This is a genomic window from Mesorhizobium loti R88b (assembly GCF_013170845.1).
In the GTDB taxonomy this organism is placed as follows: domain Bacteria; phylum Pseudomonadota; class Alphaproteobacteria; order Rhizobiales; family Rhizobiaceae; genus Mesorhizobium; species Mesorhizobium loti_B.
Window position 1 is genome coordinate 5984668 of record NZ_CP033367.1, and the last position, 230686, is coordinate 6215353.

General features: G+C 62.3%; 200 protein-coding genes and 2 riboswitches (2 of these 202 running past the window's edge). Of the genes, 120 read left to right on the forward strand and 80 right to left on the reverse strand.

The window, feature by feature from the left end; translation table 11 throughout:
* The 5 genes in view from EB235_RS29285 to EB235_RS29305 are tightly spaced (at most 11 nt apart) and all read left to right on the forward strand, a layout consistent with a single transcriptional unit that may run on beyond the window.
* Positions 1-856 carry the 3' portion of an ABC transporter ATP-binding protein gene (locus EB235_RS29285; protein WP_027033910.1) on the forward strand. Its footprint begins 710 nt before the window's first position, so only the last 856 of its 1566 coding nucleotides appear in the window; the start codon falls outside the window, past its left edge; the stop codon is at positions 854-856.
* On the forward strand, positions 856-1896 hold the full coding sequence (locus EB235_RS29290; RefSeq protein ID WP_080680969.1) for an ABC transporter permease: 1041 nt from the start codon (positions 856-858) through the stop codon (positions 1894-1896). The genes EB235_RS29285 and EB235_RS29290 overlap by 1 nt, the downstream gene beginning before the upstream one ends.
* Positions 1884-2870, forward strand: coding sequence for an ABC transporter permease (locus EB235_RS29295; protein ID WP_027033908.1), 987 nt, complete (start codon positions 1884-1886; stop codon positions 2868-2870). Before EB235_RS29290 ends, EB235_RS29295 begins: the two co-directional genes overlap by 13 nt.
* Positions 2871-2881: 11 nt before the next feature.
* Positions 2882-3895 (forward strand): nucleoside hydrolase, encoded by a 1014-nt coding sequence (locus EB235_RS29300; RefSeq protein WP_027033907.1) that lies wholly within the window; start codon positions 2882-2884, stop codon positions 3893-3895.
* 11 nt (positions 3896-3906) lie between these two features.
* Positions 3907-4839 (forward strand): nucleoside hydrolase, encoded by a 933-nt coding sequence (locus tag EB235_RS29305; RefSeq protein WP_080681091.1) that lies wholly within the window; start codon positions 3907-3909, stop codon positions 4837-4839.
* 35 nt (positions 4840-4874) lie between these two features.
* Here the strand turns inward: EB235_RS29305 and fghA are convergent, their stop codons facing one another.
* Both fghA and EB235_RS29315 read right to left on the reverse strand, forming a co-directional pair.
* Positions 4875-5729 (reverse strand): S-formylglutathione hydrolase, encoded by an 855-nt coding sequence (fghA, locus tag EB235_RS29310; protein ID WP_027033905.1) that lies wholly within the window; start codon positions 5727-5729, stop codon positions 4875-4877.
* A 44-nt stretch (positions 5730-5773) separates the two neighbouring features.
* Positions 5774-7402 carry an FAD-dependent monooxygenase gene (locus tag EB235_RS29315; protein ID WP_080680968.1) on the reverse strand — a complete coding sequence of 543 codons (1629 nt, stop codon included), beginning with the start codon at positions 7400-7402 and terminating at the stop codon, positions 5774-5776.
* A 215-nt stretch (positions 7403-7617) separates the two neighbouring features.
* Between EB235_RS29315 and EB235_RS29320 the strand changes: the two genes are divergently transcribed.
* Together EB235_RS29320 and EB235_RS29325 are read left to right on the forward strand one after the other, a co-directional pair.
* Complete coding sequence (locus EB235_RS29320) at positions 7618-8826, forward strand: toll/interleukin-1 receptor domain-containing protein (RefSeq protein WP_167334907.1); 1209 nt, start codon at positions 7618-7620, stop codon at positions 8824-8826.
* Positions 8823-9767, forward strand: a complete 945-nt coding sequence (locus tag EB235_RS29325; RefSeq protein WP_027033903.1) for a hypothetical protein — start codon at positions 8823-8825, stop codon at positions 9765-9767. Before EB235_RS29320 ends, EB235_RS29325 begins: the two co-directional genes overlap by 4 nt.
* 11 nt (positions 9768-9778) lie before the next feature.
* Here the strand turns inward: EB235_RS29325 and EB235_RS29330 are convergent, their stop codons facing one another.
* From EB235_RS29330 to EB235_RS29385, 12 genes are all read right to left on the reverse strand, one after another.
* Positions 9779-13465, reverse strand: coding sequence for a TIR domain-containing protein (locus tag EB235_RS29330; protein WP_167334906.1), 3687 nt, complete (start codon positions 13463-13465; stop codon positions 9779-9781).
* Positions 13466-13656: 191 nt separating this feature from the next.
* On the reverse strand, positions 13657-16272 hold the full coding sequence (locus tag EB235_RS29335) for a hypothetical protein (protein WP_027033901.1): 2616 nt from the start codon (positions 16270-16272) through the stop codon (positions 13657-13659).
* A gap of 250 nt (positions 16273-16522) precedes the next feature.
* A complete protein-coding gene (locus tag EB235_RS29340) occupies positions 16523-17299 on the reverse strand; it encodes an SDR family oxidoreductase (protein ID WP_027033900.1) in 777 nt (258 codons plus the stop codon).
* Between the two features lie 67 nt (positions 17300-17366).
* Positions 17367-17906 (reverse strand): hypothetical protein, encoded by a 540-nt coding sequence (locus EB235_RS34895; RefSeq protein WP_245268920.1) that lies wholly within the window; start codon positions 17904-17906, stop codon positions 17367-17369.
* A gap of 284 nt (positions 17907-18190) precedes the next feature.
* Positions 18191-19420, reverse strand: coding sequence for an acyl-CoA dehydrogenase family protein (locus tag EB235_RS29350; protein WP_027033898.1), 1230 nt, complete (start codon positions 19418-19420; stop codon positions 18191-18193).
* A 48-nt stretch (positions 19421-19468) separates the two neighbouring features.
* Entirely contained in the window at positions 19469-20239 is a 771-nt protein-coding gene (locus EB235_RS29355; RefSeq protein ID WP_027033897.1) for an ABC transporter ATP-binding protein, read from the reverse strand.
* A gap of 28 nt (positions 20240-20267) precedes the next feature.
* The gene (locus EB235_RS29360) at positions 20268-21608 is read right to left on the reverse strand and encodes an ABC transporter substrate-binding protein (protein WP_027033896.1); all 1341 of its coding nucleotides are present in this window, start codon (positions 21606-21608) and stop codon (positions 20268-20270) included.
* Between the two features lie 95 nt (positions 21609-21703).
* Positions 21704-22753: a branched-chain amino acid ABC transporter permease gene (locus EB235_RS29365; RefSeq protein ID WP_032926915.1), complete on the reverse strand. Its 1050-nt coding sequence runs from the start codon at positions 22751-22753 to the stop codon at positions 21704-21706.
* Positions 22754-22764: 11 nt separating this feature from the next.
* Positions 22765-23646 (reverse strand): branched-chain amino acid ABC transporter permease, encoded by an 882-nt coding sequence (locus EB235_RS29370; RefSeq protein WP_027033895.1) that lies wholly within the window; start codon positions 23644-23646, stop codon positions 22765-22767.
* A 7-nt stretch (positions 23647-23653) separates the two neighbouring features.
* Positions 23654-24421: an ABC transporter ATP-binding protein gene (locus tag EB235_RS29375; RefSeq protein WP_027033894.1), complete on the reverse strand. Its 768-nt coding sequence runs from the start codon at positions 24419-24421 to the stop codon at positions 23654-23656.
* Positions 24421-25842, reverse strand: a complete 1422-nt coding sequence (locus EB235_RS29380; protein ID WP_027033893.1) for an LLM class flavin-dependent oxidoreductase — start codon at positions 25840-25842, stop codon at positions 24421-24423. The genes EB235_RS29375 and EB235_RS29380 overlap by 1 nt, the downstream gene beginning before the upstream one ends.
* 387 nt (positions 25843-26229) lie before the next feature.
* Positions 26230-28299 (reverse strand): NAD(P)-binding protein, encoded by a 2070-nt coding sequence (locus tag EB235_RS29385; protein WP_027033892.1) that lies wholly within the window; start codon positions 28297-28299, stop codon positions 26230-26232.
* A gap of 275 nt (positions 28300-28574) precedes the next feature.
* Here EB235_RS29385 and argE (EB235_RS29390) point away from each other — a divergent pair, with 275 nt between their 5' ends.
* Entirely contained in the window at positions 28575-29750 is a 1176-nt protein-coding gene (gene argE, locus EB235_RS29390; RefSeq protein WP_027033891.1) for an acetylornithine deacetylase, read from the forward strand.
* Here the strand turns inward: argE (EB235_RS29390) and EB235_RS29395 are convergent.
* From EB235_RS29395 to EB235_RS29440, 10 genes are all read right to left on the reverse strand, one after another.
* Positions 29747-30682, reverse strand: coding sequence for a LysR family transcriptional regulator (locus EB235_RS29395; protein ID WP_027033890.1), 936 nt, complete (start codon positions 30680-30682; stop codon positions 29747-29749). The two genes, argE (EB235_RS29390) and EB235_RS29395, sit on opposite strands and share 4 nt — an antisense overlap.
* A gap of 49 nt (positions 30683-30731) precedes the next feature.
* On the reverse strand, positions 30732-32222 hold the full coding sequence (locus tag EB235_RS29400) for an aldehyde dehydrogenase (RefSeq protein ID WP_027033889.1): 1491 nt from the start codon (positions 32220-32222) through the stop codon (positions 30732-30734).
* Between the two features lie 27 nt (positions 32223-32249).
* On the reverse strand, positions 32250-32924 hold the full coding sequence (locus EB235_RS29405; protein WP_027033888.1) for a DUF1028 domain-containing protein: 675 nt from the start codon (positions 32922-32924) through the stop codon (positions 32250-32252).
* A gap of 4 nt (positions 32925-32928) precedes the next feature.
* Positions 32929-33345, reverse strand: coding sequence for a RidA family protein (locus EB235_RS29410; protein WP_027033887.1), 417 nt, complete (start codon positions 33343-33345; stop codon positions 32929-32931).
* 55 nt (positions 33346-33400) lie between these two features.
* A complete protein-coding gene (locus EB235_RS29415) occupies positions 33401-34675 on the reverse strand; it encodes a flavin-containing monooxygenase (protein ID WP_027033886.1) in 1275 nt (424 codons plus the stop codon).
* A gap of 114 nt (positions 34676-34789) precedes the next feature.
* Entirely contained in the window at positions 34790-36415 is a 1626-nt protein-coding gene (locus EB235_RS29420; protein ID WP_027033885.1) for a GMC family oxidoreductase, read from the reverse strand.
* Positions 36416-36420: 5 nt separating this feature from the next.
* Positions 36421-37224, reverse strand: a complete 804-nt coding sequence (locus EB235_RS29425; RefSeq protein WP_027033884.1) for an ABC transporter ATP-binding protein — start codon at positions 37222-37224, stop codon at positions 36421-36423.
* A gap of 13 nt (positions 37225-37237) precedes the next feature.
* Positions 37238-38062, reverse strand: a complete 825-nt coding sequence (locus EB235_RS29430; RefSeq protein WP_245268919.1) for an ABC transporter permease — start codon at positions 38060-38062, stop codon at positions 37238-37240.
* Between the two features lie 139 nt (positions 38063-38201).
* A complete protein-coding gene (locus EB235_RS29435; protein ID WP_080680966.1) occupies positions 38202-39191 on the reverse strand; it encodes an ABC transporter substrate-binding protein in 990 nt (329 codons plus the stop codon).
* A gap of 482 nt (positions 39192-39673) precedes the next feature.
* Positions 39674-40576: a GNAT family N-acetyltransferase gene (locus EB235_RS29440; protein ID WP_027033881.1), complete on the reverse strand. Its 903-nt coding sequence runs from the start codon at positions 40574-40576 to the stop codon at positions 39674-39676.
* 237 nt (positions 40577-40813) lie between these two features.
* Between EB235_RS29440 and argE (EB235_RS29445) the strand changes: the two genes are divergently transcribed.
* The 6 genes from argE (EB235_RS29445) (at position 40814) to EB235_RS29470 (ending at position 47397) form a co-directional block, all read left to right on the forward strand.
* Complete coding sequence (argE, locus tag EB235_RS29445) at positions 40814-41938, forward strand: acetylornithine deacetylase (RefSeq protein ID WP_027033880.1); 1125 nt, start codon at positions 40814-40816, stop codon at positions 41936-41938.
* A gap of 12 nt (positions 41939-41950) precedes the next feature.
* On the forward strand, positions 41951-42874 hold the full coding sequence (locus EB235_RS29450) for a 2-hydroxyacid dehydrogenase (protein ID WP_027033879.1): 924 nt from the start codon (positions 41951-41953) through the stop codon (positions 42872-42874).
* Positions 42875-42897: 23 nt separating this feature from the next.
* Positions 42898-43251 carry a cupin domain-containing protein gene (locus EB235_RS29455; RefSeq protein WP_027033878.1) on the forward strand — a complete coding sequence of 118 codons (354 nt, stop codon included), beginning with the start codon at positions 42898-42900 and terminating at the stop codon, positions 43249-43251.
* 147 nt (positions 43252-43398) lie between these two features.
* Entirely contained in the window at positions 43399-44862 is a 1464-nt protein-coding gene (locus tag EB235_RS29460; RefSeq protein WP_027033877.1) for an aldehyde dehydrogenase family protein, read from the forward strand.
* Positions 44863-44872: 10 nt separating this feature from the next.
* Positions 44873-45916 (forward strand): tartrate dehydrogenase, encoded by a 1044-nt coding sequence (locus EB235_RS29465; protein WP_027033876.1) that lies wholly within the window; start codon positions 44873-44875, stop codon positions 45914-45916.
* Between the two features lie 17 nt (positions 45917-45933).
* Complete coding sequence (locus EB235_RS29470) at positions 45934-47397, forward strand: NAD-dependent succinate-semialdehyde dehydrogenase (RefSeq protein WP_027033875.1); 1464 nt, start codon at positions 45934-45936, stop codon at positions 47395-47397.
* 61 nt (positions 47398-47458) lie between these two features.
* Here the strand turns inward: EB235_RS29470 and EB235_RS29475 are convergent, their stop codons facing one another.
* Both EB235_RS29475 and EB235_RS29480 read right to left on the reverse strand, forming a co-directional pair.
* Entirely contained in the window at positions 47459-48733 is a 1275-nt protein-coding gene (locus tag EB235_RS29475) for an NAD(P)/FAD-dependent oxidoreductase (RefSeq protein WP_027033874.1), read from the reverse strand.
* A 16-nt stretch (positions 48734-48749) separates the two neighbouring features.
* On the reverse strand, positions 48750-49418 hold the full coding sequence (locus EB235_RS29480; protein WP_027033873.1) for a haloacid dehalogenase type II: 669 nt from the start codon (positions 49416-49418) through the stop codon (positions 48750-48752).
* 321 nt (positions 49419-49739) lie between these two features.
* Between EB235_RS29480 and EB235_RS29485 the strand changes: the two genes are divergently transcribed.
* From EB235_RS29485 to EB235_RS29515, 7 genes are all read left to right on the forward strand, one after another.
* Positions 49740-50579: a GNAT family N-acetyltransferase gene (locus tag EB235_RS29485; RefSeq protein ID WP_027033872.1), complete on the forward strand. Its 840-nt coding sequence runs from the start codon at positions 49740-49742 to the stop codon at positions 50577-50579.
* A gap of 12 nt (positions 50580-50591) precedes the next feature.
* The gene (locus EB235_RS29490) at positions 50592-51995 is read left to right on the forward strand and encodes an aspartate aminotransferase family protein (protein ID WP_051429809.1); all 1404 of its coding nucleotides are present in this window, start codon (positions 50592-50594) and stop codon (positions 51993-51995) included.
* A gap of 239 nt (positions 51996-52234) precedes the next feature.
* Entirely contained in the window at positions 52235-52927 is a 693-nt protein-coding gene (locus tag EB235_RS29495; protein ID WP_432431184.1) for an HAD-IA family hydrolase, read from the forward strand.
* Between the two features lie 64 nt (positions 52928-52991).
* Positions 52992-54602: an ABC transporter substrate-binding protein gene (locus tag EB235_RS29500; RefSeq protein WP_027033870.1), complete on the forward strand. Its 1611-nt coding sequence runs from the start codon at positions 52992-52994 to the stop codon at positions 54600-54602.
* Between the two features lie 88 nt (positions 54603-54690).
* Positions 54691-55641: an ABC transporter permease gene (locus tag EB235_RS29505; RefSeq protein WP_027033869.1), complete on the forward strand. Its 951-nt coding sequence runs from the start codon at positions 54691-54693 to the stop codon at positions 55639-55641.
* Between the two features lie 2 nt (positions 55642-55643).
* Complete coding sequence (locus tag EB235_RS29510) at positions 55644-56489, forward strand: ABC transporter permease (RefSeq protein WP_051429808.1); 846 nt, start codon at positions 55644-55646, stop codon at positions 56487-56489.
* Positions 56486-58141, forward strand: a complete 1656-nt coding sequence (locus EB235_RS29515) for an ABC transporter ATP-binding protein (protein WP_027033868.1) — start codon at positions 56486-56488, stop codon at positions 58139-58141. The genes EB235_RS29510 and EB235_RS29515 overlap by 4 nt, the downstream gene beginning before the upstream one ends.
* A 130-nt stretch (positions 58142-58271) precedes the next feature.
* Here the strand turns inward: EB235_RS29515 and EB235_RS29520 are convergent, their stop codons facing one another.
* On the reverse strand, positions 58272-58748 hold the full coding sequence (locus EB235_RS29520; RefSeq protein WP_027033867.1) for an Lrp/AsnC family transcriptional regulator: 477 nt from the start codon (positions 58746-58748) through the stop codon (positions 58272-58274).
* Positions 58749-58971: 223 nt separating this feature from the next.
* Between EB235_RS29520 and EB235_RS29525 the strand changes: the two genes are divergently transcribed.
* From EB235_RS29525 to apnL, 11 genes are all read left to right on the forward strand, one after another.
* Positions 58972-60297, forward strand: a complete 1326-nt coding sequence (locus tag EB235_RS29525; RefSeq protein WP_027033866.1) for an NAD(P)/FAD-dependent oxidoreductase — start codon at positions 58972-58974, stop codon at positions 60295-60297.
* 268 nt (positions 60298-60565) lie between these two features.
* Positions 60566-61588, forward strand: a complete 1023-nt coding sequence (locus EB235_RS29530) for an ABC transporter substrate-binding protein (RefSeq protein ID WP_027033865.1) — start codon at positions 60566-60568, stop codon at positions 61586-61588.
* Between the two features lie 70 nt (positions 61589-61658).
* A complete protein-coding gene (locus tag EB235_RS29535) occupies positions 61659-64136 on the forward strand; it encodes an ATP-binding cassette domain-containing protein (RefSeq protein ID WP_027033864.1) in 2478 nt (825 codons plus the stop codon).
* Entirely contained in the window at positions 64133-65164 is a 1032-nt protein-coding gene (locus tag EB235_RS29540; RefSeq protein ID WP_027033863.1) for an ABC transporter permease, read from the forward strand. Before EB235_RS29535 ends, EB235_RS29540 begins: the two co-directional genes overlap by 4 nt.
* Before the next feature lie 107 nt (positions 65165-65271).
* Positions 65272-66099, forward strand: coding sequence for a phosphogluconate dehydrogenase C-terminal domain-containing protein (locus EB235_RS29545; RefSeq protein WP_027033862.1), 828 nt, complete (start codon positions 65272-65274; stop codon positions 66097-66099).
* A gap of 302 nt (positions 66100-66401) precedes the next feature.
* A complete protein-coding gene (locus tag EB235_RS29550) occupies positions 66402-67343 on the forward strand; it encodes a D-ribose ABC transporter substrate-binding protein (protein WP_027033861.1) in 942 nt (313 codons plus the stop codon).
* Between the two features lie 77 nt (positions 67344-67420).
* A complete protein-coding gene (locus EB235_RS29555) occupies positions 67421-68065 on the forward strand; it encodes a DUF2291 family protein (RefSeq protein WP_032926909.1) in 645 nt (214 codons plus the stop codon).
* A gap of 2 nt (positions 68066-68067) precedes the next feature.
* Complete coding sequence (locus EB235_RS29560; RefSeq protein ID WP_051429893.1) at positions 68068-69636, forward strand: sugar ABC transporter ATP-binding protein; 1569 nt, start codon at positions 68068-68070, stop codon at positions 69634-69636.
* A complete protein-coding gene (locus EB235_RS29565) occupies positions 69636-70700 on the forward strand; it encodes an ABC transporter permease (protein ID WP_027033858.1) in 1065 nt (354 codons plus the stop codon). The genes EB235_RS29560 and EB235_RS29565 overlap by 1 nt, the downstream gene beginning before the upstream one ends.
* Positions 70701-70702: 2 nt before the next feature.
* The gene (locus tag EB235_RS29570; RefSeq protein ID WP_027033857.1) at positions 70703-71737 is read left to right on the forward strand and encodes a Gfo/Idh/MocA family protein; all 1035 of its coding nucleotides are present in this window, start codon (positions 70703-70705) and stop codon (positions 71735-71737) included.
* A complete protein-coding gene (gene apnL / locus EB235_RS29575; protein WP_027033856.1) occupies positions 71734-73572 on the forward strand; it encodes a D-apionate lactonase in 1839 nt (612 codons plus the stop codon). The genes EB235_RS29570 and apnL overlap by 4 nt, the downstream gene beginning before the upstream one ends.
* A 4-nt stretch (positions 73573-73576) precedes the next feature.
* On the opposite strand, the gene EB235_RS29580 is transcribed toward apnL, so the two are convergent.
* Complete coding sequence (locus tag EB235_RS29580) at positions 73577-74290, reverse strand: transcriptional regulator NanR (protein WP_027033855.1); 714 nt, start codon at positions 74288-74290, stop codon at positions 73577-73579.
* A 185-nt stretch (positions 74291-74475) separates the two neighbouring features.
* Between EB235_RS29580 and oiaX the strand changes: the two genes are divergently transcribed.
* Complete coding sequence (oiaX, locus tag EB235_RS29585) at positions 74476-75726, forward strand: 3-oxo-isoapionate-4-phosphate decarboxylase OiaX (protein ID WP_027033854.1); 1251 nt, start codon at positions 74476-74478, stop codon at positions 75724-75726.
* 8 nt (positions 75727-75734) lie between these two features.
* Positions 75735-77069: a four-carbon acid sugar kinase family protein gene (locus EB235_RS29590; RefSeq protein ID WP_027033853.1), complete on the forward strand. Its 1335-nt coding sequence runs from the start codon at positions 75735-75737 to the stop codon at positions 77067-77069.
* A gap of 16 nt (positions 77070-77085) precedes the next feature.
* On the opposite strand, the gene EB235_RS29595 is transcribed toward EB235_RS29590, so the two are convergent.
* From EB235_RS29595 to EB235_RS29615, 5 genes are all read right to left on the reverse strand, one after another.
* Positions 77086-77292, reverse strand: coding sequence for an HlyD family secretion protein (locus tag EB235_RS29595; protein WP_032926036.1), 207 nt, complete (start codon positions 77290-77292; stop codon positions 77086-77088).
* Between the two features lie 27 nt (positions 77293-77319).
* A complete protein-coding gene (gene rhmD / locus EB235_RS29600) occupies positions 77320-78498 on the reverse strand; it encodes an L-rhamnonate dehydratase (RefSeq protein WP_027033852.1) in 1179 nt (392 codons plus the stop codon).
* 61 nt (positions 78499-78559) lie between these two features.
* Positions 78560-78877, reverse strand: a complete 318-nt coding sequence (rhaM, locus tag EB235_RS29605) for an L-rhamnose mutarotase (RefSeq protein WP_027033851.1) — start codon at positions 78875-78877, stop codon at positions 78560-78562.
* A 12-nt stretch (positions 78878-78889) separates the two neighbouring features.
* Entirely contained in the window at positions 78890-79672 is a 783-nt protein-coding gene (locus tag EB235_RS29610) for an SDR family NAD(P)-dependent oxidoreductase (RefSeq protein ID WP_027033850.1), read from the reverse strand.
* Positions 79673-79683: 11 nt separating this feature from the next.
* Positions 79684-80064: a FadR/GntR family transcriptional regulator gene (locus EB235_RS29615; RefSeq protein WP_167334904.1), complete on the reverse strand. Its 381-nt coding sequence runs from the start codon at positions 80062-80064 to the stop codon at positions 79684-79686.
* Between the two features lie 93 nt (positions 80065-80157).
* Between EB235_RS29615 and EB235_RS29620 the strand changes: the two genes are divergently transcribed.
* From EB235_RS29620 to EB235_RS29640, 5 genes are all read left to right on the forward strand, one after another.
* Complete coding sequence (locus EB235_RS29620; RefSeq protein WP_027033849.1) at positions 80158-80976, forward strand: sugar phosphate isomerase/epimerase family protein; 819 nt, start codon at positions 80158-80160, stop codon at positions 80974-80976.
* A complete protein-coding gene (locus EB235_RS29625) occupies positions 80973-81785 on the forward strand; it encodes an SDR family NAD(P)-dependent oxidoreductase (protein ID WP_051429806.1) in 813 nt (270 codons plus the stop codon). The genes EB235_RS29620 and EB235_RS29625 overlap by 4 nt, the downstream gene beginning before the upstream one ends.
* Positions 81782-82558: an SDR family NAD(P)-dependent oxidoreductase gene (locus EB235_RS29630; protein WP_051429805.1), complete on the forward strand. Its 777-nt coding sequence runs from the start codon at positions 81782-81784 to the stop codon at positions 82556-82558. The genes EB235_RS29625 and EB235_RS29630 overlap by 4 nt, the downstream gene beginning before the upstream one ends.
* A 5-nt stretch (positions 82559-82563) precedes the next feature.
* Positions 82564-83310, forward strand: coding sequence for an SDR family NAD(P)-dependent oxidoreductase (locus tag EB235_RS29635; RefSeq protein ID WP_027033848.1), 747 nt, complete (start codon positions 82564-82566; stop codon positions 83308-83310).
* A gap of 327 nt (positions 83311-83637) precedes the next feature.
* Positions 83638-83961, forward strand: a complete 324-nt coding sequence (locus EB235_RS29640) for a hypothetical protein (protein WP_155256482.1) — start codon at positions 83638-83640, stop codon at positions 83959-83961.
* Here EB235_RS29640 and EB235_RS29645 read toward each other — a convergent pair.
* Positions 83931-85451, reverse strand: a complete 1521-nt coding sequence (locus tag EB235_RS29645; protein WP_027033847.1) for an aldehyde dehydrogenase family protein — start codon at positions 85449-85451, stop codon at positions 83931-83933. The genes EB235_RS29640 and EB235_RS29645 overlap by 31 nt on opposite strands.
* Before the next feature lie 147 nt (positions 85452-85598).
* On the opposite strand from EB235_RS29645, the gene adhP reads away from it, so the two are divergent.
* Together adhP and EB235_RS29655 are read left to right on the forward strand one after the other, a co-directional pair.
* A complete protein-coding gene (gene adhP / locus EB235_RS29650) occupies positions 85599-86672 on the forward strand; it encodes an alcohol dehydrogenase AdhP (protein ID WP_032926034.1) in 1074 nt (357 codons plus the stop codon).
* Between the two features lie 105 nt (positions 86673-86777).
* Positions 86778-87209 (forward strand): potassium channel family protein, encoded by a 432-nt coding sequence (locus EB235_RS29655; RefSeq protein ID WP_027033845.1) that lies wholly within the window; start codon positions 86778-86780, stop codon positions 87207-87209.
* A 109-nt stretch (positions 87210-87318) separates the two neighbouring features.
* Here the strand turns inward: EB235_RS29655 and EB235_RS29660 are convergent, their stop codons facing one another.
* The 6 genes from EB235_RS29660 to EB235_RS29685 form a co-directional block, all read right to left on the reverse strand.
* Positions 87319-88035 (reverse strand): DUF6920 family protein, encoded by a 717-nt coding sequence (locus EB235_RS29660; protein ID WP_027033844.1) that lies wholly within the window; start codon positions 88033-88035, stop codon positions 87319-87321.
* A gap of 11 nt (positions 88036-88046) precedes the next feature.
* Positions 88047-88415: a hypothetical protein gene (locus EB235_RS29665; RefSeq protein WP_027033843.1), complete on the reverse strand. Its 369-nt coding sequence runs from the start codon at positions 88413-88415 to the stop codon at positions 88047-88049.
* The gene (locus tag EB235_RS29670; protein ID WP_245268918.1) at positions 88412-89470 is read right to left on the reverse strand and encodes an Acg family FMN-binding oxidoreductase; all 1059 of its coding nucleotides are present in this window, start codon (positions 89468-89470) and stop codon (positions 88412-88414) included. Before EB235_RS29670 ends, EB235_RS29665 begins: the two co-directional genes overlap by 4 nt.
* Before the next feature lie 135 nt (positions 89471-89605).
* Positions 89606-91933, reverse strand: coding sequence for a phosphoketolase family protein (locus EB235_RS29675; protein ID WP_245268981.1), 2328 nt, complete (start codon positions 91931-91933; stop codon positions 89606-89608).
* 102 nt (positions 91934-92035) lie between these two features.
* A complete protein-coding gene (gene mgtA, locus EB235_RS29680; protein WP_051429803.1) occupies positions 92036-94618 on the reverse strand; it encodes a magnesium-translocating P-type ATPase in 2583 nt (860 codons plus the stop codon).
* Positions 94618-95808 (reverse strand): acetate/propionate family kinase, encoded by a 1191-nt coding sequence (locus tag EB235_RS29685; protein WP_027033839.1) that lies wholly within the window; start codon positions 95806-95808, stop codon positions 94618-94620. Before EB235_RS29685 ends, mgtA begins: the two co-directional genes overlap by 1 nt.
* A 269-nt stretch (positions 95809-96077) precedes the next feature.
* Between EB235_RS29685 and EB235_RS29690 the strand changes: the two genes are divergently transcribed.
* From EB235_RS29690 to EB235_RS29715, 6 genes are all read left to right on the forward strand, one after another.
* Positions 96078-96329, forward strand: coding sequence for a biotin/lipoyl-containing protein (locus EB235_RS29690; RefSeq protein ID WP_027033838.1), 252 nt, complete (start codon positions 96078-96080; stop codon positions 96327-96329).
* 53 nt (positions 96330-96382) lie between these two features.
* A complete protein-coding gene (locus EB235_RS29695; RefSeq protein ID WP_027033837.1) occupies positions 96383-96829 on the forward strand; it encodes a pyridoxamine 5'-phosphate oxidase family protein in 447 nt (148 codons plus the stop codon).
* A 161-nt stretch (positions 96830-96990) separates the two neighbouring features.
* Positions 96991-98511, forward strand: a complete 1521-nt coding sequence (locus tag EB235_RS29700; protein WP_027033836.1) for a PAS domain-containing sensor histidine kinase — start codon at positions 96991-96993, stop codon at positions 98509-98511.
* On the forward strand, positions 98504-99118 hold the full coding sequence (fixJ, locus tag EB235_RS29705) for a response regulator FixJ (RefSeq protein WP_027033835.1): 615 nt from the start codon (positions 98504-98506) through the stop codon (positions 99116-99118). The genes EB235_RS29700 and fixJ overlap by 8 nt, the downstream gene beginning before the upstream one ends.
* Before the next feature lie 122 nt (positions 99119-99240).
* Complete coding sequence (locus EB235_RS29710) at positions 99241-99600, forward strand: hypothetical protein (protein WP_155256481.1); 360 nt, start codon at positions 99241-99243, stop codon at positions 99598-99600.
* Between the two features lie 85 nt (positions 99601-99685).
* Positions 99686-100342 carry a helix-turn-helix domain-containing protein gene (locus tag EB235_RS29715; RefSeq protein WP_027033833.1) on the forward strand — a complete coding sequence of 219 codons (657 nt, stop codon included), beginning with the start codon at positions 99686-99688 and terminating at the stop codon, positions 100340-100342.
* 24 nt (positions 100343-100366) lie between these two features.
* On the opposite strand, the gene cydC is transcribed toward EB235_RS29715, so the two are convergent.
* Together cydC and cydD are read right to left on the reverse strand one after the other, a co-directional pair.
* Entirely contained in the window at positions 100367-101953 is a 1587-nt protein-coding gene (gene cydC / locus EB235_RS29720) for a thiol reductant ABC exporter subunit CydC (RefSeq protein WP_245268917.1), read from the reverse strand.
* 65 nt (positions 101954-102018) lie between these two features.
* Positions 102019-103818, reverse strand: coding sequence for a thiol reductant ABC exporter subunit CydD (cydD, locus tag EB235_RS29725; protein ID WP_245268916.1), 1800 nt, complete (start codon positions 103816-103818; stop codon positions 102019-102021).
* 123 nt (positions 103819-103941) lie between these two features.
* Between cydD and EB235_RS29730 the strand changes: the two genes are divergently transcribed.
* Genes EB235_RS29730 through EB235_RS35210 form a run of 5 tightly spaced genes read left to right on the forward strand, consistent with a single transcriptional unit; the run spans position 103942 to position 107618 of the window.
* Entirely contained in the window at positions 103942-105525 is a 1584-nt protein-coding gene (locus EB235_RS29730; RefSeq protein ID WP_027033831.1) for a cytochrome ubiquinol oxidase subunit I, read from the forward strand.
* Between the two features lie 17 nt (positions 105526-105542).
* Positions 105543-106691 carry a cytochrome d ubiquinol oxidase subunit II gene (gene cydB, locus EB235_RS29735; RefSeq protein WP_027033830.1) on the forward strand — a complete coding sequence of 383 codons (1149 nt, stop codon included), beginning with the start codon at positions 105543-105545 and terminating at the stop codon, positions 106689-106691.
* Between the two features lie 14 nt (positions 106692-106705).
* Positions 106706-106849: a cytochrome bd-I oxidase subunit CydX gene (cydX, locus tag EB235_RS29740; RefSeq protein WP_080680964.1), complete on the forward strand. Its 144-nt coding sequence runs from the start codon at positions 106706-106708 to the stop codon at positions 106847-106849.
* 8 nt (positions 106850-106857) lie between these two features.
* On the forward strand, positions 106858-107190 hold the full coding sequence (locus EB235_RS35205) for a CBS domain-containing protein (RefSeq protein WP_348626910.1): 333 nt from the start codon (positions 106858-106860) through the stop codon (positions 107188-107190).
* Entirely contained in the window at positions 107190-107618 is a 429-nt protein-coding gene (locus tag EB235_RS35210; RefSeq protein WP_167334903.1) for a CBS domain-containing protein, read from the forward strand. The genes EB235_RS35205 and EB235_RS35210 overlap by 1 nt, the downstream gene beginning before the upstream one ends.
* Before the next feature lie 188 nt (positions 107619-107806).
* Here the strand turns inward: EB235_RS35210 and EB235_RS29750 are convergent, their stop codons facing one another.
* The 3 genes from EB235_RS29750 to EB235_RS29760 form a co-directional block, all read right to left on the reverse strand.
* Positions 107807-108712, reverse strand: coding sequence for a LysR family transcriptional regulator (locus tag EB235_RS29750; RefSeq protein WP_027033829.1), 906 nt, complete (start codon positions 108710-108712; stop codon positions 107807-107809).
* Between the two features lie 373 nt (positions 108713-109085).
* The gene (locus EB235_RS29755) at positions 109086-109874 is read right to left on the reverse strand and encodes a glycosyltransferase family 4 protein (protein WP_027033828.1); all 789 of its coding nucleotides are present in this window, start codon (positions 109872-109874) and stop codon (positions 109086-109088) included.
* Positions 109871-110884: an NAD-dependent epimerase/dehydratase family protein gene (locus tag EB235_RS29760; protein WP_080680963.1), complete on the reverse strand. Its 1014-nt coding sequence runs from the start codon at positions 110882-110884 to the stop codon at positions 109871-109873. The genes EB235_RS29755 and EB235_RS29760 overlap by 4 nt, the downstream gene beginning before the upstream one ends.
* A 384-nt stretch (positions 110885-111268) precedes the next feature.
* Between EB235_RS29760 and EB235_RS29765 the strand changes: the two genes are divergently transcribed.
* Positions 111269-113281 (forward strand): acyltransferase family protein, encoded by a 2013-nt coding sequence (locus EB235_RS29765; RefSeq protein ID WP_051429800.1) that lies wholly within the window; start codon positions 111269-111271, stop codon positions 113279-113281.
* Positions 113282-113286: 5 nt separating this feature from the next.
* A complete protein-coding gene (locus EB235_RS29770; RefSeq protein ID WP_080680961.1) occupies positions 113287-115392 on the forward strand; it encodes an acyltransferase family protein in 2106 nt (701 codons plus the stop codon).
* Here the strand turns inward: EB235_RS29770 and EB235_RS29775 are convergent.
* The 3 genes from EB235_RS29775 to EB235_RS29785 all read right to left on the reverse strand — a co-directional run bounded on the left by EB235_RS29775 (position 115322) and on the right by EB235_RS29785 (position 119673).
* A complete protein-coding gene (locus EB235_RS29775; protein ID WP_155256479.1) occupies positions 115322-117367 on the reverse strand; it encodes a hypothetical protein in 2046 nt (681 codons plus the stop codon). The genes EB235_RS29770 and EB235_RS29775 overlap by 71 nt on opposite strands.
* Complete coding sequence (locus EB235_RS29780; RefSeq protein WP_027033826.1) at positions 117364-118629, reverse strand: glycosyltransferase; 1266 nt, start codon at positions 118627-118629, stop codon at positions 117364-117366. The genes EB235_RS29775 and EB235_RS29780 overlap by 4 nt, the downstream gene beginning before the upstream one ends.
* Before the next feature lie 135 nt (positions 118630-118764).
* Positions 118765-119673: a hypothetical protein gene (locus tag EB235_RS29785; RefSeq protein WP_027033825.1), complete on the reverse strand. Its 909-nt coding sequence runs from the start codon at positions 119671-119673 to the stop codon at positions 118765-118767.
* Positions 119674-119813: 140 nt separating this feature from the next.
* On the opposite strand from EB235_RS29785, the gene EB235_RS29790 reads away from it, so the two are divergent.
* Positions 119814-121622 carry an ABC transporter ATP-binding protein gene (locus EB235_RS29790; protein WP_245268914.1) on the forward strand — a complete coding sequence of 603 codons (1809 nt, stop codon included), beginning with the start codon at positions 119814-119816 and terminating at the stop codon, positions 121620-121622.
* 6 nt (positions 121623-121628) lie between these two features.
* Here the strand turns inward: EB235_RS29790 and EB235_RS29795 are convergent, their stop codons facing one another.
* On the reverse strand, positions 121629-122468 hold the full coding sequence (locus EB235_RS29795) for a class I SAM-dependent methyltransferase (RefSeq protein WP_027033823.1): 840 nt from the start codon (positions 122466-122468) through the stop codon (positions 121629-121631).
* Positions 122465-123715, reverse strand: coding sequence for a glycosyltransferase family 4 protein (locus EB235_RS29800; RefSeq protein ID WP_167334902.1), 1251 nt, complete (start codon positions 123713-123715; stop codon positions 122465-122467). Before EB235_RS29800 ends, EB235_RS29795 begins: the two co-directional genes overlap by 4 nt.
* A 122-nt stretch (positions 123716-123837) precedes the next feature.
* Here EB235_RS29800 and EB235_RS29805 point away from each other — a divergent pair, with 122 nt between their 5' ends.
* From EB235_RS29805 to EB235_RS29825, 5 genes are all read left to right on the forward strand, one after another.
* Entirely contained in the window at positions 123838-125118 is a 1281-nt protein-coding gene (locus tag EB235_RS29805; protein WP_027033821.1) for a nucleotide sugar dehydrogenase, read from the forward strand.
* Positions 125119-125150: 32 nt separating this feature from the next.
* Entirely contained in the window at positions 125151-126170 is a 1020-nt protein-coding gene (locus tag EB235_RS29810; protein WP_027033820.1) for an NAD-dependent epimerase, read from the forward strand.
* 46 nt (positions 126171-126216) lie between these two features.
* Entirely contained in the window at positions 126217-127011 is a 795-nt protein-coding gene (locus EB235_RS29815) for a class I SAM-dependent methyltransferase (RefSeq protein WP_051429797.1), read from the forward strand.
* Positions 127012-127091: 80 nt separating this feature from the next.
* Positions 127092-129062 carry an asparagine synthase (glutamine-hydrolyzing) gene (gene asnB / locus EB235_RS29820; RefSeq protein ID WP_027033819.1) on the forward strand — a complete coding sequence of 657 codons (1971 nt, stop codon included), beginning with the start codon at positions 127092-127094 and terminating at the stop codon, positions 129060-129062.
* 191 nt (positions 129063-129253) lie between these two features.
* Complete coding sequence (locus EB235_RS29825) at positions 129254-130564, forward strand: O-antigen ligase family protein (RefSeq protein ID WP_051429796.1); 1311 nt, start codon at positions 129254-129256, stop codon at positions 130562-130564.
* Between the two features lie 888 nt (positions 130565-131452).
* Here EB235_RS29825 and tssH read toward each other — a convergent pair.
* Positions 131453-134260: a type VI secretion system ATPase TssH gene (gene tssH, locus EB235_RS29830; RefSeq protein WP_027033818.1), complete on the reverse strand. Its 2808-nt coding sequence runs from the start codon at positions 134258-134260 to the stop codon at positions 131453-131455.
* A gap of 337 nt (positions 134261-134597) precedes the next feature.
* On the opposite strand from tssH, the gene tssA reads away from it, so the two are divergent.
* Genes tssA through EB235_RS29920 form a run of 18 tightly spaced genes read left to right on the forward strand, consistent with a single transcriptional unit; the run spans position 134598 to position 154594 of the window.
* A complete protein-coding gene (tssA, locus tag EB235_RS29835) occupies positions 134598-135770 on the forward strand; it encodes a type VI secretion system protein TssA (protein ID WP_027033817.1) in 1173 nt (390 codons plus the stop codon).
* Between the two features lie 6 nt (positions 135771-135776).
* A complete protein-coding gene (tssB, locus tag EB235_RS29840) occupies positions 135777-136316 on the forward strand; it encodes a type VI secretion system contractile sheath small subunit (protein ID WP_027033816.1) in 540 nt (179 codons plus the stop codon).
* Positions 136317-136319: 3 nt separating this feature from the next.
* Complete coding sequence (gene tssC / locus EB235_RS29845) at positions 136320-137825, forward strand: type VI secretion system contractile sheath large subunit (RefSeq protein WP_027033815.1); 1506 nt, start codon at positions 136320-136322, stop codon at positions 137823-137825.
* 46 nt (positions 137826-137871) lie between these two features.
* Positions 137872-138333, forward strand: coding sequence for an Hcp family type VI secretion system effector (locus EB235_RS29850; protein ID WP_032926026.1), 462 nt, complete (start codon positions 137872-137874; stop codon positions 138331-138333).
* On the forward strand, positions 138320-139075 hold the full coding sequence (gene tssE / locus EB235_RS29855; RefSeq protein ID WP_027033813.1) for a type VI secretion system baseplate subunit TssE: 756 nt from the start codon (positions 138320-138322) through the stop codon (positions 139073-139075). The genes EB235_RS29850 and tssE overlap by 14 nt, the downstream gene beginning before the upstream one ends.
* A 1-nt stretch (position 139076) precedes the next feature.
* Positions 139077-140951 (forward strand): type VI secretion system baseplate subunit TssF, encoded by a 1875-nt coding sequence (tssF, locus tag EB235_RS29860; RefSeq protein WP_027033812.1) that lies wholly within the window; start codon positions 139077-139079, stop codon positions 140949-140951.
* Positions 140915-142000 (forward strand): type VI secretion system baseplate subunit TssG, encoded by a 1086-nt coding sequence (gene tssG / locus EB235_RS29865; RefSeq protein ID WP_027033811.1) that lies wholly within the window; start codon positions 140915-140917, stop codon positions 141998-142000. The genes tssF and tssG overlap by 37 nt, the downstream gene beginning before the upstream one ends.
* Positions 141997-143463 (forward strand): type VI secretion system-associated FHA domain protein TagH, encoded by a 1467-nt coding sequence (gene tagH, locus EB235_RS29870; RefSeq protein ID WP_027033810.1) that lies wholly within the window; start codon positions 141997-141999, stop codon positions 143461-143463. The genes tssG and tagH (EB235_RS29870) overlap by 4 nt, the downstream gene beginning before the upstream one ends.
* A gap of 3 nt (positions 143464-143466) precedes the next feature.
* Positions 143467-143919: a type VI secretion system lipoprotein TssJ gene (gene tssJ, locus EB235_RS29875; protein WP_027033809.1), complete on the forward strand. Its 453-nt coding sequence runs from the start codon at positions 143467-143469 to the stop codon at positions 143917-143919.
* Between the two features lie 39 nt (positions 143920-143958).
* On the forward strand, positions 143959-145293 hold the full coding sequence (gene tssK, locus EB235_RS29880) for a type VI secretion system baseplate subunit TssK (RefSeq protein ID WP_027033808.1): 1335 nt from the start codon (positions 143959-143961) through the stop codon (positions 145291-145293).
* 4 nt (positions 145294-145297) lie between these two features.
* On the forward strand, positions 145298-146620 hold the full coding sequence (gene icmH, locus EB235_RS29885) for a type IVB secretion system protein IcmH/DotU (RefSeq protein ID WP_027033807.1): 1323 nt from the start codon (positions 145298-145300) through the stop codon (positions 146618-146620).
* Position 146621: 1 nt separating this feature from the next.
* Positions 146622-150158, forward strand: a complete 3537-nt coding sequence (gene tssM, locus EB235_RS29890; protein ID WP_027033806.1) for a type VI secretion system membrane subunit TssM — start codon at positions 146622-146624, stop codon at positions 150156-150158.
* A complete protein-coding gene (gene tagF, locus EB235_RS29895; RefSeq protein ID WP_080680958.1) occupies positions 150140-150679 on the forward strand; it encodes a type VI secretion system-associated protein TagF in 540 nt (179 codons plus the stop codon). The genes tssM (EB235_RS29890) and tagF overlap by 19 nt, the downstream gene beginning before the upstream one ends.
* A 3-nt stretch (positions 150680-150682) precedes the next feature.
* Positions 150683-151531, forward strand: a complete 849-nt coding sequence (locus tag EB235_RS29900) for a DUF4150 domain-containing protein (protein WP_080680957.1) — start codon at positions 150683-150685, stop codon at positions 151529-151531.
* Positions 151532-151969, forward strand: a complete 438-nt coding sequence (locus EB235_RS29905; protein ID WP_027033805.1) for a hypothetical protein — start codon at positions 151532-151534, stop codon at positions 151967-151969.
* Position 151970: 1 nt separating this feature from the next.
* Positions 151971-152462, forward strand: coding sequence for a hypothetical protein (locus tag EB235_RS29910; RefSeq protein ID WP_027033804.1), 492 nt, complete (start codon positions 151971-151973; stop codon positions 152460-152462).
* A 3-nt stretch (positions 152463-152465) separates the two neighbouring features.
* Positions 152466-153554, forward strand: coding sequence for a DUF2169 family type VI secretion system accessory protein (locus tag EB235_RS29915; protein WP_051429793.1), 1089 nt, complete (start codon positions 152466-152468; stop codon positions 153552-153554).
* Positions 153551-154594 carry a beta-ketoacyl synthase N-terminal-like domain-containing protein gene (locus EB235_RS29920; protein WP_027033803.1) on the forward strand — a complete coding sequence of 348 codons (1044 nt, stop codon included), beginning with the start codon at positions 153551-153553 and terminating at the stop codon, positions 154592-154594. Before EB235_RS29915 ends, EB235_RS29920 begins: the two co-directional genes overlap by 4 nt.
* Positions 154595-154605: 11 nt before the next feature.
* Here the strand turns inward: EB235_RS29920 and EB235_RS29925 are convergent, their stop codons facing one another.
* Genes EB235_RS29925 through tssI form a run of 3 tightly spaced genes read right to left on the reverse strand, consistent with a single transcriptional unit; the run spans position 154606 to position 158537 of the window.
* Positions 154606-155769 carry a hypothetical protein gene (locus tag EB235_RS29925; protein WP_027033802.1) on the reverse strand — a complete coding sequence of 388 codons (1164 nt, stop codon included), beginning with the start codon at positions 155767-155769 and terminating at the stop codon, positions 154606-154608.
* A gap of 10 nt (positions 155770-155779) precedes the next feature.
* Positions 155780-156202, reverse strand: coding sequence for a DUF6484 domain-containing protein (locus EB235_RS29930; protein ID WP_032926024.1), 423 nt, complete (start codon positions 156200-156202; stop codon positions 155780-155782).
* 10 nt (positions 156203-156212) lie between these two features.
* Complete coding sequence (gene tssI, locus EB235_RS29935; protein WP_027033800.1) at positions 156213-158537, reverse strand: type VI secretion system tip protein VgrG; 2325 nt, start codon at positions 158535-158537, stop codon at positions 156213-156215.
* 249 nt (positions 158538-158786) lie between these two features.
* Between tssI and tagH (EB235_RS29940) the strand changes: the two genes are divergently transcribed.
* The 8 genes from tagH (EB235_RS29940) (at position 158787) to EB235_RS29975 (ending at position 173467) form a co-directional block, all read left to right on the forward strand.
* Positions 158787-159839: a type VI secretion system-associated FHA domain protein TagH gene (gene tagH / locus EB235_RS29940; protein ID WP_027033799.1), complete on the forward strand. Its 1053-nt coding sequence runs from the start codon at positions 158787-158789 to the stop codon at positions 159837-159839.
* 297 nt (positions 159840-160136) lie between these two features.
* Entirely contained in the window at positions 160137-161648 is a 1512-nt protein-coding gene (tssL, locus tag EB235_RS29945; protein ID WP_027033798.1) for a type VI secretion system protein TssL, long form, read from the forward strand.
* 22 nt (positions 161649-161670) lie between these two features.
* Positions 161671-165234, forward strand: coding sequence for a type VI secretion system membrane subunit TssM (tssM, locus tag EB235_RS29950; RefSeq protein WP_027033797.1), 3564 nt, complete (start codon positions 161671-161673; stop codon positions 165232-165234).
* 159 nt (positions 165235-165393) lie between these two features.
* Complete coding sequence (locus EB235_RS29955; protein WP_027033796.1) at positions 165394-166167, forward strand: PP2C family protein-serine/threonine phosphatase; 774 nt, start codon at positions 165394-165396, stop codon at positions 166165-166167.
* Positions 166168-166172: 5 nt separating this feature from the next.
* On the forward strand, positions 166173-168743 hold the full coding sequence (locus tag EB235_RS29960; protein WP_027033795.1) for a serine/threonine-protein kinase: 2571 nt from the start codon (positions 166173-166175) through the stop codon (positions 168741-168743).
* 108 nt (positions 168744-168851) lie between these two features.
* Positions 168852-169262, forward strand: coding sequence for a DUF1036 domain-containing protein (locus tag EB235_RS29965; protein ID WP_032926022.1), 411 nt, complete (start codon positions 168852-168854; stop codon positions 169260-169262).
* Complete coding sequence (locus tag EB235_RS29970) at positions 169259-171682, forward strand: M23 family metallopeptidase (RefSeq protein ID WP_027033793.1); 2424 nt, start codon at positions 169259-169261, stop codon at positions 171680-171682. Before EB235_RS29965 ends, EB235_RS29970 begins: the two co-directional genes overlap by 4 nt.
* 165 nt (positions 171683-171847) lie before the next feature.
* On the forward strand, positions 171848-173467 hold the full coding sequence (locus EB235_RS29975; protein WP_027033792.1) for a caspase family protein: 1620 nt from the start codon (positions 171848-171850) through the stop codon (positions 173465-173467).
* Between the two features lie 10 nt (positions 173468-173477).
* On the opposite strand, the gene EB235_RS29980 is transcribed toward EB235_RS29975, so the two are convergent.
* A complete protein-coding gene (locus EB235_RS29980) occupies positions 173478-174014 on the reverse strand; it encodes an OmpA family protein (protein ID WP_027033791.1) in 537 nt (178 codons plus the stop codon).
* A gap of 189 nt (positions 174015-174203) precedes the next feature.
* On the opposite strand from EB235_RS29980, the gene EB235_RS29985 reads away from it, so the two are divergent.
* Positions 174204-174779: a DUF6931 family protein gene (locus EB235_RS29985; protein ID WP_171878158.1), complete on the forward strand. Its 576-nt coding sequence runs from the start codon at positions 174204-174206 to the stop codon at positions 174777-174779.
* A 48-nt stretch (positions 174780-174827) separates the two neighbouring features.
* Here the strand turns inward: EB235_RS29985 and EB235_RS29990 are convergent, their stop codons facing one another.
* The 4 genes from EB235_RS29990 to EB235_RS30005 all read right to left on the reverse strand — a co-directional run bounded on the left by EB235_RS29990 (position 174828) and on the right by EB235_RS30005 (position 180150).
* A complete protein-coding gene (locus EB235_RS29990; protein ID WP_245268913.1) occupies positions 174828-176072 on the reverse strand; it encodes a caspase family protein in 1245 nt (414 codons plus the stop codon).
* A gap of 7 nt (positions 176073-176079) precedes the next feature.
* Positions 176080-177174, reverse strand: a complete 1095-nt coding sequence (locus EB235_RS29995; protein WP_027033788.1) for an OmpA family protein — start codon at positions 177172-177174, stop codon at positions 176080-176082.
* 139 nt (positions 177175-177313) lie between these two features.
* On the reverse strand, positions 177314-177553 hold the full coding sequence (locus EB235_RS30000) for a hypothetical protein (protein WP_245268912.1): 240 nt from the start codon (positions 177551-177553) through the stop codon (positions 177314-177316).
* A 47-nt stretch (positions 177554-177600) separates the two neighbouring features.
* On the reverse strand, positions 177601-180150 hold the full coding sequence (locus EB235_RS30005; protein WP_027033786.1) for a caspase family protein: 2550 nt from the start codon (positions 180148-180150) through the stop codon (positions 177601-177603).
* 1365 nt (positions 180151-181515) lie between these two features.
* Here EB235_RS30005 and EB235_RS30010 point away from each other — a divergent pair.
* The 5 genes from EB235_RS30010 (at position 181516) to copD (ending at position 184382) form a co-directional block, all read left to right on the forward strand.
* On the forward strand, positions 181516-181728 hold the full coding sequence (locus EB235_RS30010; RefSeq protein WP_080680955.1) for a hypothetical protein: 213 nt from the start codon (positions 181516-181518) through the stop codon (positions 181726-181728).
* 192 nt (positions 181729-181920) lie between these two features.
* Positions 181921-181984, forward strand: a riboswitch (Fluoride riboswitch).
* Between the two features lie 50 nt (positions 181985-182034).
* Positions 182035-182457 (forward strand): fluoride efflux transporter CrcB, encoded by a 423-nt coding sequence (gene crcB / locus EB235_RS30015; protein WP_027033785.1) that lies wholly within the window; start codon positions 182035-182037, stop codon positions 182455-182457.
* An 84-nt stretch (positions 182458-182541) separates the two neighbouring features.
* A complete protein-coding gene (locus EB235_RS30020) occupies positions 182542-182910 on the forward strand; it encodes a hypothetical protein (protein ID WP_210266773.1) in 369 nt (122 codons plus the stop codon).
* A gap of 130 nt (positions 182911-183040) precedes the next feature.
* Entirely contained in the window at positions 183041-183409 is a 369-nt protein-coding gene (copC, locus tag EB235_RS30025; RefSeq protein ID WP_027033783.1) for a copper homeostasis periplasmic binding protein CopC, read from the forward strand.
* An 82-nt stretch (positions 183410-183491) separates the two neighbouring features.
* The gene (gene copD, locus EB235_RS30030; protein WP_027033782.1) at positions 183492-184382 is read left to right on the forward strand and encodes a copper homeostasis membrane protein CopD; all 891 of its coding nucleotides are present in this window, start codon (positions 183492-183494) and stop codon (positions 184380-184382) included.
* Between the two features lie 64 nt (positions 184383-184446).
* Positions 184447-184640: riboswitch (cobalamin riboswitch) on the forward strand.
* Positions 184641-185086: 446 nt separating this feature from the next.
* Here copD and EB235_RS30035 read toward each other — a convergent pair.
* A complete protein-coding gene (locus tag EB235_RS30035; RefSeq protein WP_027033780.1) occupies positions 185087-185908 on the reverse strand; it encodes an HAD-IIA family hydrolase in 822 nt (273 codons plus the stop codon).
* Between the two features lie 237 nt (positions 185909-186145).
* On the opposite strand from EB235_RS30035, the gene EB235_RS30040 reads away from it, so the two are divergent.
* The gene (locus EB235_RS30040; RefSeq protein ID WP_027033779.1) at positions 186146-186679 is read left to right on the forward strand and encodes a lipocalin family protein; all 534 of its coding nucleotides are present in this window, start codon (positions 186146-186148) and stop codon (positions 186677-186679) included.
* Positions 186680-186818: 139 nt separating this feature from the next.
* On the opposite strand, the gene EB235_RS30045 is transcribed toward EB235_RS30040, so the two are convergent.
* Both EB235_RS30045 and EB235_RS30050 read right to left on the reverse strand, forming a co-directional pair.
* On the reverse strand, positions 186819-187439 hold the full coding sequence (locus EB235_RS30045; RefSeq protein ID WP_027033778.1) for a ChrR family anti-sigma-E factor: 621 nt from the start codon (positions 187437-187439) through the stop codon (positions 186819-186821).
* A complete protein-coding gene (locus tag EB235_RS30050; RefSeq protein WP_245268911.1) occupies positions 187436-188140 on the reverse strand; it encodes a sigma-70 family RNA polymerase sigma factor in 705 nt (234 codons plus the stop codon). The genes EB235_RS30045 and EB235_RS30050 overlap by 4 nt, the downstream gene beginning before the upstream one ends.
* 169 nt (positions 188141-188309) lie before the next feature.
* On the opposite strand from EB235_RS30050, the gene EB235_RS30055 reads away from it, so the two are divergent.
* Both EB235_RS30055 and EB235_RS30060 read left to right on the forward strand, forming a co-directional pair.
* Positions 188310-189179, forward strand: a complete 870-nt coding sequence (locus EB235_RS30055) for a hypothetical protein (RefSeq protein WP_208603646.1) — start codon at positions 188310-188312, stop codon at positions 189177-189179.
* Positions 189180-189229: 50 nt separating this feature from the next.
* Complete coding sequence (locus tag EB235_RS30060) at positions 189230-189769, forward strand: sigma-70 family RNA polymerase sigma factor (protein ID WP_027033776.1); 540 nt, start codon at positions 189230-189232, stop codon at positions 189767-189769.
* 94 nt (positions 189770-189863) lie between these two features.
* On the opposite strand, the gene EB235_RS30065 is transcribed toward EB235_RS30060, so the two are convergent.
* Complete coding sequence (locus EB235_RS30065; protein WP_027033775.1) at positions 189864-190640, reverse strand: hypothetical protein; 777 nt, start codon at positions 190638-190640, stop codon at positions 189864-189866.
* A gap of 308 nt (positions 190641-190948) precedes the next feature.
* On the opposite strand from EB235_RS30065, the gene EB235_RS30070 reads away from it, so the two are divergent.
* A complete protein-coding gene (locus EB235_RS30070) occupies positions 190949-191404 on the forward strand; it encodes a CopD family protein (protein ID WP_245268910.1) in 456 nt (151 codons plus the stop codon).
* A 111-nt stretch (positions 191405-191515) separates the two neighbouring features.
* Complete coding sequence (locus EB235_RS30075; RefSeq protein WP_027033773.1) at positions 191516-192016, forward strand: cytochrome b; 501 nt, start codon at positions 191516-191518, stop codon at positions 192014-192016.
* A 21-nt stretch (positions 192017-192037) separates the two neighbouring features.
* Here EB235_RS30075 and EB235_RS30080 read toward each other — a convergent pair whose 3' ends face one another.
* The 4 genes from EB235_RS30080 to EB235_RS30095 all read right to left on the reverse strand — a co-directional run bounded on the left by EB235_RS30080 (position 192038) and on the right by EB235_RS30095 (position 195217).
* Positions 192038-192457: a ferritin-like domain-containing protein gene (locus EB235_RS30080; protein ID WP_027033772.1), complete on the reverse strand. Its 420-nt coding sequence runs from the start codon at positions 192455-192457 to the stop codon at positions 192038-192040.
* An 87-nt stretch (positions 192458-192544) separates the two neighbouring features.
* Positions 192545-193123, reverse strand: coding sequence for a DUF4142 domain-containing protein (locus EB235_RS30085; protein WP_155256475.1), 579 nt, complete (start codon positions 193121-193123; stop codon positions 192545-192547).
* 123 nt (positions 193124-193246) lie between these two features.
* Positions 193247-194161, reverse strand: coding sequence for an oxygen-dependent coproporphyrinogen oxidase (gene hemF / locus EB235_RS30090; RefSeq protein ID WP_027033770.1), 915 nt, complete (start codon positions 194159-194161; stop codon positions 193247-193249).
* 117 nt (positions 194162-194278) lie between these two features.
* A complete protein-coding gene (locus EB235_RS30095; RefSeq protein WP_027033769.1) occupies positions 194279-195217 on the reverse strand; it encodes a LysR family transcriptional regulator in 939 nt (312 codons plus the stop codon).
* Between the two features lie 122 nt (positions 195218-195339).
* On the opposite strand from EB235_RS30095, the gene EB235_RS30100 reads away from it, so the two are divergent.
* The 8 genes from EB235_RS30100 (at position 195340) to EB235_RS30135 (ending at position 202419) form a co-directional block, all read left to right on the forward strand.
* On the forward strand, positions 195340-196371 hold the full coding sequence (locus EB235_RS30100) for a class 1 fructose-bisphosphatase (protein WP_027033768.1): 1032 nt from the start codon (positions 195340-195342) through the stop codon (positions 196369-196371).
* Between the two features lie 4 nt (positions 196372-196375).
* The gene (locus tag EB235_RS30105) at positions 196376-197245 is read left to right on the forward strand and encodes a phosphoribulokinase (protein WP_027033767.1); all 870 of its coding nucleotides are present in this window, start codon (positions 196376-196378) and stop codon (positions 197243-197245) included.
* A 46-nt stretch (positions 197246-197291) separates the two neighbouring features.
* Entirely contained in the window at positions 197292-198773 is a 1482-nt protein-coding gene (locus EB235_RS30110) for a ribulose-bisphosphate carboxylase large subunit (protein ID WP_032926014.1), read from the forward strand.
* Between the two features lie 16 nt (positions 198774-198789).
* Positions 198790-199224 (forward strand): ribulose bisphosphate carboxylase small subunit, encoded by a 435-nt coding sequence (locus tag EB235_RS30115; RefSeq protein WP_027033765.1) that lies wholly within the window; start codon positions 198790-198792, stop codon positions 199222-199224.
* A 29-nt stretch (positions 199225-199253) separates the two neighbouring features.
* A complete protein-coding gene (cbbX, locus tag EB235_RS30120) occupies positions 199254-200198 on the forward strand; it encodes a CbbX protein (RefSeq protein WP_032926011.1) in 945 nt (314 codons plus the stop codon).
* A gap of 40 nt (positions 200199-200238) precedes the next feature.
* Complete coding sequence (gene rpe / locus EB235_RS30125) at positions 200239-200922, forward strand: ribulose-phosphate 3-epimerase (protein ID WP_027033763.1); 684 nt, start codon at positions 200239-200241, stop codon at positions 200920-200922.
* 113 nt (positions 200923-201035) lie between these two features.
* Entirely contained in the window at positions 201036-201605 is a 570-nt protein-coding gene (locus EB235_RS30130) for a thioredoxin family protein (protein ID WP_027033762.1), read from the forward strand.
* A 22-nt stretch (positions 201606-201627) separates the two neighbouring features.
* Positions 201628-202419, forward strand: a complete 792-nt coding sequence (locus EB235_RS30135) for a DUF2189 domain-containing protein (RefSeq protein ID WP_027033761.1) — start codon at positions 201628-201630, stop codon at positions 202417-202419.
* A 69-nt stretch (positions 202420-202488) separates the two neighbouring features.
* Here the strand turns inward: EB235_RS30135 and EB235_RS30140 are convergent, their stop codons facing one another.
* From EB235_RS30140 to EB235_RS30165, 6 genes are all read right to left on the reverse strand, one after another.
* Complete coding sequence (locus tag EB235_RS30140; protein WP_051429791.1) at positions 202489-202749, reverse strand: hypothetical protein; 261 nt, start codon at positions 202747-202749, stop codon at positions 202489-202491.
* Between the two features lie 16 nt (positions 202750-202765).
* On the reverse strand, positions 202766-203965 hold the full coding sequence (locus EB235_RS30145; protein ID WP_208603645.1) for a geranylgeranyl diphosphate reductase: 1200 nt from the start codon (positions 203963-203965) through the stop codon (positions 202766-202768).
* Positions 203962-205308 carry a BCD family MFS transporter gene (locus tag EB235_RS30150; RefSeq protein ID WP_051429790.1) on the reverse strand — a complete coding sequence of 449 codons (1347 nt, stop codon included), beginning with the start codon at positions 205306-205308 and terminating at the stop codon, positions 203962-203964. The genes EB235_RS30145 and EB235_RS30150 overlap by 4 nt, the downstream gene beginning before the upstream one ends.
* 1 nt (position 205309) lies before the next feature.
* Positions 205310-206218 (reverse strand): chlorophyll synthase ChlG, encoded by a 909-nt coding sequence (gene chlG / locus EB235_RS30155; RefSeq protein WP_027033759.1) that lies wholly within the window; start codon positions 206216-206218, stop codon positions 205310-205312.
* Between the two features lie 76 nt (positions 206219-206294).
* Positions 206295-207734 (reverse strand): transcriptional regulator PpsR, encoded by a 1440-nt coding sequence (ppsR, locus tag EB235_RS30160; RefSeq protein ID WP_027033758.1) that lies wholly within the window; start codon positions 207732-207734, stop codon positions 206295-206297.
* 20 nt (positions 207735-207754) lie between these two features.
* The gene (locus EB235_RS30165; RefSeq protein WP_080680953.1) at positions 207755-208630 is read right to left on the reverse strand and encodes a cobalamin B12-binding domain-containing protein; all 876 of its coding nucleotides are present in this window, start codon (positions 208628-208630) and stop codon (positions 207755-207757) included.
* 295 nt (positions 208631-208925) lie between these two features.
* Here EB235_RS30165 and bchF point away from each other — a divergent pair, with 295 nt between their 5' ends.
* The 15 genes from bchF to EB235_RS30240 all read left to right on the forward strand — a co-directional run bounded on the left by bchF (position 208926) and on the right by EB235_RS30240 (position 225107).
* A complete protein-coding gene (bchF, locus tag EB235_RS30170) occupies positions 208926-209450 on the forward strand; it encodes a 2-vinyl bacteriochlorophyllide hydratase (protein ID WP_027033756.1) in 525 nt (174 codons plus the stop codon).
* Positions 209447-210739, forward strand: a complete 1293-nt coding sequence (locus EB235_RS30175) for a ferredoxin:protochlorophyllide reductase (ATP-dependent) subunit N (RefSeq protein ID WP_027033755.1) — start codon at positions 209447-209449, stop codon at positions 210737-210739. Before bchF ends, EB235_RS30175 begins: the two co-directional genes overlap by 4 nt.
* Complete coding sequence (bchB, locus tag EB235_RS30180) at positions 210739-212298, forward strand: ferredoxin:protochlorophyllide reductase (ATP-dependent) subunit B (protein WP_027033754.1); 1560 nt, start codon at positions 210739-210741, stop codon at positions 212296-212298. The genes EB235_RS30175 and bchB overlap by 1 nt, the downstream gene beginning before the upstream one ends.
* Complete coding sequence (locus tag EB235_RS30185; RefSeq protein WP_027033753.1) at positions 212273-216025, forward strand: magnesium chelatase subunit H; 3753 nt, start codon at positions 212273-212275, stop codon at positions 216023-216025. Before bchB ends, EB235_RS30185 begins: the two co-directional genes overlap by 26 nt.
* Positions 216022-216939, forward strand: coding sequence for a ferredoxin:protochlorophyllide reductase (ATP-dependent) iron-sulfur ATP-binding protein (gene bchL, locus EB235_RS30190; RefSeq protein WP_027033752.1), 918 nt, complete (start codon positions 216022-216024; stop codon positions 216937-216939). Before EB235_RS30185 ends, bchL begins: the two co-directional genes overlap by 4 nt.
* Positions 216939-217640 carry a magnesium protoporphyrin IX methyltransferase gene (gene bchM / locus EB235_RS30195; RefSeq protein ID WP_027033751.1) on the forward strand — a complete coding sequence of 234 codons (702 nt, stop codon included), beginning with the start codon at positions 216939-216941 and terminating at the stop codon, positions 217638-217640. The genes bchL and bchM overlap by 1 nt, the downstream gene beginning before the upstream one ends.
* Positions 217637-219070, forward strand: a complete 1434-nt coding sequence (locus EB235_RS30200) for a BCD family MFS transporter (RefSeq protein WP_155256474.1) — start codon at positions 217637-217639, stop codon at positions 219068-219070. Before bchM ends, EB235_RS30200 begins: the two co-directional genes overlap by 4 nt.
* Positions 219071-219093: 23 nt before the next feature.
* A complete protein-coding gene (puhA, locus tag EB235_RS30205; RefSeq protein ID WP_027033749.1) occupies positions 219094-219867 on the forward strand; it encodes a photosynthetic reaction center subunit H in 774 nt (257 codons plus the stop codon).
* Positions 219867-220538 carry a photosynthetic complex putative assembly protein PuhB gene (gene puhB / locus EB235_RS30210; RefSeq protein ID WP_032926008.1) on the forward strand — a complete coding sequence of 224 codons (672 nt, stop codon included), beginning with the start codon at positions 219867-219869 and terminating at the stop codon, positions 220536-220538. The genes puhA and puhB overlap by 1 nt, the downstream gene beginning before the upstream one ends.
* A gap of 13 nt (positions 220539-220551) precedes the next feature.
* Positions 220552-221007 carry a photosynthetic complex assembly protein PuhC gene (gene puhC, locus EB235_RS30215; protein WP_051429789.1) on the forward strand — a complete coding sequence of 152 codons (456 nt, stop codon included), beginning with the start codon at positions 220552-220554 and terminating at the stop codon, positions 221005-221007.
* Positions 221004-221306, forward strand: coding sequence for a hypothetical protein (locus EB235_RS30220; protein WP_027033748.1), 303 nt, complete (start codon positions 221004-221006; stop codon positions 221304-221306). The genes puhC and EB235_RS30220 overlap by 4 nt, the downstream gene beginning before the upstream one ends.
* Positions 221303-222370 carry a magnesium-protoporphyrin IX monomethyl ester (oxidative) cyclase gene (gene acsF / locus EB235_RS30225; RefSeq protein WP_027033747.1) on the forward strand — a complete coding sequence of 356 codons (1068 nt, stop codon included), beginning with the start codon at positions 221303-221305 and terminating at the stop codon, positions 222368-222370. The genes EB235_RS30220 and acsF overlap by 4 nt, the downstream gene beginning before the upstream one ends.
* Positions 222371-222382: 12 nt before the next feature.
* Complete coding sequence (gene puhE / locus EB235_RS30230; protein WP_080680951.1) at positions 222383-223237, forward strand: putative photosynthetic complex assembly protein PuhE; 855 nt, start codon at positions 222383-222385, stop codon at positions 223235-223237.
* A 62-nt stretch (positions 223238-223299) separates the two neighbouring features.
* A complete protein-coding gene (hemA, locus tag EB235_RS30235) occupies positions 223300-224514 on the forward strand; it encodes a 5-aminolevulinate synthase (protein ID WP_027033746.1) in 1215 nt (404 codons plus the stop codon).
* Between the two features lie 74 nt (positions 224515-224588).
* The gene (locus EB235_RS30240; RefSeq protein ID WP_245268909.1) at positions 224589-225107 is read left to right on the forward strand and encodes an isopentenyl-diphosphate Delta-isomerase; all 519 of its coding nucleotides are present in this window, start codon (positions 224589-224591) and stop codon (positions 225105-225107) included.
* Between the two features lie 632 nt (positions 225108-225739).
* Here EB235_RS30240 and pufM read toward each other — a convergent pair.
* The 7 genes from pufM to bchY form a co-directional block, all read right to left on the reverse strand.
* Entirely contained in the window at positions 225740-226663 is a 924-nt protein-coding gene (gene pufM, locus EB235_RS30245) for a photosynthetic reaction center subunit M (RefSeq protein WP_027033744.1), read from the reverse strand.
* Positions 226664-226771: 108 nt separating this feature from the next.
* Positions 226772-227596, reverse strand: a complete 825-nt coding sequence (gene pufL, locus EB235_RS30250; RefSeq protein WP_027033743.1) for a photosynthetic reaction center subunit L — start codon at positions 227594-227596, stop codon at positions 226772-226774.
* A gap of 129 nt (positions 227597-227725) precedes the next feature.
* A complete protein-coding gene (gene pufA, locus EB235_RS30255) occupies positions 227726-227917 on the reverse strand; it encodes a light-harvesting antenna LH1, alpha subunit (protein WP_027033742.1) in 192 nt (63 codons plus the stop codon).
* 12 nt (positions 227918-227929) lie between these two features.
* Positions 227930-228148: a light-harvesting antenna LH1, beta subunit gene (pufB, locus tag EB235_RS30260; protein WP_027033741.1), complete on the reverse strand. Its 219-nt coding sequence runs from the start codon at positions 228146-228148 to the stop codon at positions 227930-227932.
* A gap of 164 nt (positions 228149-228312) precedes the next feature.
* Positions 228313-228549, reverse strand: coding sequence for a hypothetical protein (locus tag EB235_RS30265; protein WP_032926004.1), 237 nt, complete (start codon positions 228547-228549; stop codon positions 228313-228315).
* A gap of 48 nt (positions 228550-228597) precedes the next feature.
* Positions 228598-230049 carry a chlorophyllide a reductase subunit Z gene (gene bchZ, locus EB235_RS30270; protein WP_027033739.1) on the reverse strand — a complete coding sequence of 484 codons (1452 nt, stop codon included), beginning with the start codon at positions 230047-230049 and terminating at the stop codon, positions 228598-228600.
* Positions 230049-230686 carry the 3' portion of a chlorophyllide a reductase subunit Y gene (gene bchY, locus EB235_RS30275; RefSeq protein WP_051429889.1) on the reverse strand. The gene runs 871 nt beyond the window's last position, so 638 of the gene's 1509 nt are visible here — the last part of the coding sequence; its start codon lies beyond the right edge, outside the window; the stop codon is at positions 230049-230051. Before bchY ends, bchZ begins: the two co-directional genes overlap by 1 nt.

The window sequence follows — 230686 nt, forward strand, 5'->3', positions numbered from 1 at the left end:
CACATCGGAACTCAATAAGGATGAGTTGGTACGCATGATGGTCGGCCGCGAGGTCAGTTTCGACCGGCGGCCGCGCGCCGAGTTGCAAGGCGATGTGATCCTTGAGGTCAAGGATTTGTGGGCGCGCGACGATCGCCGCTTGCCAGCGCTTCGCAACGCCAGCTTTATTGTCCGTGCCGGTGAGGTGGTGGGGATTGCCGGCGTCGCCGGCAACGGGCAGACGGAACTGGCAGAAGTGCTTTCGGGTCTGCGGCCGGCAAGCCATGGCGAGGCCTGGCTGAAAGGCAAGAATCTCGCCGCACTCTCCCCCGCCGCGATCCGCGAGGCCGGCCTTGCCCATGTCCCTGGCGATCGCATGGTGCACGGGGTCGATCGCAATGCGTCGATCGCGGCCAACACGCTGATGGGCCGCCAGCATCGTGCACCGTGGAGCCGCGGCGGCATGCTCGACTGGAAGGCGATCAGCCAGAATGCCGGCACGCTGATCAAGCGTTTCGATATCCGCGCGCGCGGGGCCAGCGATACGGTGAAACGGCTTTCCGGCGGCAACATCCAGAAGGTCGTGCTGGCGCGGGAATTCACCAACAGCGCCGACTTCCTGCTGATCGACCAGCCGACGCGCGGCGTCGACATCGGCGCCCAGGAGGCCATCCATGACGAGATCATGCGCCAGCGCGCCGCCGGCCGCGCGATCCTGCTGATTTCCGTGCAGCTTGACGAACTGGCGGCGCTCGCCGACCGCATCCTGGTCATGTTCAACGGCCGGATCATGGGCGAAGTCGCCGGCGACGACGCTGACGAAGACAGCATCGGCATGATGATGGCCGGCGTATCGCCTGAGCTGGAGCCCGTATGATGAGCGACCGTTTGCGCGCCTTTTCCGGCCAGATCATCGCGGTGGGCGTGGCCTTGCTGCTGGGGGCGATCATCATCCTCATCGTCGGCGAAAGCCCGCTCCGTGTCTTGATGACGCTGTTGCGCGGCGCCTTTGGCGACCAGGAAAAAATTGCCGGCACCCTGCTGCAGACGACGCCGATCCTGATCTGCGGCGTCGCCGCTTGCATCGGCCTGCGCGGCGGCATGTTCAATGTCGGCATCGAGGGGCAGCTGTTCCTCGGCGGATTTGCCGCCGCCTGGGTCGGCTTCACCTTTTCCCTGCCCGCGGGCATCCATACGCTGGCGGCGCTGGCGCTGGCGGTCGTCGCAGGCGCGGCCTGGGTCGCCATCCCCGCTTTTTTCCGCGCCCGCTATAACACCAACGAAGTCGTCTCGACGATCCTGTCGAACTACATCGCCGTGCTGCTCACCTCCTATTTCACCATCTTCCTGTTCAAGCGGCCCGGCGGCTGGTCGGAGACACCGCCGATCCTGGCGACAGCCTATCTGCCGGAGATCTTTTCCTTCTCGCGGCTGAATTGGGGGCTGGCGATCGGCTTGCTGCTCGCCGTCGGCGTCGCGCTGGTCTTCCGCTACACCAGTTGGGGTTATGGCGTGACGATGGTCGGTTCGGCGCCGAAATTCGCCGAATATGGCGGCATCAATGTGAAACGGCAGGGCTTTGTGGTGCTGCTGCTTTCAGGCGCCGTCGGGGGCCTCGCCGGCGGTGTCGAGACGCTTGGCGTGCATCATCGGTTCATGGAGGGCTTTGCTCCCGGCTTCGGCTTCGACGGGCTGATCGCCGCCCTGCTCGCCAATGGCTCGCCGGTCGCCACCATCGTCACGGCGTTGTTCTTCGGTGCGCTTCGCAGCGGGTCGCTGCTGCTCGAGGTTGATACCAGCGCGTCGCGCGAAATCATCACCGTGATCCAGGCACTGATCATCCTCAGCGTTTCGGCGCAGGTTCTGATCAGGCGCCGTGGCGACAGCCAGGCGGGAGAGCGGCGATGGAAATTCTAGACAAGCTCATCAACGTCGCGCTGATCGCCGCGACGCTCCGCACCACCGCGCCAATTCTGCTGGTCGCGCTTGGCGGGTCGTTCACCACCAAGGCCGGCATCTTCAACATCGGCCTCGAAGGCCAAATGCTTGTCGGCGCTTTCTTCGCCGTCATCGGCTCGATCTGGACAGGTTCGGCATTCGCAGGCGTCGCCTGCGGCGTCGCCGCCGCACTTGTCTTCGCACTTGCCTTTGCCGTGCTGGTGGTGACGTTCCGGGCCAATGAAGTGGTCGTCGGGCTGGCGCTCAACATCCTTGCCGGGGGCATGACGATCTCGCTGATGAAAGCGATTTTCGGCACGCGCGGATCGATCGTCGGTCACGGCATCGTTGGCTTGCCTAAGGTACAGATACCCGGCGCCCAGGCGCTGCTCGGTTCGTGGGCGCCGTTGATCTCGGGCTTCACGCCGATCGTCTATGTCTCCTTCATCGCGGTGCCGCTGCTGGTGCTGTTCTACAACCGCACCCGGCTCGGGCTCTATATCCGCGTCGTCGGCGAAAAACCCGAAGCCGCCGAGGCGCTCGGCATCTCGATCACCCGTGTCCGCTACATCGCCTCGCTGCTGTGCGGATTGCTGGCCGGCCTCGCCGGCGCGCATCTGTCGCTCGGCTACATAACCATGTTCACCGAGAACATGTCCTCGGGCCGTGGCTTCATGGCAGTGGCGATCCTGATCTTCTCCAATGGCGACCCCCTGAAGGTGCTGGCCGGCTGCCTGCTGTTCGGCTTTGCCGATGCCTTCTCGCTGCGCCTGCAGACATTCGGTTTCCCGTCCTATCTGGTGCTCACTGTGCCTTACGTGGTCGCGTTGACGGCGTTGTTCGCGCTGTCCTACCGGGCTCGGCCAAAAATCATCAAGGAGACGCTGGCGTCGATGCAGAAACTCCTGTCGGTGGACAGGAACAGCTCCCCGGCCGACAAAAATCCGCAATGAAGGAACTCTCAATGGAACGCATAATCCTCGACGTGGATTCTGCCGGCGACGACATTCTGGCCGTGCTGTTTGCCGCGGCGAACCCGAATGTCCGGCTCGAAGGCGTCACCACCGTCACCGGCGCGGCCGGCCCGATCGAACAGGTCACCAATGTCGTCCTCAACACGCTGACGCTGGCCGGCCGCGACGATATCCCGGTCCACGCCGGCGCCTGGCGGCCGATCGTTGGCAATTCCAAGGCCGACATGGAGGCGCCGGTGCATTTCGAGAAGCGGCTGATCGCCCGTTTCGGTGACCGGCTCAAGAAATTCAATCCGCCGGCGCCGCCGCCGTCACGCCCGGCAACGCAGGGACATGCGGTCGATTTCATCATCAATACAGTCATGGCCAACCCCGGCGAGATCACGCTGGTGACTACGGGGCCGTTGACCAATGCGGCGATGGCGCTGCTGCAGGAACCCCGCCTGACCGGCGCGCTCAAGCGGCTGCTGGTGCTTGGCGGCAACTTCCAGACGCCCGGCAACATGACGCCGCTGTCGGAATACAACATCTGGGCCGATCCGGAGGCGTCGCGCATCGTGCTCAACGCCGATGTCGACAAGATCCTGGTGCCGCTCGATATCTGCGAGGACAACCGCGTCGCCGCCTCGATGCTGACGCGCGACGACATCGCCGACATGCAGGCAGTCACCAAGAAGAACCCGGTCTTCGAGATGATCGCTGACAGTTTTCCGATCTACGTCGACATCTGGCGCGAGTTCTTCGACCTGGTTGGCTTCCCGATGGACGACGTGATCACCGTGGCGCTGGCCTTCGACCCCGGCCTTGCCACGATGACCGAGCCGCTCTTCGTCGATGTCGTGCTCGACGGACGCATCGCGCGCGGACAGACGGTCGCCCATCGCGGCCGGCAGCTCCTGCCCGGCGGCGGACCGAAGACCACGCGCATCTGCACCGATCTCGACGGGCGCCGCTTCCTGAACATCTTCAAGCAAACCATCGCGCGCTACGAACAAGCCGCGTGAGGACCGACAAAATGACCATTGCGACTCCCATCCTGTTCGACTGCGACCCCGGCCACGACGACGCCATTGCGCTGGTCATGGCGCATCGTTCGCCGGCAATAAAGCTGCTCGGCGTCACCACCACCTGCGGCAATGCCGAGGTTGAGAAGACGACGGCCAATGCGCTGCGCATCCTCGAATATATCGGTGCCGGCGACGTGCCAGTCGCTCAAGGCTGCCACCGTCCGCTGGCGCGGCCGCTGGTGCTTGGCACCGCCGATGGCCCAAGCGGCCTCGAGGGCTCGCCTTATCTGCCGCAGGCGACGATCAAGCCGGTCGACCAGCACGCGGTTGATTTCCTGGCCGACCAGCTACGCGCCGCACCCGAACCGATCCTGGTCGTCGCCACCGGCCCGCTGACCAATATCGGCCTCATGATCCTCAAGCACCGCGACGTGCTGCCCAAGATCAAGGAACTGATCTGGATGGGCGGCGTGTTCTACCGCAAGAGCGAGATCATCACGCCGACGGAGTTCAATGCCTTCTGCGACCCGGAAGCGCTGAAGATCGTGCTGGACAGCGGCGTGCCGATCCTGATGGTCGGGCTCGACGTCACCATGCAGGTGCTGATCGAGGCGCCGCAATATGCCGAACTCGCCACCATCGACACGCCGCTCGGCAAGCTCGTCAATGACTGGCTGCTGTTCTACGAGAAGCTGCACCGCAACTCGATGGGCGTCGGTGGCGCCATGCACGATCCGCTGGCGCTAGCGCTGGCCATCGATCCGACATTGGTGCGCACGCGCCCGGCCCATATCGGTGTCGATTTGTCCGGCACCTATGCCTTTGGCGCGACGGTTGCCGATTTCTGGAGCGAGCGCGGCGAAAAGGACAATGCCCGCATCGCCCATGAGGTCGACGCGGACCGTTTCTTCAAGCTGATGTTCGACCTGTTGCGGGATTGAGAACCGCAAGCAGCCGTGACCAAGAGAGCGGAAATCTAGGCGCCGTCAGACAGTCTCTGGGCATGCCATCGCAGGTGGTCGTCCATGAATGTCGAAATGAAGAAATACGAGTGATCGTAGCCGTCCTGCATGCGCAGCGTCAGTGGAATGCCGGCCTTGGCGCAGGCCGCTTCCAGAAGCCAGGGCCTCAGCCCGTCGTTGAGAAATCCGTCCGCCGTCCCCTGGTCGACGAAAAGCTCAGGGAAACGGTGACCATCCTCGATGAGCAAGGTGGCATCGTAGCCCCGCCATGATGTCTCGTCCGCGCCGAGATATTTTTCGAAGGCCGGCCGCGACCAGCCGGCGGTGCTCGGCTGCACGATCGGCGCGAAGGCCGAGCAGCTTTTGAAGCGCTCGGGATTCTTGAGCGCGATCGTCAGCGCGCCATGCCCGCCCATCGAGTGGCCAAGGATCGCCTGGCGCGTCATGTCGGCCGGAAACTCGCGCGCTATCAGGACCGGCAATTCCTCGGTGACGTAGGAATACATGCGATAATTCCTGGCGTAAGGCTCCTGCGTCGCATCGAGGTAGAAGCCGGCGCCGCTGCCGAACTGCCAATTGTCCTTCTCGTCGGGAATATCGGCGCCACGCGGACTGGTGTCGGGACAGACGACGATCAGGCCAAGTTCGGCGGCCATGCGCCTGTACTCGCCCTTGTCCATGACATTGGCATGGGTGCAGGTAAGGCCTGAGAGGTACCACACGACAGGGCAAGGCTTTTCACGGGCCTGGGGCGGCACGAAGACGGCAAAAGTCATGTCGCAGGCGCAGACATCCGAAGGATGGGAATAGACGCCCTGCACGCCGCCATGCGATCTGGCGGAGGAGATGGTCTTCATCTGGTCCGACATCTTGTTTTCTCTCCGCCATTGCAAACGCCTTCACGGCCGCCTGTCTACGGCATCGGTCGGGACCACGGCAACCCGGATGGATTGGACCATGGTTTCAGAGGCTGCTCCACCGACCGAAGGTGGGGCGGACCGTGGCAGAAATGATCATTGTTCGGATCGCGGCCGCCATCCAGGGCGGGGCTGAACCAGCGAGCAAGCGCTTCCTGCAATCCGTCCGTCTCCTCGCCGGACCAGGCGATGCAGGCATCGGGACGGATCAGCATCGAAGGCCCCTTGTCGATGGTGACGCAACGTATGCTCAGCGTGCCGGATGCAACGAGCCTGGAAGCCTTGCCGTCACTTGTCGCGTCGAGAAGAACGCCCATGCCATCCTGCATGAGATCGTAGAGCGGGACGTCCGCACCGCCGTGCCGGATCGGCCTGTCACCACTCAGCCGCCCGACATCGTCGCGCTCCGAGCCGAGATCGTAGCGGATGGAAAGCCCGCTCATGATCTCGCCGATGAACCGGTTGACGTCGTCGAACTGCATGAGCTTCGCGACGATGTCGCGTATCGCGCCCGCCTGCGGATCGGGCCGCATGATGGCCATCTGGGCAAGCGTGTTGGCCAGAACGGCTTCGGCGATGGGCCGCCGCTCGGCCGTGTAGGTGTCGAGCAGGCTGTCGGGCATTTCGCCGCGGACAACGGCGGCAAGCTTCCAGCCGAGATTCGCGGCGTCCACAAGCCCGAGGCCCAGGCCCTGGCCGCCGAACGGCGTATGGACATGCGCGGCGTCACCGGCAAGCAGCACCCTGCCTTTGCGATAGCTGTCGGCGAGCCGTGTGTTGTCAGTCCATCGGCTGCCGCTTTCGAGCGCCTTCACGCGGACATCCGCTCCGCTGACACGGCGCAGGACGGCTTCGATTTCGTCAGGTGTGACCGGCGCCTGCCGGTCTTCGGGCGGGCCACTGAAATCCAGCATCACCAATCGGCCGGGAAACGGTCCGTAGGAGAACACGCCACCCGGCGTGCGATGCCAGCCACTGGGCAGCAGGCGTTCGGGATGATCGATCTCGGCGACCGCCTGGTACATCGTCATTGTCGGCGCCGTGCCGGGGAAATCAAAGCCGGCCATCTTGCGGATGGAGCTGCGCCCGCCGTCGCAGCCAACGAGGTAGCTGCAGCGTATCTGGCTCGCGCCCGCCGGAGAAACCCATTTCACATCGACCGCGTCCTCCTGTTGGACGAAGTTCGTCACATCGCATTCGCGACGCACCTCGATGCCCAGAGAGCGCGCGCGGTCGGCCAGCATGGCTTCCACGGCTTGCTGATCCACGGGGCGAGCACGCCGTTGCGGCTCCTTCTGCGCGTCCTTTCGGATGAGGGACAGTCCAGCGAAATGGCCGGTGAATTTCGACTCTCGACCACGCAAATCCGGGCCGCCGGTCTGCTGCGTGAATTGCTTTATCGCTGCAAAGGTGCGTGCCTCCGCCACGGCGATGGAATCAGCCATCCCGCGCCGCTGCAACGCTTCGCATCCAAGCGGTCCGATGCCCATGGCCTTGCTGGCCATGCTTGCCGTGGCCAGACGCTCCAGGACGAGGACGCGCGCACCGGCCAGAGTCAGTTCGATGGCCGTCAGCAGCCCGACAGGTCCGGCTCCAACCACCACGACATCAATGTGATTGTTCATATACCAAATTCCAATATGTACTCAGTACATAAATTTCACACCGACAGCGGAATGTCAACGCGAATATGTACTCAGTACATAGTCATGTTGTCGGCAGGGCATCCCAGTGCCTCGCAAATTGCGCATCGACCGCCGCGCCGGAGAGCGGTACGATCGGCTGCTTGGCGCCAAAACCGCGACTGGCGCACTCCGCATTTTCTCGTTCGAGGGCTCAAATGTCGGTTCTGAGGCTGACTGTCGTCTGGCATAGGGATTTTGCGGGAGGACAGCCCATCGCGGAAGCGTTGGCTGCTCATTTCGAGGGGGCTGAGGACGAGCCGAACTCAAGCGGCTTGACCATCCCGGTGCGGGTCCGGTGCGAAGGCGCCAGCCCCATGGATCCGCAGTCGGCGCCGCTGCCGCTGATGACCGGGGACGATACGATCAACATTGTCCTGCTGCTTTTCGAGAACGATCTGATCACCGCTTTCGCGCAGCAGTGGAGATCCTTCGCGCAGGACATCCGCACCGAAAGCCAAAACCATCCCGACCGCATGCTGGTGCTGCCGGTGAGGCTCGGCGATCGTAGTGCGATCCCGCCCTTCGACGACATCCAGTCAATCCCGACGTCTCTGTTTCCGGGAAGCGGCACATCCGATACGCGCTGGATGCGCCGTCTTGTCCTGACCGTGGTGGCGCATATCGGCAATTATCTGCGCCGTCTGGAACAGCACGAAAAGGACCCCACGGTCCCGATCGACGAGATACAGCTCAGCCGATTCCAGCTGTTCCTCAGCCATGCCAAGCGTGACGCAATGCCTGTCGTCACTGCCATTCGCGACCATCTCGCCAACAACAATTACGGCGTCGATACTTTCATCGATGCCAAGGATTTGCCGGCGGGCCTGGGTTACGAAAAAGCCTTCAGCGCCGCTATCCGTGCCGGTGCCGTGGTCGCCATTCGCTCCGACGCATATTCGTCACGGCCGTGGTGCCGGTGGGAAACGCTTGAGGGAAAGCGGTTATTGCGGCCGATCATCGTGCTCGATCTGTTTCGCGACACGGAACCCCGGGTAAATCCCTATGGCGGCAACGTGCCTGCCTTGCGGCTGGTGGATCCGGCGGCCGCCAACGAGACGGCCCAGGCCGAAATGGACCGCGCGGTGCTAGCCATCATGACCGAAGCAATGCGCATCATGGTCTGGAACAGACGGGTCACAAGCCTCAAGGAGGCAACATCGAAAAAATATCCGGGCAAGGACATCAAGATCCTGCCGCGCCCGCCTGAGCTCGTTGACATCGCCAACATCCGGATCGACACCCCCAATCCGATTGTCATTCTTCATCCTGGACCGCCGCTGTCGCGGCCCGAGGACAAGATGATCCGCGCGATCGGCGGAGATCTGGAGTTTTGCGCTCCATCAGACCTCGGAGTGCCTCTATGAGCGAGAACATTGTCGCCATTTCCGTCTCCGACGGGCCGGACCTGCAGCTGTTCGGCTTCCTGCCGCAGCATCTGAGGCGGCTTCTGGCGTCGCTTGCCGCCGCGACGCTGCGCAATGGCTGGCGGGTCGGTTATGGAGGCGACCTGCGCCGCGATGGCTTCACGCGCTCCCTGCTCGCCGATATGGGCGCGGCTTTTGGGCGTGGCGAGATCGGTGGCGAGCAACAGGCGGCGGTCGTCCATTTCTTCGCGCTGTCCTCGTGGCGTGAGATGTCCCCCCAGGCCATTCTCAATCATCTGACCGACAAGGAACTGGGCCCAGCCGACGCACCGATCGCGCCGGTCGTGGAGACGCGTTTTTTGATGCCGCCAGCGGATATGTCCGCCATCCCTCAAAATGGCGGCGCTCTCGGCATAGTTGTTCGTGATGGTGAACTGCGTTCCGCCAGGCAGGGTGAGCGACTGGGAGAATCCCAGTTCTTCTCGCTTCTGGAAAATGCTGCCGCAACCAGGATCGAACCAGCACCAGCCCTGACGGCGATGCGGCGTGAAATGGCATCGGCTTGTCCGCTGCGGATACAGTTCTCGGGCAAGATCGACGGGTATGCCGGCGAAAAGCCGGGGCTGCTGGAAGAGGCCATCGAACAGATCCGCGCCGGCGGCATCGTCATGCCATTAGGCGCGTTTGGTGGAGCTGCCCGCGAAATCGCCATCGCCCTGCGGCTGCTGGATGCGGAAAGAACGCGCTACCAAAAGTACGGCCGAAACTATGAGCAATCCTTCGAGGAACTCGAAGGCCTAGCCCAGAGACATCACAGCCAGGCCGAAATATTATGGCCCAATCTCGTTGAAGCCGCCGGGCTTGGCACACCGCACAGGATCGTTTTCAACTTGAACGCCGTACTGGCCAAGATGCGCCAACCAGCAGCGATGCCAGGCTGACCCCTATCGAACTATGGTCCCGCTTTGCCCGAGTCGGAGCTCGCCCCCAGCAGCTCGGCGTCCCCGGCTCGTGCAATGCTGTCCGTCAGGATCGATGCCGGTGACGACTTCTGGAAATCGGCCAGCGCCTTGAGGTTCCAGACGCGGATATACGGATCTTGCGAGGTGGTGAGCAACCAGGTGCCCGTGGGATCCACCGCCGCGCTCTGCACCCATTGATCGTCGTGACCGTCGAGGTGAAGCAGCGGAGCCCAATTTCCCGTCTGCCAGAGGATTGTGCCCCCCTGCCCGGACGCGATCAGCAAATCACCAGCCGGTGAAAACGACACCGCCTCGACATAGTCGCTGCCGGTCGCGGCCAAAAGAGTGGCGATCTGGCTCGCCGTGCCGATATCGAAGACGCGCACAAAACCGTCACGCGCTGCCGTGGCGACCCGTTTGCCATCCGGGCTGAAGGCGATCGAGGTTACCGACCCGCCGTGGCCGACAAGTTCCTTGTATTGGCCCGGATTTGCCAGGTCCCAAAGCCGCGCTGTCGTATCATAGGAGGCGGAAGCGAGAATGCGCGCTGTCGGATCGAAAGCCATCGACAACACGGATCGCCCATGCCCGTTCAGCACAGCCTCCGATTTGCCGGTAGTGGTGTTCCAGACTACGATTGTGTTGGAATCCGCGTCCTCTTTGCCCGATTCGTCGGTGGCGAAGGCGAGGCGGGCAGGATCGGAGGAAGGCGTCACCACATGCACGGGCTGATCTGGCTTGCCGACGGTGATGTCTCGCTCGGCATGACCGTCAAGGTCGACAATGCGGATCATGCCTATCTGCGAACCCGCTATGAGCTGGCGTCCGTCGGGTGAAAAAGCGAGGCCATGCGCCCGCCCGAAAGTTCCCGGGATCGTGTCGGTAACGCTGCCGGTCGCGAGATCGTAGAGCCGGATACTCTGATCATAGCCATTGATGGCAGCTATCGGCGCCTTCGGTGAGAATGCAATGGCCGGGGTGAAGGAATAATCGCCCGGCATCCGATCAGGGGGCCGGATGGTTCGCGTTTCCACAGCGTCACCGATGCTGTAGGCATGGATCGTGCCCTGATCCGTGCCAACGACAAGGCGGGTGCCGCCTGGATCGAAAGCAACTCTGTCGATGTGGCTCTGGTAGACCTGATAGGGGTTGAACCTGGCGACGATCACCCCGGAAATGGCGTCAATGATCGCGACCTCGCCATACATGGCGGCGGCGATAAGCTGTCCATCCGGGCTGAAGGCGATATCGTGTACCTCAGAGGCCAGATTGACCTCGTGCACCGGCTGGCCAGGATTGTCAGCTTGCCAGATGAGCAGCAGCTGATTGCCGGCCGCCGCGAAAAGCCGACCGCTGGGGCTGAAAGCCAGTGTCGGGGTACGATCGAAGCCGGGCGCCAGCGGTACCGGCTCGGGCTGCCCGTAATAGGTCATCGCATAGAAGGTGATCTTGTTCGATGTATTGACGACCGCAAGCTTCGACCCGTCGGGCGAATAGATCAGACCCGCCGGACTGACGTCTTTTATCGCCGTGCCATCCTCCAGCTCGCCCGCCGGCGAGACAAAGCCGACATCATTGCCGCGCAGCACGGCAACCCGACCGGTCACGGGCTCGAAGCTGGCGCATTGCTTGGCAAAGGATCGGCCCGTAGAGATGGCCGATGGCGCACCGTCCGGCGCCTCGATGTCCCAGAGCTTCGCTGCGCCGCCAGTGGTGCAGCCCAAGAGATAGCGGCCCGGTGCATCGAAGCCGATGCTCAGCAGACCCTTGGGATCGCCATCAAGCACGCGCCGCTCACTGCCCGTCGCCGGGTCATGGAACCTGATGCCCCCCTCAAGACCGGCGCTGACCAGCGTCTTGCCATCAGGCGAGAAGGCAAGGCCCTCCACGGCGCCGGCATGCCCCTTGAGCCAGTCGACGGGCGCCAGCGGCGCGACGGAATAGCGCCCGAGGTAGCCGCCGATGGCGAAGATTTGCTTGCCGTCGGCTGAAAATGCGAGCGCATATTCCGCGTTGCTTGAGGCGCGATCGCCGGTCTTCTCCAGTTTGCCGGTCGTGGTGTTCCAGACTTCGAGGCCACTGAGCGTCGCCATCGCCACGGTGGTGCCATCGGCCGAAAACGCCAGGCCGTTGGCCGTGGGATAGCCGGGGCTCTCAGCAAGCTCTTGTGGGGTAGAGGGATCATCCAGGGGCCAAATGCGAACGCACATGCAAGGCACGGGCGTGCCGACATAGCGGTCGTTCGAGCCCCATTCGGCAAGCCGCTTGCCGGATGCATCAAGGGCCAAGGCTTCGATCGCCAGCGGATCGGCCTTGAAGGCGCTGATGTCGGCGCCCGTACCGGGATCGATGACGCGCACAAACCCCTTGTTGTCACCGACGATGATTTCCGGACTGTCGGGCCGTATGATCGCGGCGCCGATCTTGGCGCCCGGAATGGTCAGCTTCACCAGCGCGCCGTCGGTCTTCCTGCGTGAAAGCACATTGTCTTCGCTCAGACCCCAAACATCGCCCAGCGAATCGAAACCCAACGCGATGACCGATGCGGTGGTGGGAGCGTAACGCTCCAGCAACGCTCCATCGGCGAGGTTGAAGACCAGCACGTCGCCATTCTTCCCGCCGCTGGCCAAGGTCTTGCCGTTTGGCGAGAGCGCGAGGGACGTGATTGCAGCGGGGTGCCGCACCAGCATGGGGCGGGACGAGCCACCGGCAACGCTCCAGACGCGGATCACCTGATCCTCATGTGCCGCGATGACGTTCGTGCCGTCCCGGCTCAACACCAGTGCGTTGCCGCCAATGCGGTTCGGAGCTTCCCAGAGCTGGCGGATACCGCGAGCGCGGACCCGCAGGATCTTTTCGCGGATGATCGGATCGTCCTTGACGGCAAGCGAAGAGGCGTAGTCGGCCTCGGCGTCGAGCACCCGGTGCTGGCCCCAGGCATCATCGCCCAGCCGCACCAGGGACAGTGCCTGGCTGGCCACCGCCGCGGTTCGTTCGCGAACGGCGGCCTCGCGGTTGAATTCAGCCCATATTCCCAGGCCGGACACAACCGCAAGCGCAACCATGGAGCCGATGGCAAGCACAACGAGTTGGCGGGCACGCCGTTCCTGGTCGCGGTTGCGCAAATCATCGAAGCCGATGCCGAGCATACCCGCGACGAGCCTGAGCAGCGCGGTACGCCGCTGCGCGCCCTGACGTATATCGGGATCGGGACGCAAGTCGGCGGCCAGCGGTTCGTCCGGCCTGTCGATGGCGAGACCGACATCTTGCCTGGCGACCTTGCTGATGCCGAGCAATGCCGGTGGGAACGCCTGCGCCGGCTCACCTTCGACCAACACCGCATAGATCTTGTCTTGGCGACCAAGGCGGATGAATTCCTCGATCTCGTCATTGACCCATTTTGACTGCACCGCACGAGGCGAGCACAGCACGATAAGGTTCTCGCTGTTTTCGAGCGCCTCGACGATATGGCCCCAAAGGTCTGAGGTCGCCGCCAGTTCCTCGCTGTCGCGGAATATCTTGCCCAGGCGAGGCTTCCGCTGCAGCCGCATCGCCAGGCGAGAGGGGATGTCGTAGGTTTCGAGCGCGCTTTGCAGCCACGCCGCCTCGACCTTGTCGGGAGCCGCCTGACGGTAACTGATGAAGGCGAAATATCTGCCGGAAGGCGGCATGCGCATACGCCGGCGCCCGGCCTGCGCCGCGAACCAGACCCGAACGCGCCGGAGAAACCCCGGCTTTTTCAAGCGCTCCGGTGACGAAGAATCCAGCGGTTCGATTGAAACGGCCATCTTAGGTCAATGTGCGCGCAGAGTGGCTGAAATCGCTCATTTCCCATCCTCCTTCACCCTCACCCAAAATGCCACTTCCCTCAAAGTGCCGCCGCAGGTCCATCGCCGGTCGCGGCGGCTCGTGGATCGAGCAGGCTCCGTCCGATCCGGTTGAACCAGTCCTCAAGGTCGACATCGCGTCCGAGCGGACCCGTGATTGCCGGAAGGAACAACTTTTCGCCGACGTGCTCTCCAAGCGCCCTGTACGCCTCGAATTGCGATTCCGAGAAGAACTGGTCGGCCGTCGACTGGTGCGGGAAGGCTGGCTCATCGAGCTTGTAGCGGCGCAGGAACTCTCCCTCGTTGCCGGTCAGCGAAAGCTTGAGGTAAATGAGGTAGCCAATCTCTTCCTTCGAATCCTGGTGTCCCGCCGGGTAGATGATGCGGCAGAACTGGAAGTGGGATCGGCTGTATCCCGTTTGCCCCAACCGCAGATCGTCGAGGTTCAATTCCAGCACGATGCCGAAATCGATATAAGCCAACCTTTGCAGATTGGTCAGGGCGTGGAAGGTCATCTTCGGGTCGCTCTCGCCATCGACGGCAACGATGTAGCGGCAACGGCGCCGTAGCAACTCGTAGACTCCCAGGTTCTCGATGTGGCCGCCGTCGGAAACATTGACGAACGCCCCGCGCTCATTCGCCGTCGCTGTCAGTTCCTGCAGGAGATGCCTGACGCCGGGGCCGCTTGCCTTGCTGCCTGGCTTGCGCAACCACAGCCCCAGCCGCAGGTTCAGCAACGTCAACCAAAAGCTTGCATAGCGCGTGGTGCCAAGCCCCATCTGCGGCGATACGGCAGCCCCCGAAAGCGCCATTGCTGTCGCGAGGTCGAGGTTCGGGTTGGCTTTTTCCCAGTCCCTGGTCGAGTTGTATCCAAGCACCGGCGCCCCGGTGGCGACTGGCGTGAAGGAAAACAGGTCCGACAGCCGGCCCCTCATCACAGCCCGCTTGGAGCCTGGAACATTGAGAGCGCAATTGACGATCGGGAAAAGAGCGCTGGCTGGATCGAAATCACTCAAGCGAATTGGCACCGCCACTTCACGCGACGGGTCGATCAGGAACGAAGCCGCGAGCTTGCCCCTGTAGTATCCATGCAGCGATATGACATTGACGTCGAGGACGAACCAAAGATATGCCGCAACGACAATTATGCCCACGAAGACGAAAACAGCCTGCGTATCGAGCGTCATGTAGAAATCGACGGACAAGACTTCCAGCGAGACGAAAAACAGAGCCATGAAGACGGTCAGCAGAACCGGCCGACCCTTGCTGAAAATGGTCAAGAGGGCACCGGCACCCGCGGATAGAGATCCCAGCACGGTCAGCCACGTCGAGATCGTGCTCACGTCCGGAGTCTGATCGGGCAGAAGCGTTCGGAGAGACGACACCCAGTCGACAAGCGGCCGCCATCCGGAATGGGCGGCGCCCAGGATTACCCACAGGATCGGCAGCAGGAAGACGATTCCAAGCAGGGCCATCCAAGTCTGTGCGCGGGGCGACGGGCCGCGTATTTTCTGGATCAGAGGAATGGCGAGGAAGATTACAGCCAACAAGACAGGCGACCACAATGCGGCCTGACGCGCCGTGTCGCGGGGTATGCGCTGTCCGAGCATGAAGTCCGCATAGCCAAAGAAAGCGGCAATCAAGCCGAGAACGAGCATATTGATGAAAACACCTTGCGCCTGCGCCATCGCAACGGCCAGGCGCTCCACGAAAGACCCGGAAAGATAGCTCGCCCCGTGCCGGATCCGCCGCAGCATCAGCGACTCGCCCTCGTCGCGCGTGAATGGCAGATCAGTACCCAAGAGACTGAATTTGGGCGGGACATTCGTTGCGCCGAGAAGCTGGGTCAGGAAAGACGCCGCATAACCGCCGCCCGAGACGCTGGACAGGTAGTCGAACTGAGGCAGGAGATTCCGCTTTGCCAGCGATACCATGACCCCCATCGAGAAGGTGGCGCTTCTGATGCCGCCACCCGACAGCGCCAGGCCCGCTGCCCAGCCCCTCTCGGGATCGAGATTGTATCGCGTGCGTCGCTGCTCGACGGCGCTTCTTTCAAGTGCCGAAAACCCGGCCAGGACGTCGCCAGCGACGTTCGTTCCCATGGGACGCCAGTTGACCGGCGTCGCCATCTCATTGTCGATTGCATCCTGGCCCGGCCGCCCTTGCTGATCGACCACGTAACCAGGCTGGGTCCTGATCAGTTGAAGGACCTTGTCCAGTTCCACCAGTGCAGCCTGAACGCCAACGAGACCTGCCCTGAACTCATCGCTGCTGTCCAACGCCCTGAGCGCGCCGGCGACGCTCTTGGGATGCCACTTGGCGGTGAACGGGCGCACACGAGAATTCAGGACGTACCAGATGACGGTCTCGAACGTCACGCAACCCGGATTCTTCTCTGTTATCGCCCGCGCCCGGCCGAACAATTCGAAGACACTCGTCAGCGCGCGGTCCTCGACACCGTCGCTGTAACCCAGAGCCTGCGTGGCAATGCGGGAGATGAGCTCCACATGCAACGAATGGGCGGCAGCGCTATCGGCATCCACCGGCTCCCAGGATCGATCCCCATAAGCCTCGATAAAGTCAGCGCCGAAGACGCTTTCACCAGGCTGCTGGAGAACTTCCCGCCAAGTGCTGGCGGTATTGCGTGCTTTGACCATCGAAGCCCCCTTCGAAATTCAAACACTGCAATACTGCAAATCTGCAAGCATAGACAGAGTTAGCGCGCTTTTCGGCGCTGCCTATCTAGCGCTGGAGGATACCTTCAGCCTTGGAAAAGTGGAGCGGTTGAATCGGCGGAACTTGCGCCGCTTTCCGCTGAGTTGATGGCCAAGGTGAAGGCGATCTACCACCAGGACATCAAGCCCTACGTGCACCAGCGCTGGTGACCGGCCCTCAAAACGCCGCGCGTCACACCACGATCGGTACCGACGCGCCATCCATGTTGATGACGACACCGGTCACGTAGCTCGCATTCGCCGAACAGAGGAAGGCGACGACCGATGCGATTTCGGCGGGATCGGCCAATCTGCCGATGGGTATGGCGTCCGTCGCCTGGCGCAGGGCTTCCTGCTCGCTGATCCCCTGGCTTGCCGCAACAGCTTTCATGCCTTCGCTCACCCGGCCTGTCTGTGTTAGGCCGGGATTGAGCCCGACGATGCGCACGCCGCGACCGGCATAGGCGTTCGCCAGACCGACCGTCGCCAGCATCAGCGCCGCGTTGGCGGCGCCTCCGGCAAGATGGACTGGCGAGGCGACCTTGCCGCCGTTGCCGATGATGTTGACGATCACGCCGGAGCCGCGCTCAGCCATCGTCTTGACCACCGGATCGATGACGTTGATGTAGGGGAAATATTTGTCGTCCATCGCGGCCCGCCAGGCTTGCGGGCTGAGCTCCTGTACCGGCGTGCGCTTGGCCGCGCCGGCGCTGTTGACAAGGATGTCGATCGGACCGATGTCCCGCAAAACCTTCTCCACAGCCTCTTTCGCGTCATCGCCCGATCTCAGATCGACCGCGATCCCAACCGCACCGGGAAGCACCGAAAGGGCGGCATCGATGTTGGATTGCGACCGGGAGCAGATGATGACCCTTGCGCCTTCGGCCGCGAGCAACTTTGCGCAAGCAAGCCCTATGCCTTTGGAGCCGCCCGACACCAGTGCGATCTTGCCTTCAAGGCCGAGGTCCATGGGTAGTCCTTCCTGACAGATACGGCCCGGACCCTATCAATCCTGGCGCCGTGATCGGCTTCTTTGCTCATTGCTTGATGAAGTCGCCCGTATAGACCTGACCGGCAAGCGTGTAGGTTCCGGCCAAGGTCCGCTCGGACAGCATCGTAAAACTGATGTCCGCGCCATTCGGCAGGCGCGCGAGCTTCAACGTCGTCCCTGAAATCCTTCCCGTGCCGGCGGCCTCTCCCGGATTGTTGTCGCCCAGCTTCCCCCACGCGACGGTGACCGTCACATTGCCGTTCGCAGAAATCGTCTGCACGGCGACTTCCGCGTCATACGTCCCCTGCAATCGCCCAGCCCACACGCCCGAAAAGGCCGCGTATTTCTTTGGAACACGCGGTGCGGGGGGAGTGATGGTCACGGATTGATCCATGATTGCCGAACCAGGAGCAACGGCGGCGGGAACCAAGCCAGGTTGAGGAGGGACGGTAGCGGGATCCGACGCAGGTTCGGCGGGTGGCGGTCCCGCGGGTGCCGATTGGCACGCGACCAAGGCAATTGCCGCGAAGCCCAGCATCATGTTCCGCATCGAATTCTCCACATCAAAACTGTCGGTCGGGCGCAAACCATTGCACTCCATTCTACGATACCGTCCGATGCCATATGTATAGCGCTTTTAATCCGTGCCCGGGTGCGTTTCAGATCGTTCAGCCGGTTGGTCCGTCCGCCAACTCATCCCCACCTGTGCTTTGTCACACTCGTAATGACAAGCGAGAACCACCTCCAGGTGCCGCTACAAATGACCTGCTGGAGCGCGTGGTGTCTGAGCGAATCCATGCGACATGCTTCAGGTCCTTGCTTTCATGCATGTCGTTATCCTGGGGCCACTTTTGGGCGACATGCATTGGCTTATACCGGGCTGCGCCCGATCCGCCACTGATAGGGTGGTGATGTGCCGTTGACTGCGTAGTCGCCTACGATGCGATCCTTGTAGATGCGCGGGTTGTGCGAAGACAGGGTGCGGGCGTTGCGCCAATGGCGATCGAGGCCGATCGGCTTTCTGGTCGAGGACGCGCCCAGCGCATCGAAAATAATCGTCGACGCTTCAAGAACCAGGTTCGTGACGACCGTCACCGCTTGCGATGTCTCGAGTTCGGCGACGGCGTTCGCCTTTTCCTCGGCCTCGGCATCGCCGGAAAAATGTGCTTGATAGGCGCGTTCGATGGCTTGCGCGACCTGCAAGACAATGGCGCCAGCCGCATAGGCGTTGCTGCGAATACGGCCGACGACCTGAAGCACCTGCGGATCCTGGCTTGAGCGCGGGCCGGCGGCATTGGAGTAGGAGCGATTGCGCGCGGCAACAGCGGCGGCGGTCTCGTTGGCTATCGCCCGACCGATACCAGCGAGCGTGGCAAGATGCACCAGCTGGTAGAAGGCGGCGCCATAGCGGAACTTGTCGTCGTCGACGACGACATCGCCGGGGTCGACCGTGGCATCGGTAAAGATCGTGGTGCCGCTGGCCGTGAGCGTCTGGCCAAAGCCGTCCCAGTCGTCGACGACATTGACGCCCGGATCGTCGCGGCGCACCTGCAACACGATGCCTTCGCCATCGAGCCCCGTCGCGCCGACATCGATCCAGTCGGCGAACAGCGAGCCGGTGGTGTAGTATTTGGTGCCGTTGAGCACCAGCCTGTCATCCTTGTTCGAGATGCGCGTCGAGAAGACGTCCTGTTTGGCATCGCCGATCTCGGTCCAGGCATTGCCGGCAATCTCGCCGCGGGCGATGCGCTGCGCCCAGCGCTTGCGGCTCTCGCCTGATGTCTTGTTGACGACATCCTCGACAAAGCCAAAATGGCCGCGCAGCGCCTGGGTGATATTGGAGTCTGCCGCCGACAGCTCGATCAGGATGTTGGCCAGTTCAGGCAGCGTCGCGCCAAGGCCGCCTTCGGCTTCAGACAAGCGCAGCGCCCCCAGGCCCGCCTGCTTCAACTTCGCAATCTCTTCTGCCGGCAGTTCGCGGCCAAGCTCCCGCTCGACCGCACCAGCGGCGATCTGTGCAAATATCGGCCGGAACCGTTCTGCCAGTGTCTCATAGCGTGCGCTGGGGCCCGCGCCCCAGGCGGTATCGATCTGTGTCATTTTGCATTGTCCTGAGATTAGCCGTCCAACCCGGCGCGGGTGAGGCGGTCAGTGTGGTTTGGCGACATTGGCACCGCCCAGGTAGAAGTCCTGGACATCCTCACGGGCTCGCAGTTCCTCTGCCGTTCCCGACAGAACAACGCGACCATTTTCGAGGATGTAGCCGTAGTCGGCATAGCGAAGCGCGAGATTGGCGTTCTGCTCGGCAAGCAGGAAGCTGACGCCCTGCTCACGGTTCAGAATGCGGATGATCTCGAAGATTTCCTGCACGATGATCGGCGCGAGACCCATGGACGGCTCGTCCAGCAGCACAAGGCTGGGCCTGGTCATCAGCGCGCGGCCGATGGCCACCATCTGCTGTTCCCCGCCGGAGGTCAGGCCGGCTTTCACCTTGCGCTTTTCCTTGAGGCGCGGAAACCATGTGTAGATCCGTTCGATGTCGCGCTGCAGATCTGCCCTGCCCGGCTTGCGCACGAAGCCACCGGAGAGGATGTTTTCTTCGACCGTCAATTGCGCAAAGCAATGACGGCCCTCCAGCACCTGCACGACACCTTTGGCGACGAGCCGAGACGCAGAGAGACCGCTGACCGGCTCACCCTGCCACAGGATGCTGCCGCGGCTGACCTTGCCGCGCTCTGGTCCAAGCAGATTGGAAACCGCCTTCAGCGTGGTGGTCTTGCCCGCGCCATTGGCGCCGAGCAGGGCGACGATCTTGCCCTGCTCGACCTTGAGCGACACGTCGCGCACCGCCAGGATCGCCTGACCATAGAGCGCTTCCATATTCTGGATCTCGAGGAAGCTTTTTGCTGCAATGGTCATGGGTCGATCCTGTCCGTGCGGGTTGGCGTCAGTTCGTTGCAACGCGGGGCTCGATGCCCTTTTCCTTGGCGTAGGCGGCGGCCTTTGCCTTGATGACGTCGGCAAACAGCGAGGCATCGGCCTTGATCCAATCGGTCCTTGTGTCCCAGGACTGACCATTCCACTGGATGATCTTGGCAGCGATGGTTTCGCCCTTGTGGTTGTCGATGGAAGTTTTCAGCGGGCTGATGAGGCCTTCCGCGCCAAGCTCGGCGATCCGCTTCTGATCGATGTCGAGGTTTTCGAGCGCCCACTGGCCTTCGGCGGCGGTCAACGGCCTGTTGCCGAATTTCTTGTGGCCGGTGCGCAGCGCCTCGACGAAGGTGATGGCTTCGATCACGCCGTAATTGTAGTAGACCGTGCCGAACTTCGAATTGTCCTTCAGGTCGGACTTGCCCTTGTCGAGGATGTCAGCCTTCAGCGTCTTCAAGATGCCGTAGTTGGTGCCCGGCGGGAAGACCGAGACGGCGAGGTAACCGTTGGCGGCGGCGCCCGCCGGACGGGCGTCGTCTTCCGAACCGCTCCAGATATCGCCGATGATGCGATTGGCGGGGAAGCCGACGCGGGCCGCTGTCTTGATCGCCACCGGCGTCATGACGCCCCAGCCGCGCAGGAAGACCCAGTCGGCGTTTGCACGGCGGATCTGCTGCCACTGTGTCTGCTGCTGTTCGCCGGGATGCGGCACCGGGATCTGGATGTCTTCGAAGCCGTATTTCTTGGAGAGGATGCCGAGCGGCTCGATCGTGTCGCGGCCATAGCCGCTATCGTGATAGAGCGTCGCGATCTTCAGCCCCTTGAGCTTGTCATAGCCGCCCGCCTGCTGGGCGATGTAGTCGACGATGATCTGGGCTTCGCTCCAATAGTCGAACACCAACGGATACTGGTAGGGAAAGACGCGACCGTCGGTGGCGATGTTCTGGCCACCGCCAGGGCTGACGATCGGGATCTTGTCGATGCGGGCCTTGTCGGTGAGTGCGACGTCGAGACCGCTCGAATGCGGATAGATTGCCGCCGTCAGCGCGCCGTTGTAGCCGTTCTTGTAGCGCTCGTAGCATTCGATGCCGCGCTCGATCGTGTAGGCCGTCTCGCATTCCTGGACCAGGATCTTGACGCCGTCGACGCCGCCCTCGACCTCGTCGATGTAGCGCAGATAATCGATGTTGCCGGCGCCGAACGGAATGAACGACGGAGCATAGGGTCCGGTGCGGTAGGTAAACAGCGGATAGAGCTGTTGGCCGGTGCCGTCTTCGGCGAAGGACGCGCTGCCCAGCAGCGTGACGGCCATCGCGGCAGCGGCCGCCAGCGACATGGTCTTGGTTAGCAATGACATTGTGCAACCCTTGTTTGAGTGGTTTGACGAAAGTGACGACCGATGCTTGGGAGGAGGCGAAAGACCCGGCGCCGAGGTGTTTCGCCTGTCTGAGTTCAACTGGATGATCGTGTTCGCGAGCGAAGGGCTTCGACGCCGCGCCTTCCCAGGCTCGACAATCCATCCGGTTCCTTGATCAGCAGCACGATGATGATCGTGCCGAAGATGATGTGCTGCAGGTTTGCCAGCGCGCCCTGATCGCCGAGGAATGACAGATCGATGATCAGCGACAGCCGGTCGAGCAGGATCGGCGTCAGCACGATGAAGGCGGCACCGAGAAAATTGCCGAAGATGGTTGCGACGCCGCCGATGATGACGATGAACAGGATCTGGAACGATTTATCGAGATTGAACGCGTGCGCATCCGAGGTGCCAAGATATCCGAAGGCCCAGAGCGCGCCGGCGATGCCAAGGAAAAACGAACTTATGCCGAAGGACAGCAGCTTGCGGCGCGCAACGCGGATGCCGATGACCGAAGCAGCGACATCCATGTCGCGGATCGCCATCCATTCGCGGCCGACGCGGCTTTTGACGATGGCGAAGGCCAGCGCGATCAGCAGCACCGTGGTCGCGATCACCAGATAGTAGCGGCCGGTGGCCGACTGGAGGTCGTAGTCGAGGATCTGCAGTCGCGGCGCCGAGATGGTCAGCGACTGGCTGTCATTCGAAAACCAGCTGAAATTGGTGAACAGCCATTCGAACAGGAACTGGGCGCCCAGCGTCGAAGCGCCGAGATAGAAGCCCTTGATGCGCAGCGACGGCAGCCCGAAGATGACGCCGGCAGCAGCCGCGATCAGGCCGGCAAGGATCAGGACGACCGGCAGCGGCAAGAACGGCGCGCGCAGCAGCAGATTGTAGGTCGAGAAGGCGCCGATCGACATGAAGGCAGCCGAACCAATCGACACCAGCCCCGTATAACCCATCAAAAGGTTCAGCCCGATGCCGGCAAGCCCCATGATCACTGTCGGAATGATGATCGAGCTCAGCCAGTAATCATCGGCAAGGACCGGCACCGCGAAGGCGGCGACCAGGCCAGCGACGACGGCGATGGTGCCTACGCCAAGGGCAGGCCGACGGAGCGGCTTGGACGGGGCGGATTCCTGCAGCGTGGTCACGATCAGACCCTTTCGATTTCGCGATCGCCAAACAGGCCGGCCGGACGCACCAGCAGGAAGCCGACAGCGAGGATGTAGGCCAACCAGGTGGAGACGCTGCCATTGACCAGCGGGCCGACATAGATGTCGGCCAGCGCCTCGGTGGCGCCGACCAGCAGGCCGCCGGCGATGGCGCCCGGGATGGAGGAGAAGCCGCCGATGATCAGCACCGGCAGCGCCTTGAGCGTCACCAGCGACAGCGAATATTGCACGCCCTGGCGCGATCCCCAGACAAGGCCGGCAACCAGGGCCACGATGCCGGCGACGCTCCAGACGATGCGCCAGATGACAGGCAGGCGGATGCCGATCGACTGCGCCGCAAGCGTGTCGGAAGCCACCGCCCGAAGCGAGATGCCCATACGCGTCTTGTTGAAAGTGATGGCCAGCGTGGCGACCAGCGTCAGCGCAATCAACGAGGCAATGATGTCGAACTGGCTGACATAGATGCCGCCGACCTGTACCGCGACATCGGGGATGCCGAGATCGAGCATGTGAACATCCATGCCCATCAGCAATTGGGCAAACCCCTCGATGACATAGCTCAATCCCAAAGTGGCCATGAACAGCGTCAACGGATCGCGGTTTCGCAAGGGCCGAAGCACCAGCCACTCGATCAGGATCGCCATCGCCACCATGACAAGCGATGTGACGATGAAGGCCAGGGCAAACGGCATGCCCTTCTCGATCAGGGTGACGAAGGTCAGCGCCGCAAACAGCAGCATCGCCCCTTGCGCGAAATTGAAGACCCCGGACGCCTTGTAGATGAGCACGAAACCGATCGCGACGAGCGAGTACATCACTCCGGCAAACAGACCGCTGACCAATGTTTCAAGAAAATAGGACATGAGTTCCTCAGTGAACCGTGCCGAGATAGGCGGCTATCACGTCGGGGTTCTTGCGCACCTCGTCGGGTGCCCCGTCCGCGAGCTTGCGGCCGTAATCGAGCACCACCACATGGCTGGCGAGGTTGAGCACGATGCCGACATCGTGCTCGATCAGCACCACGGTCGAGCCGAAGACGCGATTGACCTCGCGGATGACGCGGCTCATCTCCTCCTTCTCTTCCTGATTCATGCCGGCCATCGGTTCGTCGAGCAGCAGCAGCTTGGGGCCGGAGACCAATGCCCGGGCGAGATCGACGCGTTTTTGAAGACCGTAGGGAAGTGTCGAAACGATCCTTCCTGCATGGCGGTCGAGCCCGAGGAACGACATGGTGCGCTCGGCTCGGGCAAGGAAGCCGTGGCGCTCGGCGCCGTCCCTGCCCAGCCGGAAGATGTTTTCGAAAAAGCTGGCGTTGCCATGACGAGAGAGGCCGGCCAGCACGTTTTCGCGCACCGACAGGCGGCGGAACAACGCATTGTGCTGGAAGGTCCGGCCGATGCCGAGATGGGCCGCCTTCTGCGGATGGATCGCCTCGAAGCGCAGCCCGTCGAAGACAATGTCGCCGGCGTCGGCGCGATAGACGCCATTGATGACGTTGAGAAGCGAACTCTTGCCGGCGCCATTCGGCCCGATCAAGGCGCAGATCTCACCCTTGGCGACGCTGAAGCTCAGCGCATTCAGCGCTCGTACGCCCTTGAAGGACAGCGACACGTCGTGGAGTTCCAGCAGGCCGCTCATCACGCATTCACGGATTTCAGGCGGGACGCCGAGGCACGGTCGGCTTCGCGACGCTTGACGGCCTCGATGTCACGGTAGCCGTCGGCGGGATGCGTCGCGGGAAGATAGGGCCCTTGGCCGAACAGCTTTTCACGCAATGTTCCGAGCTTGTAGGCGGTGGGATAGACGCCGCGCTTCTGCAATTCCGGCACCAGCAGATCGACGGCCGCCTCGAAGCTTTCGGGCGTCACCGCATAGGCGAGGTTGAAGCCGTCGACACCGGTTTCATCGACCCATTCCTGAAGGATGTCGGCGATGGTGCCGGGCGAGCCGACGAAGACCGGCCCGACGCCGCCAATGCCGCCCCATTTCGCCAGTTCCTCGACGGTCCAGGCCTTGTCCTTGCCGGCAAAGTGCTCGACCATCGAAACGATGGCGTTGGTCTCGACCTTCTTGAGCGCGTCGGTTGGCGCATACTGGCCGAAATCGATGCCGGTCCAACCCGACATGAACACCAGCGAGCCATCGTAGGATGTATAGCTTTGGTATTCCTCGAAGCGCTTCTTCGCCTTCTCGTCGGTCTCATCGACAATCAGCGTGGTGAGATTGTAGATCAGAACATTCTTCGGATCTCGGCCCGCGGCGGCGGCTTTTTGGCGGATTTCGGAAACATAGGCCTTCAGCAGCGATTTGGTCGGCGCGCCGACGAAGACGCACTCGGCATGCGCAGCGGCGAAGGCCTTGCCCGGCCCCGAGGCGCCCGCCTGATAGAGAACCGGGGTGCGTTGCGGCGACGGCTCCGAGAGATGGTAGCCGGGCACCTCGAAGAACTTGCCCTTGTGGCCGATCTCGTGGACCTTGCTGGGGTCGGTGAAGATGCCACGGACCGGATCGCGCAGCACCGCGCCCTCTTCCCAGCTGCCTTCGAAGAGCTTGTAGAGCACCTCGACATATTCGGCCGCGACCTCGTAGCGGTTGTCATGGCTTTTCAGGCCGGTCTGGCCCACATTCTTGGCGCCACTTTCGAGATACGACGTGACGATGTTCCAGCCGACACGGCCTTTGGTATGGTGGTCGGCGGTCGAAAGCCGGCGGGCGAATGTGTAGGGATGTTCGAACGAGGTCGAGGCGGTAATGCCGATGCCGAGATGCTCGGTGGCAAGGGCGATTGGCGCTGCCAATTGCAAGGGATCATTGACCGGAATCTGCGCCGCTTGCTCGATCGCGTGATAATTCGAGCCCTTGTAGACGTCGTAGTAGCCGATGACGTCGGCGATGAATATGCCGTCGAAAATACCACGCTCGAGCGTCCGAGCCAGGTCCTGCCAGTAGTCCAGATCCTTGTATTTCCAGGACTTGTCGCGTGGATGCTTCCACAGGCCAGGGGATTGGTGGCCAACGCAATTCATGTCGAAAGCGTTGAAGCGAATATGCCGACCCATCCGTCACTCCTTTGATAGCCCTGTCGGGCGACAGCGGGAGGAAACTACCGACATGCCGGTCGTCAACGAAGGCAGAATATAATGTCTATGGATTATATAGAGAATTATTATTTCGCCCTTGGCGCGCATCGTGGTTTTTCCCCGAAGCACGGCTTGGAACGCTGTAAGAGGGTGATCATGACAAAGCTGGAACAAGCGCGCGACGAGATCGGCGGGCAGCCGTATCGAGCGCGGCGCTGCCGAGCGTGATGCTTAGGGATCCGCCAAGATCGCCACGTCCCAAAACGTCGGCTTCACCTCCAACTGACAGCGCCGATGCCTTCGGGCGTTCTCAGTCATCGAAATCGGCCTGCACGGCGGAAAGAACGAAAGACGTGATCTCGTCCTCTATTGAGCGGCCAGTGCCGTCACTTCTCGCCGGAACGGCAGCGCGTCGCCGATATCGAGTTCGTCCAGTTCACGAGCGAAGCGGTGGCCGGCGTAAGTGGCCCAGGCAATCGGACCCGGCGCCTCGGCATCGCCGATGACCTTGATCGAGCGAATGCCGCTGTCGGCCCATTCGTCCCGCCGCGCCTTCAATTCGGTCCAGACCCCATCATCCTGTTGGCGCGACGTCACCAGCACCACGGCGTCGGCGGCGATATCGCGTTCGGCACCGGTGTAGGCACAGGCAGTGGCAACGCCTCCCGGCACGATGCGCGTGACGGTCCTGTTCAGCACGATCTCGACGCCGAGCCCGGCCAGCCGGCGGTGGATGGCGCCCTGCTCCAGCGTGTTGCGGGTCCAGTCGGACACATAGGCGGAGGGTGTCACCAGCGTCACCGTCGCGCCCTGGCGCGCCATCAGCTCAGCCAGAACGCCGCCCATGTAGTAGTGGTCGTCGTCGAACAGCACGACGTTGCCGGTCGGCACAGTGCCACCCATCAAATCGTCCGGCGTGTAGAGCGGCATAGCCGGGTCGACCGGCATCGGCACGACATGCGCGCGCGCCACGCCGTCGCGGCGCCATGTCGAGCCGGTGGCGATGGCGACGTTTTGAAAGCCGAAGGCCAGGATGTCCTGCGCGGACAGTCGGCTTTCGAAATAGACGTCGACATTCGGCATCTGGCTGAGCTGGTACTGGCGATAGTCGCGCACGCGCCCCCAGGCAGACAGCCCCGGCAGGCGGCACTCGCGCGCGACACGGCCGCCGAGTTCGGTGCCGGCCTCGGCGATGGCCACCTGATAGCCGCGCAGGCCGAGCGCGCGCGCGGCCTCCAGCCCGGCAGGGCCGGCGCCGACGATCAGCACGCTGTCGCTGTCGCCCTTGGCCTGCATGCGTTCGGGATGCCAGCCCTTGCGCCACTCTTCCATGAAGGTCGGGTTCTGCGTGCAGCGCGAGATCGACATGGTCATGTCGCCGGTGATGCAGATGTTGCAGCCGATGCATTCGCGGATATCCTCGATCCGCCCCTCCTCCACCTTCTTCGGCAGAAAGGGATCGGCGATCGACGGGCGCGCGCAGCCGATGAAATCAAGCGTGCCGGACTTGATCATCCTGACCATCACATCCGGCGAGGTGAAGCGCCCGACACCGACGACCGGCTTCGAGGTCAGCTTCTTGATACCGGATACCAGGCTTTCCTGCGCGCCCTCCTCCTTGAACCGCGATGGCCCCGAACAATCTTCCCAGGCGCCATGCGCCAGGTCCCAGAGGTCGGGCAGTTCGGCATGCATCTCGATCATGTCGCGCACTTCGGAATTGGCAAAGCCAAGCTCGCCGATCATCTCGTCCAGCGACAGCCGCAGCGTCAGGCCGCAGGTGTCGCCAATGGCGTCGCGCCCCTCTTCGATCAGCTCACGCATCAGCCGTGAGCGGTTTTCCAGCGAGCCGCCATATTCGTCGCTGCGCTGGTTGGTGGCGGTGGACAGGAAGTGCTGGATGATGCCGAAGCCATGCGCGCCGTAGAGGCAGACCAGGTCGAAACCCGCCTGCCTGGCACGTTTGAAGGCATTGCGGTGCCAGCGGCGCAGGTCGCGTATATCCTCCCTGTCCATGGCGCGGGCCTGCACCGGATCGTTGGTGAAGGTGCGGATGGGCAAGGCCGACGGCCCGCGCGGCACCTCCTTGGTGTAGAGGTTCGGGCCATTGATGCCGGAATAGGCGAGCTGGATGCCGGCCAGCGCGCCATGCTGATGCATGGCCTTGGCCATTTTCGCCAGCGCCGGGATGTCAGCGTCGTCCCACAGCCGGAGCTCTATGAAGGGCGTGATCTCCGAGGTGTGGTGCATCTCCGTCTGTTCGGTGAAGATGACGCCCCAACCGCCCTCCGACTTCACGCGACGCATCTCGGCCGCGGCCGACGGATCGCGGTAGCCGCCGCCATTGCAATGCGGGACCTGATAAAAGCGGTTCTTGGCGGTCACCGGGCCGATCTTCACAGGCTCGAACAGAATATCGTAGCGTGGATCACGCATGGGATTTGCCTTCCTGCCAGCGTCGCCTTGCAGCATGCCCGATCATGGTTTCGAGCCCCGCGCAAGCCGGCCAGCCCAGTGGGTTGATGCCGTGAACCTACTCATAAGTTGCGGCACGCGCTGGAAAACTACAGATTTCTTCTGTGCCGATTAGGGCGCGCCTAATCGAGCCTACTGGGTTAGAATCCGGTGACTCCCGGCTGAGCCAAATGCGACTTCATGGCCAATGCCACGCGATGCTAGATAATGCGCACGGCCAAAGAGACATGAGACGCATGGACAGCATCCGTATCCTTGAAAAGCTGATCGCCTTTCCGACTGTGAGCCGCGACTCCAATCTCGACCTCATCTTGTATGTGGCGGAGATGCTGGACGCGCATGGCGTTGCCAGCCAGATCATTCGAAGCGAGGATGGCGACAAGGCCAACCTCCTTGCCACCATCGGACCGGCCGATGCTTCCGGCATCATGCTGTCCGGCCACACCGACGTCGTTCCCATCGACGGGCAGAACTGGACGCTGCCGCCCTTCGGGATGACCGGGCGCGACGGCAAACTTTACGGACGCGGCGCGGCCGACATGAAGGGCTTCGTTGCCTGTGCGCTGGCGGCATGTCTCACGGCTTCGAAAATGACACTGCGGACGCCGTTGCACCTGGCACTCTCCTACGATGAGGAGGTCGGTTGCATTGGCGTGCGCAGCCTGATCGACATGCTGCAGGCAGCCCCGCAACGGCCGTTGCTGTGTATCGTCGGCGAGCCGACCGGCATGCAGGTGGCGACGGGGCACAAGGGCAAGCTTGCTGCACGCGCGCTTTGCAGGGGACGCGAAGGCCATTCGGCGCTGGCGCCGCTGGCGCTCAACGCCATCCATCTCGGCTGCGATTTCGTTGCCGCCTTGCGCCGCGAGCAGGACCGGCTGGCGCGCGATGGCGCGCGCGACGGCGACTACGACATCGCCTACACCACCGTCCATGTCGGCAAGATCAACGCCGGCGTGGCGCTGAACATCGTGCCGAACCTCTGCCAGGTCGACTTCGAAATCCGCAACGTCGCGGCCGACAACCCGCACGAGATTCTCGACCGCCTCCGCGCCGAGGCCAAGCGCATTGCCGTTGAAGCCTCGGCCATCGCGCCCGAGGCGGCGATCGACATCGACATCACCAACGCCTATCCCGGCCTGGATACGCCGGCCAGTTCGCAAGCCGTGGCTTTCGTCAAATCGCTGACCGGCGCCAACGACACCATCAAGGTTGCCTTCGGCACCGAAGGCGGCCTTTTCAGCCGCGATCTCGGCACGCCGACGGTCGTGTGCGGACCGGGGTCGATGGCGCAAGGGCATAGGCCGGACGAATTCGTCAGCGTCGAGCAGATGCGCCGTTGCGATGACATGCTGCAAGAATTGATCAAGCGGCTTGCCGACCAGAGCTTCACTAATAGCGGCTTGCTTTAGCCGACTGCTCGTTCGGCGCCGAACACGCCTTGCTCGACCACGAAATGCCGGCAATGGTCGATGAACGCCTGGACGGTTTGCGTGCGATGATCGGAGTTGGGCAAGGCGACGCCCATGGTCAGGGGCCGCAAGTCGCCATCCAGCGGCACAAAGACAAGCGGCTTGCCATCCGGCGCCAGCGTGTTGAGCGGGCGCATATTGGCGATGCCGTAGCCGAAGCCGTTGGCCACCATCGAGCGCATCACCGCGATGTCGCCGGTGCGCTCGGCAATGTTGGGCCGGATGCCGCGCTGGTGGAACGCCGACAAGAAATATTCGCGGCTATACGGCAGGTCGAGCAGCACCATCGGCTCGTCGGCCAGTTCCTCCGTGGTGATCGACGCCTTGCCCGCAAAGCGATGTCCCGCCGGCAGCATGACATAGGCCGGCACCAGCATCAGCGGCTCGAAGGTCATGTCCTGCGACAATTCGAGATCGTATGTCAGGGCAAGGTCGATTTCGCCACGCTGCAGCATCTCAAGCAATTGCCCCTGATTGCGCTCGAACTGCCGCACCCGCACATCGGGATAGGCGCGCTCGAACCGCATGCGCAAAGCCGGCAGGACAATCTGCGCGAACGTCAGCAGGCAGCCGACGGCCAGCGGGCCGCGCACCTTCTCGGCAAAGTCGCCGGCGACATCATGCAAGGCGTCGGCATCGTTGAGCAGCCGCGCGGCTTCCTTGAGGAAGACGCGGCCGCCGGCCGTCAGCGAGAGACCGTGCGAATGCTTGCGGACAAAAAGCTGGACGCCGAACTCGGTTTCCAGCTGCGCGATGGAGGCCGAAATCGATGGCGGCGAGACATTGACCTGTTCGGCCGCCTTGGCGATGGAGCCGGCTTCGCCCACGGCGACGAAATATTCCAGCTGTCTGAGCGTGAAGCGTAGCGGCATGGCTGGCTATGTTGCCGGTTTGGCTGCTGCGATCAAGCCTTGGCGCCCATCAGTACTTGATCCATGTCGTTTTCAGCGCGGTGTATTTGTCGAGCGCATGCAGCGACAGGTCGCGGCCGAAGCCGGATTGCTTGAAGCCGCCGAACGGGGTCATCGGGCTCAGCGCGTCAACCGTGTTGACGGAAACCGTGCCGGCATGGAGCCGGCCGGCGATGCGGTGCGCACGCGACAGGCTGTCGGTCCACAGCGATGCGGCCAGCCCGTATGGGCTGTCATTGGCAATACGGATCGCTTCCGCCTCGTCATCGAAGGCGATGACCGACAGCACCGGCCCAAAAATCTCGTCGCGGGCAATCGGATCGGCGGGCGCGACATCGTCAAAGATGGTGGGCTGGATAAAGCTGCCGCGGCCGTTGACGGTGACCAGATCGCCGCCGGCAACCAGGCGCGCGGTTTTCTTGCCGGCCTGGACAAACCGCATGACATTGGTCGCGTGGCGGGCATCGACCATCGCGCCCATTTTCGAAGCCGGATCGAGCGGATCGCCGGGTTGGGTGGCCGCCGCACGCTGAACCAATTTCTCGACCAGAGCATCCTTGATGCCGCGTTGGACGAGCAGACGCGAATTGGCGGAGCAGACTTCGCCCTGGTTGAAGAAGATGCCGAAGGCCGCCATGTCGGCCGCCGCATCGAGATCCCTGCAATCGGCAAAGACAAGGTTGGGGCTCTTGCCGCCGGTTTCCAGCCAGACCTGCTTCATGTTCGACTGACCGGAATACTGCAGGAACATCTTGCCGACGGCGGTCGAACCGGTGAAGGCAAGGCAATCCACATCCATATGGCGGCCAAGCGCCTGGCCGGCGGTTTCGCCGAGGCCCGGCACCACATTGAGCACGCCGGCAGGCAGGCCCGCTTCCATGGCCAGTTCCGCCAGCCGGAGCGCCGACAAGGGCGACTGCTCGGCGGGTTTCAGCACCACCGAATTGCCCGCCGCCAGTGCGGGCGCGCATTTCCAGGTCGCCATGTCGAGCGGGAAATTCCACGGCACCACAGCGCCGACCACGCCAAGCGGCTCGCGCCGCACCAACACCAGATCGCCTTCGCCGGTCGGCGCCACCTCGCCGTAGATCTTGTCGATGGCTTCGCCATACCATTGGAAGATCGCTGCCGAGCCGGGAACGTCGACCGAAGTGGCGTCGCTGACCAGCTTGCCCATGTCGAGCGATTCAAGCAGCGCCAGTTCATGCAGGTTTTCGCGCAGCAACCGTGCCAGCCGCAGCAGCACCTCCTTGCGGTGCCCCGGACTGGTGCGTGACCAGACGCCGTCGTTGAAGCTGCGCCGTGCAGCGGCAACCGCCAGATCGATGTCTTCTTCGCCACAGGACGCCACGTCGGCCAGCGTCTCGCCGGTTGCCGGGTTGACGCAGGCGAAGGTCCGGCCGGACCGCGCCGCAACCGGCTTGCCGTCGATGAACGCCTTGTCGCGAAAACGGACCGCCGACGCCCTGCCGATCCAGTCCTTGTGGCTGAGTTCGCTCATCGCAGGTGACCCCTGGCCGTGTCTTGACTATTCATCGCCCGGCACGCCGTAGCTCGGCGCAGCGGATGGGTTTATCGCGCGGGTCACATAGGCATCGAGCTGTGGCTTGTAGAGTTCCCAGAGGCTCGCCAGTTGCTCGATCGGGCAGTCGTCGGTCCAGTCGCAGCGCAAATCGGCGACCGGCCAGGCGACCTCGCGCACCAGCTTCATGCCGGCGGAATGGACAGGGCCGGCTTCGCCGCCCGCTTTGAGCGCGGCGCGCATGGTCGCAATGAGGCGGTCGCCTAGATGCCCCTCCGACGCCAGGAAGGCTTCGACCATGGCCTGCGGCACGCCGTCATGGGCCAGCATGTTGCCGCCGCAAGCGACGTTTTCCGCGCGTGCTTCCGCCCAGATGCCCAGCGCCCTGGGTCCCGAATGGATCGCGGTCGCCCCGGTGGCATCGACGGCCAGCACCTGCCGGTATTCGGGATAGGCGCCGGTGCGCTTCAGGATGGCGATTGCCTCGGCGGCCGAAGCGCCGCGAGCCAGCAATTCGAGGCCCCGCAGCCCAAGTGTCGGATCGGTGACGTTCTGGCTGGCAATGGCGCCGACGCCGGCCTGTGCATAGGCACAGCGCGCCGCCACCGCGGGCGACGAGGAGGATACCGCGACCCCGAACATGCCGGTGCGGCTGCAGCGCGCGACGATGGAGAAGGTCATGCCATCAATCCGGAATTACGGCGGTGCCGTCGATCTCGACCAACCAGTCCGGCCGCGCCAGGGCCTGCACGACGAGGCCGGTCGAAACGGGGTGCACGCCTTTGATGTACTCGCCCATGGTGCGGTAGACCGCCTCGCGATGGCGCACGTCGGTGATGTAGACCACCACCTTGACCAGATGTTCCATGGTGCCGCCGCATTCCTCGATCAGCTGGCGGATGTTCTGCATCACCTTGTGCGTCTGCTCGGCCGGGTCATGGCTGCCGATATTCTTGGCGGTATCGAGGTCCTGCGGACACTGGCCACGCAGATAGACGGTTCTGCCGCCCCGCGTAACGACGGCCTGACACAGATCGTTGTCGAGTTTCTGCTCCGGATAGGTGTCCTTGGTGTTGAACTTGCGAATTCTTGTATGGGCCATCGTGATCTCCGTCGGATCGGCTCGAGGTCTGGGCTTCCGTTGCAGCTGCTGTTGGCTATGCCGCCTGGGTCTCGCGTCTAGCGGACGCGTGGTAAGCCAGATACTTGCGTTGCGTGGAAATGTGGTCGGCTACATGCTGGGCGTCGTGCCAGACGCCCCAGATGAAGCTGGATCCCCTGCGTGACTGCCACGGCAGCCCGAGGAAATAGATTCCGGGCTCGGTCGAAACGCCGCGCTGATGCCTCGGCTTGCCCTTTTCGTCGAACACATCAACGCCGAGCCAGCTGTAATCGACGGTAAATCCCGTTGCCCAGATGATCGAACCTATTCCCGCCTTTGCCAGATCCAACTGGAGGATGGGATTTGCCATGCATTGCGGGTCCGGCCCGATCTTGCGGGCGTCGGGCTCTTCCGGAAGGTCGAGGCCGTTGCGGGCAACATAGGCGTCTGCCTCGTCCAGCACCGACATGTAGTTTGCATCGCCGCGGGCGATGTTTCGGGTGAGATCAGGGGCAAAGCCCAGGACGCCATCCTTATAAGACTCCGTCCGGCCAACCAGCGTTATCCCTTGCGCAGCAAGACGCCGGAAATCGATCGTCTGTCCGCCACGCGCACCACTGACCGCGATGGTGACGTGTTCCGTGCCAGGCGCGGGGGCCTGTGCGTCCCACTTGCCGAGAACGCCCAGCCACCAGCAGAAGTCGCGCTCGCGATAGGCCCGCGGCGGCCGATCGTGCGGTCCGACCGAGAGGTAGACACGCCGCCCCGCACGCTGGAGTTCGTCCGCGATCTGCACCCCGGAAGACCCCGAGCCGACCACCAGCACCGCACCTGCGGGCAACTGGCCGGGATTGCGATAGGCGCTGGAATGAATCTGCATTGGTCCGGCTTCGTTGGGAACGACTGAGGGAATGACGGGGTGCTGGAACGCTCCGGTGGCGGCAACCACGCTTCTGGCCTCGATCACGCCATCCGAGGTCTCGACCTGAAAACCCGGCCGGCCGACCAGCCTTTGCACCTTCCTGACCTCGACGCCGCAGCGAATGGGGGCGGCGATCATCTCCGCGTAGGCGACAAAATAATCGGCGACCTTTTCCTTGCCGATAAAGGCATCCGGGCCAGCATCCGGAAACGCCATGCCCGGAAACCGGTCATGCCAGGCCGGACCATTGGCAACCAGCGAGTCCCATCTTTCTGAGCGCCAGCGCTCGGCGATACGCTGCCGCTCAAGGATGAGATGAGGCACGCCGCACTTGCTCAGATGCTCGCTCATGGCCAGCCCCGCCTGGCCAGCGCCGACAACAAGCGTGTCTACTTTTTCAACTGACATTGCAGCGGTCCTTTCTGGCTCTCTCCCCGAGATTTCCGCGGATGCGACGGAGATCAGATTGCTGGTCTACCGGAGGGACCGAGCAGCGAAAATTACGATTTCATGTGGCAATGGTTAGCTTGTGCCTAAATGCGGCTGCGCCAAAATCGCCGTAGCCGCTTTTTCGCCGATCATCATGGATGGCGCATTGGTGTTGCCGCCGATCAATGTCGGCATGATCGAGGCATCCGCGACGCGCAGATTGTCGAAGCCGTGCACCTTGAGGCTGGCAGGATCGACCACAGCCATGGTGTCCTTGCCCATCTTGGCCGTGCCGACCGGGTGATAAACGGTGAGCGCCTCGGCACGCAGATAGGCAAGGATCTCGTCATCGGTGACGACATCGGGTCCGGGCAGGATTTCCGGTCCGCGAATATCGGCAAAGACCGGCGAGGCCAGAATGGAGCGCGCGACCTTGATGCCCTCGACAAGGGTCAGGGCATCCTGCTCGTCACTGAAGAAGCGGTGATCGATGTGCACGTTGCGGCGGGTGCCGTCGCGCTCGAGCATGATTTCGCCAACGCTGCCGGGCCGCAGCACGCAGGTGTGCACGGCATAGCCGTGGCCATATTCGACGAGCCGGCCGCGATGGCTGCGATAGCCGGGGACAAAGTGGAATTGGACGTCGGGAACATCGCCGGCATATCTGGTCTTGGCGAAGCCGCCCGCCTCGACATAGTTGGTCGTCAGCATTCCCTTGCGGCGGACGAAATATTGAAACGGTGCCGCCAGCATCGCCGGAAGATTGGCGAGCGACAGACCGAGCGTCCTGGTGCTCTTCGATCGCACCGTGATCATGCCGTCGACATGGTCGCGCAGGTTCTTGCCGACGCCCGGCACGTTCATGACCGGTTCTATTCCCGCCGCTTTCAGCTCCTCGGCCGGGCCGATGCCGGAAGCAAGCAGGATTCGCGGCGATCCGATCGCGCCCGCGCTGAGCACCACTTCGGCGCGGCATGTCAGCCTTTGAGCTGCTCCGTCCCGGATCACATTGACACCGGTGACGCGCCCGCTTCCGACTGCCAGATCAAGCACCTCGACGCCTGACAGGACCTGGAGGTTCGGGCGGCCGAGAACCGGCCGGATGAAGGCTGAATAGGCCGAGAAGCGCTCGCCCTTGTCCTGGGTGACATTGTAGATGCCGAGGCCGAGTTGGCCATCGGCATTGAAGTCACGGTTGTCGGGCAGCCCCACGCCCCTGCCCGCCTCTACCCACAGCCTGGACACCGCGTTGGGATCGCGCGGATTGTCGACCAGCAGTTCACCTTCGAAGCCGTGATAGGCCGGGTTCTGCGACAGGAGGTTCCGTTCCAGCGTCTTGAAGACCGGCAGGACATCGGCGTAGGACCACCCGGCACAGCCACGTGCCGCCCACTCATCGTAGTCCTGCGCGGCACCGCGAATATAGACCATCGAGTTGATCGAACTCGACCCGCCGAGAAGCTTGCCCCGGTTGACCGGTATGCGGCGGTTGTTGAGCAGCGGCTGCGGTACGCCTTTGTAGCCGTAGTCGAAAGTCGGATTGCCATAGAGCGAGAGGATGCCGGCCGGCACGCGCACCCTTGTGCGGTCATCGCTACCGCCAGCCTCGATCAGGCAGACACGGATTGCAGGATTGGCACTCAACCTGTTGGCCAGGACACAACCGGCCGAGCCCGCGCCGATGACGATATAGTCGAATTCCGCAGTCTCGATGCTCATGCCCGCTAGTGCTCTTCGTCTTCGTCGTTCTTCAAGAGCTCGAGGATTTCCCGCTTCATGGCGATGAAGTTCGGCTCCATGACCAGATCCATGCTGCGCGGACGCGGCAAGCCGACGCGGATTTCCTTTTTGATCTGGCCGGGCCGGCCGGACATGACGAGCACCCGGTCCGCCAGCAGGATCGCCTCGTCAATGTCATGGGTGACGAACAGGACCGTCTTCTTGGAATGGTCCCAGATTCTCAGCAAAAGCCTCTGCATTGAGTGACGGGTCTGGCTGTCGAGCGCTCCGAAGGGTTCGTCCATCAGCAGCACTTGCGGATCATTGGCGAGCGCACGCGCAATCGCCACGCGCTGCTTCATGCCGCCCGACAGCTGCGAGGTATAATGGTTGGCGAATTTCGCCAGCCCGACCTCATGGAGAAAATGCTCGACGATGGCCTTGCGCTCTGCCGCTGTCATGCCCTTCCGCTTCGGGCCGTATTCGACGTTCTGCGCCACGGTCAGCCAGGGAAACAGCGTATAGGCCTGAAACACCATGCCGCGATCCGGACCTGGCTCGGTGACCGGCTTGCCGCCGACAGAGATCATGCCGCCGGTGCGCTCCTCGAGGCCGGCGACGAGATAGAGCAGGCTCGACTTGCCGCAGCCGGATGGGCCGACGATCACGCAGAACTCATTGGGCACCACATGGAACGAGATGCCGTCCAGCGCCAGCACGGCGTTGTCGCCTGTGCCGTAGCGCAGGACCACATTGTCGATGGCGATATCGGAGCTCTTCGGTTTCGTCGTGAGTGTCAGGGCGTCCATGTCAGCGAACTCCTCAATTGGCCCAGGGGGCGACGAGGCGGCGAATGCCCCGGAACAATTGGTCGGTGCAAAGACCAAGGATGCCGATCATGGCGATGGCCATGAAGATCACGTCGACCTGGAAGCCGCGCATGGCCTTGAGCGAGATGTAGCCAAGCCCGCTGCGGGCGGCGACGAGTTCGGCCACGACGAGATAGGTCCAGGCCCAGCCCATGGTGACGCGCAGCACATCCAGCACATTCGGAAGCGTGGCCGGAAAGACGATGTGGAAGACCGTGTCGCTTCGTTTGGTCCCGAGCGTATAGGCTGCGTTGACCAGGTCGCGCTGGACGCTGCGGGCGCTGTCGGCGATCATGACGAGCTGCTGGAAGAAGACGCCGAAGACGATGACGGCAACGCGCTGCTCGATGCCGATGCCGATCCACAGGATGAAAAGCGGCACGAAGGACGTCACCGGCAGATAGCGGATGAAATTGACCAACGGTTCGAGCACGGCCTGGACGATGCGGTAAGTGCCCATCGTCAATCCAAGCGGCACCGCAACGATGCTCGAAATGACAAAGCCGATCAACACCACCTGGACGCTGGCGAACACATGCTCCCACAGCGACCCGTCGGCGGCCATCCTGATGGTGGTGGTCAACACGGATTCGGGGCGAGGCAGGAACATTTCCTTGACCGCTCCGGAATAGGTCAACGCGAACCAGCCGCCGATGACGGCGATCCAGACCATGAAGCCCAGCGTGATGGAGAGAGAGCGCGGCACAGCCCGAAACGGTGTGGCGATGACTTTCAGGACGGATCGACCGGCCTGACCTTCTTCCACTCTCGCGGTCACGCCATTGCTGACCAGAGAGCTCGTGTTCGGTGCTAGTGTCACGGGATACCTTTTTGGGCCGCTTGGACCGGAGGCGCGAGGTCCGCCTCCGGTTCAGCCAAATCAACTTTGCAAGGTCAAGTTACTTCACAAGGCCAATTTACTTAGCAAGGAAGGACGTATCGATGAGGTCGTCGTACTTGATGTCCATCTTGAGCTTGCCGAAACCGCCCCAGATATCGCCGCCCAGCTTGATCAGTTTGCCGGCTTCGCCAGTCTCGCCACCGGCGAAGAATTCGGCATTGCGCGCCTTGCCGTAGAAGTTCACGCCCGCGGCCGAGGAGGCGAAGTCCTTCGGCTCCTTCAGCCAGCCGCCGACGCCCTTGGCCATCACCTCATAGGCCTTCTCCGGATTCTCCTTGATGAACTCGTTGGCCTTATAGAGGCCCTTCACCAGCGCCTCGACATCCTTGGGGTTCTTCGTGATGTAGTCGCAGTTGAGCGCCACCACATCGACGATCAAGCCCGGCGTCTTCGAGGAGTCGATCAGCACCTGTCCCTTGTTTTCCTTCTTGGCCAGCGTCAGATGCGGTTCCCAGGTGACGGCAACAGGAATGCGGTCGGCCATGAAGGCGGCGGCGGCATCGTCCGCCGTCATGTTGGTGATCTTCACATCGGCCTGGGTGAGACCGGCCTGCTTGAGCAGGATATTGAACCAGAACTGCGACACCGAGCCTTCGTTCAGCGCAACGTCCATGCCCTTGAGGTCGGCGACGCTCTTGATCCCGCTGGGCGCGAGAACGCCATCGCCGCCATGGCTGTCATCCAGCGCATAGACCGACTTGAAGCAGACATCCTTCGAACGATACTTCATGATCTCGTCGATGGTCGAGGCGCTGCCGTCGAGCTCGCCGGCGGCAACAGCCGCCATGTACAGCGATGCTTCCTCGATGATTTCGAGCGAGACATCGAGCCCACCTTCCTTGAAGTAGCCCATGTCACGGGCAAGGAAGAGCGGCCCGTATCCTACCCAGGTCGTCATGCCCAGTTTCAAGCTGCCAGCTTCGGCGTGGAGGCTCACCGATATGGCGCTGAGGGCAATCCCGGCCACAAGCGCGGCCCGGCGAAACTTCGAGATTATCGTCTTCATCACGTTCCCCTGTTTTTTGAGGTCGGGCGTTGTCCGCGCCCGACCAAATCCCGCTCCGACGCATCGCCGAAGCCTGTCGCCTGTTCATTTTTTCTTTTCTCAGCCGACGATGGAGCAAAGCACGCTGGGTGCGCTGCACAAATTATGATTTTCAGTCGTTCGGCTTAGGCTGGACCTAACCAGACCGGCGCTGCATCCGCGCCCTCCGTAAACGTTGGCGCAAGAAGGCGTCGACAATCCCAATGGACCGCGCGAAGGCAAGACGGACGGAAAAGCGCAAGCGCGGCAATTTTCTGACTGACAGTAAGAACTGAACGCCCTCCTGGCCCGATTGTCACCTCGAGGGGGGCAACCGCAAATTAACGCAAAAGGGAAAATCGCCGCAAAAATATTCGAGGGTTCATCAACTATCGGGACCAATCGGCGATTTTTTGCACTTGCAGCGTTGGACGGCGCGCCCACGGCCCGCGTCCTGGAATGCACTATCCGAGAGTTTGACTGGCGAGTGCATAGGTTATCGGTGCAACCGCGGCGCCGACGGCAAAATCGGAGAGGCGTTTGCCCAGCGACATGGTGAGCACCGTGTCGAAAACCGGCATTCCGCTGTGCGACAGAAAGGCAGCGAACTCGCCATGGTCCATGTGGGTGTCGATCCGCAGGAAAGACCCCGAATGGTCGGCTACGTGCGGCCGCACTATCGCCACGGCGTCGGCGTCGCTTTCCGCCACGACCGGCCCCACGACATGGCCCCGTCCAAACGGCCGACAGAGCGCGAAAGCGGTCAGCCTATCGCCCTTGAAAAGACCATAGCCGGCCGAGTGTGCGAAAAGCCTTTCGATGAGCGCCGCCCGCCTCACGCCGAAGCCTGTCGCATCGAGCGCAATCACGGCGGGAATATCATTTGCGTCCAAAGCCCGGACATCGCCTCGAATATTTGCCGGCCTCTCCTTCGTCTGCATGCGGGCGGTGCCCTGGCATTGATAAACGGTCTTCTCAGGCTGGAAGTCGAGCGAGAGATAGAGCCGCCTTGCCGCACGGGTTGCATTGAGGCGCAAGTCATGTCCGACTAGTCTGTCGAAGATCCGCTTCATCAGCCATTGTCCCGCCCCCAGCGTCTGGAGCCGCGGCGAGGTGATGACCATGCCCACGGTCGCGAAGTCGGCGCCATGCGTGAACCACATGGCGGAACCGAGAACCCGGCCGATCTCATCGAGCGCCACGAGGCCTTGTCCCGATTGGCGCAGGAATTGCCAGTCTTCGGCGCGATGCGGCCATCCCACGGAGAGCGAGAGTGCGTGCAAACGGTCCAGCTCGACACCTTCGATGTCGTCGATGCGCATCGAGAAGGTGTCGATTTTCAAGCTTCCGGACGGCTTCAATTCCATGCCCCTGAAAGATACCGCATTAGAGCGCGGCGCACCGATGGCCGGCCCTGCCCCGTAACGCTAGAACGAGCAGATCGGAACGATTTGCTCGAAAGCTGCGCAGCAACGCAAGATTCAACTGAAACACTTTCGCTTTCGGCACGCAATCGCGTCAGAACGCGCACATCCTTTCCGGCAATGTTGGAAGTATGGTCGACGGCACCGATCCCGGCGAACCCGAAATGCTTGAGGGCTGGAATGGACGTCTTCGACATCCTCGACCGTCTCGTCACCTTTCCATCGGTCGCCGGCAGGCCGAACGGTGACATCGCCGGCTGGATCGAGACCTATCTTGCTGAACACAGCATGCAGGTGACCCTGCTGCCAGGGCCGGAAGGCGACCGTTTCAATCTTTTCGCGACGATCGGCCCCGCCGATGTCCCGGGTTACATCCTGTCCGGCCACATGGACGTCGTCCCCGCCAGTGAGCCGCAATGGAGTTCGAACCCTTTCGCGTTGCGCCGGGAGGGCGAGCGGCTCTATGGACGTGGCACCACGGACATGAAGGGGTTTCTTGCCGCGACGCTCGCGGCCGTGCCCATGCTGGCGGGACAGCGCCTTGCCAGGCCAATCCACCTCGCCTTCTCCTATGACGAGGAGGTAGGGTGCCGCGGCGTGCCGCATCTGATCGCCCGCCTTCACGAGCTTTGCGCCAAGCCGCTCGGCGTCATCGTCGGCGAGCCGAGCGGCCTGCGCGCCGTGCGCGGCCACAAGGGCAAGGCGGCCGCTCGCGTGATCATCAGCGGGCGCTCCGGCCATTCCTCGCGGCCCGATCTCGGCCTCAACGCCATCCACGCCATGGCCGGTGCGCTGAGCGCCGCTGTGAGCGAAGCCGATCGGCTGATGAACGGTCCGTTCGACCCTGCCTTCGAGCCACCCTACTCCTCGCTGCAGGCGGGCGTGGTGGCGGGCGGACATCAGGTCAACATCATCCCCGACACCTGTACGCTGGACCTTGAGGCACGCGCCATACCTGGCATCGACCCGGCGAGCCTGCTGGCGCCTGTAAAGGCGCGGGCAGAGGCCCTTGTGGCCGATGGCTTTCGCATCGAGTGGACACCGATGAGCGCCTATCCAGCGATGTCGCTGCCGCCAGGCGCGCCGCTTGCGGGACTGCTGCGCGAGTTGACAGGCGAGGTGCCGCTTGCCGCCGTCAGCTACGGCACGGAGGCCGGGCTTTACCAGGCCGCCGGGTTCGATGCGATCATCTGCGGCCCCGGCGACATCGCCCGCGCCCACAAGCCGGATGAGTACATTCTCACCAGCGAACTCACCGCCTGCCAGCGATTGGTCGAGGCGCTGGGCGCCCACTGCGCGGCTTGAAGGGGAGCCGGAATGACATTCCTGTTCAGTTCCGATGCGCAGCGCGGGGCGATCTTCGCCGATGCCTTCGCCAAGGAACTGCCTGATATCCCCTTCACGATGGATGCCGCAACGGTCGATCCCGACGCCGTGCGCTATCTCATTACCTGGACAGCGCCAGAAGACCTCGCCCGCTACAGCAAGCTGGAGATCCTGTTTTCCATTGGCGCCGGAGTGGACCAGTTCCGCTTCGATGCGGTGCCTGCGAACGTGAAGATCGTGCGTACGGTCGAGGAAGGCATCGTGCGCATGATGCAGGAGTATGTGACGCTTGCCGTGCTCGCCCTGCATCGCAATCTGCCGGGATATCTGGCGCAGCAGCGCGCCGGCGAATGGCGCGACATCCCCCAGTTGCAGGCTGGGTCGCGCCGGCTCGGCGTGCTCGGCCTCGGGCAGCTCGGCCAAGCCGTCCTCGACCGGCTGAAGCCCTTCGGCTTTCCACTCGCTGGATGGAGCCGTTCGCCGCGGCAGATCGAGGGGGTGACCTGTCATCATGGCGAGCTTGGGCTGGAGGAGATGCTCGCGGCCAGCGACATACTGATCTGCCTGCTGCCGCTGACCGAGGACACGCGCGGTTTCCTCGATGCCGATCTGTTTGCGAAGCTGCCCAAGGGCGCGGCGCTCGTCCATACCGGCCGGGGGCCGCAGCTTTGTCAAGAAGCCCTTGTCGCCGCGCTCGACAGCGGCCACCTTTCGGCGGCGATGATCGACGTCACCGATCCCGAACCGCTGCCCGCAGGCCATCCGTTCTGGTCGCATCAAAAGGTCATCCTGACCCCGCATGTCGCCAGCGTCACCCAACCTGTGACCGCTGCGCGGACCGTCATCGAAAACATCCGACGCCACCGCGCCGGGCTCGACCCGATCGGGCTCGTCGACCGCTCGCGCGGCTATTGAAGTCCAAAATGAAAGGCCATCCCTTGTCCCTGCTCAAGACCGTCGATACCAACCCTGGCTTTCCGCCGCGCGAATCCGCGGCGCTGCCTGAACGGCTGATTGCCGGCAACCCCGCCTTCAAAACCTGGGCGCAGGATGTCGCCAAGGACGACCTCGTCCATACCGGCGTCTGGGAGGCGACGCCCGGCGAAACGCGATCGATCAAGGGCGAGACTTTCGAGTTCTGCCACATCCTCTCGGGCGTGATCGAAATCACGCCCGACGGCGGCAAGCCGGTGACCTACCGCGCCGGCGACAGCTTCGTGATGAAACCCGGCTTCACCGGGATTTGGAAGACCATCGAAACGGTACGCAAGATCTACGTAACCGTAGGGTAACGGGAGCGCGGAGGCGCCGGTCTCCGCAACAGATTTTGCCGTCTGTCATCGCCGGCACACAACAATCATCCGCGACCGATCGCCGAACGGTGCATGCTGCGCTGCTGCCCGCGCTAGGCTCCTGCAGAATAGTCCAGAGTGGGTGCCATGGGCCTGAGCTTCGACCCGGATACCGTATCCCTTCCCGGCGGCCATTTCATTGGCGGCGAGCTCATCGCGGCCGAGGGTGCTATCGAGATGCGCCGACCGTCGGACGGCAAGGTATACGCCGCTTGCCCCGTGGCCGGCGTCGATATGATCGGGCGTGCCGTGGAAAGCGCCAAGGCGGCGCTGAAGTCCAGCAACTGGGGTGGCGTTCGGCCGCGCGAACGGACGAAGGCGCTCCAGGCCTGGGCCGACCTGATCGAAGCGGAAGCCGAAACGTTGGCCAGGATCGAGGCGCTGTCCTCCACCCGGCCTGTCGGCCAGCTCGTTGCCGGCGACATCGCGATAACCGCCGAGCAGATCCGCTTCTTTGCCGAATTCGCCGACAAGGAAGGCAGCGAGCTCGTGCCGACCGACGACGCCACGCTCGGCATGATCATGAGCGAGCCCTATGGCGTGGTCGGCGCGATCACGCCCTGGAATTTTCCCATCTCGATGGCCGGATGGAAGCTTGGCCCGGCATTGGCCGCGGGCAATGCGGTCGTGCTGAAGCCGTCGGAAATGACGCCCCTCTCGGCAGTCTATATGGCGCAACTCGCCGTCAAAGCAGGCTTGCCGGCGGGGCTCATAAACGTGGTGCTGGGAGACGGTCCGACGACCGGCACGGCGCTGACCGGCCATGCCGAGGTCGCCAAGATCAGCTTCACCGGCTCGACCCGCGCCGGCTCGGCCATCATGGAGAACGTCGCCCGCACCGGCGTCAAGCCGATGACGCTGGAACTTGGCGGCAAGAGCCCGCAGATCGTCTTTGCCGATGCCGATCTGGACAAGGCGGCGACGGCCATCGCCGGCAGCGTCACCTTCAACGCCGGCCAAGCCTGCGTGGCCGGCACGCGCCTGATCGTCGAGAGCAGCGTAGCCAACAGGCTGACGGCCGCGATCATGGAGAAGATGAAGGCGGTGCGGCCAGGCCCGACTTGGGACGACGCGACCCAATATTCGCCAATCATCTCAGAGCGGCAGCGGGCGCGTGTCGACAGCATCGTGCAGGCCGCGATCGAGGCCGGCGGCGAATGCCTGACCGGCGGCGGCGTCATGGACAGCCCAGGCTATTTCTACCAGCCGACGCTGATCGCCGATGTCGATCAGGCCAATCCGGCGATCGTCGAGGAAATCTTCGGCCCGGTCCTGACCATCCAGACCTTCGAGACCGAGGAAGAGGCGCTGGCGCTGTCTTCCCATCCGACCTACGGGCTGGCGTCCGGCCTGTTCACATCAGACCTGTCTCGCACGATCCGCTTCGCGCGCAGGCTTGAAGCGGGCACCGTCTGGGTCAACCGCTACAGCCGCTCGCGTGACCATATCCTGCCGACCGGCGGCTACAAGCGCTCCGGCATCGGCAAGGACCTCGGCCGCGAGGTCTATCTCGCCAACCGCAGGACCAAAAGCGTCCTGATCAGCCTCTAGAGAGATGCCGATGAAATCCTATTCGATCGCTACGATCCCCGGTGACGGTATCGGCCACGATGTGACCGCCGCAGCCTGGACGGTGCTGGAGGCCGCAGCCAACCAATCTGGCTTTGGCTTGACCGGAACCGAGTTCCCCTGGTCCTGCAAATTCTACAAGGAGACTGGCCGCATGATGCCGCAGGACGGCATCGAGACCTTGCGCGGCTTCGACGCCATCCTTCTCGGCGCCGTCGGCTGGCCGGCGCAGGTGCCGGATTCCGTTTCGCTGCACGGCCTGTTGCTGCCGATCCGCAAGGCCTTCGTGCAATATGCCAACATCCGGCCGCACCGCCTGCTGCCGGGCGTCACGGGGCCGCTGCGGGCAGAAAATTTCGACATATTGTGCATCCGCGAGAACACCGAAGGCGAATATTCGGGTGCCGGCGGGCGCGTGCATCAGGGCACGCTGGACGAGGTCGCCGTGGAGACCTCGATCTTCACCCGCGCTGGCGTCGAGCGCATCCTGCGCTTCGGCTTCGAGCAGGCGCGGTCGCGTCGGGGCAAGCTGGCTTCCGTCACCAAGTCCAACGCGCAGAAATATTCGATGGTGTTCTGGGACGAGATCACGCGAAAGCTGGCCGCGGATTATCCGGACGTCGCCGTGACCAGCTATCATGTCGATGCGCTCGCCGCGCGCATGATCATGGCGCCGGAGAGCCTAGACGTGGTCGTCGCCTCCAACCTGTTTGGCGATATCCTCACCGACATCGGCGCGGCGATCCAGGGCGGGCTCGGCTACGCCGCCTCGGCCAACATCAATCCCGGCCGCTCGGCGCCCTCCATGTTCGAGCCCGTGCACGGCTCGGCGCCCGACATCGCCCATCTCGGCATCGCCAACCCGATCGCCGCCATCTGGTCCGGCGCCATGATGCTCGAACATCTCGGCGAAACGGCCGCCGCCGGCCGGGTCATGCAAGCGGTCGAAGCGACAACCGCGCGCGGCATCGGAACAACTCCCGGCAAGGACAGCACGAAAGCCATCACCGCCGCCATCGTCGCGGCACTCACCTGATTGCAAGGTCATTTCCGATGAAGAACCTGAAAAACAAAAGTCTCTTCCGCCAAGCTGGCCTGATTGGCGGCGAATGGGTCGCGGCCGGCTCCGGCAGGACAGTCGATGTCATCGATCCAGCAACCCAGGTGGCGATCGGCACGGTCCCCGACATGGCCGGTCCGGAGACCCACGCCGCCATCGAGGCCGCGGCTTCCGCCTATGCCGACTGGAAGAAGAAGACCAACGCCGAGCGCGCTGGTCTCCTGGAAGCCTGGCATGGCTTGATGCTGGCGCATCTGGACGATCTCGCGCTAATCCTGACGACGGAACAGGGCAAGCCGCTGGACGAGGCCAAAGGCGAGATCCGCTATGGCGCTTCCTTCGTCAAATGGTTCGCGGAGGAGGCTCGCCGCATCAATGGCCACACCATCCCTTCGCCCACGCCAGACCGGCGCATCATCGTGCAGAAGGAGCCGGTAGGCGTTTGCGGCATCATCACGCCGTGGAACTTTCCCAATGCGATGATCACCCGCAAGGTCGCGCCGGCATTGGCCGCCGGCTGCACGGTGGTGATCAAACCATCCGAATTCACGCCCTATTCGGCGCTGGCGCTCGGCGTGCTTGCCGAGCGCGCCGGCATCCCCGCCGGCGTCATCAACATCGTCACCGGTATGCCGACCGAGATCGGCAACGAGATCATGGCGAACGAGACCGTTCGCAAGATCTCCTTCACCGGATCGACGCGTGTCGGTTCGCTGCTGATGCGCGGGGCGGCCGACAGCGTGAAGCGGCTCAGCCTCGAACTCGGCGGCAATGCACCCTTCATCGTCTTCGACGACGCCGATCTCGACCTCGCCATCGAGGGCGCGCTGGTCTCCAAGTTCCGCAATGGCGGCCAGACCTGCGTCTGCGCCAACCGCATCCTCGTCCAGGCCGGTGTCTATGAAACCTTCGCCGCGAAGCTTTCCGCGCGCGTCAACGCCATGACGGTGGGGCCGGGCACGCAGCCCGGCGTCGCCATCGGACCGATGATCAATATGGCGGCGGTCGAGAAGATCAACCGCCATGTCGAGGACGCACTCGCCAAAGGTGCGGCGATTGTCACCGAGAAGCCCGCATTGCCCGACGGTCCTCAGTATGTCGCGCCGCTGGTGCTGACCGGCGCCACCAAAGACATGCAGCTTGCCGGTGAGGAAACGTTCGGTCCGGTCGCGCCGCTTTTCCGGTTCGAGACGGAAGAGGAAGCGATCGCGCTGGCCAATGCCACGCCCTACGGGCTTGCTTCCTACTTCTACACCGAAAACCTGAAACGCGCCTGGCGCGTGGGCGAGGCGCTGGAGTTCGGCATGGTGGGTCTCAACACCGGCTCGGTCTCGATCGAGGTCGCCCCCTTCGGCGGCGTCAAGCTGTCCGGCCTCGGCCGAGAGGGCGCGCAGGCCGGCATCGAGGAGTATCTCGAAATGAAAACGTTCCACATGGGAATAGGCAGTAGGGACTAGGCAGTAGGGAATTGGGAGACACCGCCCTGCTGCCTACTGCCTACTGCCTACTGCCTACCGCCTATCTCACCCGATCGAGCGCCTTGTAGTAGAGGCCGACCATCGGCAGGAACCAGGGTTTGCCGGAGTAACCGGGAATGGACGGCCACTCGAGCCCCTTCATCGGATTGCGATCTTCGCGGCCGAGCATGGCATCGGCCAGGATCATGCCGAGATGGGTGGAGAGCTGCGCACCGTGGCCGGAATAGCCCATCGCGTACCAGACCCCGTCATGATAGCCGGCGCGTGGGAAGCGATCCTTGGTCATGTCGACCAGCCCGCCCCAGCAATAATCGATCTCGACCTTGGCGAGCTGAGGGAAGATCGCCGCGAGGCCTGCCCGCAAGATCTCTCCGCTCCTGGCGTCGGAGCGCTGGTCCGATGTCGCCGAGAAGCGTGCGCGGCCACCGAAGATCAGGCGCCTGTCAGGCGAAAGCCGGAAGTAATTGCCGATGTTCATCGAGGTCACGCATGTCCGGTTGCCCGGCATGGTCTCGGCGATCTCGGCGTCGCTCAACGGCCGCGTGGCGATGATGAAGCTGCCAACGGAGATGATCCTGCGGCGGAAGTAGCCGAAGTCAGGCGTGGTGTAGGCGCCGGTCGCCACCAGCACATTGTCGGCGCTGATCTGGCCTCGGGAAGTGGTGAGCTCATGCCGCTTGCCGGCCTGCTTGCGGTCGGTCACCGCCGCGTTTTCGTGGATGGTAGCGCCGTGACGAACGGCTGAAGTGGCCAGGCCGGCCACATAACGGCCCATATGCATCATCGCGCTCTTTTTCGACAGCATCGCGCCGTGGAAGGGTGAGCCGATCTCGGACTTGAGATCCGCCGCCGACAGCAGCGCCGTATCAGGATCCACTTCGGCATGGAGGGCTTCGAAGTTGCGCGCGATCGCTTCAAAATGCTGCGGCTTGGAGGCAAGCTTCAGCTTGCCAGCACGGCGGAAGTTACAGTCGATGCCTTCCTCGGCGACCAGCGCCTCGATGGTGTCGACGGAGTCGTCGAGCGCCCGGTAGAGCGCGATTGCTCGCTCCTTGCCGAGTTCCGCCTTGGCCGAGAGATAGCCGTGGGCGAGGCCGTTGTTGAGGTGCCCGCCATTGCGCCCGGATGCGCCCCAGCCCACCCGCTCCGCCTCCAGCACGGCCACCTTGGCACCGGCCTTCGCCAGCTGGCGCGCGGCGGCCAGACCCGTGAAGCCGCCGCCGATGATGGCGGCATCGTAGTGCCCGTCGAGCGGGCCTTGCGCCCCGCCGGAAAAGACCGGAGCGGTGTCGTGCCAGTAGGAGACGAACTTCATTGGCGATCCGCCTGTTTCAGAGACCGACCACGCCTGCAAGACCCGAAATGTCCGATATCTCGACATAGCCATAGTACGGGTTGGCCGGTTCGTGGCCACGATTGACCCAGACCTTGTTCTTGATGCCGAGATCGTGTGCCGACATCAGGTCGTAGCGGAACGATGACGAGCAGTGAAGGATATCCTCCGGGCCGCAACCCAACCTGTCGAACATGTATTCGAAGGCCTTGAAACGTGGCTTGTAAGCCTGCGCCTGCTCGGCCGTGTAGACGGCATGGAACGGCGCGCCGAGTTTCTCGACATTGGACATGATCTGCGCGTTCATGGCGTTGGACAGGATGACCAGCGGAATCTCCTTGGCGACCTTCGCCAGGCCGGCCGGAACGTCAGCGTGAGGCCCCCAGGTCGGGACGCGCTCGTAGACCATCCCAGCATCTTCGGCGTTGAAGGCAACGCCGTTGCGCTTGCAGGCGCGCTCGAGCGCGTTATGAACGACATCGGCATAGGGCTTCCAGTCGCCCATGATCTCGTCGAGCCGATAGGCCGCGAAGTTCTTGATGAACTCCTGCATGCGCGGCTCGTCGAGCCGGCTGCCATAAAGATCGCGCGCCGCTTCCGCCATCTGAAAAAAGGTCAACGTCCCGTAGCAGTCGAAGGTAATGTATTTGGGCCTGAAGGAAGCCATGTCCGTCGATCTCCGGTGGAAGCACGTCCGTGCTGGGATGTATTTCATCATAGGATAGCAGGCGGCGACCCACCTGACCGAAATCGCCCTCCCGGAAGCAGAAAGTTCCGTATCCGCCATCCGGTTTGGCACGCTGTAGCATCTTGCCTGTCGATAGCAGCGCTACGCGCGGCGTGAAGTGCATCCGTCGCCGACGGTGTCAGCACAAGATGCGGCGCACCCCTCGCGTTACGGTGAAAGATACTGCCCGAGCCAAGGCCTTCAGGCGATCTGCGGCGCGCCGATGACCGAGACTTGGGCACCAGACGGAAGGGATGCCTCATGCAGCAGGGCGAGATCGAACTCCAGGCCTTCGAGCCGGATCATATCGACGGCGCCGTGGCGCTTTCTCGCCAGGAGAATTGGCCGCACCGCCCGCATGACTGGCAGATGGCGCTGCAGCTCTCGAACGGTGCGGTCGCGGTCGACGACCAGGGCCGCGTCACCGGAACCATCCTGGTCACCCCCTACGGCATGGACTGCGCCATGATCAACATGGTGATCGTCGACAGGACTGTGCGGGGTAAAGGGCTCGGGCGCCGGCTGATGGATCAGGCCTTCGCCCTTGCCGGCGACCGTCCGCTGCGGCTCGTCGCGACAGCGGACGGCATGCCTCTCTATGAAAAGCTCGGCTTCGTGGCGTCCGGTACGATCCGGCAACATCAGGGCAGCGTTGCCAAGCTTGGTGCGCCCGACGACGTGGAAGCCGCAGGCACCGCTGATCTCCCGGAAATCAAGGCGCTGGACCGCGACGCCTACGGCGCCGATCGAGAAACTCTGATCGATGCGCTGGCGCAGCGCGGCCAATTCGCGGTCATCCGCCGCAACGGCGCCATCGAGGCCTATGCCGCGATCCGCCCATTCGGACGCGGCGAGGTGATCGGTCCGGTCATCGCGGGAAGCGTCGAAGCCGCCAAAGACCTGATCCGCTTCTTCGCCGCCCCGCGCGCCGGCGCCTTCCTGCGCGTGGATACCGGCAGCGGGACCGGCATCGCAGGCTGGCTGGAGGACATCGGCCTCGCCCATGTTGGCGGCGGCGTGGCCATGGACCGTCCACCCAAGACGAGCATGGAACAGGCCAGACCCAGAGTTTACGCCCTCGCCAACCAGGCGCTCGGCTAGTCGGAGAACAACATGCTCGCCAATTCCCTGATCGAACTCGATCGCGCCCATCTCATCCACCCGGTCTCTTCATACCGTGGTCATGAGGCGCAAGGCGTGCGCGTCTTGAAATCGGCGAAGGGTGCGACCGTGACCGATGCGTCCGGCAAGCAACTCGTCGACGGTTTCGCCGGGCTATGGTGCGTCAATGCCGGCTACGGCCACGACAGCATCGTCGAAGCGGCGGCCCGGCAGATGCGCGAGCTTCCCTACGCCACCGCCTATTTCGACCTCGGCTCGGAGCCGGCCATCCGGCTCGCCTCGGAGCTGGCCGAGCGTGCGCCAGGCGACCTCAATCACGTCTTTTTCACGCTTGGCGGGTCGGACGCGGTCGACAGCACGATCCGTTTCGTCCGCTACTATTGGAATGCCAGGGGCGAGCCGCAACGCGACCAGTTCATTTCCATCGAGCAGGGTTATCACGGCTCGTCGGTGGTCGGCGCGGGCCTGACCGCCCTGCCCGCCTTTCACGCCGGTTTCGGCATTCCCTTTGAATGGCAGCATAAGATCCCCTCCCCCTATCCCTATCGCAACCCGGTGGGCGAGGACGGGAACGCGATCATTGCCGCATCGCGCGCCGCGCTGAAGGCCAAGATCGAGGAGATCGGGCCGGAGCGGGTCGCTGCCTTCTATGCCGAGCCGATCCAGGGTTCGGGCGGCGTCATCGTTCCGCCGAAAGGCTGGATCAAGGCGATGCGCGAGCTCTGCCGGGAGTACGGCATCCTGTTCATCGCCGACGAGGTGATCACCGGCTTCGGCCGCACAGGCCCCTTGTTCGCCTGCACCGATGAGGACATCGTTCCCGATTTCATGACGACCGCGAAGGGGCTGACCTCGGGCTATGTTCCCATGGGCGCCGTGTTCATGGCCGATCATGTCTACGACGTCATCGCCGATGGCGCGGGCGCGTCGGCGATCGGCCATGGCTACACCTATTCCGCCCATCCCGTCAGCGCCGCCGTCGCACTCGAGGTGTTGAAGCTTTACGAAAACGGCCTGTTGGAGAATGGCATCAAGGCCGGCGCCCGCCTGATGGCGGGCTTGGAGGGCCTGAGGGACCATCCGCTGGTTGGCGACGTGCGCGGCCGCGGCATGCTTGCCGCGATCGAACTGGTGGTCGACAAGCAGAAGAAGACACCGCTTCCGGCATCGGCGATGCCGGCGCGGCGTGTCTTCGACAGGGCATGGGACAACGGCCTGATCATCCGTGCCTTTGCGCATGGGGTTCTCGGCTATGCGCCGCCGCTCTGCTGCACCGACGCCGAAATCGATACGATCGTCGAGCGCACGCGGCGGACGCTCGACCAGACGCTGGACGATCCCGATGTCCGCCAGGCCCGGCATGACGGGCGGCGAGTACCACGCGTTTCGAAATAGCGCCGGGACAGACGATTTCGCAATTTTGTGCCGCGCCCTCACGCCTTTTCGGCGAATCCAGCGCGGGGGAAGTGCCAGACTGCGTTTAAGACAAGGCCAGAAAGCCCAAGTTTCCGGGTTTTAGAAAAAGGCCAGCGCCCCGGACAGCACGGAATTTTGTTCTGTTCAGCACGATGTAATTCGGCCCTGCGCAGAGGAGAGCTAAATTTTTGGCCAGGGGTTTCAGCGAATTCAAATATATGAGCTTCGACGTCGTCGGCACGCTGATCGACTTCGAAGGCGGCATTACGACCTGCCTGGCGGGGATTGCCGCCGACGCTGGCGTGTCCATTGATGGCGAAGCAGCGCTGGCCCTGTATCGGAAAGCCCGCTACATGCCCGATGCGGGCCTGTTCCCCGACGATCTCGTACGTGTCTACATGGTCATCGCGCCGCGGCTCGGCCTGCCGGCCGAAGAGAAATACGGCGTCCGCCTGAGAGATTCCGCCAGCGTCTGGCAAGGCTTCCCCGACAGCGCGGCAGCATTGGCCGAACTTGCGAAATCCCACAAGCTGGTTGCCATGACCAACGCTCGGCGCTGGGCGCTTGATCATTTCGAGAAGCAACTCGGATCGCCCTTCTTCGCCACGTTCACCGCCGACGACACCGGCACGGAGAAACCGGACCCGGCTTATTTCCAGAAGGTCTTCGATTTCGTGGCTTCCCGGGGCGATAGCAAGGACGACATCCTGCACGTCGCGCAAAGCCAGTACCACGACATCGGCATATCCCGGGCGCTTGGCATGACCAACTGCTGGATCGAGCGCCGGCACGCCCAGCAGGGCTATGGCGGCACGATCGAGCCGGAGCGCTTCACCGTGCCGGACTACCACTTCACCTCAATGGCCGCGTTGGCGGCGGCAGTGCGGGAAAGCCTGAAGGAACGAACCTGAGCCCAAACCCGGAAAGCCGCAACAAGACGAGCATCCCGGAAAAACAAACAGAAAGGGGAATGATATGACCGACAAGATCACGAACTGGACCAGCGCAGACGATGCCATGGTCGAAAATGCCATTCGGCGGGGCGCGAGCCGCCGCGAACTTCTCAAGATGCTGCTGGCCGGCGGCGCCGCGGTTGCCGCGGGCAGCGTGGTGCTCGGCCGTGCCACGCAAGCCGTGGCCGCCACGCCGGTTTCCGGCGGAACCTTCAAGGCGGCAGGCTGGTCGTCCTCGACCGCCGACACGCTCGACCCGGCAAAGGCGTCACTGTCCACCGACTATGTCCGCTGCTGCTCGCTCTACAACCGCCTGACTTTCCTCGACAAGGATGGCGTCACGCAGATGGAGCTGGCTGAAAGCTTCGACAGCAAGGACGCCAAGACCTGGACCGTGAAGCTGCGCAAGGGCGTCACCTTCCACGACGGCAAGGACCTCACCGCCGACGACGTCGTCTTCTCGATGAAGCGCCATCTCGATCCGGCGGTCGGTTCCAAGGTCGCCAAGATCGCCGCGCAGATGACCGGCTTCAAGGCGGTCGACAAGTCGACCGTAGAAATCACGCTGGCCGATCCGAATGCCGACCTGCCGACCATCCTGGCGCTGCATCACTTCATGATCGTGGCGGACGGCACCACCGACTTCTCCAAGGGCAACGGCACCGGCGCTTTCGTGCTGCAGACGTTCGAACCGGGCGTGCGGTCGGTCGTCACCAAGAACAAGAACTACTGGAAATCGGGCCAGCCTTACCTGGACTCGTTCGAATTCATCGCCATCAGCGACGACAGCGCCCGCGTCAACGCTCTGCTTTCCGGTGACATCAATTTCGCGGCCGCGATCAATCCGCGTGCGATGAAGCTCATTGGCGGCCAGCAGGGCTTCGAATTGTCGAAGACGACCTCGGGCAACTACACCGACCTCAACATCCGGCTCGACATGGATCCGGGCAACAAGGCCGACTTCGTGGCCGGCATGAAATACCTGGTCAACCGCGAGCAGATCGTCAAATCGGCATTGCGGGGCCTCGGCGAAATCGGCAACGACCAGCCTGTCTCGCCGGCAAATATCTTCCACAATGCCGACCTCAAGCCGAAGGCCTTCGACCCGGACAAGGCCAAGTTCCACTTCCAGAAGTCGGGCCTGCTCGGTCAGTCGATCCCCGTGGTCGCCTCCGATGCCGCGACCTCGTCGATCGACATGGCGGTGATCATCCAGGCCGCTGGCGCGGACATCGGCATGAAGCTCGACGTCCAGCGCGTCCCGTCCGACGGATATTGGGACAATTACTGGCTCAAGGCGCCGATCCATTTCGGCAACATCAATCCACGTCCGACGCCAGACATCCTGTTCTCGCTCCTCTACGCCTCCAACGCGCCCTGGAACGAAAGCCAGTACAAGTCGGAGAAGTTCGACAAGCTGATGATCGAGGCGCGCGGCTCGCTCGACCAGGCCAAGCGCAAGGAAATCTACGGCCAGATGCAGACCATGGTCTCCGAGGAGGCCGGCACCATCATCCCGGCCTACATTTCCAACGTGGATGCCCTCTCCAGCAAGGTGAAGGGTTTGGAGGCGAACCCGCTTGGTGGCATGATGGGCTACGCAATGGCGGAATATCTCTGGCTCGAAGCCTGAGGGAAACCTGCCGGGGGTCGGTCGGCCGGTCCCCGGCACTGCATTGCGCAAGATTGTTTGGCTGAATGCAACCGCAGGGAGCGCTTCCATGACGTCTGGGGTTCTCAACCTCGTGCTGAAGCGGCTGGGGATTGCGGTCGTCACGCTTCTGATCGTTCTATTCGCCGTGTTTTTCGCCACCAGCATGCTGCCTGGCGACACCGCGTCGATCCTGCTCGGCCAGGCAGCGACCCCGGAAGCCGTCGCCGGCCTGCGCGATGCCATGCATCTCAACGATCCTGCAATCCTGCGCTTCCTGCGTTGGCTTCTCGGCCTGCTCCACGGCGACCTCGGCACCTCCTATGCCAATGACATGCCGGTCGCGGCACTGATCGGCGGCCGCTTCGTCAACACCCTGAAGCTAGCCGGCATCACCACACTGCTCTCGGTGCCGCTGGCACTGACGCTGGGCATCACCGCCGCCATGTTGCGCGGTTCCTTCTATGACCGCACCGTCACCATTCTTTCGATCGGCATCATCTCCGTCCCGGAATTCATGGTCGCGACGCTGGCGGTCCTGCTTTTCGCCGTCTATCTCAAATGGCTGCCGGCGCTGTCCTCGGTCAACGAGGCGCATTCGCTGACCGACCTCGTGCGCATCTATGCAATGCCGGTGATCACGCTCACCTTCGTCATCTCCGCCCAGATGATCCGCATGACGCGCGCCGCAGTGATCGAGACGCTTTCCACACCTTATGTCGAGATGGCGCTTCTGAAAGGCGCCTCACGCAGCCGCATGGTGCTCAAGCACGCACTTCCCAATGCGCTCGGGCCGATCGTCAACGCGGTTGCGCTGTCGCTGTCCTATCTGGTCGGCGGCGTCATCATCGTGGAGACGATCTTCAACTATCCCGGCATTGCCAAGCTGATGGTCGACGCGGTCGCGACCCGCGACCTTCCGCTCATCCAGAGCTGCGCGATCATCTTCTGCCTCGGTTATCTCGTCCTCATCACGACCGCCGACATCATCGCCGTCATTTCCAACCCGAGGCTCAGATAACGATGGCGCGTGCCGTAGCCTCCCGACGATCCTTCCTGGGCCACAGCTATAATCTCGTGGGCGTCGTGGCCTCGCTGGTCATCCTGGCGTGGACGCTGATCGCCATCTTCGCACCCACCATCATTCCCCATTCGATCGGCGACATCGTCGACGACGATTATTTCGGCCCGATGCGTCAGGGCCTATGGCTCGGCTCGGACTATCTGGGGCGTGATATGCTTTCGCGGGTTCTGATGGGCGCACGCTACACTGTCGGGATATCGCTTGCGGCCGTCTGCATCGCCTGCTTCTCAGGCGTCGTGCTGGGGATGATCGCGGCCGTCACCGGCGGCTGGCTCGACAGCTGCCTCAGCCGCTTCCTCGACGCCATGAACTCCATCCCCAGCAAGCTGTTCGGCCTTGTGGTCGTCGCGGCGGTCGGCTCGTCGATCCCAGCGCTGATCGTGACGCTCGCCGTCATCTATATACCGGGCGCCTACCGCTTCGCGCGGGCGCTCGCGGTCAACATCAACACCATGGACTTCATAACCGTCGCCCGTGTCCGCGGCGAAAGCACAGCCTATCTCATCGGCTCAGAGATCCTGCCCAACATCATCCGCCCGGTGCTGGCCGACTTCGGCCTGCGCTTCGTCTTCATCGTGCTTTTGCTCTCCGGCCTGTCCTTCCTGGGGCTGGGTCTGCAGCCGCCACTCGCCGACTGGGGCGCGCTGGTGCGCGAGAACATTGGCGGCCTGCCCTTCGCGGCGCCCGCCGTCATCATTCCGTCGCTGGCGATCGCCAGCCTCACCATCAGCGTCAACCTGCTGATCGACAACCTGCCGCAGAAGATCAGGGACAGGGACGCATGACCAATCTCGTCGAGGTCAGGAACCTGAGGATTGAGGCGACGACCGACGCCGGTCGTGTCGTCGAAATCATCAAGGGCGTCAGCCTCGACATCGCCGATGGCGAAATCGTCGCCCTGATCGGTGAGAGCGGCTCCGGCAAGACCACGATCGCGCTCTCGCTGATGGGCTATGCGCGGCCTGGCTGCCGGATCATCGGCGGCGAGATCAATGTCAACGGCAAGAACATGGCGGCACTTTCCGAAAAGCAACGCGCCAAATTGCGCGGCACCGACATTGCCTATGTTCCGCAAAGTGCCGCCGCCGCCTTCAACCCCTCGTCCACCATCATGGAGCAGGTGATCGAGGTCACGCGCATCCACGGCCTGATGCCGCCCGAGCAGGCGCGAAAGCGCGCGGTCGAGCTCTTCCGGGCCTTGTCGTTGCCGGATCCGGAAGGGATCGGCGCGCGTTATCCGCACCAGGTTTCGGGCGGGCAGTTGCAGCGGCTGGCGGCGGCCATGGCGCTCATCGGCGATCCCAAGCTGATGATCTTCGACGAGCCGACGACGGCACTCGACGTAACGACGCAGATCGACGTGCTGAAGGCCTTCAAGTCGGTCATGCGGGCGGGCGGAATAGCTGGGGTCTACGTTTCCCACGATCTCGCGGTCGTCGCCCAGATCGCCGACCGCATCGTCGTGTTGAAAGGCGGCGAAGTGCAGGAGACCGGCACCACCGCGGCAATCCTTTCGGCTGCTCAGCATCCCTACACGCGCGAACTGCTGGCCGCCTTCGAACCCAAGCCGCGGCAGGCCCATGCGGACGCGGATGCCGGGACGAAACAGCTGCTGCGCATCGACAATGTGACGGCCGGCTATGGCGCGGTGCGGGCTGACGGGCTGCCGCTTATCCGCGCTGTCGATTCCGTCAGCCTGATCGTCGAGAAGGGACGCAATCTCGGCGTCATCGGCGAATCCGGCTGCGGAAAATCGACGCTGGCGCGCGTCATCGCCGGCATCCATCCGGCGGCGGCCGGCGACATCATTTTCGACGGCAGGGAGCTGGAGCGCACCGCGGGGAAGCGCAGCCAGGACCATCTGCGCGAGATGCAGATCGTGTTCCAATATGCCGACACCGCGCTCAATCCAGCCAAGCCGGTGGAGGACATCATCTCCCGCCCGTTGGCCTTCTATCACCGGCTCGACAGGCAGGCGCGCTCGAAGCGCGTCGACGAGCTGCTCGACATGGTCCGCCTGCCGAGGGGCCTGCGCTACCGCCATCCGTCAGAGCTCTCCGGCGGCCAGAAGCAGCGCGTGAACTTCGCGCGCGCTTTGGCGGCCGACCCCAAGCTCATCATCTGCGACGAAATCACTTCGGCGCTCGACACGGTGGTGGCGGCCGCGGTGATAGAGCTGCTCAAGGAGCTGCAGCGCGAGTTAGGCCTTTCCTACATTTTCATCAGCCATGACCTCTCCGTCGTCGAAGCGATCTGCGACGAAATCATGGTCATGTATAATGGGCAGCGGGTGGAGCAGATCACGCCCGACAGACTGCAGGCGCCCACCCACCCCTATTCCAAGCTTCTGTTCTCCTCCGTTCCGAAGCTTGACCCGACGTGGCTCGATGGCCTCGTCCGCGACCCCGAGCTCGTGAGCCAGTACGGCCACCGCTAGAGTAATTCCAGGAAAAGTGTGAACGGTTTTCCGTCCGGAATTGCGTCAAAACCAATGCATGTCGCCTAGAAGTGTGCACGGTTCTGGGGCAACGACATGCATCAAAGCAAAGACTGAAAACGGCGGAGCCTTACCGCGGAAACAGGCTGGGCAGCGGCATGTGTGCCTTGACGATGGGGGACTTCAGCACGACGAAGCTGAAATACTTGTCGATGCCGATATCCATGTCGGTCAGCCGCTCCATGATGGTCTGGTACTCGGCTATGCCGGCGGTCACGAATTTCATCAGATAGTCATAGCCACCCGAGACCAGATGGCATTCGATGACCTGGTCGATCTTCTCCACGACAGCGAGAAACCGGGCGAAGTCCACCTGGCGGTGGTTCTTCAAGGTGATTTCGGTGAACACGGTCAGCGTCTGGCCAAGCTTGCCGATATTGATCTGCGCGGAATAGCCCTCAATGTAGCCCTCCGATTGCAGTCTCTTGACCCGCATCAGGCAAGGGCTCGGCGACAGATGAACCAGCTCAGCCAGTTCCACGTTGGTAATGCGGCCGTTCTTCTGCAATTCGTGAAGAATTTTGATATCGATCCGATCCAGTTTCATGGCCGTCTCCGCAGAACGTATGCAGCAGCACAAAATGCTGCCGTACCAACAGCCATCGACATTACCACAGCCCATTGGCCTGTCCATCCAAGCGGACAGCGCTTTGGAACGCAGCGGCTCCCGATTTTACCCGAACGTACGGAATAAAATTCTGCTTCGGCCGCAACTGCGGCAGCGGCTGCCTGCGCAACACGGTAGATTGGCGCTTCAAGGCAGAGACACCATGCGCGCACCACTGCAGCAAATCGAGACATCCGGCGAACTGCCGAAATCCGCGGACGCGGTGGTGATCGGCGGCGGCATCGTCGGCATCTTCGCGGCCTATTACCTGGCACGGCGTGGCATGAAGGTCGCGCTTGTCGAAAAGGGCCGCATCGGCGCCGAGCAGTCCTCGCGGAACTGGGGATGGTGCCGCCAGCAGAACCGCGACGCGCGCGAGTTGCCGATGGCGACAAGAAGCATCGATCTGTGGGGCAGCTTTGCGGCAAAAACTGGCGAAGACACCGGCTTCCGCCGCTGCGGCCTGCTCTATCTCAGCAATGACGAGGCGGAACTGGCTGGCTGGGCACGATGGCGTGACTTCGCCAGGACGGCCGGCGTCACCACGCACATGCTCGACAGCGCCGAAGCCAGCGAGCGGGGCCGCGCCACGGGCCGGACCTGGAGGGGCGGCGTATTCTCGCCGACCGACGGCACCGCCGATCCGTCGCGGGCCGCGCCCGCGGTCGCCCGCGCCATCCTCAAGTTCGGCGGCTCCGTGCACCAGAATTGCGCCGCGCGCGGTATCGAGACCGAAGGCGGACGCCTGAGCGGTGTGGTCACCGAAAGCGGAACGATCCGGACCAAGGTGGCGGTGCTGGCCGGCGGCGCTTGGGCCTCCTCCTTTTGCCGGCAGTTCGCGTTCCGTTTTCCGCAGGCGTCGATTCGCTCCTCCATCCTGTCCGTCTCGCCAGGCGCGGTGGGTCTGCCGGATGCGCTGCACACGGCAAGTATTTCGGTCACGCGTCGCGGCGACGGAGGCTACACGCTCGCTATAAGTGGACGCGGGCGTGTGGACGTGACGCCGCAGCAGTTGCGCTTCTCCTCGCAGTTCCTGCCCATGTTCCTGAAGCGGTGGCGCAGCCTCGCACCCGGCGGCCTGCAGGGCATGCGCTCGGGCCACGAAACGCTCCGACACTGGCGGCTCGACCAGCCGACGCCGATGGAGCGGATGCGCATCCTCGATCCGGTTCCTGACCAGGCGACCATCCGCCTGGCCCACGCCCGGGCGCTCGAGCTGCTGCCGGCACTGCGCCAGACCAGGATCAGCGCGACCTGGGCCGGCTACATCGACAGCACGCCGGACGGCGTGCCTGCCATCGGCGAGATCAATACCGTTCCTGGTTTCTTCCTGGCTGCCGGGTTCTCGGGGCATGGCTTCGGCATCGGGCCCGGCGCCGGGCACCTCGTCGCCGATCTGATGACTGGCTCCGAACCGATCGTCGATCCGCAATCCTATGATCCCAGGCGCTTCGACGCTTCGGCCTGGGGGAAGGTCGCCGACTTCTAAGGCGCGATCCGTTCCGACAGCCAGACATGCTCTCCCGAACGCCATCACCTAGCCGGCGTGAACCGGCCCGACTGGCCAAAGGCAAGGAAGACGAAACGATCGGCTGCGTTTCGCTCTCGTCAATGCATCAAAGTGGGTTCCGGTACCGGCTTGCCTATTTGGTATGCTGGTATAACATGTAGATGGTATGGTGTCTCTCGAATGAGGCGCCGTAACGGAATGGCATGCAAGCCGACCGTGTTGGCCGGTATTTTTGGGAGGAAGTATCATGAAGTTTGCAATCGTGGCGGCGCTTGCCAGCGCCGCGCTGGGGAGCGTGTCTGTGCTGCCGGCAATGGCGTCATCGGACGCACCCGTCATAGCGCTGACCAACGCCTATTACGGCAACACCTGGCGGCATCAGATGGTGGAAGCCTTCGAAGCCTCCGCCAAGGAAGCAAAGGCCGCCGGGCAGATCTCCGACTATATCGTCATGAACGGCGACGGCTCGGTGGCGCAGCAGAACAGCCAGATCGCCGAACTGATCCTCAAGAAGGTTGATGTGCTCGCCGTCGATGCCGCCTCGGAAACCGCGGTCAACGGCATCATCGAAAAAGCCTGCAAGGCCGGCATCATCGTCGTGTCCTTCGATTCAGTCGCCTCGGCGCCTTGCAACTACCAGCTCAATTTCGACTTCAAGGGCTACAAGGCGACCCAGGCCGAGGCCGTCTTCAAGATGCTCGACGGCAAGGGCAATGTCATCCAGGTACGCGGCGTCAAGGGCTCGGCCCCGGACAACGACATGTTCAACGCCCAGCAGTCGGTGCTGGCGAAATATCCCGATATCAAGGTTGTCGCGACCGTCTATGGCCAGGCGACCGCCTCGGTGGCGCAGGCCGCCATCGCCAATGTCCTGCCCTCGCTGCCGCATGTCGATGCGGTGCTCGGCCAAGGTGGCAGCGACGATGTCGGCATCGCCCAGGCCTTTGTCCAATATGGCGGCGACTATGCCGGCAAGATGCCGATCATCGAAGGCGGCGGCGGCACCGATTTCGTCAAATGGTGGGCCGACGAGAACGCCAAGAACGGCTACCAGACGGTCTCGATGAACACGACGCCCGGCATTGGCGGCGCTGCTTTCTGGCTCGGCCTGTCCCTGCTCAAGGGCGCCAAGGCACCCAAGATGATGATCATGCCTGTCGCGACCGTCGATGCCAGCAACCTCAAGGAATACGCCAAGCTGCCGGGCGGCCAGATCATCAGCCCCAGCTATTCGCTCGACTGGGTCAAGCAGAACCTGCTGAGCAAGTAACGCGACCAGCGCATGGGTCGGGCGCCGAAATGGCGCGCCCGATCCTTTGCCGTGAAGAAACGGAGGACGAATGTCCCACCTTGCCGTTGCCGATCAGGGGCGTGCAGGCGCCATGGCGCCTGCTGCTGCGACCCGGCAGGAAATCGTCTCGCTTGCGCGGATCACCAAGAGTTTCGGGCCGACGCTGGCGAATGCCGAGATCGACCTCGCCGTTTCGGCCGGCGAGATCATCGGCCTCGTCGGCGGCAACGGCGCCGGCAAGTCGACGCTGATGCGCATTCTCTGCGGCACCATGTGGCCGACGCTGGGCTCGATCTCCTTCGCCGGTCAGGCGCTTGATTTCGCCGACTACAACGCGGCGGAAGCGCAACGGCGCGGCATCCGCATGGTGCATCAGGAACTGTCGCTGTGCGCCAACCTGTCGGTTGCCGAGAACTTCTTTCTGGAGACGCCGCAGGACGCGGCAAGCCGGCCGCGCTGGCGGAGGCTTTACAGAGGCCGCGCACGCTCGGCGCTGGACGCGGTCTTTCCCGGCAACGGCATCGATGTGGATGCGGAAGTCGGCCAGTTGTCCATCGCCGAACGGCAGATGGTCGAGATTGCGCGCGCCGCCGCGACACCCAGCGTCAGGCTCATCGTTCTCGACGAGCCGACCTCCTCGCTGGATCTCGATCGCTCCAGGCAGCTGCGGGCTTTCATCCGCGAGCGGGCCAAGGCGGGCCTCGCCTTCATCTTCATCAGCCACAAGCTGCAGGAGATCATCGACATCGCCGCGCAAGTGGTGGTGCTGCGCAACGGACGCACTGCCTGGCGCGGCGACGTGGCGGATACGTCGATCGGAAAGCTGGTGCAACTCATGGGTGGCGACACCAATCCGGCCCACCAACATGGCGCCAACGTCACCAGCACCGGAGGCGCTCTGGTGCGGCTGTCCGGAGCCCTGACATCCGAACTGGGCCGTGACATCGAGATCGCGCGCGGTGAGATCGTCGGACTGGCGGGGCTCGAAGGCAGCGGCCAGAAGGACCTGCTGCATGCCATCTTCAAGCCTGGACAGGATGCCGCCGTCACCAGGACCAGCGAAGTCGGCTTCATCGCCGGCGACCGTCAGAAAGAAGGGGTATTCCCGCTGTGGAGCGTGCTGGGCAATATCTCAATCGGCAGCCTTGCGCGCCGCCCGGCGCTGAGCCTGGTCTCGGACCGGGTCAACCGCGCGGCCGCAGCGGACGCTGCCGGCCGGCTGCGGCTCGACGAAAACCGCTTCGGGTCCAACATTCTGGAGCTGAGCGGCGGCAACCAGCAGAAGGCGCTGGTTGCCCGCGCGCTCGTTGCCGATACGCCGATCATCCTGCTCGACGATCCGACGCGCGGCGTCGACATCGCCACCAAGCAGGATTTCTACCGGCTCTGCAACGACATCGCGCGGAGCGGACGGACACTTGTCTGGCACACGACCGAGGACGCCGAACTGCTGGCCTGCGACCGCGTGCTGGTCTTTGCCGGCGGGCGGATCGTCAAGGAACTGACCGGCGCAGCGATCACCGAAGCGGCAATCGTCGGGGCATCGTTCGTCCAGCAAGCGGACAAGCGCGCAGACGCCGCGCAGGGCAAGGCAGGCGCAGTCGCGCTTGCCCGCAGGCTGGTGAACGCGGCCCCTTTCATCGGCCTCGCCGCCGTGCTGGCGGTGATGATTTCGGCCAATCCGGCGGTCGCCTCGATCTTCGGGCTCGACCTGCTGCTGATGCCAGCGCTGTCGCTGGTGCTGGTGACGGCGGCGCAGATGTTCATCGTCGGCGGCAGCGAAATCGATCTCGGCGTCGGCGCTTTCGCAGGCTTGGTCAGCGTGCTCAGCGCCACACTGCTCTACGATCAGCCATGGCTTGGCGCGTTGGCGCTTTTGGCTGCGGTCGCCGCTTATGCCGGTCTTGGTGGGTTGATCCAGGCGCGCAAGATCCCGGCCATTGTCGTCACGCTCGGCGCCTCCTTCATCTGGGTGGGGCTGGGCTATGCGCTGCAGCCGACGCCGGGCGGCGCCAGTCCTGAATGGCTGACGGCGCTGTTCGGCTGGTCGCTCGACTTCCTGCCGACGTCCATCATCCTCATCGCGGCGGTCGCCCTGGTGGTGCTGGTGATCGACCGGCTGCCGCTCGGCGTGGTGCTGCGCGGCTTCGGCAACAATCCCACCGCGATGATCCGCTCGGGCTGGTCGCCGACACGCTACGCGCTGGTGCGCTATCTCATCGCCGGGCTGTTCGCGGCGGCCGCCGGCCTGTCGCTGACGGCGATCAACACGGCAAGCGACATCAATTCCGGCAATTCGTTCACGCTGCTCAGCGTCGCCGCCGTGGTGATGGGCGGCTGCTCGCTGCTCGGCGGCATCGTCTCCCCGGTCGGCGCCATCGCCGGCGCGGTGACGCTGTCGCTGATCGGCGCGCTGCTCGGCACGCTCAATGTCAGCAGCGACTTCAACGCCGCCACGCAAGGGCTGATCCTCATTGCCTTGCTGACGTTGCGCGGGCTGACCGCTGATCGCGGGAGCGAACAATGAATGCGCTGTCCGCCTTCACGTTCTGGGCCCAGAAAAACCGCTGGATCTGGGCGGCGATCGGGGTGCTTCTGCTCTGGCTGGTGCTCTCCGTGGTCACCAACCGGTTCAGCCTGTCCAGCCTGTCGGGCATCATCCTGTCGGCCTCGTTCCTGACGGTCGTCGGCATCGGCCAGATGTTCGTCGTCACCACCGGGCGCGGCAACATCGACCTCTCCGTCGCTTCGGTGATCACGCTCAGCGCCTTCGTCGCGCTGCTGACCATCAAGGGCCAGGATGCCAACCTCGCCATTGGTGTCGCCGCTGCCGTCCTGCTCGGACTCGCGGTAGGCCTGCTCAATTCGTTGCTCGTCGTCGGCCTCGGCATTCCGGCGATCATCGCGACGCTCGCGACAGGCTATGTGCTGGCGACCGCGACGCTGCTGTCGAACCGCGCGATACCCGGTTTTGCCGTCAGCCCGGCGTTGAAAGGTCTGGCGACGGGCCGCATCTCGGGTGTTCCGATCATGGCCATCATTGCCATTCTCGGCGTGGCGGCAGCCTCCTTCGTGCTGCGCTACACCGTGTTCGGACAACTTCTGTCGGCGGTCGGCCAGAACCGCGCGGCCGCCCGGCTCGCCGCCATCAACAACGGCTGGGTGATCGCGGCGGCGTTCATCATCTCTTCGGTGCTGGCCTCGCTCGACGGCCTGCTGCTCGGCGCCTATATCGGCGGCGCCTTCCTCGAAATGGGCCAGCCCTATCTGCTGCAGTCGATCGCCGCCGTGGTGCTCGGCGGCACGCTGATCTTCGGCGGCTCGGCGACCGCGCTCGGCACCCTGTTCGCCAGCATCCTGCTCATCCTGATCGTCACCACCATGCAGATCATCGGGCTGCCTCCCGGCGCCCAGGATATCGTCCAGGGCATCGTCGTCATCTTCGTCCTGGCGCTGGCGGGGCGACAGGCATTGGCGCGCCGCGCCATTGTCGATCCCACGGCCGCCGCGGCGGCGAAGACAGAGCCAGGCGCTGCCGCGTCCCAGTCGAAGTGACGACCACAACCAATGATTCCTCTTGCCAAATTCTGGTAGAGTGATCATACCAGTATATAAGATGACGATCGCAAGACGATCGCCTATGGATCAAGGAGCAAGGCCAGATGACAACGATTGCGCTGTTCGGTGCGGGCGGGAAAATGGGCTACCGCCTGTCGACCAATTTTCGCGGATCGGACTACACGATCCGCCATGTCGAGATCAGCGAGGCGGGCAAGGAGCGGCTGAAAACCGGTCTGGGCTTCGACGCGATCGGCGTCGATGAGGCGCTTGAAGGGGCCGATGTGGTGATCCTGGCGGTGCCGGACACGCATATCGGCAAGGTCGCCACCAGCATCGAAAGCAAGCTTGCGGCAGGCACAATGGTCGTTGTGCTCGATGCGGCGGCACCGTTCGCCGGGCATCTGCCTGATCGTCCCGATCTCACCTATTTCGTCACCCATCCCTGCCACCCGCCGATCTTCAATGACGAGACCGATATGGCCGCCAAGAAGGACTTTTTCGGCGGCGTCAAAGCCAAGCAGCATTTTGTCAGTGCCCTGATGCAAGGACCTGAGGAAGACTACGCCAAGGGCGAGAAGATCGCCCAGATCATCTGGGCGCCGGTGATGCGCTCGCACCGCGTCACGGTCGAACACATGGCGCTGCTGGAGCCCGGCCTGTCGGAAACGGTGTGCGCTTCGCTGCTCGTCGTCATGAAGGAAGCGCTCGACGAGGTCGTGGCGCGCGGCGTCGACCGGCAGGCGGCGCTAGATTTCCTGCTCGGCCACATGAATGTGCTCGGCGCCGTCATCTTCGGCGAGACCAAGGGCGTGTTCTCCGATGCCTGCAACAAGGCCATCGAATTCGGCAAGCCAGTGCTGATGCGTGACGACTGGAAGCGCGTCTTCGAGCCGGAAGAAATCGCCGCCAGCATCCAGCGCATCACTTGAGAGGGCGGGCTCGGATTTCCCTTCTCCCTCAAAGGGAGAAGGAAGAACATCAACCCGTCAGATACAGATCACCTTAATTAGTGATTGACTCATCATACCAGTTGGCTAAGCTGCTCCCGCGCTCGGATTGAAGCCGGGACGAGCGGAGGATGGCGAGGAACGGGGAGCGAAAATCGGTTCGGTTGGAAAGTCGGCAAGCGGCTTTGCCTGACCGAGCCTGTGCTGCCCGCACTGCCTGATGAATTCAAATGCAGACAAGGCCTCGGTTGGTCGAGGCGATGTTTTTTCAACGGGAGGACTTCATGAAACTCACTCGCAGAATGACGCTTGCGGCTTTCGCCGGCGTACTGGCACTTGGCACGGCGGCACCGGCCTTCGCGGCTGACCTGATCGCCATCATCACCCCGTCGCACGACAACCCGTTCTTCAAGGCGGAAGCCGTCGGCGCCGAGGCAAAGGCCAAGGAACTTGGCTACGAGGCCCTGGTGCTGGTCCATGATGACGACGCCAACAAGCAGTCCGAACTGATCGACACCGCGATTGGCCGTGGCGCCAAGGCGATCATCCTCGACAATGCCGGAGCCGACGCCACCGTCGCCGCCGTGCAGAAAGCCAAGGACGCCGGCATCCCCTCCTTCCTGATCGACCGCGAGATCAACGCCACCGGCGTCGCCGTGGCGCAGATCGTCTCCAACAACTACCAGGGCGCCCAGCTCGGCGCACAGGAGTTCGTCAAGCTGATGGGCGAAAAGGGCAATTTCGTCGAGCTGGTCGGCAAGGAATCCGACACCAATGCCGGCATCCGCTCCAAGGGCTATCATGACGTCATCAACGACTATCCAGACCTGAAGATGGTCGCCCAGCAGTCTGCCAACTGGAGCCAGACCGAGGCCTATTCCAAGATGGAATCGATCCTGCAGGCCAACCCGGACATCAAGGGCGTCATCTCCGGCAACGACACGATGGCGATGGGTGCCTATGCGGCGCTCGCCGCCGCGAACCGCAAGGATGTCATCGTCGTCGGCTTCGACGGCTCGAACGACGTGCGCGACTCCATCACCTCGGGCGGCATCAAGGCCACGGTGCTGCAGCCGGCCTATGCCCAGGCGCAGATGGCGGTCGAACAGGCCAACGAGTTCATCAAGAACAAGAAGTCGCCGGAGAAGGAAAAGCAGCTGATGGACTGCGTGCTGGTCAATGGCGACAATGCCGCCAAGCTGGAAACCTTCGCGCTGAAGAACTGAGCCGGCGCAATGCAATCCGCGAGGGGCGAACCCGGGGTTCGTCCCTCGTCTCCGTTTCCCTGGGATGCTTGACCGCGATGCCGAAGAAGTTGACCTGGCTGACACTTGTCGCGCTCGCCGGCATCAGCCTCAGTGCCTGCAAGATTCTGCCGACGCCCTCCGCGCAAGACGGCGCCAATGCGTCCGGCTTCAACCCGGATAAGATGGTCGAGGATATCTGGGTGGCGAAGGTCATCCCGTACCTGCTGCAGAAGGCCGGGCCGTTTGCCGAGGTCCATGCGCTGGCGAAGACCGATCAGGCGGCAGCCGGCGCCAAATACGGCAACCCCAAGAAACAAGCGAATTCGCCATGGACCTTCGCGGTCCGCGTCGAGGGCAAGATCGTTGCCGCCAACACGCAGTCGCGCGCGGCAACGATGGATATCGACGTCGATGGTGACGGCAAGGCGGATGCGCGGGTGCAGATCGGGCCGGCGATACGCGGAACCGCACTGCGCGACAGCCTCGACTTCGTCCAGTTCAACGATTTCACCAACCAGATCGACTTCGCCCAGTTCGGCAAGGCGTTCAATGCCTATGCCGACAAGACCGTGCTGTCGAAGCTGCCGCGCGAGGCGCTGGAGGGCCGCACCGCCAAGGTGCTCGGCGCCTATACGATCGAAGGCGGCCAGGACCTGCCGCTGGTGACCCCGGCGGAGGCCGAGATCGGGCCGAAGCCATGAACATGTCGGCCGGTCACGAAATCATCCTGAAGCTGGAAGACGTCTCGAAAGTCTATGCCGGCACCGTCGCGGTCAAGCAGGCCAATTTCGAGGTGCGCAAGGGCGCGGTCAATGTGCTGGTCGGTGAGAACGGCGCCGGCAAATCGACGCTGATGAAGATCATCGCCGGCGTCGAGCAGCCGACGGCCGGTCGCATCCTGCTCGACGGCAGGGAGGTTTCGTTCTCGTCCTCGGGTGACGCGGTGAACCGTGGCATCGGCATGGTGTTCCAGGAATTGAACCTGTTCGGCAACATGACGGTTGCCGAGAACATTTTCGCCACGCGCGAGATCACCAACCGGTTTCGCAAGATCGACCGCAAGGAGCAGGAACGGCGGGCCGGTGAATTCCTCGATCGGCTCGAAGCCGGTATCCGGCCGGACATGCTGGTCGAGGATCTGCGCATCGGCCAGCAGCAATTGGTCGAGATCGCCAAGGCCGTCTCGCTCGACGCGCGCATCCTGATCATGGACGAGCCGACCTCGGCGCTAAGCGCCGCTGAAGTCGAGATCCTGTTCAAGGTGATCGCCGACCTCAAGGCGCGTGGCGTGGCGATCGTCTATATCTCGCACCGGCTCGAGGAACTCATCCGCATCGGTGACTACATCACCGTGCTGCGCGATGGCCGCATCACCGGCCAGGAGGACGTGAAAAACGTCGACACGCAATGGATCGTGCGGCAGATGATCGGCTCGGACGCCAAGGATTTCGCCAAGGCCGACGGCCATGTGCCGGGCGAAGAGATTTTCCGCGCCGAGGACATCTGCCTGCCGCGCGCCACCGGCGGACTGGCGGTCGACCACGTCTCGCTGTCGCTGCGCGCCGGCGAGATTTTGGGCATCTACGGCCTGATGGGCGCCGGGCGCAGCGAGCTGTTCGACTGCATCATGGGCCGCCATGGCCATGCCAGCGGCAAGATCTTCATCGAGGGAAACCATATCAGGGAACGCGACACGACGCGGCGCATCAAGCGCGGGCTGGCGCTGATCCCGGAAGACCGCCAGCGCGAGGGCCTGGTGTCGATTCTCTCCGTCGCCAGCAATTTGACATTGGCGAGCCTGTCGCGCTTCGTCACCCTGTTCCACATCCGAGGCGGCGCCGAGCGGCAGGCCGTGGTGCAGATGGTACGGGAGCTCGCGATCAAGGTCGCCGACCCGGCGCAAGAGGTCTCGTCGCTGTCTGGCGGCAACCAGCAAAAGGTGGTGATCGGCAAGGCGCTGCTCACCGGACCGAAGGTGCTTTTGATGGACGAGCCGAGCCGCGGCATCGATGTCGGCGCCAAGGCCGACGTCTTCCGCACCATGCGCAAGCTGTCGCGGGATGGGCTGGGCATCCTCTTCGCCACCTCCGACCTCGACGAGGTGATGGCACTGTCCGACCGGATCGCGGTGATGAGCAATGGCAAACTGACCGGCATGTTCGACCGCGCCGAGGCAACGGAAGCCGCGATCGTCGCCGCATCGGCGCTCGGCCACGGACCTGCACCTCTTGCCCCCGCACATCTTGCCCCCCGACATGGAAAGCAACGCTGATGACTGACATTCCGGCCAGGGCAGCTCACTCTTCGGCCTCCAGCGGCTCCGCGCTGCTGACGCTGATGAAGCTCAGGACCTTCATCGCACTGATCGCCGTGCTGGTGTTCTTCTCCATCGCGGCGCCGAACTTCCTGTCGGCCGCCAATCTGATCCTGATGGCCAAGCACGTGGCGCTCAACGCCTTCCTCGCCATGGGCATGACCTTTGTCATCATCACCGGCGGAATCGACCTTTCGGTCGGTTCGATCGTCGGCCTGTGCGGCATGGTGGCCGGCTATCTCGTGCTCAACGGCATCGATCTGCAGATCGGCTACACCATCTATTTCAACGTGGTCGAGATCGCATTGATCACGCTGCTGGTCGGCATATTGATCGGCGCCGTCAACGGATTGCTGATCACCAGGCTCAATGTCGCCCCCTTTATCGCCACGCTCGGCGTGCTCTATGTGGCGCGCGGCCTGGCGCTGCTGTCTTCGGACGGGCGCACCTTCCCCAATCTGGTTGGCAAGCCGGAACTCGGCACCACCGGCTTCGGCTTCCTTGGCGCCGGCCGGCTCGCCGGCCTGCCCGTCTCGATCTGGATGCTGATCGTGGTGGCACTGGGTGCCGCCTATCTCGCCCGGTACACGCCGCTCGGCCGCCACATCTTCGCCGTCGGCGGCAATGAGCGCGCGGCACGCATCTCGGGCGTGCGCGTCAACATGGTCAAGATGTTCGTCTACATGTTCTCCGGCTTCTGCGCGGCGATCGTCGGCCTGATCATCTCGTCGGAGCTGATGGCCTCGCATCCGGCGACGGGCGAAAGCTTCGAGTTGAATGCTATTGCCGCGGCAGTGCTTGGCGGCACCTCGATGTCTGGCGGCCGCGGCACGATCGGCGGCACCATCGTCGGCGCCTTCGTCATCGGCATCCTGTCGGACGGGCTGGTGATGATGGGCGTGAGCTCCTTCTGGCAGATGGTGATCAAGGGGCTTGTCATCATCGTCGCCGTCGTCGTCGACCAGGCGCAGCGCCGGCTTCAGCAGCGCGTTACCCTGATGCAGATGGCAAAGGCGGGTTGATCATGGCGAGCTTGAGTGGAGCGCTGATCGGCTGCGGCTTCTTCGCAGTCAACCAGATGCATGCCTGGAGCGACATCGACGGCGCCTCGATCATCGCCATCTGCGACCGCGATCCGGAACGGTTGCGGATCGTTGGCGACCAGTTCGGCATCGCGAGGCGCTACACCGATGCAGCGGCGCTGTTCGCGGCCGAGACGCTCGACTTCGTCGACATCGCCACCACCGTGGTCAGCCATCGGCCGCTGGTCGAGATGGCGGCCGCCCACCGCGTTCCGGTGATCTGCCAGAAACCCTTCGCGCCGACGCTGACAGACGCCAAGGCGATGGTCGCGGCCTGCGCCAACGCCGGCGTGCCGCTGATGGTGCATGAGAATTTCCGCTGGCAGTCGCCGATCCAGGCGGTGCGCGCCGTACTCGACAGCGGGGAGATCGGTACGCCCTTCTTCGGGCGCATCTCCTTCCGCTCCGCCTATGACGTGTTTTCCGGCCAGCCCTACCTGGCGACGGGAAAGCGCTTCATCATCGAGGATCTCGGCATCCATATCCTCGACATTGCACGTTTCCTGCTGGGCGACGTCTCGAGCCTCACCGCCCGGACGGCACGCATCAACCCGGCCATCGCGGGCGAGGATGTCGCCACCGTGCTGATGGATCACAAGAGCGGCGCCACCTCCGTGGTCGATTGCAGCTATGCGACCAGGCTTGCCGTCGAGCCGTTTCCCGAAACGCTGATCGAGATCGACGGCAGCGACGGCACGATCCGGCTGGCGCAGGGATACCAGCTCACCGTCACCGGCAAGAGCGGCACAACGGTCACCGACATCTCGCCGCCGCTTCTGCCCTGGGCATCGCGGCCATGGCACAACATCCAGGAAAGCGTGCTGGCGATCCAGCGGCACTGGGTCGACTGCCTTGCATCAGGCAAGGAGCCAGCAACCTCGGGCGCCGACAACCTCAAGACATTCGCGCTGGTCGAGGCGACCTATGCCGGCGCCGCGAGCCGGCAACCGGTGCAGATCGACGACCTGCTGAAGTGACCGTGGATCGCTTCCTGCTCGTGGGCACACGCGCGGTGGAAGCCGAGCCGGTCCGGCTCAGCGCCGGCCCGCTCAGCGCCGATTTCGTCAACGGCAATCTGCGAACCATCCGCCATGGCGGCACGGAGGTCTTGCGCGCCATCGCCTATATCGTGCGCGACCGCGACTGGGGCACTTACGAGCCAGTGCTGGCGGATTTGACCATCGACCAAAGTGCCGATGCTTTCTCCGTCAGTTATACGGCGACCTGCGCCGGACCGGGCGGAAGCCGGCTCGCCTTTTTCGCGACCATCAAGGGTTCAGCGGACGGACGGCTGGTGTTCGACGTCAGCGCGCTGCCCGAAAGCGATTTCGAGACCAACCGCTGCGGCTTCTGCATCCTGCATCCGATCGCCGGCCTTGCCGGCAGCCCGGTGATGGTGGAGCACACCGACGGCAGCGTGGTGGCGACGAAACTGCCTGATCTCATCGACCCTTGGCAGCCTTTCAAAAATCTGCGCGCCATCAAGCATGAAGTGAGCCCCGCCGTCAGCGCCGAATGCCGCATGGAAGGCGACGTTTTCGAGATGGAGGACCAGCGCAACTGGTCCGATGCCTCCTACAAGACCTATGTGCGGCCACTGGCGCTACCATGGCCCTATGTGTTGCCGGCCGGCGAGACCAACCGCCAGACGATCAGCCTGCGCATTGCCAGCGACGCCAAGACGCCGGCTGCAGCCAAGGCATCCGGCGCGGTCCGCGTGACGCTTGGCGAGCCCGGTCCGGCGCTGCCGGATGTCGGCGTCATCATCTATCCCAGCGATGTCGAGACAGTGCTGGCGAACCTCGCCACCTTGTCCGTGCTCGGCCCGCAACAACTGCTGTTTCACCACGATCCGACGCGCGGTCACGGGCTCGACGCCCTGCGTTCTTTCGCCCGGCTTGCCGACGCCTATCGCGCCCGGACAACGCTCGAATGTGTGATCGCCTGCACCGGCGATCTCGATGCCGAACTTGCAGAGGTCGCCGACATGGTGCGCCGGGCAGGTCTGCGGCTCGACGCCATCGCGGTGTCGCCTTCGGTCGACCGGCAGTCGACTCCGCCGGGCAGTGCCTGGCCGCCCTGCCCACCGCTCGAACATGTCTATGCCGCCGCGCGGCGCGCCTTTCCTGATATCCGTCTCGGTGGCGGCATGTTCAGCTATTTCACCGAGCTCAACCGCAAGCGCGTTCCGGCCGGACTGCTCGACTTCATCACCCACTGCACCTGCCCGATCGTGCACGCCGCCGACGATCTCAGCGTCATGCAGTCGCTGGAGGCGTTGCCGTTCATCACCCGGTCGGCGCGGGCGATCTTCGGCGACAAGCCCTACCGGATCGGACCTTCGACCATTGCCATGCGGCAGAACCCCTATGGCGGCGCGACCAAGGAGAATCCGCGGCGACAGCGCATCGCCATGGCCAACAGTGATCCGCGCCACAACGGCCTGTTCGCGGCCGCATGGACCATCGGCTATGCCGCGCGCGTCGCGCCGGCCGGGCTGGAGATGCTGACGTTGTCCGGCTTCACCGGACCGTTCGGTCTGCTGGCGGCATCCGGTGAACCCGTTGCTGAAGGGTCGCCGCGACCGATCTTCGAGGCCATCAAAGGGCTTTGCGAGCTGTCTGGGCTCGCCGATGTGTCCGCAAGGACAAGCGACGAGACGAGGATTGCGGCGCTGGCCGGCCGGTCCGCCTCGGGCGAGACCATCGTGTGGCTGGCGAACCTGACGGCGGACGATGTCGCGGTCGACACGTCCGCGCTTGGCCAGGGTCATCTCGTCATGGCGCCCTACGCCATTACCCGGATCGGCTAAGAGCCTACTTTTCGGAGTTCATAACGTAGAGCGCGCGCGAGCGTTCGAGATGCTTGATCATCGACTTCTCGGCACCCTCGGGGTCCCTCTGCTCGATGCGGTCGACGATCTCTTCGTGCTCGGTCAGCGTATACTTTTCCTTGCCGGTCCAGATCAGCATCTCGGTGTGATATTCCTTCAGCCAGCCGAGCATGGCCTCGCTGACAGCGACATAGATCGGGTTGCCCGAAATCGCTGCGATCTGGGTGTGGAAGTTCATGTCGGCGGAAATGAAGGCGTCGGAATCGCCGCGCGCGGCACGCTGCTCGGCGACGGTTGCCTTGAGCCGCTGCACATCCTCGACGGTGGCCTTTTCAGCGGCCTCCCTGACCATGCCGCGCTCGAAGAAGATGCGCGCGGTCTTGAGGTGCTCGAGCGTGTCCTTCGATGACGACAGGATGATCTTGGCCGCGCCGTCGACCTGTTTGATGATCGACTTGGCGGTGAGTTGCAGCACCTTGGCCCGCTCGCCATGCGAAATAGCGACAAGCCCCATATTGCTCAGCGCCTGCATCGCCTCGCGGATGGCCGGCCGGCCAACCTCGAAGCGCTCCATCAATTCGCGCTCCGACGGCATGTCGTCGCCCGGCTGCAGCTCGCCGCTGGTGATCAGCCGCTTCAGCCTTGCAAAGACTTCGTCGGAAAGTTTGCGCCGGACGATCGGCTCCGAACGGTTCATCGTGACGAATCACTCCCTGGCCCGGTTCCTGTTTAGCATTGCCGGCGCGATTCCCGGAATGCCTGCGCCTTGCCCGCCGCTTCGCACGAGGTCGGGATATTTGCTTGCAATACTTATGTACTCATTATACCAGATTTCAGACGCGACGGAACTTTTTTCGGACCCTTTCGACCGGCCGGCTCCCCATGATCACCTTCACCTATCGCATCGAAACGTCAGATAGCATCGAGGCGCTGGCGGCCAAGATCGCCAGCGACCAGTCGACCGGCACCTTCGTTGCCCTGCCCGGCGAGACCGAAGAGCTGAAGGCACGCGTGGCAGCGCGAGTGCTGGCGATCCGGCATCTGCACGATGCCGAGCAACCGTCCATTCCCGAGGCCGGCAGCGGGCCATTCAAGCGCGCCGATGTCGACATTGCATTCCCGTTCGATGCGATCGGCACGGACCTTTCGGCGCTTATGACCATCGCCATCGGCGGCACCTATTCGATCAAGGGCCTGTCGGGCATCCGCGTCGTCGACATGAAGCTGCCGCAAGAATTCAAGGGCGCCCATCCCGGCCCGCAATTCGGCGTCGCGGGCAGCCGCCGTCTGACCGGTGTCGAGGGCCGCCCTATCATCGGCACCATCGTCAAGCCGGCGCTGGGCTTGCGGCCACCCGAGACGGCCGCGATGGTGGGCGAACTGATCGAGGCCGGCGTCGATTTCATCAAGGACGATGAGAAGCTGATGAGCCCGGCTTATTCGCCGCTAGCGGAACGGGTGAAGGCGATCATGCCGCTGATCCTCGACCACGAGCAGAAGACCGGCAAGAAGGTGATGTATGCCTTCGGCATCTCGCATGCCGACCCGGACGAGATGATGCGCAACCACGATCTGGTGCTTGCGGCCGGCGGCAATTGCGCCGTGGTCAACATCAACTCCATCGGCTTCGGCGGCATGGCCTATCTCAGAAAGCGCTCCGGCCTGGTGCTGCACGCCCACCGCAATGGCTGGGACATCCTCACCCGCCATCCCGGCCTCGGCATGGATTTCAAGGTGTGGCAACAGTTCTGGCGGCTGCTTGGCGTCGACCAGTTCCAGATCAACGGCATCGCCTCGAAATACTGGGAGCCGGACGCGTCCTTCATCCGCTCCTTCGAGGCAGTAACGACACCGCTGTTTTCTCCCGACGATTGCGCCCTGCCGGTCGCCGGCTCAGGCCAATGGGGTGGACAGGCGCCCGAAACCTATGAGCGCACCGGGCGGACGGTCGATCTGCTCTATCTCTGCGGAGGTGGCATCGTCAGCCATCCGGACGGCCCGGGTGCAGGCGTGCGCGCCGTGCAGCAGGCTTGGCAGGCCGCAGTCGCCGGCATTCCGCTGGCGGACTATGCCACCAGCCATGTCGAGCTGGCGCGCTCGATCGAAAAGTTCGGCGACGGCAAGGCGGCGTGAGCGAGGTCATGCAGAACCTGCTGCTGAGCTATTATGGCGACGACCTCACCGGTTCGACCGACGTCATGGAGGCGCTCGAGCTCGGCGGTGTGTCGACGGTGCTGTTCATGCGCCAGCCGGACGCGGCGCAGCTCGCGCAATTCTCGCACTGCCGCGCTGTTGGGCTGGCAGGCACCAGCCGCAGCGAGACGCCGCAGTGGATGGACACGCATCTCAAGGATGCCTTCGGCTGGCTGAAGACGTTGAACGCCGCCATCTGCCACTACAAGATCTGCTCGACCTTCGATTCCAGCCCGATGATCGGCAACATCGGCCGGGCGATCGAGATCGGACGCGCCGTCTTTGCACAGGACTGCGTGCCGCTGCTGGTCGGCGCACCGCAGCTCAAACGCTACACGGCGTTCGGCCATCTGTTCGCGGCCTATCGCGACCGATACTACCGCATCGACCGCCATCCGGTGATGAGCCGCCACCCGACCACGCCGATGGACGAAGCGGACCTTCTGATCCATCTGTCGCGGCAGACCGAGCTTGCCTCGGGATTGCTCGATCTGGCGACGCTGCAGTCCGCGTCGCGATCGCAGGCATTCGATCACCTTGTCAGGAATAGCGCGGCCATCGTGCTTGTCGATGTCGACAGCCGGGAGACCCAGGCGCTGGCTGGCAAGGAGATATGGCACAGGCGCAAGCCAAGCGGTTCCTTCGTCGCCGGCTCCTCCGGCATCGAGTATGCATTGCTCGCCGAATGGGCGGAGGCTGCCACCGTGGACGCCGAGCCTCGCTTTTCGCCGCCGGGCGCAGCCGATCGGATCGCGGTGGTGTCGGGCAGCTGCTCGCCGACCACGGAACGGCAGATCCGCCATGCGCTGACCGACGGCTTCGACGGCATCAACGTTGATCCGGTAGAACTGATCTCAGAGACTTCCGAACAAGCGATCGCGCGCGCGGCGACGGCGGCCCGCGGCAGCTTGCAGGCCGGGCGCAGCGTCATCCTCTACACTGCGCTCGGGCCCACGGCGGATCGCGGCACCGAGATCGACCGCCAGGAAGGTGCTCGCCACAAGCTCGGCCGCGGCCTTGGCACGTTGCTTCGGCAACTGACCGAGCAGCAGGAATTAAAGCGTGTCATCATCGCCGGCGGCGACACGTCGAGCCACGCGCTGGGACAGATGGGCGTCGATGCGCTGACGGTCAGGATGCCGCTGCCCGCCTCGCCGGGTTCGCCACTGTGCGTCGCCCATTCGCGTGTCAATGCCATCGACGGGCTGGAGGTCGCGCTGAAGGGTGGGCAGGTCGGAACCGACCGCTATTTCTCAGCCATTCGCGACGGTCGTGGTGGTTGACGTTACACTTCTAATTTTAAAGTGAAAATTGTCGAAAAAATATTCTGAGGTTACACCAACTATCGGGGCCTGTGCGCGGCAGGCTGACACGAACCGTGTAGAAGCCCGCGCCGCTGCGCTCGTCGACGCTGAGATCGGCGGAGATCTCGTTGACCACCCCGTTCAGTTCCGGCGTCACGCGCTGATTGAATGCCGAGAGCTTCAGCGCAACATCCTGACCCATATGTCCAGACGCCACTGGTCTGCAGTGCTAGACGACAGGTTTCAACAGGGCACGATCCGCGATTTCCATGCCGAAACCGGGCGCGCTTCCGATCTTCAGCCGGCCGTTGCCTGGCAGTTCCTCGCCGGAAAACAATTTGCCGAACACTGGCCGGATCGTCCGGCCGTCCGGGCTGGCCGCCACATATTCGCAGAGCGGTTCGGCCGGCTGGCTGGCGATGAAGTGGTAGGAGTAAGGGCCGGAGCCGTGTGGGATGACGGGGATGTCATAGGCCGCGGCATGGGAGGCGATCTGTAGAAGCGCGGTCAATCCGCCGACCCACATGACATCGGGCTGCAGGATGTCGACGGTCCTCTCCTTGATCAGCTCGCGAAAACCGTAACGCGTGTATTCGTGTTCGCCGGTCGTCCATTTCAGCGTCGGATGCGCCTGCTTCAACAGCCGGAACCCGTCGACATCGTCGGGGTGCAGCACTTCCTCCCACCAGAAGATGCCGAGATGCTTGGCTGCCTCGGCCAGGCGGATGGCATAGGGGACGGTGAGCGACATGTAGCAATCGACCATCAGCGGGTAGTCGGCGCCCACCTTCTCGCGCTGGGCCGAGAGATAGGCGACGTTCTTGACCAGGCCGCCCTCGCCGTCGAAATGGCTGTGCGGCAGGGGCACCTTGGCGCCCCAGAAACCGAGCTCCTTGACCGCGTCGGGTGCCGGGCCGGTGCAGTAGAAGCTGATCTCGTCGTGGCATTTGCCGCCGATCAGATTGTAGACCGGTTCGTCGCGGAGCTTGCCGATCAAATCCCACAGCGCCAGATCGACGACAGAGATGGTGGCGATCGGCAGGCCCTTGCGGCCATAGGGCATCGAGGCACGGAACATCTGGTCCCAGATCCTGGTGATGTTGCGCGCATCCTCGCCAATCAGAAACCGCGAAAAGTGATGCTTGACCAGCCAGGCGGCGGGGTAACCGCCGAACCCCGTGGCGACGCCGGTGACGCCGGCTTCGGTTTCGAGCTCGACCACGATCGAGCCCATCACGCCGATCCCCCAGGAGGAGCGCGACGCCTTGTATTGTTGGTGACCCGACATCGGATTTGCGATCAGCGTGTCGATCAGCCAATGGCCCTTGCCCTGCTGGAAATAGTCGCCGCCGTCGCCCTCGCTCTCGACGAGAAAGACGCGCACATCCTTGATGGTGAAATTCGGCATGACGGGATCCAGCTACGCCCTCTAGTTCTGATGGAAGACTTCTAACTCTGATGGAAGAATTCTAATTCTGGTGAAAGACTGGCGTGAGTTCGACGACCTGCGGCGTGCCGTCATCATTGTAGTCCATGATGTCGGCCATGAATTTCCACCAGCGCCGGTTGATCTCGGTGCCTGGCAGCGCGGCCATCGTGTGGTCCTTGGTTCGTATCAGCGTGGCGAACAGGAAGTCGGTTTCGGCGTCGTGCCAGATCGAATAGTCGGAGACACCGGCATCGCGCAGCGCTTGCGTCAATTCGGGCCAGATCTCATCATGCCGCTTCTTGTATTCGGCGATGCGGCCCGGATGGACCTTCATGCGAAAAGCGATGCGCTCGGCCATTCGCGTTCCTCCCTATTGCAGGTTGACGTATAGCCCGCCATCAACGAGCAGCGCGGCGCCCGTGACATAGGACGCCATGTCCGAAGCCAGGAAGGCCACGACCTTGGCGACGTCGGACGGTTCGCCGAAGCGGCCGAGCGGGATGCGCTTGTCGAGATAGGCGCGCTTTTGCGGGTCGGACCAGTCGTCCTTGTTGATGTCGGTGGCGATGGCGCCCGGCATGACGGAATTGCAGCGGATGCCATAAGGACCAAGCGCGATGGCCACGGACTGCATCAGCGAATGAACGCCCGCCTTGGTCGGCGTGTAATGGCTCTGCATGGCGCCGCCCACCAGCGCCGAGATCGACGACGTGGCGACAATGGCGCCGCCCGTGCCTTGGTCCTTCATGCGGTTGGCCGCCGCCTGCACCGCAAAGAAGGCGCCGTTCAGATTGACGTCGACCACTTGCCGCAGCAGTTCGGGCGGCATGTCGAGGAATGTGTGGAACGGGCAAATACCCGCATTGGAGGCCAGGATGTCGACGCCGCCAAAGGCATCGACCGCAGCCTGCACCAGTTCGGTGCTGACCGCAGGCTCGGCGATGTTGCCTTCTATGGCGATGGCCTTGCGGCCAAGCGCCTCGATCTCGGCCACAGTCTCGTCAGCCGCTTTATCGCGCGAAAATCCGCTATCCGCGCCGCCGAAATAATTGATGACCACGTCGGCACCCTGGCGAGCGAACTCGACCGCGATGCCGCGGCCGATGCCACGTGAGCCGCCGGTGACGATGGCGCGTTTTCCTTCAAGCAGCATCAAGTCGGCCCCTAGCGGATGCGGAACGGGATCGGATCGGCGCCGGAGAGCACGTCGAGCGTGGTTTTGCGGATATGCGCGACGTGCGCTGCCATCGCAACTTCAGCAGCCTTGGGGTCGCCGGCCGCGAGAGCACTGACGATGGCGTCGTGATCCCTGGCCGACTGGTCGAGCACGCCAGGCATTTCTGACGCCTTCCTGCGCTGGTCGACGGCGAGGCTATAAAGCGATCGTGAGACTTGATCGAGAAAGGCGTTGTTGGCCGCGGTTCCGATCAGCTCGTGAAACTCGACATCGGCAACGCGAAACGCCACCGCATCGCTGACGGTGCGATAGGCCACCTCGACCAGTTCGGCGAAGCGTTCGAGCTGCTGCCGCGGCGTCGAGGCCACAAATCCCGCCGACGGCATCGTTGGAATGCGCTCTGCCGTATTGCTCGACGCGATGTATCGTTCGGCGCGCAGCGGCCGCATGGAGGAGGTGGAATGAGACTCAGCGTTACCAGTTGGTCGTTTCCGCAGCTCACACTCGATGAAGTCGGCGGGCTTGCCAGGGTGCTTGGCGTCGAAGGCATCGATGTCGGCTATTTCTATCGTTCAGCGCTCGACAAGGCGCGGTTGCTCAAGACACCGGAGGCCTATGGCGAAGAGATCCGCAACGCCTCGCCGGTCGCCGTCTCCAACCTCTACCATCTCTTCGGCAATTCCGTTGCAGAGCGAAACCTCGCCAGCCCCGCGCATCGCGGGGAAAACCTCGCCGACTTCCAGCAGGCATTGAGATTCTGCGTCGCGGTCGGATCGCCGACGGTGTTCATCCTGCCCGGCATTATCAACGGTGCGCAGAGCCGCAAACAGGCACTCGCGGAAACCGTAGAATCGCTGAAGCCCCTGCTTGACGCGGCTGCACCCACCGGGGTGGGCGTCTGCGTCGAGCCGCATGTCCATTCCTATCTCGAGAGCCCGTCAATGACGGCTGAACTGTGCGAACGGGCGGCGGGCGTGAAGCTCGCCATCGACTATGCGCATTTCGCTGTTTCCGGCTACCGGCAAGAGGAGATCGATGCGCTTGCGCCCTGGTTCGGGCATGCGCATCTGCGTCAGGCGCGCCCCGGCGCGCTGCAGACCAAGCTTGAGGAAGGAACGCTCAACTTCCCGGCGATGTTCTCGACGTTTCGCGATGCCGGTTTCGACGGCTGGCTGGCTTGCGAATATGTGCACCAGGGCTATTTCGACACTGTGCATGACGATGTGCTGACGGAAACCGTGAAGATGCGCGATCTGTTTCGCGCCTGGAGTGCCGCATGAGTTCGGGTACCATCATCGTCACCGGCGGGGCCGGCGGCATCGGGCGTGCCATCGCGGCGCGGCTCTGCAAAGACGGTTATCGCGTCGTCATCGCCGACCGTGACGGCGCCGCCGCGGAGGCCGTTGCAAAAGCGACAGGCTGCGATTTCGAAGTCATCGACATCGGCGACGAGGCTTCGGTGGTGGCAGGTGTGAAGGCCGCTGCCGGCCGGCATGGCGGGCTTTTCGGCCTGGTCAACAATGCCGGCGTCCACATGCAGGCCCTGGTGGTCGAGACAGCCGTCGACGATTGGGACCGCATCTTCCGCATCAACAGCCGCGGCACCTTCTTGATGTGCCGCGAGGCCGCGCGCATCATGGCGGCGCAGCAAGCTGGCCAGATGGTCAACATCACCACCAAGCTCGGCTTCGGCAATCCGTTCTCGTCCGCCTATATCGCATCGAAGAACGCTATCTGGGGGCTGACCCAGTGCCTGGCCATCGAGATGGCGTCCAGCGGCGTGCGCGTCAACGCGGTAGCACCCGGGCATGTCGGGCCGGGAACCGGCATGGAAGCGCTGTTCCGTCAGAAGGCCGATAAGCTCGGCAAGAGCTGGGAGGACTTCGAGGCGGATGTGGTCGCGACCATTCCGCTGCACCGCTGGTGCAAGCCGGAGGACGTCGCCGGCGCGGTGGCATGGCTGATGGGGCCGGACGCCAGCTTCGTGACCGGCGAACTCATCAACATCACCGGCGGCTTCCAGGCCTATGCCGCGACCCCCGCCGCTGACGCGGTGCGGGAAGCCGGCTTGCGGGGACCGTCGAAATGACGCGTTTGCTGGAGGGGGAAGTCGCACTGGTCACCGGCGCGCGGACCGGGCTCGGTGCCGCGACCGTGGCTGCCCTGGCGGGGCTTGGCGCCACCGTCATTGCCTCCGGGCGCCATGCCGGAGATTGCGGCGCGGTTGTCGATGCCGTGACAGCGGGCGGCGGCAAGGCTTGCGATTTCATGCTCGACGTCGCGGATCTGGATGCGATCCCGCATCGCGTCGCAGAGGCGCTCCAGCGCTACGGACGGATCGACATCCTCGTCAACAACGCCGCGACCATCGCACCGATGACGCGCCTGGCCGAACTCGACGCCAGGGCCTTCGACGCCGCGTTCACCCTCAATGTCAGTGGTCCGGCGGCCTTGACCGCAGCGCTCTGGCCCCATTTCGGCGGCGGCCGTATCATCAATATCGTCAGCGGCGCGGCAACCCGCGCAATGTCCGGCTGGGCCGCCTATTGCGCCTCCAAGGCGGCCTTGCTGATGCTGACAAAGTCGATCGCACTCGAAGGCGAAGCCAGCGGCATCTTGGGATTCGCCCTTGCGCCCGGACTGGTCGACACCGGCATGCAAGCCGCCATTCGCGACGCCAGGATCAATGCGGTCTCCGACATTCCCCGCGAAAACCTCGACCCGCCGGAGCGCGCGGCGCAGATGATCGCCTGGCTTGCAACCGGTTTGGCTGACGACCTTGCCGGCGACTATGTCGATGTGCGGCAGCCGGGACTGCAAGAGCGCGTCGCCGCGGACCTATCGAACAACGCCAAGGATTGAACGGAATGAACAGAATCGATCTTGAAGGACAGGCCGCCGTCGTGACCGGCGGAGCGCAGGGACTGGGCCTGGCCTTTGCCAGGCGGATGATCGCATCGGGCGCAAAAGTGAGCCTGTGGGACATGAACCAGGCAGGCCTGGACGCAGCGGTTGCCCAGCTCGGCGCGGCAGCCAGTGCAGTCGTGGTGGACATCACCGATGCCGAGGCAGTGCTTGCCGCGCACGCCCGCACCGAAAAGGAGACAGGAGCCGTCTCGATCCTGGTCAATTCGGCTGGCATTGCCGGACCCAACCACACACTCGATGAGTACCCGCTCGACGCCTGGCGGCGCGTCATCGACATCAATCTCAACGGAACCTTTCACGTCAACCGCGCCGTCGTGCCGGCGATGAAGGCGCGCAATTACGGCCGCATCGTCAACGTCGCCTCGATCGCCGGCAAGGAAGGCAATCCCAACGCTTCGGCCTATTCGGCGTCCAAGGCGGGCGTGATCGGGCTGACCAAGTCGCTGGGCAAGGAGCTTGCCGGCTACGACATAGCGGTCAACTGCGTCACGCCGGCGGCTGCGCGCACGCCGATCTTCGACCAGATGAAACAGGAGCATATCGACTACATGCTGTCCAAGATCCCGCGTGCTCGGTTCCTGGAAGTCGACGAGGCGGCAAACATGGTCGCCTGGCTGGTCTCCAAGGAAAACAGTTTTACCACCGCATCGGTCTTCGATCTGTCAGGCGGTCGCGCCACCTATTGATTTGCAAACCAGGCAAATTCGCGGAGGCATGCGGCTAGCGGCTTGATCCCCGGTTTGATGGGGCATTCTTGTCGTCCGCATCAAGGATGTGCCATGGGCTGATCGCGCGAAAAACTACGCCGTAGCACTCCGGACGACGCTAACCCCTACCCCTACTCGATTGTTCAAATGGCATGACCCGCTGAAATTACAGTCAAATATCTTCACCAACAGCACGAAGTCCGACACCAGGACCGTCAAAAAATTACGCTTTTGATTTTAAAGGGAAAATCGCCACAAAAAATACTTCGAGGTTTCACCAACTATCGGGACCAATCGGACGATTTCTTGCACATCTGGGCTTTCGACGAGGCGCGTCCGCCGTCTCGAAAAGTACCGTCACCCGCTGCAAATGGGGCATTTCTCGTTGCGAAATCAATGGTCATGGTGGGTCTGGATGGCGCGCCAGACCCACTAATTTCATTGGCCTTTTCGTGGCCCAAATCTGAAATCTTCCTCTATTGTTCCGCACGGTCCCGCACGCCCGCCATAAACTCGAAACTGATTGCCACCTTCCCCTGCCGTATCGTGCCGCTGGGCGATGGCGCATCAAGCGCCACCTTCGAGCGGCGGATCGAGACTCAGAAAAATCCCAGCGCTTTGGTCGAGTAGCTGACCAGCAGATTCTTTGTCTGTTGATAATGGTCGAGCATCATCTTGTGGTTTTCCCGCCCGAACCCGGAAGCTTTGTAACCGCCGAAGGCGGCATGGGCGGGATAGGCGTGATAGCAATTGGTCCACACCCGTCCCGCCTGGATGCCGCGCCCTACCCGGTAGGCATCGTTGCCATTGCGCGACCAGACGCCGGCACCGAGACCATAGATGGTGTCATTGCCGATGCGGATCGCATCCTCGACAGTCTTGAACGTCGTGACCGACAGGACAGGACCAAAAATCTCCTCTTGGAAGATCCGCATGCTGTTGTCGCCGCTGAACACGGTCGGCTTCACGAAGTAGCCCTTGTCGAGGTCGCCACCGAGATCGGCGCGCTCGCCGCCAGTCAGGCATTTGGCGCCTTCCTGCTTGCCGATCTCGATATAGTCGAGGATCTTGGTCAACTGATCTTCGGAAGCCTGCGCGCCCATCTGCGTCAAAGGGTCGAGCGGATCGCCGACCTTGATCTTCGCAACGCGGGCAACCGCGCGCTCCATGAACTTGTCGAAGATCGATTCTTGGACGAGCGCTCGCGAAGGGCAGGTGCAGACCTCGCCTTTGTTGAACGCAAAAAGGGCGAAGCCTTCAAGCGCCTTGTCAAAGAATTCGTCGTCGGCATCCATCACGTCGGCCATGAAGATGTTCGGCGACTTGCCGCCCAATTCCATGGTCTGCGGAATAAGGTGCTCGGCCGCATACCCCATGATCTGCCTTCCCGTCGTCGTCTCGCCGGTGAACGACACCTTGGAAATGCGCGGATTGGCGGCGATTGCCCGACCGACCGACGCGCCCGGACCGGTGATGACGTTGAGCACGCCGGGCGGCAGGATATCCGCCGTGATACCGGCGAAGATCAAGAGCGTCAGCGGTGTGTTGGAGGCCGGCTTGATCACCGTGCAATTGCCAGCCGCAAGCGCCGGCGCGATCTTCCATGCCGCCATCAGCAGCGGGAAATTCCAGGGAATGATCTGGCCGACGACACCCAGCGGCTCCTTGAAGTGATAAGCGATGGTGTCGTCATCAATTGTCGAAATGGAGCCTTCGTCAGCGCGGATGCAACCTGCGAAGTACCGGAAATGGTCGATGGCAAGCGGCACGTCGGCACCCCGCGTCTCGCGGATCGGCTTGCCGTTGTCCAGCGTTTCGGCCAGCGCCAGCAGCTCGAGATTCTCCTCCATGCGGTCGGCGACTTTGTTGAGCAGCCGCGACCGCTCGGCAGGCGCCATGCGCGCCCAGCCGTCCTTGGCCTTATAGGCTGCGTCGAGCGCGGCTTCCACGTCCGCAGGCGTCGACTTCGCGACCTCGACCAGGCGTTGGCCGTTGATTGGGCTGTAGTCGGTGAAATACTGCCCGTCCAACGGCGCGACCCATTTCCCGCCGATGAAGTTGCCATAGCGGGCTGGAATATTTCCCTTGGAGCGGATGAGTTCGAGGGCGTGCTGGGACATGGCAACTTCCTTGTCTTGAAGCCCGGGAACATCCCAGGGCCAACGGAAACCCAGCCTTACGGCCTGCCCCGATACACACATTGATTTCGGTCAAAGCGCCTTACGCCCCGATGCTTAGTTTGCCTTCATCGACAAAGGAGTTGGATCATGGTCAAGACGATGAAGGCCGCCGTCGTACGGGCATTCGGCAAGCCGCTTACGATCGAGGATGTGCCGGTCCCCGTACCCGGGCCAGGTGAACTGCTCGTCAAGGTCATCGCCTGCGGCGTTTGCCATACGGACCTGCATGCCGCCTCGGGCGACTGGCCGGTGAAGCCTGTGCCGCCCTTCATCCCCGGCCATGAAGTGGCGGGCGTTGTAGCCGCGCTCGGGCCAGGAGTGAGCGATTTCAAGGAGGGTGATCCGGTCGGCGTCGCCTGGCTGCACGACGCCTGCCTGAGCTGCGAATATTGCGAGACCGGTTGGGAGACGCTGTGCGAGCATCAGCACGATACCGGCTATAGCTGCGATGGCGGCTTCGCCGAATATGTCATCGCTTCGGCGGCCTTCACCGCGCGCCTTCCAGCCGGTGTCGATTTCGCCCAGATGGCCCCGATCCTGTGCGCTGGCGTTACCACCTATAAGGGGTTGAAGGAGACCGAGGCACGTCCGGGCGAATGGGTGGCGATTTCAGGCATAGGCGGTCTCGGCCATGTGGCGGTCCAGTATGCCAAGGCGATGGGCTTCAAGGTTGTGGCGCTCGACGTCACGCCCGACAAGCTCGCTCTGGCGCGTGCGACCGGAGCGGATGTGGCCATCGACGCCCGCTCCCCGAACGCTGTGGCGGAGGTGCTCAAGGCGACAGGTGGCGGTGCCCACGGCATTCTGGTGACGGCCGTCTCGCCACCAGCCTTTTCCCAGGCGGTGCACATGGTGCGCCGCAAGGGTACGGTCGCCCTGGTCGGTCTGCCGGCGGGAGAATTCCCGACCCCGATCTTCGACGTCGTGCTGAAGCGCATCACCTTGCGCGGATCCATCGTCGGCACGCGACGCGATCTCGATGAGGCCATCGCCTTCGCCGCCGAGGGCAAGGTCCGGGCCGAGATCACCAAAGCGCCGTTGGGCGACATCAATGCTGTCCTCGCCCGGCTCAAGGCGGGCAAGATCGACGGCCGCGTGGTGCTGGATCTCACCGCGCCGATAGAGACCAGTGCGAGGAAGACCGAAGCCGCATACGCGTAAAGACATCCGGCGGCCGAGCATCTCGATTTCAGGCGAAGCTTGGCCGCCGCCAAGGATTGATCTCGCACAAGGACCGAGGCATCCGCGGCATCTACGTTTCCGCGGATGATCCTCAATCTGCTCATCGGCACCGTCGTCATCAGTCTGACGGTCCTGGTCCACACGTTTGGCCTGATCGCCGTTACCCATGCGATGGGATATCTTGTGGCGCGGTTTCGCATGCATGGACGTCACAGCCGTATGATCGCAATGATCAGCGTGGTGATGGGGCTCTTCGCGGTGATGACCACCGAGATTTGGCTCTGGGCCGGACTGTACCGGCTGCTTGATATCTTCGCCGACTTCGAGACCGCCCTATATTTCTCGACCATTACCTTTTCAACGGTCGGCTATGGCGACGTCGTACCCGCTCATGCATGGCGCGTGCTGGCGGCACTGGGGGGCGTGAACGGATTTCTGCTCATTGGCTGGTCGACCGCCTACCTGATCGCAGCGGGAACCCGCATCGGCCCGTTCAAGGCCGGCGAGCATTTCTGATCGAGGTTCAAACCACCACCGAATGACGGCTCGAATGAGAATTTCCATCACCGCAATTATAGCTGCAACATGACGCCGAGGTCGAACACCCGTGATCCTGACGCACAGATCAAACACCATCGTTGGATGCGTCCCAACGTTCGATCCGACCCTGCCAGTAGACGGTTTCCTTCCCGTCGATTTCCCAGGCGACCTCTCCGGCAGACGGAAGCCACATATTACCGTGCTGACGATAGTCGGAGAAACGGCCGCGCCACGGAGTTGGCAGGATTGGTGCCGTGGCCGAACGCGGTCTATCCGGCGCAAAGGCACCGGCAATCCTCCCCTCGCTGTCGAGGCTGAGCGTGACTTCGGCCGCTGTCTCTCCCACGCCGGCGCTCACGGCCAGACTGTCGGGACCGTCTTCACGCCAGCGCAGGGTGGTGTTGAAGAGAATAGCGTCGGGCGCCCAGGCAAGTTCTGCAAGGTATCGCATCAGCTCGCCGCGCATCAGCGCCGAGGAGTGCTCGGCGCGGGCGATCGGGATGACCCCGAGCGCCATGACATCCAACCGCCCCTGGCCGCCCTTCAACGCATCGCGCACCGAGATCATGCCGAAGGGACCAAACCGTGCCCGCCAGTCGAAGGCACATTCGCACGTGGAGACTGTTTGTGTTGCGGAAAATGACATCCAGGACGTGGCGCCAAGCCGCTGTTTCATCCGTCCGGTTTGCTTGAGCTTGACCGTCGTTCGGCTCATCTCGGGACTGGCGCCGAGACGTAGCGCCAGGTCATAGACGGCGGCTGGCAACCGCTTCCTGATCAGAAGATCATCCTCAGCCATCATGCGGCCTTCCTCTATGTTGACGCATTGCTCCACCTCGCGAGCGTGGCCGCTATCCCGGCCACATAGAGGGTCCCGAAGATCAGCTTGTTGTGGCGCGCGAGCCATTCCGGAAGATAGATGTCGAAGTTATCGCGTCGGTCGCCGGTGTAGCCCGCAGCGACGGATGTGAGGGGGCACTGCCATCCGTTCAGGACCAGCACGAGCACCTCCACCAGGACGACGCCGATCGACAGCGCCGCGTGGAAAAAGTCGCCCCGCAAGGCGAACAACCAGATCGCGAGGATGCAGGCGACGAAGAAGACCCAGACGACAGTGTGAATGGCCTTGATTGTCACGAGCCGTGCCGCCGATGCGGGTGGGTTCTGAACGGGAGCGTTCAAGATATGATTACTCTTTCTGCTGGCCGGCGCGCCGAGAAGGGGAGCGCGGCTCCGTAGCCGAAGCGCATGACGAGGTCAGGACGTCGCCCGGGCATGCCGACAAGCGTCGCCAATTCCGGCCGCAGGCCAGCGATTTCGACGGGCTGATTGATGAAAGCGTGCTTGAGGCCGAGCGCGGTTGCCTGCAATGCGAAACGCTGGCAGGCGCGGCCTGCCAGAACCCAATGCTCGCGGTCATCCTTTTGTGCGACGAAGACGGCGACGCCGGCCGAAGAGGCGAGCTGTCGAGCGTATTTTTCGTTCTCGGCCTTGGCTTTGAAGACGAGATCGAACATGACCCGACCAAGCCATTCCGGAAGGGTGGGATTGCCGGTTGATGCGCTGAAGAGGCCATCGCCGGTCACCATCGCCTGCCGGGGGCTGAAGCGCAGCCAGGTCTTCAGTTCGCGCACGAAGGCGGCGTCGGCGATCTGCGCATTGTTGCCCGCGACGACCAGGTCGCGCACGCGGTCGATCCGTGGCCGATCCGTGATAAGAACGTGATCGACGCCCGGCACGGCCACTGCAGCTGAAAGCGTCTGCAAGTCTCGGCTGCTGACCGCTTTGCCGTCATAGTCGCCACGTGTCGATTGCCGCTTCGGGATCGCATCGAACAGCGCCGGCTCGATAGGTGTCCTGCCGCCGAACGCGAACATCACGGCACCGTCATTCGCGGGGTTGAAACTGAGTTCGCCCGGCTTTCCACGCGCGCTGCCGGCGATGGCCAGGTTTTCCGCAGCGCAACCGAGACTGGCAAACAGATGATGATTGTCCGGGTCGACAATCGCGATCTGTCGCGCCATGTCGGGCAGAATTTCTATCCCGACATCACTGACTTTGAAGAGCCACGGCTGGGTGTTGTGGCTATTCGCAGCAAGCGTCGCGTAGCGGATCAGATCGCTCGTCCCAGGCGCCTGCTTCAGTGCCGAGCGGGTCGCGGCCACCGAGGCGTTGTATTCCGCCATCGATCCCATGTTTCGGAGCCCGAAATAGGTTGCTGCGGCGCCGGCGACCATCAGGGCGCCTCCGCCGATCAGATATTGTCGCCTATTCATCGCTTTTGGCCGATCTGTCTTCGACAATCGCGAAGCGGCCAACAACGACCGGTGCGGTTGTCTTCAAATGAGTTAACTCGCAAAATCGACTGTGCCCTAGGAATTGGCGGACCATCGCCAGTCCCGGATCTCCGGCATGTCGACGCCGTGCTTTCGGATGTAGCGATCGTGTTCGACCAGCTTGTCGCGGATCGCTTGCTTGGCGTAGACGGCCGCCGCGCCAAGCCTTGGCACCCGGTCGATCACGTCGGCGACAAGATGAAAGCGGTCGAGCCTGTTGCGGACGACCATGTCGAAGGTGGTCGTCGTCGAGCCTTCTTCCTCGTAGCCACGAACGTGCATGTTGTCGTGATTGGTGCGCTTGTATGCCAGACGATGAATGAGCCAGGGATAACCGTGATAGGCGAAGATCACCGGCTTGTCCTTGGTGAACAATGCGTCGAAATCGCTGTCCGTGAGACCATGCGGATGCTGAGACTTTGGCTGCAGGGTCATTAAGTCAACGACGTTGACGACCCGCACTTTCAGATCCGGAATATACCCCCGAAGCAGATCGACGGCGGCAAGCGTCTCGACCGTGGGCACATCGCCGGCGCAGGCCATCACCACGTCGGGATCGCCACCGCGATCATTGCTTGCCCATTCCCAGATGCCGATGCCTTGCGTGCAGTGCTTGATTGCCGCATCCATGTCGAGCCATTGCGGCGCCGGCGCCTTGCCCGCGACGATGACGTTGATCCGGTCCCAGCTTCTGAGACAGTGGTCGGTGACGTAGAGCAGCGTGTTGGCATCCGGCGGCAGATAGACGCGGACGGTATCGGCCTTCTTGTTGACGACGTGGTCGATGAAGCCCGGGTCCTGATGGCTGAAGCCGTTGTGGTCCTGCTGCCAGACATGGGATGTGAGCAGGTAGTTCAAGGACGCGATCGGCTGCCGCCATGGCACGTCGCGCGAGGTCTTCAGCCATTTCGCATGTTGGTTGAACATCGAATCGATAATGTGGATGAAGGCCTCGTAGCAGGAAAACAACCCATGGCGTCCGGTCAGCAGATAGCCTTCCAGCCAACCCTGGCAAAGATGCTCGCTGAGTACTTCCATGACGCGTCCCGAAGGTGCCAGATGATCGTCCTCCGATGTGGCGCTGGCATCCCAGGCGCGGTTGGTGACTTCAAAGAGTGCCTGGAGGCGGTTGGAGGCCGTCTCGTCAGGCCCGAAAACCCGAAAGTTGCGCGTCGCATCGTTGGCCTTCATGACATCACGCAGGAATGTTCCCATCACTCGCGTTGCCTCGGCCTCAGCAGCGCCCGGAGACGCCACGGCTACTGCATAGCCGGTATAATCGGGTAGCCGCAGCGGGCGCTTCAGGGCGCCGCCATTGGCGCGCGGATTGGCGCTCATGCGCCTGTTGCCAGCAGGCGCCAACGCCGCGATCTCGGCGTGCAACCGTCCGGCTTCGTCGAACAATTCCTGCGGCTGGTAACTGCGCAGCCAGTCTTCCAGCAGTTTGAGATGCCCCGGCTTGGTCATGTCGCTGAACGGCACCTGGTGTGAACGCCATGACCCTTCCGTCTTGAGGCCGTCGACGGACTTCGGCCCGGTCCAGCCCTTGGGGCTGCGCAGGACGATCATCGGCCAGCGCGGGCGCGCGGAGACGCCGGCTTTGCGTGCGTCATGCTGGATCTGCTTTATCCGCTGAAAGGCCCCTTCCATGGCCGCCGCCATCTTCTGATGCATGATCTCCGGCTCCTCGCCTTCGACGAAGATCGGGTCGTAGCCGTAGCCTCGAAAGAGAGCCTCCAACTCCTCCGGGGATATGCGCGCCAGCACGGTCGGGTTGGCGATCTTGAAGCCATTCAGGTGCAGGATCGGCAACACCGCTCCGTCGGCGGCCGGATTGAGGAACTTGTTGGAATGCCATGATGCCGCCAGCGGGCCGGTTTCGGCTTCGCCGTCGCCGACAACACAGGCGACGATCAGATCGGGATTGTCGAGGACGGCGCCGTGGGCATGCGCAAGCGAATAGCCGAGTTCGCCGCCTTCATGGATCGAGCCGGGAGTCTCGGGCGCGGCATGGCTTGGAATGCCGCCTGGAAACGAGAATTGCCGCACAAGGCGGCGCAATCCGTCCTCGTCCCGGGAGATGTCGGGATAGAGTTCGCTGTAGGTGCCCTCGAGATAGGTGTTTGCGACGATACCTGGCGCGCCATGTCCGGGGCCGGCAATGAACAGGACGTCGAGATCCCTCGCCTTGATGATCCGGTTCAGATGGACATAGATGAAGTTCAGGCCTGGCGTCGTCCCCCAATGGCCGAGCAGGCGCGGTTTGACGTGCTCGAGTTTGAGAGGTTCGCGCAGGAGCGGATTGTCGAGGAGATAGACCTGTCCCACCGACAGGTAATTCGCCGCGCGCCACCAGGCGTGCATGAGCTTGAGCGTATTCGGCTCCAGAACAGTTGGTTCTGTCGCCAAACCCTGAGGTTTATGTACTGTCATTGCGATACTCCTGATGACGTCAAAAATGAATGGTCACGCGTGGATCCGGGCCGCGCGCGATGCCGGGCCGACGGCCAGAGGTTTCAACAGTTCCGCCGACACGAGGTAGGCGATCACGATGGCGCCGATGCCTGCCAGCATCGGCACGGAAGGCGTTTCAAAGCCGAACCAGAGGCCGAGAGGCGTGAACGGCAGAACCATGGCAACGACCAATGCCACGAGCGAGGAGGCCGCCAGGGGCAAGCGGGGAAGATCCTGCCAAGGCCGGCCATTGGTGCGGATGATGAAGATGACGAGGATTTGCGTTGCCATGGATTCCAGGAACCAGGCGGTGCGGAACTCCGCGGCAGAGGCATGGAAGATCAGCAGCAGCGCCCCGAAGGTCATGAAATCGAACAGCGAGGAGAGCGGTCCCATAACACCGGCGAACCGCATCAGGCCGCGCATGTCCCAGACCTGCGGCCGCGCCGTGGCTTCGGCCCGGACGCCGTCGAAGGGAATGCCGAGTTCGGACAGGTCGTAGAGCAGGTTGTTCAACAGGATCTGCGTCGGCAGCATGGGCAGGAATGGCAGTGCCATGGCCGCTACCGCCATCGACAGCATGTTGCCGAAATTCGAACTGGCGCCCATGCGCACGTATTTGAGGATATTGGCGAATGTCCGCCGGCCCTGCTCGACGCCGTCAGCGACGACTTCGAGGTCGGATGCCAGGAGGATCATGTCGGCGGCGGCCTGCGCCACGCCGCTTGCGCCGTCGACCGAGAGGCCGATGTCGGCAACCTTGAGTGCTGGCGCGTCGTTGATGCCGTCACCGAGATAGCCGACAATGGCGCCCCTGGCCTGCAGCGCCTTTATGATCCGGGATTTCTGGTCCGGCGCCAGTCGTCCATAGGCGTCGACCGACTGGACCTGGACCGCGAGCGCTTCATCGCTCAACGCCACGATGTCGGCGCCGGACAGGACTTTCCCGGCATTCAGGCCGACAAGTCCGGCAAGTCGCTTGACCACAACCGGATCGTCGCCGGACAGGATCTTGAGCCTGACACCGGCATTTGCAAGGCGGGCTATCGCGGCAGCGGCAGTAGGTTTGGGCGGGTCGGCGAAGGCGCATAGCCCCTCGAAAACGAGGTTTGCCTCGTCGGCCGATTCCACGTCATGGGTCGATCCCGACCATGGGCGTGAGGCCACGGCGATGGTTCTCAAACCATCGCCTGCCAGGGCATGAACCCGTTCGATCGCCTGAGCTCGTTCAGGCTCCCCCACCCGAATGGACGTGTCTCCGGTTCGCTGGGTGGAGCAGAGCGCCAGGACCGCTTCCGGCGCGCCCTTGACGATGAGCAGCAGGCCCTCTGGACCGGCCGCGAGCACGGACCCCAGCCGCCGGCTGAAATCGAAGGCATGCCGGCCCGACAGGGTCCAGCCCCGCGATGCATCGGCCGAGCCCTGGATCAGCGCCGCATCGAGCGAACCGCGATCGCCACCGAGATCGGCCGCGATGGCGCCGAGCCGGGCGGCGCGCGCATCCTCGCTGCCGGCCGGGTCGAGACTGCGGGCAAGCGTGATCTCCGCCGAGGTCAGTGTGCCGGTCTTGTCCGTGCACAGCACCGTCATCGCGCCAAGGTCATGGATCGAGGCAAGCCGTTTGACGATGACCTTGCGACGCGCCATGCGCATGGCGCCGCGCGACAGGGTGACGGTCGTGATCATCGGCAGGAGTTCGGGCGTCAGGCCAACGCCAAGCGCCACCGCGAACAGCACCGAGTCCAGCACCGAGCGGCCAAGCAGCACGCGGGTGGCAAGGACGACAACCACCAGCGCCAGGCTCAGCCGCGCGATGACAAGGCCGAACTGATGCAGATCGCGCTCGAACGGCGATGGCGCTTGTGCCTCGGCGAGTGCCGACGCGGCGGCGCCAAACACAGTCGACCGGCCGGTGCCGACGACGAGCGCTATCGCTTCACCGGTCTGCGTGACCGCACCCCGGAACAAGGCATTCGCCGCTTCTCCGGGGCTTGTCGCCGTGACCACGCCCGAACGCTTCTCGACCGCATAGGGTTCACCGGTCAGCGCCGCCTCGCCGGCGGTGCAGGCCGTGCTGTCGAGGATCAGGGCGTCCGCGGGGATGATGTCGCCGGCGCGGACGCGCAGGATGTCGCCGGGGACGACTTTTTCGACGTCGATCTGGCGAAAGGAGCCGTCTCGCTTGACTTCGGCCTTCAGCGCCACGGAACGCCGCAGCACTTCGGCCGCCTTGACCGCGTGTCCCTCCTGCACGGTATCCAGGCCGATCGAAAGCACAAGAATCGCGACGATGATCCCGCCGCCGATCACGTCGCCCGTCGCCAACGACACTATGCCCGCCGCCAGCAGGATCAGCGAAAGCGGCTCGAGCAAGCGACGCAGGATCGCTCGCCACAAACCGTCGGTTTTCGCCGCCGCATCGCTGTTGGGACCATATTGGGCAAGCCTGGCTTCGGCATCCGCCGAACTCAGGCCGTCGCCGCCACAATGAAGAGCCGCGTAGAGAAAATCGGGCGTGCGCGTCCAGAACGCAGCGAGGGTATCGGGGCGTATTTCCCGTGCAGGCTTGTTCGGGAGATTGGCTGCCGAGATCATCAACGCGCCTTTGCTGCCTGGAAGACCGAACAGGTTTCCTCGGCTATGACTTGTTCTTCGTCGGTTGGAATGACGAGGACGGCTACCCCAGCGTCCGGCGCCTCGATCCGCGTCGCGTTCGCTGCATTCGCCACGGGATCGATGGCAACGCCGAGCCAGGAAAGATGGCCGCAGACGGCTGCCCGGATCTGGGGCTGATGCTCGCCGATACCGGCGGTAAAGACGATGCCGTCGAGCCCGCCCAGCGTATTGGCGATTGCCGCCGTCTCTCGGGCGATGCGGAATGCAAACAGGTCCAGTGCCTCGCGAGCGGCCGATGAGTCGTTGCCGATCAAATCGCGGCTGTCGGCGCTGATGCCGGAAACGCCGAGCAGCCCGGAGCGATGGTAGAGCATGTCCTCGACCGCCTCGATCGACAGGCCGCGTTGCTTCACCAGATGGATCAGGACACCTGGATCGAGAGCTCCGCAACGCGTTGCCATCGGAATGCCGTCCAGCGTCGAGAACCCCATGCTGGTGTCGCGGCTGACGCCGCCTTCAAGTCCGCACAGGCTTGCGCCGCTGCCCAGATGCGCCACGACGATGCGGCGGCTGGCGATGTCCGACGCGACCTGCCGCAGTTGCGCGGCAATGTATTTGTACGAGAGGCCGTGAAAGCCATAGCGCTTGATGCCCTCGTCGAAGAGCGAACGCGGCAGCGCGAAGCGGCGCACGAGATCGCTCTGGCTGCGATGGAAGGCGGTATCGAAGGATGCGACCTGCGGCAGGCCGGGCCGCAGATGCCGGATCGCCCTTATCAAGCGAACGCTCTGTGGCTGGTGAAGCGGCGCCAGAGGCACCAGCGCCTCGATTGCAGCGAGCGTCTCGTCGGTGATCGCCTCAGGCCCAGCGAACCGGTCGCCGCCATGAACGATGCGGTGTCCAACCGCAGCCAGCGCATTCACTGAAAAATGGTGCGCCAACCAGCCGAGGGTTTCTTCGATGACTTCGTGCAGTTCGTCGGAAACAGCCGCCTTCAGCGGAATATTCATGACGGTCGGACCTTCAGTTATCTGAAGCGCCAGCGGCTGATGGCGTAGATCGATGACACCTTTTCCAAGGCGGTGCGGCACACCCGCCTTGATCACGAATAGGCCGAGCTTGATCGTCGAGGATCCGGGATTGAAGGTCAGGAGAACAGGATCGGTCATGATACGATTTGATCACTGTTCTGCTCGCGCGACGCGAGCTTGCCATCAGCAACGGCTGGTGGACGATTTGGTTGCCACAAGGGTGTCTTTGTCCGGCGACGCCCTCAGCTATGCGGCCATGAAAAGCACTTGGTAACCGCCAACGCTTTGACGCCGATCAAGAAGATCCGTTTTCGTCTTGGTCTGATTGATCGGCGTTCTTCTTTGATCGCGATCAATGCTCGTTCCCTGCGATCCGCCTTAAGACTCTCGGCCAAAGGAGAATAGCGATGCAATATATCAAGACCGATGGCGAGCTGTGGGCGTCTGCCATGATGCCAGAGGGAATCGTCGAGCGATGGTTCATCGTCAGTGGTGCCGCGATCAGGGCTGGCGAGCGAATTGCCGAAATCCGCATAGAAGACGCGCTGCATGACATTGTCGCCCCCGCTGACGGGCGTGCGACGATAATCGCTGTGGTGAACGACATTATCGAACCCGGTTCGGTCCTGGCGACATTGGAGACGATGCGGCCTGACTGAGTTCGTCCGGTTCGAAAACACAAAGGACGCCCGGAAACCAGGAGATCGCACCAATGCAGATCCGCACGCTTACCGCCTTGGAATGTACGAAATTGCTGACGGCCAATCGTGTTGGTCGCCTGGCATGCGCGAAGGACGGGCAGCCCTACATCGTGCCGATCCACTATGCCCATGCCGACAACCACCTCTATGCGTTTTCGATGCCGGGCAAGAAGATCGAATGGATGCGCGCCAATCCACTGGTGTCTGTTCAGGTTGACGAACGCGGCGAAGGGCGCGGTTGGCGAAGCGTGGTCGTCGATGGCCGCTACGAAGAACTGCCGGACCGCGTCGGCCACAAGCTGGAGCGCGACCATGCTTGGTCGCTGCTCAGCAAGCACTCCGACTGGTGGGAGCCGGGCGCGCTCAAGCCGGTTGCGCCTCCGGTGGCGGACAGCGCACCGCATGTGTTTTTCCGGATTCTAATTGTGGCGGTCTCCGGCCGCGAGGCCCAGGATTAGCTGTCTTCGCCTGGCGGCAGCCCCCGTTTCGTTCAGCTAAGCCAGGATCGTGATTGGCGCCAAGCGCTTGGGATGCGCATTGCTTGCCGGTGGCGGATCATATTGAGTGCATTGAGAATCGCCGAAGCAGATAGTCGTTCTCGAAAATTGGTGGCCGTATCATGCCGGCAAGGGACATTACCGGATTGAAAGGCCGCTTCCTGCAGCTGGTCCTTTCCCGCCGCTTCGAGGGCGTAGACGGCTATCTGCTGGCGATTCTGGTCGTGGCGATAGCTTTCGCCATACGTTTCGTGCTGCAAGGTTTTCTGGACGAGAAGGCCATCTTCATCCTTTTCGTGCCGGCCATTCTCGTCGCTTCGATCGCCGGAGGGATCGGGCCGGGACTTTTGGCGGTCCTCCTCTCCTTTCCAACCGCTTTGTACTTGATTGCACTACAGTCGGAGCGCCCCGGCAATACCTTCGAATTGGCCGTGTTCGGGATCACGGGTGTGGTCATCGCGGCCTTGGGAGAGCTGCTTCATCATGCAAGACGATTGATGGACAGCACGCAAAGCGCGCTGGATGCCAGGGAGGCGCATCTTCGCTCCATACTCGACACGGCGCTCGACGCAACCGTGGTCATCGAGAAGGACGGCACCATCGTTTCGTTCAACGCTGCCGCGATCAGGCAATTCGGTTACGCCGAGCAAGAAGTGGTCGGGCAGAACGTCCACATCCTGATGCCGGAGCCGTACCATCATGAACACGATGGCTACATGAACCGATATCTCGCAACCGGGGAAAAGCGCATCATCGGCATCGACAGGGTCGTCGTTGGACGGCGAAAGGATGGGTCCACATTCCCCATGAAGCTGGCGGTCGGCGAGATGAAAACAGGCGGCAAAACCTTTTTCACCGGATTCATTCGCGATCTCACGGAGCGCGAAGAGTCGGCGGCTCGCTTCGAGGAAATACAAGGCGAGCTGGCGAGGATGGCGCGGCTCAACGAACTCGGCGAAATGGCCTCCACCCTCGCCCATGAATTGAACCAGCCGCTCTCGGCAATCGCAAACTATGTCCAGGGTTGCAGCCGCCTGCTTCGCGACGTCGACGACGCTCTGGCGTCCAGAATGCGAGAAGCCCTGGACGAGGCCGCGCGGCAAGCCCTGCGCGCAGGACAGATCATCCGTCATCTGCGCGAGTTCGTAACGCGGGGCGAAACCGAAAAGGCGCCAGAAGACATCCGCAAACTGGTCGAAGAGGCCGGCACGCTGGCGCTGGTCGGCTCTCGCGAGCGCGGCATTCGGTCGGTGTACAATTTCGCGCCGGAAGCGAAGACGGTCATGGCGGACCGCGTCCAGGTTCAACAGGTCCTGATCAACCTCATGCGCAACGCGATGGAGGCAATGCGCGACAGTGAACGGCGCGAACTCATGGTCAGCACGGCTTCCACTGGAGATGGAGCCGTCGTCATTGAGGTTTCCGATACTGGTCCTGGCATTTCCGAGGACATCGCGGCGCAGCTATTCAAGCCTTTCGTCACCACCAAGCCTGGCGGTATGGGTGTTGGCTTGTCCATCTCCAAGCGCATCGTGGAAGCCCATGGCGGCAAAATATCGGTGGCCAGGAATGACAATGGCGGCGCCACCTTCCGTTTCACGCTGCCGACAATCGAGGATGACGTCCGCAATGGCGATCACTGATTACACGGTCCACATCGTCGATGACGAGGAGGCGGTCAGGAAGTCCCTGGCGTTCCTGCTGACCATGAATGGTTTCGCCGTGCGGGTGCACAATTCAGCGACGGATTTTCTGGCATTCGCGCCCGGCATCAGCAACGGCTGCCTGGTGACGGATCTGCGCATGCCCGACATGAGCGGCGTCGAACTGTTACGCGCGCTGCAGGCAAGGCAAGCGATGCTGCCGGCCATCGTCATTACCGGCCACGGCGATGTGCCGATGGCCGTGGAGGCCATGAGGGCCGGTGCGCTGGACTTCATAGAGAAGCCGTTCGAGGACCAGATCCTCATCGAGGCCATAGGGCGTGCGGCCGAGCGGCTCGAGGAGCCGCAGCCGGCTGCCAATGATATCGCGGCCATCCAGGCGCGGCTCAAGGAATTGACGGAGCGCGAACAACAGGTGCTCGCGAGAGTCGTTGCTGGTCATGCCAATAAGACGATCGCTTACGATCTCAGCATCAGCCCACGTACAGTCGAGGTCCATCGCGCCAACGTCATGTCGAAGATGCAGGCAAAGAGCCTGCCTGAGCTGGTGCGCATGGCGTTGGCGGTGAAGTTCGGCCTCGCCTGAGCCACTGCGAGCCTCCGCTTGGAATTGATACAGCGCAAGGCGGGCCTTCGTCTATTGCGAATATACCTGCCGATAGCAGGCTGGCTAATGCCCGCCAGACCGCCTGTTGGAGGGCTCATTCCTTGACCATCGCCAGTATGGTTCTTGTCGTCGCCACCAATCCGGGGTTTCGGAAGTCACTTGAGTTTGCCCTTGAGGCCGAAGGTTATGTCGTGAATTCGCAAGCCCAGCTTGCAAGGGCAATCGCATCTCCGCTCAATCCGGCGATACGCTGTGCAATCGTCGATGAAGACGCGATCCGCAATTGGACGGATGGCTGGAACGATCTGGCCAACTTTCCCAGACCGGTCATCCTGCTGGTAGACCGCCCCTGGCCTTCGCCCGACCCGGACGGCGTGATGATCCTGGTCAAACCACTGCTTGGCAACGCGCTGATCGAAGCCGTCGAGCAGGTTATCGCGAGCGGCATCTCGGCGCTCTAAGTAGTTTCCCTTAGGGACATAACCGAATTTCGCAGACTACGGATTGCGCCCATTGCTGCTCCAACGAATTGAACGGGAGACAGCGATGCTCGCCTACACCACGTCCAGGACCGCGGTTCCATTGCAGCCTTCGGATCCCCTTCATCCCGCCCTTTCACTTTCGTTTGCACCAACGCAACCGCAACCCTGCAGCTTCTTCCCGGCCGGGGCGGAGATTTACGCCCAGGGGGAAAACGCCGGCAGCCTCTATCAGGTCGAGTTCGGCGCCGTTCGCGTCTATCGCCTGCTGGCCGACGGCCGCAGGCAGATCAGCGCTTTTCATCTGTCGGGAGAAATATTCGGCTTCGAGGCGGATGCCACGCATCACTTCTTCGCCGAGGCGATCTGCGGCACAGGCATTCGTTCATTCCGCCTCGCGACTGGCGTCGACATGTCGCGCGAGCTTCTCCCTCTCGCATTGCGTGGCTTGATCAGGGCCCAGGAGCATCTCCTGGTGCTCGGTCGGCAAAATGCCATCGAGCGCGTCGCGGCATTTCTCGTCGACATGGCGGAACGCCAGGGCGGACTTAGCCACGTCGAGCTTCCCATGTCGCGCACCGACATCGGCGACTATCTAGGCCTGACCATCGAGACAGTGTCGCGCATCTTCTCGAAGCTCAAGGAGAGAGGCATCATCAGGCTTCCGTCCTTGCGCACCGTTGAAATCGCGAAATGGGATGCCTTGCATGGCATGGGCGAATAGTCGCTCTGCCGTCGACACGGTTTCTCAAGCAGTCTCCAACCGTCCATCCACCATACGAAATATGTGATCAGCCGCACCCAGCGGCAGTGCGGCGTGCGTGGCAAGAATGACGGTGCGCCCGGCCGTTGCCGTGTTGAGATCGGCCAGGAATGCCAGCTCTGCTTCCCTGTCGAGACCCGATGTCGGCTCATCAAAGGCGAGGATCTCCGCTTGCGACAGCAGCGTCCGCGCCAGGCAAAGACGACGTGCCTGGCCGACGGAGAGGGTTCGCCCGGTCTCGCCGACAAATGCGCTGAGCCCTTCGGGCAGCCCACGCACGAAATCCGCAAGTCGGGCACTGGCCAACGCATGCCAGAGTGCGGCGTCGCTTGCATCGGCACGGCCGATCAAAAGGTTCTCGCGGATCGTCCCCAGCACAACAGGCGAGTCCTGGCTCAACAACGAAACCTTCTTGTGTAGATCCCCCTGGGCGACGGTGCGGATGTCCGCGCCGCCGATGGAAATCGTGCCGGCCTGCGGGTCGTACAGGCGCAACAGCAGAGCAAGAACGGTCGACTTTCCCGAACCGCTCGGGCCGATGATCGCGACACGGCTACCCTGCTTCACGGACAGATCGAGGCCACGCAACACAGGGCGTCGAGGGTCATGTCCGAAGACGACGTTTTCAAAGCGCACGTCGCCGGTGGGCAAGGGCTCCGGGCGGGCGGTGTCATTGACCATCGGCCTCGCTGTCGAGATGGCCTTGAGCCTGGCGGCGGCGGCGGCGGATACGCCCAATCTCGCCACGCCACGGACGACCGCGCCGGTTGCTTCGAAGCTGGCAATGGTGCCCAGCAGCAGACCCGCGAGCAATGGCCCGCCGATGGTTCCGGCATGAACGGCCGCAATGCCGAACCAGAGCACGCTGACCATTGCGGCACCGGCAAGCGCCTGGGTGACTGCTGCCGCCAGCGTGCCGGCCATACCCAATCGTCGGCGCGCGGAAGCGAGCCGTGCCGCCGAGCCCGCGAAGGATGCCCTCGCGGTCGCGGTTTCGCCAAAGGCGATCAGGTCAACATGACCGTCGATGCCATCCAGCACCGCGATGCGTGCGGCGGCGGACGCCTCGACCAGCTCTGTCCCCATGCGACGCGATGCCAGTACCAGCACGGCGGGCACAGCCACTATAGCGAGACCAACCAATACGCCATATGAAACGCCTGCCGCCGGGATGAAAACCCAGAGCGCGGTCGCCATGGCCGACCCTAGCAAGAGCGCGGCGAGCATGGGACCGATAGCGACGAGAAATACGGTATCCAGCGCATCGACGTCGGCGGTCAGGCGGCTGACGAGATCGCCGTGGCGAAGGCTGCGATCGGCCAACGGCACGCGCGGAAACAGGCTGGCAAATAGCCATCCCCGCAGATCGGCAAGAAGGCGCAAGGTTGTGTCGTGCCCGAAGACCTTCTCGCCATAGCGCGACAGGATGCGAATGAAGGACAGCCCGCGTATCAGCGAGGACGGACCAAACAGATTGAAACTCGCGGCCGCCGTCGTCAGCGCCGCGGCCGTCAGGAACCAGCCGGAGACGGAAAGAAGCGCGATGCCGGCGGCGAGCGTGATGAGCGACAACAGCAGCGTCCACGCCAGTCGTGCGGCATGGCGCTGGAACAGGGGGCGGAAGAACCAGAACGCTGTCATGCCACGCTCCTCAATGCCACTGGCGGCCGTGCGGCCCGCACATGCGGCCCCGGCAGGACCTTGGCCCCGACAATCCTGTAGACGCCGTCCATTCGCGCGGCGACGGCCGCCGAATGGGTTGCGACGATCATCGTCCGGCCGACGGCGAAGGCCATCAGGGCATCGAGCACCTGAGACTCGGTCTCGGCATCGAGATGCGCGGTTGGCTCATCGAGAAGGATGAGCCCGGGATCGCGCAGGAAAATCCGGGCGAGCGCCACGCGATGCGCCTCTCCACCTGAAAGCCCGATCCCGCCCTCCCCGATCAGCGTATCGAGCCGATCCGGCAACGCGCTCGCGAAAGGCAGCACCGCGGCGCGCCGGGCGGCTTCGTGCACTTTGGCATCGCAAGCGGATCGACAGCCCAGCCTGATGTTCTCGGCGATGGTGCCATGGAACAGGCGCGGTCGCTGGCCAAGAAAGGCAACGCGCGTCCGCAGTTCAGGCTCGGCAATGTCAGCAAGGCCCTGACCGTCAAGCCGGATCCTGCCCTCGAAAGCCCGCATGCGGGCAACGGCCTCGAGCAGCGTCGACTTGCCGATGCCGCTCTCGCCCACCAGCGCCACATGCCGTCCGGCGGGGATCAGGAGCGACGTTTTGTCGATGACAAGACGGCGAGAGTCCGGGATGCGCAAGGTAATGCTGTTCATATCCACGGTGATTGGCGCGGCTGAATGGGTGTTGGAAGTCGGCTGAAGGATTGCTTGGGGGACAGCGAATTCCGGCAAGCCGTCGAACTGCCTGGCCAGTTCGCCCACGGCCGCCTTGGCGGCAGCACGGTCATGATAGTGCGCCGCCAGCAGTCGCAATGGCTGATAGACCTCCGGCGCCATCAGCAGGCAGAACAAACCCGACTGAAGCGTCAGCACCGAGAAGCGAAGATCGACGAAGCCGAGGAAAGTCAGGCCGACATACAACGCCACGCCTGCTACTCCGAGCGCTGCGAAAAACTCCAGGACCGCGGACGACAGGAAGGCGATCTTGAGGACAGCCAGGGTGCGCAAGCGTAAGCCCTCGCTCGCAGCCATAACCGCGCGGGTCTCGCTTTCGGCTCGGCCAAAAAGCTTCAGGGTGACGATGGCGCGCAAGCGATCGGCGAACAGGCCGGACAGACGCGTAAACGCTTCGGCTTGCGCCCGGCTGGCGGCTTCGGCGCCCCAGCCGACCAATGCCATGAAAAGCGGAATCATCGGTGCGGTGACAAGAAAGAGCAGGCCCACGACCCAGTCGAAGGGCAGAACCATGACGGCGAAGGCGAGCGGCAAGATCGCCGCCTGCACCATCGCCGGCAGGAAGCGGACAAGAAATCCATCCAGGGCCTCGATCTGGTCGATGATCGCCGAGCTCAGTGCTCCTGACGACCGGGCGGCCGCCCAGTCGGGCCTGTGATCCAGCAGGGTCGCGTGAAACGCCGATCGCAGAAAGAACTTGATGCGCTCGGCGGCCACGATGCCGCAGCGTTCCGCGACGATCGCAAGCCCGATACGAACGGCGAAGAGGCTGGCAACGCCAAGCACGGGCGTCAGCAGGGCATGCGGCGAAGCGCCTTCAACGATCGCACGATGCAGAACCGAGGCAAGCAGATAGGCCTGCCCGACCAGCAGCAGGCCCGAGATCAGGGGCAGTGTGATCGCGACAACCACCGGCGCGCGCGCATGCCGCCACAGACGCATCATCCAGCGCCCCTGGTCACGGATAGCGTCGACTTGCGTTGAATCTGTCTGCTGCATTCCGTTTGTCCTGATGTCGCGGCGCATGTCGTTAGCTCTTGCCCGCAGGCGCGCCTGATCGCTTTGATCGAAATCAATGCCGGCCCCATCGCCACGGCCTAGCTGAGGAGACGCCCGGCAACCGGCCGGCATCAATCGGGACAGGCAGGCATGATCGATTTCACCGTTGTCGACCTTTCGCGGCTGCAGTTCGCGGCCACCGCGATGTACCATTTTCTGTTCGTGCCGCTGACGCTCGGCCTTTCCTTCCTGATGGCCATCATGGAGAGCGTCTATGTCATGACAGGCCGCGATATCTGGCGGCGCATGACACTGTTCTGGGGCACGCTGTTCGGCATCAATTTCGCCATGGGCGTCGCCACCGGCATTGTGATGGAATTCCAGTTCGGCATGAACTGGAGCTATTACAGCCACTATGTCGGCGACGTTTTCGGCGCACCGCTCGCCGTCGAAGGGCTGATGGCCTTCTTCCTCGAGGCGACCTTCATCGGCCTGTTCTTCTTCGGATGGGACAGACTGTCGAGGGTCGGCCACCTCGCGGTCACCTGGCTGGTCGCGCTCGGAGCCAATTTCTCGGCTCTATGGATCCTGATCGCCAATGGCTGGATGCAGAACCCGGTCGGCTCCGTCTTCAACCCTGATACGATGCGGATGGAGGTCACCGACTTCATGGCCGTGATCTTTAATCCGGTGGCGCAAGCCAAATTCGTCCACACGGTGAGCGCTGGCTACACCACCGGCGCCATGTTCATGATGGCCATCAGCGCATTCTTCCTTTTGCGTGGAAAGCATATCGAGCTCGCCAAGCGATCCATGGTGGTCGCGGCCAGCTTCGGCCTCGCCTCGGCGCTATCGGTCGTCGTGCTTGGTGACGAGAGCGGCTATGTCGCCACCGAACAGCAGAAGATGAAGATCGCCGCGCTTGAGGCCATGTGGGACACGGAACCCGCGCCGGCCAGCCTCACGCTCTTTGCCATTCCCGGCAAGGACGGCAACCGGTTCGAGGTCAAGATCCCTTGGGTTCTGGGCCTGGTCACCACGCGCAGCCTCAACACCGAACTCCCCGGCATCCATCAGCTCGTCGATCACGCCGAACAACGCATCCGCAACGGCATCGTCGCATCGGCCGATCTCGACGCGATCCGCAAGAACCCTGCCGATACGGTGGCGCGCGCGGACTTCGCGCAGAATTGGCACGATCTTGGCTATGCGCTTCTGCTCAAGCGCTACCGCGACGATGTGCAGACTGCAACGTCCGAGGACATCCGCAAGGCCGCGCTCGATACAATTCCGGACGTCGCTACCCTGTTCTGGAGCTTCCGGATCATGGTCGGGCTCGGCTTCTACATGATCCTGTTCTTCGCCACCGCCTTCCTGCTGAGCGCCCGCAACAAGCTCGGCGAGAACCGCATGCTGCTCAGGATCGCGCTGTTCAGCCTGCCAGTCCCCTGGATCGCGATCGAGTCCGGCTGGCTGGTGGCGGAATATGGCCGGCAGCCCTGGGCGATCGAAGGTGTGCTTCCCACCTTCTACGCCGCGTCGGGGCTGACGTTGACAGACCTCGCAATCAGCCTGGGTTTCTTCCTGACGCTCTACACCAGCCTTCTGATCGTCATGGTCATCCTGATGGTCAAGACCATCAAGGCCGGCCCCAGCCAGCAAGATGTCATCACCGATGGCGCGGATGGCGCGATCCAAATCCCCCAGGGCGCATTCGCCCATCCCGAACGCTGAGCGAGGAGCACGCAACCATGAACACGATCCCCCTCGATTACGAAACCCTCAGGCTGATCTGGTGGCTTCTGCTCGGCGTCCTCCTCATCGGTTTTGCCGTCATGGACGGTTACGATCTTGGCGTCGGCGCGCTTCTGCCGTTCGTCGCCCGCTCCGATGATGAAAGGCGCGTCCTGATCAACCTGCTCGGCCCGACCTGGGAAGGCAACCAGGTCTGGCTTGTGCTCGGTGGTGGCGCCATCTTCGCAGCCTGGCCGGCACTCTATGCCGCGTCCTTCTCCGGCTTCTATCTGGCGATGATCACAGTGCTGCTGGCGCTGATATTGCGACCGGTCGCATTCAAGTTCCGCGGCAAGATCAAGGGTCCGCGCTGGCGCGCTACCTGGGACTGGGCACTGTTCATCGGCGGCTTCGTGCCGGCGCTGATCTTCGGTGTCGCGGTCGGCAATGTCCTGCTTGGTGTCCCTTTCAACCTCGATGCCACACTCAGGCCCTCTTACGCCGGAAACTTCTTCGGCCTGTTGCGGCCCTTCGCGCTGGTGTCCGGTCTGCTCAGCGTCGCCATGCTGGTGACGCACGGCGCCGTTATCATCGCGGCGCGAACCGAAGGCATGGTCGCCCTGCGGGCAAGGGTCTATGGCCGCTATGCCGCTGTCGCCAGCATCGTGCTGTTCGCTCTTGCAGGACTATGGGTGTCGTTCTTGATGGACGGCTATGTGGTCACCAGCGTGCAGGATCCGCTCGGTCCATCGAATCCGCTCAACAAAATTGTGACGACGAGCACCGGCGCATGGCTCGCCAACTATGGTGCCCATCCGTGGATGATCATGGCGCCCGCCCTCGGACTGCTGGGCCCGGTCGTCGCCTATCTCGGTTTGAAGGGCCATGCCTGGAAAACGTCCCTTCTCGGCAGCACCCTGGCCATCGTCGGCATCATCTCAACGGCCGGCCTGTCGCTGTTTCCCTTCCTGCTGCCGAGCTCAATCAATCCCAATGCAAGCCTGACAGTCTGGGATGCGTCCTCCAGCCACCTGACCCTGTTCGTCATGTTGTTGGCGACCATCGTCTTCCTGCCGCTCATCATCGCCTACACCGCATGGGTCTACCGCGTCATGCGCGGCACCGTCACGGCCACCTCGATTGGCCGCAACCCGAACGCCTACTGAAGGATTTGAAAATCATGTGGTATTTTTCCTGGATCCTCGGGGTCGGTCTCGCCTGCTCGTTCGCCATCCTCAACGCCATGTGGTTCGAGATGCGTGAGGACCGCCGCACTGTAGCCGTGCAAGCGGCCAGACCCGGCATAGGCGGCCACGATCGATGAGCGCGCCAATGACCAACACCGACCAATCAGGAAATTCTGCAGGACGTTTGAAGGAACCGAACATGCAAGTCGAGGCAATCATGACCTTACCAGTCGTAGGGATCGAACCATCGGCGTCGATCGCCGATGCGGCAAGGCTGATGATCTCCAGGAAAATCAGCGGCCTTCCTGTCATTCGCAGCGACGGCGCTCTGGTTGGGATTGTCAGCGAGGGCGATTTTCTCCGCCGGGAGAACTGGGCACGAAACGCAAGCGTTCGCGTTGGCTCGAATTTCTTGTCAGCCCCGGAAAAGTCGCCGACGAATATGTCCACGCCAATGGACGTCGGATTGAAGAGGTGATGTCGGACCGCGTCGTCACGACGACCCGTGATGCATCCCTTGAAGATGTCGTCGAACTGATGACACGCCACCATGTCAAACGCCTTCCGGTGGTTGAAGGCGGGAAAGTAGTCGGCATCATCGCTCGCTCCGACCTGCTGCGTGCATTGCTTCGCGTCCTGCCGATTTCGGATTCGTCAGGCGTGGGCGACGACCAGATCCGCCAGAACATAGTCACCGAACTGGCTGGTCAAATCTGGTCCGGCACCAGCATGATCCACGTCAATGTAGACAAAGGTATCGCCGAACTGAGCGGAGCAATCTTTGACGAACGCGAGCGTCTGGCGGCTCGTGTCGCAGCCGAAAATGTCGTGGGAGTCAAAGCGGTGACGGATCACCTTTTCTGGGTTGAGCCCCTGTCCGGCATAGTGGTCGATCCGTCGGCTTAAGAAGCGCCCCTATGGAATGGAGCCAACGTTCCGCGACGCTCCCATCCGCGAAAAGCTCGCCTGCCGAGCGAGAAGACTTTGGTGTCTGTGCGCCAATTCAGATTGCCGCCGCAGTATTCCGTGCTTGTAGGCTACCCGCTGTTCAACCAGCGAGTCCGGGGCAAAGCGTCTGTCTGACGGGCCGCAGCTTAGCCGCCACCGCCCATGGTCACGGACATAAAGGCCCGGAATGCGGCCGCCGCCGGGCCGATCGGTCTGTCACGCGACCATGCAAGGCCGACATCCATACTGGGGATCGGCTCGACAAGCCGGCGCACTTCGATGCGCTGCCCCTCCAGGGACCATGGTCGATAAACCATGTCGGACAGGACAGTGACTCCCATGCCGGCAGCCACGAGCGAACGCACGGCCTCGACCGAACTGGTCGTGAGGACCGGGCGGAGCGAAAGCCCCGCGGCATCCCAGTAACGGGCGGCCGTCGTTCGCGCCTCGTCCACCGTCAGCATGACATAATCTTCCGCCGCCACGTCAGCGAGGCTGATTTCCGGCCGCCCGAGCAAATGATGATCTGCCGAAAGCCAGAGCCGGCGGTTCGACCGCATCAAGACCTCCTGCGCCAACTCCTCGGTGTGCGCCAGGTTGGACACCAGCATCACAGCCATGTCGATCTCCCCGCTCATCAAGCCGCTTTCGAGAGCGTCGCGGGGCAGTTCCAACACCTCGACCTCGATCTGGGGATAGGTCTTCCGGAACCGTGCGTAGTGGCGCGACATGTAGTATCCGACGACGGTGTAGGTCATGCCCAGCCGCAGCTTGCCCGCCAGACCCTTCCGGTCGCGCAACGGGCTTCGGACAGCGGCCGCGACAGCGCCGGTGATAATACGCGCGTGGTCAAGAAACCGCGCGCCCTCCATCGTCAACCTTACGCCAGCGTGGTTGCGCTCCAGAAGCCGTACGCCCAGGTCAGCCTCCAGCGTCTTTATCGCCGCGGTGACCGCCGATTGTGAGATGTTGAGTTCCACCGCGGCATGACTGACCTGTCCGCTCTCCGCGGTTGCGATGAAATAATCGAGCTGTTTCAAGGTGATGGTCATGGCGCACTCCGGCCCAGAACCATTTAAACAGCATATAACTCTTTGAAATTGCTGGCAAAATATTTTTCGTCGCTGCGAAAAGACCGACACTAGAACAGTCAAAAAATTACACTTTTGATTTTAAGGGGAAAATCGTCGCAAAAAATATTTTGAGGTTTCACCAACTATCGGGACCAGTCGGGCGATTTTTGCATCTGATGGCATCGGACCACGCACCCGACTCCGTTCAAAAGTACCGTCACCGATCCATATCACGCATAGAAGGCGGACACTCTCGCGAGCAAGCGGCAACGTGGCCAGAAGCTGGATAGGAGGAACCGCTATATCACCATCCTGTCGCGCGAGAATTCGCAACACTCACGCTACGAGTGGCTTATGGATTAGCCCAGGCAGAAAAAATTAGCCCTATCGTCAGTACCCCCGCTGCGTAAATAGCCGGCAAAATCTGACGATTCACACCAATCCGAAGCAAGGTGTGACCAAGGTGGTCCGTGCCGCCCATCCAAGGCCTCCGCCCGTGTAGCAAGCGGCGAGTGGTTACGAATATTGCATCAATCAGCGGGACGGCAATCCACGCCAACGAGGCGTCGAAACCTCTTTTCGAAGCGAGAAGGACGATTGCCGCGCCGAGGAGAAGACTGCCGCTATCGCCCATGAAAACGCGGGCGGGCGGATAGTTGAAGCAAAGAAACCCGACACACGCGCCCGCACCGGCCATCCCGATATCGCCGCCCAGCCCTAGGAAGGCAGCCGCGACTGCGCTCGCGGCAAGACCATCGGCATGATCGAGCATGTTGACCGCGTTGCAAGCTATCCAAATGACGATCGGAACCCACCACAGGCCTGTGATGATCCCAGCTAATACAGCCGCAGCGGCCAATGCCGCTGCCTTGGCACCGGCAGAAAGGGATCGGACGTCATCCAGCGCGCCGATCAAGCAGAAAACAGCCAGCAGAAGAATATGCTCTACCGGAAGCCACGGAGACATCGCGATCAGCATGGCGGGGCCTGCCAGTCGAGGGATCTCCCCTGATGTGTGCCATCGATCGCTCTTGACCTTCGAGACCGCTCCGATGCGGGTCGCCAGACGCGCAAACAGCCACACACCAACAACCGCTATGAGCAAGGCCCCGATGAACGGGACCAATGGGCCAAGCGTCAAGCCATCACTCGTTGGGTACGCATGTGCTCGATGCTGTCGGTGATTGTCTGCTTTGTGCTTCGCAGCGGGCGCCAACCTGTCATGGTGGTCAAAAGACTGGTGTCCGGTACGCGATCATACGTTACGGCAAACCTCTCGCCATACACCGCGTTGGAAGGCTTCATGACAATCGGGGCGCCGGACTTGGCGGCCTCAACCACCATCTTTGCAAGATTGCCGATCTGCACCGCCTCGCTGCCGCCCAGATTGACTGGTCGTCCCCGCAAGGATCGACATTGGATGATCAGGAGCAACCCTTCGGCGGCGTCGGCAACGTGAAGAAATGCCCGCCTCTGTTCGCCGTCGTCGTGAACAACGAGCGGCTCGCCTCGCAAGGCTGCGTTGACAAAAACCGGCAAGACCAAGCCGGTCGCCGGTCGCTGCCGTGGACCAGCCATGTTGAATGGCCTGACGATCCAGGTGGGGATACCGAAATCGAAAAACAGTCCGGCAACCAGATGCTCGACCGCCGCCTTGGCGGCAGCATAGCCCCACCGCGGCCGGAGATCCGTCATCACGGGATCGGACTCTGTGATTGGCCGGTCCCGGCCGGAGCCATAGACTTCGGAGCTTGAGGTATAAAGAAGCGGGCGCCGGTGCAGTCGGCATGCCTCTACAATCGCACAGCCTGACTCGAGAATGCCGCTGGTAACGGCAAAGCGTTCCTTATGGGCCAGTTGAACCCCGATTGGGCTCGCCAGATGGAACACGGCGTCCGCTTGGCCAACCTCATCGTGAACCGCTGCACTGAATGCTGGATCACCAACCCTGAAGGTCCGGATCGTCAGGCGGGGATCACTGGCAGGAAGATTGTGAAGCGAGCCGTTCGAAAGATCATCGATAACGGTCACGCTGCAATTGCGCGCTAGCAACAGATCGACCAGTGCCGACCCAACGAAGCCTGCGCCACCGGTAACCAGTACGTGAGTTCGCGGGCCGAATTCAACCATGTCCGCGCTATGGTTGTCCACAGTTGCCACCCTCCAGAACGACCCGTGGCCTCGCAACGCACGGGACAGTCTTTCTATACAATCATGGACAGGGCAAACAACCCCGTTTTTCCATCAAAGCGATCGAGTTTTCGCCATCTCGATATCGCCAACGAACGAGTACCCATCCGAAATGTTGCCAGTAGTCCGACGCCGTGGCTCACGAAAGCAGAACTGATTCTGGCACATGCCTGGCAATATGTAGGTTTTCGTCGCTCCAGCGTGAAACAAATTGTGAGGGTATCCCCACGTTTCTCGCAATGCGGCTTGTAAATCGAACCGCGAGTGCCGCCACTGCGGATGTCCCGTCATCGACTCATGTGGCGCAACCAGGCTATGAAACTGGGGGGCACTGCGGGAGGAGCTTTGAAACCCGACTATCGGCCGGATATCGACGGATTGCGCGCAATCGCAGTGATCGCCGTCATTCTTTTCCATTTTGAGGTGCCCGGTTTCCCGGGCGGGTTCGTCGGCGTCGATATCTTCTTTGTCATTTCTGGTTACTTGATCACGCGCCTTCTGGTGGCGGAAGGCGGTGGACTATCCCTTGTCGAATTCTACGGCAGGCGGATGCGCCGAATACTGCCGGCGATGCTGGTAGTGATCAGCCTCTCGCTCGTCGCAGGGTGGTTTCTGTTGCTCCCGGGGGATTATGCCGCTCTAGGACGTAGCGCGGCTTATTCCACGTTCGGGCTGGGTAATTACTACTTTCTCTGGAACACAGGCTATTTCGACCGCGAGTCGACGCTTCTGCCGCTGCTCCATCTCTGGTCGCTCGGCGTCGAAGAGCAGTTCTATCTCGTATGGCCGATGCTGCTTCTGATTGCCAACCGGCTGGCACGCGGCCGCCACCTACCGGTTGTCGTGCTGATCTGCATCGTCGCGCTGGCCAGCTTCTCGATCGCCCTCCATCTGGTTGCGGTCGATCCGAAACAGGCGTTCTATGTTCCCTTCAGCCGAGCCTGGGAATTGGCTCTCGGCGGCCTGCTCGTCTTCGCACCGCCGATAGGCCGCCGGCGTACGTCCGAAGCGTTCGGACTGATCGGCCTTGGCCTGGTAGCCGCCAGCACCCTCTGGCTGTCGCCGAGCCAGCCGTTTCCTGGCCTTGGCGCGCTCGTTCCGGTGATCGGCGCTGTCCTGCTCATTTGGCCGCGTTCGCAGTCACCGGTCTCGGCGCTGCTTGCGAGCGCACCTTTGCGATCGACGGGCAAGATTTCCTATAGTCTCTACCTCTGGCATTGGCCGATACTGGTCTTCTTCCGTCACTACGCCGGCACCACAATGCCGTCAGCGGTCGAATCGTCCGTGCTGATAGCGACGGCCTGGCTAGCGGCGTATCTATCCTGGCGGTTCGTCGAGGAACCCGTCCGCCGCTTGCGGGTTCCACCGTCCAGGGCACTTATCGCTGGTGCCACCGCCGTGGCGATGGTTTGCCTGAGCGCCAATGCGATCTTCGAAGCCGGCGGTTTCACCAGCAGGATTTCGAAGGAAGTCGAGGCAATGCGCAGCCTCGATGTGATGTGGGAGTGGTCATGCCCGCAAATGGTCAGCATTCCTGAGCTGGGCAACACCTTTTGCGCGTTCGGTGCGCCTTGGGAAAAAGCGGCGCGCCACGCTGTGCTGTGGGGCGACAGCCATGCCGAACATCTCGCCCCGCTATTCGACAGGGCAGGCAAAAGAGAAGATACGGCTTTCTTTCTTTATCACGCCTGCCCCGCCGCCTTCGGGGAGGGTGTCCACCGCGACTTTCCGGATTGGCCCGGCTATCGGGAAAGCTGCTCATCGTCACGAAAGGCTGCGGTCGGCATGCTGAGACAGCGGACAGACATCGACCTCGTGGTGTTGTCCTCCGCCTGGACAAGTCTTGCCAACACCGATGTCGTTGCTGACGATGGACAGCGGACGGATAAAGTCCTGTTGTTGCGTGATGGCCTGCGCAGCCTTGTCGAGGAAATCAGCAACCCGGATCGGCGCATCGCAATCATTGGCCAAGTGCCCGGTCCAGGCATGGACCTGACTTCGTGCGCGGCGATGCGCGAAAGCGGTATGCTTAGGCGTTGTTCGACCGAGATGAACAGCGAGCAAGTCTTCCGGATCTGGTCGCCGATGGTGACCGCGCTCGGATCGCTCGTTCAGGACAATGCCGTGGTCTTTGTCGATCCGCTCAAAGGCATGTGTCCGGACAGACACTGCCCCACCTACATCAATGGCGAGTTCATCTACCGTGATGGCTCACATATACGCAGAAACCTGAGGCCCGAGACCGACGATGCCATTGCTCGAATGATGGGTCTCTATCCGGCCTTGGCGGGCCAGGAGCAGACCCGGATATCGGCTGCGAATCCCGCGCCGCCTCCAACAGCCGGCAAAAGCAATTGAGCGAGATGCGGGGCGGCCAAGCTCTGCCTTCGACGGCGACTGCAGCGGCCTGCCGGGAAAACAGCAACGCGCTGCCCGATCGAGGGCAGGCCGGCTCCCTGTCCTCTACGGCCTCTGCCGCAGCCGACCGTCATCGCACGGACATAGACGGGCTTAGAGCTGTCGCCGTTCTGGCGGTGCTGTTTTTTCATTTGAGAATTTCAGGTTTCTCCGGCGGCTTTGTCGGCGTCGATGTGTTTTTCTTAATTAGTGGTTTTTTGATTACCCGCATTGTGGCGACCGATATCGAGGCAGGGCGTTTCAGTCTGGCGCAGTTCTATTCGCGTCGGGCGCGCCGCCTCTTGCCGGCTTTCTTCACGACACTCTCGCTTTCATGCGTCGCTGCGTTTCTGTTGTTTACGCCTCAGCATCTGGAGACCTTCGGGAAATCTCTGACAGCAGCGGTTTTAGGCGTTTCCAACATCTTTTTCTGGCGCGATTCCGGTTATTTTGATCTCGCCGCGCGGATGAAGCCGCTCCTTCATACGTGGTCACTGAGCGTGGAATGGCAGTTCTATCTCGTTTGGCCATTGCTGCTTTCAGTTTTGCTTGCCCTATTCCCCCGGCGAATGGTTTGGCCGATCATGGCGATTGCCATTTTTAGCTTCTGTCTCATTTTTGAATTCCAGGACGGATCGGTTTGGCTGCTTTCACGAACGCGGGCCGCCGATTGGATCGCCGACGGCCGTGCCACCGTCTTCTACAACACACCTTTTCGCGCTTTCGAGTTCGCTTGCGGCGCGGCGCTGGTATGGCTTCCAAGGCCACGCTCAGCAATTGTTCACGAATTCCTCGCCCTGCTTGGGCTGACACTCATCTCCAGCGCCATCTTCATTCTCGATAGCCGTTCGGGCACTCCCGCCTGGAATGTCCTTCCGCCCGCGGTCGGCGCCGCAATGGTGCTGCATGCGGACCGTTCGCGATGGGCAGGACTTGTCTTGCGCAATCGTCCGGCGGTCTATCTCGGACGCATCAGCTACCCGCTCTACCTCGTCCATTGGCCCCTGATCGTGTTCTGCGAGTATGGCCTTCTTCGACCGCTGCTGCCGGCAGAAGCCATTTTCATCGGGCTGCTGTCTTTCGCCCTGGCCATCTTGATGTTTCATTTCGTTGAACAGCCTTACCGCGGCGGCCGTGGCCTGGTCGGGCCTTCAGGACTTGCCCTGGTGGGCATGGTCTCATTCTCGGTGGTCAGCTACGCGATGTCGGGCGGAATGCCGTGGCGTCTTCAGTCGGTTGCCGCAGGAACCGACCTGGCCGACAGCGTGGCCTTGAAGGCGATCACCGGTTCATTGGCTTGCCAGGATTTCTGTGAGTTCGGAAATCTTCAAAGCCCAAACAAGATACTGGTGGTCGGGGATTCGCATATCGACCAGTACACACGCGCTCTTCAGGAACTGGGTGGCCAGGAATTCCATTTCCTGCTGGCGGAGGCCGGCAACTGCTATTTCGGAGCGGAGCTTCAGACCAGGACCAACGGCGCGGTCACGCAGCACTGCCGGAATGCCACCGACCAGGCCGCGCGCTGGTTGAAGGCCGGTGGGATCGTCGCCATTGTCCAGGGGCAGCGCTGGCCCGGATATCGCAATATTCTCGAACGGAAAGTCGACAGCGCCCCTGTCGACATGCCCGACCTGGCAAAGCTGTTTGCGACCATGCTCGGCGATGTGGCGAAACTCTATTCCGGTTTTCGCGGTCCGGTCATCCTGATTGGGCACGCGCCGGACGCCAACCTGATCTGCTACCTGAGACCGGCTTACGTCTCCCTGCCATGCCCGGTACCCACGCGGGTGGAGCATGTGGCCTTCGAAAAGGCCTTCGCGGGCTTCGCCCGCCATCCCGTGATTCAACAGGTTGAAAGTCCCATCTTTCAACTGGTCGATCCTGTGCAGACCCTATGCCCGGCGGCTGAGTGTCATGTAACGGACAGCGCGGGCCATAGTCTCTACGTGGATGAGAATCACGTTTCGATCTTCGGGGCGCGGCTGATCGTGCCGACAATCATCGAGAGACTTCGGGCCGATTTGTCAATGGCGTCACGGCAGCCACCGTCGCAATCGACCACGCGATGATCGTGCCCAAGAGAATGAAACAGAGCGCGCTGACCGAGAGCGGAACAGCGACCGCGTAGGTTCGCCCATTCTTGCGAGGGTCGCTCGAATCCGTGGTCGCGAACAGCACCGCGTCTCCTCGTCGAAAAGTATACTCCCCCGGCCTGACCGCGGGCCATGCATGCGGGGACCAGTCGACTCGGCGGAGCGATGTCTCCTGCTCTCGTAGAGAAGAAGTCCGCAAAGAGGGAAGGTCCGCAAGGTTGCCAAACTGGAAAACGCCGGGAAATTGTGACCGCGGCAGCAGCGTCTCGTACCCGCCTCTTGCAGCAAACATGGTCCCATTTTGCAGCCGTCCAGCAACAAGCGATGGTGTGAGGAGCAATATCGCAACACAGCCGGCCGTAAAGGCCGCGACGCCTGCAACAGATCCAAAAGCAAAGCTCCGAGGCTCCCCTTCCCTTACTGACGAATAGTTTTGGGAAAATCCTCTCCGCTCGGCAAGCATGCCACCAATGCCCAGGGCGACCGGAAGAAAGAGGCTCGGTGTGAGCAAGATGTCATGCGACGTCATCATGACCCCCACCAGAGCGACGCCGAGGGCGAGATCGCCGGCGCTGCGGGCAAAGCAGAAGGCGAAGCCGACGAGGCCGATCGGGATCAACCAGCCGAGGTGACCAAACGCGATTGCGAAGAGAATGAAGGTGTTGTGGGGCGCCAGGGCCTGCGCCTCTTCCAGTCCGCGACCAAAGAAGCCACCTTCTCTATAGGCGAGCAGGCCGCGCTCCAAAAAGAGTGCCCTTGCCGAGATCGAATTTCTCCTGCCCTCATCGGTCAGACGCTCGCCGAGCGCCTGTATCTTGGCGGCGTTGGTGGAATGGCTGGTCGCGGACGAAGGCAAGGAGTTGGACGGAGGTGGAGATGGGGCGGCAGCGCCAGCAGGCTTATCGGCTTTGGAAGGGGCTGAACTGATCGAAGGTTTTGCCGGCGGCTGGTCAATGACCGCAAACGAATTTGGCCCAGTCAGAACTGGTGGTTTTGCCGGAACTCCCTCAGACGACGGCGCAACCGGGGCTACAATGGGGGACGGAGCCTGATCGTGTGATGTATCGACAGCCTGCGTTGCCTCATCGAGCGCCTTGCCAACCGACAATACCCCGGCGAAGGATTCGCCAATAGAGACACGAAAATAAGCATTTGTGGCCAGCGCGATACCGATTACCCCCAGCAGTGCCAATGCGACGGCGAGCGGGCGCTTCCAGCCTCTAACATTGATCTCTAAACGACGGCCGCTGCGAAATTGCTGCCAAATGCGAACGACAATCGGAACCGCCACGGTGGCAAAGGCGGCGAGAAGGGTCGAACGAGAAAGAGTGATGAGCAGCGCTGCGCTTACAAGAACAAGGAAGCTCGCACGCCATTTTAACGCGACGGCGCGGTAGCTCGCCGCGGCGCCAAGAAGCAGGCCGGCGGCGGCCACATTCGGATTGATCGCCAAACCGGCGGCACGGCCAGGAGTGTTGGTGAAGCCGTTGGCGAAGAGGAGGTCGAGGAAGCAGATCACCGCGCTGAGCGCCGTGACCGATGCCGACAGGCGCAGCACGATTGCCGAAGTGGAGGCAAGCATAAAGACAATCGCCGCGCCGCCAAGAAAAAGCGTGATCAGATAGCACTTTGCAACGATCCCGACCGGATGCAGCGCAACCGGGCCGACGGCAATGGCGGCGGCGATCGCAAGCGGGAATATCGCGCTACGGACGTCCCGACGCGTCGCGAGAACGGCGATCGAAACAATCAGCACGCTGCCATAGAGTGCATGGAAAACCAACCTCGCGAACTCGTCCCGTCCCGTAAAGAACGGCAGAAAGTATGGCATGAACCAGGACTGATAGATGACGATGGTGAATGCGCAGACCCCCGCGGACACATTCGTCAGGATCGTTCGCAGCGAACGCGCTGAATTCACTGGACGTTGCGAGTTGGCAATCCCGCTCATTCACTGTCCGCAAGATAAAGGTGTTCATAGGCGTCGACCATTGCTTCTACGGAGTAGCGCTCGCGCATCACCCGTTGACGATATTCTCGGTCGGCTGTCTGCTCTGGCAATCGCTCGATAATAGCGAGCAGCCCGCGGGCCAGATCGGCAGGGTCACGAGGCTCCACCAACACACAGCCCGGCATGCCCGAGACTGCTTCCGGATTTCCACCGACATTGGTGGCGACGACCGGAAGACCTGCCGTGAGCTTTTCCATCAGGGCGTTGCAAAAGCCTTCCTCGTGGGAGGCGATCACGCCGATGTCCATGCCGGCAAGCAAGCCAGGGACATCATCCTGCATCCCCAACAGCCGCACTGTCGATCCCATGCCCAGGCGCTGGGCTTGCTCTGTCAGAGCAGCCCCGATGCCCCGATCCTGCCCCGCAATGAACAGCCTCAGGTTCGGTCGGTTTTGGCTTGCGCGCGCAAATGCCTCGATGAGGTCACTGTGCCCTTTATAGGGGATGAGGTTGGCGACGATGACGATGACGATGTCGTCAGGATCGATACCAAGGCGGCTCCGGGTGTCGTCCCGACGACGCCCGATTTGATCGAAGCGGCTCAGATCGAGACCATTGGGAATCACGCGGACCCGGTCGATGTCATAGCCGTCTCGCGCCGCCACATCGGCTGCGACCGCATGCGAGTTCGCGACCACCACATGTGAAAACCGATTGGCGATGCGATCCATGCGCTTCAGCCGTGGCCATCGCTCCTGGTGGTTGCCGAGACCGCGTCTCGAAGTGATGACGAGTGGTGCCAGCGCAAGTCGTCCTGCCAAGGCGCCCAGGAAGTTGGTCAAAGGCAGGAAGGCGTGAACCACGCGGGGCCGGGTCAAAGCGATGCGAATGACGAGCGAAGTGACCGCGGCGCCGAGCACCAGCATCGCCTTCACGCTCGGGCGCCTCTTGGGGGCAACGCTCCGTTTGGCCTCCGCGTTGACAGATGTTGGTGATGCGGGTGACGGATTCGGCCGATGAAGCCCGTACGATACCTGGATTCCTGCGCTATCCAGCGTCTCCGCAAGAACGCCACCCGATGAAAGCGCAAAGACCTCGACTCTCCAGCCGCGCTTCTTCAACTCCTTGGCAAGCAGCACAAGCTGGCTCTCTGTGCCGCCCAGATCAAGCGTCCCGATAACAAAGAGCACGCTTTGACGAGGCGTTCTCACGCGTGCGGTCGCAGAGACGGCAGCATTCTGCTGGCTTTCAACATCAGTCATTGGAAGTTCTTCTCGCAGCGTCATCCGCCCCCGCCGCCTATCCTCGTTGGTCCCGGCTTGCCACAAGGCGCAGCCCACCCGCAAGCGGAAGTCTCATTGGGCATGCGATTCACAAATGGTTACCAGCAAGCAACGTCAGGACGATCGAACTATCCTGGGAACCCGCCGCGGCACAAGCCGGGCAAGTCCTTCACGATGCCTCAGCAGCGCGCCGATAGTGGCGAGCAACATGCCGGTTGCCAGAAACGCGAGCGGCGGCGCCCATTTCAGGCGTTCGAACTTTGCCTCGTACGCACGCACGCCATTGAAGTCTTCGGCGCTTCCAAGCGTTTGCCAGGGTTGACCATAGGCCTTTCTCAGCAGAGGCAGCATTGGCCCGAATTGCGCGTAATAGCTATCGATGATCGACGGATCCTGTTGCATTTCCTCAAGCGAGTGAGGAACGAACACGCCATAGTCGGGATCGAGAACGTTGCCATTCGACACAACCACGGTGTGCTCGGGCACACTATAGATTGTCGCGTCGATGGCTTGATCCGAAAGCACGGAATAGACGATCTTCGAAACCTGCGAACAGAACCCATAACCACGATCAAGTGCCTTGCGGGGAGTTACAAACTCATAGTTCTGCAGGGTGTCCCGGTATTCCGGCCGAAAACTGAGCATCCAGAGCAAGTAGTTGTCGAAAACTCCGATCCGTGTGTACGACGCATCGGTCACTGTCCATCGGTCGCCTTCCGTCCAATAATGCACCATTCCGCCCGCGACGGCTTTTGTCAGGCGATCGAGATACGCCCGCATAGGCTCATCCCGGCCACGGTAGAGGTCATCGATTTTCCCCACTTTCTGCTCGAAGCCCAGCGGCCCCTCGGTTGCCACGGCAGGCGGTTCGGGGTAAGCGCTGACCAGTCCGAGCGGGTAGGCCGCGACAAAGAGCAGGAAGGCCGCTCCGATCCCTGCCGAGAACAGGCCGAGTGAGCTCAGCAATGTCGCGATTAAGCTCAGCCGCCGCCTTTGACCCCGAATCTCGATGGCATCATTCATGACTGAAGCATAACACTTCGCTGCGCTCGCGGCCTCTCGTCCATGACGCACAAATTGTGGACGGACCACCTTCTGACTTCTGTGATAAAGTTGTCAACGGACTTGGCTTGTGGCTTGTCGTGAGGCGCCGAACGTGTGCATTGGGCGCTCTGAATGCGGGCATCGATTTGGCATTGAGCGGAAACCGAAACTCTGGCAGCACCCTCGACACACTGCGACGCCTGTGGCGGCAGGTCTCGCAGGGGCGGCAGAGGCAGTTTTACGGCCTCCTTGTCCTGATGGTGTTCGGTGCTCTGGCGGAAGCCGCCACGCTTGGTGCCTTGCTGCCGTTTCTTGCGCGAATAGCCAATCCAGAGGCGGTTGGCGGACAGTCGTTTCTCGCGCGTCAGCTTGCGAGCTTCCGGCTGCCCGGCTCCTCTGACAGCCTTCTCGGTCTGACGGTTCTGTTTTCGGTGGTGGCCATCGCGGCCGGCGCAGTTCGCATACTCCTCACCTGGGCCACGAATTCCTACGTGTTTTCGCTGGGACATGAAGTGGGCGTGAAGGTCTATGACCGAGTGCTCCGCCAGCCCTATAGTTACCACGTTTCGCGCAACTCCAGTTCGGTGTTGGCCGCGCTGCGTCAGGTACAAGCCATCACTGCTGGCGTAATGCTGCCACTGCTGCAATCAATCAGCGGCATAATCATCGGTGTCTTCGTCGTCGCTGCCCTTTTTGTCCTGAGTTCGTTCATCACCTTCGTTATTTTCGCGGGCTTTGGTGCGGTCTATCTCGCCATGTCGCTCGTGATCCGCAAGCACCTCAAGAGGAATGCGCGAATCATCGCCAGCGCGCAGGCCGAAGGCATTCGTTCTGTACAAGAGGGGCTGGGTGGCATCCGCGATGTCATCATCAACGACACCCAGCCTTATTTTCTCTCGCGATACAGCGAACTCGACTCACGCCTGCAACGCGCCAATGCCACGAACGCGCTTGCAGCCGGCGCTCCGCGTTTCGCGATCGAAGCCGCGGGTATGGTGATCATCGCGGCGCTTGCCTATTTCCTCATCCTCCGGTCCAACAATGCCGGCGAGGTGCTCCCAGTCCTTGGAACATTCGTTCTTGGAGCGCAGCGTCTGCTGCCATCAATGCAGCTTGTTTACGGCAATTGGGCGCTGATACTGAGCAATCTTGCCGGCGCCGAAGTCGTGCTACAGGCGCTGGAGGCACCACTTGGCCCAGAATGGAGCCAGCCTCCGGCCAAGCGCCTGCCATTCGATCGAGCGATCGTGCTCAGGGACGTGTCGTTCCGTTACGCTCCCGACCAGCAACCTATACTCGAGCGGTTCAATCTCACGATCTCAAAGGGGACCAAAGTCGGGTTCGTCGGCAAGACAGGCAGTGGCAAGAGCACGACGGTCGATCTGGTCATGGGTTTGCTCGAGCCGACCAGCGGGGCAATCGAGATCGACGGGCAGAGGCTGGACGGCGCTTCGCGGCGGGCCTGGCAAAGACAGATCGCGCATGTGCCGCAAAGCATCTTCCTGGCAGATGCCTCAATCGCCGATAACATCGCCTTCGGCATCGACCCTGCCACGATCGACCTTGAGCGCGTCCTCAACGCGGCGCAGCAGGCCGCCCTGGCGGACTTCATAGAAAGCTTGCCGCAGGGCTATGAGACGCGGGTCGGCGAGCGCGGTGTCCGTCTATCGGGGGGCCAACGCCAGCGAATAGGCATCGCGCGCGCTTTGTACAAACAAGCATCGGTGCTCGTCTTCGACGAGGCTACGAGCGCACTCGACATGGAGACCGAGGCTGCGGTCATGGAGGCGATCCGAGAACTGCCCACCGATCTGACCATCTTGATCATCGCGCACCGTCTCACGACAGTCGAAAATTGCGACGAAATCATAACGCTCGAAAATGGTCGGCCGCATATCTGGACGAGAACCGGCGGACAGATGGCTTGAACTGTATCAGTTGGGCTTGGATTGTGCCTTGTTTGGGTTCTTGAAGAGAAATTCCGTGCAAGCTTCACCGGTGGATATCCTGACGAGCTCGAAATCGAACCGTTCCTTCAGGAAATCGACCACGGCCTGGTCGTCGGCAAACTCCATCGGCCAGCCGCCCAGCCAGTCGCGGACGTCGGTCATGTAGCTCATGCCCCGCCCTTTCTTCTTCTCGTAGATTTGCTTTAAAAGCAGCGGCAGTCGAAGTGGATTGCGGCCAAGGCCGAAGCGCCAGATGTACCAGTATTCCATCCACCACCTTTGCCGAGGGTTGGCGGCATTGTATCGCCGCTTCACGTCGAGCCAGAATTGCGCGGAAGGCTTCACGACATTCGACGAATAGAGAGCGATGAAGAAGAGGCCGCCGGGCGCTACCCTGCGCGCCGCATTCTCGATCGCTTGCCACATGGCGCCGGTGTGGTGGAGCACCCCCCACGAATAGACGAGGCTCCAGGTGCCGAGGGTCTCCAGATAGTCGGCGTCGAGTACGTCGCCTCTTTCGACGACCCAGTTTGGCGGATGCCCGGCCAACTTGCGCAGCTTGCCGGTTGTATCTACCGAAAGCGAATCAAAATCGAAGGAATGTATCCGATCCGCTTTCGCGTCGAAGGCGGCAAGCGAGTGCAGCCCGCTACCGCTTCCGATATCGAGAAAATCCATCCCTTCGAGGCTCTGTTTGCCCAAGAAGGACAAAAGCTTGTCGACAGCTAGCTGCCGGCGTTCAGCCGAGTAGTGCTTGTCGATGAACGAAGCCCAATTGGCTCCGAACTCGTACCTGTTTGACGATGGATTCCCTGCAAATGTCATTCTGCGGCTCGGTGCCCGGTTTCGATGATTTCCATCATGTGAGCAGTAACTTTCTGAACATCATAGCGCTGTTCGGCAATCGACCGGCTGTTCTTGGCCATGGATTCGGCTTCATCTGGGTTGTCAATCAGGCGGATCATGGCTTCAGCCAAGGGGGTAGTGCCGCCAACCGGCACCAGCAGGCCGTTAACCCCGGGTACGATCGGCGCGCGGCAACCCGGCGCATCCGTTGTGATCACCGGGCGCCCCATCGCCATGGCCTCCAGGACCGAGCGCGACGTCCCCTCGCGATAGGATGGAAGCACGAAGATGCGCGAATCGGCGATCACTCGACGGACGTCTTCGACCGGCCCGTGATAGCGGATGGTTCCGTCGGCGACCGCTGCCTCAACCTCCGACACTGGAAACCCCGAAGGATTTGGATCTTTATCTCCGACCAGGTCGAAGCGAGCGTCAGGTCTGACTGCCTTAACCAGCCTTGCCGCACCCAGATACTCCGCGAGGCCTTTGTCACGAAGCAGGCGTGCAATCATAAGAAATCGTGGCTGCTCGGGTAATGGCGCGACTTTGAATCGGTCTAGATCGACTCCCGAACCGTTGACGACATTGGCTGGCGTGCGCCCGAGCAGTCCCTGACGACGAAAGTCATCCCGGTCGTCGTCGTTCTGGAAGGTGACCGAGGTCGCAACCCGCAGGCTCGTGCCATAAAGAAGCCGAGCCACGGCATTGACCATCCTCCAGCGGAGCGATTTGTGCCGGTCGGTGAACGCATAGCCGAGGCCGGTGACAAGCGCGTGCCGGCGCGGTATCCCCGCAATCAGGGCCGCGGGTATGCCATAGACGATCGGCTTGATCGCACAGCTCAGCACGACCTGAGGTTTGATTTGTCGCAGTTTGTTGTAAAGGCGAAAGGCCAGCAGCGTGTCGCCGAATGGAGCAATAGCGGCACGCTCCATCGGCAGTGGATGAAAACGGATGCCATTTTCGGTCAACCACCGAACGGTCATCGCGTCGACTGGCGCCAAGGCATGAACCTCGTATCCGGCATCGCGCAGCGCAACAAGAAAATGCCCCCGAGTGGTTGCCAAGGACTTGGGTTCGCTCACGACGACGACGATACGATTCATGCGGTCGATTTCTCGGGCCGATTGCTTCAAGCCAGTCGCCTCTTGTAAGTTTTTGAAGCTCGAAACCCAATCCTGCCGGATGTTATCCACAACATCGATCGTCGTCGGCAGATGCAACACGGAAATTGGTCTTGAGCCATTTTTGAGTGGACACTTCTCCCTCTGCGAAGGCCCATCGTTGAATTGGCCCATGGCCTGCCATACAAGCACGTCGACTCGTAATTGATCTGAGGAATCCGCGGATGTCCGAACGCATTGCTGTTATCGGCTTGGGATATGTCGGGCTGCCGGTAGCCGTCGCGTTTGGCGAGGTTTTCCCCGGCACGATAGCTTTCGACATCAGCGAACGCCGGATCCAGGAACTGCGTGGCGGCGTCGACCGTACTGGCGAGGTCGACCCGGTTGCGCTGAAGGAATCCTCGATCGTGCTTACGACCGACCCGGAGACGTTGAAAGGCGCGACATTCTTCATCATTGCCGTGCCAACACCTATCGATGTCAATCGCGCTCCCGATCTTGCTGCTCTGAAACTGGCATCGGAGCTTGTCGGTGAAGCGGTGAGCAAAGGCGCGGTCGTCGTGTTCGAATCGACGGTCTATCCAGGCGTGACCGAGGATTTCTGCGGGCCGATCATCGAGCGTATTTCCGGCCTGCGGCATCCTCACGACTTCGCGCTCGGCTATTCGCCTGAACGGGCCAATCCCGGCGATCGGGAGCACTCGCTGCGACGGATCGTCAAAGTCGTATCCGGCGAGAACACCGAAACGCTGGAGCGCGTGGCAAGCGTCTATGGCAGTATCATCGATGCCGGTGTCTACCGCGCCCCGTCGATAAAGGTGGCCGAGGCGGCAAAGGTGATCGAGAACACCCAGCGTGATCTGAACATCGCGCTGATGAATGAACTGGCCATGATCTTCGAGCGCCTCGAGATCCGCACGCAGGACGTTCTTGATGCAGCAGCGACCAAATGGAACTTTCTCCCCTTCAAGCCAGGCTTCGTCGGCGGCCACTGCATCAGCGTCGATCCGTATTATCTGACCGCCAAGGCCGAGGCCGAGGGCTACCACCCGCAGATCATCCTCGCTGGCCGTCGCATCAATGACGGCATGGGGGCCTTTGTTGCCCAGCAGGTCGTCAAGCAGCTGATCCGCTCGGACATACCGGTCAAAGGAGCGTCTGTCGGCGTTCTCGGACTGACGTTTAAGGAGGACGTGCCGGATCTGCGCAACAGCCGCGTTTTCGACATGGTCAAGGAACTGAGGCAGTTCGGAATTGTCCCCAAAGTCCACGATCCTCTTGCCGATGCCGAAGCCGCCCGACGCGATCATGGCGAAACGATCCTGCCACTCGCTGAGATAAGAGATTTGCAGGCGCTTGTTTTGGCGGTACCTCACAAGCATTATCTCGCTAGCGAAAGAGCGCATCTTTTTCAGATGATCAGGCCTGGTGGAACGTTGTTCGACATCAAGTCTGCCATCAAACCGAATGAAATTCCTGACAACATAAAATATTGGAGCCTGTAAGGCTCCGCCTGAAATTAACGCTAGGATATTCCGTGACATCAAGCAGGCCTGTTCTGATCACCGGCGCGGCCGGTTTCATCGGATTTCACCTTAGCCAGAGGCTGCTTGCCGAAGGCCGGCGGGTTATTGGCCTCGACTCCATGAATGAGTACTATGACGTCACCTTGAAGCAGGCGAGACTTGAGCGTCTGAAAGGGTTCCCGGATTTTCGTTTCGAGCATGTCGATCTCACCGAGGGCGACCGCATTTCGGCACTATTTGCGTCAACCGCTCCGGAGATTGTCGTTAATCTCGCGGCGCAAGCGGGTGTGCGCTATTCGCTCACCAATCCGCACGCCTATGTGGAGAGCAACCTCAGTGGCTTTCTCAACATCCTGGAGGGATGCCGGCACGCCTCGGTTGAGCATCTCGTCTATGCGTCGTCGAGCTCGATCTATGGCGGCAGCACCCGCATGCCGTTTTCCGTGCACGATTCAGCTGACCATCCGCTCAGCCTCTATGCGGCCAGCAAGAAGGCAAACGAGCTGATGGCCCATACCTACAGCCATCTGTTTGCACTGCCGACGACAGGATTGCGCTTCTTCACCGTCTATGGTCCGTGGGGACGGCCCGACATGGCCTTATTCATCTTCGCCAAGGCCATCCTCGCCGGCGAGCCGATCGACGTCTTCAACCATGGCAACATGCAGCGGGACTTCACTTATATCGACGACATTGTCGAAGGCATTGTCCGCGTCATGCGCCAGCCCGCGACAGCCAATCCGGGGTGGAAAAGCGCCGCGCCGGATCCGGCGACCAGCAACGCGCCGTTCAGGATCCACAACATCGGCGGCAATTCGCCGGTTCAACTGACCCGGTTGATCGAGGTGCTGGAGGACGCGCTTGGACGCAAGGCGAACCGCAACCTCATGCCGCTGCAGCCGGGCGACGTGCCTGCGACTTTCGCCGATGTCAGCTCGCTCGAGGAGGCAACCGGCTTCAGGCCGGAGATTCCCATTGAGATCGGGGTTCCGCGCTTTGTCGAATGGTATCGGGAGTTCTATCGGGTATGATCCGCAGAGTCGGTGCCTCGCAAAAAGGACGACAGATGGGAGGCCCATGAACGCGCGCTATGATTTCGGCCGCAACTGGTCTGAGCTTGCCGCGCGTTTCGAGGACGAACACCTCAACCGGGCTTGCGAGGATCTTCGCCGCCTGGTGGGTGATCTTGAGGGCAAGACATTTCTCGACATCGGCTGCGGATCGGGGCTGCATGCAGCGGCAGCGCTCCGGCTGGGCGCGGCGAAAGTCACTGCCCTCGACTATGACGCGGACTGCGTCGAAACGACCAGGGCCGTCCTGTCTCGGTTCGCGCCGGAAGCCGATTGGAGCGTCAAGCGGGCCGATGTCCTCGACAGGGCCTCGCTTCCAACCGGGACGTTCGACGTCGTCTATTCATGGGGCGTCCTGCATCATACCGGAGACATGTGGACAGCGATCGGCAACGCCGCCGGCTTCGTCGGCCGCGGCGGGCGATTAGGCATTGCGATCTACCTGAAGACACCGCTGTGCGGATTGTGGACGGTCGAAAAGAGACTCTATGCCTCGCATCGATGGCTGCGGCCTCCGGTCAAGGCGATGTTTGTCTCGGCCTATATGGCGGCGAGGACGCTGCGCCACCGCGACCCGATCTCGTTTGTAAAGAACTACCGCGCGCGCCGAGGCATGGAATTCCTGGCGGATGTCGACGACTGGCTTGGCGGCTATCCCTATCAATCCACCTCGTCCAGCGAGTTGGAGATGACCGTGGAGAACCTTGGGTTTCGCACGAAGCAACGTTTCAATGTAACGCCTGGAATTGGCCTGTTCGGCACCGGCTGTGGTGAATGGTGTTTCGAGCGGACGGATTTATAGCGACCGGGTTCTTCTCACTCTGATTTCGCGCCATGGAGGGGAAGAACTTGGGCAAGCCAAATATGGAGCAGTAGCCCCGGATGTGCGGTATCGTCGGCATTGTGGGTGGAGCAGCCGCGACGAGCAGCGGCAGCCTCACCGTGCGTCGAATGGCGGACAGGATCCGGCATCGCGGACCGGACGGCGACGGCGTCTGGACCGACGCCGAGGCCGGCATCGCCTTCAGTCAGCGCCGCCTGGCCATCATCGACCTGTCGTCGGCCGGCGCGCAGCCGATGATCTCCCATAGTGGCCGCTACGTCATCGTCTTCAATGGAGAGATTTATAATCACGTCGAGATGCGGGCGCATCTCGACCGGCAATTTGGCGCCCATGCCTGGCGCGGGCATTCCGACACCGAGGTCTTCCTGGCCACCATCGAAGAGCTTGGAACCAAAACAGCGCTTGAACTGGCCGTCGGCATGTTTGCTTTTGGCGTTTGGGACCGGCGCGAGAGAACCCTTGTGCTCGGCCGCGATCGCCTGGGGGAAAAGCCGCTCTATTACGGCCGGGTCGGCAAGACCTTCGCGTTTGCCTCGGAACTCAAGGCCTTTCAACCGCTGCCGGACTGGCGCCCGGAGATCGACCGCAATGCGCTGGCGTTGATGATGCGCCACAACTACATCCCTGCGCCCTACAGCATTTATCAGGGCATCCGGAAGTTAAGGCCCGGCCACTTTCTCGTCCTTTCCGATCCTATGCATGAGCCGCGCGTCGAGAATTATTGGAGCGCCAGCGACGTCGCAGAGCAAGGCCGGCGCGACCCTTTCCAGGGCAGCCCCGAAGAGGCGGTCGACGAGGTCGAGCGTCATCTGCGCCGCTCACTTGAAGGGCAAATGATCGCCGACGTGCCGCTCGGCGCCTTTCTCTCGGGCGGCATCGATTCTTCCGCAGTCGTGGCAGTCATGCAGTCGATCAGCGCGCGGCCAGTGCGCACCTTCACGATCGGCTTCAACGAAGCGGGCTACAACGAGGCGGACCATGCCAAGCAGGTGGCGCGCCACCTCCGCACCGATCATACCGAGCTTTATGTCAGCCAGCGCGACGCGCTCGATGTCGTGCCCCAACTTCCCGGCATCTATTGCGAGCCGTTCTCGGACTCCTCACAAATCCCGACTTTCCTTGTCTCCAAGATGGCGCGTGGCAGCGTTACCGTGGCGTTGTCGGGAGACGGCGGCGACGAGCTGTTCTCCGGCTACACACGCTACGCGCTCGCCGATGCGTTCTGGAACAAGCTGTCGCGCATCCCGGTCGGCCTGCGCCGCGCGTCGGCCAGCCTTGCGACACTGCCGTCACCTGAGCTCTATAACAATCTGGCGGGCGGCATCATGCCGCTCTTGCCGCGGCGCCTGCGCCGCGAACGTGTCGGCGACAAGATCCATAAGGCCGCGTCCGTGTTTTCGCTGGCAAGCATGGACGATGTCTACCGTCGCCTCTGCTCGCACTGGGAACCGACCCAGATCATCCCGGGTGCGGTCGAGCCGCCGACCATGCTGACGGGTCTGGAAGCGCTTCCGGACTTGCCGGGCAATGTCGAGCGGATGATGTACCTCGATATCATGAGCTATCTGCCAGATGACATCCTGGTGAAAGTCGACCGCGCCGCCATGGCCGTCAGCCTCGAGACCCGCGTGCCGCTGCTCGACCACCGCCTCGTAGGCTTCGCGCTGTCGCTGCCGCTTTCCATTCTGCGCGCCGGCGGCCAGACGAAGTGGCCGCTCAGGCAGCTGCTTTACCGGCATGTTCCCAAAGCCCTCGTCGAACGTCCCAAGATGGGCTTTGGCGTGCCTATCGACGCCTGGCTGCGCGGCGCGCTGCGCGAATGGGCCGAGGCGCTGCTCGACGAGCGCCGGCTGCGCGAGGACGGCTTCTTCCAGCCCAAAGCGATCCGGCATGCCTGGTCCGAACACCTCTCCGGACACCGCAACAACCAGTACCTGCTTTGGGACGTGCTGATGTTCCAGTCCTGGCGGGAAACGACCCAGGGAGCTTCAACGGCGGTCGCGGCCTGAGCAGGCGTCGAGGCCGGACCGGTTTGGTTTTGCCACATCCGCTCGCGCATCTGGATGAAGGGCGAGATAGTTCCGCACTACCGGATACCAAAGCGAACAGCTATACGGGTTCGGGGCAAAGGGGCGAAGCACGGTAAGCGAGGATCGTTCGAACGATTCTCGCGCGCCTCGATGATGGCGAAGCAAAGGCATTGAACCTGTTTACATCGCTCCGGCGCCAGCTCACGGCCGAACAGGTCAACCGCTGCTTCTCGATCGCCTGCTTCTTTTCGCCACCGGTGCTCGGATCCGTGGTGAGCTTCGTCTTTCATGGCGGCGCGCTCTGGTCGTTGGTGCTGCTCTCTGCCGGGCGCCGCCGCTTGAACATCGACCGGCCGATGCTTGCCATGACCATCGCGATCTATGCCTATTGTGCGGCGCAGGTGCTGGCGTCGACCGTCAACGGCACGCTGCGCGCCGACGCCACGCATTTCCTGCCGTTAGTCACCTTGTTGTTGTTTCCGGTCTCGTATTCGACCTGGAGCATCACCGACAAGGCGACCCTGGCGCGCATCGCTGTGCGCGCCAGCGCGGCTGCATGCGTCGGAGCGCTGGTGCTGGCAATCGTCCAATATCACTGGTTCGGGATGCTGAGGGCAGAAGGAGGAGCCGGAAATCCGATCGTGTTTGCGACGGTCACCTGCCTTGCCGTGATGATGTGCCTTGCGGGCGTCCTGTCAGGCGTTGAGAAAGCCTGGAAGCCGCTCACCGCCGCAGCGCTCGCCGGCATCGTGGCGACCATCTATTCGGGCTCGCGAATGATTTGGGTGGCCTTGCTCATCGCGGTTGTAGCTGTCCTTGTGATCAATCGCAAAAAGGTCTGCCGATCAGATATGAGACAGTTGCTGGTGATTACCGGCGCCTCGACGCTGCTCATCGCGGCAATTATGTCTCCAATCATCGTCGATCGCACACATGTCCTGTACGATAACTGGAATGCCCTCGCCGCCAAAGGCGACTACACCACCCCGCTCGGATTGCGGGTTGGGTTGTGGGACATCGGGCTCGACGCCTTTCGCCAGGCGCCCGTTTTTGGTCATGGAATGGCCGCCAGCCGGGTGCTTTCAAGGCAGGGATTCAAACAGCACTTTGGGGCAACCGAAGGCTTCAACCACTTTCACAATGGCTTTCTGACGGCGTTGGTGCAGGCCGGGCTCGCAGGTGCGCTGACACTGGCTGCAATCTTTGCCGTGGCGGTATGGAATGCGACAAGGGTCCTGCGTATCAATCCCGATCCGTTGGAGCGGTTCGGCGCCACCATGATTGTAGTCACCGTCATAGTATACGTTGTTGGTGGCCTGACAGGCATCCTTGTCGGCCACGATATTCTCGACACCACGCTGATGGTCTTGCTGGTTTCCGGAACATACCTGGCTTGCGGACAGACAATTTCGCCGATCCGCAAGAGTCAGCCAACGAATCAACCGTCTGCTTTTAGGAGGCACCAAGATGGGAGCGAATGACCTACTTGCGGCCCAAAGCTGCCGTTCGCGTCGTGGAAAACCTAGCGTTTCCAAATGTGGGGAACACGGTAACGCTTTTCCGACAACCTATTGTTACCTCGGGCGACTCTGAAATCGCGATGAACCTCGGACGGTCGCCTGCAACCTTGAGGGGGCTGTCCGATCCGCAAGCTCATCAGCGACAAATATGCCCGCTCGCAACGAGAGCCCGCTAGCGGCAGAACTGCGGTTGGAGCCAAAGAGCTTGAACCATCCAACGCAGCTTCGTAAGCTCCAACGTACGCGTCACGACCGTTGCCGGTCGAACTGACTGTCCTCGCAAGCAAAGCCGCCTATTTGCACGCCATTGCACGCCGCAGCTCTCCAACATGCCGACTGCGCTTTACGCCCCCTCTCAACTTCGTTCAGATCAACCCTGTGTTTTGCCAGGAGATCGAAGGAGGTTATCGCAGCCAAACAGCGGAAGGTACGATCGGGCCGGAGCGGCTGGCGAAATTACGCCATTTGCCGCCGTCCCCCTACTCCCACTCGATTGTTTATAACCCAGCTAGGTCATTGATCTAGCTGGGTTTTTTCTTGCTTGCCATGCCAAAAGCCGACGCATGGTCCGTCAAAAAGTTACGCTTTTGATTTTAAACGGAAAATCGCCGCGAAAAATATTTCGAGGTTTCATCAACTATCGGGATCAATCGCTCGATTTTTGCGGGCTGAATCGTCTCGACGTCATGACCATTGCGCTGCGAAAAGTACCGTCACTAGGTCAATCACGCCACACAAACTCGCCCCTTGGCCGCGCGGCAGGCAGGACTTCCATGCCTTCAAAAATCGTCGAGCTGGCTGGCTCAGCCTATGCACGAGACGCGCAGAAGCAAATCGTCATCAACATTCCTACTCGAAGGAATAGGTAAACCCTTCCTTGGAGGCGCCGACGGTTACTTTTGTCATCTTTTCGCCCTCGAGCGAGCGGTTCAGCACGCCGCGGCTCAATTCCGGCAGGAGCGTGTTTGTCAGGATGGCGTCGATCATCCGCCCGCCGGATTCGATCTCGGTGCAACGGGCCTTGACCAGATCCATGACACCATCGCCGATGACCAATTCCGCGTCGTTGGTTGCACGCAGCCGCCGGGCAATCTTGGCGAACTGGTGACGGGCGATCGCCTCGATCATCGAATCCGAGAGCGGATAGTACGGAATGGTCACCACTCGGCCAAGGAAGGCAGCCGGGAAAACCTTCAGCAGGGGGCTACGGAGCGCCGTGTCGAGGTCGTCCAGCCCGGCGCGAACAGTCCCGTTTTTGGTCCGGTCCATGATGACTTCCGAGCCGACATTGGAGGTCAGCAAGATCAGCGTGTTCTTGAAATCGATGCGCCGGCCCTCGCTGTCGTCCATCATTCCCTTGTCGAAAACCTGGAAGAAGATCTCGTGCACGTCGGGATGCGCCTTCTCGACCTCGTCGAGCAGGATCACCGAATAGGGTTTGCGCCGAACCGCCTCGGTCAGGATGCCGCCCTTGCCGTAGCCGACATATCCAGGTGGCGCACCCTTCAAGGTCGAGACCGTGTGCGCCTCCTGGAACTCGGACATGTTGATCGAGATCAGATTCTGCTCGCCGCCGTAGAGCGTCTCGGCCAAGGCCAAGGCCGTTTCGGTCTTGCCGACGCCCGAAGGGCCGCAGAGCAGGAACACGCCCACCGGCTTTTCCGGAGCGCCCAGCCCAGCGCGGCTGGTCTGTACGCGCCTGGCGATCATCTCCATGGCATGATCCTGCCCGACCACGCGTTCGGACAGAGTGGCGGCCAGTCGCAGCGCCTTTTCGGTCTGGCTGGACAGCATCCGCCCCGTCGGGATGCCGGTCCAGTCCTGGACCACGGCGGCCACGGCGTTGCGATCGACCGAAGGCAGGATCAGCGGCGTCTCGCCTTGCGCCTCGGCCAGGTCGGCCATCAGTTCGCGCAACCGGGCGAGATCGGCGGCAGGATCAGGTGGAGCGGCAGCGGGCTGTTCTTCGACATTAGTCTTGGCTGTTTTGGCTTTGGCCGTTTTTGTCCTGGGCACTTCGGCCTTGGACGGTTCGGCCTTCGGCAGCGGAGCGTCAACCGTGTCAGCGCCCGCCGTTTCGACAGTGCCCTCCGGCGTCTCCACGGCATCGAGCGGAATACCCTCGCCGCGCAGTCTGGCGCGCAGTTCGAGTATTTCGGCGACGAGTGCCTTTTCCCGATCCCAGCGCTGCCGGGCGGCGGCCAATGTGAGCTCGGTTTCCGCAAGTCCGGTGTCGACCCGGGCCTGCCGGTCAGTCACCTCGATGCCTATCGCAGCCTCGCGACCGATGATGCCGCGCTCGACCTCCAGCGCCTGGCGGCGGCGTATGATGTCCTCGACCTCGGCTGGCGTGGCGTGCTGCGATATGGCGACACGGGCGCATGCGGTGTCGAGAAGGCTCACCGCCTTGTCGGGCAGTTGCCGTGCCGGGATATAGCGATGCGACAGGCCGACCGCCGCCTCGATCGCCTCATCGAGTATCTGCACTTTGTGGTGCTGCTCCAGCATGCCTGCCACACCGCGCAACATGAGGACGGCCACCGCCTCCGACGGCTCGTCGATCTTGACCACCTGGAAACGGCGGGTCAGCGCCGGGTCCTTCTCGATGTGCTGCTTGTATTCGGCCCAGGTTGTTGCAGCGATGGTGCGAAGTTCGCCGCGCGCCAGCGCCGGTTTCAGGAGATTGGCGGCATCTCCGGTTCCGGCAGCACCCCCGGCGCCGATCAAGGTGTGGGCTTCGTCGATGAACAGGATGACCGGCGTTTCGGACGATTGAACCTCATCGATGACGGCCTTCAGCCGTCTTTCGAATTCGCCCTTCACGCTGGCGCCCGCCTGCATCAATCCGACGTCGAGCATGCGCACGCTGACATTCTGCAAGGTGGGCGGCACGTCGCCCTGGGCGATACGCAAGGCAAAGCCCTCGACGACCGCAGTCTTGCCGACACCGGCCTCGCCGGTCAGGATTGGGTTGTTCTGCCGACGCCGCATCAGGATGTCGACGATCTGCCGGATCTCCGGGTCACGGCCGACAACGGGGTCGATCTTGCCGTCGCGGGCGCGCTGGGTCAGGTCGGTGGCGTATTTCGCCAGCGTCGAATCCCCGCCCGGCCCCCGTTTCATCGGCGTTTCGGTGGCAGGCGTCGTCGGAGCGGCGCCGGCTTCGAGTGAGCCCTCCACAACATCGGCAAACCGCGCGATGACCGCGTCGGCGTCGATCTTGTCGAACTCGCCGCTGATCTTCGACAGCAGGCCTTCCAGCGCCGGCGTCTTCAGGCAGGCAAGCAGAATATGGGCACTGCGGACTTCTTCGACGCCGAACTCCAGCGTCGCCAGGTTCCAGGCTTCCTGAATGGCATGAAAGATATGGTCGGAGAACTCCTCGATCGATGTAGCGCCATAAGGCAGCTTGTCGACGGCGCGGGTCATATCGGCGGTGATCCGGCTCGCGTCCACGCCCGCATCGGCGATGATCATCTGCACATCCGAGCGGTCGGAAAGCACCAGTTGCTCTATGAAATGGACGAGTTCCACGTAAGGATTGCCGCGCAGCTTGGCGGTGTCGGCAGCAGCCTTGAAGGCGCGGACGCCGACAGGATTGAGCTTGCCGACCAGTTCCTTGCGCTTGAAAGTCCGCGATGACCGGCGCTGTTCCATCGAACGTGCTCCTGCAGTCTGCCAGCCGATAAAGTGCCACATAAGCCGTCACTTGACAAAGCGCCTGACGGACCGATGTCTCGACGCCCGGTTTGGCCGGCTCGTTTCCATTTGTGGAAAGTCCCGCACCACCAACTGTGAACAGCCACGGACTTGGGCGCGGCTCCGCGATGCGGTTCACCTCCAGCTTCGGCAACCACACCAAGGATTCCGGCACTCTGGCGGCGGTTGCGTTTAGCTTCTGTTAATTTTTGAGCCGTCCTTGAATTGTGGTAAAGTACAACCGTGTGTTAACGTTGCGTCACTTACGGTTTGAGGTCGGTCGCTGGGGGTTTGAGTGATTGATGCCGCGCTCTGGCTTAGCCCGCTCGACGGTGGAAACCCGTCAGGGGAGGATTTGCGCAACGACCCGGCTTTTCATGAGCTGGAGCGCCTGACGGAGCCCGAGGTCAAGGTCGTCCACGACGGCAACAACAAGCCCACCTCGCAAAGCACCATTCCGGTCGACTGGTCCGCGGTGCTGGCAAAGGCGGCGGACTTGCGCGCGCATGGCCGCGACCTGCGCCTGCTTGTCATCGTCACGCGCGCATTGGCCAATGAAGACGGACTGGCCGGGCTCGCGCAGGGTCTGACCCTCATTGCGCAGACCTTCGATCAGCATTGGGAAACCATGCATCCGGCCCTGCGGCCCAACGCTACGCCTCGCGATGCCGCCTTGCGCCGTATCAACGCGCTGCTCGACCTCCAGAATGGTCAGGACGGGTTGCTGGCGAACCTGCGGCAGATGATTTTCTTGACGCCACGCTCGATCGGACCGATCAGCGGACGCGACCTGGAACAAAGCGCGCTCGACGACCGTGTCATGCTCCAGGAAGCCGCCTCGGGATTGAACACGGCGGAAAAGGCCGCACTGGTCAGTGCGCACGGACAATTGTTGAACCGGGTGCGCGCCGGATGTGCTGCACAGATTGATCAGGCCGTTGCGGAGATGGTCGCGCTCGTCGCCGACGCCCGGGCAGCGATCGCGGCCCTTGACGCGGTCGAAACCGCGCTGAACGCCCGCCTCGAAGGCGGCGGCGCTCCCGTTCCGGAATTAAAGCGGTTTCTGCAGCGTTTGCTGACGACCCTCGAACGGAACTCGGCAGCCGGCGCCGTGGCGAATGGCGCGGCCAAGGCGCCCACTCCTGCAGAACCGGCAACGCCTGCTCGAAACGGTCATGGAGCCGAGACTATGGCAAGTGCGGCAACCTACTCGGACTCAAGCACGGGGCTTCCTGATCGGATCTCCTCGCGCGACGACGTGGTGAAGTGCCTCGACCTGGTCGTCGCCTTCTATGACCGCACCGAACCGTCGAGCCCGATACCGCATCTGGCGCGGCGCGTGCGCCGCATGGTGCACATGGATTTCGTTGAACTGATGGAAGATCTCGCCCCGTCTGGGCTGAAGGAATTCCGGCTCCTTGCCGGCGTTCCCGATGCCAAGAAGACGGCTCAGAAGGATGAAAGGTAACAGCACATGCCAGCCGAAAGCAAAGCGAAGGTCATCGAACGAAATCGCGCGCCGCGGGTGCAGATCGCCTACGACGTGGAAACCTACGGTAGCCCGACGACGATCGAATTGCCGTTTGTGATGGCGGTGATGGCCGACCTTTCCGGCGCTTCGCAGACCAAGGAAGCGTCAAAATCGGTGCTGGATCGATCCTTCGTCGAGACCGACGCCAACCGCTTCCCCAAGTTCATGGAGGCGCTCGGGCCCCGCGTCAAAGCCCGAGTGAAGAACACGCTGCCGCAGGCCGAAGGCCAGGAGCGCGACGAGGAACTGGCGCTCGATCTCACCTTCACCAAGATGGGCGATTTCGCTCCCGACAAAATTGCCGCGCAGGTACCGCAACTGGCCGAGATCCTCAAGATGCGCCGCCAGCTCGAGGAACTGCTCGGCTTCATGGATGGCCGCGTCGACGCCGAAAAACGCATCGCGCAGCTGCTGAACAACGAGCCGCTGCTTGGCAAGATCGCCGGCCAGGCGCTCGCCGACGACGACAAGGCAGGGGAGTGAACCATGGCCGAACAGCAAAAGACCGCCGCCGTCGCCGCCGAGGCCGAAGCCATAAACCTCGACGAATTCAGCGGCCTCCTTGAGAAGGATTTCAAGGTCAAGAAGGACGATAGCGAGAAGCTGCAGCAACTGGTGCGTAATCTCGCACTCGCGGCACAGTCGCGTTCCGACACCACGACCATTTCGTCCAATGCGATCAAGTCGATCAAGTCGCTGATCGCGGGCATCGACAAGATGCTGACGGCACAGGTCAACGAGATCCTGCACGCACCGGAAGTGCGCGAGATGGAAGGCACTTGGCGCGGCCTCTGGTATCTCGTCAACAACACCGAGACGGACCAGAAGCTGAAGATCCGGGTGATGAACATCTCCAAGGAGCAGCTGGGCGACACGCTCGAAGACTATGAAGGCCAGATGTGGGACCAGAGCCCGATCTTCAAGAAGGTCTATACGGACGAGTATTCCATGCTGGGCGGCGAGCCTATCGGCTGCGTGATCGGGGCCTACGAATTCTCCAACCACCCGCGCGACGTCGGCCTGCTGCGCAATATCTCCGGCATCTGCGCCTCGGCGCACACGCCGTTCATCGCAGCCGCCTCGCCGCGCCTGTTCCGCATGGACAGCTGGCAGGAATTGCCGAACCCGCAAGACCTGCAGCAGATCGTCTCCAACCCGGCCTATGCCTCTTGGCAATCGCTGCGCGAGAGCGAGGACGCTCGCTACATCGGCCTGACCATGCCTCGTGTTCTGGCCCGGCTGCCCTATGGCACCGATACCGTTCCGGTGAAGGGCTTCACCTTCGAGGAAGAGGTGCAGGGCGATCACAACAAGTATGTCTGGATGAACGCCGCCTTCCCGATGGGCGTCAACATCAACCGCAGCCACAAGCTTTTCGGCTGGGGCACGCAGATCCGCGGCGTCGAGAATGGCGGCACGGTGCTCAATCTGCCGGTGCACAGCTTCCCGACCGACGATGGCTCGATCGCGATGAAATGCCCGACCGAAGTCGCCATCGACGACCGGCGCGAGGCCGAACTGGCCAAGCTTGGCTTGATGCCGATCCTGCACCGTAAGAACACGGATCTGGCGGCCTTCATCGGCGCCCATTCGCTGCAGGACGACGAAACGCGCGCCGGCCGGCTGGTCGACCCCGACGCACAGTCGAACGAGCGGCTGAGCGCCAACCTGCCCTATCTTTTCCCGGTCTCGCGCTTTGCGCACTACCTCAAGGCCATTGCGCGCGACAAGGTCGGCTCGTTCAAGGAGCGCTCCGACATGCAGATCTGGTTGACCGAGTGGATCAACCGCTACGTGCTGGCCAACCCGGCCTTCGCCGACGACAAGGCACGCGCCAAGCGCCCGCTTGCCGCTGCCGAGGTCCAGGTGGACAGCGTGGAGGGGCGGCCAGGCTACTACAATGCCCGCTTCTATCTGCGCCCGCACTACCAGTTGGAGGGCATCAATGCCTCGCTCCGACTGGTGTCGGAACTGCCGTCCGTGAAGACTTGATTTGCAGCAACAACATCTTGGTTTTTAAAAGCGGTGGAGAGAGAAAATGCCCACGACCATGAAGATTGATGGCTTTCTGAAGGTTCCCGATATCAAGGGCCCCAGCACCCGCGACGGCCACTCGGACGAAATCGAAGTCCATGGCGTCGACTACAAGATGGTCGCACCCTATGATCCGAATTCGCTCTCACGCCGTGGCCGCGTGTCCATGGGCATGATCAAGTTCACCAAACACTACGACAAATCCTCGCCCTACCTGGCAAAGGCGTTGTTCGAGAACAAGGCCCTCAATGAGGTGGTGTTTTCGGCACGGCGGACCATCGATGGCGAAAGCAAGGATTACCTGGTCGTTACGCTGACCGACGCCTCGATCATGGAATACGACATGTCGCAAGCTGACGATGAGGCAGACCTGATCGAGGAAGCGGTCAGCTTCGCCTACAAGAAGATCAAATTCGTCTATGACGGCAATGATGAAGCCGAAATGGATGTCTATGTCGGCAAGTGAGGTTCGGCGGCCTGGCGCCGGCAAGCAGCAGATCGCCGGCAGCCTGCGGGCGAAAAGCGAGGCGGTCCAGCCGTCGCTGTGGGATCGCCTCGTCAATGACCTGCCGGGCCTGACCTCGGAGATAGATGGGCTGCGCCATGTCCTGTTGGACGAGCTTGGCGCGGACCGTCTTGACACCCTCGTTGCCGGCAGTGCGCGGACCATCGACGCCGATGCGGAGCTGACGCCCGATCAGAAACGGCGTCTGCATCGCCTGGCCTTTCAGTCTCAGCACCGCGTCGAGATCGAGAGCCGCGGTGTGGTGGTATCGGCGCGCGTGCTTAGGGAAGCGGTGCGGCGCGACATCGAGGCTCTGTTCAACACCGAGCGCTTCGAGGCCACACCGCTGCTTTCCGACCTGGAGGACGAGCAGATGGCAGACAACCCACCGTCGCTCGCCGATTTTCCGGAGGTGCGTCGAAGCGTGGTCAATTACGGCGTGCCTTCCTTCTCGGGCCGGTCGTCCCGCGACTTCGACCGCGACGTGCTGGCGCGCGAAATCCGCTCGGTGCTCGCCACCTTCGAGCCCCGCCTCAAGGAAAGCGCGACGAAGGTTACGGTCACCCTTGGTGACAAGACCGTGGGGCTGAAGATCGAGATCGATGCCGTGCTGATCATGACGCCCACACCGGAACGCATGCGCCTGCGCACCACGATCAATCTCGACAACGGCTTGGCGCGGACCGAAATTAGGGACGCCTGAGATGGATCGGGTTTTCGTCGAATATTACGAGGAGGAACTGACCCATATCCGCGGCCTTGCGGCGGAGTTTGCCGACATGCATCCGGCGGTGGCGCGCAACCTGTCGCTCGATACGGTGCCCTGCCCGGATCCCTATGTCGAACGGCTGCTGGACGGCGTCGCCTTCCTCGCCGCGCGCACCCGGCTGAAAGTCGACGCCGAGCGCTCGCGATTTTCGCGGAGCGTGCTCGACGTCCTCTATCCCGATCTGGTCACGCCGGCCCCCGCGACGGCGATGGCCGTGCTGAAACCTGGCCAGCAGGTGCAGACCATGCCCGCCGGCCACGTCGTCAAGCGCAACACGCGGCTGGTCTCCAGCCTGCAGCCCGGCCTGTCGACGCGCTGCACTTTCTCGACCGCGCAGGACATGACCCTGTGGCCGATAGCGATAACTTCGGTCAGCTATTTTCAGGATCGCAGTGCGCTGGCGGCGGCCGGCATAGGACCGATCGGTGGCATCGCCGGCGAGGTGGCCCTGCGTCTGGTGCTGACGCGGACTGGAAAAGGCAAACTCGACGAATTGGCGCTCGACCAGCTCGACCTCTATTTTGCCGGACGCACCAAGGCGCCACTTCTGTTCGACGCGATTTTCGGCGCCTGCGCGGCTGTTAGCGCACGACCGGAAGGCAAAACCAACCGGCTGTCGCCCTTGCCGGCACCCGAAATGGTCGGCATCAGCGACGACGAGGCCTTGATGCCGCGCACCCGCCCGACATTCGAAGGGTACCGCCTGCTGCGCGAATACTTCGTCATGCCAGAGCGCTTTCACTATGTCCGGGTCCTGGGGCTGCAGCCCGTGGTGCGCAACTGCGAGGGCGGACTGGAGATCATCTTCCTGTTCCGCCGCCCGGCGCCCGAACTCGCCGACCTGACGCCGGCGGATTTCGAACTTTTCGCGACGCCGATCATCAATCTGTTCGAGCGTGAGTGCAACGTCGTCGAGCTCGATCCGCGCAAGACACGGCAGGTGCTGCACGCCGACCGCACACGGGCGCGCGACTTCGAGATCTATCGTGTTCTCCGCGTCGAGGATGCCGACAGTGAAGGCAGCGATGCCGAGATACCGGAGCTGTTCAGCCTCGGGCAGAACCGCGGCAGCGGCTGGGTCTATTCGACGGAACGGCGCCCACGCCGGGCGACGGAGGATGAACGCCGCGACGGCCTGACCCGCACGTCATACACCGGAGACGATGTTTTCCTGGCCGTATCCCGGCCGATCGCAAATCCCGCGAACCGGCCGTTGAAGCGTCTCGACATCATGGCGCTTTGCACCAACCGTGACCTGCCGATCCTCGACGACAATCCGACCTTGACGCTGGAGGCCGGCGATCCGGTCGAATCCGTTCGCCTGCTCGGTGCGTTGCGTCCGCCGCAGCCGGCCATCCCCGCGGCACTGCCCACCGGGGCCGAAGGCGAGTCCCGGGCCGACGATCTCGCCTGGCGACTGGTGGCGCAGCTCGCCCTCAATTTCTTGAGCCTCGCCAAGGAAGGCCGCGGCGTCGACCCGCTGCATGCGCTGCTCGATCTTTATGCCGACCGGGGCGATCCGAGCCTTGCCCGCAACGTGCATTCGATCGTGCGCATCGACTCGCGGTCGGTGATCGAACGGCTGCAGATCGACGGGCCGATGTGCTTCGGGCGTGGCACTGAAGTGACGCTGCATGTCGATCAGTCGGTGCTGGCAGGGCAAAGCAACTTGTTGCTTTCGGCCTTGCTGGCGCGGCTGTTTGCCCGTCATGCCGGAATAAACGGCTTCGTGCGAACCCGCACGCGGCTGCTGCAGAGACAGGAGGATGTGCCATGGCCGATGACGCCCGGCAATCGCTACCTGATCTAGACAAGACACCTGATCCAGACACGATCGGCCCGGACCGGGCCGAAGGTCTGTCCGAGGCGTTCGACTTTTTCGAACTGTTGCGCCGTCTCGAACAGCGGAGCGGTCTGTTCGGTCATTCCGGACGCCCCGACCGCGAGCCGGCAAGGCTCGGCCAGCATGTGCGCCTCGCCTTTTCCGCGCGGGACCTGGTGCAGTTCCGCGAGGCCAGCGACAAGGTGCCGGCCCGGGTCACGGTTGCAAATCTCGGCCTGCTGGGGCCTGAGGGCCCAATGCCGCTGCATCTGACACGTTGGGTGCTCGACCGCCTGTCGCAGCGCTGGTTCGCCGGTGCCGACGCACAGCAGACCAGCGACACGACCTTCGTGGACTTCGTCAACATCCTCCAGCACCGCATGATTGCCCTTTACTACCGGGCCTGGGCGGATGCGCATCCGGCGGTCCAGGTCGAGCGCGCGGTCGGCGGCCGCGTTCGCGCCATGCTTGAAGCGATGGCGGGGATCGGACTTCCCGGCACCCAAAATCCTGATCTCGACACTGTCAAGCTTCGTCAGGCCGCATCGCTCGCCAGCCAGGTCGACGGTCCGGAACGGCTGACGCTGTTTCTGGCGGAAGCGTTCAGGGTGCCGGTTCAGATCAAGGAATTCATCGCCGCCTGGATAACCATACCAGCCGGGCTGCAGACCCGCCTCGCAAAAGCCTATGCGGACCTCGGCCGGGGGGCGACGATCGGCCCGCGCGTTTTCAACCGCCAGAGCAGGATCGAACTGCGCGTTGGCCCTCTCAGTCTTGAGGAGTTCAAGGCGTTCCTGCCGGGAGGCTCGCGCCTCAGACTGTTCAAGCAGGCCGTTCGCGACATGGTTGGGGAGTCGCTCGATGTCGACCTGCGCATCGTGCTGGCGCGTGAAGCCGTGCCGCCACCCCGCATCGGAACGGTCCAGCTCGGCCGGACCGCCTGGCTTGCGCGGCCCGCCGAAAGGGGCGATGCTGACGATCTGCGGCTGCGGACAATTGTCGGATGGCGGCCGGAAATGGCGGGGGTCGCGGCATGAGCCTGCTGCTGACGCTGGAGCAAGGGCCACGCACCCAGGCGGTACGGCAGACCCGGCTTGACGAAGGTGAGCTGGTGATCGGCCGCAGCTCGGACGCGGGCTGGCAGATCAACGATCCCGACATGTTCGTTTCCCGCGCCCATTGCAAGATCACAGGCGGGCGAGACGGCTATTTCGTCACCGACACGTCGAGCAGTGGACTTTTCATAAACGACTCCGACAGCCCGCTTGGTGCCGGCCAGTCGACGCGCCTTCAAAGCGGCATGCGGCTGAGACTTGGCGACTACGTCGTCTATGTCGACCTACAGACGCCAACTGCCCAGGCACCTGCCGCCAGCCAGCCGGTTGCGGAACGCTTGCCGCCGGCATCGCGGGCGCCGGTGAGCATCGGCCGTGACGACTTCTTTTCCGCCAAGGTCGAGGAGGAGCCGCGACGGCCACGCCCGGCCGATCTGCCGAATCCGTTCGAGCAGCCGGTTGCGGGCGCGTTCGAGCGTGCCGCCTCCAGCCAGCGCAGCTCGCCTGCTTTCGATGACCCGTTCAGCCTCGATCCGGTTTCGACGCCTGTGGCGAAAGACGCCGCCCCTTACCTCGAACCGGACGGTGCGGCGAGCCAAACGGATCCATTCAGCCTCGACCCCGTGCCGTCCCTCGGCCGTGGAGCCCAACTCGCTCATGGAAAACCGTCCGATTTCAACGATGATTTTGGTTTCGGACCCGCCGCCGCGACCGGTTCGGCAAACGGCGTCGGTTCGACTGGCCAGCGCGAGCGCGTCGCCCAGCGACCCGCCAATCCCTGGGATTTGCCCGGGCAGGCGGCTGATAGCCCGGCCCCAGCGCGGACAGGTGCTGCCGCTACGCCCGCCCGCCAGCCGGCAGTGGCCCAGCCGGGCGACAAGGCGCTTCGCTCTGCATTCCTGCACGGCATGGGCGTCGAGGAAGCCGATTTCCCCGGCCGCGACAGCATCGCGGAAATGGAGAAGTTCGGCCGCGAATACCGGCTGATGATGGAAGGCCTGATGCAGCTTCTGCGCAAGCGGGCCGAGGAAAAGGGCAATGCCCGTGTCGCCCAGACCATGGTAGGAGCTTCCGAAGTCAATCCACTGAAGTTCCTACCGACGGTCGACGACGCCATCGTCACGCTTATTGCCGAACGCAGCCCCGGCTTTCTCGCCGGCGAAGCGGCAATCGCCGACGCGGTTCGCGATCTCGCGCAGCACCACGTGCGTGCCTGGCGCGGCGTGCAGGCCGCCCTGCGTCGGATGGTCGACCGTTTTGAGCCGGCAGCGATCGAGCAGGAGCTAAAATCGAATTCCGCGATCGGCACCCTGCTTTCGGGCGGGCGCGGCGCCAAGCTGTGGGAACTCTACCAGAAACGCCATCGTGAAATCGCCGAGAGTGCGGAAAAAAGCTTTCTTGGCGAAATCGGCGCCGATTTTCGGGATGCATATGAGGAGGAGTGAGACATGATCGACCGACGCGAATTCATCGTTGCCCTGGGCGCAACCGGACTGCTTGCGGCTTGCCAGAGCGGTCCGCCGAAACCTTCGGTAATCACCATCAACGTGACCGGTGGGGCAGGCATGAACCCTGGACCAGGCGGCGGCGACCGGCCGGTGACGGTTCTCGTCATGCGGCTGCGCAGCACCGGCAAATTCAATTCCGCCGACTACTTTGCCCTGCAGGGCGATGCCGGATCGGCGCTGGCAGGCGATCTCATCGGATCCGACCAGATCGCCGTCGGGCCGGGAAAATCCGCGTCCAAGACCATCACCGTCGAGCCTGATGCGACAGCGCTGGGCTTCGTTGCGCTGATCCGCGAGCCCACCGGCAAGAACTGGCGCACGACCAAGTCGGTGTCGTCGGGATCAAAATTCACAATCAATGTCACGATTGGCAAGGGCGGTATCTCCGCCTAGTGGCCAGGGCAAGGGAAGCTCGATGCAGAGAGTAACGGCATGAGCGATGCAAATAGGGTGCTGTGGTCCGAAGGTCTTTTCCTGCGGACCCAGCATTTCCAGCAGCAGGATCGTTTCTTCGAGGCGACCGTGCGCGGCGCGTTGCAGGCCGGGCAGTTGCATACGTTCGGCTTTCAACAGCTGACGCTGGACCAGGCGTTACTCGATGCCGGCCAGGTCGCCATCCTGTCCGCTCGCGGCATCTTCCCGGACGGAACACCTTTCGCCATTCCGGAGATGATGAACGCGCCGCGGCCGTTGCCGGTGACGCCAGACACGGCTGCCGGACCGGTGCTGGTGGCCTTGCCGCTCGAACCTCCCGGCGGTGTCGGCTTCGATCCCGCACACGCCGCCACTTCGGGAGCACGCTATCATGGGCGGATCGTCGCTGTACGTGACGCCGTCCAGGGCGGTTCGGACCCTGAAGAAATCGAAATCGCCGTTCCGCAGGCGCTGCTGCTCGCACCCGGCAAGTCCGTCGGTGGCTACACCGCCTTGCCGATCGCCGACCTCAAGGGGGTTCGAGCCGATGGCGGCGTCTCGCTGGACGAGACCTTCCTGCCGCCGACACTGGTGACCGGCGCCGTGGCCTGGTACCGGCAATTGCTGCTGGAAGTCGTCACGGGGCTCGACCAGATCGCCGAGGCGCACGGCAAGATGGTGATGGGCGGGCCGGGGCGCAGCGTCGAAGACCTGCTGATGCTCAACCTCGCCAATGCGGCGCGCCCGCGGCTGGCCCACATGCTGGCGCAGGATGTCTTCCATCCGGCCGAGCTTTACCTGGAACTTGCCGGGCTCGCCGGTTCGATGGCGACCTATGGATCGAGTGCGCGGCGGCTGGGCGAGTTGCCCCCTTACGATCACATGGCTCCGGGTCCCGCCTATATGGCGCTGGCGGATACGCTGCGCTCACTCATCCTCAGCCTGCGCTACATTGAACCGAAATCGCGTGCGCTGCCGGTCATGCGGCATTCGACCAACGTCTGGAAGATCCGCATCGACAATCCGAAGCTGCTGGTGGCAAGCCGCATCGTCATCCGGGTTGGTTCCGAGCTGTCGGAAGACGCGCTGCGCAAGATCTTCGTCAATCAGGCGACTGTCGGCTCGGCTGACCAGTTCGAGGGCCTGTGGAAATCGCGTCTGCCCGGCATTCCGCTGAAGCCGCTTCATTCCCAGCCGCGTGAGATCCCTTACGACGGCGATCGGCTGTGCCTCGAACTGGACCAGAAAAGCGAGCACTGGGCGTCGCTGCTCGATGCTCCCGGCTTCGTCATTGGCGTGTCGGGCGTGTTGCCAAGTGAGCCGCAGGTGGACTGCTACTCGGTGAACAGGTGAGATGATGAGCCGCGATGATCCTTTCGGACTATCGGAGGATCGCGAACGCACCCGCATACGGCTGACCGGTGCGCCAACGCCGCGGCCGATGGCGCCGCTCTTGCCGGGCGCGGCGGTAAAGCGGTCGCGCACCCACCCGAACGCACTCGTCAACGCATTCGCGCCCTTGCTGGAATTCGCGCCAGAGCTTGAAAGCGCACTGGCGCCGGAGAACCCGGAAACGCTGCGCACCCGGCTGCTCGAGGAACTGGTACGGGCACGCGACACGGCAATGTCGACAGGGTCCTCGATGGAACGGGCCGATCAGGCAGCCTGGGTCGTGGCGGCGTTGCTCGATGATCTGGCTCTGAACACGCCATGGGGCGGGGCCAGCGCCTGGCCGCGCCAGCCGCTTGTGGTGATGCTGCGCGGCGATGTCGATGCCGGCACGCAGTTCTTCACGCGGCTCGACGAACTGGAGCGCCATCCCAACCGCGATCGCGAATTGCTGGAGCTGCAGTATGATTGCATGGCGCTCGGCTTCCGCGGCAAATATCGTGTGCCAGGCCGGTCAGGCGATCGCTCGCTCAATGCGGTTCGCCTGACCGCGGCACGCTTCCTGCGCGATGCCGATGCCGAAGGTGCGCCGCTGTCGCCAAACTGGAAGGGCGTCATCGCATCCGACGAGCCGCAGCGCTTCATCGTTCCGATCTGGGTCATGGCGCTCGGCGCGGCGGTTGTTGCCACAGCCATCCATATCGGGTTGTCGATGGGGCTGAGCGGCCAGGCAGTCGAACTTTCCGCCCTTGTGCGCGCTCTGCCGCCGCCCGCACGCGGCGATATCAGCCGTACGTCGCCCAAGGTCGATGCCCCGCCCCCTGAAAAAGTGGATTTTGCGCTGTTGCCGGAATTCCAGGCCGGGGCGCCGGCCGACCTCAAATCCGCCCTCAGCGGCACCGAAAGCGTTTCGTTGGCCAAGCTGATCATCCAGGCCTCCAACCCCGAACTGTTCCAGTCGTCGCGGCCCCAACTGAGCGACGGCTTCGAGCCCCTGATCGGTTCGATCGCCAAGGTGATCCTCGCCAATCAGGAGCTGATCGGAAACATCACCGTGATCGGTCATACGGACGGCGTTCCCCTGCAAAAGACCAATCCGCTGTCGACCAACCAGCGACTGTCGGAGGCGCGCGCCCAGACGATCGCCGACATGCTGGTGCAGAACGGGGTGCCGCAGGACCGCGTTCATTCCGAAGGCCGCGCGGCCACCGACCCGGTGGCCAGCGACAGCACGCGCGAGGGGCGAGCCTTGAACCGCCGCGTCGAGGTGCTCGTCGAAAAGAGGCTGTGAGATGTTCATCCTACGCTTCCTGTGGGCGGTCCTGACATCGCGCTGGCTGTGGACACTGATCGGCATCACACTGCTTTCGCTGGTCATCTGGGTGTTCGGTCCGATCGTCAGGGTCGGTCCCTATTCGCCTTTCGATTCCGACAATGTGCGCATTGCCATGATTGCGGGGCTGATCATCCTGTGGTTGATGTGGCTGATTATCGCGCAGCGTCGCGCCATCCGCGCCAATCGCATGTTCGTCGCCGAGATCGCCGCGCCAGTTGCGGAGAAGCCCCTCGGGCCTGGCGAAGAGAACGTCGCGGCCGTGGGTGCCAAGTTCGCCGAGGTGATGGCCGAACTGAAGCGCCGGAAGCTCGGCGGACGCAAGTTCCTGCGCGAGATGCCCTGGTACGTGATCGTCGGGCCACCGGCCACCGGCAAGACCACGGCCCTGCGGCAGTCCGGACTGAATTTTCCGATCGACCTCACTGACGATCTGCAAGGGGTCGGTGGCACGCGTAATTGCGACTGGTTCTTTTCCGAGAACGCGGTTCTGATCGACACCGCCGGCCGCTATGTCCAGCAGGAGAGCCAGCCTGACGTCGACGCGGCGGAATGGCTGGGCTTCCTAGATCTTTTGAAAAAGCATCGCGGCCGCCGCGCGCTCAACGGCGTGATCGTCGCGCTGTCCATCGACGCGCTTTCGGAGGGCGACGAGGCCATCAAGGCACACGGCCGCAAGATCCGCCGCCGGCTGGCCGAGCTCAACGACCGGCTCGAAATTCGCCTTCCGGTCTACCTGATGCTGACCAAGGCCGATCTGATCAAAGGTTTCGAGGCTTTCTTCGGCAGCCTGTCCACCGCCGCGCGCGAGCAGGTCTGGGGAACGACCTTCGCGCTGGATGCGCGTGTGGACGCCAAGACCATCGAACGCGAAATTTCGACATTGGCGACGGAGCTGGAGCGGCGGCTGGTGCCGCGCCTGGAGGACGAAGACAAACTCGCTGCTCGCGCCGAGATCTTCAGGTTTCCTGCCCAGCTGTCCAGCCTGTCCGAACCGATGCAGGTGCTGGTCGAGGCGATGTTCGGTGAAAGCCGCTATGAAGAGGCCGCCTGGCTGCGTGGTCTCTATTTGACATCGGCGACGCAGGAAGGCGCGCCCATCGACCGGCTGACCGCGGCGCTGTCGTCGTCGTTCGGCCTGCCGCCACGGCGAACCCTGCCCGCACCGAGGGTCGAGAAACGCAGCTTTTTCCTGAAGAACCTGCTCACCGAGGTCATCTTCAAGGAAGCCGGCCTCGGCACGTTCGATCCGCTGGCGCAGCGCCGCCGCGCCTGGATCTGGCGCGGTGCGGCGGCTGCATGCGCGGCGGCAGCCTTGCTGGCCGGCGGGCTGTTCACCTGGTCCTATTTTGACAACCGCAACGCGATCACGGCCCAGGCAGGCCAGTTCGAAGCGCTGCAAGCGCCGCTGACCTCCGCTGCTGCAAATCCGGCATCGGTGCAGCAACCCGCCATCGACGGCGCGCTCGAAGCGATGGACGCGGTCGCGAATGCCAGGACAGCACCGCCGGGCAGCGCCCAAGATCTGCTGGGCCCATCGGCCTCGGCGGAACTGGTGCGGGCCCAGACCGACACGTACGACCACGCCCTGCGCAACGTGCTTGAGCCACGCATGGTCGCATTGCTCGAGGCGACCATGTGGCGGCAGATCCGCGATCCGGATTTCATGCTCGGCGCGTTGAAGACCTATCGCATGATGACGGGCCTGTCGCAGATGGACACCGATTTCGCCCAGAAGTGGTGGGTGAACAGCCTGCCGGAATTCGCCGCCGCGGCACCCTTTCCGACCGCCGATGCCGAAGAGCATCAGCTTGCCGCCATCCGCCGCATGGCGGTCGACGAAAGCTATGTCGCTCCCGACCAGGCGCTGGTCGCCGAAGCGCTGAAAACAGTGTGCACGATCTCGTTGCCGGCGCGTGCCTACAAGCAGTTGCTGGCCGATCCGGAGGTGGCCGGGCTCAAGGAGTGGATCCCGGCCAATTTCGCCGGCCCCAATGGCGGCAAGGTGTTTGCGCGGCGTTCCGACAAGACACTTCGCGTCGGCATTTCCGGAGCCTTCACCTATGCCGGCTTCCACGACGCCATTCTCGACCGCATCGACGATGTCGCCGCCCAGGCGGCACTCGATCGCGCGGTTTTCGCCGGCGGCTGCTCGGAGAATTCCGAGACCTCGGTCTCGGCTCTGTCCGAGGATATTCTGAAGCTCTACTATGACGACTACATCGCGCAATGGGACAGCTTCCTGCGAGACATGCGGCTCGCGCCACTAACCGATCTCAATGTCGCCAGCGAAAATCTGAAGGATCTCTCAAGTGCCGATTCAGCGCTGAAGCGGCTGCTGACCGCGGTCGTTCAGGAAACAGAACTGACGCGTTCCGACGACGCGCCCGCCGACGACAAGGCCGCAGCCAAGGGCGCCTCGAAACTGCTCGGCAAGCTGGGCAAGCTCGGCAAGCTGGCGACGAGCGGTGCGAAGCTGCTGCCCCGCGCCGGGTCAGCCAGCGAGGTGGACCTGACCGGCAATCTGGTGGCCGAACATTTCAAACCGCTGAAGAGCACCATTGCCGAGGTCGACGGCCAGCCGCCGGCACTGGATGCCGCCGTTGTCGCGCTGACCGCGCTGTCGAACGTCCTGCAGACGGTCACCGCCAACCCCAATCCGCAGGATGCCATCAAGAAGCAAGGCGGCCTTGCCGAGCTGACCGGTGCGGTCGCGAGGCAAGCACAGATCCTGCCGGACCCCATCAATGTCTGGCTTAGCGGAATTGCCGGTGACACCAGCAATTTGACGCAAAAGGCGGTCACATCGGAGCTCAACGCCATCTGGCGCGCGGACATACTGCCTTTCTGCCAGGCAGCGTTGAAGGACCGCTATCCGTTCAGCGCCGACAGCGCGGTGGACGTCAATGTGCGTGATTTCGCCCGCCTGTTCGGACCAGCCGGACTGATCGACGGTTTCATCAACGACCATTTGATCAACTATGTCGACACCACCAGCCAGCCGTGGAAATGGCGTGCCGATTTCGGCCTCGATCCTTCGGCGCTGGCGGCATTCGAACAGGCCAGGCATATCCGCGACGATCTCTTTCCCGGAGGTACCGGACCGGTGATGAGCTTCACGCTCGAACCGAAGGACCTGTCTCCCAACGTCACGCGCGTCACGCTCAATCTCGATGGTCAGACCCTCGTCTATTTCAACAATGCGACGCGGCCGCAACCGATGACCTGGCCGGGCAAGGACGGCACCGGGGTCATTTCGCTCGCCTTCCAGCCGATCGACGGTTCGCCCGAAATCATGCTCAACGAGACTGGCAGCTGGGCGTGGCTGAGGATGCTGCGCAACGGCCGTTTCGCCGGCACGTCGCTCTCCGACGTCTACAGCCTGCGCCTAGGCACGAAGGGAATGTGGGCCGATTTCGAACTCAAGGCCGCCAGCGTCGAGAACCCCTACAATTTGCAGATGTTCAAGAAATTCTCATGTCCGCCGCAGATATGAACATTGGGTTCTTCGGCAAGGTACCGGCGACCGGAGATTTCGTCGCCGCCAACCTGCCGCGGACTTTCATCGACCGCTGGGACCGCTGGATGTCGATCGAGTTGCTGGCGCGGCCCGACGAGGGGGAATTGGATACGCGTGTCTGGCGCTTCATCGTCAAGGGCGGCATTTTCGGCGACCAGCCCTGTGCCGGCGCCTGGCGCATGAGCGAGGACCGTGTTGGCCGCCGCTATCCCTTCGCCGTTATCCGCCTCGGGCCGCCGCCGGAGCCGGGCGACCCCTGGTTCGACGGCGTTGCCGATCTCGTCAGGGAAACGGTCGAGGAATACCGGGCCCAGGTCTGGATCGCCGAGCGCATCGGCCAACTGCCGCAGCCGGAAACCCTGGACGGCAACGAACGGATTGCGTTCTGGCTGGACGACTGGGAGGTACATGAGCTCGACTTCGCCGACATCCACGATCTTGCGGCCAACGGGCTGCCGGCGATGAGGGCGACGCGGCCGGAAACGGCGGAGTCCTGAGCGATGGGTTGCACCGTTTTCGCCGAGGGCATGGGCTGGTTCCACCAGAGCAGCAATGGAACCGGGACGGCACCCGGCGACGTCTGCCTGAGCCCGCCGCCACCGCCTGCCGGACCGGTACCGGTGCCCTATGTCAACATGCTGTTCGCCAGCGATCTCACCAAGGGCAGCAATAGCGTCAAGGCCGATGGTAGTCCGACGGCGTTGGAGAACTCCTCGGAAATCGCCATGAGTACCGGCAACGAAGCGGCAACGCCGGGCCTTGGCGCCGGCGTCGTCACGCACAAAATCAAAGGCAAAGGTAGCTTTTCGCTGTGGTCCTTCACGGTGAAGGTCGAAGGCAAGGGCGTGTGCCGGCACGGCGACCCATTGCTGCAGAACGAGGCGTGTACGCCGCCGAACTGCACCGCGCCGGGTGCCAAGGTGCTCTTCATAAACCGCATGACGGCGGAGGGCGTCAAACAAGGCAAGAAATGCAAGACGCCATACAGTCAAGACTGCCGCCCCGACCGCACGGCAGCCCAACGCGACGAGGTCAATGGTAAACCATGCTGGGAATGCAAGGGCAAGAAGGCGACCGGAACCGCGCCCTTCCATCGCGACGGCACACACAAACTGGAAGAAACCAAAAACGCGGACGGAAGCTGGTCGGACAAGGAGTACCGGACGCATGATCACCAACCGCCATTGAACCGCGCTTGGGAGGAACTGGGAGGCTGTCACTTGCAACCGTCGCCCGACGCGTTCAAAAAAATCATGGGCGAGGCAGAGTTCGTCAGGCCCCACTGCGAAGCGCACTACATGAGCCAGGGCTCAAAGGTTAAGGCACATGCCAAGTCGTTGAGGAGCTAGATGAACCCGCGCTATCAGGAGTTGCAGGCCACCTATCTGGCGGAATTGAGGTCGATTTTGCCGCCTATTTTGTCATGGTGGAAGGAACACGCAGTCCGCCCGCCCGCCGAAATGGGAACTGGCGGTAATCGCAATGACTTCGAACGGCGTTGGCCGCTTGGTCCCGTCGCGCATCCTCGAGTGCTCGCTGTGCTGCGAACATATTATCTCGCCGTCCATGCGCTTAACCGTGAATTCGAGACGCTGCGGCCGCCTCTGGACACAACGCCGCGCGAAAGCGATTGGGGTACCGACGACGAAGAGGCCGACGTGCCGTTTGTCCTGCCGATCGACCTGCTGGTCAACGATCTGGAGAGCATCGCGCCCGATCTCTACGAGATCATGAGCAATCTGGTCTTCGTCCCGGTTGGCCTAGCCCCCGACGGCGAGTATTGCTGACATGGCATTCGATATCGTTCATGACGTTGAAAAAGGGGTGCGCCAGCTTCTCGAGGCGCCGAACGATCTTGCGGAACCGATGCCGGATCAGGGCGCAGTAAAATCGATGTCCGAAGCAACCGACCAGCACAGAGACATCTACGCCAAATACATCGCCAACTTCGACGTCGCCTACCAGGTTGCCGACGATTGGTGGGAAGGCTGCGTCGCGGCTTACGTCGAGGACGGCTATGGCCCCGACGAGGCGAATGAGCTTGCCTACGACAAGCGGCTCGCCGGACCGGCCTCCGCGCCCGAGGTCGTCTGGTTCTTCCGCAACTACTGGCTGGCCTTCGACGAGGTGAACCGCGCCCTTCCGCCGAAAGACCGCGTGCCGCCGCAGGTGGTAATGCTTGGCTGGCTGGTGGAGGACGGCCGCACGGATTATGTCCGGCTGCTCACTTGCATGCCCTACTGGCCGATCGGCCTCGACGAAAATGGCAATTGGTGCTGACCCATGGCCTTCGACGTCTGGCTCGAGAACCGCACCCCCTTCGCCACGGCGACGCATGTGCAGGTCGATGCCGGAGGCCAGGAGGTGCTGGTTGCCATGCTCTCGGCGAGTTTCCAGGGCGATGCTGACAACGCGGGACTGCATCCGGCCGATGATCAACTCCCGGTCACTTTCGGCGACGTGCCCTTCGGCAATCCGGCACTATCCTCGACCCGCTACGAAGCCGATATAGCGCCGGTCAAACCGACAGCCGAGGTAATCGTCAATGGCACGGCCCATGCTCCCAACGGCAAGCCGGTACGCGAGATGCAGGTCGGATTGCGGATCGGCAGCGTGCGCAAAGTGCTGAACGTGGTCGGGGACCGCATCTACGACGCCGGCAGCTACAGCGCACCGCATCCATTCACCACAATGCCGATCGTCTACGAACGGGCCTTTGGCGGCACGACGGCGGAAGGACGAGCCGAGCCACGTAACCCCGTCGGTGTCGGCTTCCATCACGCGGCGTCGGCCGACAAGGCGGTGCGCACGCAGGCGCCCAACGTCACCTATCCGGGCGAACCCTATCTCAGCCCCATGGATCGCCCCTCGCCGGCAGGCTTCGGTGCCCTTGGGCGAGGCTGGCAGCCACGTCTTGGTTTCGCCGGAACCTACGACCAGGCATGGATCGACACGCAATGGCCGCTGCCGCCAAAGGATTTCGATCCGCGACATCATCTCGCCACGCCGCCGGATCAGCAATTGCCGCAGCTTGCCGGCGGTGAAGAGGTTGCGCTTGTCGGTCTGACCCCGACAGGGCGTTGGAATTTTCGATTGCCTCGCATCGTCGCGCCTGTGCGACTGATCTTCGACGACCGCATCGAGGAGCGCAGCTTCGCAGCCGATACTGTGATCATCGAGCCAGACCTTTGGCGCATTACGCTCAAGGCACGGCTTTCCTTTGTCACACTCCGCAATGCCGCCGCCTTGCGCGAGATCGTTTTCGGCCACGTATCCCCCGTGTGGCTCAGCGCGCGGCGCAAGCGCAAGGCCTATCTCAATCCGCTGGGCGGCGACGGCACCTTGGGCAACTACCCTGTGTGGCTGCCATGAAGCGCCCGCTCTATGTCGCAGGCGCCGGTGCGGTAACCCCTGCCGGGCTTAACGCGACGCAAACGATGTGCGCGATCCGTGCCAGCCTCTCGGCCTATGAGGAGATAACGCTCTCGGAGCCGTTTGGCGCTTCGCAGGTCGTCGCGCGCATACCGGCACACTGGCGCCTGCGCCGAACCCAGGGTGGATGGCTGGTCAACATGGCCTCGCGCGCCATGAGTGAGGCGTTAGGAACCGGCAGTATTGCGCCCGAAGCCACGGCTATCCTGCTCGCGCCGCCTGAGGGTTTTCGCAACCATCCGGCCTATCAGGACATCGCGCCACGCGACTTCCTTGCGGCTGTGATCAGGGCCAGCGGACATCGTTTCCATGCGGCGTCGCGGGCGATAGACGGCGGCGCGGCTGCCAGCATCGGCCTGCTGGAGCGCGCGGTGGACATGATGGAGCGGCAAGGCGTCGAACAGGTCTTGCTCGGCGGCGTCGACAGTCTTGTCAACGACAGTGATCTTGCCCGTCTCGGCGCGGCCCGTCGTCTCAAGGCCCCCGACAACGCGCAAGGTCTTGTACCAGGCGAGGCGGCGGCGTTCGTGCGGCTGACGCTGCAGCCGGAAGGAAAGGCAACGGTCTTTGCCGCGATCCACGGTGTTGGCACCGCCCAGGAAAAGGACACGGTCCTGTCGGACCGTTACAGCCAAGGATGGGCCATGCTCGGTGCTTTGCGCGACGCCGTGACCGGCTCTGGCCCTTCGGAGCCCGACATCGACTTCGTGGTCAGCAATGGCAATGGCGAACGCTACCAGGGTTGGGAAATGCTGATCACCCGACCGCGTTTTTATCGCACGCGCCGCGACCTGATGGCGACCGCCTACCCGGCCATGACGATCGGCGACATCGGCGCGGCAGGTGGCGCGTTGGTCCTGATGCTTGCTGCCGACAGCTTTCTCAAGGACTACGCGCCGGGATCAACCGCCATCTGCGAAGTGGCTTCCGAGGGCGGCCTGCGTGCCGCGGCGGTCATGGCCCGTATGACGCGTCGCTGACGCCTTCGCTTTTACATCCAGGCCGGGAACTTGCGCGTCCTGCGCCAGTCGGCGAACCGTGCCTCAGGCGTGGCGATTGCCGCTCGCAACGCATCCAGCCTGAGCCTGCGCATCGAATGGAAAGGCGTGTGGTTGCGCCCGCTCCGTCCCTCGTCCCACCATGCGGCAACGCGATCGGCGACAGGCAAAGGGCTGACGGTCAGAGATTCAAACGCCTTCCCCAAATCGGCCGGGTCTATTGTGAACAGGTCGGTGTCGTTGAAGTCCACATCAAACAGATCGCGCATCGCCAGCCCGGCGGCAAAGACAAGTTCCGGCTCGCGCATCTTCTCGATCAGCCACGGCATTACCGACGGATCGCCAAAAAGGCCGATCGACGCCGTTGCCGCCGCGCGCGGCAGGGGTTGGCCAAGGCGCGTCTGCAGCCAAGCTTTCGCCGCCTTGGGCGGCGTCGTCAGCATGCGTATCTCGATCGCCGCCTCCGCCTGGTCCGTCTCCGTCAGCACGATCTTGTCGATCACCGGGTGCGCGGACCGCGCCTCGCCAAGCAGGCAAGCGGCGAAGGCGGCCGCAAGACGTTCTCTCGCCGTCTCGCCGTCAAGGCCAGCCAGGACTGCCGGAAGCAGGTCGCGCCGCCTAAGCCCGCCGGCGAGCCGAACGGCGCGCCGGCGGACGTTCGCGTCGGAATGGATGGCCAGATCATGCAGACGCGGTCCAGGATCGACGCGATGATGCCAGAGCGCAGACAGCCCAAGGCAGCGCAGGCGCGCATCGCTTGTGTCCAGCCATTCCGCCACGAAGGGACGCAGGTTTTCGCGCGGCGTGCGCGCGATCGCAGCGGACAGGCTGGAAATGCCGGCTTCACCCAGGCTTGCGCCGGCGTCGATTGCGGAGGTCACCAGTTTGGCATCGCTCCAACGCATCGCCAACGTGCCGAGCACGAAAAGTTCGCCTGGTTCGGCGTAGTCGGCGAAACGCGCTTGCGCAGCTTCCCAACCGGTCTTGCCGGCTGCCATGAGCCCTTCGAGATTGGCTTCGAGACGCTGGTCTATGCGACCGATATTGGTCTCGTCGAGGATTGGACCGTCGATCTCCCGACGACGGCGCAGCCACAGGAAAGCCGCGTCCTCGGCGTGCTGGTCCACGATCGCCGCAATGGTCGCGACGCTGTGCATCGGCAATCCCTCAGTTGAGATGCACGGCCCCGCCACGAATGCGGTTGGTGCCACTGGCCTGGCTGGTCAGCTGGGTACCGCGAATGGTCACGCGACCGTCCTTCTCAAGAATGATCGACGCCAGACCGCAGCGCAGTTCTATGCGTTCTTCTCCGGTGATGACGACACGGTCGCCGTCGCGGACAACTGACAGCTTCCTCTGCTTGTGAGCCGGATCGACGATGCGTCCGACGACCAGCGGTCGCGTCGGATCCCCATCCTCGAACAGGAGCGCCAGCTCCGAACCGATCGCCGAAACGTCCAGTTCGGTCAGGCTACGCGCCGCAATAGCCGTCTCGCGCGGATTGCCGACGAAAACCACCAGCGGCGCTCCTCCTTCAAAACCGATGAGCAGGCCGATTACGACGCCCTCGATGCGATCCAGCACTTTCATGATGACGCCCTCAATTGTTGTTGATCGTGCTTCCCTTGACGATCACGTCGCCGTCGGCCTTGACGGTGATCTTGCCGCTGCCCTTGAGTGTAATGTCCTTCCCGTCGGCGACAATGGTGCCGTCCTTTTTCATCATGATCGTCGCATCGCCGCATTTGAGCGTGATGGAGTCGCCAGCTTCGATCACCAGATTCTTGCCAACATTGATCGAACTGTCGTCGGCAATCTGGATACCGCTGCCCTTGCCGACCTTGAGAGCATGCGCTCCACCGACGTCGGTGGCGTCATCGGCGCCGATCTTGGCTGTTCGTGCTTTGCCTATCTGGGACGACTGCGCCCCGCCGACAGCGAAACTCTGATCGGCGCCGACATTGACGCTTTGCGCCGCCGCTATATTCCAGCTGTCCGCCGCCCCGATGTCGTGACTCTGCGCCGCGCCTACGGTGACCGACCGTGTCGCGCCGATGGTGTTCGTCTGCGGCCCGCCAACGCTTCGCGTTTCGGATGCACCGACGGTATCGATGCGGGCAGCGCCAACGGTCACCGTCTGGACAATCCCCACCGTCTGCGAGTGATTGGAGCCGATCGTCTCCGTCGAGTTCGAACCGATGCCTATCGTCTCATTTGACCCCACCGTCAGCGAGCGGTTCTTGCCCACTGTCTCGGTGTCGTTGTTGCCGATATTCGTGGTCTGGTCGACGCCGACCTTGACCGTCTTGTTGTTGCCGACGTCCTCGTCGAGGTTGTGGCCGACGGAGTGCTTGGCGTCGTGGTCGATGCGGTCCGACTGGTCGTGCTGCACCAGCTTGGTGCGGTCGTGCTTGATCAGAAGGTGGTGGTCCTTCTGCGCCTGGAAGTTGACCAGTTCGGAGCCGGCCTTGTCCTCGAACATCAGCTCGTTGTAACCGCCGCCGCCTTTCGACGAGTTGGATTTCCAGCCCGACTGCGTTGCGTTGCTTGGCAAGCCGTAGGGCGGCATCTGCGAGGCGTTGTAGACCCTGCCGGTGATGATCGGCAGGTCGGGATCGCCTTCGAGAAAGTCGACGATCACCTCCTGGCCAATGCGCGGTATCTGGATGAAGCCCCAGCCGCTGCCGGCCCAGGTCTGCGAAACACGGACGAAGCAGGAACTGTTTTCGTTCTTCTTGCCCAGGCGGTCCCAGTGGAATTGCACCTTCACCCGGGCATATTTGTCGGTGAATATCTCCTCGCCTGAAGGACCGACCACCGTTGCCGTCTGCGGCCCGCGCATAATCGGCCGCGCCGTGATCCGCGGCGGGCGATAGGGCAAGGCAGTCGGCGCGACACCCAGCACGATCTTGTAATTCTCGCTGTGGGCCTCGTTCTGGGTTCGGTAGCCCGGATCGAACAATCTATATTCGGCGCTGATGACCAAATACTCCTGGTTCTGGTCATCGCGCGGAAAGCTCTCCAGCTTGAAAGTACAGCCGGAATGGAGGCCGCGGACGGTGCCGACCGCAGTGATGCGCTGGTGCACGGCCTGGAGTTCCTCGCGCCGGATACCGGCCAGGGTGTCGCCGCGCCCGACATCGAGATGCGCGCCGGGCTGGCGATAATTCTCGCCGGAGGCTTCCTTGTGGCTGAACGGTTGGGCGGACTTCGCCATCAGATCGGCGCCAGGTTTCTGGAAATCATAGTCGGTATGGGCATAGGCCCCCGGCCGCACCGAACTGCCCGGAATCCATTCGGTGATGTATTCGACGTCGCGCCGCGAGCCCTGTCCCTCGAAATTATAGGGTATCTTCTCGTAGCCCGGCGCCGGCTTAAGCTTGCTCATCGCGTCGCACAGCACGAGCGTGTGCTTGCCCTCGTCATGTTCGAAGAAATAGAAGATGCCTTCGTGCTCGAGCAGGCGCTGCACGAAATCCAGATCGCTCTCGTCGTACTGCACGCAATATTCGCGCGAGGGGTACGACCCTTGCAGCCGCTTCTCGAATTTCGCCGTACCGTATTTCGAGAAGATCTTTTCGACGATCTCGACGGCGGTCATGTTTTGAAAGATCCGGCAATCGGTCGCATTGCCGAGGAACCAGAGCCACGGCCTGACGACCGCTTCGTAGTAGGCCAGCCGATCCTCGATGCGGGTCAGGCGAAATTCGGACACCAAGCCGCTGAACCACCGTTTCGGATCGGATTCGCCTTCGACCGAAACCATGCCACCCAGCATCTTCAGCGGATCGATCTCGGAACTGGGCCCGACGAACCCAACCGTATAGGCAAAGCAGCAGCTGATCTCGTCGCGCCCGACAAGATGCGTGAAGGTCAGCTCGGCGCCGACCGGTGTCTGCACAACCGTGGCACGTTCGTTCGGCATGGGTCGTGCCCCTCCTGGACGCGGCCGCCGGCGCGGTGGATTTGAAGTTCCCGCCATATACCCAGGAACTTTTTCGACCCGCCGCACCAGGCCATGTTGAGCCTACCACATGTTGTCTCGCCGACCAAAGAGGACGCATGGCGGAAAAACCTTACCCTGTCGGTGCATCGCCTCGAAACGCTGCTGTCCTGTTGTATGTGCAAACTGCTAGAATGTGGAATATCGGTCAGTGTTCGGCGGCGATCCTGGATGTACATCAGTCTGCAAATCAACAATGTCGACACCTTGCCTCAGGGCATCTCGACCGGCTACGCGGCGCGGGATCGCAACTTCGAAATCGGACGCGATGCTTGCGACTGGACCTTGTCGGACCCTGACAAGTTCATCTCGAGCCGGCATTGCGAGGTCCGCTACGAGGCAGGTGCGTTCTGGCTGCACGATGTCTCGCGCAACGGAACCTACATCAACGGATCGAACCAGCGCATGACCGGCCCGCATCGGATGGCCAACGGCGACCGGATGCTGATCGGCCGTTATGTGATCTTCGTCTCGATCGACGAGGAGCACGTCGCGACCGGCCATCCCAGCCACGGTTCGACGCAGCGCGAAATGCCGGCCGCGGCAGGCCGCTCGCTGGAATTCCGAGAGGAGCCGTTCTTCGATCCCGTAGAGCAACGGTCCGGGCAGCGGGGTCCAGCGTCGACGTTCTCGTCGCAACCGCCCCTGCCCTCGACAAGAGATGAAGTGCTGCGGGAAATCGCGATCGGAGCCGGCATCTCGCCGGAACTGCTGCAATCGCGCGACCCGCATGAAGTTGCCGCCGAAATCGGTGCGATCCTGCGGGCGGTGGTCGAGGAGCTGGCTCTTCTGCTGAAGGCGCGCGCGGCCGCGAAAATGCTGGCCAAGAGCACACAGCGAACGATGATCAGTGCCGCCGACAACAATCCCCTGAAGTTCGTTCCGGGAACCGACGACATCCTCGAAATCATGTTCGCGCGGCGCCGGGCCGGCTATCTCGATGCCAGGCGCAGCATCGAGGATGCATTCCGCGATCTCAAGACGCACGAATTCGCCACCTATGCCGCCATGCAGGCCGCGCTGTCGCGGCTGCTTGACGACCTGTCTCCGGAAGCGATCGGAAGAAAGCTTCCGCCGACGTCGTTCTCGTCGAAAAAGAGCCAGGCCTGGGACGCTTTTGTCGCGACCTGGCGAACCATGGAGGAAGCACACGAGAACGGCATGTTGGACATATTCCTGGCCTATTTCAGCGAAGCCTATGCCAAGGCCGACAAGCAGAAATAGGCGCTACCGGAGCCGTGGCGCTGCAGCCGACGAAGACAACTCTTCGGTGCGCGGCATCCGGTTCCAATCGAGAGTTTCTGAGATTACGATCGCATACGACAATTCGCTAAGCGGGTAAGGCTGATCGACCTGGGGGTCTGCGACAATGTCATCTTACGGCGGGATAGCAAGATGTAGCCGACCTTCCTGCGGACACTGCCCTGGCCCGCAGGGCTTGCGTTTGCTTTACCTGACCGCGAACGGCTTCGTGCCTGTCCGGCAAGAAGGCGGGCGCCGCGCGCGGACGGACGACCGGCGATGAGCTCGAAGGACGATCCTTTCGGCCCGGCGGGCAAGACCGTCATTCGCGCCACGCCACGGCGTGAGCGAAAAGCGACGCCGACCCCTCAGGAGCCTGTGGCGGATGGCGGGCAAGCCGCGCAGATCAAGGAATCGACCGTGTTCGATCCCGGCGTCGGCCGCCACACGCCGCCGGGCTGGACGTCCGGGACCGTGATTTATCAGGGAACTCCTTCGGTGGCGGCAGGAAGCGACGCTTCCGCGGCGGGGCCGACGTCGGCTCTGCGGCAGGAGACCCTGCTCAATGTCACGGACAGTGTCCGATATTCCGCGGCAAACCCGATCCTTGCCGCGGCCGCGCCGTTGCTGATGCTGTTCGGCCAACTCAGGCTTATCCCCGTCGAGAGACAGGCGGAGCCGTTGGCCGAATATGTCACTGAGGCGATTGATCGATTCGACAGGGCACTGGAGAAATCAGGCGTTGCCGAAGAGGATGCGCGGATCGCGAAATTTGTCCTCTGCGAAACAGCCGACGATCTCATCGGCAACCTGCCCTGGCCACGTAAAGACGCCTGGGCGCAGCACAGCATGCTGTCGCGGTTCTTCCACGTCGAGACCAATGGCACGGGCTTTTTCGAAGCACTGAACAAGATCCTGGCCAGCTCAGAGGCGCATTACGATCTGCTCGAACTGATGCATGTCTGCCTGTCGCTGGGGTTCGAGGGCCAGTATCGCGGCCTGACACGCGACGACACCAATCTCGAACGCGTCCGGCGCGACGTCTACGAAACGCTTCGCTATTTCAAGCCTCGCGCGGACAAGGACATCTCGCCTCGCTGGCAGGGCCTGGCGGCAACGATGACTCAATCGTCGACACGCCTGCCGCTCTGGGCCGTTGCGGCAGCGGCGTCAGCACTGCTGACTGCGGCGTTCTTCGCGCTGCGGGTCTCCATCACCAATGAAGGCGACGCCGCCGCCGGTGAATTGCTGGCACTCAACCCATCGACTCCGATCGCCATCGAGCGCGCCAGCGTGGCGCCGTTGGCTGAGCCGGTGAAAGTCGCCGCACCCGTAGCCGCGACCACACAGATCGACCGCATCCGCTCGGCACTGGCCAAGGAAGTCGAAGCCGGCGGGCTGACCATCGGCACGAAGGGCGACTTCATCGTCGTGGAAATCAACAATCTCCTACTGTTCCAGTCCGGCCGAGCCGATGCGAAACCGGAGTTCCAGCCCATAGCCGCTGATATCGCAGCCGCCCTGGAACCCGAGCGCGGGCCAATCAGGATCGTTGGCCATACGGACAATGTGAAGCCGCGAAAATCGAGCCCGTTCAAGTCCAACTTCGACCTGTCCGTGGCCAGGGCGAAGGCCGTCGAAACGATGATGGCGCCGAAGTTCAGCGATCCCTCGCGACTGACCGTCGACGGCAAGGGCGAGGACGAGCCGATCGCCGACAATGCAACACCGGAAGGCCGCGCCACGAACCGCCGTGTCGATGTGATGATCGCCAAGGAGGAAACATTGTGAGCACGGCCGGTTGGAAGCGCCGATGACGCGTTGGCTGCTGCGGATCTTCAGCATGATCGCGCTGGCCGGTTTTTCGGCGGCAGTGTGGTTTGCCGGACCATTGATCCGCTTTGCCGATAGCCGTCCTCTCGGGCCTGTCTGGCTTCGTGCGGCAATCATCGGCGTGATCGTGGCGGCCGTAGCGCTCTTCTACGGATTGCGTTTCTGGCGGATGCGCAAGGCGCAAAAGGCGCTGGAGACGGCCGTTGCCCGCAACGACGACAGGGATGCCGACTCGCAGGTGCTCGAGGCGCGCATGAACGAGGCGATCGCCGCGCTTAAACGATCGAGCGGCAAGCGCAATTTCCTCTATGAGGTCCCCTGGTACATCATCATCGGGCCGCCCGGCGCAGGCAAGACAACGGCACTGGTCAATTCCGGCCTGAATTTCCCACTGGCCGTTTCGGGTGATGCCCAGCCGGTCGCCGGTGTTGGCGGAACACGCGCCTGCGACTGGTGGTTCACCGACCAGGCCGTGCTGATCGACACCGCCGGACGCTACACGACGCAGGATTCCAACGCCCGGAGCGACAGCAAGAGCTGGCTCGCCTTCCTGTCGCTGCTCAAGAAATACCGCACACGGCAACCGATAAACGGCGTCATCCTGGCGATCAGCCTTGCCGATCTCATCGGCCTCGACGATCAGCAGCTTGACGCTCATGTCGTCGAGATACGCAGTCGTCTGCGGGAAATCCACGAGACGCTGAAAATCCAGTTTCCGGTGTATTTGCTATTCACCAAGGCCGATCTTGTTGTCGGCTTCATGGACTATTTCGGCGGTTTCGACGAGACGCGCCGGCGCAAGGTCTGGGGCGCGACATTCCAGACCAGCGATCGCACGAAGAACATGGCCGCCGAGGCGCCGGCCGAATTCGATGCACTGGCAAGACGTCTGGTCGAGGAGATGCCTGATCGACTTCAGGAAGAGGCTGACCCGGTCGCGCGCATATCCGTCTTTGGCTTCCCGGCGCAGTTTGGCGCGATGAAGGGCCGAATTGCGAATTTTATCGCCGGCCTGTTCGATCCGGGCCGCAGCCAGGTGAATGCCAGCCTGCGGGGGCTCTATTTCTCGTCAGGCACACAAGAGGGAACGCCCATCGATCAGGTGTTGGGCGCGATCGGCCGCAGCTTCGGCAGCAATTCCCGCTCCCATCTGTCGGGAACCGGCAAAAGCTTCTTTTTGCATGATCTGCTGACAAGCGTCATTTTCGCTGAATCCGGATGGGTCTCGTACGACAAATCGGCGGCAAGGCGGGCAGCGATCGCCAGATTTGCCGGGCTTGGCGCCATCACGTTGATCGCCGCGGCGGCCCTCGGCACCCTGGCCCTGAGCTTCACTGCCAACAGGTCGCTGATCGCCTCCACCACGCAAGCCATGGGCCAGTATCGCACGACGGCGGATGCGCTGCTCAAAAGCACCAAGGTTACCGATGTCGACCTCGAAAACGTCATCGGTCCGCTCGACCAGCTGCGTGATCTGCCGGCCGGGTTCGAAACCGGGGCCGCGCCGACACCGATCGAGGAGACGTTTGGCCTCAGCCAGCGGGAGAGACTGCTTTCGGCCTCGAGGACGGCCTACCGGCAAGCGCTGGAGCGCATGTTCCGATCGCGCCTGCTGATCCAGGCCGAGCGGACGATCCAGACCAAGATGGCCGATCCCGCCGCGCTCTACGAGCCGTTGAAAATCTATCTGATGCTTGGCGGCAAGGCGCCGAAGGTCGACGACGCGTTGATCGTTTCCTGGATGAAGCAGGATTGGGAGCAGAACCGCTATCCAGGCGAAAACAACCGCGAGGGACGCGAGCAACTCGAAAAGCACCTGCGCGCCATGCTTGCCCTGGACGACGCCTATGATCCGGTTTTCGAACTGAACCAGCCGCTCGTCGAGGCCGCCCAGCGCTCGCTCGGGCGCATGAGCCTTGCCGACCGCGCCTCCGCCTTGATCAAGTCGGCGGTATATTCGGCAGCGCTGGACGATTTCTCCGTTTCCGTGAAGGGCGGGCCGGAAACGCCGCTGGTATTCGAGCGTGTCGATGGCGGCGACCTGTCGGGCCTTCGTGTTCCCGGCCTCTATACCTATGCCGGCTTCAACCGTTTCTATCTCGGACAGCTCTCGCGCATTGCGCAGATGCTCGTCGACGACCAGTGGGTGCTTGGCGGCGGCGGCGAACAGGGCGGCATCGATCAGGAGTTGCTGAAGCTCGGCCCCGAGCTCCTCGATCGCTATGGCAAGGAGTTCGCAACCGCGTGGAACAGCGTTCTTGATGGGTTGAAATTCAAAGCGATGCTGAAGGACAAGCCGCACTATATCGCGATTTCCGCCGTCGCATCGCCAACCTCGCCGATCGAACAGCTGTTTACGGCGATCGCCGCCGAAACTGCCCTTACGCGGGGCGCTGCTTCTGGCAAGGAGCCAGCCATCGGGGTTGAAGCCGGCACGGTTCAAGGCCAGTCGCAGGACGCCACCAAGATGGCCGGGGGTCTGGCTCGGATCGGCATACAAATGGCTACCGGAAAATCGCAAAGCCGTGCCGGCACGGGATCCGTGGCGGCGCAAAACCAGAGCCCCGGGGGCAACATCGAAGCGCAATACAGGTCGTTCCAGACATTGGTGAGCGGTCCTGCCGGGCGCCGCCCGATCGATGCCTTGACCCAGAATTTCCGCGACATCTACAAGAGCCTGCAACTGGCGACCGACGTGCCGTCGCAGACGGAACGCGTCAACGCCAATTTGCAGCTGCAGATCGCCACACTTCGTGCCAATTCCTCGCGCCTGCCCAAGCCACTCGCCAGAATGGTCAATGCGACGGCGGACGAATTCGAAGGCAACGTCGCCGAGACTTCGGTGGCGAATTTGAACCAGCTGCTCGACCAGGCGGTCACGGCCCCTTGCGAGTCGGCGGTCAACGGCCGTTATCCTTTCGACGGCAATGGCACCGAGGATATGGCGATGGCGGATTTCGCGAAACTGTTCGCACCGGGCGGGCTGCTGGACCGGTTCTTCGCGCAGAATCTCGCATCGCTGATCGACATGAGTGGCCAGGACTGGAGCTGGAAACAGGATGCGCGCTTCGGGCGCGACCTGTCGAAATCGACGCTGAAAATCTTCCAGCAGGCGGCCGAAATCCGCAGCGCCTTCTTTCCCCAAGGCGGTTCGACGCCCTCGATCAGCATTACCTTCACGCCGTTCTCACTGCATGGCGATGCCGATGCGGCGGTGCTCGATGTCGATGGCCAGACCGTCCAGAGCAACCAAGGGGGCAGCGCGCCGAGCACCGTCACCTGGCCGAGCGGAGCGGCTTCCGGATCCGCCAGCCTGAGCCTGACGCCGGAGATGCCGGGGCGCGACTCCACCATCAAGTTCGAAGGGCCATGGGCGCTGAAGCGGCTGATGGACAAGGCGACCATCACCGGCACCGACAGCAATGTCGAAGCGCGCTTCGTGATCGGCGGGCGCGACGTCAGCTATACGATCCAGACCGGCTCCGGCCCCAACCCGTTCCTGCTTCCGGCACTTTCCGGATTCAGCTGTCCGAAGGCGTTTTGAGATGGGCTTCGAACTTTTCAATGCGGTGACACCCTTCGGGAGCCTCGGGCGCCCGGACCTTAATTTCGATTCTTTAATGGTCGAGCCTGTGGCAGACTGCCGTGAGCGAGCGCCCGGGAGTGCGCCGCAGAGGACGCGTGAGAAGCGTTTGGTGGCAAGGTGAGCGATGTCGCCCTTCCCTTTGACAGTTTCGGCGTGAGCCACAAGGGCTGTGTCCGCGAGCACAATGAGGACAACTATCTGCTCGAGCCACGAACCGGGCTTTGGGTGGTGGCCGACGGAATGGGCGGGCATGAGGCCGGAGAAGTCGCCTCGGCCAGCATTGTCGACCACCTGGCCACGATCGGCATCGCAAGCTCCGCTCCGGACCTGCGGGCGCGCTTCGAAGACAGGCTGAGCCGGGCCAATGCCGAGATCCGCAGCATATCGGAATCACGCGGCATCACCATCGGCTCCACGGTTGCCGCCCTGTTGGCGATGGACGGACGGTTTGCCTGCCTGTGGGCTGGCGACAGCCGAGTCTATCTGATTCGCAACGCCGCGATCTCGCAGATTTCGAAAGACCACACCGAAGTGCAGGAACTGTTGGATCGAGGCATGATCAGCGCGGCCGAGGCGCTGACCTGGCCACGCCGCAATGTCATCACGCATGCGGTCGGCGTCAGCGACGACTTCGTCATCGATTTCCAGCAGGGCGAACTGATGCCGGGGGACATTTTCGTGCTGGCCACTGATGGGCTGACGGCACATGTCACCGATGCGGAGATCGAGGCCGCGGTGGTGTCGGCAACGCCTCAGGCGGCCTGCGAAAATCTTTTGCAAACGGTGCTGACGCGGGGCGGAACGGACAATGTCACCATTGTACTGGTGAAGATCGGAACCGGGCGCAATGGACAATCGCTCCACCCTGATCTGTCCAGAGCGGAGGGCTGAGGCCGATGAGCGCCGACGACAAGACGCGAATATCGCCGCAGGTGGCCAACACCGCGGTCGGCACGCAGCTCAGCGGCATCTACGAACTTGACGAGCGGATCGCATTTGGCGGCATGGGCGAGGTCTATCGCGGCCACAACATCCAGACCGGAGACCACGTCGCCATCAAGATCGTGCTGCCCGAGTTTGCCCGTGACCAGACGATCCTGTCCTTGTTCCGCAAGGAGGCCTCGATCCTCAACCATTTGTCGCATGACGCGGTCGTGCGATACCACGTCTTCACCATCGATCCCGGAATCGGCCGTCCCTACCTAGCCATGGAATTCGTCGACGGCGAGTCGCTGTTCGACATCATGCGACGGGGACCGATGCCGACGGAAGCGGTGCGCAAGCTCTGTCATCGCCTCGCGTCAGGCCTGGCCGCCGTGCATCAGGCCGGAGCAATCCATCGCGACCTCTCGCCCGATAACATCATCCTGCCGGGGGGCCGGGTCGACCGCGCAAAGATCATCGACTTCGGCATCGCTCGATCGGCAACCGTGGGCGGTGAGACGCTGATCGGCGGAAAGTTCGCGGGAAAATACAACTACGTTTCACCCGAACAGCTCGGGCTGTACAGCGGCGACGTCAGCGAGCAGTCCGACATCTACAGCCTTGGGCTGGTGCTAGCCGCCGCCCTGCGTGGCAAGCCGATCGACATGAGCGGATCACAGTACGAGATCATCGAAAAGCGCCGGACCGTTCCTGATCTCTCCGACATCGACGACGATTTTCGTGGCATTGTCGAAGCCATGCTGCAGCCGGATCCGCAAGACCGGCCGGTCAGCATGGCTGACATCGCCAGGATGACGCGCGGCGAAGACGAAGCGACAACGCCGCCGCCATCCAGGACACCCCGCGACCGGCCGGCTTTGCCACCAGCCGAGCAAACCCTTGCTCCTGATCCCAAGCCCCAGCCATCCAATGTCGCGGGGCACGACGCGCCGGCGGCAACGGGCCCGGGCGAGCAGGGCTTCGTTCCGCATGTCCGGCCAGCGCATTTGTCCAAACCGTTGCCTCAGGCCGTCCCCAGCCCGCCGCGCACGGGCGCGAGCAATGTCCCCGGAAAATCCACGAAGACCCGAACCATCGCGATCGCTGCACTGGCGGCACTAGCAGTCGCCTCAGGTGCGGGCCTGTATCTGAGCGGCTTCATGACGCCTGCGACGCCGACTGCCGGCAAGGCATCGCTTTCGGCGCCTGAACCATCGAAGCCGGCGCCGACGGACAAAGTCGCGAGCGCCCCCGAGCCGGCAAAGCCGGTTCCGCCCGCGCAGCCAAAAACGGAGGCCAGCGTACCGCCGGCTGAAAATCAGCCAGATGCCGCGGCGGCTCAAAAGCCGCAGCCGACCAAGCCCGCCGAAGCCCCCGCGCAGGCCGAGGAACCCGCGAAGCCGCCGGCAATGGAAGCGCAACCACAAACAGAGGCGAGCGCGCCGCCGGCTGGAGGCCAGGCAGATGCCAAGCCAGTGCAAGCGCCGGAGCCGGCGAAGCCCACTGCCTCCGCGCAAACTGAAGAACCCCCGAAGCCGCCCATAGCGGATACCCAGCAGCCGTCCGTAAAGACATCGCCTGCACCCCAGCCGGATACGATGGCCAGCAACAATCAAACGTCGGCTCCGGTGCCTGAAGCAGCTCCAGCCCCACCGGCCGTTCCAGCCCCGCCAGCCGAGAAGGTCGCAACGCCGCCGCCGGTCCTGCCAAAGGTTGTGGAGACCCCAAAGCCCGAGCCGCAGATCAGCCAGCCGGCAGCGCCCAAGGTGACCGTGCCGGCGCCCACTGCGAGCCAGGCGGATACCGCGAACGCCGAGGGCCAAAACGCCTCGCCACCGCCGGCCAGCCAGCCGGACCAACCAGTCGTGGCGCTGAACGTGCCCAAACCGGCGATCCCCCCGGTCGTCGACGACGTCGCGCAACGGGTCTCCTGGGTTCGCGACTTCGGCGGCGGCGACTGTTTCTATGCGACCATGACGTCGTCGACCGACAAGGCCGCCGCGATCGAAGGCTTTGGCACGGCGGTCCAGCCATTCGAACGGATGCTTGGCGATTTCCAGGCAAAATTCCATGTCGAGCCGGACATCAGCGTCCGCCTCATCGAGCCGAGCCAATGCGAAGTCACCAACTTTCTGCGCTTTCTCGGGCAGACCACGGCCGACAAGCCGCAGCTTGTTCTAGACCGGACATCGGTGACTGATGGTACGCCGATCAGCGGCACGCTGGTGACGCGCGGCGGGCTCATTTCCAGTGTCCTGCTGATCGATCACAAGGGCATGGTGTTCAATCTCGACGACCGCATCGTTGCACAATCCGACAAGGCTACCTTCAGCATCCCGATTGGGCTCGGCGCCGCCGACAAGTCCGCCGGAAAGGCCGTGCCGCAGATCATAATGGTGATCACCGGCCCGCAGGATATCCAGGCGGCGGCCTTCTCCGCGCCGACGCCGGCCTCGGTTCTGCTGCCTAAAATTCTCGAAGAGATCGAGACCGACGGATCGCAATTTTCAGCCACTGCCAAGTATTTCCGGCTCGGCGGATAGCATGGGCGCCCGATGGAACTCCGCCGCGCGTGTTTGTCCCACTCGTCTGCCGACCTGCCCATAGAGCAGCGTGATCCGGCTCGAGCGCTGCCTACCCTGACGGGCCGCATGAAGCTCGCGGTCATGGCGGGAGCGGCACTGCTGGCCGTGCTGGTGTCCGGCGAAGCGCACGCCGAATTCACCGTCTGCAACCAGACACTCGACGTCGTCAATCTGGCGGTCGGCCAGAAGGTCGACAATGCGGACCAGACCGACGGCTGGTGGACCATCGGCGCCAATCAATGCGTCAACGTCATCCGCGAGGAACTGACGAACCGCTACATCTACATCTATGCGACTGATGTCTTTGGCCATGCGATCCTAACCGGATCGACCGAGATGTGCATCGAGCGGCGGCGGTTTTCGATCCGCGGCATCGACGAGTGTTGGCAGCGCGGCCATATCGCGGCGCAGTTTCTCGAAGTCGATACGCTTGAACAGGTGCGGTGGACCTTCTTCCTGACCGGAAGCAATCCGTGACGCACAGTATCGACACCAGCTTCAGGGAGAAAAAACAGGCGCGCGCCGCGCTGCGCAGGCGCACGCTTTGGCGCCGGCTCATTGCCAGCCTCGCCGCAATTGTCCTGCTGTCGATCGCCGCCGGTTTCTACCTCACCGCGGACTATTGGTCGTTCGGCGACGAAGACGAGGAGTTGCACGCGGTCGAAGGCGCCGACGACGTGCCGGCCGATGCATCCGTCTACGTGCCTGCCATCATCGACCTGGCGGGAGATCCGATGTGGATCACGCTAGCGCCCGATGCCGACACGGCAAGCAAGGGCCATGCGGTAGCGCGCCCGGCCGAGCTCGACAGTTCCGGCGCCTCGCCGCAGATCGAGATCCTCTCCGACGTGATGCTGAGTGCCAGCGAAAAATTCATGACGACGATCCCGTCGACGCAGGAGGACTTCGCGTTCTTCCAGGCACAGCGGCGGACCGCTCCGACATCGCCAGCTGCCGCACCCACCGAGCAGGCCGCTCCGCCTGCCCCGCCGGTGGCACCGGACGACCAGCAGGGCGACCTGGATAATGAGCTGGCGGCACCCGATGCGAGCGAGGCCCCGGCCGGTTCGGTGCCCAAGGCGGATGCCGACGACCCGGAGGCCGGCTGGGGAGAGACCATCGATCAGGGCGAGGCAGCACTGCCCGCCTTCAAGAAGACCCAGATCGAGAACAATACGACCGTCGCAACCGTGACCAGCGAGTACCAGCGCTTCGAGGCGACCGAAGACACCTTCGTGAAGATCCTCAACGACCGCAGCCTGGACAGCGTTGCGCTCGATGCACATTTCTCCGCCGACGATGCCAAGCTGGCGGGCGAAGCCCTGAAGGCGCTCTTCAACCGGAACGGTTTGGAACCGGGTTACGTCGTCGCCATGCGCGGATTCCGGCCGAACCGCGAGACAACGACGATGTCGCTCATGCAGGTTTCGATCTACGCCAAGAATGTCTTTGTCGGCACGCTGACGCGCAACGCCGCGGGCGCCTTCGTGTCGGGCGTCGACCCCTGGGTGCGCGAGGACCTGTTCAACTATTCCGGTGTCGATCAAGGCGGGCCCAAGCGGCAATACCGCCTCCTCGACGCGATCTATTCGACGGCTGCGCGCAACAAGGTTCCAACAGGCGTCATCGGCGAGGCGATCATGTACCTGTCGCGAGGACAGGACCTCGACGCTTTCGCCAGCGAGGACCAGCGCCTGGTGCTGATCTACTCGCAGACGCCGCGCGGCAAGGAAGAGACGTCCGGGCGGGTGCTTTATGTCGGCGTCCAGGGCGGTGAGAAGACCATCGACTGTTTCGTCTTCCAGCAAAGCGACGGCCAGTTCGCCTGCGTTACCGGCAATGACGAGGTGCGCTCGCTGACTGTCGCCAATGGCATGGTCACGCCGGTGAACGGGGTCATGACCTCGACCTTCGGCCCACGCAAGCACCCGATCCTGGGCGTCGTTCGTATCCACAAGGGTGTCGATTGGGCAGCCCCTGTCGGCACGCCGATCATGGCGGCCTTCGACGGCGAGATCAGCTTCCAGGGCGATGGCGGCAGCTATGGCAATCTGGTGAAGATCTCGCATGCGAACGGGCGCGAGACGCGCTACGCGCATATGCAAAAATTCGCCATCGCGAGCGGCGTCGGCACCAAGGTGAAGGCCGGTGACGTCATTGGCTACATCGGCACCACTGGGCTTTCGACCGGGCCGCACCTGCATTTCGAACTCTATGAGAATGGCGAGGCGATCGACCCGCTGGGCACCGTCACCACGGTCGCCACCTACGAGACTGGCAATTCCGGCAATTCTGGCAATTCCGGCGATGTCGCCGTCGAAACGCTGACCGAGCGGATCGTTCATGTCGAGAGTGGCGGCAGCGCCCGCGCCAAGAACCCGAATTCCTCGGCGACCGGCGCCGGCCAGTTCATAACGAAGACCTGGATTCGGATGATGAACACCTACCGCCCGGACCTCGCGCGCTCGCTGTCGACCGCCGACCTGCTCGCCCTGCGCTACGACGCCACGATCTCGCGCGAGATGGTTCGCAACCTGGCGCGCGAGGGCGAAGCGTATCTTCGGGCGCGCGGTCACCAGATCACGGCCGGCCGGCTCTACCTCTGTCATTTCCTGGGAATGGAAGGCGCGCATCAGGTGCTGTCGGCGCCGGGTTCGGCGCAACTGAGCGCCGTGCTGGGGTCGGCCGTCATCCAGGCCAACCCGTTTCTCACGGGCAAGACAGCCAGCTATGTGGTGGACTGGGCCGAAAGGAAGATGGGCCAGAAGCTGAGCCGTGTGGCCACCGACGGCACCCCGCCGCCGACGACGACGGAAATCCGCCAGACATCGCCGGAGTTCGAAAAATACAAGCAGGCCGTCACCGCCCTCATCAGCTCTATTCAGAATACGCTTTGACCCAGCCTGTGCGGCATCAGTCGCTCAGGCCATTGGTGTCACTATTTCTCGGGCCTTTGTGAACCAAAGCCGCGGTCAGGACCACACACGTCCAGGAACCATTTTTGGCACAGGCGACCCAGTCGCCGACGAAATTTAGCACCCTGGTGGGTAGAGGGCTGGTCCATGAAAACGATCACAGTCTTTCTGAGCGGAATTATCCTGGTTTTCCTTGCCGCCTTAGGCGCGGAGGCCGCCGCGCCTGACGCCAAGCGCGTCGCGCTGGTGATCGGCAACAGCAACTATGTCCATGCGGTTACCTTGCCCAACCCGGCCAACGATGCCCGCCTCATCGCATCGACGCTGCGCAATGCCGGCTTCGAGGTGATCGAAGGGGTCGATCAGGACGATGCCGGCATGCACAGCCTCATCAGCCGGTTCACCGAGCAAGCCTACGACGCCGACCTCGCGGTCATCTTCTATGCCGGTCACGGCATGCAGGTCGACGGCAAGAACTACCTGATACCGGTCGACGCCGATTTGACATCGCCGGCCTATCTCAAGACACGCACCATTCAGATCGACGATTTCATGGCCGCGCTGCCGCCCGACCCGGCGATCGGCGTCATCATCCTCGATGCCTGCCGCGACAATCCGCTGGCAAGGACGCTGGCGGCCTCGCTGCCGAAAAGCCGATCCACCTCGTTGGGCACCGGCCTGGCGCCGGTCGAAGCAAGATCGGACGGCGTCGGTACTGGTGGCCTGCTGATTGCCTATGCAACGGATCCGGGCGCCATCGCCTTCGATGGCGACGGGGCCGACAGTCCTTACTCAACGGCGCTCGCCAGGCATCTGACCGAGCCCGGCGTCGAAATCCAGAGCGCGCTGACGCGCGTGCGCGGCGAGGTGACCGAAACCACGCAAGGCCGCCAGCGGCCGTGGCATAACGCATCGCTGGGACGCGAGGTCTTTCTTGGAAAACCCGTTGCCGCGGCGGCGGCTGCAAATCCCGTGGCCGACGCATCGAACGCATCCGCGACATCCGCCCCTGCCCCTGTCGCCAGTGGTTCTCCTTCCTGGGAAGTCGAGCAACGTCTTTGGGATGAGGCTTCGAAGCACAATTCTGGTCCGTTCTACCAGGCCTATCTCGACCAGTTTCCGAACGGTCGTTTCGCCACCGTGGCGCGGCTGAACATCGACGAATTGAACGGCCCGAACGCTCAAAACCGGCAGGTCGCGGCCCTCGGTACGAACCAGGCTAACGCCGGTTCCGGCTCTGCCGTGCGCACCTCTGTCAGCGTTCCGGACGAGGTGAAGCAGACGCCGGGCACCGAGTTGACGGAAAGTGCAATCGACCTCGACCGCCAGGATCGCATCGACCTGCAGTTGCGGCTCAAAGCGTTGGGCAACGAGATTGGGCGCATCGACGGAACCCTGGGCTCTCAGACCCGTGAGGCGATCGGCATCTGGCAAGCCGATAACGGACTGCCGCAAACCACCTATCTGACGCGCGAGCAACTGGCGTTCCTGGTGATCCAGTCAGATCCCATGAAGGCAGCCGTGCGCGCCGGAAATGCCGCCGATCAAGCCCGTACGGCACAGCCGAAGACGCCCGTCGTGCAGAAGGCCCGCACGATGAAGCCGGTGGCACAAGGACCCCGCACACAACGGCAGGTCGCTCAGAAGTGGCGCGACCGCGAGATCATGGTGCGGCGGGATGAACCTGCTCCGCCGCGGGACAATTTCCTCGCCAGGGCACTGATCTTCGGCGCTGGTGTGGCCGTGGGCAGCGTGCTCAAACACTGACCGCCGCGCGTTACTGCGTCTTAATCCGCATTTCCACGCGGCGGTTGACCGGATCGTACGGGTTGGGACTGCGCGGATTCTTTTCGCCCATGCCGATCGCGTTGATGCGGCCGGCCTGGACGCCGTTGGCCGTCAGGAAGGCTGCCACCGATTTCGCTCGCCGTTGCGACAGGCCTTCGTTGTAATGCACCGTGCCGGTGGCGTCGGTGTAACCTTCGACGACGAAGCTGAACGTGCTCAGCCGGCTGTCCTTCAGCGCCTTGGCGAACTCGTCGAGTTCAGCACGCGCGGTGGTGTCGAGTGTGGCCGAATCCAAGCCGAAATTGATCAGCATATCGAGGCTGGATTTTCCTTGCGGCGCGTCTTTTGCCTTGGTCTTGCTCTTGCACTCTTCCTCGGTGCCGACACAGATTCCTCTAGACTTGCCGAGATCGGCGGCGCCGGCAAAAAACTTCACGATGTCTTCTGATTTCTGAACGGGATCGGCGGAAGCGTGGGTCGAGAAAAACACGACCGCCAACACAAAGGCTGAACTGCCCCACTGCATAGCGGTTACTCCTGTTTGAGCATCCGGTTTCGAGGATCGCGATGATATCAAATTCCAGCGCAATTGTATGTCGATAAACGCTGGCGTGCGATAGTGCCGACGGTTTTTGCCGCATCGCCGGTTGAGACTTGACCCGCGCCGCGCCTGAGGCTTGAGTGGCCAAGGCTTCTCGATGAAAGCGTGGCGGTCATGGCCAATGGGCTCCGATTCAAGACGGCACGAGATCTTTTCACGGCTTGTCCCGCTATTGCCCGGGACATGAGAACCCTTCCAACCGAACAAGGCTCGATCGCGTTTTGCCGCGAGCTGCTGGCCGGGCGCGTTCCCGAAGAAGCGATTACCTTCTGTGCCTACCTACTTGCCGAGCGGGCCGCCGTCTGGTGGGCGCATGAATGCCTGAGCCATCTGACCGAGCTGTTCGATGGAACCGATCAGGAATTGCTTGCGCGTGTTGGCGACTGGGTGGGTGAGCCGGACAATCCTCGGCATCGGGCAGCCGTCAGCGCAGCGGCAGTGACGCCCCCAACAACGCCGGTCGGCTGGATTGCGCTGGCTGCCGGATGGCGGGACAATGGTTCGGCCATAGCCGCGACGATGGCACCGGCCTTGCAATCATTTCCTGTTGCCCATGCAGTCAACGCCGGGATTCTGGCCGGGCTGGCCCGTGTCGCGCTCGCCGACCGGTTTGCCGTTCTTTCGGCATTTGTCGAAATGGGTATCCAGATGGCCGAAATCGAGGCGCGCCAATCGGTGGATGCATACTAGAACAGCGCCATCCCGACAGAAATCGGATGGATACGACTGCCTTCCTGCCTACTTGCAGCCACCCTGCGCCCATTTGGCCAGCGCCACCTTGAAGCGTGTTCCCAGTGGATGTTGCAGCCGCAAGACAGAGACGTCGTTGGCGGCGAAATTCTTCGCCTGATCGCACAGCCGGGCCTCGTTCCATTCGTGGCAGCCGTCGCAGTGCTTGCCCTCCCAGACCGACTTGTCCAACCCCTCCACCGGACTGAACAGGGGCTTACCCTTGATCAGTTCGGCGATGCTCTTGCCGTCGATTGCCGCATCGCCGAAGTCGATCGGGTGATCAAAAAGGATCGGGGCATCCGACGCCAGTTTGGGGATCTTCTGGCGCAGCACGTCGAGCGCAAGCTGATCGTTGTTTTGGCCTGACGCTGCAGTCGCGCCGGTGTTGCGCGCATCGGAGCCGCCTTCGGCCTGAGGTGTGCTCGCCTCACCCACGATCAATGGCGCATCGAGATCGACCTTATGCAGAACGACCTCCGTGGTCAGCGAAACGTTGAGCCAGGGGCGCTGCTTGCCGGCGGTTGCCTTGAAGACGTCACCGGTCACCCGGTTCATCGCCTCGGTGATGGAGACGTTGGATTCGCCAATGTGCTGAAGCAGTGCCGCGGTGAATGGCGAGTGCTCACCCGACCCGTCATAGGCAAGTTGATTGGGACTGGCGGCGAAGGCGACAAGCGTGCCGGCGCCACCATTCTCTATCGGGATCTCGGCAAGGCCGCTGCTCGCGCCGTGGACGCCTCCAGTCTTGGCCAGCACTTCGGCGAGGGGATTGTCGCGGCAAGCGTCGAGGAACACCAGCCTGATGCTGGTCTCGCGTGACATCTGGCGCAAAACAAAATCAACCGACACGGCCTCGAAGTCGAGGGAAGTCTCGTCCTCCAGCGCGGCGTCGACCGGAAGCAGGTAGTTCTTGCCCGAAACCTGCAAGCCGTGGCCGGCGTAGAAGAACAGCGCGATATCGGCACCGCGCACCTGTTTTGCGAACTGGGCGATCGTCGCCTGCGTTTGCGGCTTGGTCAGGTCGAAGCCCGAAACCACCTCGAAGTCGAGCTTCTTCAAGCGTTCGGCCATGGCTTGGGCGTCGCGCACCGGATTGGCCAGAGGCGCCGCGTGCTGGTACTGGGCGTTGCCAAGCACCAGCGCGACGCGGCGCTCGGCGCTTGCCGCCGTCACAGCCAGCAGCAAGGCGAGCACCGCCATGCCGGCGGCGCGAAAGAGGCCACCGCAGCGGGCGATCAGATCGGACCTCAACGCAACCTCAGAGCTTGGTGGCGGAAAACTCGATCCGCCGGTTGAGCGCCTTGTTCTTGGGCGTATCGTTGGCGGCAACCGGCCGCTCCTCGCCATAGCCGGTCGCCGTGATCTGCGTGCGCGGAATCCCCGCGGCAACAATGGCATCGGCAACCGCCTGGGCTCGCCGTTCAGACAATTGCTTGTTCGCCTCCGGCGAGCCATCGGAATCGGTGTATCCGGAAACCTCGACCTTGAGGCTCGGGCATTTGCCAACGACACCTTCGACCTCTTCAAGCAGCGGCCGGCTCTTGGCGTCGAGCCGCGCGCTGGCGGGCCGGAAGTAGATGGCGCCGGTGCGCGAGAGCACGGCGAACCGGTTCATGCACTCCTCGTCGCTGAAGTTTGCCTTGGCGGCATCGGTGGCAACCGGACCTACCTCGGTCGAACTCGCCGCTGCGGTCTGGGTGGCAGCCGGCTTGCTGCCGTCGACGGTGAAGACGAAATCGAACGACACCGACGCGGTGGGCACGATGTTGGTGACATTGGCCGCCTGCTGGAGTTTGTCGACGTTCGGCAGCAGCCCAAAATCCTCGACATGGACAGCGACCGGAGCCTCCGAAGCAACCGACACCATGGTGTCGCTGATCATGGTGACGACGACGCTTGCCTCGAGATCCTTGTCGACACCGTGCAGATTGAGGCGGAACGGCAGAGTTGCCTTCACCCTGCGCTTGGTCGCGAGGTCGGCGAACGCGGCGGGGTCCACCTTCGCCGTCAGCTCGGCGGTCGGGAATTTGAATGTCTCGAAGAACAGGAAGCGCATGCGGACATTGCGCAGGTCGACGCCGGTATCGACCGAATTGAGGTCGAACGTGACCTTGGCATCGCCCGCCGCGCTAAGCGTGCCGGTGATGTTCCTGATCTTGTTGGTCTCGACGATCGTGTTCTTCTTGACCGACTGGTAGGTGATCACCGAGGCGGCGGGATCGAGCGTCCAGCTCGGCGCGGCGCTCGCAGCTTGCGGTCCGAGCAAAAACAACAACGCGACGATCAGGCCAAGAGCCCTTGCAGCAGGGCCTCTCGACGTTGTCTTCCACCAGAATGCGACGACTTCGTACATGGAACGCCCCTGCCCAGGACAACCGTTTCGATACCGACAGGTCAGCATAGAGCACCTGCTTCTGCTTGGCGAGCGGTTCCAGGTAGAGGGAGACCATGCCCCAAGCGTCGGGAAGAACCGCGGACGCCATGGATTCTCGTCACCAGCCGCCATTTCCACCGCCACCCGTGCCGCCGCCCAAAGACGGAACGACGACAGGTGCGGATTCCTCAACCGGCTTGATCACCTTCTTGGCGGTGACCTTCTTCTGCTGGCCGATCTTTGGCGTGGACGTCGTGCGAACGAGCTTCGGCCTGTGCTTGGATATCGGCGTCGGTTCGACCCTCGGCGTCACGGTCGTGCAGCCGGCGAGCGCCAGGGCGGTGGATAGAAAAGTCATGATGAATGCGTGCTTCAATGCCCTGCCCACTATTGCCTCCTCGTTGCTCAGAACAAGTCCCGACGCGGATTAGCCTGCTCCCACACGGCCCTGGCCGTCTTGACCAGTTGGTCCTCGACTGGGCCGGTCGCCGGGATTTTCGACTTGAGTTCCGAGCGCAGCTGTTTCAATGCCGCTGTCTTGGCCTTCGCCGGAAACTGCGCCAGCGTTGTCCGGGCGCTCGGCAACTCGTCGCGGAGATCAAGACCTGCCGCGAACGCCAGATATCGGACGGCCACTGCCTGATCAGCCTTGTCGCCCTTTTGCATCTCAAGAGCCGCGCGATCATATGCACCGGAGTAGTCGCCTCGGGCGCTCGCCAGCTCGAACAGCCTTTGTGCCTCTTCAAGGTTTTGCGCCACGCCAACGCCGTCCCGATACATACGCGCAAGACTGCCGGGAGCGTAGGGCTGGCCGAGGTCCATTGCCTCCTGGAACAGCGCCTGCGCCCGCTTCGTATCCTTCTCGACGCCGCGCCCGGTGAGATAGTTGCGCCCAAGAATGTTCATCGAATACATGTCCTGCCGCTCCACGCCGGCCTTGAGGAAGGCGACCGCTCGCGCCGGATCGGCGGGCACGCCGTTACGGCCTTCTGTGAAGATCGCAGCCAGATCATTCATGGCATAGGTATGCCCCATCGCCGCCGCCTTGAGCAGCAGGTCCAGCCCCTTGGCGGTATCTCGCTGGACGCCTAGACCATTGAACAAGGCGCGCCCCCATGCGGTCATCCCGTACGGGTCGCCTTTGTCGGACGCCACGGAATAAAAGTCGTTTGCCTTTTTGGGATCGACAGCCGTTCCTATCCCGGACGACGCGATGTAGCCGAGCTCGAAGACGGCGCGGACGTGGCCTTTGTCGGCTGCGGCCTGAACGGCTTTTTTCGCGTCCTCGACCTTGCCGCCCGCAAGCAGCGCCCGGCCCAGTTCGTAGCGGAAGCGGGCGACATCGGGATAGGCCTTCACCGCCGCCTCGCAGGCCTTCACGGCCTCAGCGCCGATTTCATTCGGCAACAGGCCGGGGACGACGCCTTGCAGGTCGAGAGGCTCGCCGGCGGCCTGATCGCAAGGATCGACGCTTGGCGACAGCTTCATGGTAGCGGGCTTGGACGAACTGCTGTCGGCGCGGATCTCGAAGCCGACCTCGACCGGCTGGGCGGCACCGATCTGGGGTTCGTAGCGCAGTTGGTCGACCTCGTCCGCCATCAGGCTCGACTCCGGCGACAGGGCACGATCAGGCAGGGACAGAGTCCCGGTTGCCGGATAGCTCGCGAGTTTCAGGCTGACCGCGGGATCGTTTGTCGGGAAGTCCAGCTTCAGCGGTACCGGGCCGACGCCAACCGGGACGCTGATCTCGCGGTTTTCGATCGCCTCGGCGGCGCCGGTGATATGGATGCCGCGCTCCAGCACCTGCTGTTTCTGCTCGGTCTCAAGCGAAGCCACAATCTGTTCGCCTTGGGCGCCCTGGCCATCCTTGACGCGGAACACCATGATGCCCTGAGCTACCCCACCCCAATTGTCATGCGTGGCGTAGGCCAGCATGTCCACCTCTTCGGGCGCACCGGCGCCCTTGGGCACATCCATCTTGAGGCGCGGCAGGTCCACGCCCTGAATCTCTTCGCCGACCGCGACGGCCTTGCCGTCCAGCAGCAGGCGTCCGAGCGCGGGAGGCCTTTCGATGCTGACGGTGATCGATCCGCCATCGACATCGACCGGTTCCGGCAGGTCAAGGGCAACAGGCCCGACACCCGACGGCACGACTTTCTCAAGAACCGGCGGCAGCGAAGGCCGGCTGGCACGGCGCATCAGGACAACTTCGTCGATGAGCGAGGAGTTTTCCCAGGGAACCTGCTTGCCGTCGGTGGCCTCGACCACATCGCGGCGCACCGCGGCCATGACCGTGCGTATCTCCTGGTTCGGCGCCAGCGCCCGACGCGAAAATGCTGATGAAAACGGGCTGAGGTCTCCCGCGCCATCATAGGCGACCGCCCCTGGCTCGGTGGCAAAGGCAATCAGGGTGTTCAACGAGCTCTTGACCTGCGCAAGGCCGGTGTTGCCGGCCGTGATCAGCTGGTCCCTCAGCCAATAATCCTTGCGCGGAAACGGGTTGTTGCGACAGGCATCGAGGATGATCACCTGGATCTTCGATTTCGCGCGCAATTGCTGCAGGACATCATCCAGCTTGACCGCCTGGACCTCTATGTCGGCCGCATTCTTCAGCGAGGCATCGACGGGGATCAGGAAATTCTCGCCACCAATCTGAAAGCCATGACCGGAATAGTAGACGACGGACAGATCGGCGCCGTCCGCCGCCGCTAGGTAGTTGCGGAACTGCTTCTCGAACTGCAGCTTTGTGAGGTCCTTGGCGACGAACACTTCGAAGCCGGCCAGCCGAAACGTCTTGGACACGTCCTCGGCATCCTTGTCGGGATTCTTGAGGGCGGGGATTTCCCGGTACTCGGAATTACCGATCACCAGCGCGACCCTTCGATCGGCCGACGCATCGAAGGTCGTGAAGGCGGCCACGAGGAAAACCGCGATGAATCCGCAAAGCCGGAGCATGGCAACCGCCTCAACCGCCGCGACCTGACGACCACAAGCTCCCCAGATTGCGGTATCAAGGTCTGTTGAAGAACTCACAATCCGCCGAAACAGCAACCGGAAAAGACTGAAAAGCCGCTGCGGCAGTAGGCACCTTCCTCATCCGAATGTGCAAGGTACCTCAGAGCAGAACCATCCGCAATGAGTGTCTCACCGCACCGGCACGGCCGTCCGGATCCCACGCATTCACCAAGCTTCAACCCAGCGACGGGGTGCAGTGAAGTCGGAAGGCCTCGTCATGGGATGGCCAAAGACAAGACGAGCGGCAATTCCATTCCGAACTGCCGGCTGCGCCAGATTGCCTAGGAAAAGGCCATGCCGGCAGGCAGCGAGCGATACTGGATTCTAAAATTCATCCATCGCTGCTGGTTCACCCGCCTATTTGCACGTCATTCTACGCCAAAGCGCGACACGGTTCTAAGGACGCTTTACATCAACGCCTGGCACGTTCAGCGTTCAGCTTTACCGCCATCTTTTGGGAAGGCGCCTGATACTGGAGGAATGGGTAAAAGCGCAGGCTACAATGCCGAACCCGCACTATCGCCGCCGCTAACCCCTACTCCCACTCGATTGTTCAAACAACATATAACTCGTTGAAATTACTGTCAAATATATTCCATCACGACGGATAGTCCGACACCAGAACCGTCAAAAAATTACGCTGTTGATTTTAAAGCGAAAATCTCTGCAAAAAATATTCTGAGGTTTCACCAACTATCGACACCAATCGGACGATTTTTGCACTTTTCGGCTTTCGACGAGGTGTGTTCGTCGCCTCGAAAAGTACCGTCACCCCGCAACAATTGGTGACATTTTTTCGCTGCAAAATCAATGGTTATGGTGGGCCCGGAGGGCGTATTAAGAGCGTTGATTTCATTGAGTTTTTCGTGGGCCAAAATCAGAAACCTTCCCGTATCGTTCCGTATGATCCCGTCCCCATTACTACTACTTCGGCGTCGGCGAGATCCGCTGCAGCGTCCCTTCCATACGCTACAGCCCGCTAAGGCCTATTTTGCGGAGCGCTGACTTCTATGCGTTTTTTACCCTTTCATTGAACACCGCAGCCTACTGCAGCGAAATATGGAGAGGGGCGATACAGGCTTCGGGCCAGACGACGATGACGACCCGCCGCCGTGCCCCGCATCCATCTCTCCGCGCCCACATGCACCGGGCGGAACGGGGGTAGTGCTTGGCGCCGAACTCGCCTGTGCGTGATACCTGCCCTATACTCTTTGACCCGGCTGCCGCCTCTGTACGAGCAGCCGGGTCAACTTGTCCCATTTGCGGGATTACAGACTGAGGTTTTGAGAGAGGCGGAACGGGCGGATGACAACCCCAAAACGCACCTACCGTCTGCAGATCATGCTCAATGCCGAGGAACTGGAGATCGTCGATGCCTGGCGCTTCGAAAGAAGAATACCGAGCCGCTCCGACGCGGCCCGGGAATTGCTGCGACTGGGTCAAGTTGCGCCCGGTCAAAGCGGAGGGCGTCCCGCACGATCCGTCGATTTTGGGGTTCTCGGCTCGCCGTTTGAATGAGGTGCTGCGTAGAAACCCGGGGAGCGGATACCCGTCTCCACCACCGTCATCGTCGCGGCCTTTAGCCTGGTCGATATGCAAGACACACAGGGGTCTGTGTTTGTTCGCTGAAAGTCCTAATGGCGACTCCGAATATCAGCGATCACTGCATAGTCTTGACAGCCTTGCCGGGATTTCCCCCAACCTGTAGGCTTGCGCAACGGGGATGGGGTTCCCCCGAAACCGTCCGCCGTGGGCTGATGACTCCTATCAATAGAGCGGCACATTTCCGGCCAACCGGAAGAGCGCCGCCAGATAGGAGTCCGCATGTCTTTCGCCAATTGCCTTGTTGTGTTCCTCGGAGGTGCACTAGGGACATTCCTGCGCTATGCAGTTTCTGTCCTGGCTCTGCCGATCAGCCGTGATCTCCTCTGGGGCACCATCATACTCAACATCACCGGGTCGTTCGTGATCGGCCTTTTCGGCACACTCACGCTCGCTTCGGGACGTTACCCCGCTTCTGAAAACCTGCGCTTGTTTGTGATGATCGGCCTGTGCGGTGGTTACACGACCTTTTCGTCATTCAGCCTGCAAACCCTCGACCTGATGCGCGCCGGGGCCATGGCGCGGGCCGCCCTGAATATCTGTTTAACGGTGATGCTGTGTGTCGCGGCCGTCGCCTTGGGACACTCTATCGCTGCGTTCCTCAACGGTGGCGATCCGCGGATCGCCCAGATCAGCATCGAATAGGAAACGCTACCTCCTGACGCGGCTGCGTAGCCAATGCCTGATTGAGCATGCTAGAAACTCCGCCGCACCGGACCGTTGGCCACGATGATGTCTCGCAAACGAATGCCTGCTTCCGCCGCGATCGTTGCTGCATTGATTCTGCTGGTGCAGGCATTCTCGGCCGGGGCTGCGATGGGCACCCAGGTGGTGGCAGGGCCGCGCGACGCCTTCGGCAACGTCATCTGCACGGCCCGCACTGGGGGCTCGTCGCAAGATCCGTCGCATGGCGGCGGGTTTGATTGTGATTTCTGCCTCTTCGGCTGTGACATTGGATCGGCCGTCATCCCAGCTGCAAGCGACATCGAGCCGGTCTCGCTTGCGTTCGTTATTGTCTCTGACGGCAAAAAATTGGTTGACGCGCCTATCTGGCGCCCTGAGCTTGCAACGCACTGCCCGCGCGGCCCGCCGGCCTGAGCATGATTGCAGCGTCCGCAGGCGTGCAGCCGTTCCAGAAGCGGCGACGCCACGCGGAAACCTCGTTTCACCGAATACCACCATTTCAATTTGGGTTGGCAGCGTCCACCCGTACAAAGGAAATCAATCCATGCGCAACATCGTTGCCTCTGCCGCTTTTGCGGCTATCGCATCGCTCGCGCTTTCGGGCGCCGCTCATGCTCATGCCCATCTCGAAAGCGCGCTGCCACCAGTCAACGGCACGGTAAAGACGGCGCCGAACCAACTCGACCTCAAGTTCAGCGAAGAGCTCAATCTGAAGTTCACCGGTGTCAAGGTGACCGGGCCGGACAAGAAGGCGGTCAAGACGGACGGCGACATGCTGATGGATGGAGAAAAGACTTTCATGGTCGATCTTCCCGCAGGGCTTGGCGCGGGGACCTACAAGGTCGAATGGCACGCGCTGTCGCAGGACGGCCACAAGACACACGGCGACTACAAGTTCACCGTGAAGCCTTGATCGCAAAGTGGCGGGGATGCTCCGGCATCCCCGCCCGCCACCCGATGATTGACCTTCCCTCCTTGCATCGGCGGACCCGCGCATGAGCGCGGATGCATTGCTTGCGGCATGCCGCTTTCTGCATGACGGCGCGCTGATGGCGCTGTGGGGCGCCTTCGCTTATCTGGCGATCCTGGTGCCGAGATCCTTGGCGGAGCCGGTCGCGAGCAGGCTGACCATCTTTCGACTTGCCGCGGTCAGCCTGACCTTGGCGACGACATGCCTGGCCTTGCCGCTGCAGGCCGCGATGATCGGCGATGGCTGGCCGGATGCCGTGAACGCCCAGGTGCTGGGCGACACCGTTGCCTCGACCAGCGTCGGCAAGGCGTGGCTTGGGCAATTGCTCGGCGCCGGCATATTGGCGGTCGTGCAAAGCCTCCCCCCTCGCCTTGCGCCTAAGGCGACAGCGGCCGCATCGGGCCTGGCGCTGGCGACGCTTGCACTCGGCGGCCATGCCGTCATGCAGGATGGCTGGCAAGGCATCCTGCATCCGCTCAATGATGTGCTGCACGTCCTGTCCGCCGGCGCGTGGTTCGGCGCGCTGCTGCCGCTGGTCTTCGTGCTGGCCAAATTCGGCCGGCCACCGTCCCAGGCGCAAGCTGCGGTCGCACTGCGTCGCTTCTCGAACGTGGGCCACTGGGTGGTGGGGCTGACGATCTTCTCGGGCATCGCCAACAGCCTTTTCATCGTCGGCTGGCCGCTCGGCTGGTCGTCGCCTTATCAGGCACTGCTTACGGCAAAGATCGTCATCGTTCTGGCCATGACCGGATTGGCGATCCTCAACCGCTACTGTTTCGTGCCACGCCTCAGCCGCAACTGGGAAAACGCGCTGGCCGCGATCCGGACGGGCACGCTGATCGAGATCGGCCTCGGACTTGTGGCCATCCTGCTAGTCGCGGTCTTCGGCATGCTCGATCCAATGGGAATGGATTGAGAATGTCGGCAAGATCGTCACGATGTCATCGGCCCTTCGAGGGGACAATTGCCGATTGACCGGCAGAACCGGCTGCGGCGATGGTTCCCTTCGGGGATCAAAAGGGAACGCGGTGCGGGTGCTTAGCCCAATGCCGTGGCTGCCCCCGCAACTGTAAGCGACGATGCCGTTTCGAGATGCCACTGGTTGCATGGGCCGGGAAGGTGAAAACGGCGGCAAGCCGCGAGCCAGGAGACCTGCCATCATGGACGTCAAAGCAGAACATCGGGCGGAGTGACCCGGTGTGCCAACCAGGCAAACGGGCTGGCAAGTCCCTGCAATGACAAGCAACGTCAAAGGCAGAAACCATGCTGACCGCACTATCGAAACTGTTCAATGAAAGCTCGCCTGACCTGAAAGCCAGGCTCGTGACAGTCTATAGCGTCGTCGCCGTCCTCAATGTGGGCGCCTGGCTCTGGGCCTTAATCGACTTCTTGCGGCCGGTCAGCATGCTAATGCTGTCGGGAGGCGCGCAATCTCCTGGTCTAGGTGCCGACGACTTCGCTCCTACAGCGCGTCCGCTAATCCGCTGTGGGTGAGCCTTTCAATGCTTACCAAAACCGGCGCTGATCAAGCTGAACGGCGCTCCATGCCGCCATACTCGGCATCGAAAAAGCCTTGCAGTCAAAAACGGTAGTGCGCAACGCCACATGGCGCCACCCAATTCATTGCTGTGCGCCGCTTTGGCTCAACCTGATTTCAAACTTCAACTCCGTAAGGCTGGAGACCATAAAGTCAGGCGGGATCAGCATGGGATCCTGCTTTGGGGGCACTCCGGTGGTAACCAGCACGGACAAAAGGCCCGCACGTTTGCCAGCCTGGATGTCGGTCGCGATCTGGTCGCCGATCATTATGGTTGACTGACGAGAGGTTCCCAGGCGGGACAGCGCGGTCTCGATCATATGAACTTCAGGCTTGCCGACGATGATGGGCTTGGTCTGAGTGGCGGCGGCAACCGCTGCCAATGCAGCGCCGGCTCCCGGCTCGAACCCGTCCTCTGTCGGCAAGAGCAAGTCGGGATTGGTCCCAATGAACACGGCGCCGCCCAAGATTGCATTGACCGCGGTGCGCATCTTTTCATGGGAGATCAGACGGTCAAGCCCCATCACCACAACCTGTGGACTCCGATCCGTAACCTCAAGGTCGACAGTGGCGATGGCCGCCACCAGCGAAGGAGCGCCGATCACATAGATACGGTTCAGATTCGGATAATTGGCGCGGATGAGCTCCGCTGTCGTGATGGCGCTGGTCACGACATTTCGCGGTTCGATCCTCAGGCCAAACCCACCCAGCTTTCGCATAACGTCGTCTGGCGTGTGCGTCGAATTGTTGGTCACGAAACAGAAGGGAAGACCTTGGGCCTGCCAGTTATTGAACGTCTTGACAGCATCGAGAATGGGCGTCTTGCCGCGATAGACAACGCCATCGAGGTCGGAAATGATGCCTTCCACCGCGGGCCATCTGAGATTTGTGCTCAACTCGGCCATCCATGAACATCCGCCATGGTGACAATCTGGATCACGGCGGTGGCTTTGTCGATCACCGTTCAAACGCTGGGGTTCGGTGGCGACAACCGATGAGCAACGATCTTAGATGAGCAAAAGGACCGGATTTTCAGTCGTTAAAACTGCTTGTCGAGGCCACAGGCTGCCCTATCTCGCCAATCAAGCAAAGGGTTATCGTCGGGACGCCGAAATCAGTTTGCACGGGAGTGTAGCAAGATCATGCACAGCGCAAAAATCCGGAACGTCGTCCTTGCTGCAATCGCCCTCATGGGTCTGTCAATGTGTTATGCGACTGCAGCCTCGAAGGCGCCGGAACCTGTTCGCTCCGTTGATCCAAGCCGGCTATTCAAAGGGACATGGTTGGAGATCGCCAGGCGACCGATGTGGATCACCGATGGATGTGTTGCCGGGACGACAAGCTACGCGCGAAAGACCCCTCGATTGGTGGATGTGGTGGATGCATGCCATCAAGGAATTCCGACCGGAAGACTGCGATCCATTTCCGGCGCGGGGACACTCGATCCAAAAACGCATGCAAAGCTGCACGTTCGATATGGGTTTTTCATATCCAGGGATTATTGGATCATCGACCATGATCCGAACTATCAGTGGTTTATAGAGGCCAGTCCGGATTTCAAGGACGCCTGGATCTTCACCCGAAAAGTGCCGTCGAAAAAGCTCCTGCAAAAACTGGTCAGGCGCGTCGAGGCTTTGGGATACGACACCAATAAATTCGAATACCCGGCTCCGTAGGCAAATGAACAAGAGCGCCTCGCATCACACGCAAGGCTTTTTTGCACAATTGCAAAGGCACACCGCAGCCATACGGTTTCGTAAGTTGGCCACTTAACTACGCCGGCGAGCCTCAAGGTGGTTATGTGGCGAGCGCCGACTAAAGCCTGAGCAGAGGCTGTATGATGCGGCCAAGCCGGCTTTGAAGCACGATATTGCCCTGGAGTGCTACGATACAGATGCAGGGGTCGCCGTCACATACGGTCGGCTTGTGTTCCATCGTCTCGTCGGCCTCGTCGAAGTCGCCAGGACCATAGCGGCCGAACTGGTGTTCGAATGCCCCTTCGAGGACGCATGTCCATTCGTAGCCGGCATGCCTATGGTATGGCAGCCTGGTTCCTGGCGCTGCCTTCAGCATGAACACCTTGATGTTCGAGACTTCAGGCACCGATACCGAACGTTGGCGCACGCCCGGCCCGACCCAACGCCATGGGCCAAGCTGATAGCGGTCAAGCGGTTGTTTTGGTCCTGTCTCGGGGGCAGCGAAGTCCTCTTCGATCAGGCGCAAAACATTGCGCAGCGCGCCTGGCTCCATTGATAACGGTGTTGCCTGCTCAAGAAGCTCGCCACCTATCGCCTCGTACCCTTCCACCTTGCGGCTACAGGCAGCGCACAAGGACAGATGCATCGAAACGACAAGCCCGCGGGCTTCATCAAGGGTGCCCGAAGCAAAGGCCGCGAGGGTCTCGTCGGTTGGATGATGGGCAATGGCATCAGTCATTTCAGCTCACCAACCCTGTCTCTCAACCTTTGCAAGGCAAGCCTGATCCGCGACTTGACGGTGCCCAGCGGGATGCCGAGGAGATTTGCGATCTCGCCGTGTGCAAGGCCATCGAAGAATGAGAGGCGAATGACGCGCAGCTGTTCCTCCGGCAGTGCACCTATCGATGATCTGACATAGGCCTCACGCTCGGCGACGAGCAATTGGCTCTCAGGCTCGTCATTGTGTTGATCTTCCAGCATGCCATCTTCCTCGGCCCATGCAGTGGCGCGGCCTTCGCGGCGACTCTCATCGACGCTGATATTGCGGGCGATCGCATAAACCCAAGCCGACGCAGCCGCTCGCTCGGGATCATATTGTGCAGCCTTGCGCCAAAGTTTGATCAATGTTTCCTGCGCCAGATCTTCAGCACGATCGCGACTTGCGCCGCGCCTTATCATCATCGCCTTGATGCGCGGCGCATAATGTTCGAACAGTTCCGCGAACGCGTCGCGATCCTGACTTGCCGCGACACGCCTGATCAGCCGGGCTGGATCGAATTCCACCATCGTTCTGCTATACGCTCTATCCTGCTCCGGCTGGCAAGGCAGCGTTATGAGTTTCTCGAGTCCATTACGCACCAGGCCGTCTTTTGGATCACTGATTTCATCCGCTTCTGATTTTCCGATCACTTTTTTCCGATCAGCCCATCCGTTTTTCAATGAGCTGTGATCCATTTCGGCCCGGCAACCGTATTGCGACTGAAATGGTCAGAATCCTGTGCTCCGATGGGCAGCTCATCGTGAGGCAGGTATCTCGTGCGCAAGAGGTGTGGCTCCACGCCAACTGGCGCGCGCTGATCGAGGACGCAAACAGGGAAAGGGGCCTGACATGCCAAATATCGTGTTGATCGTCGGCAGCGGCCCGGACGCGGTTCGATGCAGGGATTGGTCTCGAACGGCGTTTTTGTCGATTGTCGTCATAAACAACGCCTGGCGCGTGCGGCCTGACTGGGACTATCTGATCCACCCCGACGATTTTCCCGATGACCGCCTGCCAAGCGACCAACGTCCGCGAATGGCGTCGATCATCAAGTCGAATGCCTTCGTCCCTGCCCAGAATGCATTCGGTGGGTTTGTCTATGCGGGCGGCACAATGGCCTTCACCGCTGCCTATTGGGCTCTGAAGGCCCTCAAGCCTGATGTGATGGCGTTCCTGGGTTGCGATATGATTTATCCCAAGAACGCGCCGACGCATTTCTATGGCGTTGGAACAGCTGACCCGCTGCGCGACGACGTGACATTGAGGGACCTGGAAGCCAAGTCTGCAAGGCTGTTCGCCAAAGCCTTGCGTTGCGGAACAGTCTGTCTGAATCTTTCAAACCTTCCTGAAAGTCGTCTTGCCATACCGCGGGTGACCCTGCGGTTTATCGAGCGACTTACCTCGGTTCGGATCAAGGCGCTCAAGGCGATGCTTGAAGGCGCCGTCGATGCGCGATCAATCGAGACCGCCGACATCCTCGAGGATGAACTCGGGTATTTTGTCGAACATGGCAGGTACTGGGAACACGCGTCGGATTTCGATGAAGCCGCGCTGGAGAAGATCGATCAGCGCTGGCTTTCCTCGGTGAACCACCTGCCGGCGTCGGTTACTCCGAGCGATGGTTGCTGGGGACGCGGCCGGGCGCGCAAGGGCGATATTGTTCAACAGGATCGTCGGGTTGGTCGCGACGCGCCCTCCCATCCCGCCGAAGGCGCATAGATCCAAGTGGCTGAAGGACAGGAGCCGCTTTGGACGAGGGCTGCGTCATGCTGACTCGAGACGACATAACAAATCTCATCTTGCGAACAAGCATGCGCGATCGAGCCGCGTTTGACCTGCTCTACAAGCATACCTGCGCGAAACTGTTCGGTGTATGCCTGCGAATCGTAGGCGACAGAGGGGAAGCCGAGGAGGCGTTGCAGGAAGTCTACGTAAAGATATGGACCAAGGCTGATCGATATGCGGTGTCAGAACTCAGCCCGATCTCCTGGCTTGTGGCGGTTGCTCGCAATCATTCGATCGACCTTATCAGAGCGCGCCGCCCTTCTGCTTTCGACCTGACGGCCGCGGGCGATATTCCCGACACGAGACCATGGGCAGAGGAGTTGCTGATTGAACGCGACCAGACTGCCCTTCTCGACCGATGCATCGACAATCTGAGCATAGAAAAAGCAGCAGCCATAAGGGGCGCATATCAACAAGGCATGTCCTACGCCGAGCTTGCAAAGCGTCACAACGTACCGCTCAACACAATGCGAACCTGGCTTCGGCGCAGCCTGATAAAACTTCGAGAGAGCTTCGAGGAATGACGTTAGAAGAGGAGGATCATTTAAGCGTCGAGACCAAAAGCTACATCACTTAGAGTTGTCGCTCTATTAATGGATCGTTGTCTGGCAACCGAGCCTATGTTTCCTGAGCCAAACCCAGTGATCTAGCAGGCCGCCAGTCGTGCTTGGCATCTGCAATTAGCACCGGCGCAATTTTCCGATACAATTCGTCAATCCCTTCGTTCCCGATAAATTTGCCACCAATGATAAACGAGCAGAAACTGGCAAGTTGAAGCGGTAGCGAGGCCGCCTTTTCGGCAAACTGGACCTCTGGCTTGATATGGGTCAGAGGAAGCAACGACCGCCCGGATCCAAGGCGCTCCAAGGCTATCGGGTTTTGATACCAATCGTGAACATACCGGATCAGAAGCTGCGCGTCGTGGGTGTCTTGCGCGATCAACTGCGCAATCTCATCGCTGTAGGCGCTCCTCATCGTCCGCTCAACCGCGAAAGCGCAACTTACGAAAGCCATGGCGTGCAGGGCTATCCTCAACACATCCATTTCCGTGTTCTCAGCAACGTCCATCCATTGATGTTTTCGGCGATCGGCAAGCCCAAATAATATCGGTATCTCCATTTCGGTCGGGACTGTTGCCAACTCGTCCATAATGGCCATCCGCCGTTCGACCGGCCATTTTTCACGATCATCAAAATGGCCAGAGCCACTCAGAATATCCCTGGCCTCGAAAGAGAACGAACTCCGCTCTTCGGCAGGTATGTGTTTTTGAATCAATCTCGTCATTCGATTTTCGAGCCGAATGAGCTGTTCTTCTGCTTGAACGACAATGGCTGAGACAACTATTTTCGGATCCCGTATGGAGGTCCCGGCATCATCGACAAATACAAATCGCATCAGTCGACTCCGTCGTTAGGGTACCGTCATGCGGTACCTAGATGGGCCTATCCTCGTTTGATGGTATCACTGCGTAGATTGCTGCGCAAAATATGACCCGTGGTTCTGCTCAAGGAGAAGTGGCAAGGAATGACTGCCTTAATGACGGCGGCCCCAAGAACAGACTGACGCGCGAACTCGGCCGATAGGGCCGCCACCCTCGTAGCAGACAAGGCGCGATTGGCAGAGATGTTGCTAAGCCGGCCGCCAGACGCGATAAACCCTGTATGAAACATTCCGCAGTTCCAATCCTGGTCGCAGTTTTCGCCATGCTGCTGCTGTTCCTGTTCGGCACCGATGCATTCTATCCGTGGGCCAAGGCGATCCATTTTATTGCAGTGGTTTCATGGATGGCGGGGATAATCTGTTTGCCCCTGCTTCTCGGTTATCATACGGGTCTGACGAAGGGCTCGTCCGGGTCGGAGACCTTCAAGGTGATGGAGCGGCGATTGCTGCGGGCCATAATGACTCCGGCCATGATCGTCACCTGGATTTTCGGGCTTTGGCTGGCGTGGAAGGGATTTGCGTTTTCTGGCGGTTGGCTGCACGCCAAGATCGCGCTGGTGGTCTGCCTGTCCGGTCTGCACGGATATCTTGCGGGAGCCGTCAGAAGATTCGCTGCTGACACGAACGATAAGCTAGCATCTCACTGGCGTATCCTGAGCGCGGTCCAAATGGTTCTCATCATAGGAATCGTCACATTGGTCGTTGTAAAGCCCTTTTGACAGGATCGACTGCATCGACTGTCAAGTTTCTGAAATCACAATTCGTGACACTGCCATTGTTTCAAGCCACGCCAGCGGATAGCGTCCCTGTCTTATTGATGGGGAAAAACCATGACAAAACATCCATCAGGATATTCCGGGCTGCAAATCGGATTGCACTGGACAGTAGCGTGCCTGGTGATTTTCCAATTTCTTGCCCATGACGCAATAGAACACGCATGGCGCGCCTTCGCTGGTGGCGCACCTGCCGATCCCGACGGAAAGGGCATGGTCACCCTTCACATCATCTCCGGTGCCCTCATCTTTGTGCTTGCCGTGTGGCGGTTATGGCTGCGTTTCACGCGCGGCGTTCCCGCACTTCCCGACAATGAGCCGGCGGCGTTGAAATTCATCGCCAACGCAACCCATTTCCTGATCTATGCGCTGATCATCGGCATGCCGATTTCCGGCTCGATCGCATGGTTCGCAGGCGTGCCGGCAGCGGCAGCCGCTCACGTCCTGGCCAAGACCGCTCTGCTGGTTCTCGTCATTCTTCACGTCGCCGGTGCGCTGTTCCAGCAATTTGTTCTCAAGTCCAGCGTGCTGTCACGCATGGTGATGAGCCAGGACTAGCGATTTGGCCGCACTTGGCGATCAGGCTGCATTCTGCTGCATGCGCGTGATCATGCCGAGCAATCTGCTCTTGTGATACTGGAGCATTGCCACCGTGGAGGCATCGAGCTCGTCCTGGATTGCCTCGTCGTACTGTTCGACGATACGCTGCTCACCGCTCACGAACGACGACAGCGAATTTTCGTCGACGCCGGTCACAGCAGAACGAACCGATATTACAGCCTTGTGAACAGTGGACATGAACGATCCGGACTCGTCCGGCTTTTCGCCCTTTGCGACGAGCGCTTTGTCGATGTCTGAATGCGCCGCGCCATGAATCGCAAACATTTGCTCGAACATAGCTTTGAGTTTGGCCGTTTCGGCATCGTCGATCGCCGTCTCGTAGCCGGCGCGAGCGTCAACCAGAGTTGTATGAAGCCTTGACAGTTTATCTTTGCTCATTGCGGTCGCCCAGCAATCTAATAACGCATGATCGACATTTGACAGGCATTCGAATGTTCGGCAGCGCCCAGATTAAGAAGCTTCTATTCATTGCGCGGGGGCCTTTACATTCAACTTCGAGCCCAATTCCTGAGCCATCTGATAGTGATCGATGATAGTCGGCAAGGTTTTTGCCGCAAATCGGTTCAGATCAGAATCTCCGTCTGAATAGCCCTTGAGCAGCGAAATGGCCCTTTGATGTACGTAGATTTGGCCTTCGATGTACATTTTGTCGAAGTCGGGGCCGTCCTTTACGCTTGCGAGCTTGGCCAGTATTCCCTGCTGTTCGCCATCCGGAGCCGGCTCGGCGAACTCCTTTGTCTTGTCACCCGACTTCGCGATCGCCAGCAATTCTTCCTGAGCTGGGGAGTGCGCTTCAATCATCCGCTGCGCGAACGCTTTCAACTCTGGCGCCTGTGCTCGCTTCAAAGCCAACTTGGCTGCATCGATCTCGAAAGAATTCGCAGAACTCGCTGTAGCAACAAATTCAAGCGCCGTTGCGACTTTTCGTGGTTCAATTTGAGTGGCTGGGATCGTAGGAACAGAAGGCTTTTGCTCGGTTTGGCAAAATGCAGCCGAATTCATTGATAAAAGAGCCGTTGTGGCAAGCAGCATCAGCGTTTTCATGGAATTCCTCCCTTTGCTGTCGACAACGAGCAGCCAGGTGGAATGTTCCTGCAGCGCTACCTCCACTGACCAAACTTGATGCCAAGAAGCCTTAGGACGACGGCTTCCGGCCCATATCGCCGCTCAGGGCCAGCGCACCTCTGGCGGCAGGCTGGATAGGATCGAAGCAACATTGCCGCCCGTCTTCAGTCCGAAGATGGTGCCGCGATCGTGAAGCAGGTTGAATTCGACATAGCGGCCACGACGGATGAGCTGTTCGTCGCGGTCGCCGTCGGTCCAGTTCTCGTTGAAATTGGCGCGCACGAGGTGGCCATAGACGACGAGGAAAGAGCGGCCGACATCCTGGACGAAGTTGAAATCGGCATTCCAGCCGCCCTTCTCCTCGGCGGAATGCAGCCAGTCGAAGAAGATGCCGCCAATGCCGCGCGGCTCGTTGCGGTGCGGCAGGTGGAAGTACTCGTCGCACCAAGTCTTGTATTTCGGGTAGTCGGCGACGTCCGCGTTCTTCTCGCAGGCGAACTGCATGGCGCGGTGGAAGGCTATCGCGTCAGGGTCTTCCTGGGTGCGGCGTCGGTCGAGCACCGGCGTCAGGTCGGCGCCGCCACCGAACCATTGGCGCGAGGTGACGACCATGCGCGTGTTCATGTGCACGGCTGGAACGTGGGGATTCCAGGGGTGGGCGATCAGCGAAATGCCGGAGGCCCAGAAGCGCGGGTCTTCCTCGGCGCCCGGCATCTGCTTCCTGAATTCGGGCGAGAATTCGCCATGGACGGTCGAAGTGTGGACGCCGACCTTCTCAAAGACACGGCCGTGCATCATCGACATGGTGCCACCGCCGCCGCGGCCCTCATCGCGCTCCCACGGCGTTTTTTCGAAACGGCCGGGCGACCACGACGCTTGCGGGCCCTCGATATCACGCTCGATCTGCTCGAGGTCGCTGACGATGCGGTCGCGCAAATCCTCGAACCATGCCCGGGCGGCGATTTTCCTGTCTTCGATGTCGGCGGGAAGCCCTGCCGGTATTTCGGGTCGCTGCATGACCAAGCTCTGCTGCATCTGAACGTTGCCAACACGAAGCACGGGACTTCCGTTCAGTGCAAGTCAAAGCGCATCGCTCCGAAGAAAGTTAGGCGCGGCAAGCAGCCCAGGACGGAATCAGAAGGTCGGCTCCGGGTACAGCTGGCCGAACGCGGGCAGGTAGCGAGCGCCCGACTTTGCCAGAAAATCATGGAACGCACCCATCGCAGGGGTCATGGCGCGGTCGCTGCGCGCGACCGCAAACCATTGCCGCCTGAGCGGCATTCCAATCACGTCAAGCAGCGCCAGGCGGCGGGTCTCCACTTCATAAGCCACGGTATGGCCGGAAATAAACGCGACGCCGAGGCCGGCCATCACCGATTGCTTGATGGTTTCGTTGGAATCCATCTCGATCCCGGGATTGTCCATCCAACCCGCAACCCCGCGCATGAAGATCTCCATCGATATACGCGTGCCCGAACCGGACTCGCGCATCAGGAAGGATTCCCCTGCGATACGCTCCCTAGTGATGTCACGTTGCCTAACCAGGGGATGATCGGGTGCCGCTATTATGACCAGCGGATGGTCACCGAAGACGACGGCACGCACTGGAATGCCAGGAGGCGGACGCCCCATCAGCGCGATATCGAGGCTATGGTTCTTGAGGCTTTCGATGGTTTCGGCCCGGTTGCCGACAGCGAGCTTCATTTCGATGCCCGGAAAATTCGCCATGAACGCCGCCATGAGCCGTGGCGCGAAATACTTTGCGGTCGAGACGACGCCGAGCCGCAGACTGCCCCGCTTCACCCCTTTGACCGCGTCGATCTCGTCGGATAACACGCGCAGGCGTTCCTCGATCGCCTGAGCCGTGTCCAGCACCGCCAGTCCGGCGGTTGTCGCCCGCATCCCGTCCGGTGTGCGGTCAAAGAGAACCAGCCCGGTTTCATGCTCGAGCTGCTGCAATTGCAGTGTCACAGCTGGTGGGGTGAGACCAAGTTCGGCCGCGGCTGAAACGATCTTGCCGTGGCGGTGAATTGCCGTGACGGAGCGTAGCTGCCTCAAGGATATGTTGCGCATTTGATAAGTAGGTTTTTCTTATCGCGTGTGTAAGGAAAATAAATTTTACTAAACTAGCTCGTCCCTGTCATCTGGTTTGTGGAGGCCCGGAGAGGAGTCGGCGCATCCGGGAGGACCAAGGGATGATCGCCTCGACGCTCGACGCGTTCCTGAACTCTTACGCCATGTCGCAAACCGGCGTGCGGCCGGCTGTTGCCCAGGCCGTACGAGCACTGGCCTCGGCCGCGTTGAAGCTGCGCGCCATCATGGGCACGGTTGGACCAGGTGGCGGCGAAGCGCTGCTGACCGGCGGCGGCGCAGACCCGCGCCGCGCGTTGGAAGCACGAGCGGACGCGACTTTCCTTGAAGCCATGACCAATGTGCCGGTGGCGTTCTACGCCGCCGAACATGGCGGCGCGCCAACCGTTCTTGACCGTGAGGCTCAGCTTGCGGTCGCCATCCAGCCACTGGATGGATTCTCCAACATCGATATCAACGCGGCCCTTGGCACCATCTTCTCGGTGCTGCCAACACTTCAGGAAGGCGAAACCGAGACGTTCCGCCAGCCTGGCAGAAAGCAGCTTGCGGCCGGTTTCATTGTCTACGGCCCCCAGCTAGGTCTCGTGCTGACACTCGGCAACGGCACCCACGCTTTCATCTTTTCGGCGCCACTGGGCGTTTTCGTGCAGGCGCGGGAGAGCTGCATAATCCCCGCCGAAGCTACCGAATACGCCATCAACGCTTCCAACTACCGGCACTGGCGTGAAGCCGTTAGGCTTTACATCGACGACTGCCTGAGCGGTGCCGACGGCCCGCGCAATCGCGACTTCGACATGCGCTGGGGCGCTTCGCTTGTCGCCCATATCTACCGCATCCTCATGCATGGCGGCGTCTATCTGCAGCCGGCAGACAACCGGCCGGGGTGCGCGCATGGTCATCTGGGACTGGTCCACCAGGCCAACCCAATCGCCCTGCTGGTCGAGCAGGCGGGTGGCGCCGCATCCGACACCGCCGGTCCGGTTCTCGACCTGGTGCCGGAAACACTGCATCAGCGCACACCCCTGATCTGCGGGTCGCTGCCGGAAGTCGAGCGCATCACGCGCTACCACACCGAGCCGAGTGCCATTGCCGACAGGGCTCCCCTGTTTGGCAATCGCGGCTTGTTCAGGGCCTGAGGCGATGTCGGGAAAGCACCCCATCATCACCATCACCGGATCGTCGGGCGCAGGCACGACCTCGGTCAAGCGCATCTTCGACATGATTTTCCGGCGCGAGAAGATCGAAGCGGCTTTCATCGAAGGCGATGCCTTCCACCGTTACGATCGCATGGCGATGAAAGCGAAGGTGGCGGAAGAGGAAAAGGCAGGCAATCCGAACTTCACGCACTTCCACGCCGATGCCAACGAACTGGAAACGCTCGAGGCGGTCTTCGAGGAGTATGGCCGCCGAGGTTCCGGCAAAACGCGCACCTACGTGCACGACGAGGACGAAGCCAAACAGTTTAACACGCCCGCCGGTCAATTCACCCCCTGGCGCGAGTTCGCGCCCAGCGACCTTCTGTTCTACGAGGGCCTGCATGGCTGCGTGGTGACCGACAAGTTCGACCTGTCGCAGCACGCAGATCTCAAGATCGGCGTGGTCCCGGTCATCAACCTCGAATGGATCCAGAAGATTCATCGTGACCGCGCCACCCGCAACTATTCGACCGAGGCGGTCATCGATGTCATCCTGCGGCGGATGCCGGATTATGTCCGCTACATCGTTCCGCAGTTCGCGCTGACCAACATCAACTTCCAGCGCGTGCCGATCGTCGACACTTCCAACCCGTTCATCGCGCGCTGGATTCCCACACCCGACGAATCGATGCTGGTCATCCGCTTCGCCAACCCACGCGGCATCGATTTTCCCTACCTTTTGTCGATGATCCACGACTCGTTCATGTCGCGGCCGAACTCGATCGTGGTGCCCGGCAACAAGCTTGATCTGGCCATGCAGCTGATCCTGACGCCCCTCATCCTGCAGTTGATCGACCGCAAGCGCCGCATGTGACGACACGCACAACATTCACCGCACTCCGACCGGGAAGGACCGACTGATGAACATCCGCTCCGAAACGTTGGCCGAAGGCAAGGAACGCTACAAATCCGGCGTCATCCCCTACAAGAAGATGGGCTATTGGGAGCCGGACTACAGGCCGAAGGACACCGACCTGATCGCCATGTTCCGGATCACGCCACAGGCCGGCGTCGATCACGAAGAGGCAGCAGCCGCGGTTGCCGGCGAAAGTTCGACGGCAACCTGGACCGTCGTCTGGACGGACCGGCTCACCGCCTGCGAACTCTATCGTGCCAAGGCTTTCAGGTCCGAGCCGGTGCCTAACACCGGTCCAGGCACCAAGGTCGACCAGCAGTATTTCGCTTACATCGCCTACGATCTCGACCTGTTCGAGCCAGGCTCGATCGCCAATCTGACCGCCTCGATCATCGGCAACGTGTTTGGCTTCAAGGCGGTCAAGGCGCTTCGGCTGGAAGACATGCGCATCCCGGTCGCCTATCTGAAAACGTTCCAGGGTCCGGCGACCGGCATCGTCGTCGAGCGCGAGCGCCTCGACAAATTCGGTCGCCCGCTGCTCGGCGCCACGACCAAACCGAAACTTGGCCTGTCCGGCCGCAACTATGGGCGTGTCGTCTATGAGGCGCTGAAGGGCGGGCTCGACTTCGTCAAGGATGACGAGAACATCAACTCGCAGCCCTTCATGCATTGGCGCGACCGCTACCTCTATTGCATGGAGGCGGTCAACAAGGCTTCGGCAGCCACCGGCGAGGTCAAGGGCCATTATCTCAACGTCACGGCAGGCACGATGGAGGAGATGTACGAGCGGGCCGAGTTCGCCAAGCAGCTTGGCTCCTGCATCATCATGATCGATCTGGTGATCGGCTACACCGCGATCCAGTCGATGGCCAAGTGGGCGCGCCGCAATGACATGATCCTTCACCTGCACCGCGCCGGCAACTCGACCTATTCGCGGCAGAAGAACCACGGCATGAACTTCCGCGTCATCTGCAAGTGGATGCGCATGGCCGGCGTCGACCATATCCATGCCGGCACGGTGGTCGGCAAGCTCGAGGGCGACCCGCTGATGATCAAGGGCTTCTATGACACGCTGCGCGAGGAACGCACGGTGCAGAACCTGGAGACGGGCCTGTTCTTCGACCAGGAATGGGCATCGCTCAACAAGGTGATGCCGGTGGCGTCAGGCGGCATCCACGCCGGCCAGATGCATCAGCTGATCCATTATCTCGGCGAGGATGTCATCCTGCAGTTCGGCGGCGGCACCATCGGCCACCCTGACGGCATCCAGGCCGGAGCGACGGCGAACCGCGTCGCGCTGGAAGCGATGATCCTCGCCCGCAACGAAGGCCGCGACTACCTGCGCGAAGGAACCCAGATCCTGGAACAGGCGGCGCGTTGGTGCACGCCGCTCAAGGCCGCGCTCGAGGTCTGGAAGGACGTGTCCTTCAACTATGAATCGACCGACACCGCCGATTTCGTGCCAACAGCCACGGCCAGCCACTAGAAGGAAGCACAGCGCCATGATGACCAATCCCGGAAACAGGGTCACCCAAGGGCAGTTCTCGTTCCTGCCCGACCTCACCGACACACAGATATCGGCGCAGATCAAATATGCGCTGAAGAACCAATGGGCTGTCAGCGTCGAATACACCGACGATCCGCATCCCAGGAACACCTATTGGGAGATGTTCGGCAATCCGATGTTCGACCTGAAGGATCCGGCCGGCATCCTTCTGGAGGTAAACGCCTGCCGCAAGACCTATCCCAACATGTATGTGCGGGTTACCGCCTTCGATTCGACCAAGGGCTGGGAGGCGCCGCGAATGTCCTTCATCGTCAACCGGCCGCCGAACGAACCCGGTTTCCGCCTGCTTCGGCAGGAACGTGACGGACGCAGCCAGGGCTATTCGATCGTTCCTTATGCAACCGACAAACCGGAAGGCGAGCGGTCGTAACACTGCCTTGCGAGAAACGGAGCAATGCGATGCTCGATATGTCGGACACCACGGTTCTGGCTGACGGCGAACTGGTCAATCTGCAGAAGGAGTTCGAGGCCTCCAACATCGACGAGGTGATAGACAAGCTCGACCGCGAGTTGATCGGGCTGAAACCGGTCAAGACCCGCATCCGCGAGATCGCTGCCTTGCTGCTGGTCGACAGGCTGAGGCGCAAATTCGGCATTTCTTCGGGAACGCCAACGCTGCACATGAACTTCACCGGCAATCCTGGCACCGGCAAGACGACGGTGGCCTTGCGCATGGCTGAGATCCTGCACCGGCTTGGCTATGTCCGCGAGGGGCATCTGGTGTCGGTGACGCGCGACGATCTGGTTGGCCAGTATGTCGGCCACACCGCACCCAAGACGAGGGAGGTGATCAAGCGGGCCATGGGCGGCGTGCTGTTCATCGACGAGGCCTATTATCTCTACAAGCCCGAGAATGAGCGCGACTACGGCCAGGAAGCCATCGAGATCCTGCTGCAATACATGGAGAACAACCGCGACGACCTCGTGGTGATCCTCGCCGGCTACAAGAACAAGATGGACAAGTTCTTCGACAGCAACCCGGGCATGCGCTCGCGCATCGCCCATCACCTGGACTTCCCCGACTACAACCCTTCGGAGCTCAAATCGATCGCCGAAATCATGCTTGCCGATCAGAACTACCGGTTGAGCGAGGACGCCGCCGTCGCCCTTGAGGAATACATTCCGCTACGCATGCGGCTGCCGCATTTTTCCAATGCACGCTCGATCCGCAATGCACTGGACCGGGCCCGTCTGCGCCAGGCCAACCGTCTGTTCGCCGAGCGCAGCCAAACGCTGACAAGGTCCGACCTGATTACGATCGAGGCGGCTGACATTCGCGGCAGCCGGGTCTTCGTCGAGGGACAGCCAGACGGCGATCCGGGTGCCGCCACCAATGCCCGATAAAATTTCAGCGGAGCACACAAGCGCAAATCAGGAGTAGCCCATGACGCGCAACACCATCATAGCGCCCTCAGTGCTCTCAGCCGATTTTTCGAAACTGGGGGACGAAGTCGAGGCTGTCGTCGCGGCCGGCGCGGACTGGATCCATCTCGACGTCATGGACGGGCATTTCGTCCCCAACATCACCTTCGGGCCGCCGGTCATCAAGGCCATCCGCAGCCGCACCGACAAGGTGTTCGATTGCCACCTGATGATCGCGCCCGCCGACGCCTATCTGGCTGCCTTCGCCGAGGCCGGCTGCGACATCATCACCGTGCATGCCGAGGCCGGACCGCATCTCGATCGCTCGCTGCAAACGATCAAAAACCTCGGCAAGAAGGCCGGCGTGTCGCTCAACCCGGCGACCCCGGAAAACGTCATCGAATATGTCCTCGACAGGTTGGATCTGGTGCTGCTGATGACGGTCAATCCGGGCTTCGGCGGCCAGGCCTTTATCCCGTCCATAGTCGACAAGGTGCGGCGCGTCAGGGCGCTGATCGGCGCCCGTCCGATCGATCTCGAAATCGACGGCGGCGTGACCGCGCAGACAGCACCCTTGCTGTCCGCCGCGGGGGCCAACGTCCTGGTGGCCGGTTCGGCTGTGTTTAAAGGTGGGACAGCGGATGCCTACCGCGCCAACATAGCCAGCATCCGTCATTCGTCCGACGACGCGCGCGCCGCGGCCTGAGTGGTGAGCCATATGTCAAATTTAGTTTACACCCTGGGAACGCGCAGCCGTCATGGCAGTTTTACTGGTTCAAGATCTCGTCTGATCGCAGGCGCTGGTCGGAAAGCAGAGACATGGCGAGCATAGCTCCGGTTTGCGATTTTGGCTGGCCGGCGGTCGATGCCTCTCTGCAGGGTGTCGACGGCAGCCAATACTCTCTTCTTCAGCAGGCTGGCCGCAAAGGGCTGGTGATCGCATTCATCTGCAACCACTGCCCCTATGTAAAGGCCGTGATCGCGCGGATCGTGAGGGATGCGAGCGACCTCAAAGACCACGGCGTCGGCTTCGTCGCGATCAATTCCAACGATGCGCAGGCCTATCCCGAGGACTCCTTCGCCAACATGAAGCTGTTTGCCGCCACCAACGGCTTCGGTTTCCCCTATCTGCATGATGAGGACCAGTCCGTAGCACGCGCCTATGGCGCCGTTTGCACGCCTGACTTCTTTGGATTCAACAGCGATCCGAAGCTGCAATATCGCGGCCGTCTGGATGCCAGCCGCAAGCAGCAAGACGCGCCGGACCTGCGCCGGGATCTGTTTGAGTCCATGCTCGAGGTGGCGCGCACGGGCAATGGCCCGCGCGACCAGATCGCCTCGATCGGCTGTTCCATCAAATGGAAGGATGAACTGACGTTGCAATCGTAAACGCTAGCAAAAGGAAAATGTCATGGCCGAGTTTCATGTTATTTCCGGCGCGCAGATCACCTCGCGACCACTTGTGATCCGCAAGCTGCGCATGACGGATATCAACAGCGCCTTGCGAATGGGTTTGCAGGACTTCGTCGAAAAACCATCGCACTACGTGTTTCTCTGCCTCATTTATCCGATTGTCGGCGTCATCCTCATCACCTGGACTTCTGGCGGCAACACGCTGCAGCTCATCTACCCCCTGATGTCGGGCTTTGCCCTGCTGGGACCGTTGGCCGCGATTGGCCTCTATGAGATCAGCCGCCGGCGCGAACAGCGGCTGGATACATCCTGGTTCCATGCATTCGAGGTGCTGAAGTCGCCTGCCATTCCGGCAATGCTGGGGGTGGGTGCGCTCCTGCTGGCGCTGTTCGTCGCATGGATCTTCACCGCACAGGCGCTGTTTGACTGGCTCTATGGGCCGACGCTACCAACCTCTATCACAGCATTCGCCCATGAGGTTCTGACGACAAGGACAGGCTGGACACTGATCATACTGGGCAATCTCGCCGGGCTGGTTTTTGCTCTCATCGTGCTGACAACCACGGTTGTTGCGTTTCCTTTGCTGCTCGACAGGGATGTCGGAGCCTACCGAGCGATCGTGACGTCGGCACAGGTCATGGCCAAGAACCCGGTGCCGATTTTGTCCTGGGGGCTGATCGTGGCTGTCCTGCTGCTCCTGGGGTCATTGCCTCTGCTGGTCGGCCTGGCGGTTGTCATCCCAGTGCTCGGTCACTCGACCTGGCACCTCTATCGCAGGGCCGTCGTCTGAAGCAGGCGGCTCAACTTGCACCGTCTGCTTGCCATCTGCATCGGGCTTCATCCTGGTCCGATGCCGAAGCTAACGACTTAGGCGCATCAGCGTATCGCCTAGATGGGCGATGAAACCAAGGCCGAGCCACAGGGCGATAGCGGTGACCCCAGCGCCTGTCAGTGCGGCATGAAACGCCAGGATAAGAAACGCGCCTGACAGCGCGTTGGCGGCGAAGGGCAGTAAGGTTGCCCGGGTGCGCGCCAACCAGAGCACAAGCAGAAATTCGAGCCCGAGCACACCGAGCGCCACCCAGGCTATCGCCCCGCTCGAGACCAGGGACTCGATCATCGCTTGTTGCCTCCGGCTACTGAAATGCCAGCCGCAGCAGATGCCGCAGATCCTTGAAGAAAACCCTGACATGCGCCAGCGGGTCGGTGCGCACCAGCCGCTTGTTGAGATAGGACTCCCAAACCAGGCGCTGCACGTCGGCGTCTTCGCAAATCGCCACGAAACGCTCGCGGCGCTTGTCGTTGCGGTACCAGAAGCCCTGCATGAAACCCAGGATCAGGAAGACGCGCCCGTGTTTGCGCATGAAGCGGCTGCGCACACGCGCCAGCGCCTTGGGATTGTCGGTGGCCAGGAATTCCCCGGCAGCCTCCGCGGCCAGCCGGCCGCAATACATGGCGTAGTAGATGCCCTCGCCCGAAGACGGCGCGACGACGCCGGCCGCGTCTCCGACCAGAACCGTGTCCCTGCCATTGTCCCAGCGCCTGAGCGGCCTCAACGGGAGCGGCGCGCCTTCCTCCCGCAAGGTCTCTTGCCCGTCCAAGCCGGCGGCCTCGCGCAGCAGGCGGGTCGCTGTCTTGAGATCGAACCCCTTGATCGCACTGCCGACGCCGACGCTGGTCGTCTCGCCATGCGGAAACACCCAACCGTAGAAATCGGGGGAAATCTTACCGTGATAGTAGACGTCGCAGCGCTGCGGATCGAAGGCGGAGTGCAGGCCAACCGGCGAGCGGATGATTTCATGATAGGCAAAGACATAGGGCGGCCGCTTGTCCTTGCCGAACATCTGTCGCCTTACCGTCGAATTGGCGCCGTCGGCACCGACGATCATCCTGGCGGCGACGGTTTCGGTGACCCCATCCTTGCGCGTCAAACGCACGTCCAGCCCGCCATCATCGGCACGGCTGGCGCCCTCGAAGGTCGCGGCGACCACTGTTGCTCCGTTTGTTGCCGCCCTGTCGCGCAGCCAGACGTCGAACACGTCGCGATCGACCATGCCGACGAACCCACCATCGATCTTCATGTCGACGCTGGTGTTGGACGGCGCGAAGATACGCGCCGAGCGGATGCGCGCCGTCAGCATGGACGGAGGAATATCGAAATCCTTGATCAGCTTGGTCGGAATGGCGCCGCCGCAGGGTTTCGTTCGCCCTTCACGATCGAGCAGCAGCACACGCTTCCCCGCCAGCGCCAGATCGGTTGCTGCCGTGGCGCCGGCTGGCCCGCCGCCGACGACCACCACGTCGTACTCGGCACGCCTGGTTGCCGACATTGTCATTCCGCCGCCTGAAGTCCGCGACGGCGGGGCGACCGATGCATACCATTGGCCGGCACACGGCTCGCCCGCACGGAAGCGATTCGAAGCGCAATCGCGGCAGCGGCGAGGAAAATCAGTCCTTCGAGAAGGAACACGCTGCCATAGGCGATCGCAATCGAATCGCTGACCGCGCGCATCAGATCCACGGCGACTGTACCCGCAAAGCCGCCGAGGCCAAAGGCAACCGCTTGTGCGGCTCCCCAGAGTCCCATGCGCAATCCTATCTTGGACGGGCCGGCGGCACCGGCCAGCGCCATCATCGAACCGATCGCGGCCACCGCGAAGATGCCGTTGGAAAAACCGAGAACGAACACGTTCGCCGTCAGCGGCCATCCCGGCCCCGCGCTTGCCGAGGCAGCCAGTCCCGCCAGTGCCGCAGCTGAGAGCAGACAGCCGCCGACGGTGAAGTATTTGAGGATCGCGGGGATACGTCCGGCTAGCAGGCTGCCGGCGACACCGACCAGAACCATGCCACAGAAGACGCCACCGTTCTGCAAACCTGAAAGCTGGGTTGTCGCGCCAGGCGTCATGCCGAAGATCATGCCCGCGAACGGCTCGAGGATCAGGTCCTGCATGCTGTAAGCCATCATCGAAACGAAGACGAAGATGGTGAACAGCCGCGCCTGCGGGTCTGCCCAGGTATCGGCGAGGCTGTGACGGAAGGACACTGCGTGCACCGCAGGCTCAGTAGCACGGGCGACGCCGGATTTTTCGACGCCTGCTACAGCGACCATGGTCAACGCGACCGCCACCAACCCGGTGACGCCGGCCACCGCGATCAGCCTCGACATCGAGAACGGATCGAGGAATTTGCCGGAGATAACGGATGTGACCGCGATGCCGAGGATCATCATCAGCCAAACCAGGGTCGCAGCGGCGGGCCGGCGCTCGGGCGACACGGTCGACGCAAGCAGAGCCAGCAATGACGTTCCCGCAGCTCCGACGCCAATGCCGATCAGAATGAAATCGAAGATCGCCAGCAGCAGGCCGACAGTGAAATTGTCGACCATGAGCGATGTCGCCATCGCCGCGCCGAGCCCCCCCAATGCAAGCAAGGCAATGCCGCCGATGATCCAGGGCGTGCGACGGCCGCCCTTGTCCGACCCATGCCCCCACAAGGGTCTGGCAATCTGGACGCCATAGTGCAGCCCGACCAGCGCTCCGGGCACCATTGCCGCGAGATTGAGTTCGACGACCATGATCCGGTTCAGCGTCGAGGTTGTGAGCACGACAATCGCGCCAAGCGCTGCCTGCACAAGGCCCAGCCGAAAGATACCGAACCAACCAAGAGACCGCGTTTGCATGTCATCCTCCCTGCATGGCGCGCAAGGCGAAGGCGCTCGCCAGCATGCCGAACACATACGTCGTCGTGCCTGTCGCGTTGTACCAGGACGCCCGGCGCAATGGATCCTTGAGCATCCGCAGCATGCAGAGCCCCTGCCCAACCAGAAGCGCCGCCACGATCAAGGCGTGGATGGCAAACCCCCACCACGACAAGAGGCCGATCACTGCCAGTTGCGGTGCTCCCATGATCAGACAGGCGATGCGCGCGGCGCGATCGACGCCATAAACCGCGGGCAGGCTCGCCAAACCCATCTGGCGATCACCCTCCACGGACTTGAAATCATTGAGTGTCATGATCCCATGCGCGCCGACGCTGTAAAGCAGCGCAATCCAAAGCGTTGCGTAGCCGGGAAAGGCGCCGCTGGCAGCAGCAGCCGCCGTGAACCAGGGAAGGCCCTCATAGCATAGCCCGACCGCGCCGGGGCCATACCAGCCGCTGCGCTTCAGCCGCAGCGGCGGTGCGCTGTAGAACCAGGCCAAGGCCAGCCCGACGATCGCCGCACCAAAAACCCACGGACCAAGCCAATAGGCCACCGCGAGCGACAGGAGAGTGTTGGCGACGGCAACGAAAAATCCCCATCGCCCGGGCATGCGCCCTGAGGGGATTACGCGGTTCGGCTCGTTGATGGCATCGACTTCGCGGTCATACCAGTCGTTTACGGCCTGGCTGGTGCCGCATACCAGCGGGCCTGCCAGCAATATTCCAGCGACCACATAGGGCCAACGATCGCTGATCGAAACGCCTGAAGAAACCACGCCGCAGCCGAAGGCCCACATCGGCGCGAACCAGGTTATCGGCTTCAGAAGCTCGACCGTTGCGGCGAGTGAGGGAACCGTGGGCTTGGACCGTGCAACGACCTGCTGGGACATGCCTGACGATAACTTTTACACTATAATGCGTCAACAAAATTTGACACTTTTGGTGTAAACGCCAGGCGGAGGGTTTTTAGTCCTCGTCCTCTTCTACGTCCGAAATGCCGTAGCGCTTAAGCTTGATGTAAAGACTCTGCCGGCTAAGGCCGAGCATGTCGGCTGCCGATGCCCGGTTGTTGTCGGTCAGGCGCAGGGCCGCTTCTATGCAGAGTTTTTCGATGATATCCGCCGTGTCACGCACCAGGTCCTTCAACGGCACGCGGCCAACCAGATCGGTGAACTGGGTTGCCGAGCCTTGACGGTCGGTGACACCGCCTGGCTGAATGGTTTCGGTTCGCGCTGCCTCGCGTATGACGAAGCCGAACAGCGGTCCTTCGCGGCCTGCAATTCTTGCCGCCGACACGTCGACCGACTCGGTTCCGCCCAGTTCGTCACGCACCACCGAGGAGAACCGTCGCACGGTCCCATGTTCGCGCAGATTTGCCATCAGCACCTGAAGGTCAACGCTCGACCCACCCAGCCATTTGTCGAGGCTCTTGTCCTCGATCCGGTCAAGCGTCACAACCCTGATCAGATCGAGAAAGGCGGGGTTGGCCTCGACGATCTTGCCCTCGGCATTGACGATGACGATGCCTTCCGGAAGGCTGTCGACTACCGAAACCATGTTGGCATCGGACGCCGACGAAGAGTTGGCGCGCGCCGGTTCCTCGCTAGCGAAACAGACCAGAAGGTTGGTCTTGCCAAACTCGCGAAACGGCGTCACCCGAATCTGCATGTAACGATCCAGCGTTGCCGGCCTCGCCCTGAAGACATCGGCGCGGGCTCTTGCGCCAAGCGCTGTCAGCGATTCGATTGCGGCTCCCTGATCGGCTTTCGCGAATACGGAGGCGGCCGAGGAGCCGACGAGTTTCTTGACCGGCTTGCCAAACAGCTTGGCAGCATCCTCATTGGCGTCGAGGATCTTTAACGTCTGGGCTTCGACCACGATCAGCGGTTCGACGGCCAGGTGAAACAGAATCCGATAGCGCGATTCGATATCTCGAAGCTTTCGGTAGTCCTTCTCCATTTCGATCTGCGCCCGCACCAGGCGCTGCTGCATGTCGGCCATGGCCCGTAGATCGGTGCCGAGAGCCACCTTGTGCGGCCAGCTGGAAAAGGAGACGATCCGATAACCGACCGGCAAGTCGCTGCCTGTCTTGCCGGGATGATTCACCTGACGCGAGCGGGTCGGCGATGCGGTCGCCGCTTCCTGCAGCAGATCGCGTATCTTGTCGCGACTTTCAACGGTGACGGTGTCCTGCCAAAGCTTGCCCACCCATCCGTCGACATCCCAGGTCTTGAGGCCGCCGTCGCGGTAGGAAACATCCAGGATATGACCGGACCGGGCCAGAACAAGTGTTACGTCGGAATTGGCGGTGGCAAGGGCTGCCAATGCGTCCGCGCCCAATCCGGCAAACAGTTCATCGTTGGAACGGAACGAGCGGGACACCTCGCGGGAAACCTGCTTGTCCATAGGCAGTTTTCAAATCCTTGTTACTCGGCCGCAAGGCGCTCATTGGCAATCGTCTTCGACGTCACCACAGCTTCGGCCAGCGCAACCGCGGACGAAGCATCAACGGCGAGCAAGTCGAAGCCTGCGTTTACCGCACCTTGCGGATTTTGCATAACCAGACTACCGCCGGCCATCAGCACGACCGATTTGTTGCGCGACTTCGATCGCAGCTTGCGGACGATCGACACGAGGTCCGGAAGGTGCCGGTCGGCACTCACCGAGACCCCGATTATACGGTAGCTGTTCGACGCCACCAGCCGAAACATTTTCGCCGCCTCGTCACAGTCGCAGCAATCGACTTCCCAGCCGCTGCGGCGGAACGCGTCTTCCACGACGCAGAGGCCGAACATGTGCTGCTCGCCAGGAGCCGGCGTCAGGAGAGCACAGCGCGTCATATCGGGTGCCGCCACCGGCGGATGTTCGGATGTCAGGCGCCGGAACAGGCGCTGTATCCTGGACATCGCTATGGTGACCTTGACGAAATCGCATTCGTCCGCGCACCAGTTGTCGCCAATGACGCGCGCCGCCGGATCGAACAGCCTCTCCACCACTTTCTGCGGATCGCCGCACTCGGCAATCATGGCATCCACCATGGTGTCGCACTCGTCGGATTCCTCATCGAACAGCTGGTCGACAAACCTGGCGATGCGGTTGCGATGAAGATCCGTTACCTGCTGGATCAGGGCGCGCCTGCGTTCGATGCTTTCCATCAGCCACTGGTCTGCCAATTCAGGCATCAGACCGGAAACGATCGTTTCGGTCATACCCGAGGGTCGCGCCGCCGGCATTTCCTTGGAGGAAATGAAATCGTATCTGCCGCCGGCTTTTCCTGAAAGGCTTATGCGACCCTGGGCCATGATTGGCGATCCCACTCGTTCGCCAACGAAAAAAACACATGCGGTCGTAGTCGCCGCTCTTCGGCTTGAACCGTGCCCGAGCGGGCCAGATCAAGTCGCGCATTTTTCGCGCTGAAGTTTCTCTCCTGCAAAAAACATACTTTGAGTTTTTTCAGATTTCCAGCCCAAAACGTACCGCTGCACAGGTTGGGTGTAAATATTTTTTTACGTCATGTTTTGTTGACACTTTTTGGAATCGGGGATTACATTCCGCTGACTGCGAACGAACCAAAAAACAGGGAGGCGGTCGAAGGACGTGACAAAGTCTGGCAGCTTCAGCGCATCAGACCGACCGCAATGGCTCTACACGCCTGAACAGCGCCGTCGCCGTGACGCTTCCCGCTGGACCCTGGTTCAAGGTCTTCTCGCTCCGTTCCAGTTCCTCGTCTTCCTCGTCAGTCTCGGCCTGATCTGCCGCTACCTGGCAACCGGCGAAGGGCTGGCAGCAGCCAACGGCTCCATCATCGTCAAGACGCTCGTTCTCTATACCATCATGGTCACCGGCTCGATCTGGGAAAAAGTCGTCTTCGGCAAGTGGCTTTTCGCGAAGGCCTTCTTCTGGGAAGACGTGTTCAGCATGCTGGTGCTGGCGCTTCATACCGCCTATCTGATCTGCCTTTTCAATGGTCTGCTCGACAAGCAGGCGCTGATGGTCCTGGCTCTGGCCGCCTATGCCAGCTACGTGATCAACGCGACCCAGTTCATTCTCAAGCTCCGCGCTGCACGGCTCGGCGCAAGGACTTCAGCGGTCGCTGGTAGGACGCTGGAGACAGCGTCATGAACGCCCCGGCGAACCTGCCCGGCACCGCCGCTGACTGCGGCCCCGCGCAACCGCTGCGCCAACGCGGCCAGCACGAGGTGTTCTGCGGGCTGACCTCGATCATCTGGCTGCATCGCAAGATGCAGGATGCCTTCTTCCTGGTGGTCGGCTCGCGTACCTGCGCGCATCTGATGCAGTCGGCGGCCGGCGTCATGATCTTTGCCGAGCCGCGTTTCGCTACCGCCGTCATCGACGAGCGCGACCTGGCGGGCATGGCCGATGTGCATGAAGAACTCGACAAAGTCGTCGCAAAGCTGCTGTCGCGTCGCCCCGACATAAGGCTGCTTGTGCTGGTGGGCTCCTGCCCTTCGGAAGTGATCAAACTCGACCTCGCCAAGGCGGCAGAGCGCCAAGGCGCACTGCATGGCCCGGCTGTTCGCTTCCTGCACTATTCAGGCAGTGGCATCGAAACAACTTTCACGCAGGGCGAAGACAATTTCCTGGCCGCGCTGGTCGAGAACCTGCCGGCTGAGCCCGCCGACGCCAAGCCTTCGCTGATCATCGCCGGAGCACTTGCCGACGTCGTCGAAGACCAGTTCCGACGTATCTTCGAGGCACTTGGCCTCGGTCCGATCTCATTCCTGCCGCCGCGTTCGTCGACGGCGCTGCCGCATGTCGGGCCGAACACCCGGCTGTTGCTGGCGCAACCCTTCCTGGGCGAAATGGCAAAGACGCTGGAGCGGCGTGGCGCCAGGCATCTGATGGCGCCGTTCCCGCTTGGCGAGGAAGGCACGACGGCATGGCTCAAGGCAGCGGCCGACGCGTTCGGTATCGAGCCAGGACGCTTCGCCGCGATCACCGGGCCTGGCCGAGCCCGTGCGAAGCTGGCTGTCGAAAAATCGCGGCCGACACTTGAAGGCAAGCGCATATTCTTCTTCCCCGACTCGCAGCTTGAACCGGCGATGGCGCGCTTCCTGCATCGCGAGCTCGGTTGCGACATCGTCGAGATCGGCACGCCGTTCCTGCATCGCCATCACCTGGCCGGCGAGTTCGAGCTGTTGCCCGACAACGTCTTCGTCAGTGAAGGCCAGGACGTCGACCGGCAACTCGACCGCTGCCGCGCGCAAAAGCCCGACCTCGTGGTCTGCGGCATGGGCCTTGCCAACCCGCTGGAGGCGGAAGGCATCGCCACCAAATGGTCAATCGAACTCGTCTTCACACCGGTGCAAGGCTACGAGCAGGCAGGCGATCTCGCCGAACTGTTCGTGCGACCCTTCGCGCGCCGCGAGCGGCTGAAGGTGAGCGCCTGATGCAACTCACGGTCTGGACATATGAAGGCCCCCCGCATGTCGGCGCAATGCGCATCGCGGCGTCTATGCGCGGCGTGCACTTCGTCCTGCACGCGCCGCAGGGCGACACCTATGCCGATCTGCTTTTCACCATGATCGAGCGCCGCTCGACGCGGCCGCCGGTAACCTACACGACCTTCCAGGCGCGTGACCTCGGCAGCGACACGGCGGAGATTTTCAAGACCGCTTGCCGCGAAGCGGTCGAGCGTTTCCGCCCCGATGCAGTCCTGGTCGGTGCATCGTGCACTGCCGAGCTCATCCAGGACAATCCCGGTGGTTTGGCTGCGGCGCTGAACCTCGACATTCCAGTGGTGAATCTCGAACTGCCTTCCTACCAGAAGAAGGAAAACTGGGGTGCGGCCGAGACCTTCTACCGGCTGGTTCGTGCCTTCGCCCCTGCCCCGGTCGGCGTTGCCGCGGCCCGCACGCCAGGCAGAGTGTGCAACATCCTCGGTCCCGCGTCGCTTGGCTTTCGCCATCGCGACGACATCGTCGAGGTGAGGAAGTTGGTCGAAAGCCTCGGCGTCACGATCAACGTCGTGGCGCCACTCGGCGCCAGCGTCGCCGATCTCGCCAGGCTGCCCGAAGCCGATTTCAACATCGTTCTCTATCCGGAAATCGGCGGCGTCACGGCCGACTGGCTGAAGCGCAACCATGGCCAGCCCTTCGTCGCCATCCAGCCCATCGGAGCGCTGGCGACAGAGGCTTTCGTCGAGGCGGTAGCGAAAGCCGCCGGCATCAAAGCCCAGGACATTCCAGAGACGCGATCGCGCCTGCCCTGGTATTCGCGATCGGTCGATTCGACCTATCTGACCGGCAAGCGCGTCTTCATCTTCGGCGATGCCACCCATGCGGTGGCGGCAGCACACATCGCGGCCAAGGAGCTTGGCTTCACCGTGTGCGGCCTTGGCACCTATTCGCGCGAATTCGCCCGAGAGGTTCGTGCGGCGGCGGCGGAGTACGGCGTCGAGCCGCTGATCTCGGACGATCACCTGGCCGTCGAGGACGCCATCATTTCCGCCCAGCCGGAGCTGGTGCTGGGCACGCAGATGGAACGGCATGTCGCCAAGCGGCTGCGCATACCTTGTGCCGTCATCTCCTCGCCCGTGCATGTGCAGGATTTTCCGGCGCGCTATTCGCCGCAAATGGGCGTCGAAGGCGCCAACGTCATTTTCGACTCGTGGGTCCATCCCCTGATGATGGGGCTCGAGGAACATCTGCTGCACATGTTCCGCGACGATTTCGAGTTCAACGACACGGCCCAGCCGTCGCACCTCTCCCAAGGCGCTCCTGCCGCCGCCAGCGCGCAGGAAGAGCACGCGGCGGCGGCAGGGAGCCCGCTGATCGAGGTGCCCGCAACGCTGCAATGGGCTGACGAAGCCGAGCGCGAACTCAAGAAGATCCCCTTCTTCGTGCGCGGAAAAGCGCGCCGCAACACCGAGAGATTTGCCTCCGAGAACGGTCTTCGGACCATAACGCTTGAGACATTGTACGATGCCAAGGCCCATTTCAGCCGCTGACGTCACGCCGGTGCGCGTGGTCATCGTAACGATGGACACCCATCTTGCGAGTGCCACGGACCGTGCTCGCAAAGTGCTGGTGCGCGAACTGCCAGGATTGTCGATCGCGCTCCATGCGGCGACCGAATTTTCCGGCGATGACGACAGCCTTGCGCGCTGCCGTGCCGACATCGCTAGCGCCGATATCGTGCTCAATGCGATGCTTTTCATGGAAAGCCAGTTCACGCCGATCATGCCCGACCTCAGGGCGCGGGCGCAGACTTGCGACGCCATGGTCAGCATCCTTTCCGACAGCGACGTGATGAAGCTGACGCGGATCGGTCGTTTCCGAATGGACAGCCCGCAAGGCGGCGCGCTGGGTTTCCTCAAACGTCTCAAGGGCAGTGGCAAGGACCGCAAGGCCAGTGTCGGCTCGCAGCAGATGAAGATGCTGAAGCGCATTCCTCAGATCCTGCGCTTCATCCCCGGCACCGCCCAGGACGTGCGCGCCTATTTCCTGACCTTGCAGTACTGGCTGGCGGGATCCGACGAAAACATCGCCAACATGATCCGGGCGCTGATCGACCGTTACGCCGATGGCGCACGGAAGCATTTGCGCGGGACACTTAAGGTTGCCGCTCCCGTTGCCTATCCGGAAGTCGGTGTCTACCACCCGCGTATGCCAGGCAGGATCGCCGAGCGCGCGGAAGCGCTGCCGCGCGAAGGAAAGCGCGGCACGGTCGGCCTGCTTGGCATGCGCTCCTATATGCTTGCCGGCAACGCCGACCACTATGACGGCGTCATCCGGGCGATCGAGGCGCGCGGCCTCAACGTCGTTCCAGCCTTTTCAAGCGGGCTCGATTCGCGTCCGGCGATCGAGAAGTTCTTCATGAAGGACGGTCGCACGACGGTCGACGCGCTGGTCTCGCTGACCGGTTTTTCACTGGTCGGCGGCCCTGCCTACAATGACGCAAGCTCGGCCGAGGATGTGCTGGCGAGGCTCGATGTGCCTTATGTCGCCGGCCACCCCGCCGAACTGCAGACGCTGGAGCAGTGGGGGGCGTCCGACCGCGGTCTGCTGCCGGTCGAATCGACGATCATGGTGGCTATCCCCGAACTTGACGGCGCCACTGGCCCGATCGTGTTCGGCGGCCGATCCGACCACGCCGGCAAGGCCTGCACCGGCTGCCATCGCGGCTGCACTTTCTCCACCGGCGACAACAACCGCGACATGCATTCCTGCGTCGAACGGGCAGAAATGCTGGCGTCGCGCGTCGACCGTCTGGTGCGGTTGCGGCGCACAGAACGCGCCAAGCGCAAGGTGGCGGTCGTGCTCTTCAACTTCCCGCCCAATGCCGGCAACACCGGCACGGCTGCCTACCTGTCGGTCTTTGCCTCGCTTCACATGACGCTTTGCGCCATGAAGCGCGAAGGCTATGCGGTGGATGTGCCCGCCACCGTCGATGAATTGCGGGCCAGGATCATCGACGGCAATCGCGAGCGGTTCGGCACGCACGCCAACGTACATACCCGGATTTCCGCCGACACCCATGTGCGCCGCGAACGCTGGCTCTACGAGATTGAAAGGCAGTGGGGCCCCGCCCCCGGCCGCCAGCAAAGCGACGGCTCCTCGATCTTCGTGCTCGGCGCGCAGTTCGGCAATGTCTTCGTCGGCGTGCAGCCGGCCTTCGGCTACGAAGGCGACCCGATGCGTCTGCTGTTCGAAAAGGGCTTTGCGCCGACACATGCCTTCTCGGCGTTCTACGGCTACCTGCGCGAGGATTTCGGCGCCGACGCTGTCCTTCATTTCGGCACACATGGCTCGCTCGAATTCATGCCGGGCAAGCAGTCCGGCCTGTCTGCCCGAGATTGGCCTGACCGGCTGATCGGTGACTTGCCCAATCTCTATCTCTACGCCGCCAACAATCCGTCAGAAGGCGCGATTGCCAAGCGGCGCTCGGCGGCGACGCTGATCAGCTACCTGACGCCGCCGATCGCCCATGCCGGACTGTATCGCGGCCTGCTCGACCTCAAGGCGACGATCGAGCGTTGGCGCGGCCTGGCGCCGGATGCCGCCAGTGAGCGGTCTGAACTCGGCGTGCTTATCCAGGCGCAGGCAGCGGCCGTTGACCTCGCAACAGCCGAGCCCGCCTGGGGCGCGCGGACCGAAACCTGCATTCGCGACCTGTCGCAGCAGATCCTCGAGCTGGAATACACCTTGATCCCGCACGGATTGCACGTCGTCGGCAAGGCGCTGTCTGAGATCGAGCGCGTCGACATGCTGCTTGCCGTCGCCGAGGCTGGTCATTCGCTGCGCCTCGACCGCGCGGTCGCCGAGGCGATCGTCGGCGGCGCCACTGTCGAGGCGTCGCTGCTGCGCGCCGGCCTGCCAGCCGACGAAACAACGGTCATTGCCCTTCGCACCCTTGCGGCGACCGATCGGCTGCTGGCACAGGACCATGAAATCCCGGCCATCCTGCGCGCACTCGACGGGCGTTTCATGCGGCCCGCGCCCGGAGGCGATGTGCTGCGCACACCGGAAATCCTGCCGACGGGTCGCAATCTGCACGGCTTCGACCCGTTCCGCATCCCGAGCGCCTTTGCCGTCGCCGATGGCGCACGTCAGGCGCAACGCATCATCGATCGTCACATGGCCGATGGCCAGCCTCTGCCCGAAACCGTCGCCATCGTCCTGTGGGGCACCGACAATCTGAAGAACGAGGGCGGCCCGATCGCCCAGGCGCTGGCGCTGATCGGCGCTCGGCCCCGTTTCGACAATTATGGCCGCATCGCCGGCGCAACGCTGGTGCCGATCGTCGAGCTCGGCCGGCCGCGCATCGATGTCATCGCCACGCTGTCGGGCATTTTCCGCGACCTGCTGCCGTTGCAGATCAAGCTGCTTGCCGAAGCGGCGTTCATGGCGGCTTCGGCCGACGAGCCGGTGGAGATGAACTTCATCCGCAAGCACGCGCTGGCCCACCAGGCCGAAACCGGCTGCGACCTGGAAACCGCGGCGCTGCGCGTCTTCGGCAACGCCGAGGGCGCCTATGGATCGAACGTGAACCATCTAATCGAGAACAGCGGCTGGGAGTGCGAAGACGAGCTTGCCGAGACCTATTCGCGCCGCAAGGGTTTTGCCTATGGCCGCTCCGGCACGCCCGCAAAGCAGACGGCCCTGCTGCAGAGCGTGCTTGCCGGGGTCGACCTCGCCTACCAGAACCTTGATTCGGTCGAGCTCGGTGTCACCACGGTCGACCATTACTTCGACACGCTCGGCGGCATCAGCCGCGCCGTGCGCCGCGCCAAGGGCCAGTCCGCGCCGGTCTACATCGGTGACCAGACGCGTGGCGAAGGCGTCGTGCGCTCACTGTCCGAACAGGTCGCCATCGAGTCGCGCACCCGCATGCTGAACCCGAAATGGTATGAGGGCATGCTCAGCCACGGCTACGAAGGCGTGCGCCAGATCGAAGAGCATGTGCGCAACACGATGGGCTGGTCCGCCACGACCGGCCAGGTTCAGCCCTGGGTCTATCAGCAGCTGACGCAGACCTTCGTGCTCGATCCGGAAATGCGCGAGCGCCTCTCGGCACTCAATCCGACCGCTTCCTCGCGGATGGCGAACCGTCTGATCGAAGCGCATGAACGGCACTACTGGACGCCCGATCCCGAAATGCTCGACGCGTTGCGTCTGGCCGGGGAAGAACTCGAAGACCGTGTCGAAGGCATCGGTGTGGAGGTTGCAGCATGAACGTTTACACGCATCCAAGGGTCGCTCATGACGAGGCGGTGCGGGCCAAAAAACTCGATGGCGAGGGCAGCGTGCAGGTCATGCTCGATCCTGACGTCACCATCGAGACCGCCAAGGTTTTCGCCATCTATGGCAAGGGCGGGATCGGCAAATCGACGACGTCGTCGAACCTGTCGGTGGCCTTCTCGAAGCTCGGCAAGCGCGTGCTTCAGATAGGCTGCGACCCCAAGCACGATTCGACCTTCACGCTGACCAAGTCGCTGATCCCGACGGTGATCGACATTCTGGAAAAGGTCGATTTTCACACCGAGGAACTGCGCGCGGAGGATTTCGTCTTCGACGGCTACAACGGCGTCAAATGCGTTGAGGCAGGCGGACCGCCGGCCGGCACCGGATGCGGCGGTTATGTCGTTGGGCAGACCGTCAAACTGCTGAAGGAACATCACCTGCTCGAAGATACCGACGTGGTGATCTTCGACGTGCTCGGCGACGTGGTCTGTGGCGGCTTTGCTTCGCCTCTGCAGCATGCCGAACGGGCGCTGGTGGTGGCCGCAAACGATTTCGATTCGATCTTTGCCATGAACCGCATCATCGCGGCGATCAAGGCAAAGTCGAAGAACTACAATGTCCGGCTCGGCGGCGTCATCGCCAACCGCAGCCGCGAGACTGACCAGATCGACCGCTTCAACGAGGCGATCGGGCTGAAGCGCCTTGCCCATTTCGGCGAGGTCGATGCCGTGCGTCGCAGCCGGCTGAAGAAGTCGACGCTGTTCGAAATGGAAGAGTCGCCGGAAGTGCTGAAGGTCTGCGCCGAGTACATGCAGCTCGCCGAGATCCTCTGGAGCGGCGGCGAGGCATTCGACGTCACGCCGATGAAAGACCGTGAGATTTTCGATTTCCTGGGGTTCGACTGATGGATGGGCTGACCTATCAACGCCGTCGCGGCGAGATCCAGACTTACTTCGACCGCACCGCGGTGGAGGCCTGGAAGCGTTTCGCGACCGAGGCGCCGCTTGGGCGCATCCGCGCCACGGTGCGCGACGGACGGGCACGGATGCGGGCGCTGATGCTGGCGTCCCTGCCGGAGGACCTTTCGGGTTGGCGCGTGCTCGATGCCGGCTGCGGCACCGGCGCGATGTCGATCGAACTGGCAAGGCGTGGCGCCAGCGTGCTGGGCATCGATCTGGCCCCCGAGATCATCCGCTTCGCCGCGGAGACCTTGCCGGACGATATCGGAACCGGCCGGATCGAGTTCAAAGCCGGCGATATGCTGTCGCGCACGCATGGCGAGTTCGACGCGGTGGTGGCGATGGACTCACTGATCCACTACCAGATGGATGACGCCGTTCTGGCGCTGGCCAGCCTGGCGCGGCGGACAAGGCATGCGATCGTCTTCACCTTTGCGCCGCGCACGCCGATGCTTGCCGTCATGCATGCGACGGGCCGTCTGTTCCCACGCTCGGACCGGGCGCCGTCGATCGTTCCGGTCAGGCCGGATGCGATTGCGCGCGACATCGCCCAGCAGCCGGAACTCAACGGGTGGCAGGCGCGCCGCACGCAACGGGTATCGCACGGCTTTTACACATCCCAGATGATGGAGATCGCCCGGCCATGATTATCGGAGGCAACAGGCTGGCCAGACAATGGCTGAAGGTGGGCACGCGCTTCCTGCCGTTCGCCGACGCCGCGAGCGAGGGGCTGCCGCTTGGCCGCATCATCCGGCTATCGCTGTTCCAGGTTTCCGTCGGCATGGCGATGGTGCTTCTGACCGGCACCCTCAACCGCGTGATGATCGTCGAGCTCGGTGTTCCGGCTTCTGTTGTCGCGCTCATGGTGGCGCTGCCGATCGTGTTCGCTCCGGCGCGTGCGCTGATCGGCCATCGCTCGGATACGTACCGCTCATTTCTTGGCTGGCGTCGCGTGCCCTTCATCTGGATGGGCACCATGCTGCAGTTTGGCGGCTTTGCTTTCATGCCTTTCGCGCTGCTGGTGCTGACGGGTGAAGGTCAGGCAGCGGTGCCCTATGCCGGAGAAATCGGTGCCGCCCTGTCGTTCCTGCTGGTCGGCGCGGGGATACACACCACGCAGACGGCCGGCCTTGCGCTGGCCTGCGATCTAGCGCCAGACGACAAGCGTCCGCGCGTGGTGGCATTGCTCTATGTCATGCTTCTGGTCGGCATGCTGTTTTCGGCACTGTTCTTCTCGGAAGTGCTCTCCAATTTCAGCCATATAAGACTGATCCAGGTCGTCCAGGGCGCCGCCCTGATCACCATGGTGCTCAACGTCATCGCGCTGTGGAAGCAGGAGGGCCGCAACCCGTCGCGCACCGATCCCAATCGCGACCGGGCAGCGTTCAAGGATTCGTGGTCGGTGTTTGCAAGCTCGGCCCGCGCCAAGCGCCTGCTGGTCACCGTGGCGCTCGGCACAGCCGCATTTTCGATGCAGGACGTGCTGCTTGAACCCTATGGCGGCCAGATCCTGCATCTTGGCGTTAGTGCAACGACCATGCTGACCGCGCTTATGTCTTGCGGGACCATTGTCGGCCTGGCGCTGGCCGCGCGCGGACTGTCTTCTGGCATGGATCCATGCCGGCTTGCCGCCTTCGGCGCGCTTGCCGGACTGCCGGCCTTCGCTTGCGTCATCATGTCGGCTCCGCTCGAGTCGGTCGCGGTATTTCGCGCTGGTGCGGCGATGATCGGCTTTGGCAGCGGCCTGTTCGCCGTCGGCATGCTGACGGCGGCCATGGACCTGGCCCGCGCCAGCGACAGCGGGATAGCGCTGGGTGCCTGGGGTGCCGTGCAGGCGACGGCCGCGGGGCTCGCGGTCGGCACCGGAGGCGCGCTTCGGGACCTCATCCAGGCGCTTGCCGACAGAGGCATTCTGGGACCGGCATTCGCCGACCGCAACGCTGCCTATGGCGTTGTTTATCACACTGAAATCGCTCTTCTTTTTGCAACAATTGTCGCCATCGGGCCACTCGTTCGCTACGTGCGCGCTCCCGGCGAAGACCAACGACCATTCGGGCTGGCTGAATTCCCTGGCTAGACGACTGAACTGGGAGACAGGACATGGGTCACATAACTTCTTACATCGACGTTCCGCAGGTTGCCCTCTATGTTTTCTGGGCCTTCTTCGCCGGACTTATCTTCTGGCTGCGCAGGGAGGACCGCCGCGAAGGCTATCCGCTGGAATCCGATCCGAACGGCAAGGTCAAGGATCGCGGCTTCCTGCTTATGCCAAGGCAGAAGACCTATCGCCTCCGCGACGGCAGCACGGTGACCACTCCCAACTACAAGCGCGATGAACGCCCGGTGGCGGCACGGCGCGTCGGCAACTGGCCGGGCGCTCCGATGGTTCCGACCGGTGACCCTCTCGTCGATGGCGTCGGACCGGCTGCCTGGGCCGAACGCGCCGACCATCCCGACCAGACTTGGGACGGCAAGAACAAGATCGTGCCGACACGCGCCGATGGCCATTATTCGGTGGCAAGCGGCGACCCGGACCCGCGCGGCATGACGGTGTTCGGCGCCGACAACAAGGCCGCCGGAACGGTCACCGACATCTGGGTCGACCGCGCCGAACATGTCGTGCGCTACCTGGAAGTCGACGCTGGACCGGGCACCGGCGCGCTGCTGGTCCCAATGAACCTGGCCAGGATCTCTGGCACGCCGACGAAGGGGCGCCACGTCAAGGTGAAGTCTATCCTGGCGGCGCAATTCGCCAAAGCACCGCGCATCAAGGCGCCGGACTCCGTGACTTTCCTCGAAGAGGACCGGATCTGCGCCTACTTCGCCGGTGGCCATCTCTATGCAACGCCAAAGCGGACGGAGCCGCTGCTGTGATGGAAGATCATGACGACTACGCATTCGAGCCGATTCCAGGGCTGCCGGAAAAGCTCCCAAAGGGAGAGACGATGCTCTGGCAAGGCTCGCCTGAATGGCGCCCGCTTTCCTTCGCGGCATTCCACATCCGCAAGGTGGCTGTGTATTTCGCTCTCTTGCTGGCCTGGGACCTGACGTCCGCCAGCAGGGCCGGCGCCAGCCTTGCCGCGATGCTGTCGCATTCGGCCTGGCTTGTCGGCGTGGCGGGCGGCGCCATCGCCATCCTGTGCCTACTTGCGTTCCTCTACGCGCGCGGCACCATCTACACGCTGACGACGAAGCGGATCGTGATCCGGTCCGGCCTGGCGTTGCCGGTGACGCTTAACCTGCCGCTGTCGCTGATCGAGACCGCTTCGGTGACCAAAGCCGGCAATGGCATCGGCAGCATCGCACTGACCGTTGTCAAGCCCAACCGGGTCGCATGGCTAGTGCTGTGGCCGAATACGCGGCCCTGGAACATCAGCAACCCGCAGCCCATGCTGCGGTGCCTGAGCGATGCCGACGTGGTAGCGCCGATGTTGGCGAAGGCACTGGAAGCCGATGCTGGCGTTGCCGGTGCACGCCCGGTTCGCACGCAAATCGCAGCCAAGGGTCACGCGCCGATGCCGGCGGGTGCAACGATCGCAGCCTGAAAGGGAGTGGAAGATGGGCCAGACCGCAACCGCAAGGGATCCGCAGAGAAAGCCGGCGATCGCCTGCGGCTGTCTCATCGCCACCGCAGTGGTCCTGGTGGCATTGACACGCCACGATCCGGTGCCCGAATTCATCGATCCGGCCAATGTCAAACGCATAGTCGAGCTGCGTTTCAGCGATCTGCCGGACGGCACCGTCGTGGCATCGGACGCCGCGACAGGCAATGAAATCGAACGCATCGTTCCTGGCGCCGGCGGCTTCATCCGGGTGACGATGCGCAGCTTCGCCACTGAGCGCAAGCAGAAGGGATTGGACAGCGAGGTGCCATTCACGCTGACCAGGATGAACAATGGCGCCCTCTATCTGCAGGACGGCTTGACCGGCCGCACCATGCTTCTCAACGCCTTCGGCCCCTCCAATGAAGGCGTCTTCGCCGAACTGATCGACCAGAAAAGGACAACCCAATGATCGAGGCTCTGAGACTGGGCAAGAAGGTCGTCGACGTGCCTTGCACGATCGAGATCGAACATACCTGGGAAAGCCTGCATGCGCATGTCGAACTCGAAGGCGTGACCGTCGAGCCCGGCGATGAAGTGCATGTGCAGGGCGGCGAGATCATCGTTCCCTATGGCGAGCGACGCATCCTTCGGCGCATGGCGACGGTGACCAAGGCAAGCGCGCCGGAGCGCCTGTGGGTCATGATGACCGGCGATTTCGAATTCATGGAACTGTTGGAGTTCAGCTTCTCTTCGGGAGAAAAGCTATGACCATCGAAAAAATGTCGCTGCGGGCCAAGGACACCTATGGCATGGCGCGCGAATCGACGCTGCTGTCGCCCCGTTTCTACACCACCGATTTCGACGCCATGGACAAGATGGACGTATCGGGCGTGCGCAAGGAATGGGACGAGCTGCTCGCCGAAATGGAGAGCGATCCGAACAAGGGTCACTTCAAGCAGAACGAGAACTGGGACCGCATCGACTTCGAGGCACTGCCTGAAGGGCTGCGCAACGAATTCACCGATTTCATGGTTTCCTCGCTGACGGCTGAATTCTCCGGCTGCGTTCTGTACAAGGAGATGAAGAAGCGCGGCAAGAATCCGGAAATCGTGCGGCTGTTCTCCTATATGAGCCGCGACGAAGCGCGCCATGCCGGTTTCATCAACGATGCGCTCAAGGAATTCGGCATCGGCGTGAATCTTGGCTTTCTGACCAAGGCGAAGAAGTACACATACTTCCGGCCCAAGTTCATCTTCTACGCCACCTACCTGTCGGAAAAGATCGGCTACGCCCGCTACATCACCATTTTCCGCCACCTCGAGCGGCATCCAGACCGGCGCTTCCATCCGATTTTCAAATGGTTCGAGAAGTGGTGCAACGACGAATTCCGGCACGGCGAGGCCTTCGCGCTGCTGATGCGTGCCAACCCCGAATATCTGAAGGGTCTCAACCGGCTCTGGGTGCGGTTTTTCCTGCTCGCGGTCTACGCCACGATGTATGTGCGCGACCATGCGCGGCCGGAGTTCCACAAGGCGCTTGGGATGGATCCCACCGAATACGACTACAAGGTCTTCCACCTGACCAACGAAATATCCAGGCAGGTCTTTCCCCTGGTGCTCGACATCGATCATCCGAGATTCCGCAAGGGTCTGGAGAAGCTGCGCGTCATCAACGACAAGGCTTCGGCAATGGCCAAGGAGACCGGGTTCGTGGCGCGCGTCAAGCGGTTGGGCCTCGGCCTCTCGGCGTTCCGCATCTTTGCGCGCCTGTTCTTGATCCCGGCCAAGGGCAACGCGTTGCCCGACACCAGCCGCATGCAGCCGGTCTGGTAGGGAGGCGGGCGCGTGACAGCCTATATCGGGCCAATCCTGTTCGCGCTGTTCGTCTGGTGGTTCTCCACCGGAGCGATAATCTATCTCGACGGGCTGCCGCGCCCGACCTTCAAATGGAGCATGCTCGGCGCCACGCTGCTGCTTGGTGCGGCCTTCTACGGGCTCTGGATCAGCGCGGACGACACCACGGTCAAGGGCGCCTACGTGGCCTTCGCATCCGCGCTCGTCGCCTGGGGTTGGCATGAAATCAGCTTCTACATGGGCTACGTCACCGGACCGCGCAAGCATGCCTGTGAAGACGGCTGCTCGGGCTGGGCGCATTTCGGCCATGCGTTGCAGGTCAGCCTGTGGCATGAGCTCGCGATACTGGCCTCCTTCGCGGCAATCGTGGCGATGACCTGGGGCGGCGCCAACGAGATCGGGTTGTGGACGTTCGTCATCCTGTGGTGGATGCATGAAAGCGCGCGTCTCAATGTGTTTCTCGGCGTGCGCAATCTCAATGCCCATTTTTTGCCGCCGCACCTCGCCTATCTGAAGAGCTTTCTGAACAACAAGCCGATGAACCTCTTGTTTCCGTTCTCGGTCTCCATCTCGACGGTGATCTGCTCGGTCCTAGCGACCGAGGCGGCGATCGCGGTCGATCCCTTTCGACAAGCCGGTTTCACGTTCCTGGCAACGATGATGGTGCTGGCGATACTCGAGCACTGGTTCCTCGTTCTGCCGATTCCGGCAGAGGCGATGTGGAACTGGAGCATGAAATCGCGGCAGGCGCCGCCGCAAGAGGCCAGGCGACACGACGCACACAGACACGACCATTCGAAACCCCATTCGCCCGCTCCGATTGCTAGCCTGCGGTCGGTGCATTGATGATGACTGCGTGAAGGCGCAAACGACCGGTCATGCCGGGGACGAAAGCAGGAGATGAAACCATGAACTTCGAAGCCTTTTTCGCCACGAAGCTCGACGGCCTTCACGCAGAAGGGCGCTACCGTGTCTTTGCCGAACTGGAGCGCCAGGCTGGCGGGTTCCCCCGCGCTACGCGCTACCATGACAACACGACGAGCGATGTCACGGTCTGGTGTTCGAACGACTATCTCGGTATGGGACAGAACCCCAAGGTGATTGCCGCCATGCATGAGGCGCTGGACAAATGCGGCGCCGGCGCCGGCGGCACGCGCAACATCTCCGGCACCAACCACTATCACGTGCTGCTGGAGCGTGAGCTCGCCGACCTGCATCACAAGGAAGCGGCACTTCTGTTCACTTCCGGCTATGTGTCCAACTGGGCTGCACTGTCGACGCTGGGCAGCAACATCCCGGGCTGCGTGATCTTTTCCGACGAAGGCAACCACGCCTCGATGATTGAAGGCATCCGCCACAGCCGAACCGAAAAACGGCTTTGGAAGCACAATGATCCGAAAGATCTCGATCGTCTGCTTTCGGAATACGGCGCCGATGTACCAAAGCTGGTCGCCTTCGAAAGCGTCTATTCGATGGACGGCGACATTGCGCCGATCCGCGAGATCCTGGACGTCGCCGAGAAGCATGGCGCGATGACCTATCTCGACGAGGTCCATGCCGTTGGCCTCTACGGGCCGCGCGGCGGCGGCATCGCCGAACGCGAAGGCGTGATGGACCGATTGACCATCATCGAAGGCACGCTCGGCAAGGCTTTCGGGGTGGTCGGTGGTTATATCGCGGGGTCGGCCGCTGTCTGCGATTTCATCCGCAGCTTCGCCTCCGGCTTCATCTTCACCACCGCGCTGCCGCCGGCGGTGGCGGCCGGGGCACGCGCGTCGGTCATGCACCTCAAGGAAAGCGGATTCGAAAGGGCCAGGCACCAGGACCGGGTCAAGAGGGTCAGGACCCGCCTCGAGCGGCTGGGTATCCCCTGTATGTCAAATCCAAGCCATATCGTGCCGGTGATGGTCGGCGACCCGGTCAAGTGCAAATGGATCAGCGACCTGCTGCTCGACAATTACGGCATCTACGTCCAGCCGATCAACTATCCGACGGTGCCGCGGAAAACGGAGCGGTTGCGGATTACCCCCTCGCCGCTGCATTCGGACGCCGACATCGATCATCTGATCGGTGCCCTCTCCGATCTGTGGTCGCACTGCGCCATTTCGCGCGCCGTGGCATGAGGCATTCCGCTGCAAGCCCGGCCGGGAATGCTGGCGCTGACGTCACCGGCTCGCCTACGGGCGAGGAAGCACTGGTGATACCAGCCATCGCCGACGATGGTTCGCTGTTCCCGATCGGCAAGCTGGACGCGCACCGTCGTGGCCAGAGGCACTTGGCCATTTCGGTTTTTGTTTTCGCCGGCGACCAGTTGCTGATCCAGAAACGAGCGGCCGGCAAATACCATTGCGGTGGTTTGTGGGCCAACACATGCTGCACCCACCCGCATTGGGGCGAAAGCCCGGCCGACTGCGCGCGACGCAGGCTTTTTGAAGAGATCGGACTTGTCCTCGAGCTGCAGCCGCGCGCGGTGGTCGACTATCAGGCCGATGTCGGCAACGGACTGATCGAAAACGAGCGCGTGCACGTCTTTCGCGGCGATGTCGCGGCACCCTTCGACGTATCCGGCTTCAATCACGAAGAGGTCGAGGATGTTGCCTGGGTCGACCAACAGACATTGCGCCAGCAGGCCCTTCAGAATCCTGACCACTTCACCCCCTGGATCAGGATCTATCTAGAACGCTGGAATGAGCTGGCGCTTCGGCCGGCCGCTTGAGCCGACCGAACACGACAAGACCGGCTTCATCCCAAGCATCCTCTTTTGGGATCCCTCATGACAAATTCCGAGATTAATTCCCCGCTTTGCAGGGGTGTTCGCCATAAGCCATCAATTTGTTGAAAGCGGCTGCTTCCCCAGCCGTATCGAATGGTCGTGCTGTAACCGTTCCATCCGCAGCCAATATGACAGCCAAGAATGGAAGCCCGAGCACTGGCGGGCTGTAAACTGCGTAGGACGGGCGGCGGGTGTTCTTCATCGCCTATGGCACGGTCCGTGCCCCATCTGGCCAATGTGGTCTAATTGCCTAGGAGGTGGAGGATACGCGATGGTCATCCAAGTGTGGCTTTCGATACTGCTCGAAGATGGCCGGCCTGAAGCGATGTCGAACAAGGTATTTCCAGGCATCTGCATACCAGCCGTCATCGCAGATGTGCCGAGGAGCAGCATTGGTCTCGATCGCCCCTTCGCATAAAAAACCCGGCCCTTGAAAAGCCAAGGGCCGGGTCAGAACGGGTCCGGAACGGCCGGAGGGCCAACCGTTCCGGCCTTCGTTCGCTGTGCTGCTCTGGCGGCACGGCGAACTCAGGATTGTTCCGGCCGGAGGGGACCTGCCGGATCCGGAATGCCGGTTACATCGGCGCGAGGCCGTGCTTCTGACCCCATTCAAACCAGTTGTCGACCACGGTGCCGGTCATAAGGATTCCTATTCCACCGACCAGCGGGCACAGAATTGCGAACCACCAGGCCCAGCGGTGCACCGATTCCATCGTGGCATTGAAGCCCATGGTCCAGCGCCAGAACAAGGCGGCGCGCTCCGCGGCCGTGCCGCGATCGACGATCTGCTCGATCTCGCGTTCGCCGCCAAGGCGGCTGACGGCGAGGATCGTCGCGCCATGCATGGCGAAGAGCACGGCCGAGCCATACAGAAAAGCGATCGAAAGCATGTGGAATGGGTTGTAGAACAGGTTGCCGTGGTTGAGCGAAAAGTTGTTCGTCCAGTCGAGATGCGGGAAAATCCCGAAGGGCACGCCCTCGCTCCAGGAGCCCATCATGAGTGGGCGGATGAAGCCGAGCACCAGATAAAGCCATATCGCCGCGGCGAACGCCCAGGCGACATGCGTGCCCATGCCAAGCGCCCTTGCACGACGGTACATGCGCGCCCACCACAGCAGGATCGCCGAGGTCAGGAAGAAACCAGCCATCAGCCACCAGCCGCCTTCCTTCAGCGGCGGCAGGATCTTGAGCCCATATTTCGGCAGCGGCGGCTGCAGCGAGAGCCAGAAGAAATGCTTGATGAATTCCTGCGGGCTCCAGTTGACCGACGCCAGCATGTTGAGGCCGATGATCTCGATGGCGACGAAGCCGCACATCAGCGACGCCAGCCCAAGTGTGCCGAGATACAGGGGGCCTATCTGGGCGTCGCCGATCTTTCCCATCCAGTACGAGAAGCGCGGTTGACCCTGCCGCTCCCATATGCCGGGCTCCAGCGGCACGCCGTAATCCACGCCGCCACGTATCTGAACGCGCGTGAAGATGTTTTGATACTCAGCCATTGAGGATCTCCTTGCCGGAGGCTGCCACATGCCGGTGCACGGCGAATGTGGTCGAAGCTTCCCGTTCGATCATTGTTTTCCGCGGATCTGTCCCAGCGGTCATGCCCGTCAGCTCCAGATCGGGATGCGCTGCCACCAGTCCCACCATTGCGGCCAGCCGCTCGACCACAAGGGACCGGAAATCACGATGCATATGGCGCTGAAGAACGCCGCCGAAATGGCCAGGAACATGCCGAGGCGATGGATGCCTAGCGTGCCGATCGAGTAGCCGATCGTATCTCGGAAGTAGGTGTTCTCATGCTCGGCCGTCTTGACGGTTTCGCCCTTCTTCGGGTTGGTCGCCGACAGGATCAGAGAGCCGTGAAGCGCCAGCGCCAGGCAGTTGGTGAAGAAGAACGACACCGCGATCATATGCACGGGGTTGTAGTGGAAATTGCCATAGGAGTAGCCGGTGTTGGACACCCAATCGAGATGGGTGATGATCCCGTAGGGAAAGGCATTGCTCCACGCGCCGAGCAGGATAGGGCGAATGACCTCAAGCGTGAAATAGGCCAGGATCGCGAAACTGTAGGCGAAGGGTATATGCAGGCCCATGCCAAGCTTGCGGGCGATTTCGGCCTGTCTGAGCGCCCATGAGACAAAGGCCCCAAGCGCGCAGATCGTGATCACCTGCCAAAGGCCGCCATGTTTGAGCGGCGCGAAACTGAGCCCGTATTTCTCGTCCGGCGGATTGATGCTGATCTGCCAGAGGTTCCATGTCGGGCCGATCGCGGCGCCATAGGCGATCAACGCAATGCCAAGCGACGCAAAGAAGATCGTCGTCACCCCGAAGAAACCGACATAGAACGGACCGACCCAGAAGTCGAACAGATCGCCGCCGACCAGCGTGCCTCCCCTGACACGGTATTTTCGTTCAAAGCTGAGCATCGCCATCGATGTAACCTCCCCCCAAAAAGGGCTTGCAAGAGCGCAGCAACGCTCCATTCAAAACAGGGTGCGGGCGGTAGCCTGCGCAGTCCGCCCGCGCCGTTCTCATATGGCTGGATCGCGCACCAGGCGCGATCAGGCCACGTTCGTCGTCTGTTCGATGATGAGAGACGCCGCCGGCGTTCCAGCCGGTTTCGGTCCTTCGAGCCAGTTGAACCGGTCGGTGCTGAGCAAGATGAAATGAATCACCAGTGCGAGCACGAACAGGAACGTGAACAGTGCGATCAGCGTTCTGCGCGGATCGAATAGAAGCCAAATTCTCCACATTGCGCTTTCCTCCTATGTCAGCATGGACACGAGAGCGCTGACATGGGCGACGCCCGTGTCGAGCAATGCATAGCCTTTCGGGCCGGGGAGCCACGGCCGCCACATCCAGGCAAGGACGTGAGCGATCGCGGCGATAACCACGAACACCAAGAAGCTAGTCATGAAAACGGAGTGGAATTCCCTGGCTTCGGCCTCCGAGAGGCCCGAGAGGGACCTTTCATTGTCTGCCATTTCAACCTCCTTCGTTTCGGCCTTTCGGCCATTTGCCGCACGACAGCCGTGCGGCACAGTCTCGCCACGGTTTTTCAGGCCGTGACTTTTTCCGAATGTTTGCCCATTCGGAAACCTTGCGAGCTGAGCAGCCGCGGCGCGGCGGCGTCAGCTTCCAGTCCCGTTCACCGGAAGGCGAAGGGCACAATGCTCGCGGCGGCCGCCTTGGCTTCGCGGAAAACGGATTGGCGACGCTCCAACTTGCCGGTCCATCCGGTTGCGCTCTTCGGCACCAGGCGCTTGCCTATGGAAAAGGCGAGACAGAACGGATAGGCGACACCAAAATAGAGACGCGCCTGCCTCAGATCGCAGCGATAGCGTTCCCGACATGCGGCCTCGCTGTCGAAATCCGTGCTTGCCATCTCGTTCCTCCTTCTATCGTCGGCCTGGCTTTCGCCTTGCCGCGCGGTTTAGGCAGGGCTCATCTCCGCCCCAAGTACCTGTTTCATGCGCGCCGCCGTGACGCGTTCCTCGCCCGCCTTGCGCGCGATCTCCTCGGTGCGGTCACGCAGGCGCTTGGCCGCGGAAATCCTCACCAGCACAGGTTGCGAATCGACCGCCTTGTCGATCAGCGCCTGCGCGTCCTCATCCCATGGTAGTTCGTGGTGCAGGCGCGTTGGCGTCGCCTCGACCTTGTCGAGATCGGTGCCGAGCGGCAGTATCCGGAACAGCGCATCGAACAGCGCGTTGCAGATTTCCTGGATGAGGTATGTGGCGCCCGCATAGCCCATGAAAGGCGTTCCGGTGTGGCGGCGGATGATGGCGCCCGGGAACGAAGCTGGGATGTAGGATGAACGCCCTCCGGCCTCCGCCGAATACATGCGCTCGTTGAACGAACCGAACAGGATCAGCGGCTGCTTCTCGTGGATCGCCTTGCGGACCTCGTCATTGTGCGTCTTCTCGCCGGCGCGCCTGGCGAACGAGAACGAACACGGGAAACCCATATCGCTTTCCAGGAAGTTGCGGATGCCACGCGCATAGGTCTCGCTGGCGACGATGCCAAAACTCGCCGTGGCGTAGAAATCCTGCGTCACCGAACGCCACAGATCCCACAGCGGCTTGATCGTCGTCATCTTCTCGCGGGCAATGAAAGGCTCGGGATCGAGACCCGTCAGCTCGCCAAGCTTGCGCAGGAACGCGGTCGTCGAATGCAGGCCGATCGGAGCCTGCAGATAAGGCTTGTCGAGCGCCTCGCAGAGCTTGCGGCCGAATTCGCGGTAGAGGCAGATATTGACCTCGCCGTCGGCAAGCTTGCCGACATCGGCGATGTCGGTGCCGAGCGGGAAGACGAGATTGACGTCGCAGCCAATGCCTTCGGCCAGACGCTTTATCTCGGCCAGATCCGACGGCATGTTGAAGGTACCGTAAATGGCGCCAATGATGTTGACGCGCGGCTTGGCACCTTCCGGCTTTGCCACGGCCTTCTTCGGCTTCTTGCCCTTCTGTCCGAATTCCTTCCACAGCCAGGCCAGCGCCCGGTCGGCGCTCTGCCACTGGTCCTCATCGATCGTGCGCGGCAGGAAGCGCATGATTCTGGTGCCTTCAGGCGTCACGCCGCCGCCGATCATCTCGGCGATGGATCCGGTGACGACGACACTGGGCTTGGCTGGATCGAGCGTCGCATGCGCCCGCTTCATCGCCTGCTCGGTGCCCTTCTGGCCGAGCTCTTCCTCACCAAGCCCGGTAACGACGATGGGCAGTTCATGCGGCGGCAAGGCATCGGTGTAATGCAGGACGGACGTCACCGGCAGGTTCTCGCAGCCGACCGGCCCGTCGATGATCACCTGCAGGCCTTTCAAGGCCGCAAAGACATAGACCGAACCCCAGTAACCTCCGGCGCGATCATGATCGAGAACCAGCATCAGAAGTCCTCCATCGTGACAGAGGATTTTGCCGCGACCAGCGGGGCCGCTGCTTTGGCTTGCTTGTCAGGCAGCCGGTTTGGATCATGCCAGACGCCCGCGGTATGGTCCTTGCCGACGCCTTCGAAGAAGGCGGTCATGGCGTCGAAGCGATCCTTGTTGCCGGCAGCGGCGTTGATGACGGTGGCAAGCGAACCGGCGCCGGCCGGACCCATAAGCGGGCGAGCCGAGATCAGATTGGTGAAGTAGAGCGCTGGAATGCTTTTCTGCTTGGCGTGTTGCACTACTGGCGTGGTGCCGATCGCCAGCTCCGGATCGAAACTGTCGACGGCGGCAATGTCTTTTTCCAGCGAAGCGCGAAACTCGACATGCACGCCGTGCGCGGTGAGCCATTCGGCATCGCCCTCGTTCCAGCGTGTCTTCGGACAGGCGGTGCCGACGTAGCGCAGATCGGCTCCTGATTCCTTCAGCAGCCGGCCGACGATTAGTTCCGACCCTTCGTAGCCCGACAAAGTGATGCGCGCCGAAATGGGCGACCCTTCGAGCGCAGCCTTCGTTGCTGCCAGGATCGGCGCCTTGGCGGCATCGACGGTGCGCACCGGAATGCCGCAGGCTTCGCCGATCGCGTCAAGCCAGG

Excerpts from the sequence above, each read along its gene's own strand:
- EB235_RS29925 (WP_027033802.1), bottom strand. The coding sequence starts at position 155,769 with ATGCACAGCGTCGCGACCATTGCGGCGATCGTGGACCAGCACGCCGAG.
- EB235_RS29920 (WP_027033803.1), top strand. The coding sequence starts at position 153,551 with ATGAAGCGCCCGCTCTATGTCGCAGGCGCCGGTGCGGTAACCCCTGCC.
- EB235_RS30165 (WP_080680953.1), bottom strand. The coding sequence starts at position 208,630 with ATGGCCCAGGGTCGCATAAGCCTTTCAGGAAAAGCCGGCGGCAGATAC.
- EB235_RS29635 (WP_027033848.1), top strand. The coding sequence starts at position 82,564 with ATGAACAGAATCGATCTTGAAGGACAGGCCGCCGTCGTGACCGGCGGA.
- bchZ (WP_027033739.1), bottom strand. The coding sequence starts at position 230,049 with ATGCTGGTTCTCGATCATGATCGCGCCGGAGGTTACTGGGGTTCGGTC.
- EB235_RS29910 (WP_027033804.1), top strand. The coding sequence starts at position 151,971 with ATGGCATTCGATATCGTTCATGACGTTGAAAAAGGGGTGCGCCAGCTT.
- EB235_RS29290 (WP_080680969.1), top strand. The coding sequence starts at position 856 with ATGAGCGACCGTTTGCGCGCCTTTTCCGGCCAGATCATCGCGGTGGGC.
- EB235_RS29555 (WP_032926909.1), top strand. The coding sequence starts at position 67,421 with ATGCCGAAGAAGTTGACCTGGCTGACACTTGTCGCGCTCGCCGGCATC.
- EB235_RS29470 (WP_027033875.1), top strand. The coding sequence starts at position 45,934 with ATGAAGAACCTGAAAAACAAAAGTCTCTTCCGCCAAGCTGGCCTGATT.
- EB235_RS30130 (WP_027033762.1), top strand. The coding sequence starts at position 201,036 with ATGGCGAGCATAGCTCCGGTTTGCGATTTTGGCTGGCCGGCGGTCGAT.
- EB235_RS29900 (WP_080680957.1), top strand. The coding sequence starts at position 150,683 with ATGGGTTGCACCGTTTTCGCCGAGGGCATGGGCTGGTTCCACCAGAGC.
- EB235_RS30045 (WP_027033778.1), bottom strand. The coding sequence starts at position 187,439 with ATGACTGATGCCATTGCCCATCATCCAACCGACGAGACCCTCGCGGCC.
- EB235_RS29965 (WP_032926022.1), top strand. The coding sequence starts at position 168,852 with ATGAAGCTCGCGGTCATGGCGGGAGCGGCACTGCTGGCCGTGCTGGTG.
- oiaX (WP_027033854.1), top strand. The coding sequence starts at position 74,476 with ATGATCACCTTCACCTATCGCATCGAAACGTCAGATAGCATCGAGGCG.
- EB235_RS29750 (WP_027033829.1), bottom strand. The coding sequence starts at position 108,712 with ATGACCATCACCTTGAAACAGCTCGATTATTTCATCGCAACCGCGGAG.
- EB235_RS29620 (WP_027033849.1), top strand. The coding sequence starts at position 80,158 with ATGAGACTCAGCGTTACCAGTTGGTCGTTTCCGCAGCTCACACTCGAT.
- EB235_RS29690 (WP_027033838.1), top strand. The coding sequence starts at position 96,078 with ATGCAATATATCAAGACCGATGGCGAGCTGTGGGCGTCTGCCATGATG.
- EB235_RS30085 (WP_155256475.1), bottom strand. The coding sequence starts at position 193,123 with ATGAAAACGCTGATGCTGCTTGCCACAACGGCTCTTTTATCAATGAAT.
- tssF (WP_027033812.1), top strand. The coding sequence starts at position 139,077 with ATGGATCGGGTTTTCGTCGAATATTACGAGGAGGAACTGACCCATATC.
- EB235_RS29405 (WP_027033888.1), bottom strand. The coding sequence starts at position 32,924 with ATGACCTTCTCCATCGTCGCGCGCTGCAGCCGCACCGGCATGTTCGGG.
- EB235_RS30010 (WP_080680955.1), top strand. The coding sequence starts at position 181,516 with ATGACAACCCCAAAACGCACCTACCGTCTGCAGATCATGCTCAATGCC.
- EB235_RS29380 (WP_027033893.1), bottom strand. The coding sequence starts at position 25,842 with ATGGGTCGGCATATTCGCTTCAACGCTTTCGACATGAATTGCGTTGGC.
- puhB (WP_032926008.1), top strand. The coding sequence starts at position 219,867 with ATGGAAGATCATGACGACTACGCATTCGAGCCGATTCCAGGGCTGCCG.
- EB235_RS30040 (WP_027033779.1), top strand. The coding sequence starts at position 186,146 with ATGCACAGCGCAAAAATCCGGAACGTCGTCCTTGCTGCAATCGCCCTC.
- EB235_RS29300 (WP_027033907.1), top strand. The coding sequence starts at position 2,882 with ATGGAACGCATAATCCTCGACGTGGATTCTGCCGGCGACGACATTCTG.
- tagF (WP_080680958.1), top strand. The coding sequence starts at position 150,140 with ATGTCCGCCGCAGATATGAACATTGGGTTCTTCGGCAAGGTACCGGCG.
- tssK (WP_027033808.1), top strand. The coding sequence starts at position 143,959 with ATGAGCGATGCAAATAGGGTGCTGTGGTCCGAAGGTCTTTTCCTGCGG.
- EB235_RS29670 (WP_245268918.1), bottom strand. The coding sequence starts at position 89,470 with ATGGTCGCCGGCGCCGCAGCAACCTATTTCGGGCTCCGAAACATGGGA.
- EB235_RS29685 (WP_027033839.1), bottom strand. The coding sequence starts at position 95,808 with ATGACCGATCCTGTTCTCCTGACCTTCAATCCCGGATCCTCGACGATC.
- EB235_RS30135 (WP_027033761.1), top strand. The coding sequence starts at position 201,628 with ATGGCCGAGTTTCATGTTATTTCCGGCGCGCAGATCACCTCGCGACCA.
- tagH (WP_027033810.1), top strand. The coding sequence starts at position 141,997 with ATGAGCCTGCTGCTGACGCTGGAGCAAGGGCCACGCACCCAGGCGGTA.
- EB235_RS29985 (WP_171878158.1), top strand. The coding sequence starts at position 174,204 with ATGGCCAATGGGCTCCGATTCAAGACGGCACGAGATCTTTTCACGGCT.
- chlG (WP_027033759.1), bottom strand. The coding sequence starts at position 206,218 with ATGTCCCAGCAGGTCGTTGCACGGTCCAAGCCCACGGTTCCCTCACTC.
- icmH (WP_027033807.1), top strand. The coding sequence starts at position 145,298 with ATGAGCCGCGATGATCCTTTCGGACTATCGGAGGATCGCGAACGCACC.
- EB235_RS29770 (WP_080680961.1), top strand. The coding sequence starts at position 113,287 with ATGCGGGGCGGCCAAGCTCTGCCTTCGACGGCGACTGCAGCGGCCTGC.
- EB235_RS30070 (WP_245268910.1), top strand. The coding sequence starts at position 190,949 with ATGCTGCTGCTGTTCCTGTTCGGCACCGATGCATTCTATCCGTGGGCC.
- rpe (WP_027033763.1), top strand. The coding sequence starts at position 200,239 with ATGACGCGCAACACCATCATAGCGCCCTCAGTGCTCTCAGCCGATTTT.
- fghA (WP_027033905.1), bottom strand. The coding sequence starts at position 5,729 with ATGTCGGACCAGATGAAGACCATCTCCTCCGCCAGATCGCATGGCGGC.
- EB235_RS29780 (WP_027033826.1), bottom strand. The coding sequence starts at position 118,629 with ATGACTGATGTTGAAAGCCAGCAGAATGCTGCCGTCTCTGCGACCGCA.
- EB235_RS29695 (WP_027033837.1), top strand. The coding sequence starts at position 96,383 with ATGCAGATCCGCACGCTTACCGCCTTGGAATGTACGAAATTGCTGACG.
- EB235_RS29460 (WP_027033877.1), top strand. The coding sequence starts at position 43,399 with ATGGGCCTGAGCTTCGACCCGGATACCGTATCCCTTCCCGGCGGCCAT.
- EB235_RS29295 (WP_027033908.1), top strand. The coding sequence starts at position 1,884 with ATGGAAATTCTAGACAAGCTCATCAACGTCGCGCTGATCGCCGCGACG.
- tssI (WP_027033800.1), bottom strand. The coding sequence starts at position 158,537 with ATGCCGAACGAACGTGCCACGGTTGTGCAGACACCGGTCGGCGCCGAG.
- EB235_RS30110 (WP_032926014.1), top strand. The coding sequence starts at position 197,292 with ATGAACATCCGCTCCGAAACGTTGGCCGAAGGCAAGGAACGCTACAAA.
- EB235_RS30095 (WP_027033769.1), bottom strand. The coding sequence starts at position 195,217 with ATGCGCAACATATCCTTGAGGCAGCTACGCTCCGTCACGGCAATTCAC.
- tssL (WP_027033798.1), top strand. The coding sequence starts at position 160,137 with ATGAGCTCGAAGGACGATCCTTTCGGCCCGGCGGGCAAGACCGTCATT.
- EB235_RS30035 (WP_027033780.1), bottom strand. The coding sequence starts at position 185,908 with ATGGCCGAGTTGAGCACAAATCTCAGATGGCCCGCGGTGGAAGGCATC.
- EB235_RS30075 (WP_027033773.1), top strand. The coding sequence starts at position 191,516 with ATGACAAAACATCCATCAGGATATTCCGGGCTGCAAATCGGATTGCAC.
- EB235_RS29335 (WP_027033901.1), bottom strand. The coding sequence starts at position 16,272 with ATGGTCAAAGCACGCAATACCGCCAGCACTTGGCGGGAAGTTCTCCAG.
- pufM (WP_027033744.1), bottom strand. The coding sequence starts at position 226,663 with ATGGCTGAGTATCAAAACATCTTCACGCGCGTTCAGATACGTGGCGGC.
- acsF (WP_027033747.1), top strand. The coding sequence starts at position 221,303 with ATGACCATCGAAAAAATGTCGCTGCGGGCCAAGGACACCTATGGCATG.
- EB235_RS29475 (WP_027033874.1), bottom strand. The coding sequence starts at position 48,733 with ATGAAGTTCGTCTCCTACTGGCACGACACCGCTCCGGTCTTTTCCGGC.
- EB235_RS29505 (WP_027033869.1), top strand. The coding sequence starts at position 54,691 with ATGACGTCTGGGGTTCTCAACCTCGTGCTGAAGCGGCTGGGGATTGCG.
- asnB (WP_027033819.1), top strand. The coding sequence starts at position 127,092 with ATGTGCGGTATCGTCGGCATTGTGGGTGGAGCAGCCGCGACGAGCAGC.
- EB235_RS30150 (WP_051429790.1), bottom strand. The coding sequence starts at position 205,308 with ATGCAAACGCGGTCTCTTGGTTGGTTCGGTATCTTTCGGCTGGGCCTT.
- EB235_RS29425 (WP_027033884.1), bottom strand. The coding sequence starts at position 37,224 with ATGGACGCCCTGACACTCACGACGAAACCGAAGAGCTCCGATATCGCC.
- EB235_RS29510 (WP_051429808.1), top strand. The coding sequence starts at position 55,644 with ATGGCGCGTGCCGTAGCCTCCCGACGATCCTTCCTGGGCCACAGCTAT.
- cydX (WP_080680964.1), top strand. The coding sequence starts at position 106,706 with ATGTGGTATTTTTCCTGGATCCTCGGGGTCGGTCTCGCCTGCTCGTTC.
- EB235_RS29370 (WP_027033895.1), bottom strand. The coding sequence starts at position 23,646 with ATGTCCTATTTTCTTGAAACATTGGTCAGCGGTCTGTTTGCCGGAGTG.
- EB235_RS29715 (WP_027033833.1), top strand. The coding sequence starts at position 99,686 with ATGCTCGCCTACACCACGTCCAGGACCGCGGTTCCATTGCAGCCTTCG.
- EB235_RS29375 (WP_027033894.1), bottom strand. The coding sequence starts at position 24,421 with ATGAGCGGCCTGCTGGAACTCCACGACGTGTCGCTGTCCTTCAAGGGC.
- EB235_RS30200 (WP_155256474.1), top strand. The coding sequence starts at position 217,637 with ATGATTATCGGAGGCAACAGGCTGGCCAGACAATGGCTGAAGGTGGGC.
- EB235_RS29315 (WP_080680968.1), bottom strand. The coding sequence starts at position 7,402 with ATGAACAATCACATTGATGTCGTGGTGGTTGGAGCCGGACCTGTCGGG.
- EB235_RS29565 (WP_027033858.1), top strand. The coding sequence starts at position 69,636 with ATGACTGACATTCCGGCCAGGGCAGCTCACTCTTCGGCCTCCAGCGGC.
- EB235_RS29550 (WP_027033861.1), top strand. The coding sequence starts at position 66,402 with ATGAAACTCACTCGCAGAATGACGCTTGCGGCTTTCGCCGGCGTACTG.
- EB235_RS30265 (WP_032926004.1), bottom strand. The coding sequence starts at position 228,549 with ATGGCAAGCACGGATTTCGACAGCGAGGCCGCATGTCGGGAACGCTAT.
- EB235_RS29625 (WP_051429806.1), top strand. The coding sequence starts at position 80,973 with ATGAGTTCGGGTACCATCATCGTCACCGGCGGGGCCGGCGGCATCGGG.
- bchB (WP_027033754.1), top strand. The coding sequence starts at position 210,739 with ATGCAACTCACGGTCTGGACATATGAAGGCCCCCCGCATGTCGGCGCA.
- EB235_RS30220 (WP_027033748.1), top strand. The coding sequence starts at position 221,004 with ATGATCGAGGCTCTGAGACTGGGCAAGAAGGTCGTCGACGTGCCTTGC.
- EB235_RS30140 (WP_051429791.1), bottom strand. The coding sequence starts at position 202,749 with ATGATCGAGTCCCTGGTCTCGAGCGGGGCGATAGCCTGGGTGGCGCTC.
- EB235_RS30055 (WP_208603646.1), top strand. The coding sequence starts at position 188,310 with ATGCCAAATATCGTGTTGATCGTCGGCAGCGGCCCGGACGCGGTTCGA.
- EB235_RS29515 (WP_027033868.1), top strand. The coding sequence starts at position 56,486 with ATGACCAATCTCGTCGAGGTCAGGAACCTGAGGATTGAGGCGACGACC.
- EB235_RS29850 (WP_032926026.1), top strand. The coding sequence starts at position 137,872 with ATGCCCACGACCATGAAGATTGATGGCTTTCTGAAGGTTCCCGATATC.
- tssJ (WP_027033809.1), top strand. The coding sequence starts at position 143,467 with ATGATCGACCGACGCGAATTCATCGTTGCCCTGGGCGCAACCGGACTG.
- EB235_RS29545 (WP_027033862.1), top strand. The coding sequence starts at position 65,272 with ATGACAACGATTGCGCTGTTCGGTGCGGGCGGGAAAATGGGCTACCGC.
- EB235_RS29400 (WP_027033889.1), bottom strand. The coding sequence starts at position 32,222 with ATGAGCGAACTCAGCCACAAGGACTGGATCGGCAGGGCGTCGGCGGTC.
- EB235_RS29490 (WP_051429809.1), top strand. The coding sequence starts at position 50,592 with ATGCTCGCCAATTCCCTGATCGAACTCGATCGCGCCCATCTCATCCAC.
- EB235_RS29355 (WP_027033897.1), bottom strand. The coding sequence starts at position 20,239 with ATGACCATTGCAGCAAAAAGCTTCCTCGAGATCCAGAATATGGAAGCG.
- tssM (WP_027033797.1), top strand. The coding sequence starts at position 161,671 with ATGACGCGTTGGCTGCTGCGGATCTTCAGCATGATCGCGCTGGCCGGT.
- EB235_RS29435 (WP_080680966.1), bottom strand. The coding sequence starts at position 39,191 with ATGAAGACGATAATCTCGAAGTTTCGCCGGGCCGCGCTTGTGGCCGGG.
- pufL (WP_027033743.1), bottom strand. The coding sequence starts at position 227,596 with ATGGCGATGCTCAGCTTTGAACGAAAATACCGTGTCAGGGGAGGCACG.
- EB235_RS29730 (WP_027033831.1), top strand. The coding sequence starts at position 103,942 with ATGATCGATTTCACCGTTGTCGACCTTTCGCGGCTGCAGTTCGCGGCC.
- EB235_RS29520 (WP_027033867.1), bottom strand. The coding sequence starts at position 58,748 with ATGAAACTGGATCGGATCGATATCAAAATTCTTCACGAATTGCAGAAG.
- EB235_RS29410 (WP_027033887.1), bottom strand. The coding sequence starts at position 33,345 with ATGGCCCATACAAGAATTCGCAAGTTCAACACCAAGGACACCTATCCG.
- EB235_RS29415 (WP_027033886.1), bottom strand. The coding sequence starts at position 34,675 with ATGTCAGTTGAAAAAGTAGACACGCTTGTTGTCGGCGCTGGCCAGGCG.
- copD (WP_027033782.1), top strand. The coding sequence starts at position 183,492 with ATGAGCGCGGATGCATTGCTTGCGGCATGCCGCTTTCTGCATGACGGC.
- EB235_RS29995 (WP_027033788.1), bottom strand. The coding sequence starts at position 177,174 with ATGTACGAAGTCGTCGCATTCTGGTGGAAGACAACGTCGAGAGGCCCT.
- EB235_RS29645 (WP_027033847.1), bottom strand. The coding sequence starts at position 85,451 with ATGTCCCAGCACGCCCTCGAACTCATCCGCTCCAAGGGAAATATTCCA.
- EB235_RS30020 (WP_210266773.1), top strand. The coding sequence starts at position 182,542 with ATGATGTCTCGCAAACGAATGCCTGCTTCCGCCGCGATCGTTGCTGCA.
- EB235_RS30185 (WP_027033753.1), top strand. The coding sequence starts at position 212,273 with ATGCCAAGGCCCATTTCAGCCGCTGACGTCACGCCGGTGCGCGTGGTC.
- EB235_RS29465 (WP_027033876.1), top strand. The coding sequence starts at position 44,873 with ATGAAATCCTATTCGATCGCTACGATCCCCGGTGACGGTATCGGCCAC.
- EB235_RS29930 (WP_032926024.1), bottom strand. The coding sequence starts at position 156,202 with ATGAAAGTGCTGGATCGCATCGAGGGCGTCGTAATCGGCCTGCTCATC.
- EB235_RS29580 (WP_027033855.1), bottom strand. The coding sequence starts at position 74,290 with ATGAACCGTTCGGAGCCGATCGTCCGGCGCAAACTTTCCGACGAAGTC.
- EB235_RS29815 (WP_051429797.1), top strand. The coding sequence starts at position 126,217 with ATGAACGCGCGCTATGATTTCGGCCGCAACTGGTCTGAGCTTGCCGCG.
- tssE (WP_027033813.1), top strand. The coding sequence starts at position 138,320 with ATGTCGGCAAGTGAGGTTCGGCGGCCTGGCGCCGGCAAGCAGCAGATC.
- EB235_RS29675 (WP_245268981.1), bottom strand. The coding sequence starts at position 91,933 with ATGCACGCCTGGTGGCGCGCGGCGAATTACCTGTCGGTGGGACAGGTC.
- argE (WP_027033891.1), top strand. The coding sequence starts at position 28,575 with ATGGACAGCATCCGTATCCTTGAAAAGCTGATCGCCTTTCCGACTGTG.
- pufA (WP_027033742.1), bottom strand. The coding sequence starts at position 227,917 with ATGTGGAGAATTTGGCTTCTATTCGATCCGCGCAGAACGCTGATCGCA.
- EB235_RS29305 (WP_080681091.1), top strand. The coding sequence starts at position 3,907 with ATGACCATTGCGACTCCCATCCTGTTCGACTGCGACCCCGGCCACGAC.
- tssH (WP_027033818.1), bottom strand. The coding sequence starts at position 134,260 with ATGGAACAGCGCCGGTCATCGCGGACTTTCAAGCGCAAGGAACTGGTC.
- EB235_RS30115 (WP_027033765.1), top strand. The coding sequence starts at position 198,790 with ATGATGACCAATCCCGGAAACAGGGTCACCCAAGGGCAGTTCTCGTTC.
- EB235_RS29630 (WP_051429805.1), top strand. The coding sequence starts at position 81,782 with ATGACGCGTTTGCTGGAGGGGGAAGTCGCACTGGTCACCGGCGCGCGG.
- cydD (WP_245268916.1), bottom strand. The coding sequence starts at position 103,818 with ATGCGCCGCGACATCAGGACAAACGGAATGCAGCAGACAGATTCAACG.
- EB235_RS29660 (WP_027033844.1), bottom strand. The coding sequence starts at position 88,035 with ATGATGGCTGAGGATGATCTTCTGATCAGGAAGCGGTTGCCAGCCGCC.
- EB235_RS35205 (WP_348626910.1), top strand. The coding sequence starts at position 106,858 with ATGACCAACACCGACCAATCAGGAAATTCTGCAGGACGTTTGAAGGAA.
- puhA (WP_027033749.1), top strand. The coding sequence starts at position 219,094 with ATGGGTCACATAACTTCTTACATCGACGTTCCGCAGGTTGCCCTCTAT.
- EB235_RS30080 (WP_027033772.1), bottom strand. The coding sequence starts at position 192,457 with ATGAGCAAAGATAAACTGTCAAGGCTTCATACAACTCTGGTTGACGCT.
- hemF (WP_027033770.1), bottom strand. The coding sequence starts at position 194,161 with ATGCAGCGACCCGAAATACCGGCAGGGCTTCCCGCCGACATCGAAGAC.
- bchL (WP_027033752.1), top strand. The coding sequence starts at position 216,022 with ATGAACGTTTACACGCATCCAAGGGTCGCTCATGACGAGGCGGTGCGG.
- pufB (WP_027033741.1), bottom strand. The coding sequence starts at position 228,148 with ATGGCAGACAATGAAAGGTCCCTCTCGGGCCTCTCGGAGGCCGAAGCC.
- EB235_RS29570 (WP_027033857.1), top strand. The coding sequence starts at position 70,703 with ATGGCGAGCTTGAGTGGAGCGCTGATCGGCTGCGGCTTCTTCGCAGTC.
- cbbX (WP_032926011.1), top strand. The coding sequence starts at position 199,254 with ATGCTCGATATGTCGGACACCACGGTTCTGGCTGACGGCGAACTGGTC.
- EB235_RS29775 (WP_155256479.1), bottom strand. The coding sequence starts at position 117,367 with ATGAGCGGGATTGCCAACTCGCAACGTCCAGTGAATTCAGCGCGTTCG.
- EB235_RS30105 (WP_027033767.1), top strand. The coding sequence starts at position 196,376 with ATGTCGGGAAAGCACCCCATCATCACCATCACCGGATCGTCGGGCGCA.
- EB235_RS29350 (WP_027033898.1), bottom strand. The coding sequence starts at position 19,420 with ATGACACAGATCGATACCGCCTGGGGCGCGGGCCCCAGCGCACGCTAT.
- EB235_RS29500 (WP_027033870.1), top strand. The coding sequence starts at position 52,992 with ATGACCGACAAGATCACGAACTGGACCAGCGCAGACGATGCCATGGTC.
- EB235_RS30065 (WP_027033775.1), bottom strand. The coding sequence starts at position 190,640 with ATGCGATTTGTATTTGTCGATGATGCCGGGACCTCCATACGGGATCCG.
- rhaM (WP_027033851.1), bottom strand. The coding sequence starts at position 78,877 with ATGGCCGAGCGCATCGCTTTTCGCATGAAGGTCCATCCGGGCCGCATC.
- EB235_RS29535 (WP_027033864.1), top strand. The coding sequence starts at position 61,659 with ATGTCCCACCTTGCCGTTGCCGATCAGGGGCGTGCAGGCGCCATGGCG.
- copC (WP_027033783.1), top strand. The coding sequence starts at position 183,041 with ATGCGCAACATCGTTGCCTCTGCCGCTTTTGCGGCTATCGCATCGCTC.
- EB235_RS30175 (WP_027033755.1), top strand. The coding sequence starts at position 209,447 with ATGAACGCCCCGGCGAACCTGCCCGGCACCGCCGCTGACTGCGGCCCC.
- EB235_RS29485 (WP_027033872.1), top strand. The coding sequence starts at position 49,740 with ATGCAGCAGGGCGAGATCGAACTCCAGGCCTTCGAGCCGGATCATATC.
- EB235_RS29495 (WP_432431184.1), top strand. The coding sequence starts at position 52,235 with ATGAGCTTCGACGTCGTCGGCACGCTGATCGACTTCGAAGGCGGCATT.
- EB235_RS29385 (WP_027033892.1), bottom strand. The coding sequence starts at position 28,299 with ATGCGTGATCCACGCTACGATATTCTGTTCGAGCCTGTGAAGATCGGC.
- cydB (WP_027033830.1), top strand. The coding sequence starts at position 105,543 with ATGAACACGATCCCCCTCGATTACGAAACCCTCAGGCTGATCTGGTGG.
- argE (WP_027033880.1), top strand. The coding sequence starts at position 40,814 with ATGGACGTCTTCGACATCCTCGACCGTCTCGTCACCTTTCCATCGGTC.
- EB235_RS29980 (WP_027033791.1), bottom strand. The coding sequence starts at position 174,014 with ATGCAGTGGGGCAGTTCAGCCTTTGTGTTGGCGGTCGTGTTTTTCTCG.
- EB235_RS29655 (WP_027033845.1), top strand. The coding sequence starts at position 86,778 with ATGATCCTCAATCTGCTCATCGGCACCGTCGTCATCAGTCTGACGGTC.
- EB235_RS29440 (WP_027033881.1), bottom strand. The coding sequence starts at position 40,576 with ATGGAATTGAAGCCGTCCGGAAGCTTGAAAATCGACACCTTCTCGATG.
- EB235_RS29960 (WP_027033795.1), top strand. The coding sequence starts at position 166,173 with ATGAGCGCCGACGACAAGACGCGAATATCGCCGCAGGTGGCCAACACC.
- EB235_RS30100 (WP_027033768.1), top strand. The coding sequence starts at position 195,340 with ATGATCGCCTCGACGCTCGACGCGTTCCTGAACTCTTACGCCATGTCG.
- rhmD (WP_027033852.1), bottom strand. The coding sequence starts at position 78,498 with ATGCCGAATTTCACCATCAAGGATGTGCGCGTCTTTCTCGTCGAGAGC.
- mgtA (WP_051429803.1), bottom strand. The coding sequence starts at position 94,618 with ATGATCTCGGCAGCCAATCTCCCGAACAAGCCTGCACGGGAAATACGC.
- EB235_RS30005 (WP_027033786.1), bottom strand. The coding sequence starts at position 180,150 with ATGCTCCGGCTTTGCGGATTCATCGCGGTTTTCCTCGTGGCCGCCTTC.
- EB235_RS29530 (WP_027033865.1), top strand. The coding sequence starts at position 60,566 with ATGAAGTTTGCAATCGTGGCGGCGCTTGCCAGCGCCGCGCTGGGGAGC.
- EB235_RS29360 (WP_027033896.1), bottom strand. The coding sequence starts at position 21,608 with ATGTCATTGCTAACCAAGACCATGTCGCTGGCGGCCGCTGCCGCGATG.
- EB235_RS30000 (WP_245268912.1), bottom strand. The coding sequence starts at position 177,553 with ATGACTTTTCTATCCACCGCCCTGGCGCTCGCCGGCTGCACGACCGTG.
- EB235_RS30145 (WP_208603645.1), bottom strand. The coding sequence starts at position 203,965 with ATGACAATGTCGGCAACCAGGCGTGCCGAGTACGACGTGGTGGTCGTC.
- EB235_RS29700 (WP_027033836.1), top strand. The coding sequence starts at position 96,991 with ATGCCGGCAAGGGACATTACCGGATTGAAAGGCCGCTTCCTGCAGCTG.
- EB235_RS29975 (WP_027033792.1), top strand. The coding sequence starts at position 171,848 with ATGAAAACGATCACAGTCTTTCTGAGCGGAATTATCCTGGTTTTCCTT.
- tssM (WP_027033806.1), top strand. The coding sequence starts at position 146,622 with ATGTTCATCCTACGCTTCCTGTGGGCGGTCCTGACATCGCGCTGGCTG.
- ppsR (WP_027033758.1), bottom strand. The coding sequence starts at position 207,734 with ATGGACAAGCAGGTTTCCCGCGAGGTGTCCCGCTCGTTCCGTTCCAAC.
- EB235_RS29450 (WP_027033879.1), top strand. The coding sequence starts at position 41,951 with ATGACATTCCTGTTCAGTTCCGATGCGCAGCGCGGGGCGATCTTCGCC.
- EB235_RS29785 (WP_027033825.1), bottom strand. The coding sequence starts at position 119,673 with ATGAATGATGCCATCGAGATTCGGGGTCAAAGGCGGCGGCTGAGCTTA.
- EB235_RS29915 (WP_051429793.1), top strand. The coding sequence starts at position 152,466 with ATGGCCTTCGACGTCTGGCTCGAGAACCGCACCCCCTTCGCCACGGCG.
- tssB (WP_027033816.1), top strand. The coding sequence starts at position 135,777 with ATGCCAGCCGAAAGCAAAGCGAAGGTCATCGAACGAAATCGCGCGCCG.
- tssC (WP_027033815.1), top strand. The coding sequence starts at position 136,320 with ATGGCCGAACAGCAAAAGACCGCCGCCGTCGCCGCCGAGGCCGAAGCC.
- EB235_RS35210 (WP_167334903.1), top strand. The coding sequence starts at position 107,190 with ATGTCGGACCGCGTCGTCACGACGACCCGTGATGCATCCCTTGAAGAT.
- puhC (WP_051429789.1), top strand. The coding sequence starts at position 220,552 with ATGGGCCAGACCGCAACCGCAAGGGATCCGCAGAGAAAGCCGGCGATC.
- EB235_RS29610 (WP_027033850.1), bottom strand. The coding sequence starts at position 79,672 with ATGCTGCTTGAAGGAAAACGCGCCATCGTCACCGGCGGCTCACGTGGC.
- EB235_RS29525 (WP_027033866.1), top strand. The coding sequence starts at position 58,972 with ATGCGCGCACCACTGCAGCAAATCGAGACATCCGGCGAACTGCCGAAA.
- EB235_RS29795 (WP_027033823.1), bottom strand. The coding sequence starts at position 122,468 with ATGACATTTGCAGGGAATCCATCGTCAAACAGGTACGAGTTCGGAGCC.
- EB235_RS29325 (WP_027033903.1), top strand. The coding sequence starts at position 8,823 with ATGAGCGAGAACATTGTCGCCATTTCCGTCTCCGACGGGCCGGACCTG.
- EB235_RS29330 (WP_167334906.1), bottom strand. The coding sequence starts at position 13,465 with ATGCGCATGCCGCCTTCCGGCAGATATTTCGCCTTCATCAGTTACCGT.
- EB235_RS29395 (WP_027033890.1), bottom strand. The coding sequence starts at position 30,682 with ATGCCGCTACGCTTCACGCTCAGACAGCTGGAATATTTCGTCGCCGTG.
- EB235_RS29590 (WP_027033853.1), top strand. The coding sequence starts at position 75,735 with ATGCAGAACCTGCTGCTGAGCTATTATGGCGACGACCTCACCGGTTCG.
- adhP (WP_032926034.1), top strand. The coding sequence starts at position 85,599 with ATGGTCAAGACGATGAAGGCCGCCGTCGTACGGGCATTCGGCAAGCCG.
- tssG (WP_027033811.1), top strand. The coding sequence starts at position 140,915 with ATGGCCGATGACGCCCGGCAATCGCTACCTGATCTAGACAAGACACCT.
- EB235_RS29340 (WP_027033900.1), bottom strand. The coding sequence starts at position 17,299 with ATGGACCTCGGCCTTGAAGGCAAGATCGCACTGGTGTCGGGCGGCTCC.
- EB235_RS29480 (WP_027033873.1), bottom strand. The coding sequence starts at position 49,418 with ATGGCTTCCTTCAGGCCCAAATACATTACCTTCGACTGCTACGGGACG.
- crcB (WP_027033785.1), top strand. The coding sequence starts at position 182,035 with ATGTCTTTCGCCAATTGCCTTGTTGTGTTCCTCGGAGGTGCACTAGGG.
- EB235_RS29320 (WP_167334907.1), top strand. The coding sequence starts at position 7,618 with ATGTCGGTTCTGAGGCTGACTGTCGTCTGGCATAGGGATTTTGCGGGA.
- EB235_RS29540 (WP_027033863.1), top strand. The coding sequence starts at position 64,133 with ATGAATGCGCTGTCCGCCTTCACGTTCTGGGCCCAGAAAAACCGCTGG.
- hemA (WP_027033746.1), top strand. The coding sequence starts at position 223,300 with ATGAACTTCGAAGCCTTTTTCGCCACGAAGCTCGACGGCCTTCACGCA.
- bchM (WP_027033751.1), top strand. The coding sequence starts at position 216,939 with ATGGATGGGCTGACCTATCAACGCCGTCGCGGCGAGATCCAGACTTAC.
- tagH (WP_027033799.1), top strand. The coding sequence starts at position 158,787 with ATGTACATCAGTCTGCAAATCAACAATGTCGACACCTTGCCTCAGGGC.
- EB235_RS29595 (WP_032926036.1), bottom strand. The coding sequence starts at position 77,292 with ATGGGTCAGGATGTTGCGCTGAAGCTCTCGGCATTCAATCAGCGCGTG.
- EB235_RS29805 (WP_027033821.1), top strand. The coding sequence starts at position 123,838 with ATGTCCGAACGCATTGCTGTTATCGGCTTGGGATATGTCGGGCTGCCG.
- EB235_RS29560 (WP_051429893.1), top strand. The coding sequence starts at position 68,068 with ATGTCGGCCGGTCACGAAATCATCCTGAAGCTGGAAGACGTCTCGAAA.
- EB235_RS29420 (WP_027033885.1), bottom strand. The coding sequence starts at position 36,415 with ATGAGCATCGAGACTGCGGAATTCGACTATATCGTCATCGGCGCGGGC.
- EB235_RS29905 (WP_027033805.1), top strand. The coding sequence starts at position 151,532 with ATGAACCCGCGCTATCAGGAGTTGCAGGCCACCTATCTGGCGGAATTG.